Source organism: Candidatus Brevundimonas colombiensis (genome assembly GCA_029202665.1).
Classification (GTDB): Bacteria; Pseudomonadota; Alphaproteobacteria; order Caulobacterales; family Caulobacteraceae; genus Brevundimonas; species Brevundimonas colombiensis.
The window spans coordinates 680,599-907,060 of record CP119326.1 but is presented as its reverse complement, the minus strand read 5'-3'; the positions used below and the strand labels follow the sequence as shown (position 1 = coordinate 907,060).

At 66.5% G+C, this 226,462-nt stretch carries 206 protein-coding genes, 5 tRNA genes, 3 rRNA genes and 1 pseudogene (2 of these 215 running past the window's edge); 122 read left to right on the top strand and 93 right to left on the bottom strand.

Annotated features, from left to right (window positions below; genetic code table 11):
* Both P0Y50_04270 and P0Y50_04265 read left to right on the top strand, forming a co-directional pair.
* Window positions 1-80 carry the final stretch of a GNAT family N-acetyltransferase gene (locus P0Y50_04270; protein WEK40830.1) on the top strand. 613 nt of this gene lie to the left of the window's left edge, so 80 of the gene's 693 nt are visible here — the last part of the coding sequence; its start codon lies off the left edge, out of view; the stop codon is at window positions 78-80.
* Between the two features lie 14 nt (window positions 81-94).
* Window positions 95-559: an OsmC family protein gene (locus P0Y50_04265; GenBank protein ID WEK40829.1), complete on the top strand. Its 465-nt coding sequence runs from the start codon at window positions 95-97 to the stop codon at window positions 557-559.
* Here the strand turns inward: P0Y50_04265 and P0Y50_04260 are convergent.
* The 3 genes from P0Y50_04260 to P0Y50_04250 all read right to left on the bottom strand — a co-directional run bounded on the left by P0Y50_04260 (window position 556) and on the right by P0Y50_04250 (window position 2,900).
* On the bottom strand, window positions 556-1,497 hold the full coding sequence (locus P0Y50_04260) for an NAD(P)/FAD-dependent oxidoreductase (protein ID WEK40828.1): 942 nt from the start codon (window positions 1,495-1,497) through the stop codon (window positions 556-558). The two genes, P0Y50_04265 and P0Y50_04260, sit on opposite strands and share 4 nt — an antisense overlap.
* Complete coding sequence (locus tag P0Y50_04255; GenBank protein WEK40827.1) at window positions 1,475-1,954, bottom strand: Rrf2 family transcriptional regulator; 480 nt, start codon at window positions 1,952-1,954, stop codon at window positions 1,475-1,477. The genes P0Y50_04260 and P0Y50_04255 overlap by 23 nt, the downstream gene beginning before the upstream one ends.
* 196 nt (window positions 1,955-2,150) lie before the next feature.
* Complete coding sequence (locus tag P0Y50_04250) at window positions 2,151-2,900, bottom strand: dienelactone hydrolase (GenBank protein ID WEK40826.1); 750 nt, start codon at window positions 2,898-2,900, stop codon at window positions 2,151-2,153.
* A gap of 116 nt (window positions 2,901-3,016) precedes the next feature.
* Between P0Y50_04250 and P0Y50_04245 the strand changes: the two genes are divergently transcribed.
* A complete protein-coding gene (locus P0Y50_04245; protein ID WEK40825.1) occupies window positions 3,017-3,649 on the top strand; it encodes a PadR family transcriptional regulator in 633 nt (210 codons plus the stop codon).
* Complete coding sequence (locus tag P0Y50_04240) at window positions 3,646-4,455, top strand: siderophore-interacting protein (protein ID WEK40824.1); 810 nt, start codon at window positions 3,646-3,648, stop codon at window positions 4,453-4,455. Before P0Y50_04245 ends, P0Y50_04240 begins: the two co-directional genes overlap by 4 nt.
* Here P0Y50_04240 and P0Y50_04235 read toward each other — a convergent pair.
* Entirely contained in the window at window positions 4,442-5,092 is a 651-nt protein-coding gene (locus tag P0Y50_04235) for an alpha-ketoglutarate-dependent dioxygenase AlkB (GenBank protein WEK40823.1), read from the bottom strand. The two genes, P0Y50_04240 and P0Y50_04235, sit on opposite strands and share 14 nt — an antisense overlap.
* 329 nt (window positions 5,093-5,421) lie before the next feature.
* On the opposite strand from P0Y50_04235, the gene dnaK reads away from it, so the two are divergent.
* From dnaK to dapB, 3 genes are all read left to right on the top strand, one after another.
* On the top strand, window positions 5,422-7,329 hold the full coding sequence (gene dnaK, locus P0Y50_04230; protein ID WEK40822.1) for a molecular chaperone DnaK: 1,908 nt from the start codon (window positions 5,422-5,424) through the stop codon (window positions 7,327-7,329).
* A gap of 175 nt (window positions 7,330-7,504) precedes the next feature.
* Window positions 7,505-8,707: a molecular chaperone DnaJ gene (dnaJ, locus tag P0Y50_04225; GenBank protein WEK40821.1), complete on the top strand. Its 1,203-nt coding sequence runs from the start codon at window positions 7,505-7,507 to the stop codon at window positions 8,705-8,707.
* Window positions 8,704-9,453 (top strand): 4-hydroxy-tetrahydrodipicolinate reductase, encoded by a 750-nt coding sequence (gene dapB / locus P0Y50_04220; GenBank protein WEK40820.1) that lies wholly within the window; start codon window positions 8,704-8,706, stop codon window positions 9,451-9,453. The genes dnaJ and dapB overlap by 4 nt, the downstream gene beginning before the upstream one ends.
* Window positions 9,454-9,556: 103 nt before the next feature.
* Here dapB and dnaQ read toward each other — a convergent pair whose 3' ends face one another.
* The 5 genes from dnaQ to P0Y50_04195 are packed head-to-tail and all read right to left on the bottom strand — an operon-like array spanning window position 9,557 to window position 13,219.
* The gene (gene dnaQ, locus P0Y50_04215) at window positions 9,557-10,279 is read right to left on the bottom strand and encodes a DNA polymerase III subunit epsilon (protein ID WEK40819.1); all 723 of its coding nucleotides are present in this window, start codon (window positions 10,277-10,279) and stop codon (window positions 9,557-9,559) included.
* 6 nt (window positions 10,280-10,285) lie between these two features.
* Window positions 10,286-10,936 (bottom strand): dephospho-CoA kinase, encoded by a 651-nt coding sequence (coaE, locus tag P0Y50_04210; protein ID WEK40818.1) that lies wholly within the window; start codon window positions 10,934-10,936, stop codon window positions 10,286-10,288.
* A complete protein-coding gene (locus P0Y50_04205; protein ID WEK40817.1) occupies window positions 10,933-11,739 on the bottom strand; it encodes a shikimate dehydrogenase in 807 nt (268 codons plus the stop codon). Before P0Y50_04205 ends, coaE begins: the two co-directional genes overlap by 4 nt.
* Window positions 11,736-12,338, bottom strand: coding sequence for a Maf family protein (locus tag P0Y50_04200; protein ID WEK40816.1), 603 nt, complete (start codon window positions 12,336-12,338; stop codon window positions 11,736-11,738). The genes P0Y50_04205 and P0Y50_04200 overlap by 4 nt, the downstream gene beginning before the upstream one ends.
* Window positions 12,335-13,219, bottom strand: a complete 885-nt coding sequence (locus tag P0Y50_04195) for a kinase/pyrophosphorylase (GenBank protein ID WEK40815.1) — start codon at window positions 13,217-13,219, stop codon at window positions 12,335-12,337. The genes P0Y50_04200 and P0Y50_04195 overlap by 4 nt, the downstream gene beginning before the upstream one ends.
* A gap of 448 nt (window positions 13,220-13,667) precedes the next feature.
* Between P0Y50_04195 and hemE the strand changes: the two genes are divergently transcribed.
* From hemE to P0Y50_04140, 11 genes are all read left to right on the top strand, one after another.
* A complete protein-coding gene (gene hemE, locus P0Y50_04190) occupies window positions 13,668-14,738 on the top strand; it encodes a uroporphyrinogen decarboxylase (GenBank protein WEK40814.1) in 1,071 nt (356 codons plus the stop codon).
* Window positions 14,735-15,811 carry a ferrochelatase gene (gene hemH / locus P0Y50_04185; protein ID WEK40813.1) on the top strand — a complete coding sequence of 359 codons (1,077 nt, stop codon included), beginning with the start codon at window positions 14,735-14,737 and terminating at the stop codon, window positions 15,809-15,811. The genes hemE and hemH overlap by 4 nt, the downstream gene beginning before the upstream one ends.
* Window positions 15,808-16,275: a CopD family protein gene (locus P0Y50_04180; protein ID WEK40812.1), complete on the top strand. Its 468-nt coding sequence runs from the start codon at window positions 15,808-15,810 to the stop codon at window positions 16,273-16,275. Before hemH ends, P0Y50_04180 begins: the two co-directional genes overlap by 4 nt.
* A 205-nt stretch (window positions 16,276-16,480) precedes the next feature.
* On the top strand, window positions 16,481-17,929 hold the full coding sequence (rho, locus tag P0Y50_04175; GenBank protein ID WEK40811.1) for a transcription termination factor Rho: 1,449 nt from the start codon (window positions 16,481-16,483) through the stop codon (window positions 17,927-17,929).
* A gap of 52 nt (window positions 17,930-17,981) precedes the next feature.
* Window positions 17,982-18,206 (top strand): DUF6489 family protein, encoded by a 225-nt coding sequence (locus P0Y50_04170; GenBank protein ID WEK40810.1) that lies wholly within the window; start codon window positions 17,982-17,984, stop codon window positions 18,204-18,206.
* A 140-nt stretch (window positions 18,207-18,346) separates the two neighbouring features.
* Window positions 18,347-19,654 (top strand): tRNA uridine-5-carboxymethylaminomethyl(34) synthesis GTPase MnmE, encoded by a 1,308-nt coding sequence (mnmE, locus tag P0Y50_04165; GenBank protein ID WEK40809.1) that lies wholly within the window; start codon window positions 18,347-18,349, stop codon window positions 19,652-19,654.
* A gap of 93 nt (window positions 19,655-19,747) precedes the next feature.
* Window positions 19,748-21,628 (top strand): tRNA uridine-5-carboxymethylaminomethyl(34) synthesis enzyme MnmG, encoded by a 1,881-nt coding sequence (gene mnmG, locus P0Y50_04160; GenBank protein ID WEK41520.1) that lies wholly within the window; start codon window positions 19,748-19,750, stop codon window positions 21,626-21,628.
* Window positions 21,628-22,260: a 16S rRNA (guanine(527)-N(7))-methyltransferase RsmG gene (gene rsmG / locus P0Y50_04155; protein WEK40808.1), complete on the top strand. Its 633-nt coding sequence runs from the start codon at window positions 21,628-21,630 to the stop codon at window positions 22,258-22,260. The genes mnmG and rsmG overlap by 1 nt, the downstream gene beginning before the upstream one ends.
* Entirely contained in the window at window positions 22,241-23,062 is an 822-nt protein-coding gene (locus tag P0Y50_04150) for a ParA family protein (GenBank protein ID WEK40807.1), read from the top strand. The genes rsmG and P0Y50_04150 overlap by 20 nt, the downstream gene beginning before the upstream one ends.
* A gap of 29 nt (window positions 23,063-23,091) precedes the next feature.
* On the top strand, window positions 23,092-23,982 hold the full coding sequence (locus tag P0Y50_04145) for a ParB/RepB/Spo0J family partition protein (protein ID WEK40806.1): 891 nt from the start codon (window positions 23,092-23,094) through the stop codon (window positions 23,980-23,982).
* Between the two features lie 25 nt (window positions 23,983-24,007).
* Entirely contained in the window at window positions 24,008-24,190 is a 183-nt protein-coding gene (locus tag P0Y50_04140; GenBank protein WEK40805.1) for a hypothetical protein, read from the top strand.
* Here the strand turns inward: P0Y50_04140 and holA are convergent.
* The 4 genes from holA to P0Y50_04120 all read right to left on the bottom strand — a co-directional run bounded on the left by holA (window position 24,187) and on the right by P0Y50_04120 (window position 28,956).
* Entirely contained in the window at window positions 24,187-25,239 is a 1,053-nt protein-coding gene (gene holA, locus P0Y50_04135) for a DNA polymerase III subunit delta (GenBank protein WEK40804.1), read from the bottom strand. The genes P0Y50_04140 and holA overlap by 4 nt on opposite strands.
* Before the next feature lie 16 nt (window positions 25,240-25,255).
* Window positions 25,256-25,732 carry an LPS assembly lipoprotein LptE gene (gene lptE, locus P0Y50_04130; protein ID WEK40803.1) on the bottom strand — a complete coding sequence of 159 codons (477 nt, stop codon included), beginning with the start codon at window positions 25,730-25,732 and terminating at the stop codon, window positions 25,256-25,258.
* Window positions 25,732-28,311: a leucine--tRNA ligase gene (gene leuS / locus P0Y50_04125; GenBank protein WEK40802.1), complete on the bottom strand. Its 2,580-nt coding sequence runs from the start codon at window positions 28,309-28,311 to the stop codon at window positions 25,732-25,734. The genes lptE and leuS overlap by 1 nt, the downstream gene beginning before the upstream one ends.
* Window positions 28,312-28,491: 180 nt before the next feature.
* Window positions 28,492-28,956 (bottom strand): DUF3576 domain-containing protein, encoded by a 465-nt coding sequence (locus P0Y50_04120; GenBank protein WEK40801.1) that lies wholly within the window; start codon window positions 28,954-28,956, stop codon window positions 28,492-28,494.
* A 364-nt stretch (window positions 28,957-29,320) separates the two neighbouring features.
* Between P0Y50_04120 and P0Y50_04115 the strand changes: the two genes are divergently transcribed.
* Complete coding sequence (locus P0Y50_04115) at window positions 29,321-29,701, top strand: hypothetical protein (GenBank protein ID WEK40800.1); 381 nt, start codon at window positions 29,321-29,323, stop codon at window positions 29,699-29,701.
* On the opposite strand, the gene P0Y50_04110 is transcribed toward P0Y50_04115, so the two are convergent.
* Window positions 29,691-30,350, bottom strand: coding sequence for a thiamine phosphate synthase (locus P0Y50_04110; GenBank protein WEK40799.1), 660 nt, complete (start codon window positions 30,348-30,350; stop codon window positions 29,691-29,693). The genes P0Y50_04115 and P0Y50_04110 overlap by 11 nt on opposite strands.
* Between P0Y50_04110 and P0Y50_04105 the strand changes: the two genes are divergently transcribed.
* Window positions 30,349-31,047 (top strand): YggS family pyridoxal phosphate-dependent enzyme, encoded by a 699-nt coding sequence (locus tag P0Y50_04105; protein WEK40798.1) that lies wholly within the window; start codon window positions 30,349-30,351, stop codon window positions 31,045-31,047. The genes P0Y50_04110 and P0Y50_04105 overlap by 2 nt on opposite strands.
* Before the next feature lie 83 nt (window positions 31,048-31,130).
* On the top strand, window positions 31,131-31,817 hold the full coding sequence (locus tag P0Y50_04100; GenBank protein ID WEK40797.1) for a response regulator transcription factor: 687 nt from the start codon (window positions 31,131-31,133) through the stop codon (window positions 31,815-31,817).
* Between the two features lie 3 nt (window positions 31,818-31,820).
* Here the strand turns inward: P0Y50_04100 and P0Y50_04095 are convergent, their stop codons facing one another.
* A complete protein-coding gene (locus P0Y50_04095) occupies window positions 31,821-32,432 on the bottom strand; it encodes a hypothetical protein (protein WEK40796.1) in 612 nt (203 codons plus the stop codon).
* 60 nt (window positions 32,433-32,492) lie between these two features.
* On the opposite strand from P0Y50_04095, the gene P0Y50_04090 reads away from it, so the two are divergent.
* A complete protein-coding gene (locus P0Y50_04090; protein ID WEK40795.1) occupies window positions 32,493-33,965 on the top strand; it encodes a PLP-dependent aminotransferase family protein in 1,473 nt (490 codons plus the stop codon).
* A gap of 3 nt (window positions 33,966-33,968) precedes the next feature.
* Here the strand turns inward: P0Y50_04090 and xth are convergent, their stop codons facing one another.
* From xth to P0Y50_04070, 4 genes are all read right to left on the bottom strand, one after another.
* Window positions 33,969-34,766, bottom strand: coding sequence for an exodeoxyribonuclease III (gene xth, locus P0Y50_04085; GenBank protein ID WEK40794.1), 798 nt, complete (start codon window positions 34,764-34,766; stop codon window positions 33,969-33,971).
* Between the two features lie 236 nt (window positions 34,767-35,002).
* On the bottom strand, window positions 35,003-35,506 hold the full coding sequence (locus P0Y50_04080) for a hypothetical protein (GenBank protein ID WEK40793.1): 504 nt from the start codon (window positions 35,504-35,506) through the stop codon (window positions 35,003-35,005).
* Between the two features lie 48 nt (window positions 35,507-35,554).
* Window positions 35,555-36,487: a Gfo/Idh/MocA family oxidoreductase gene (locus P0Y50_04075; protein ID WEK40792.1), complete on the bottom strand. Its 933-nt coding sequence runs from the start codon at window positions 36,485-36,487 to the stop codon at window positions 35,555-35,557.
* 153 nt (window positions 36,488-36,640) lie between these two features.
* Window positions 36,641-37,798: a DegT/DnrJ/EryC1/StrS aminotransferase family protein gene (locus P0Y50_04070; GenBank protein ID WEK40791.1), complete on the bottom strand. Its 1,158-nt coding sequence runs from the start codon at window positions 37,796-37,798 to the stop codon at window positions 36,641-36,643.
* Between the two features lie 184 nt (window positions 37,799-37,982).
* Here P0Y50_04070 and P0Y50_04065 point away from each other — a divergent pair, with 184 nt between their 5' ends.
* From P0Y50_04065 to P0Y50_04055, 3 genes are read left to right on the top strand one after another with little or no spacing between them, the layout of a single operon-like run.
* Entirely contained in the window at window positions 37,983-39,071 is a 1,089-nt protein-coding gene (locus tag P0Y50_04065; GenBank protein ID WEK40790.1) for an AGE family epimerase/isomerase, read from the top strand.
* Complete coding sequence (locus P0Y50_04060) at window positions 39,068-39,577, top strand: HAD family hydrolase (protein ID WEK40789.1); 510 nt, start codon at window positions 39,068-39,070, stop codon at window positions 39,575-39,577. Before P0Y50_04065 ends, P0Y50_04060 begins: the two co-directional genes overlap by 4 nt.
* A gap of 58 nt (window positions 39,578-39,635) precedes the next feature.
* Window positions 39,636-40,532 (top strand): alpha/beta hydrolase, encoded by an 897-nt coding sequence (locus P0Y50_04055; GenBank protein ID WEK40788.1) that lies wholly within the window; start codon window positions 39,636-39,638, stop codon window positions 40,530-40,532.
* On the opposite strand, the gene P0Y50_04050 is transcribed toward P0Y50_04055, so the two are convergent.
* The gene (locus P0Y50_04050; GenBank protein ID WEK40787.1) at window positions 40,529-41,503 is read right to left on the bottom strand and encodes an ABC transporter ATP-binding protein; all 975 of its coding nucleotides are present in this window, start codon (window positions 41,501-41,503) and stop codon (window positions 40,529-40,531) included. The genes P0Y50_04055 and P0Y50_04050 overlap by 4 nt on opposite strands.
* Window positions 41,504-41,688: 185 nt before the next feature.
* Here P0Y50_04050 and P0Y50_04045 point away from each other — a divergent pair, with 185 nt between their 5' ends.
* From P0Y50_04045 to polA, 6 genes are all read left to right on the top strand, one after another.
* On the top strand, window positions 41,689-41,982 hold the full coding sequence (locus tag P0Y50_04045; protein WEK40786.1) for a hypothetical protein: 294 nt from the start codon (window positions 41,689-41,691) through the stop codon (window positions 41,980-41,982).
* Window positions 41,983-42,037: 55 nt separating this feature from the next.
* Window positions 42,038-42,277 (top strand): zinc-finger domain-containing protein, encoded by a 240-nt coding sequence (locus P0Y50_04040; GenBank protein WEK40785.1) that lies wholly within the window; start codon window positions 42,038-42,040, stop codon window positions 42,275-42,277.
* Window positions 42,278-42,362: 85 nt separating this feature from the next.
* Window positions 42,363-42,803, top strand: coding sequence for a VOC family protein (locus P0Y50_04035; GenBank protein WEK40784.1), 441 nt, complete (start codon window positions 42,363-42,365; stop codon window positions 42,801-42,803).
* Window positions 42,803-43,420 (top strand): hypothetical protein, encoded by a 618-nt coding sequence (locus P0Y50_04030; protein WEK40783.1) that lies wholly within the window; start codon window positions 42,803-42,805, stop codon window positions 43,418-43,420. The genes P0Y50_04035 and P0Y50_04030 overlap by 1 nt, the downstream gene beginning before the upstream one ends.
* 36 nt (window positions 43,421-43,456) lie before the next feature.
* The gene (locus tag P0Y50_04025) at window positions 43,457-44,227 is read left to right on the top strand and encodes a hypothetical protein (protein ID WEK40782.1); all 771 of its coding nucleotides are present in this window, start codon (window positions 43,457-43,459) and stop codon (window positions 44,225-44,227) included.
* 31 nt (window positions 44,228-44,258) lie between these two features.
* Entirely contained in the window at window positions 44,259-47,183 is a 2,925-nt protein-coding gene (polA, locus tag P0Y50_04020; GenBank protein WEK40781.1) for a DNA polymerase I, read from the top strand.
* 7 nt (window positions 47,184-47,190) lie between these two features.
* Here the strand turns inward: polA and P0Y50_04015 are convergent, their stop codons facing one another.
* Together P0Y50_04015 and P0Y50_04010 are read right to left on the bottom strand one after the other, a co-directional pair.
* The gene (locus P0Y50_04015) at window positions 47,191-48,345 is read right to left on the bottom strand and encodes a hypothetical protein (protein WEK40780.1); all 1,155 of its coding nucleotides are present in this window, start codon (window positions 48,343-48,345) and stop codon (window positions 47,191-47,193) included.
* 101 nt (window positions 48,346-48,446) lie between these two features.
* Window positions 48,447-50,609: a TonB-dependent receptor gene (locus P0Y50_04010; GenBank protein WEK40779.1), complete on the bottom strand. Its 2,163-nt coding sequence runs from the start codon at window positions 50,607-50,609 to the stop codon at window positions 48,447-48,449.
* Between the two features lie 156 nt (window positions 50,610-50,765).
* Here P0Y50_04010 and P0Y50_04005 point away from each other — a divergent pair, with 156 nt between their 5' ends.
* Together P0Y50_04005 and P0Y50_04000 are read left to right on the top strand one after the other, a co-directional pair.
* Window positions 50,766-50,969: a twin transmembrane helix small protein gene (locus tag P0Y50_04005; GenBank protein WEK40778.1), complete on the top strand. Its 204-nt coding sequence runs from the start codon at window positions 50,766-50,768 to the stop codon at window positions 50,967-50,969.
* Between the two features lie 2 nt (window positions 50,970-50,971).
* Window positions 50,972-51,544, top strand: coding sequence for a cob(I)yrinic acid a,c-diamide adenosyltransferase (locus P0Y50_04000; GenBank protein ID WEK40777.1), 573 nt, complete (start codon window positions 50,972-50,974; stop codon window positions 51,542-51,544).
* Between the two features lie 9 nt (window positions 51,545-51,553).
* On the opposite strand, the gene P0Y50_03995 is transcribed toward P0Y50_04000, so the two are convergent.
* Entirely contained in the window at window positions 51,554-51,898 is a 345-nt protein-coding gene (locus P0Y50_03995) for a hypothetical protein (protein WEK40776.1), read from the bottom strand.
* A 117-nt stretch (window positions 51,899-52,015) separates the two neighbouring features.
* Here P0Y50_03995 and P0Y50_03990 point away from each other — a divergent pair, with 117 nt between their 5' ends.
* From P0Y50_03990 to P0Y50_03940, 11 genes and pseudogenes are all read left to right on the top strand, one after another.
* Window positions 52,016-52,780, top strand: a complete 765-nt coding sequence (locus P0Y50_03990) for an electron transfer flavoprotein subunit beta/FixA family protein (GenBank protein ID WEK40775.1) — start codon at window positions 52,016-52,018, stop codon at window positions 52,778-52,780.
* A 1-nt stretch (window position 52,781) separates the two neighbouring features.
* Window positions 52,782-53,711 (top strand): electron transfer flavoprotein subunit alpha/FixB family protein, encoded by a 930-nt coding sequence (locus P0Y50_03985; GenBank protein ID WEK40774.1) that lies wholly within the window; start codon window positions 52,782-52,784, stop codon window positions 53,709-53,711.
* Window positions 53,712-53,787: 76 nt separating this feature from the next.
* Window positions 53,788-54,078: a DUF167 domain-containing protein gene (locus P0Y50_03980; protein ID WEK40773.1), complete on the top strand. Its 291-nt coding sequence runs from the start codon at window positions 53,788-53,790 to the stop codon at window positions 54,076-54,078.
* 58 nt (window positions 54,079-54,136) lie between these two features.
* Window positions 54,137-54,343: a hypothetical protein gene (locus P0Y50_03975; GenBank protein ID WEK40772.1), complete on the top strand. Its 207-nt coding sequence runs from the start codon at window positions 54,137-54,139 to the stop codon at window positions 54,341-54,343.
* A 646-nt stretch (window positions 54,344-54,989) separates the two neighbouring features.
* A 16S ribosomal RNA gene (locus tag P0Y50_03970) occupies window positions 54,990-56,450 on the top strand.
* Window positions 56,451-56,630: 180 nt separating this feature from the next.
* Window positions 56,631-56,707: transfer RNA gene (locus tag P0Y50_03965), tRNA-Ile, on the top strand.
* Window positions 56,708-56,789: 82 nt separating this feature from the next.
* Window positions 56,790-56,865 (top strand) — tRNA-Ala (locus tag P0Y50_03960).
* Window positions 56,866-57,129: 264 nt separating this feature from the next.
* Window positions 57,130-59,907: ribosomal RNA gene (locus P0Y50_03955) — 23S ribosomal RNA — on the top strand.
* Between the two features lie 135 nt (window positions 59,908-60,042).
* Window positions 60,043-60,157: ribosomal RNA gene (rrf, locus tag P0Y50_03950) — 5S ribosomal RNA — on the top strand.
* The 16S, 23S and 5S rRNA genes sit together here with 3 tRNA genes alongside, the layout of an rRNA operon.
* A gap of 105 nt (window positions 60,158-60,262) precedes the next feature.
* Window positions 60,263-60,339, top strand: a tRNA-Met gene (locus P0Y50_03945).
* Between the two features lie 198 nt (window positions 60,340-60,537).
* Window positions 60,538-60,807: pseudogene (locus P0Y50_03940) on the top strand (integrase core domain-containing protein).
* A gap of 541 nt (window positions 60,808-61,348) precedes the next feature.
* Here P0Y50_03940 and P0Y50_03935 read toward each other — a convergent pair.
* The 8 genes from P0Y50_03935 to P0Y50_03900 all read right to left on the bottom strand — a co-directional run bounded on the left by P0Y50_03935 (window position 61,349) and on the right by P0Y50_03900 (window position 74,627).
* Window positions 61,349-61,723, bottom strand: a complete 375-nt coding sequence (locus P0Y50_03935) for a hypothetical protein (protein WEK40771.1) — start codon at window positions 61,721-61,723, stop codon at window positions 61,349-61,351.
* Window positions 61,680-62,120, bottom strand: a complete 441-nt coding sequence (locus tag P0Y50_03930) for a DUF6516 family protein (GenBank protein WEK40770.1) — start codon at window positions 62,118-62,120, stop codon at window positions 61,680-61,682. Before P0Y50_03930 ends, P0Y50_03935 begins: the two co-directional genes overlap by 44 nt.
* Window positions 62,121-62,177: 57 nt before the next feature.
* Entirely contained in the window at window positions 62,178-66,215 is a 4,038-nt protein-coding gene (locus tag P0Y50_03925; protein WEK40769.1) for a helix-turn-helix transcriptional regulator, read from the bottom strand.
* Window positions 66,216-66,426: 211 nt separating this feature from the next.
* Window positions 66,427-69,927: an SIR2 family protein gene (locus P0Y50_03920; GenBank protein WEK40768.1), complete on the bottom strand. Its 3,501-nt coding sequence runs from the start codon at window positions 69,925-69,927 to the stop codon at window positions 66,427-66,429.
* 388 nt (window positions 69,928-70,315) lie between these two features.
* The gene (locus tag P0Y50_03915; protein ID WEK40767.1) at window positions 70,316-70,897 is read right to left on the bottom strand and encodes a hypothetical protein; all 582 of its coding nucleotides are present in this window, start codon (window positions 70,895-70,897) and stop codon (window positions 70,316-70,318) included.
* Window positions 70,873-73,356, bottom strand: coding sequence for a RelA/SpoT domain-containing protein (locus tag P0Y50_03910; GenBank protein ID WEK40766.1), 2,484 nt, complete (start codon window positions 73,354-73,356; stop codon window positions 70,873-70,875). Before P0Y50_03910 ends, P0Y50_03915 begins: the two co-directional genes overlap by 25 nt.
* A gap of 479 nt (window positions 73,357-73,835) precedes the next feature.
* A complete protein-coding gene (locus tag P0Y50_03905; GenBank protein ID WEK40765.1) occupies window positions 73,836-74,411 on the bottom strand; it encodes a hypothetical protein in 576 nt (191 codons plus the stop codon).
* 3 nt (window positions 74,412-74,414) lie between these two features.
* The gene (locus P0Y50_03900) at window positions 74,415-74,627 is read right to left on the bottom strand and encodes a helix-turn-helix transcriptional regulator (protein ID WEK41519.1); all 213 of its coding nucleotides are present in this window, start codon (window positions 74,625-74,627) and stop codon (window positions 74,415-74,417) included.
* A 162-nt stretch (window positions 74,628-74,789) separates the two neighbouring features.
* On the opposite strand from P0Y50_03900, the gene P0Y50_03895 reads away from it, so the two are divergent.
* The 5 genes from P0Y50_03895 (at window position 74,790) to P0Y50_03875 (ending at window position 77,425) form a co-directional block, all read left to right on the top strand.
* Window positions 74,790-75,170, top strand: coding sequence for a hypothetical protein (locus P0Y50_03895; GenBank protein WEK40764.1), 381 nt, complete (start codon window positions 74,790-74,792; stop codon window positions 75,168-75,170).
* A 29-nt stretch (window positions 75,171-75,199) separates the two neighbouring features.
* Window positions 75,200-75,406, top strand: a complete 207-nt coding sequence (locus tag P0Y50_03890) for a sigma-70 family RNA polymerase sigma factor (GenBank protein WEK40763.1) — start codon at window positions 75,200-75,202, stop codon at window positions 75,404-75,406.
* Between the two features lie 147 nt (window positions 75,407-75,553).
* Complete coding sequence (locus P0Y50_03885) at window positions 75,554-75,724, top strand: hypothetical protein (protein WEK40762.1); 171 nt, start codon at window positions 75,554-75,556, stop codon at window positions 75,722-75,724.
* Between the two features lie 18 nt (window positions 75,725-75,742).
* A complete protein-coding gene (locus P0Y50_03880; GenBank protein ID WEK40761.1) occupies window positions 75,743-76,783 on the top strand; it encodes a recombinase family protein in 1,041 nt (346 codons plus the stop codon).
* A gap of 45 nt (window positions 76,784-76,828) precedes the next feature.
* Window positions 76,829-77,425: a hypothetical protein gene (locus P0Y50_03875; protein ID WEK40760.1), complete on the top strand. Its 597-nt coding sequence runs from the start codon at window positions 76,829-76,831 to the stop codon at window positions 77,423-77,425.
* On the opposite strand, the gene P0Y50_03870 is transcribed toward P0Y50_03875, so the two are convergent.
* The 3 genes from P0Y50_03870 to P0Y50_03860 form a co-directional block, all read right to left on the bottom strand.
* A tRNA-Arg gene (locus tag P0Y50_03870) sits at window positions 77,396-77,472 on the bottom strand. The two genes, P0Y50_03875 and P0Y50_03870, sit on opposite strands and share 30 nt — an antisense overlap.
* A gap of 87 nt (window positions 77,473-77,559) precedes the next feature.
* Window positions 77,560-78,363 (bottom strand): SDR family oxidoreductase, encoded by an 804-nt coding sequence (locus tag P0Y50_03865; GenBank protein ID WEK40759.1) that lies wholly within the window; start codon window positions 78,361-78,363, stop codon window positions 77,560-77,562.
* Entirely contained in the window at window positions 78,363-78,674 is a 312-nt protein-coding gene (locus tag P0Y50_03860; GenBank protein ID WEK40758.1) for a 4a-hydroxytetrahydrobiopterin dehydratase, read from the bottom strand. The genes P0Y50_03865 and P0Y50_03860 overlap by 1 nt, the downstream gene beginning before the upstream one ends.
* Before the next feature lie 159 nt (window positions 78,675-78,833).
* On the opposite strand from P0Y50_03860, the gene P0Y50_03855 reads away from it, so the two are divergent.
* Genes P0Y50_03855 through P0Y50_03840 form a run of 4 tightly spaced genes read left to right on the top strand, consistent with a single transcriptional unit; the run spans window position 78,834 to window position 82,462 of the window.
* Window positions 78,834-79,559: a Crp/Fnr family transcriptional regulator gene (locus P0Y50_03855; protein ID WEK40757.1), complete on the top strand. Its 726-nt coding sequence runs from the start codon at window positions 78,834-78,836 to the stop codon at window positions 79,557-79,559.
* Between the two features lie 50 nt (window positions 79,560-79,609).
* Window positions 79,610-80,398 (top strand): class I SAM-dependent methyltransferase, encoded by a 789-nt coding sequence (locus tag P0Y50_03850; GenBank protein WEK40756.1) that lies wholly within the window; start codon window positions 79,610-79,612, stop codon window positions 80,396-80,398.
* Window positions 80,386-81,966: a 2-polyprenylphenol 6-hydroxylase gene (ubiB, locus tag P0Y50_03845; protein WEK40755.1), complete on the top strand. Its 1,581-nt coding sequence runs from the start codon at window positions 80,386-80,388 to the stop codon at window positions 81,964-81,966. Before P0Y50_03850 ends, ubiB begins: the two co-directional genes overlap by 13 nt.
* A 13-nt stretch (window positions 81,967-81,979) precedes the next feature.
* The gene (locus P0Y50_03840) at window positions 81,980-82,462 is read left to right on the top strand and encodes a hypothetical protein (protein ID WEK40754.1); all 483 of its coding nucleotides are present in this window, start codon (window positions 81,980-81,982) and stop codon (window positions 82,460-82,462) included.
* A gap of 3 nt (window positions 82,463-82,465) precedes the next feature.
* Here P0Y50_03840 and P0Y50_03835 read toward each other — a convergent pair whose 3' ends face one another.
* The 5 genes from P0Y50_03835 to P0Y50_03815 all read right to left on the bottom strand — a co-directional run bounded on the left by P0Y50_03835 (window position 82,466) and on the right by P0Y50_03815 (window position 86,925).
* A complete protein-coding gene (locus P0Y50_03835) occupies window positions 82,466-83,077 on the bottom strand; it encodes a hypothetical protein (GenBank protein ID WEK40753.1) in 612 nt (203 codons plus the stop codon).
* 64 nt (window positions 83,078-83,141) lie between these two features.
* Window positions 83,142-83,549, bottom strand: coding sequence for an alternative ribosome rescue aminoacyl-tRNA hydrolase ArfB (gene arfB, locus P0Y50_03830; GenBank protein WEK40752.1), 408 nt, complete (start codon window positions 83,547-83,549; stop codon window positions 83,142-83,144).
* On the bottom strand, window positions 83,546-84,016 hold the full coding sequence (locus P0Y50_03825; GenBank protein ID WEK40751.1) for a YaiI/YqxD family protein: 471 nt from the start codon (window positions 84,014-84,016) through the stop codon (window positions 83,546-83,548). Before P0Y50_03825 ends, arfB begins: the two co-directional genes overlap by 4 nt.
* Window positions 84,017-84,100: 84 nt before the next feature.
* Complete coding sequence (locus tag P0Y50_03820) at window positions 84,101-85,444, bottom strand: amidohydrolase family protein (protein ID WEK40750.1); 1,344 nt, start codon at window positions 85,442-85,444, stop codon at window positions 84,101-84,103.
* Complete coding sequence (locus P0Y50_03815; GenBank protein ID WEK40749.1) at window positions 85,444-86,925, bottom strand: amidohydrolase; 1,482 nt, start codon at window positions 86,923-86,925, stop codon at window positions 85,444-85,446. The genes P0Y50_03820 and P0Y50_03815 overlap by 1 nt, the downstream gene beginning before the upstream one ends.
* A gap of 147 nt (window positions 86,926-87,072) precedes the next feature.
* Between P0Y50_03815 and trmB the strand changes: the two genes are divergently transcribed.
* From trmB to P0Y50_03760, 11 genes are all read left to right on the top strand, one after another.
* The gene (trmB, locus tag P0Y50_03810; GenBank protein WEK40748.1) at window positions 87,073-87,795 is read left to right on the top strand and encodes a tRNA (guanosine(46)-N7)-methyltransferase TrmB; all 723 of its coding nucleotides are present in this window, start codon (window positions 87,073-87,075) and stop codon (window positions 87,793-87,795) included.
* 78 nt (window positions 87,796-87,873) lie between these two features.
* Complete coding sequence (locus P0Y50_03805; GenBank protein ID WEK40747.1) at window positions 87,874-88,431, top strand: hypothetical protein; 558 nt, start codon at window positions 87,874-87,876, stop codon at window positions 88,429-88,431.
* Between the two features lie 101 nt (window positions 88,432-88,532).
* Entirely contained in the window at window positions 88,533-89,132 is a 600-nt protein-coding gene (gene rimP / locus P0Y50_03800; protein ID WEK40746.1) for a ribosome maturation factor RimP, read from the top strand.
* A complete protein-coding gene (gene nusA / locus P0Y50_03795) occupies window positions 89,132-90,877 on the top strand; it encodes a transcription termination factor NusA (GenBank protein WEK40745.1) in 1,746 nt (581 codons plus the stop codon). The genes rimP and nusA overlap by 1 nt, the downstream gene beginning before the upstream one ends.
* An 18-nt stretch (window positions 90,878-90,895) precedes the next feature.
* Window positions 90,896-91,555, top strand: coding sequence for an RNA-binding protein (locus P0Y50_03790; protein ID WEK40744.1), 660 nt, complete (start codon window positions 90,896-90,898; stop codon window positions 91,553-91,555).
* A gap of 108 nt (window positions 91,556-91,663) precedes the next feature.
* On the top strand, window positions 91,664-94,711 hold the full coding sequence (infB, locus tag P0Y50_03785) for a translation initiation factor IF-2 (GenBank protein ID WEK40743.1): 3,048 nt from the start codon (window positions 91,664-91,666) through the stop codon (window positions 94,709-94,711).
* Between the two features lie 235 nt (window positions 94,712-94,946).
* Complete coding sequence (locus P0Y50_03780) at window positions 94,947-95,195, top strand: carotenoid oxygenase family protein (protein ID WEK40742.1); 249 nt, start codon at window positions 94,947-94,949, stop codon at window positions 95,193-95,195.
* A gap of 66 nt (window positions 95,196-95,261) precedes the next feature.
* On the top strand, window positions 95,262-96,404 hold the full coding sequence (locus P0Y50_03775; GenBank protein WEK40741.1) for an acyltransferase: 1,143 nt from the start codon (window positions 95,262-95,264) through the stop codon (window positions 96,402-96,404).
* A 35-nt stretch (window positions 96,405-96,439) separates the two neighbouring features.
* Complete coding sequence (locus P0Y50_03770; GenBank protein ID WEK40740.1) at window positions 96,440-96,970, top strand: CHAP domain-containing protein; 531 nt, start codon at window positions 96,440-96,442, stop codon at window positions 96,968-96,970.
* A 46-nt stretch (window positions 96,971-97,016) separates the two neighbouring features.
* On the top strand, window positions 97,017-97,814 hold the full coding sequence (locus tag P0Y50_03765; protein ID WEK40739.1) for a tryptophan 2,3-dioxygenase: 798 nt from the start codon (window positions 97,017-97,019) through the stop codon (window positions 97,812-97,814).
* 72 nt (window positions 97,815-97,886) lie between these two features.
* Entirely contained in the window at window positions 97,887-98,372 is a 486-nt protein-coding gene (locus P0Y50_03760) for a PA2169 family four-helix-bundle protein (protein ID WEK40738.1), read from the top strand.
* A 75-nt stretch (window positions 98,373-98,447) separates the two neighbouring features.
* On the opposite strand, the gene rplS is transcribed toward P0Y50_03760, so the two are convergent.
* Window positions 98,448-98,873 carry a 50S ribosomal protein L19 gene (rplS, locus tag P0Y50_03755; protein ID WEK40737.1) on the bottom strand — a complete coding sequence of 142 codons (426 nt, stop codon included), beginning with the start codon at window positions 98,871-98,873 and terminating at the stop codon, window positions 98,448-98,450.
* Window positions 98,874-98,942: 69 nt separating this feature from the next.
* Window positions 98,943-99,647, bottom strand: a complete 705-nt coding sequence (gene trmD, locus P0Y50_03750) for a tRNA (guanosine(37)-N1)-methyltransferase TrmD (protein WEK40736.1) — start codon at window positions 99,645-99,647, stop codon at window positions 98,943-98,945.
* A gap of 271 nt (window positions 99,648-99,918) precedes the next feature.
* Here trmD and P0Y50_03745 point away from each other — a divergent pair, with 271 nt between their 5' ends.
* A complete protein-coding gene (locus tag P0Y50_03745; protein WEK40735.1) occupies window positions 99,919-100,056 on the top strand; it encodes an entericidin A/B family lipoprotein in 138 nt (45 codons plus the stop codon).
* Window positions 100,057-100,167: 111 nt separating this feature from the next.
* Entirely contained in the window at window positions 100,168-100,560 is a 393-nt protein-coding gene (locus tag P0Y50_03740; protein ID WEK40734.1) for a YidB family protein, read from the top strand.
* Window positions 100,561-100,564: 4 nt separating this feature from the next.
* Here the strand turns inward: P0Y50_03740 and P0Y50_03735 are convergent, their stop codons facing one another.
* The 9 genes from P0Y50_03735 to P0Y50_03695 all read right to left on the bottom strand — a co-directional run bounded on the left by P0Y50_03735 (window position 100,565) and on the right by P0Y50_03695 (window position 110,145).
* Window positions 100,565-102,325: an MFS transporter gene (locus P0Y50_03735; protein ID WEK40733.1), complete on the bottom strand. Its 1,761-nt coding sequence runs from the start codon at window positions 102,323-102,325 to the stop codon at window positions 100,565-100,567.
* A 37-nt stretch (window positions 102,326-102,362) separates the two neighbouring features.
* Window positions 102,363-103,883 carry a response regulator gene (locus tag P0Y50_03730; GenBank protein ID WEK40732.1) on the bottom strand — a complete coding sequence of 507 codons (1,521 nt, stop codon included), beginning with the start codon at window positions 103,881-103,883 and terminating at the stop codon, window positions 102,363-102,365.
* Between the two features lie 73 nt (window positions 103,884-103,956).
* Complete coding sequence (locus P0Y50_03725) at window positions 103,957-105,576, bottom strand: YifB family Mg chelatase-like AAA ATPase (protein WEK40731.1); 1,620 nt, start codon at window positions 105,574-105,576, stop codon at window positions 103,957-103,959.
* 61 nt (window positions 105,577-105,637) lie between these two features.
* On the bottom strand, window positions 105,638-106,591 hold the full coding sequence (gene gshB / locus P0Y50_03720; protein ID WEK40730.1) for a glutathione synthase: 954 nt from the start codon (window positions 106,589-106,591) through the stop codon (window positions 105,638-105,640).
* A gap of 205 nt (window positions 106,592-106,796) precedes the next feature.
* Window positions 106,797-106,991, bottom strand: a complete 195-nt coding sequence (locus P0Y50_03715) for a Trm112 family protein (GenBank protein WEK40729.1) — start codon at window positions 106,989-106,991, stop codon at window positions 106,797-106,799.
* Between the two features lie 26 nt (window positions 106,992-107,017).
* Window positions 107,018-107,677: an LON peptidase substrate-binding domain-containing protein gene (locus P0Y50_03710; GenBank protein WEK40728.1), complete on the bottom strand. Its 660-nt coding sequence runs from the start codon at window positions 107,675-107,677 to the stop codon at window positions 107,018-107,020.
* Window positions 107,678-107,727: 50 nt separating this feature from the next.
* Window positions 107,728-108,633 (bottom strand): thioredoxin, encoded by a 906-nt coding sequence (gene trxA / locus P0Y50_03705; protein WEK40727.1) that lies wholly within the window; start codon window positions 108,631-108,633, stop codon window positions 107,728-107,730.
* Between the two features lie 254 nt (window positions 108,634-108,887).
* Window positions 108,888-109,163 carry a hypothetical protein gene (locus P0Y50_03700; GenBank protein WEK40726.1) on the bottom strand — a complete coding sequence of 92 codons (276 nt, stop codon included), beginning with the start codon at window positions 109,161-109,163 and terminating at the stop codon, window positions 108,888-108,890.
* Window positions 109,164-109,620: 457 nt separating this feature from the next.
* Entirely contained in the window at window positions 109,621-110,145 is a 525-nt protein-coding gene (locus P0Y50_03695) for a prolyl-tRNA synthetase associated domain-containing protein (GenBank protein WEK40725.1), read from the bottom strand.
* 37 nt (window positions 110,146-110,182) lie between these two features.
* Between P0Y50_03695 and P0Y50_03690 the strand changes: the two genes are divergently transcribed.
* Window positions 110,183-110,950, top strand: a complete 768-nt coding sequence (locus P0Y50_03690; GenBank protein WEK40724.1) for a DUF6065 family protein — start codon at window positions 110,183-110,185, stop codon at window positions 110,948-110,950.
* A gap of 57 nt (window positions 110,951-111,007) precedes the next feature.
* Here the strand turns inward: P0Y50_03690 and P0Y50_03685 are convergent, their stop codons facing one another.
* The 6 genes from P0Y50_03685 to P0Y50_03660 form a co-directional block, all read right to left on the bottom strand.
* Complete coding sequence (locus tag P0Y50_03685) at window positions 111,008-111,577, bottom strand: hypothetical protein (protein ID WEK40723.1); 570 nt, start codon at window positions 111,575-111,577, stop codon at window positions 111,008-111,010.
* Between the two features lie 100 nt (window positions 111,578-111,677).
* Complete coding sequence (locus P0Y50_03680) at window positions 111,678-112,310, bottom strand: LysE family translocator (protein ID WEK40722.1); 633 nt, start codon at window positions 112,308-112,310, stop codon at window positions 111,678-111,680.
* A gap of 78 nt (window positions 112,311-112,388) precedes the next feature.
* The gene (locus tag P0Y50_03675) at window positions 112,389-112,997 is read right to left on the bottom strand and encodes a hypothetical protein (GenBank protein WEK40721.1); all 609 of its coding nucleotides are present in this window, start codon (window positions 112,995-112,997) and stop codon (window positions 112,389-112,391) included.
* A gap of 83 nt (window positions 112,998-113,080) precedes the next feature.
* Window positions 113,081-113,557, bottom strand: coding sequence for a hypothetical protein (locus tag P0Y50_03670; GenBank protein WEK40720.1), 477 nt, complete (start codon window positions 113,555-113,557; stop codon window positions 113,081-113,083).
* Window positions 113,558-113,688: 131 nt separating this feature from the next.
* Entirely contained in the window at window positions 113,689-114,459 is a 771-nt protein-coding gene (locus P0Y50_03665) for a metallophosphoesterase (GenBank protein WEK40719.1), read from the bottom strand.
* A 25-nt stretch (window positions 114,460-114,484) separates the two neighbouring features.
* Complete coding sequence (locus P0Y50_03660; GenBank protein WEK40718.1) at window positions 114,485-115,273, bottom strand: hypothetical protein; 789 nt, start codon at window positions 115,271-115,273, stop codon at window positions 114,485-114,487.
* A gap of 115 nt (window positions 115,274-115,388) precedes the next feature.
* Here P0Y50_03660 and P0Y50_03655 point away from each other — a divergent pair, with 115 nt between their 5' ends.
* On the top strand, window positions 115,389-117,533 hold the full coding sequence (locus tag P0Y50_03655) for a response regulator (protein ID WEK40717.1): 2,145 nt from the start codon (window positions 115,389-115,391) through the stop codon (window positions 117,531-117,533).
* Between the two features lie 186 nt (window positions 117,534-117,719).
* A complete protein-coding gene (locus tag P0Y50_03650; GenBank protein WEK40716.1) occupies window positions 117,720-118,769 on the top strand; it encodes a ribonucleotide-diphosphate reductase subunit beta in 1,050 nt (349 codons plus the stop codon).
* A 36-nt stretch (window positions 118,770-118,805) separates the two neighbouring features.
* Here P0Y50_03650 and P0Y50_03645 read toward each other — a convergent pair whose 3' ends face one another.
* A complete protein-coding gene (locus P0Y50_03645) occupies window positions 118,806-119,318 on the bottom strand; it encodes a hypothetical protein (protein ID WEK40715.1) in 513 nt (170 codons plus the stop codon).
* Between the two features lie 155 nt (window positions 119,319-119,473).
* Here P0Y50_03645 and P0Y50_03640 point away from each other — a divergent pair, with 155 nt between their 5' ends.
* A complete protein-coding gene (locus tag P0Y50_03640) occupies window positions 119,474-119,737 on the top strand; it encodes a hypothetical protein (protein ID WEK40714.1) in 264 nt (87 codons plus the stop codon).
* Window positions 119,738-119,742: 5 nt separating this feature from the next.
* Here P0Y50_03640 and P0Y50_03635 read toward each other — a convergent pair whose 3' ends face one another.
* Window positions 119,743-121,215 (bottom strand): HAMP domain-containing sensor histidine kinase, encoded by a 1,473-nt coding sequence (locus P0Y50_03635; protein WEK40713.1) that lies wholly within the window; start codon window positions 121,213-121,215, stop codon window positions 119,743-119,745.
* Window positions 121,212-121,961 (bottom strand): TVP38/TMEM64 family protein, encoded by a 750-nt coding sequence (locus P0Y50_03630; GenBank protein ID WEK40712.1) that lies wholly within the window; start codon window positions 121,959-121,961, stop codon window positions 121,212-121,214. Before P0Y50_03630 ends, P0Y50_03635 begins: the two co-directional genes overlap by 4 nt.
* A gap of 126 nt (window positions 121,962-122,087) precedes the next feature.
* On the opposite strand from P0Y50_03630, the gene rpmH reads away from it, so the two are divergent.
* From rpmH to yihA, 4 genes are read left to right on the top strand one after another with little or no spacing between them, the layout of a single operon-like run.
* Entirely contained in the window at window positions 122,088-122,222 is a 135-nt protein-coding gene (gene rpmH, locus P0Y50_03625; protein WEK40711.1) for a 50S ribosomal protein L34, read from the top strand.
* A 31-nt stretch (window positions 122,223-122,253) separates the two neighbouring features.
* Window positions 122,254-122,658, top strand: coding sequence for a ribonuclease P protein component (rnpA, locus tag P0Y50_03620; GenBank protein ID WEK40710.1), 405 nt, complete (start codon window positions 122,254-122,256; stop codon window positions 122,656-122,658).
* Window positions 122,655-124,451 (top strand): membrane protein insertase YidC, encoded by a 1,797-nt coding sequence (gene yidC, locus P0Y50_03615; protein WEK40709.1) that lies wholly within the window; start codon window positions 122,655-122,657, stop codon window positions 124,449-124,451. The genes rnpA and yidC overlap by 4 nt, the downstream gene beginning before the upstream one ends.
* Window positions 124,448-125,101 carry a ribosome biogenesis GTP-binding protein YihA/YsxC gene (gene yihA / locus P0Y50_03610; GenBank protein ID WEK40708.1) on the top strand — a complete coding sequence of 218 codons (654 nt, stop codon included), beginning with the start codon at window positions 124,448-124,450 and terminating at the stop codon, window positions 125,099-125,101. The genes yidC and yihA overlap by 4 nt, the downstream gene beginning before the upstream one ends.
* Before the next feature lie 192 nt (window positions 125,102-125,293).
* Here yihA and P0Y50_03605 read toward each other — a convergent pair whose 3' ends face one another.
* The gene (locus P0Y50_03605) at window positions 125,294-128,155 is read right to left on the bottom strand and encodes a pitrilysin family protein (GenBank protein ID WEK40707.1); all 2,862 of its coding nucleotides are present in this window, start codon (window positions 128,153-128,155) and stop codon (window positions 125,294-125,296) included.
* Window positions 128,156-128,347: 192 nt separating this feature from the next.
* Between P0Y50_03605 and P0Y50_03600 the strand changes: the two genes are divergently transcribed.
* Entirely contained in the window at window positions 128,348-129,586 is a 1,239-nt protein-coding gene (locus tag P0Y50_03600) for an argininosuccinate synthase (GenBank protein WEK40706.1), read from the top strand.
* Here the strand turns inward: P0Y50_03600 and P0Y50_03595 are convergent.
* From P0Y50_03595 to P0Y50_03580, 4 genes are all read right to left on the bottom strand, one after another.
* Window positions 129,583-130,884: a PQQ-dependent sugar dehydrogenase gene (locus P0Y50_03595; GenBank protein WEK40705.1), complete on the bottom strand. Its 1,302-nt coding sequence runs from the start codon at window positions 130,882-130,884 to the stop codon at window positions 129,583-129,585. The two genes, P0Y50_03600 and P0Y50_03595, sit on opposite strands and share 4 nt — an antisense overlap.
* A gap of 44 nt (window positions 130,885-130,928) precedes the next feature.
* Window positions 130,929-131,732, bottom strand: a complete 804-nt coding sequence (locus P0Y50_03590; protein ID WEK40704.1) for an ATP-binding cassette domain-containing protein — start codon at window positions 131,730-131,732, stop codon at window positions 130,929-130,931.
* Window positions 131,733-131,785: 53 nt separating this feature from the next.
* Window positions 131,786-133,105: an acetyl-CoA hydrolase/transferase C-terminal domain-containing protein gene (locus tag P0Y50_03585; protein WEK40703.1), complete on the bottom strand. Its 1,320-nt coding sequence runs from the start codon at window positions 133,103-133,105 to the stop codon at window positions 131,786-131,788.
* 82 nt (window positions 133,106-133,187) lie between these two features.
* Window positions 133,188-133,961: a phosphatase PAP2 family protein gene (locus P0Y50_03580; GenBank protein WEK41518.1), complete on the bottom strand. Its 774-nt coding sequence runs from the start codon at window positions 133,959-133,961 to the stop codon at window positions 133,188-133,190.
* Between the two features lie 273 nt (window positions 133,962-134,234).
* On the opposite strand from P0Y50_03580, the gene P0Y50_03575 reads away from it, so the two are divergent.
* Both P0Y50_03575 and P0Y50_03570 read left to right on the top strand, forming a co-directional pair.
* Window positions 134,235-136,124, top strand: a complete 1,890-nt coding sequence (locus tag P0Y50_03575) for a ribonucleoside-diphosphate reductase subunit alpha (GenBank protein WEK40702.1) — start codon at window positions 134,235-134,237, stop codon at window positions 136,122-136,124.
* 172 nt (window positions 136,125-136,296) lie between these two features.
* On the top strand, window positions 136,297-137,157 hold the full coding sequence (locus P0Y50_03570; protein ID WEK40701.1) for a DUF2219 family protein: 861 nt from the start codon (window positions 136,297-136,299) through the stop codon (window positions 137,155-137,157).
* Window positions 137,158-137,167: 10 nt separating this feature from the next.
* Here the strand turns inward: P0Y50_03570 and P0Y50_03565 are convergent, their stop codons facing one another.
* The gene (locus P0Y50_03565) at window positions 137,168-138,907 is read right to left on the bottom strand and encodes a gamma-glutamyltransferase family protein (protein WEK40700.1); all 1,740 of its coding nucleotides are present in this window, start codon (window positions 138,905-138,907) and stop codon (window positions 137,168-137,170) included.
* Window positions 138,908-139,071: 164 nt separating this feature from the next.
* On the opposite strand from P0Y50_03565, the gene P0Y50_03560 reads away from it, so the two are divergent.
* Window positions 139,072-139,148, top strand: a tRNA-Arg gene (locus tag P0Y50_03560).
* Window positions 139,149-139,489: 341 nt separating this feature from the next.
* Here P0Y50_03560 and P0Y50_03555 read toward each other — a convergent pair.
* Complete coding sequence (locus P0Y50_03555) at window positions 139,490-140,569, bottom strand: ATP-binding protein (protein WEK40699.1); 1,080 nt, start codon at window positions 140,567-140,569, stop codon at window positions 139,490-139,492.
* Window positions 140,566-141,255, bottom strand: a complete 690-nt coding sequence (locus P0Y50_03550; protein WEK40698.1) for a response regulator — start codon at window positions 141,253-141,255, stop codon at window positions 140,566-140,568. Before P0Y50_03550 ends, P0Y50_03555 begins: the two co-directional genes overlap by 4 nt.
* Window positions 141,256-141,414: 159 nt before the next feature.
* On the opposite strand from P0Y50_03550, the gene P0Y50_03545 reads away from it, so the two are divergent.
* From P0Y50_03545 to P0Y50_03530, 4 genes are all read left to right on the top strand, one after another.
* On the top strand, window positions 141,415-142,551 hold the full coding sequence (locus P0Y50_03545; protein WEK40697.1) for an efflux RND transporter periplasmic adaptor subunit: 1,137 nt from the start codon (window positions 141,415-141,417) through the stop codon (window positions 142,549-142,551).
* 15 nt (window positions 142,552-142,566) lie between these two features.
* Window positions 142,567-145,707: an efflux RND transporter permease subunit gene (locus P0Y50_03540; protein ID WEK40696.1), complete on the top strand. Its 3,141-nt coding sequence runs from the start codon at window positions 142,567-142,569 to the stop codon at window positions 145,705-145,707.
* Between the two features lie 5 nt (window positions 145,708-145,712).
* Window positions 145,713-147,134 (top strand): efflux transporter outer membrane subunit, encoded by a 1,422-nt coding sequence (locus P0Y50_03535; protein WEK40695.1) that lies wholly within the window; start codon window positions 145,713-145,715, stop codon window positions 147,132-147,134.
* A 75-nt stretch (window positions 147,135-147,209) separates the two neighbouring features.
* A complete protein-coding gene (locus P0Y50_03530; protein ID WEK40694.1) occupies window positions 147,210-147,494 on the top strand; it encodes a DUF3817 domain-containing protein in 285 nt (94 codons plus the stop codon).
* A 184-nt stretch (window positions 147,495-147,678) separates the two neighbouring features.
* On the opposite strand, the gene P0Y50_03525 is transcribed toward P0Y50_03530, so the two are convergent.
* From P0Y50_03525 to P0Y50_03505, 5 genes are all read right to left on the bottom strand, one after another.
* Entirely contained in the window at window positions 147,679-149,712 is a 2,034-nt protein-coding gene (locus P0Y50_03525; protein WEK40693.1) for a TonB-dependent receptor, read from the bottom strand.
* Between the two features lie 146 nt (window positions 149,713-149,858).
* Window positions 149,859-152,072 (bottom strand): hypothetical protein, encoded by a 2,214-nt coding sequence (locus P0Y50_03520; GenBank protein ID WEK40692.1) that lies wholly within the window; start codon window positions 152,070-152,072, stop codon window positions 149,859-149,861.
* A 601-nt stretch (window positions 152,073-152,673) separates the two neighbouring features.
* Window positions 152,674-153,360 carry a class II aldolase/adducin family protein gene (locus P0Y50_03515; protein WEK40691.1) on the bottom strand — a complete coding sequence of 229 codons (687 nt, stop codon included), beginning with the start codon at window positions 153,358-153,360 and terminating at the stop codon, window positions 152,674-152,676.
* Window positions 153,357-154,301, bottom strand: coding sequence for a PfkB family carbohydrate kinase (locus tag P0Y50_03510; GenBank protein WEK40690.1), 945 nt, complete (start codon window positions 154,299-154,301; stop codon window positions 153,357-153,359). The genes P0Y50_03515 and P0Y50_03510 overlap by 4 nt, the downstream gene beginning before the upstream one ends.
* Window positions 154,302-154,315: 14 nt before the next feature.
* The gene (locus P0Y50_03505; protein ID WEK40689.1) at window positions 154,316-155,575 is read right to left on the bottom strand and encodes an aminotransferase class III-fold pyridoxal phosphate-dependent enzyme; all 1,260 of its coding nucleotides are present in this window, start codon (window positions 155,573-155,575) and stop codon (window positions 154,316-154,318) included.
* A gap of 134 nt (window positions 155,576-155,709) precedes the next feature.
* On the opposite strand from P0Y50_03505, the gene P0Y50_03500 reads away from it, so the two are divergent.
* Window positions 155,710-157,140: a coniferyl aldehyde dehydrogenase gene (locus tag P0Y50_03500; GenBank protein ID WEK40688.1), complete on the top strand. Its 1,431-nt coding sequence runs from the start codon at window positions 155,710-155,712 to the stop codon at window positions 157,138-157,140.
* Between the two features lie 25 nt (window positions 157,141-157,165).
* On the opposite strand, the gene P0Y50_03495 is transcribed toward P0Y50_03500, so the two are convergent.
* From P0Y50_03495 to P0Y50_03485, 3 genes are all read right to left on the bottom strand, one after another.
* Window positions 157,166-157,873 (bottom strand): helix-turn-helix domain containing protein, encoded by a 708-nt coding sequence (locus P0Y50_03495; GenBank protein WEK40687.1) that lies wholly within the window; start codon window positions 157,871-157,873, stop codon window positions 157,166-157,168.
* A gap of 86 nt (window positions 157,874-157,959) precedes the next feature.
* Window positions 157,960-159,111, bottom strand: coding sequence for an MFS transporter (locus tag P0Y50_03490; GenBank protein WEK40686.1), 1,152 nt, complete (start codon window positions 159,109-159,111; stop codon window positions 157,960-157,962).
* Between the two features lie 62 nt (window positions 159,112-159,173).
* Window positions 159,174-161,432, bottom strand: coding sequence for a TonB-dependent receptor (locus P0Y50_03485; protein ID WEK40685.1), 2,259 nt, complete (start codon window positions 161,430-161,432; stop codon window positions 159,174-159,176).
* Between the two features lie 239 nt (window positions 161,433-161,671).
* Here P0Y50_03485 and P0Y50_03480 point away from each other — a divergent pair, with 239 nt between their 5' ends.
* Both P0Y50_03480 and P0Y50_03475 read left to right on the top strand, forming a co-directional pair.
* Entirely contained in the window at window positions 161,672-163,219 is a 1,548-nt protein-coding gene (locus P0Y50_03480) for a DUF4350 domain-containing protein (protein ID WEK40684.1), read from the top strand.
* A 70-nt stretch (window positions 163,220-163,289) separates the two neighbouring features.
* Entirely contained in the window at window positions 163,290-164,735 is a 1,446-nt protein-coding gene (locus tag P0Y50_03475; protein ID WEK40683.1) for an MFS transporter, read from the top strand.
* Window positions 164,736-164,764: 29 nt separating this feature from the next.
* Here the strand turns inward: P0Y50_03475 and P0Y50_03470 are convergent, their stop codons facing one another.
* Window positions 164,765-164,914, bottom strand: a complete 150-nt coding sequence (locus P0Y50_03470; protein ID WEK40682.1) for a hypothetical protein — start codon at window positions 164,912-164,914, stop codon at window positions 164,765-164,767.
* An 80-nt stretch (window positions 164,915-164,994) separates the two neighbouring features.
* Here P0Y50_03470 and P0Y50_03465 point away from each other — a divergent pair, with 80 nt between their 5' ends.
* The 4 genes from P0Y50_03465 (at window position 164,995) to P0Y50_03450 (ending at window position 170,582) form a co-directional block, all read left to right on the top strand.
* The gene (locus tag P0Y50_03465) at window positions 164,995-167,193 is read left to right on the top strand and encodes a TonB-dependent siderophore receptor (protein WEK40681.1); all 2,199 of its coding nucleotides are present in this window, start codon (window positions 164,995-164,997) and stop codon (window positions 167,191-167,193) included.
* Window positions 167,190-168,329, top strand: coding sequence for a PepSY-associated TM helix domain-containing protein (locus tag P0Y50_03460; protein WEK40680.1), 1,140 nt, complete (start codon window positions 167,190-167,192; stop codon window positions 168,327-168,329). Before P0Y50_03465 ends, P0Y50_03460 begins: the two co-directional genes overlap by 4 nt.
* A gap of 172 nt (window positions 168,330-168,501) precedes the next feature.
* Window positions 168,502-168,933: a TadE/TadG family type IV pilus assembly protein gene (locus P0Y50_03455; GenBank protein ID WEK40679.1), complete on the top strand. Its 432-nt coding sequence runs from the start codon at window positions 168,502-168,504 to the stop codon at window positions 168,931-168,933.
* A complete protein-coding gene (locus P0Y50_03450; protein WEK40678.1) occupies window positions 168,930-170,582 on the top strand; it encodes a TadG family pilus assembly protein in 1,653 nt (550 codons plus the stop codon). Before P0Y50_03455 ends, P0Y50_03450 begins: the two co-directional genes overlap by 4 nt.
* 22 nt (window positions 170,583-170,604) lie before the next feature.
* Here the strand turns inward: P0Y50_03450 and P0Y50_03445 are convergent, their stop codons facing one another.
* Window positions 170,605-171,879, bottom strand: coding sequence for a peptidoglycan DD-metalloendopeptidase family protein (locus tag P0Y50_03445; protein ID WEK40677.1), 1,275 nt, complete (start codon window positions 171,877-171,879; stop codon window positions 170,605-170,607).
* Between the two features lie 490 nt (window positions 171,880-172,369).
* Between P0Y50_03445 and P0Y50_03440 the strand changes: the two genes are divergently transcribed.
* The 3 genes from P0Y50_03440 (at window position 172,370) to P0Y50_03430 (ending at window position 176,245) form a co-directional block, all read left to right on the top strand.
* Window positions 172,370-175,552, top strand: a complete 3,183-nt coding sequence (locus tag P0Y50_03440) for a YdbH domain-containing protein (GenBank protein ID WEK40676.1) — start codon at window positions 172,370-172,372, stop codon at window positions 175,550-175,552.
* 115 nt (window positions 175,553-175,667) lie between these two features.
* Complete coding sequence (locus P0Y50_03435; GenBank protein WEK40675.1) at window positions 175,668-175,856, top strand: YnbE family lipoprotein; 189 nt, start codon at window positions 175,668-175,670, stop codon at window positions 175,854-175,856.
* A gap of 29 nt (window positions 175,857-175,885) precedes the next feature.
* Window positions 175,886-176,245 (top strand): YdbL family protein, encoded by a 360-nt coding sequence (locus P0Y50_03430; protein WEK40674.1) that lies wholly within the window; start codon window positions 175,886-175,888, stop codon window positions 176,243-176,245.
* Window positions 176,246-176,540: 295 nt separating this feature from the next.
* Here the strand turns inward: P0Y50_03430 and P0Y50_03425 are convergent, their stop codons facing one another.
* Window positions 176,541-177,683 carry a DNA cytosine methyltransferase gene (locus P0Y50_03425; GenBank protein ID WEK40673.1) on the bottom strand — a complete coding sequence of 381 codons (1,143 nt, stop codon included), beginning with the start codon at window positions 177,681-177,683 and terminating at the stop codon, window positions 176,541-176,543.
* A 98-nt stretch (window positions 177,684-177,781) separates the two neighbouring features.
* On the opposite strand from P0Y50_03425, the gene P0Y50_03420 reads away from it, so the two are divergent.
* Window positions 177,782-178,237 (top strand): hypothetical protein, encoded by a 456-nt coding sequence (locus P0Y50_03420; protein ID WEK40672.1) that lies wholly within the window; start codon window positions 177,782-177,784, stop codon window positions 178,235-178,237.
* Here the strand turns inward: P0Y50_03420 and P0Y50_03415 are convergent.
* Window positions 178,218-179,171, bottom strand: coding sequence for a LysR substrate-binding domain-containing protein (locus tag P0Y50_03415; GenBank protein ID WEK40671.1), 954 nt, complete (start codon window positions 179,169-179,171; stop codon window positions 178,218-178,220). The two genes, P0Y50_03420 and P0Y50_03415, sit on opposite strands and share 20 nt — an antisense overlap.
* A gap of 106 nt (window positions 179,172-179,277) precedes the next feature.
* Between P0Y50_03415 and P0Y50_03410 the strand changes: the two genes are divergently transcribed.
* Window positions 179,278-179,976 carry an NAD(P)H-dependent oxidoreductase gene (locus tag P0Y50_03410; GenBank protein WEK40670.1) on the top strand — a complete coding sequence of 233 codons (699 nt, stop codon included), beginning with the start codon at window positions 179,278-179,280 and terminating at the stop codon, window positions 179,974-179,976.
* 19 nt (window positions 179,977-179,995) lie between these two features.
* Here P0Y50_03410 and P0Y50_03405 read toward each other — a convergent pair whose 3' ends face one another.
* Window positions 179,996-180,760: a LytTR family DNA-binding domain-containing protein gene (locus P0Y50_03405; GenBank protein WEK40669.1), complete on the bottom strand. Its 765-nt coding sequence runs from the start codon at window positions 180,758-180,760 to the stop codon at window positions 179,996-179,998.
* 168 nt (window positions 180,761-180,928) lie between these two features.
* On the opposite strand from P0Y50_03405, the gene P0Y50_03400 reads away from it, so the two are divergent.
* The gene (locus P0Y50_03400; protein WEK40668.1) at window positions 180,929-181,462 is read left to right on the top strand and encodes a DUF2306 domain-containing protein; all 534 of its coding nucleotides are present in this window, start codon (window positions 180,929-180,931) and stop codon (window positions 181,460-181,462) included.
* 4 nt (window positions 181,463-181,466) lie between these two features.
* Here P0Y50_03400 and P0Y50_03395 read toward each other — a convergent pair whose 3' ends face one another.
* Window positions 181,467-182,225, bottom strand: a complete 759-nt coding sequence (locus P0Y50_03395) for a TetR/AcrR family transcriptional regulator (protein ID WEK40667.1) — start codon at window positions 182,223-182,225, stop codon at window positions 181,467-181,469.
* Window positions 182,226-182,455: 230 nt separating this feature from the next.
* Between P0Y50_03395 and P0Y50_03390 the strand changes: the two genes are divergently transcribed.
* From P0Y50_03390 to P0Y50_03340, 11 genes are all read left to right on the top strand, one after another.
* Window positions 182,456-184,699 carry a TonB-dependent receptor gene (locus P0Y50_03390; protein WEK40666.1) on the top strand — a complete coding sequence of 748 codons (2,244 nt, stop codon included), beginning with the start codon at window positions 182,456-182,458 and terminating at the stop codon, window positions 184,697-184,699.
* Window positions 184,700-184,816: 117 nt separating this feature from the next.
* Window positions 184,817-186,364, top strand: coding sequence for an MFS transporter (locus P0Y50_03385; protein ID WEK40665.1), 1,548 nt, complete (start codon window positions 184,817-184,819; stop codon window positions 186,362-186,364).
* 87 nt (window positions 186,365-186,451) lie between these two features.
* Window positions 186,452-187,642, top strand: coding sequence for an ADP-forming succinate--CoA ligase subunit beta (gene sucC, locus P0Y50_03380; protein ID WEK40664.1), 1,191 nt, complete (start codon window positions 186,452-186,454; stop codon window positions 187,640-187,642).
* A 140-nt stretch (window positions 187,643-187,782) separates the two neighbouring features.
* On the top strand, window positions 187,783-188,643 hold the full coding sequence (locus tag P0Y50_03375; protein WEK40663.1) for a hypothetical protein: 861 nt from the start codon (window positions 187,783-187,785) through the stop codon (window positions 188,641-188,643).
* 69 nt (window positions 188,644-188,712) lie between these two features.
* Window positions 188,713-188,970 carry a DUF6364 family protein gene (locus P0Y50_03370; protein WEK40662.1) on the top strand — a complete coding sequence of 86 codons (258 nt, stop codon included), beginning with the start codon at window positions 188,713-188,715 and terminating at the stop codon, window positions 188,968-188,970.
* On the top strand, window positions 188,954-189,376 hold the full coding sequence (locus P0Y50_03365) for a PIN domain-containing protein (protein WEK40661.1): 423 nt from the start codon (window positions 188,954-188,956) through the stop codon (window positions 189,374-189,376). Before P0Y50_03370 ends, P0Y50_03365 begins: the two co-directional genes overlap by 17 nt.
* A gap of 18 nt (window positions 189,377-189,394) precedes the next feature.
* Window positions 189,395-190,297 (top strand): succinate--CoA ligase subunit alpha, encoded by a 903-nt coding sequence (sucD, locus tag P0Y50_03360; protein WEK40660.1) that lies wholly within the window; start codon window positions 189,395-189,397, stop codon window positions 190,295-190,297.
* A gap of 223 nt (window positions 190,298-190,520) precedes the next feature.
* Window positions 190,521-193,535, top strand: a complete 3,015-nt coding sequence (locus tag P0Y50_03355; GenBank protein ID WEK40659.1) for a 2-oxoglutarate dehydrogenase E1 component — start codon at window positions 190,521-190,523, stop codon at window positions 193,533-193,535.
* A gap of 40 nt (window positions 193,536-193,575) precedes the next feature.
* A complete protein-coding gene (gene odhB / locus P0Y50_03350) occupies window positions 193,576-195,108 on the top strand; it encodes a 2-oxoglutarate dehydrogenase complex dihydrolipoyllysine-residue succinyltransferase (protein ID WEK40658.1) in 1,533 nt (510 codons plus the stop codon).
* A gap of 59 nt (window positions 195,109-195,167) precedes the next feature.
* Complete coding sequence (locus P0Y50_03345) at window positions 195,168-195,791, top strand: glutathione S-transferase family protein (GenBank protein WEK40657.1); 624 nt, start codon at window positions 195,168-195,170, stop codon at window positions 195,789-195,791.
* A 103-nt stretch (window positions 195,792-195,894) separates the two neighbouring features.
* Window positions 195,895-196,284, top strand: coding sequence for a hypothetical protein (locus P0Y50_03340; protein ID WEK40656.1), 390 nt, complete (start codon window positions 195,895-195,897; stop codon window positions 196,282-196,284).
* Window positions 196,285-196,288: 4 nt separating this feature from the next.
* Here P0Y50_03340 and prfA read toward each other — a convergent pair whose 3' ends face one another.
* A complete protein-coding gene (gene prfA / locus P0Y50_03335; GenBank protein ID WEK40655.1) occupies window positions 196,289-197,356 on the bottom strand; it encodes a peptide chain release factor 1 in 1,068 nt (355 codons plus the stop codon).
* 210 nt (window positions 197,357-197,566) lie between these two features.
* On the opposite strand from prfA, the gene P0Y50_03330 reads away from it, so the two are divergent.
* The 4 genes from P0Y50_03330 to P0Y50_03315 are packed head-to-tail and all read left to right on the top strand — an operon-like array spanning window position 197,567 to window position 200,065.
* Window positions 197,567-198,199, top strand: a complete 633-nt coding sequence (locus P0Y50_03330; protein ID WEK40654.1) for a response regulator — start codon at window positions 197,567-197,569, stop codon at window positions 198,197-198,199.
* A 60-nt stretch (window positions 198,200-198,259) separates the two neighbouring features.
* Window positions 198,260-198,700, top strand: a complete 441-nt coding sequence (locus tag P0Y50_03325) for an Rrf2 family transcriptional regulator (GenBank protein ID WEK40653.1) — start codon at window positions 198,260-198,262, stop codon at window positions 198,698-198,700.
* Between the two features lie 31 nt (window positions 198,701-198,731).
* The gene (locus P0Y50_03320; GenBank protein ID WEK40652.1) at window positions 198,732-199,508 is read left to right on the top strand and encodes a sulfite exporter TauE/SafE family protein; all 777 of its coding nucleotides are present in this window, start codon (window positions 198,732-198,734) and stop codon (window positions 199,506-199,508) included.
* Window positions 199,509-199,519: 11 nt separating this feature from the next.
* A complete protein-coding gene (locus P0Y50_03315) occupies window positions 199,520-200,065 on the top strand; it encodes a hypothetical protein (GenBank protein WEK40651.1) in 546 nt (181 codons plus the stop codon).
* Window positions 200,066-200,108: 43 nt separating this feature from the next.
* Here the strand turns inward: P0Y50_03315 and P0Y50_03310 are convergent, their stop codons facing one another.
* From P0Y50_03310 to P0Y50_03290, 5 genes are all read right to left on the bottom strand, one after another.
* Complete coding sequence (locus P0Y50_03310; protein WEK40650.1) at window positions 200,109-200,693, bottom strand: YajG family lipoprotein; 585 nt, start codon at window positions 200,691-200,693, stop codon at window positions 200,109-200,111.
* Window positions 200,694-200,792: 99 nt separating this feature from the next.
* Entirely contained in the window at window positions 200,793-201,929 is a 1,137-nt protein-coding gene (gene ispG, locus P0Y50_03305) for a flavodoxin-dependent (E)-4-hydroxy-3-methylbut-2-enyl-diphosphate synthase (protein WEK40649.1), read from the bottom strand.
* 48 nt (window positions 201,930-201,977) lie between these two features.
* Window positions 201,978-203,087 (bottom strand): helix-turn-helix domain-containing protein, encoded by a 1,110-nt coding sequence (locus P0Y50_03300; protein ID WEK40648.1) that lies wholly within the window; start codon window positions 203,085-203,087, stop codon window positions 201,978-201,980.
* Between the two features lie 100 nt (window positions 203,088-203,187).
* Window positions 203,188-205,464, bottom strand: a complete 2,277-nt coding sequence (gene ptsP / locus P0Y50_03295; protein ID WEK41517.1) for a phosphoenolpyruvate--protein phosphotransferase — start codon at window positions 205,462-205,464, stop codon at window positions 203,188-203,190.
* Between the two features lie 49 nt (window positions 205,465-205,513).
* A complete protein-coding gene (locus tag P0Y50_03290; GenBank protein ID WEK40647.1) occupies window positions 205,514-206,788 on the bottom strand; it encodes an aspartate kinase in 1,275 nt (424 codons plus the stop codon).
* Window positions 206,789-206,844: 56 nt separating this feature from the next.
* Between P0Y50_03290 and ubiG the strand changes: the two genes are divergently transcribed.
* Both ubiG and P0Y50_03280 read left to right on the top strand, forming a co-directional pair.
* Window positions 206,845-207,663, top strand: coding sequence for a bifunctional 2-polyprenyl-6-hydroxyphenol methylase/3-demethylubiquinol 3-O-methyltransferase UbiG (gene ubiG, locus P0Y50_03285; protein WEK40646.1), 819 nt, complete (start codon window positions 206,845-206,847; stop codon window positions 207,661-207,663).
* The gene (locus tag P0Y50_03280) at window positions 207,660-208,202 is read left to right on the top strand and encodes an AAA family ATPase (GenBank protein WEK40645.1); all 543 of its coding nucleotides are present in this window, start codon (window positions 207,660-207,662) and stop codon (window positions 208,200-208,202) included. Before ubiG ends, P0Y50_03280 begins: the two co-directional genes overlap by 4 nt.
* On the opposite strand, the gene P0Y50_03275 is transcribed toward P0Y50_03280, so the two are convergent.
* Together P0Y50_03275 and P0Y50_03270 are read right to left on the bottom strand one after the other, a co-directional pair.
* Entirely contained in the window at window positions 208,199-210,250 is a 2,052-nt protein-coding gene (locus tag P0Y50_03275) for an oligopeptide transporter, OPT family (protein ID WEK40644.1), read from the bottom strand. The two genes, P0Y50_03280 and P0Y50_03275, sit on opposite strands and share 4 nt — an antisense overlap.
* A gap of 88 nt (window positions 210,251-210,338) precedes the next feature.
* Entirely contained in the window at window positions 210,339-211,133 is a 795-nt protein-coding gene (locus P0Y50_03270) for a phosphatase PAP2 family protein (protein ID WEK40643.1), read from the bottom strand.
* 154 nt (window positions 211,134-211,287) lie between these two features.
* Between P0Y50_03270 and mutM the strand changes: the two genes are divergently transcribed.
* From mutM to P0Y50_03250, 4 genes are read left to right on the top strand one after another with little or no spacing between them, the layout of a single operon-like run.
* On the top strand, window positions 211,288-212,151 hold the full coding sequence (gene mutM / locus P0Y50_03265; GenBank protein WEK40642.1) for a bifunctional DNA-formamidopyrimidine glycosylase/DNA-(apurinic or apyrimidinic site) lyase: 864 nt from the start codon (window positions 211,288-211,290) through the stop codon (window positions 212,149-212,151).
* Window positions 212,152-212,156: 5 nt separating this feature from the next.
* Entirely contained in the window at window positions 212,157-212,600 is a 444-nt protein-coding gene (locus tag P0Y50_03260) for a hypothetical protein (GenBank protein WEK40641.1), read from the top strand.
* Window positions 212,601-212,659: 59 nt separating this feature from the next.
* Window positions 212,660-213,448, top strand: a complete 789-nt coding sequence (locus tag P0Y50_03255; protein ID WEK40640.1) for an enoyl-CoA hydratase-related protein — start codon at window positions 212,660-212,662, stop codon at window positions 213,446-213,448.
* Between the two features lie 51 nt (window positions 213,449-213,499).
* On the top strand, window positions 213,500-214,411 hold the full coding sequence (locus tag P0Y50_03250; GenBank protein ID WEK40639.1) for an alpha/beta hydrolase: 912 nt from the start codon (window positions 213,500-213,502) through the stop codon (window positions 214,409-214,411).
* Window positions 214,412-214,414: 3 nt separating this feature from the next.
* Here the strand turns inward: P0Y50_03250 and P0Y50_03245 are convergent, their stop codons facing one another.
* From P0Y50_03245 to P0Y50_03235, 3 genes are all read right to left on the bottom strand, one after another.
* A complete protein-coding gene (locus P0Y50_03245; GenBank protein WEK40638.1) occupies window positions 214,415-216,571 on the bottom strand; it encodes a protein-disulfide reductase DsbD family protein in 2,157 nt (718 codons plus the stop codon).
* Window positions 216,572-216,655: 84 nt separating this feature from the next.
* Window positions 216,656-217,117 carry an OmpA family protein gene (locus P0Y50_03240; GenBank protein WEK40637.1) on the bottom strand — a complete coding sequence of 154 codons (462 nt, stop codon included), beginning with the start codon at window positions 217,115-217,117 and terminating at the stop codon, window positions 216,656-216,658.
* Window positions 217,118-217,239: 122 nt separating this feature from the next.
* Window positions 217,240-217,590, bottom strand: coding sequence for a glycine zipper domain-containing protein (locus tag P0Y50_03235; GenBank protein ID WEK40636.1), 351 nt, complete (start codon window positions 217,588-217,590; stop codon window positions 217,240-217,242).
* A 131-nt stretch (window positions 217,591-217,721) separates the two neighbouring features.
* Between P0Y50_03235 and P0Y50_03230 the strand changes: the two genes are divergently transcribed.
* Together P0Y50_03230 and P0Y50_03225 are read left to right on the top strand one after the other, a co-directional pair.
* Window positions 217,722-218,669, top strand: coding sequence for a diacylglycerol kinase family protein (locus P0Y50_03230; protein ID WEK40635.1), 948 nt, complete (start codon window positions 217,722-217,724; stop codon window positions 218,667-218,669).
* On the top strand, window positions 218,669-219,520 hold the full coding sequence (locus P0Y50_03225; GenBank protein WEK40634.1) for a metallophosphoesterase: 852 nt from the start codon (window positions 218,669-218,671) through the stop codon (window positions 219,518-219,520). The genes P0Y50_03230 and P0Y50_03225 overlap by 1 nt, the downstream gene beginning before the upstream one ends.
* A gap of 161 nt (window positions 219,521-219,681) precedes the next feature.
* Here P0Y50_03225 and P0Y50_03220 read toward each other — a convergent pair whose 3' ends face one another.
* Complete coding sequence (locus tag P0Y50_03220) at window positions 219,682-221,127, bottom strand: AMP nucleosidase (GenBank protein WEK40633.1); 1,446 nt, start codon at window positions 221,125-221,127, stop codon at window positions 219,682-219,684.
* 128 nt (window positions 221,128-221,255) lie between these two features.
* Between P0Y50_03220 and P0Y50_03215 the strand changes: the two genes are divergently transcribed.
* The 4 genes from P0Y50_03215 to recQ all read left to right on the top strand — a co-directional run.
* Window positions 221,256-222,506, top strand: coding sequence for a multidrug effflux MFS transporter (locus P0Y50_03215; protein ID WEK40632.1), 1,251 nt, complete (start codon window positions 221,256-221,258; stop codon window positions 222,504-222,506).
* A gap of 73 nt (window positions 222,507-222,579) precedes the next feature.
* Window positions 222,580-224,532: a M1 family metallopeptidase gene (locus tag P0Y50_03210; protein WEK40631.1), complete on the top strand. Its 1,953-nt coding sequence runs from the start codon at window positions 222,580-222,582 to the stop codon at window positions 224,530-224,532.
* A gap of 148 nt (window positions 224,533-224,680) precedes the next feature.
* The gene (locus P0Y50_03205; protein ID WEK40630.1) at window positions 224,681-225,658 is read left to right on the top strand and encodes a complex I NDUFA9 subunit family protein; all 978 of its coding nucleotides are present in this window, start codon (window positions 224,681-224,683) and stop codon (window positions 225,656-225,658) included.
* An 84-nt stretch (window positions 225,659-225,742) separates the two neighbouring features.
* Window positions 225,743-226,462: the start of a DNA helicase RecQ gene (recQ, locus tag P0Y50_03200; protein WEK40629.1), read on the top strand. Its footprint extends 1,158 nt past the window's final position; the window shows 720 of its 1,878 coding nt (coding positions 1-720); the start codon lies at window positions 225,743-225,745; its stop codon lies beyond the right edge, outside the window.

Below are 226,462 nucleotides of genomic sequence, written 5' to 3'. Positions count from 1 at the left end.
ACGAGGCGACCATCGCCTTCTACCGCTCGCTGGGCTTCGAGGTTAGGGCGCGGATGACCTATACGATCCTGGCGGACTGAAGGAGGAGCGCGGCATGGGTGTCTATGAGGCCAGGATCGTTTGGGAGCGCGGCGACCAGCCGTTTCTGGACAAGCGTTACAGCCGCGCCCACAGCTGGACCTTCGACGGCGGGGCGGTGGTGCCCGGATCGTCGGCCCCGTCCAGCGTGCCCCTGCCGATGTCCGACGCCTCGGCCGTCGATCCGGAGGAGGCGATGATCGCCTCCCTGTCCAGCTGTCACATGCTGTGGTTCCTGGCCTTCGCCGCCAATGCGGGCCTGGTGGTCGACACCTATGCCGACGAGGCGTCGGGCAGGATGGGCCAGGACGATCACGGCAAACGCTATCTCGCCGAGGTGACGCTGCGCCCCTTCACCAGTTTCGCCGGCCGCGAACCGGATCAGGCCGAGATCGATGCCCTGCACCGCCAGGCGCACGACCATTGCGAGATGGCCCATTCGGTGCGAGCGGTCATCACGGTCGAGGCGACGATCGGTTAGGCGGCGACCGCCGTCTCTTCCTCGACCAGCGACCGGAACAGGGCGTGGGCGGCGGTCATGCCGTCCGAAGTCGCCAGGGTGATGTTGGAGGCGGCCCGGGCCAGGTCGCCGGCGGCGAAGACGCCCGGCTGGGTCGTCTGCTGCAGGCCATCCACCTTGATCACCCGCCCCATGGGGGTGTCGATCATTTCGCATCCCAGATGTTCGGCGAAGGGGCTGGCGACGCGAACATTGGCGCCGACGAAGATGGCCTTCAGCGCGACGAACCGACCGTCGATAAGACGCGCCCCTGTCAGGGTCGGGGCCTCGCCTTCCAGCCGCGCGATCGGCGTGGTCTCGATGATCACCCCGCGCCGATGCAGCAGATGGGCGTCTTCGGGCGACAGGCCGGTTTCCAGCCCCATGAACAGGGTGACCTGGCCCCATTCGGCGACGGTCGCGGCATATGGGACCGCATGATCGCCGCGCCCCAGTACGCCGATGGGGCCGCCGCCGATCTCGTACCCGTGGCACCAGGGACAGTGCAGGGCGGTGCGGCCCCAGCGTTCCCTCACGCCAGGAATATCGGCCAGCACGTCCTCGACCCCGTGCGACAGCAACAGCCGTCGGCCAGTGGTCCTGGTCCCGTCGGCGAAGACGACCTGAAAGCCGCCGTCGATCCGTTCGACGGCCACAGCCTCGGCCATGCGGAAGGCGGCGGTGGGGTAGGCCGCGACCTGGGCGCGGGCCACGGCGGCGATCTCCGCGCCAGGCTTGCCGTCGTTGGACAGGACCCCGTGGGCGCGGGCGGCGAACCGGTTGCGCGGCCGGCCGTCGTCGATGACCAGGACGCGGCGGCGCGCCCGCACCAACTGCATAGCGGCGGACAGGCCGGCGTAGGAACCGCCGATGATCAGGGCGTCGTGCGGCATGACGTCAGGACTTTGGGCTGTGGACATGGAGCAGATTCCTCTTGGGATGGGCGGCCATGCGGCGGGAGAAATCCGCCGCCAGATCGGCCAGGGTGATTTCGTTCAGTCGTGCGACCAGCAGGGCGCGGGCGGCGGCGTAGGTTTCACCCAAGGCGTCGTTCACCGCCGCCTCGACCAGACAGCCCTCGGCCTCGACCGGCGGGGCGTCGGGGATCAGGCCGGGCTCGCCCAGCGCCACATGGACCTGGCCCAGGCTGACCTGATCCAGCGGCCGCGCCAGACGCCAGCCGCCGCCGCGCCCCTTCTCGGACGCCACCAGCCCCTGTTCGCGCAGGCCGGCCATGGTCCGACGCACCACCACCGGATTGGTCGACAGACAGACGGCCAGCTGGTCTGAGGTCATCGGCGCTCCGGTTCGCGCCTGACGCTCGGCCATGTGTAGCAGGGCATGGAGGATGTTTGAGAGACGGCTGTCGCGTTTCATGTAACTTCAATTGTTACGTGATAGGCCGTTCGTCAAGCCGGGAGCCTGAGATTCTTTTTCAGGCCAGCAGGCTCGTCCAGATCGCCAAAGCGGTCAGCAAACCGCCCGAAAGCACGCCGCCTGCAAAGGCCAGCGCCACACGATCCCGTTTAGACAGGATGAGATTCATTGGATTGCTCCGTCTCAACGCCGCGCTTCAGGTATGTGGCGCCACGTCGATCAGGAATGCGCGGAAACGACGCAGCGCCTCCTGGGTCAACTCCGGGTCATGACGCATCGGCCCGTTGTTGGTGGGCTCGTCGAAGGCGTGGGTGCCGGCGGCGATCCAGCTTTCGACCTGGGCGCCGCAGTCGCCGATCATCGCATTGACCCGTTCGGCGTTGCGCACCGTGGTCAGGTGGTCGCGTCTGCAGGTCACGGCCAGAACCTTCGGACAATGCCGCCACGGCTTCATCCGGTTAAAGGCGAAAGGCCCGATATAGGGATACATCAGCCATACGGCGCGCACCCCCGACAGGTCGGCGTCGCCGGGGTTCGACACCCCCATGGCGCCGGGGGCGGGCGCGGCGCTCATCATCTCCATGATCGACCAGCCGCCGTGGCTCCAGCCGCCCAAGGCCAAGCGGGTCGCATCGACATCGGGCCGGGCGGATACGCCCTGGATGGCGGCCAGCACGTCGCCGGCGCGTTCGTAGCCCCGGAACGACAGGCCGCTGCAGACCGCCGTCAAGGTGAAGGCCCGGCCCCAGCCGCGCGGCCCGTAGGAATCGATGATGAAGGCGCGCCAGCCCCCCGCCCTGGCCGCCGCGGCATAACGGGGCAGATGATCGCGCAGGCCGCCGCAGCCGTGGAACAGCAGGACCGCCGGGCGCGGCGCGGCGTCGTCCGGCCCGACAACGATCATATGCGGTTCGAGGCGGGCCCAGCGGCGCTTCAGATCGTCCATCCCCGCTTTACGCCGCAGCTTGAAGGCGAAAACCAGCCCCCTTGCGCATTTCGATATTCAGATATATCTAAATCGTCGTGAACAGATATATCGAAAAGGAATCACTTATGCGATCCATGGGGATGTTCAGAGGCCGCCGCGACGACTGCGGCGGACACCACGACCGCCACGGCGGCTTCGCCTTCGGTCACGGTTTCGGGAGAGGGATGCGCGGTCCGCACCGCGCCGACTTCGGACCGGGCTGGGAAGGGCGCGAGGCGCGCGGACGCGGTCACGGCCATGGCCGTCGTGGCGGCGGACGTCTGTTCGACCACGGCACGCTGCGCTGGGTGCTGCTGTCGCTGATCGCCGAAAAGCCCAGCCATGGCTATGAGCTGATCAAGGCGGTCGAAACCAAGCTGGGCGGCGCCTATTCGCCCAGCCCCGGCGTCATCTATCCCAGCCTGACGCTGCTGGAAGAGATGGGCGCGTTGGAATCCGAGGCCCAGGGCGGCAAGAAGCTGTACACCATCACCGGCGCCGGCCGCGCCATGCTGGCGGAGAACGAAGAGGTCCTGAAGGCGGCCGAGGCGACGATGGACAAGTTCGCCGCGCGCGCCATGCGGCCCGCCGCCATCCACGACGCCATAGGACGGCTGCGCCACGCCATTCACGCGCGTTTGTCAGGAGAGACCGCCCTGACGGAGTCTCAGATCCAGGCCATCGCCGCCCTTCTGACCGAGACCGCCGACAGGGTGGAAAAGGCATGAGCGACACACCTCGCATCACCCGTCGTGTGCGGCACGATCTGAAGTTCCGCACCCTGAACGTGGCCTCGGTTCAGGACCTGACGCCCGATCTTCGCCGCTCCGTTCTGGAGGGGCCGGACCTGGCGGGCTTCGTCTCCCTGGGGTTCGACGATCATGTGAAGATCTTCCCCGCAGCCGAGGGGCAGGCGCCGATCCTGCCCACGGTGGGGCCGGACGGGCCGATCTTTCCCGAGCCGCGTCCGCCCGCCCGCGACTATACGCCCCGCGCCTATGACCCGGCGACGAACCGGCTGACGCTGGACTTCGCCATCGGCCACGGCGGACCGGCCACCGAATGGGCGACGGCGGCCAAGGTCGGCTCGGTCCTGGGAATCGGGGGGCCGCGCGGCTCCTTCGTCGTGCCGACCGACTTCGCCGATCATGTGCTGATCGGCGACGAGACCGCGCTCCCCGCCATCGCGCGCCGGCTGGAGGAATTACCTGCGGGCGTGCGCGCCCATGCGGTGATCGAGGTCGCCGATGCGGCGTCCCGTCTGGATTTGGACAGCCCTGCCGAGGTCGCCTTGACCTGGGCGACGCGGGACGGCGCCCCGCGCGGCCGGGCCGAGACCCTGTTGGCGGCGGTCGAAACGGCCCTGACCGGCGTCGATCGATCCGACGCCTATGTCTGGATCGCCGCCGAGGCGGACGTGGCCAAGGCCCTGCGCGCCCGCGCCTTGGCGCTCGGCTTTTCGCCAAAGGCGATGAAGGCGGCCGGCTATTGGCGGCTGGGCGGAACGGGCGGCGAAAAGATCAACCTGGACTGAAGCCAGCGCGCCGCAGCGTCAGGTTCAGACGCCCGCCGCCAGGGATCAGGCGCGACGAGCCCGCCAGCACGCGGTCGATCCCGTGCCGGGCCAGGCGCGCCGGCCCCGTCAGGGCGCAGACGTCGCCGCTGTTCAGTCTGAGGCTGGTGGTGCGTCCGCCCCTGGCCGGGCCGATGCGGAAAACGGCGGCGTCGCCCAGCGACACCGACAGGACCGGCGCGCCGAGATCGGCTTCGTCGCGATCCTGATGCAGACCCATCCTGGCCCCGTCGCGGTACAGATTGACCAGACAGGCGTCGGGCGGTTCGGGCCAGTTCACCGTGTCGCGCCATAGGTCCAGCAGCACGTCCGGGATCGCGGGCCAGGCACGGCCCGTCTCCGGATGCGTCGCCTGATATCGATAACCCGCCCTGTCCGACACCCAGCCCAGCGGACCGAAATTGCTCATTTCGACGGAGAAGGGCCGCCCGCCGGGCGTGATCGGCCGATAGGGCGGCGCGTCCCGCAGCCGCGCGAATACGTCCGCGACCAGCGCCGCCTGGCCCGCCGCATCGAACGCCGCGGGCCACAGTCGAAAACCCTCGACGGCGGTGTCGACTTCAGCGGGTGTACGTGTCGTCGCTGACCTCACAGACATTGATGCGCGACCGTGTCGGCTCCTGGCCATAGGTGAACCCTGATCAGAAATCATAGCCGCATGGGTCCGAGCCGTCATCGGCCTTGATGCGCGTGTTCCGGCCATCCCGAGCGCCTTCGACTTTCATCGTTCTTGGAGCGGTCCGAATCGCAGATCGCCCTTGCGGGGCCGGGGGATTTTCCCATATCGGGGCCAGCTTCGGAGAAACCCCGCGAAAACTGGGGCTATCCGGCTCCTGCAACGCCAACCCAACCCGGGGGCGGTCACGCGCGGCGCTTCGTCGAAGGCCGCCGCATCGCCCGCTGAAACGAGAGAGACAAAGAACGCCCATGGCCAAGATTATCGGCATCGACCTCGGCACCACCAACTCCTGCGTGGCCGCCATGGATGGCAAGGCCCCAAAGGTCATCGAGAACGCCGAAGGCAACCGCACGACCCCGTCGGTCGTCGCGATCCAGGACGGCGCCGAAGTGCTGGTGGGTCAACCCGCCAAGCGCCAGGCCGTGACCAACCCCTCCAACACCTTCTTCGCGATCAAGCGCCTGATCGGCCGCAGCTTCGACGATCCGGTGGTCGCCAAGGACAAGGGCATGGTGCCCTATGAGATCGTCAAGGGCCCGAACGGCGACGCCTGGGTGCACGCCTTCGGCAAGGACTATTCCCCCCAGCAGATTTCGGCCTTCATCCTGCAGAAGATGAAGGAATCGGCCGAAGCCTTCTTGGGCGACAAGGTCACCCAGGCGGTCATCACCGTTCCGGCCTACTTCAACGACAGCCAGCGTCAGGCCACCAAGGACGCCGGCAAGATCGCCGGCCTGGAAGTGCTACGCATCATCAACGAGCCGACGGCGGCGGCCCTGGCCTATGGTCTGGAAAAGAACGACGGTCAGAAGATCGCCGTCTATGACCTGGGCGGCGGCACCTTCGACGTCTCGATCCTGGAGATCGGCGACGGCGTCTTCGAGGTGAAGTCCACCAACGGCGACACCTTCCTGGGCGGCGAGGACTTCGACCTGCGCCTGGTCGACTATCTGGCCGACGAGTTCAAGAAGGAGCAGTCGGTCGATCTGCGCCAGGACAAGCTGGCCCTGCAGCGCCTGAAGGAAGAGGCCGAAAAGGCCAAGAAGGAACTGTCGACCACGACACAGTACGAGGTCAATCTGCCGTTCATCACCATGAACGCCTCGGGCCCGCTGCACCTGAACATCAAGCTGACGCGCGCCAAGCTGGAATCCCTGGTGGAAGACCTGGTCCAGCGGACGATCGAGCCGTGCAAAAAGGCCCTGGCCGACGCCGGTCTGAAAGCCTCGGACATTGACGAAGTCGTCCTGGTCGGCGGCATGACCCGCATGCCCAAGGTCGTGGAAGCCGTGAAGGCCTTCTTCGGCAAGGAACCGCACAAGGGCGTGAACCCTGACGAGGTCGTGGCCCTGGGCGCCGCGGTTCAGGCCGGGGTTCTGCAAGGCGATGTCAAGGACGTGCTGCTGCTGGACGTGACGCCCCTGACCCTGGGCATCGAGACCCTGGGCGGCGTCTTCACGCCCCTGATCGAGCGCAACACCACGATCCCGACCAAGAAGAGCCAGACCTTCTCGACCGCCGACGACAACCAGTCGGCCGTGACGATCCGCGTCTTCCAGGGCGAGCGTCCGATGGCGTCCGATAACAAGATGCTGGGTCAGTTCGACCTGATGGGCATTCCCCCCGCACCGCGCGGCATGCCCCAGATCGAGGTCGCCTTCGACATCGACGCCAACGGCATCGTCAACGTCTCGGCCAAGGACAAGGCGACCAACAAGGAACAGTCGATCCGCATCCAGGCGAACGGCGGCCTGTCGGACGCCGACATCGACAAGATGGTCAAGGAAGCCGAGGCCAACGCCGCCACCGACAAGGCCAAGAAGGATCTGGTCGAGGCCCAGAACGCCGCCGACAGCCTGATCCACTCGACCGAGAAGGCCCTGGCCGAACACGGCGACAAGGTCGGCGCGGACGAGAAGACGGCCATTGAAACCGGCCTGAGCGAGCTGAAGACCGCCCGCGACGGCACGGACCCGGAAGACATTCGCGCCAAGACCAACACCCTGGTCCAGGCCTCGATGAAGCTGGGCGAAGCCATGTACGCTCAGCAGCAGGGCGCGGGCGAAGGTGAGGCCGCGCCGGCCGACGACGGCGTGGTCGACGCCGAGTTCGAGGAAGTCTCGGACGCGGACGGCGACGACAAGAAGAGCGCCTGATCCGCAACAGGTCGCTGAAATGATACGGCCCCGCTTGTCTTGCGATAGGCGGGGTCTTTTCTTGAAACTTGCATCATTCGTCCCGGCCCCCATGTCAGCCGGGACACCGTAGCTCCGTCATCGCCCGCAGAGGCGCAATGGAGCCCGGCAGGGGAAGTATGAGGACGAACGCCCGATGGCGCGTGACTATTACGAGGTTCTGGGCGTCGAACGCACGATCGACGCGCCCGGTCTGAAGGCCGCCTACCGCAAGCTGGCCATGATCCATCACCCCGACCGCAACGGCGGCTCGGAAGAGTCGATGGCCCAGTTCAAGGAAGTCTCCGAGGCCTATACCGTCCTGTCGGACGAGAACAAGCGCGCGGCTTATGATCGGTTCGGCCATGCGGGCGTCAACGGCGGCGGGGGCGGCAATCCGTTCGGCCAGGGCCAGCAGGGCTTCTCCGACATCAACGACATCTTCTCTCAGGTGTTCGGCGATGCGTTCGGCGACGCGTTCGGCGGCCGGCAGGGACGGGGCCAACAGGGCGGACCGCGCCGTGGCTCGGACCTGCGCTATGATCTGGAGATCACCCTGGAGCAGGCCTACAGGGGCGAGGACGTCGAACTGGACATCCCCTCCACCCTGACCTGCGACACCTGCGAGGGATCGGGCGCCAAGCCGGGGACAAAACCCGTCACCTGCACCACCTGCAACGGCGCGGGGCGGGTGCGCCAGGCGAACGGCTTCTTCCAGGTGGAACGCACCTGCCCCCGTTGCCATGGGCAAGGCCAGATGATCGCCGATCCCTGCCCGACCTGCCACGGTCACGGCCAGGTGCGAAAGACCCGCACCCTGAACCTGAAAATCCCCGCCGGCGTGGACGACGGGTCGCGCATCCGCCTGTCGGGCGAAGGCGATGCGGGCCAGCGCGGGGGACCGCGCGGCGATCTCTACGTCTTTATCTCCGTAACGCCGCACGACCTGTTCGAGCGCGACAACCTGGATCTGCTGGTCACCGTGCCCGTGCCGATGACGGTGGCGGCCCTGGGCGGCGAGATCGACGCCCCCTGCCTGGTCTCCACCGCCTGCGACGGCAAGTGCAAGGCTTCAGTCGCCGTGCCCGCAGGCGCCCAGACCGGCAAGACGGTGCGCATCAAGGGCAAGGGAATGCCCCATCTGAACGGCCGCAACCGCGGCGATCTGGTGGTGGAACTGTTCGTCGAGACGCCCACCGATCTGACGCCGCGCCAGCGTGAGTTGCTGGAAGAGCTTGCCCTGTCGTTCGGAGAGGGGCAAAACCCCCGGAATTCCAGCTTTGCCGGAAAGGCGAAGCGTTTCTGGGCCGACATCCTGGGCAACCAGGACGCGGACGGGTCGAAAGAGAACGCGGCTTGAGCGCAATCTTCCACGCCGGCATTTCCGGCTATCGCGGCCGGATGGGCCGCGCGGTTTCTCAGGTGCTGGATGCCCGCGAGGACGTGGTGGTCGCCGCCCGGTTCGACTGGGGCGAGACCGCCGACCTGTCGCTGTGCGACGTGATCATCGACTTCTCGACGCCCGACGCCTCGGTCGTTCTGGCCGAAAAGGCGGCCGAAAACGGCGGCCCGGCCCTGGTTATCGGTTCGACCGGCTTCACGCCCGAGCAGGAGGCCGCCCTGCTGAAGGCCGCCGAAAAGGTGGCCATCGTCAAGAGCGGCAACTTCTCTCTAGGCGTCAATATCCTGATCGGCCTCGTCCAACACGCCGCCCAGCGTCTGGACGCCCGGGACTGGGATATCGAGATCACCGAGGCCCATCATCGCCGCAAGGTGGATTCCCCCTCCGGCACCGCCCTGATGCTGGGTGAGGCGGCGGCCGAGGGTCGGTTCTCCGATCTGGCCGAGCTGCGCACCGCGCCCTACGACGGCGTGCAGGGCGAGCGGGAACCGGGCAAGATCGGCTTTTCCTCGATCCGCGCGGGCGGGATCGTGGGTGAACACACCGTGCTGTTCGCCTCCGAGGACGAGGTTTTGACCCTCAGCCATTCGGCCATCGACCGGTCACTGTTCGCGCGCGGCGCCGTCGCGGCCTCCGCCTGGGTCCGCACCCGTCAGCCCGGCCTCTACGACATGCAGGACGTGCTTGGGTTCAGGCAAGCCTGAACCCAAGCTTGATGTCTGAGGCGCTTCGCGCGCGCTCCGATCGGCCAGTGGACAGGCTATCCGGTCGCTCACGACTTGAGCGCATAGTAGGTGGGTGCGGCCGTTAGGCCGCGTCGTCCTGAGCGGGCAGGCCGTAGGCGTCCCATAGGGAACGGTCCTTCAGCATCTTGGCCAGGAAGGCGACGTGGGCGGCCTGTTCCTCGGGCGTGGAGCGCGGGGCGAGGGGGCGGGGACGCGGACCATAGGCCGCGACCTGGATGGTCCCGCCCTGGCTACGGCCGACCGGACCCGACGACAGGTCCAGCACCCGCTCCTTGCCGCCACGCAGTTCCAGATACACCTCGGCCAGCAGGCGGGCGTCGATCAGGGCGCCGTGCAGGGTGCGCTCGACCAGAGACACCTTGTAGCGTTTGCACAGGGCGTCCAGCGAGTTGGGCATGCCCGGAAACCGGCTTTGAGCCAGTTTCAGCGTGTCGATCCAGCGCGCCTCGCCCGTGATGGGCCGGCCGCAGCGATTGTATTCGAAGTCGATGAAGTTGCGGTCAAAGGCCGCGTTATGGGCGATCATCGGGGCGTCGCCGATGAATTCGATCAGGTCGTCGGCGATCTCGGCGAACTTGGGCGCGTCCTTCACCTTTTCGTCGGTGATCCCGTGCACGCGGATAGCGTCGGGCGGGATCAGACGCTCAGGGTTGACGAAGCGGTGGAAGGTGCGGCCCGTGGGCAGCAGGTCCTGAATCTCGATGCAGCCGACCTCGATCAGCCGGTCGCCCGTCTTGGGGTCGAAGCCGGTGGTTTCGGTGTCCAGAACGATCTCGCGCGCCATGCGTCCTTAATGGGGGCGTTCGGCGTCGGGCGGAAGGGCGTCGCGCCGACCACGGAGAGATATCCACGCCGGATCCAGCACGGCATCGACCACGGCCCCGACCTGGGCGCGGGCGACATCCAGACCTCGGCCGGTGTCGATGACGAAATCGGCGCGCGCGCGCTTTTCCGCATCGGGCAGCTGGCGCGCCAGGATGGCCTCAAACCGTTCGCGCGTCATGCCGGGTCGGGCCAGCACCCGTTCGGCCTGAATGGCCGGATCGGCCGAGATCACCACCACCGCATCCACCCCGGCGTCGCCGCCGGTTTCGAACAGCAGGGGAATATCGAGCACGGCCAGGCGCACGCCTGCCGACCTGGCCGCCTCCAGATCCTCGGCGCGGCCCGCCGCGACCAGAGGATGGACGATGGCTTCCAGCCGCCGAAAGGCGGTCTCGTCGCGCCCCAAGGCCTCGGCCAGTCGTGTGCGGTCCACCGCGCCGTCCGCCACCACGCCTGGGAAGGCCGCGCCCACCGGCGCCACGGCCGCGCCGCCAGGGGCGTAAAGCCGATGCACCGCCTCGTCGGCGTTCCAGACCACGGCGCCCCGATCGGCGAACATGGCCGTGGTCGTCGACTTGCCCATGCCGATGGAGCCTGTCAGGCCGATCAGGATCACTCCGTCTCTCCCAGATGAGCCAGCACACGCTGGCGCACGTTGGTTTCGGGGACGGCGCGCCCGAAGATGGCCTCGAACGATGGGCGCGCCTGGCCGATCAACATGGCCAGACCATCGACCCCGACCAGACCCCGCGCCCGGGCGGCGGCCAGCAGCGGCGTTTCGAGCGGGCGATAGGTCATGTCCATGACCACCGTGTCCGCTTCCAGCCGCCCGACATCGAGATCGGGCCGGACGCTGAGCGCATTGACCACCAGGACGGCGCCTTTGAAGGCGTCGTCCGCCTCCGCCACCGTCACACCCGCGCCAAGATCGGCGGCCAGTCGTTCGGCCCGGTCGCGCGAGCGATTGAGGATGCGAACACTGGCCCCGGCCGCCGTCAGCGCGCTGGCCGCCGCGCGGGCCGCCCCGCCGGCCCCCAGAATCACCACCGGCCGGCGGTCGACCCCAAGGGCCGGCGCCTGTTCCGTCAGGGCGTTCATCAGCCCATAACCATCGGTGCTGTCGGCGTTGATGCGGCCGTCCTCGAACACCAGCAGATTGGCCGACCCCGCCAGACGGGCGGCCTCCGACACGCGATCCGCAGCGGCGAAGGCCTGTTCCTTATAGGGGGCGGTGATGTTCAGCCCGCGCAACCGACCCGAACGCCCCTGATCCAGCAGGGCCGCGAACTGGTCGGGCGTCTCCGGGCCGTAGGCGACATAGGCGGCGTCCAGGCCCGCCGCCGTGATCCAGGTCGTATGGATCAGCGGGCTGAGCGAATGGGCGATGGGCCAGCCGACGACCCCGGCCTGAACGGTCATGGCGCCAGCACCCCGGCTCGGCGTAGTTCCGCCAGAACGGGCCACAGCGGCAGGCCCAGCACGGTGAAATAGTCGCCGTCCACCCCCTCGAACAACTGCGCCCCCAGTCCCTCCAGCCGATACGAACCGACGCAGGACAGCAGGGCCGCGCCCTCGGCCGCCAGATAGGCGTCCAGAAAGGCGTCGGAAAAGTCGCGCATCCGCATTTCGACCGTGTCGACCCCCGACCAGACGATCTGCCCCCTGGTCGCCAGGGCGGCGCCGGAATGGAGCTGATGCGACCGACCGCGCATCGTCTTCAGCCGATCACGCGCCTCGTCCAGCGACCGGGCCTTGGACACCAGCCCCCCGTCGAAGGCCAGGGTCTGGTCCGACCCCAGCACCCAGACGTCAGCGTCGTAGCGCGACACGGCCAGGGCCTTGGCCTCGGCCAAACGGACGGCCAGGGCGGCGGGATCCAGGTCGCCGGATACGGCCTTGATCGCGTCCTCGTCCACCCCGGCGACACGCACGTTGAACGCCACCCCGGCGTTTTCCAGCATGGCCCGCCGCGCCGCGCTCTTGGAGGCCAGGATCAGGGGCTGCGCGGTGTCGCTCACCAGGTGGTTCCGATCTTATGGTTGCGATGCTCGCTGAGCAGATTGGTGATGGCGGCGGCCGTCTCCTCGACCGACCGTCGGCTGACGTCGATGGTGGGCCAGCCCCGGCGTTCGAAGGCCCGACGCGCCCTGATCGTCTCGTCGCGCACCGCCTCCTGATCGGTATAGGCGGATGAGGGATTGGCGTTCAGATTGTCGATCCGGTTGCGACGGATCTGCACCAGGCGATCCGGCGAGACGGTCAGGCCGATGACCAGAGGATTCTTCAGCCTGGTCAGCCGCTCGCCGTCCTCCTGACCCGGCACCAGGGGGACGTTGGCCGCGCGGATGCCGCGATGCGCCAGATAGATGCAGGTCGGGGTCTTGGACGTCCGGCTGACGCCGCACAGCACCACATCGGCCCCCTCCAGCTGCTCCAGCGAACCCTGGCCATCGTCATAGGCCATGGCGAAGTCCAGCGCCGCGATCCGATTGAAATAGTCGTGGTCCAGGGCGTGCTGGGCGCCGATGCGGGTGGACAGGGCAGCCCCGAGATAACGCGACATGGCGCCCACCAGGGGATCCAGCGCGCCGATCTGCGGCATGTCCAGCCGACGACAGCCCTCTTCCAGCTGTTCGCGCAGATCGCGGTCGACCAGGGTGTGGAGCACCACGCCAGGCGCCGAGGCCACCTCTTGCAACACCCGCTCCATCTGCTTTTCGGAGCGGACCAGGGCGTAGATGTGCTCGATGGGGATGACGCCGTCGAAGCGGGCGGTGACGGCCTTGGCCATGGCGTTCAGCGTCTCGCCGGTGGAATCCGACACCAGATGGACGTGGAAATAGGTGGCCAGACGACCCGGATTGGACGGCCGGACGCCGGGCGGTCGGGCAGGGCTCATACGGTCTGTCTCCCTGTTGAAACTTCGGGGACGGCGGAGGATCGCCGGGGCGCCTTTTTTCTTAGCCGGTCTGTGTTCGCGCCGCGAGCGGGGATGAGGGTGGATCGCATCGCCCGCATTCGACCGGTTCATCCCAAGGCGGAAAAGCGGTTTCGCCGATGCTGTGGAAAATCCTAACGGGAGGTTAACGCCGCTTAACCGCGTTCACAGGCGCAAAGCCCCGCAAAGCCTTTGTCGTTAAGGTTTCGTTAGGGATTGTCCACCGCCGGGAAAGGCCCGGCGATGATCCCCGTTAACGATGGTCGGCCCGGGGGATATCCGCTTTTGTTCCGCTGCGATCCCTGGAGTCATCCCCGTCATTCCACCGCACTACCTGCCACTTCGAATCTTTTAATTCTTATTTTGATTAGGGATTGAGAGCAGGGGGCTGTGACCTTAATCGTCCGACATGACCGATCCGAACCGAACCGACGATCAGACCAGCCTGGACACGCCCCTGATGATCCGGGCTCTTCGTGGGGAGACGCTGGAGCGTCCGCCTGTCTGGTTCATGCGTCAGGCCGGGCGATATCTGCCGGAATACCGTCGACTGAGAGCTGAGGCGCCGGATTTCATCGCCTTCTGTCTGAACCCCGAAATGGCGGCCGAGGCGACGCTGCAGCCGATGCGTCGGTTCGGCTTCGACGCGGCGATCGTCTTCGCCGACATCCTGTTGATCCCGCGCGCCCTCGGCCAGGACGTCTGGTTCGAGACGGGCGAGGGACCGCGTCTCGGCGAAATGCCGATCCCCGGTCGGATGGCAGAATTGGCGCCCAGCGCGGGCGAGCATCTGTCGGCGGTGGGCCAGACCCTGTCGATCGTGCGCGCGGCGCTTGAGCCTGAACGCGCTCTGATCGGCTTCGCCGGCGCCCCCTGGACCGTCGCCACCTATATGCTGGACGGCGAACATCGGACCATCGGCAAGGGCGAGCGCGCCCAGGCCCGCACCTACGCCTATGCCGATCCCAGACGGGTGGACGAGACGCTGGAGGTTCTGGTCGAGGCTACGGCCCGGTATCTGAAGATGCAGGCCGACGCCGGCGCACAGGTTCTCAAGATTTTCGAGAGCTGGGCCGAAGGGCTCCCCGACGACCTGTTCGAAAAACTGGTCCTGAAGCCCCACCAGGCGCTTGTCAGACGCACGCGGGAACTGGGTGTCACCGTCCCCTTGATCGGCTTCCCACGCGGCTCTGCGGCGCTTGCAGAGCGGTACGCCGAGGCGGTCGAGGTCGACGCGGTTGCGCTCGACACCGCCTGCCCTCTGGAGGTCGGCAAACGCGTGCAGCAGATCAAGCCGATCCAGGGCGCCCTGGACCCGCTTTTGCTGCGCGCGGGCGGCGAACTGCTGGACCGTCGCGTCGATCAGTTGATGGAGGCCTGGGGGCAGGGGCCTTGGATCTTCAACCTGGGCCACGGCATTCTGCCGGACGTGCCCATCGACCATGTCGAACAGGTGCTGAAACGGATCGGCGCGCAATGAGCGACGTAGGAGACGGATGTGGGCCGGCGGGGCGGCGGATCGCCGTGGTCCTGTTCAATCTGGGCGGGCCTGACGATCAGGCCTCGGTCAAACCCTTCCTGTTCAACCTGTTCAATGATCCGGCCATCATCGGCCTGCCCGGCCTGTTGAGGACGCCGTTGGCGCGGCTGATCTCCAGCCGGCGCGAGGCCGCCGCCCAGGCCAACTATCGGCTGATGGGCGGGGGATCGCCGCTGTTGCCTGAAACCCAGGCCCAGGCCCAGGCGTTTCAGTCCGTGATGGCTGACCGGATGCCGGACGACGAGGTTCGGGTCTTCATCGCCATGCGCTACTGGAACCCGCTGACCGAGGAGACGGCCGCAGACGTCGCGGTGTTCGGTCCGGACGAAGTGGTGCTGCTGCCGCTCTATCCGCAGTATTCGACCACCACGACCCAGTCGTCGCTGCAACTCTGGAACGCGACCTACGCCGGTTCTGGCGTCAGCCGCGCGGTCTGCTGCTATCCGCAAGCCGCCGGCTGGATCGCCGCCCAGGCCCGGGCGATCGGGCGCAAGCTGGACGAAGCGGGCGACGCGCCCGTGCGCGTGTTGTTCTCAGCCCATGGCATTCCCGAAAAGCTGATCAGCGGCAAAGGCGATCCCTATCAGGAGCAGGTCGAAACGACCGTCGCCGCCGTGGTCGCCGAGATCGAGACCCATCGCGGCCCCATCGATCACGCCATCTGCTATCAAAGCCGGGTCGGACCGATGAAATGGCTGGGACCATCCACGCCCGAGGCGATCCAGAGCGCAGCCGACGACGGGGTCGGGGTGGTCGTCACGCCCATCGCCTTCGTCTCCGAACATATCGAGACGCTGGTCGAACTGGACATCGAATACGGCGAACTGGCCCACCAGAAAGGCGTCCAGCCCTATCTGCGGGCGCCCGCCGTGGGGATCGAGCCTCTGTTCATCGACGCCCTGGCCGATGCGGCTCTAGGGGCCTTGAGCCGAAGCGGCGTCGCACCGCATGGCCAGGGATGCAAGGCGGACTGGAAGGCCTGTCCGCATCGTAACCGGAGACAAGCGGCATGAATCTGTATGATCTGGCGCGCGGCCTGCATATTCTGGCGGTGATCGCCTGGATGGCCGGGATGCTGTTCCTGCCGCGTCTCTATGCCTATGATGTCGAGCAGAACGGCAAGCCCGAACCGCTGCGCAGCGAGATGCAGGGGTTGCTTCGCCTGTGGCAGACGCGGCTGCTGCGCATCATCATCAATCCGGCGATGATCCTGGCCTGGGGGTTCGGCCTGTGGCTGATCCATATCGATGTCTCGGCGCGCGGCGCGGCCTTTCTGGCCGAGCCGTGGATGGTCACGAAACTGGTCGGCGTCTTCCTGCTCAGCGGCTGGCACGGCTTCCTGGCGGGGCAGAGAAAGAAGATCGCCGCCGGCACGTCGAAATATTCCGGCAAGTTCTGGCGCATGACCAACGAGATCCCGTTTGTCCTGGCCATCATCATGGTTCTGTCGGTGACGACGGAATGGCATTTCGGCTAGGCGGCTTCGCTTGACCTTGGCCGCCGGCTGTGGTTCCGCTGGCGGCGAACCGTTCGACCCTGGGGTCGGCGGTCCCTCTCTTCTTCGCGACGCCTGCCGGTTCGACCAGCGGGACGCCGTCGCGCCCTCCTCCGGCCGAAAGGCCAGACATTCCTAGAGACCCGACGCCGCAGCGTTCGTCTGCGTGCGCCCGTGAGCCTGCATCATGACCGACGTCCGCGACACCAATCCCGACTCCCCGGAAGCCGAAGCCCTGGGCCAGGACACCCCTGCCGCCGAAGCTCCGATCCATCACGGCGCGGCGCACGAAGCGGGCGAGGCGGCGGGCGCCGATTCCGGCGTGGACACCACGGCCGACGAGGATGACGACGGTGAACCCGTCGTGGCCAACGGGCGCATCACCCTGGCGGAGCTGAACGAGAAGACGCCGGCCGACCTGGTCGCCTTCGCTGAACAGCTGGAGGTCGAGAACGCCTCCAATCTGCGCAAACAGGACCTGCTGTTCGCCATCCTGAAGGCTCTGGCCGACGAAGAAGTCGAGATCATCGCCGACGGCGTGTTGGAAATCCTGCCGGACGGCTTCGGTTTCTTGCGCAGCCCCGACGCCAACTATCTGCCCGGCCCGGACGACATCTATGTCTCGCCCTCGCAGATTCGTCGCTTCGGTCTGCGCTCGGGCGACACCGTCCACGGCGCGGTGCGCGGCCCGCGTGAGGGCGAGCGTTACTTCGCCCTGCTGAAGGTCGATACGATCAATCTGGAAGACCCGGAGCTGGTCAAGACCAAGGTCCTGTTCGACAACCTGACGCCCCTCTATCCCGAGGAGCGGCTGCACATGGAAATTCAGGACCCGACCTTGAAGGACCGTTCGGGCCGGGTCATCGACATCGTCGCGCCGCTGGGCAAGGGCCAGCGCTGCCTGATCGTCGCGCCGCCGCGCGTCGGCAAGACGGTGATGCTGCAGAACATCGCCAAGTCGATCGAACGCAATCACCCTGAGGTCTTTTTGATCGTTCTGCTGATCGATGAACGCCCGGAAGAAGTCACCGACATGCAGCGCACGGTGAAGGGCGAGGTTGTGGCCTCCACCTTTGACGAGCCCGCCACGCGCCACGTCGCCGTCGCCGAAATGGTGATCGAAAAGGCCAAGCGTCTGGTTGAGCACAAGAAGGACGTGGTGATCCTGCTGGACTCCATCACCCGTCTGGGTCGTGCATACAACGCCACTGTCCCGTCGTCGGGCAAGGTGCTGACCGGCGGCGTCGACGCCAACGCCCTGCAGCGGCCCAAGCGTTTCTTCGGCGCCGCGCGCAATGTGGAGCAGGGCGGTTCGCTGACCATCATCGCCACGGCCCTGATCGACACCGGCAGCCGCATGGACGAGGTGATCTTCGAAGAGTTCAAGGGCACCGGCAACTCGGAAATCGTGCTGGACCGCAAGGTGGCAGACAAGCGTATCTTCCCCGCCATCGACGTGCTGAAGTCCGGCACCCGCAAGGAAGACCTGATCACGCCGAAGGATCAACTGGCCAAGACCTATGTCTTGCGCCGGATTCTGAATCCCATGGGGCCGCAGGATGCGATCGAATTCCTGCTCGACAAGCTGCGTCAGTCGAAGAACAACTCGGACTTCTTCCAGTCTATGAACACCTGAAACGGCGTCTGCCGCCGGGCGTTCTGTTTCACGTGAAACGGAGCTGAGGCTGATGAAGATCAATGTCGAAGTCGACTGCACACCCGCGGAGGCGAGGGCCTTTCTTGGCCTGCCCGACGTTACGCCGCTGAACGACGCCATGGTCGCCGAAATGCAGAAGCGAATGCAGGACAATGTCGCCGCCATGCAGCCTGAGGAGCTGATGAAAACCTGGACCAGTTTCGGCCTCCAGGCCCAGGATCAGTTTCGGCGGCTGATGGAAGCGGCGGTGAAGTGACCCCTCATCCGCTCCCCGTTACAAGGGGGAGGGGAATGCGAAGCGCCTGCGGAGGCTCATCACATTCGCCGTCGTAGGGCTCTTCCATCAAGCCGCTGACGCGGCGCGCCGGCTCTTTGCAAGGGATGGGAGAATATCCTGTGACAGACACGATCTTCGCGCTTGCGACGCCTCCGGGGCGGGGGGCCATCGCCGTGGTTCGCCTGTCGGGCCCGGCGGTCGAAACGATTTTGACGGCTCTCGGCGCGCCTCGGCTGAGACCGCGCATGGCTTCGGTCCGTCAACTCAGCCATCGCGGCGAATATATCGACCAGGCGCTAGTGCTGCGGTTCGTGGCGCCGCATTCCTACACGGGCGAGGATTCTGCTGAGCTTCATCTTCACGGCGGGCGGGCGGTGGTTGAGGCCGCAACCCGCGCCTTGATCGACCTGGACGTCCGACCGGCCGAGCCAGGAGAGTTCACGCGACGAGCGTTCCAGAACGGACGAATGGACCTGGCCCAGGCCGAGGCGGTCGCCGATCTGATCGACGCCGAGACGATGGCCCAGGCGAAACAGGCGCTGGGCCAACTCGACGGGCGGTTGAGTGAAACCTACGCCGGTTTTCGTCGTGATCTGCTCCACGCCCTGGCGCTCGTGGAAGCCGAAATTGACTTCCCCGACGAGGAGGTGCCCGACAACCTGGCGCGGACCGCCGGCCCGGTTCTGGACCGACTGATCGACAACCTGCGCTGCGCCATTGAAACCGGCCGACGCGGGGAGCGGGTGCGGGACGGCTACCGCATCGTTCTGATCGGCGAGACAAATGCGGGCAAGTCGTCGCTGTTCAATGCCCTGATCGCGCGAGAGGCCGCGATCGTCACCCCCATCGCCGGCACGACACGCGATGTTCTGGACGCTGAACTGGTGATCGGCGGGTACGCCGTCACTCTGTCCGATACGGCCGGCCTGCGCGACAGCGAGGATCCCGTAGAAGCCGAAGGCGTGCGTCGCGCCCGCGTGCGCGCGGAACAGGCCGACCTGCGCCTTTGGTTGCGCGCGCCGGGTGATCCAGAGGGGAGCGCCGCCGACTACGCCAGGCCCGGCGACCTGATCGTGGCGACGAAGCAGGACCTTGGCGAGCAGGAATTCTCCGATGACCTGACGGTCCTGAGCGTGAGCATAAAGACCGGCGATGGTCTGGGCGCACTGCACGATTGGATTGCCACACGACTGGCCGAGGATCTTGCCGGCGCTGATTTCCCCGCCGTTACCCGTGAACGACATCGTTTGCGTTTGACGGAGGCTGTGGCCGCGGTAGAGGCGGGACGAGCGGCGCTGGATATTGCGCCCGAGATGGCCGGAGACGATTTGCGACGGGCGGCGGATGCGCTGGCGCGCGTGACCGGCGCCATCGGCGTGGAAGACATACTGGGCCAGGTCTTCTCGACCTTCTGCATCGGTAAGTGAGGCCTTAGCCATACCGGTGTTTCACGTGAAACAACGTCGACAGACCAGCGCCCTTCACTGGCGAAAGCGCCGGATTTGGCCTATGTGGCGTGGATGAAAGATCCTACTGACCTTGTCTTCGACGTCGTCGTAATTGGCGGCGGCCATGCTGGTTGTGAAGCGGCTGCGGCCTCTGCACGCGCGGGTGCGCGCACTGTCCTATTGACGCAGAAGCTGGAAACCATCGGAGAGATGTCCTGCAACCCGGCTATCGGGGGGCTGGGCAAGGGGCATCTGGTGCGGGAAATCGACGCCCTCGATGGCGTGATGGGACGTCTGGCCGACATCTCCGGCATTCAGTTTCGTCTTTTGAATCGATCCAAGGGTGCGGCGGTTCGTGGCCCACGCAGCCAGATTGATCGTCGGCTTTATCGTGAGGCCATGCAGGCTGAGTTGGCCGCCACGCCAAATCTGACTCTTATGGCTGGGACTGCCGAGAGCCTGATTTTGGATGGCCGCCGCGTGGTCGGCGTGAATACCGGCGCGGGGGAAGTGATCCGCGCCGACGCGGTCGTCTTGACGACGGGGACCTTCCTCAATGGCGTCATCCATCGCGGTGATGAGCGAATCCCAGCAGGGCGGCATGGAGAGGGTCCTTCCAATGGATTGGCCGCCGACCTCCACTCTGCCGACCTGATGATGGGTCGCCTGAAGACGGGCACGCCCGCGAGGCTGGATGGCCGCACCATCGCATGGGACCGTCTGGAGATGCAGCAGGCGGACGAGACCCCCTCCGCCTTCTCGTTCATGACCGACGCCATTGTGGTTCGTCAGATCGCTTGCGGCGTGACGCACACGACGGAAGCGACGCACCGGATCATTGCGGAGAACCTCGGCGAGAGTGCGGTGTACGGCGGTCGGCTGTCTGGGCGGGGGCCACGTTACTGCCCCTCTATCGAGGACAAGGTTGTTCGGTTCGCCGAAAAGACCAGCCACCAGATATTTCTGGAGCCGGAGGGTTTGGATGATCCGACCGTCTATCCAAACGGCATCTCGACGTCGGTTTCAGAAGCCACCCAGCTGGCCTTCTTGCGCACCATCCCGGGTCTCGAGGCGGTGGAGGTGTTCCGTTACGGCTATGCCATCGAATACGACTATGTCGACCCACGAGAGCTTACGCCCGCGCTTGAGGTGAAGAAGCGACCGGGTCTCTATCTGGCTGGCCAGATCAACGGCACGACGGGGTATGAGGAGGCGGCGGCCCAGGGACTGATGGCTGGGTTGAACGCGGCGCGGGCGTCTGGCGGGCAGGGGGCAGTCATCCTTGGTCGGGACCAAGCCTATATCGGCGTGATGATCGACGACCTGGTTACGCGAGGCGTGACGGAGCCGTATCGAATGTTCACGAGTCGGGCGGAATATCGTCTTACGCTTCGGGCCGACAATGCTGATCAACGACTGACGGCGCTGGGTATCGAGCTGGGCATTGTCGGCGAAACGCGCCGTCAGAGATTCGAAGCCAAGGCGGCCATTCTTTCACATGCCAGCGCTGTTTCACGTGAAACTCTGTTTACGCCAAACGAGGCCAGCGCGCTTGGAATCGCCGTGAACGCGGATGGCCGACGCCGTTCCATGCGCGAACTCCTGGCCTTCCCCACTGTGACCTTAGATCAGTTTCTACCGGTCGTGCCGCAGATCGCAGACTGGCCAGAGTCCGTTCGGGAGCAGGTCGTCATCGACGCGGGATACGCTAATTACCTGGACCGCCAGTCGCTCGAGGCGGAAGCCCTGAGGCGCGAGGAGGCGCTCACATTGCCGCTTGACCTCGACTATGACGCGATTGGCGGGTTGTCCAACGAAGTGCGAGAAAAGCTGACTCGCGTACGGCCGATGACATTGGGTCAGGCGGGGCGAATCGAAGGCATCACGCCCGGCGCCCTGACGGCCTTGCTTGCGCATGTGAAACGCGGAACGCGTGCAGCGGTCGCCGCCTGATGCTGGACGCCGAAAGAGCAGCCTTCCAAACACGCTCCCAGGCAACGAGCGCCCAACTCGCCGATCTGGAATTATTTCGCGTTCGACTTGAAGACGCCAACACGGTGATGAATCTTGTCGGTCCGGACAGCCTTCCGGATTTCTGGAATCGCCATGTCTGGGATAGCGCCCAATTGGTTCAGAAGGCGCCGGATGCATTGACATGGGCCGATCTGGGGGCAGGCGCGGGGTTTCCCGGCGTGGTGCTTGCGATCCTGTCGAAGGGGCGCGACGACGCGCATGTCTGGCTGATCGACTCTTTGGGCAAACGGTGCCGCTTTCTCCAGGAGGTGGTCGACGCGCTAGGGCTGCCGGCCACGGTGATCAACGGCCGGGCGGAGGACCAGAGGATCAACTGCGACATCGTGACCGCGCGTGCTGTGGCGCCGATGGACAAGTTGCTGGGTTATGCACAGCCCTACTTTGAAAGGGGTGCACAAGGTTTGTTCCTCAAGGGGGAAAAGGCCGAATCCGAGTTGATCGAAGCCCGGAAATCCTGGCATTTCCAAGCGGAACTGGCCCCGTCGCTCAGCGACCCGCGCGGCCGCATCGTGACAATTCGGAGTGTTCGACGTGCCCGCAACCGGTCGTAACAAACAGCCCGCACGGGTGCTGGCCGTTTCCAATCAGAAGGGCGGCGTGGGCAAGACCACGACAGCCATCAACCTTGGGACCGCCTTGGCCGCCATAGGTGAGCGGGTGTTGATTGTGGATATGGATCCGCAGGGCAATGCCTCCACTGGCTTGGGTGTTCCACGTGAAACACGACGGGTGACCATCTATGACGTGGTCGTGGATCAACGTTCCATCGATGATGCGGCGGTCCAGACCACAGTCCCCGGCCTCTGGATCGTGCCGGCCGACGCAGATATGTCGGGCGTCGAGATCGAGCTGAGCCAGGCCGACCGTCGGTCCTATCGCCTGCGCGACGCCTTGAGGGCCCACGACGACGGCCCTACTGCGTATGACTATGTGCTGATCGACTGTCCGCCGTCCCTGAACCTTCTGACGCTGAACGCCATGGCGGCGGCGGATGCGGTGCTGGTGCCGCTGCAGTGCGAGTTCTTTGCACTGGAGGGCTTGAGCCAGCTGATGCGGACCATCGACATGGTCAAGCACAGCCTGAACCCGTCTCTGGAAATCCAGGGCCTGGTCCTGACCATGTACGACCGCCGCAGCGCCCTGTCGGGCCAGGTGGCCAACGATGTCCGCGCCCACTTCGGCGACAAGGTCTACGAAAGCGTCATACCCCGCAATGTCCGCGTGGCCGAGGCGCCATCGTTCGGCAAGCCGGCCCTGATCTACGATCTGAAATGCGCCGGCAGCCAGGCCTATCTGCGCCTAGCGCGGGAGGTCGTGAAGCGTGAACGGCAGCGGCTGAAGCTGGCCGCCTGAACCCTAGAATAAGAAACGGAAGCAGTATCTTGGCTGAACGACACAGAGGTCTGGGCCGCGGCCTGTCGGCGTTGATGGGCGAAAACGCCGAAGCGCCGGTGGCCGCCGACGCCCCTACACCCGCCGGGGTGCGCCGCGCGCCCATCGAAAGCCTGAAACCCAATCCGGACCAGCCGCGCAAGGTGTTCCGTCAGGAAGACCTGGAGGAGCTGACAGCCTCGATCCGCGACAAGGGCGTGCTTCAGCCGATTCTGGTGCGCACCCATCCGGGCGAGGAGGGCGTCTGGCAGATCATCGCTGGCGAACGCCGTTGGCGCGCCTCGCAGGCCGCGCGTCTGACCGAAGTGCCGATCGTCGTCCATGAGATGGACGACGTCGAGGTGTTCGAAGTCGCCATCGTCGAGAACGTACAGCGCGCCGATCTGAACCCTCTGGAAGAGGCTGAAGCCTATCGGGTGCTCATGGAGCGGTTCGGTCGGACCCAGGATGCGGTGGCGGGCGTGGTCGGCAAGAGCCGCAGTCATGTGGCCAACACCATGCGCCTGCTCCAACTGCCGGAGCGGGTGCTGTTCTATGTGCGCGAGGGCAAGCTGTCGGCGGGTCATGCGAGGGCGCTGATCAACACCCCCGATCCCGGCCAGCTGGCCGATATCGCCTTCGTCGACGGCCTTAGCGTGCGCGAGACCGAAGCCCTGGCGCGGCGCGCGGTCGAGGGGCCAAAGCCGCCCAAGGCCCGGTCGGGCGCGAGCAAGCCGAACGGCGGCGGATCGGCGGATGTGATCGCACTGCAGCAGGATCTGGCCGATGCCCTGGGCTTGAACGTCCAGCTGACCGACCGTGACGGCAAGGGCGAACTGACCATCCGCTATGGTACGCTGGAGCAGCTGGACGATCTATGCCGACGCCTGATGCGGGGTTGAGGGCCGGATGTGATAAGGTGGGCGCATGACCGATCAGAACGCACCCACTCCCGCCGAAAAACTGAAACAGGCGCTCGCCGCCAAAAAGGCCAAGGCGAGCCACGGCTTCAACGCCCAGGTGGGCGTCAAGGCCGAGGAAAAGACTGTCGCTGCGCGCAACGTCGCCATGGCTCAGCCGGCGTTCCGCAAGGCCTCCAAACGGGGCTAAAGCCCTAGACGCCTAGCCCGGCTGGCGATCTCCAGCAGCAGACGTTCGGCGATCAGCTGGTCGGGCATCCCTGTCGTCTTGGTGGCGACATCGGCGGTGTTGATGCTGTCCATGACCTCGTCCAGCGCCTCCAGCCGCCAGGACCGGGCCTGACGAAGCATTTCCGCCTCCTGCTTCCAAAAGACTCCGGCGGCCTTCGCGGCCTCCTTGGCGTTGGCGCCGTTGGTCTGCAAGATATTGATTCGACGTAGTTTCCCCAGATGCATGGCGGCGAAACGCACCGCCATGACCGAGGATTCGCCCTCGTCGAAGGCGCGCCTAAGCCCCGCCTGCGCAGGCGCAGGGCGGGCGCCGAAGGCCTGGAGCGCGGCATCGGACAGGGACGCGTCGGGTTCGACCCCCAGATGCTGCTCCAGGGCATCCATATCCAGCGTCCGGCCAGAGCCTGGGCCGATGAACAGGGCCAGACGCTCGATCTCCTGACGCATCAGGCCGCGTTCGCGGGGCAGGCGGCCGACAAAACGATCCAGGGCGTCGGATGTCAGCCCGACCTTGTCGGCGGCCAGCGCCTCGCGCACCATGCGGGCCACGTCGCCGGTCTCATCCTCGTAGCAGACGATGCCGACCGCGCCGTCTTCCTTTTCCGCCGTCTTGCGCAGCGCCGATTCGCGACCCAGCTGGTCGGCCTCGACCACCAGCATGGCGTCGGGATTATAGCCGCCTTGGGCATGGATCTTCAGCGCGGCGGCGACGGCCTTGTCCACACCGGGCTTCAGCGTTGACAGACGGATGCGCACCAGACGCCGTCCGCCCATCAGGGACATGGCCGTCAGGGCCTCTTCCAAGCGCGTTTCGTCGCTGTCGATATCGCTGTCGGTCAGGACAGTGACGTTGAAGGGGTCGTTCAGGTCGGGGGTGACCGTTCGACACAGCGTCGTCGCCCGCTCAGCCACGCCGGACCGGTCCTTGCCGTGAATGACCGCCGCCCGGATCGCCGGATCGGGCGCCTTCAGAAAGCGTTCGATCTCTGGGCGTTTGGCCAGGATCACGGGTTAGCCGGAATCATTAGTTCGCCAGGGCCTGCATGAGGTCCAGCCGGATCAGACGGGCCAGCTCCGACGCGGCGCGCTCCTCGCCGTCCTGCTGGGCGGCGATGGCTGCATAGGGTTGGTCGGCGGCGGCATAGGTGGTTGTTACGGTCTCTGTCCCGGTGACCGGCGCGCCGCCCGAGGCCGGCGTCAGGGTCCAGGTCGCCTTGACCGTCAGCTCGTAACGGGTGGCGGTGTCGTCGATCCGGCGGCCCAGCGAGCGCCGGCTCTGCTCGACCCGTGTGGTCAGGCGATAAAGCGGCGTGGCGGCGCGATCCCAGGCCAGGGCGTCCTCCAACTGTTCACGCAGACGATAGCCCAGCCGGTCGTCCTGGGTGGCGACGGCGATACGGCGCAAAGACGAACCCACGGCCGGCTCGGCGTACAGGGGCGTGAAACCACAGGCCGAAAGGGCCAGCGAAGCCAGAACAGCGAGAGCGGCCGCGACACGCATCAGCCGGCCACCAGATTGACGATGCGGTCCTTGACCACCACGATCTTCTTCACGCTCAGACCCTCCAGACGCGCCTGCACGGTGTCGTCGGCCAGAACCAGCGCCTCGACCTCGGCCGGCTCCATGCCGCGCGGCACGCGGATTTCCGCTCGACGCTTGCCGTTGATCTGGATGGGAAGCACCACCTCGTCGTCGGCCGCCAGCGCAGCGTCCCACACGGGCCACGGCGCGTCCAGAACCATGCCGTCCTCACCCAGCCGGGTCCAGGCTTCCTCGGCCAGGTGCGGGGTGAAGGGCGCGATCAGCCGGGCCAGGGCCGACAGGGCCTGACGCCTGGCGTCGCCGCCCGCCTGTCCGGCGTCGCGGATAGCGGCGACGAAGGCGTAGAGCTTGGCGATGGCGGAGTTGAAGCGGAAGCCTTCGACGCCTTCGGACACGGCCTTGATGGCCTTGTGCGTCTCGCGCACCAGATCGGCGTTGGCCTTGTCCTCACCGGGGAAGTCCGCGTCGTAGGCGTCGAACAGGGACCAGGCGCGCTGGACGAAGCGGCTGGCGCCCTCGACCCCGCCGGGCGTCCATTGCACGTCGCGCTCGGGCGGACTGTCGGACAGGACGAACAGGCGGCCGGCGTCCACGCCGTGGCTTTCCAGGATTTCGGCCGGAGCCACGACGTTCTTCTTGGACTTGGACATCTTCTCGATGTCGCCGATGATCAGGGTGTCGCCGGTCGACAGCTGGCGGGCGGCGCGAACGCCATTGTCATTGGTCAGCGAAACGTCGGTCGGTTCGACCCAGGCGCCGTCGGTGCGGCGATAGGTCTCGTGAACCACCATGCCTTGGGTGAACAGGCCGGCGAAAGGCTCCTTCACCGACAACATGCCGGCGTCCGACAGAGCCCGGGTGACGAAACGGGCGTAAAGCAGGTGGAGCACGGCGTGTTCGACCCCGCCGATATATTGATCCACCGCCAGCCAGCGGTCGGCGGCGGCCTTGTCGATCGGCGCCTCGGCGGTCGGGTCGGTGAAGCGGGCGAAATACCAGCTGGAGTCGACGAAGGTGTCGAGCGTGTCGGTCTCGCGCGTCGCGTCCGCGCCGCATGACGGGCATTTGACGTGTTTCCAGGTCGGATGACGATCCAGCGGATTGCCGGGCACGTCGAAGGTCACATCGTCGGGCAGAACGACCGGCAACTGGTCGGCCGGAACCTCCACTGGACCGCACGACGGGCAGTGGATGATGGGGATCGGGCAACCCCAATAGCGCTGGCGCGAAACGCCCCAGTCGCGCAGGCGATAGATGGTTTCGGCGCGCCCCTGACCGGCGGCCTCGACCCTGGCGATGGCGGCGGCCTTGGCGGCCTCGACGTCCATCCCATCCAGGAAGCCGGAGTTGAAGATCCGGCCGGGCCCGACATAGGCCTCGGTCCCGATCTCGACCGTTTCGGCGTCGTCGGGCTTGACCACCGGCGTTACCGGCAAATCGTATTTGCAAGCGAAATCCAGATCGCGCTGGTCGTGGGCGGGGCAGCCGAAGATGGCGCCCGAGCCATAGGTCGACAGCACGAAATTGGCCGCCCAGACGGGCAGGGTCTTGTCCGGGTCGAACGGATGGCGGACGCGGACCCCCAGATCGACCCCCAGTTTTTCGGCCTTTTCGATCTCGGCCTCGCTGGTGCCGGTCTGGGCGCAGGCCTTGATGAAGTCCGCCACGTCCGGCCGGTGTTCGGCGATAGCCTTTGTCAGCGGGTGGTCGGGGGCCAAGGCCAGGAAGCTGGCCCCGAACAGGGTATCTGGCCGTGTGGTATAGACCTCGATGGGGTCTCGGCCGTGGTTCGGCTGACCCTCGGGCGAGGCGGGCAGGAAGGCCGGCGCCTCGGCGATGGTCCACCACAGGGTCGCGCCCTTGGACTTGCCGATCCAATTCTCCTGCATCAGCCGGACCTTCTCGGGCCAGCGATCCAGGGTCTTCAGCCCGTCGATCAGGTCATCGGCATAGTCGGTGATGCGCAGGAACCACTGGTTCAGCTTGCGCTTCTCGACCAGGGCGCCGGAACGCCAGCCGCGCCCGTCGATGACCTGTTCATTGGCCAGGACGGTGTTGTCGACCGGGTCCCAGTTGACGACCCCGTCCTTGCGATAGACCAGACCGCGCCGATACAGCTCCAGGAACCAGGCCTGCTGCTTGCCGTAATATTCCGGGTCGCAGGTGGCGAATTCCCGCGACCAGTCCAGCGACAGGCCCAGCAGCTTCAGTTGCTCGCGCATGGCGGCGATGTTGGAATAGGTCCAGCCCTTGGGGTGGATGCCCCGTTCCATCGCCGCGTTCTCGGCCGGCATGCCGAAGGCGTCCCAGCCCATGGGGTGCAGGACATCGAACCCTTGCGCGCGCTTCGACCGCGCAACCACGTCGCCCATCACATAGTTGCGGGCGTGGCCCATGTGGATGTTGCCCGATGGATAGGGGAACATCTCCAGCACATAGTATTTGGGACGGCCGGTGTCCTTGGTGACGAATGCGGACGCCTCGGCCCAACGGGCCTGCTGGCGGGGTTCGGCGGTCTTGGGTTCGTAACGGGCCACGGTCGTCCTGAAAGTCGAAAAGGGCGCTGACGCCCTCCCGACCCAACTAGCCCGAAGGACGACAGCGCCCAAGACATAATGCGTTTCGGCTGGTCCTGACGGGACAAACGAAACGGAATCCAACGACGCTCAAGTCGCCTGAGGGGCGCAGGCGTCGTTAAATAAATCCAAGGCGGGCTTTCAGCCTGCGTTGGAGAGGTTCAGCTGGCGCGCCTTGGTCAGGATGGCGTTTTCCAGATCGGCCTCGGTCTGGGCGGCGACCGGGGCGGCGGTCCACTGACCGTCCGCGCCCTTCACTTCCTTGGTCACCGTGACGTTCAGCGCGTCGGCGCGCAGACGGGTGTCCAGGATGAAGACGGTCGCCTTGAAGCGCTCGTTCGGCGTCTGGGGGTTGATGTACCAGTCGTAGTTGATGACGCCGCCCCACGGATCGGCGGTCAGCAGCGGCATGAAGCTGAGGGTGTCAAGCGAGGCGCGCCACAGGTAGGCGTTGACGCCGATGCCTTGCTGGGCGTTCGTCTTGGGCGCGGACTTCTTGCCACCGACGAAGGGAACGCTCGAGCAGGCCGAAAGCGACGCGCCCAGGGCCACGCCAGACACCAGCACGACCGCGACGTTGCGAACCAGGGCCTTGTTGAGGCTCATCAAGAGAAGTCTCCGTAAACTCAGGGACGTGGGAGCCCTCGCTCGCACGGGCGCACGGCGTGATGAAACGCCGACTGCACCGCTCTATAACACGGTGAAAAGGGGCGATGACAAGGCGAAGTCGCACCCGGCGCGGTCCGATGGCGCGACCTTTGCGACAAAGACGCGTCATTCGACCCAAACCGGCCCAAATCCCGTGACGCTTGAGCCACATGCGCCGACAACAATGACGAGGAACCTAGTTATCAAGCGGTCATTCCGTTGACCGGGGCGGCGCCCGGTGTCTAATCCCCGCGTTCATGACCCTATAAGGTCAGTCCGGGGTTGAAACGTCGCCGCTTGGCGGGGTTCAAAGGGTTTGGTTATGCGGTTCGGCGGTTTCCTGGCTGTGGTGATGGCGACGACGGCGCTTGCCGTGTCGACGTCGGCGCTCGCCCAGACCACCAACACCGTCTCGCTGTCGGAAGCCCAGGCCGCCCAGCGCAATACGCCGCCGCCCCAGCGTCGCGGTCTTCGGCTGAATGATCGTGGCCGTTGGGGCCTGGACTTCAACCTGAATCAACCTGTCGGACGCGAGACCGACTGGGGCGATGTCGAGGCGGGCGCCTACTATCGGCTGAACGACCGGCTGCGTGTCGGCGCCGCCGCTTCGGTGGCGACGGTCGACGCCGATCCGGGGCGCGAGCCCGAAAGCAACAGCCGCACCCAGCCGCGCGTGCGTCTGGAAACCATCTTCAAGTTCTGATCCTCGGCGGGTCGCCAAACGCCGATTGGATCGCATCGACGCCCGCCAGACCGCAGGCGCCGACGATCCGACCGGCATTTGCTTGGGTGATCCCTCCCAGCGCATAGACCGGCAGGCGCGCCCGCGCCGCCTTTGTGCGAAACGACCCGACACCCAAGGCCGGCTTCGAGCTCGACGTTCCGCCGGCGGGAAAGACGGGCGAGAGCACCAGGGCGTCCAAACCGTCCGTCGCCGTCGCCCCGCCATGCCAGGCGGCGGTCAGCAGCCAGTCGGGCCGGGCGGCGCGCATCGCCGAGGCGCGATCCGCCGCCCGTTCAGGCAGATGCAGCCCGTCCGCCGACACAGCCTGGGCCAGATCGAGGTCCAGCCCGACCAGAAGCCGGACCCCGGCCTTCGTCGCCGCCTCGCGAACCTTCAATCCCGTCTCGACAGCGTCCGCCGCCCCGAACGTGCGATACACGACCGCCGAACCGGCGGGCAGCCGGGCCGTCGTCTCCCAAGGACGGAGGGTGCGGGCGGGATCGGTGAAGAACAGCAGGGGCGGCAGACCGACGGCGGCCGGGCTGACAGCGGCGGCGGCGCGGTTTAGAGCGGTCGCGACGTCCCAGAGCGTTCGCGCATCGTTGCTGTAACCGGCCGGCAGGATCATGACCCCTTCTTCTCCCGCTTCCGTCCCGCCGTCCATCGCCGAACGTGTGGCGCAGGTTCGGGCGCGGATCGCAGCCGCCTGCCGGGCCGTGGGGCGTGATCCCGCCGCCGTCACCCTGACCGCCGTGTCCAAGACACAGGGTCCTGAAGCCATCGACGCCATACTGGCGACCGGTCAGCACGTCTTCGGGGAAAACCGCGTGCAGGAGGCGCAAGGCCGCTGGGCCGGCCGGATCGCCGACCTGCCGGGTCTGGAACTGCGTCTGATCGGGCCGCTGCAGACCAACAAGGCCGAGGACGCCGTGGCCCTGTTCGACGTGATCGAAACCCTGGACCGCGAAAAGCTGGCCCGCGCGCTGGCGGATGCGGCGCACAGACGGGGCCGATCGCCGCGCATCCTGATCCAGGTCAATACCGGCGGAGAGCTACAGAAGGCGGGCGTGTCGCCCGACGCTGCCGACGCCCTGATCGCGGCGGCGCGCGAAACCTACGGACTGACGGTGGAGGGGCTGATGTGCATTCCCCCAGCGGATCAGGACGCGGAACCGCATTTCGAGATTCTGCGCGCCCTGGCCGAACGCAACGGCCTGTCGGTCCTGTCGATGGGGATGAGCGGCGATTACGAGGCGGCCATTCGCTGCGGCGCGACCCATGTGCGGGTTGGCACGGCGCTGTTCGGGGAACGAAATCGGCCCTAAAGGGCCTCTAGCCCGTAACCCTATGTGAATATTCACGTCCCCAAGCCTTGGCGCGGGGGCCAAGCCTCGCCATTGTCAATTCCATGCCTACGCCCAAGACCATCCTGATCATCGACGACGACGACGACCTGCGCGAGGCCTTGGCCGAGCAGCTGAACCTGCACGAGGAGTTTCGCACTCAGCAGGCCGCGACCGCCACGGACGGGGTAAGGATGGGCCGCGAGATCCGCGCCGATCTGATTCTGCTGGACGTCGACCTGCCGGACATGGACGGACGCGAGGCCTGCCGTCTGCTGCGCAAGGACGGGGTATCGACGCCCGTCATCATGTTGACGGCGCAGTCGGCGGACGCCGACGCCATCCTGGGGCTGGACGCCGGGGCGAACGACTATGTCACCAAGCCCTTCCGGTTCGCCGTTCTTCTAGCCCGCATCCGCGCTCATCTGCGCAGTCACGAACAGTCCGAGGACGCGGTCTTCACCATCGGGCCCTACGAGTTTCGGCCCGCGGCCAAGGTGCTGATGGACGCCAAGGGCAAGAAGGTGCGGTTGACCGAGAAGGAAACCAATATCCTGAAATACCTCTATCGCGCCGGGGCCAAGCCCGTGTCGCGCGAAGAGCTGCTGACCGAGGTCTGGGGCTATAATGCGGGGGTCACAACCCACACGCTGGAAACCCACATCTACCGTCTGCGTCAGAAGATCGAACCGGAACCGGGTCATGCCCGTCTGTTGCTGACCGACGCGGGCGGATACCGGCTGCAGCCGTAGGGCTTAGCCCTCGCCTTTGGTGCTTGCTGTCTTCCTGATCGTAAACATCGGCAGGAAGACATGCACCAGCGGGCCGATGGCGACGGCGTACAGGATTGTGCCGAGCCCGACCGATCCGCCCAGCAGCCAGCCGACGGCGACGACGGTGATTTCGATGGCGGTCCTGACCCATTTCACCGGCCAGCCTGTGCGGGCCACGATGCCGGTCATCAGCCCGTCGCGCGGGCCAGGACCGAGCCCCGCGCCCACATAGGCGCCGGTCGCCACCCCGTTCAGGACGATCCCTCCGACCAGCAGGCCCGCGCGCTGGGGTAGGGCCAAATCAGCCGGGATCCACCCCAGGCCCACATTGGCGACCGTGCCGATGACCAGGACATTGGCCACCGTGCCGACGCCCGGCTTCTGGCGCAGCGGAATCCACAGCAGCAGCACCGCCAGACCGATCAGATTGACCACCATGCCGAAGCTGATCCCGGCGGGACCGGCGAACCGTTCATGCACCCCTTGCGTCAGCACGTCCCATGGGTCGAGGCCCAGACCGGCGCGGACGATCATGGAAATGGACAGGCCATAGAGGCCAAGGCCGAGGAAAAGCTGGAACAGGCGACGGGTCATGCCGGGGGTTTGCGCCAAACTGGATTTGAAAAAAAGGGCCAGTTGTGGCATTCTGGCCTGATGACGCCGCGCACCATCCGGTCCTCCACACTGAGCCGCCATCTAGGCGAATGGCGCAGGCCGGGTGCGGGGGCCGCCTATCGCCAGCTTGCCGGGGCGGTGCGCCTGCTGATCCTTGACGGACGTCTGCCGCTGAATGCCCGCCTGCCGGGTGAGCGGGAGCTGGCCCAGATGCTTGGGCTGAGTCGGACCACCGTGTCGGCCGCCTATGGCGGATTGCGCGACGACGGATTTCTGACCGGGGGGCAGGGGGCCGCCGCCCGCATCAGCCTGCCGCCGGGCGGGGGCAAGGCGCCGCCGCGTCCGCCCGCGCCGACCGAGATGGAAGGGCCGGGCCGGATCGATCTGACCGCCGCCGTCCTGCCGGCCGATCCCAATGTCCACGCCGCCTATGCGCGGGCGCTGCAGCGTCTGCCCGCCAGTCTGCCGGGCCACGGGTACGAGGAGACGGCGGGGTTGGAGGAACTGCGCGAGGCGGTGGCGGCGGGTTATCGACGGCGCGGACTGCCGACATCGCCCGGACAGATTCTGATCACCCATGGCGCCCACAACGGTCTGGTGCACCTGCTGCGGCTGACCGTTCGGACGGGCGACGCGGTGGTGTTCGACCACCCCACCTATCCGCAGGCCATAGACGCCATTCTGGCGGCAGGCGCGCGGGCGGCGCCGGTCGCCCTGCCGGATGAAGACGGCGACGAGGGCTGGGATGTCGAGGGTCTGGCCAGCGCCTGCCGCAGCCAAGCCGCGTCCATGGCCTATCTGGTGCTGGACCACAATAATCCGACCGGACGGATGATGAAGGCGGCCGACCGCCTGCGTCTGCTGGCGGCGCTGAAGGGATCAGAGACCCTGCTGGTGCTGGACGAGACCCTGGTGGATCTGACGCTCAGCGGCCCGCCCGCCCTGACGGCGTCCGCGGTGGATGCGCCGCGCATCGTGAGGCTGGGCTCCATGTCCAAGAGCGTCTGGGGCGGATTGCGGATCGGCTGGATCAGGGCGGACCGGGCGGTGATCCAGCGCCTGGCCCAGAGCCGGGCCAGTTTCGATCTGGGGGTGCCGATCCTGGAGCAACTGGCGGCGGTCGAACTGCTGAACGACGGCGGGGCGGCTCTGGCGGCGCGGCGGCCCCTGTTGCGGGCCAGACGCGATCATATGCGTGCGCGATTGGCCGAACGCCTGCCCGACTGGGTCTGTCCGCGTCCGGCAGGCGGTCTGTCCCTATGGGCGCGCCTCCCCGGACCGATCAGTTCGGCCTTGGCGCAGCAGGCGTTGGAGGAAGGGCTGAGGCTGGCCCCCGGCCCCCGCTTCGGCGTCGATGGGGCGTTCGAGCGCCGCCTGCGTCTGCCCTATACTTTGCCGGAAGCCGAACTGGACGAGGCGGTCGAACGTCTGGCCCGCGCGGCGGACAGGGTGGGGCGTTCGAGCAAGAGGACGGCGCCCCAGTCCGTGCGCCGCACCGTCCCCGTCTACTGAAGGTCAGACGTCCAGATCGACCGTGACGGGGGCATGGTCGCTGGGGCGCTCCCATTCGCGCACATCGTCATGAATGCGGGCGGTGTCCTTGACCACGGCGGGGGTCAGGCCGGGCGAGGTCCAGATGTGATCCAGACGCAGGCCCCGGTTGGACTTGCGGAAGTCGGCGGCGCGATAGCTCCACCAGCTGGCCAGTTTCTGCGGTTCCGGGAAGCGGTCGCGCAGCACGTCGGCGAAACCGCCCGTGGCCTGAAGCCGGTTCAGGGTCTCGACCTCGATCGGCGTATGGCTGACGATCTTGGACATGTAACGGTGGTTGAACACATCGCCTTCGCCGGGCGCGATGTTGAAGTCGCCCGCCATCACCAGCGGGCGCGACTTGTCCTGACGCGCCACGATTTCGGTCAGCTGTTCATAGAAGTCCATCTTGTGATCGAACTTGGGGTTCAGCGCCCGGTCGGGAATGTCGCCGCCCGCGGGGATGTAGAAGTTCTGGATGTCGATCCCGGCGACGCTGGCCGAGACGCACCGGGCGTGGCCCAGTTTGCAGACCTGGAACGTCTCGCTGTCCTCGATCGGCAGGCGGCTGGCGATGGCCACGCCGTGCCAGCCCTTTTGTCCCAGAACGCGCAGGTGCGGCAGGCCCATCGCCTCGAAGGCGGCTCGCGGAAACTGGTCCGTGGTGCATTTGATCTCCTGCAGCATCAGGACGTCGGGCGCGCGTTCCTGAACGAAACGGGCGACCTGGTCGATGCGCAGGCGGACGGAGTTGATGTTCCAGGTGGCGAGGCGAAGGGTCATTCCTCCGTCTAGCAGGCGCGGCGGTTAAAAAAAGCCCGGCCGCGACGGGCCGGGCTATGGAGGTTCGTCTCTCTCGCCGCCGGGGAGGGGGATATCTTCCGTGGCGGAAGAACGGCCGCCGCCGTTCCTGTGCTGTAAGTGTCACGGTCGATTATAAAAGTCAAACACTCATAATGTCCGCTTGCGCGTGTTTATTATGAAACAGTCCGGCGACGGACGAATCGACTGAACTCCCGTCAGTTCGTGATCGTGGGAGAGGCCGGCGCTGTAGCCCACTCGCCCCGCCATTCGTAGCTCAAGGTGACGCAGTGCCGATAAGCGCCGTCTGACCACCGGCCCACCGCCTGCATGGTCAGGGGGCGGGGCGCGCGAACCCGGCTCATGATCAGCCAGACCTCCTCGGCGCCGGGGCACAGGGCGCGGGACAGGCCCCGGCCGTCGCCGTCCTGGTTCACAGAATAGATGTCGTTCTCGGTCGCGCCGTCGGGCAACACGCGCCGCGCCGCGTCGGGGCCGCCACGCGTGAAACCGGCCGTGCCGCGCGCGGTGGTGGAAAACAGCCGCTCCACCTGCACAGCGCCGAACAGACCGCGCCTGACCTCCAGCGTGACGCCCTTGGTCAAAGCCTGGGTGACGCGATCCGAGGCGTTGTAGGACAGAAAGCGGGTGTCCGCGTGCGCCGGCGCCGCCATCGCGACGGCGGCGGCAAGACCGAGAGAGAGGGCGTTCAGACGGCGCATAGGTGTCTCTTCCTCAGGTTTTGCGGCGATAACGCGGCCTGGCGTCGATCAGGCTTCGCCCAGGCAGCGCAGGGCGACCTCCAGATTGCGCAGGCCGTCCTCGCCGGTCACGGCCGCCGTTTCGCCGGTGGTGATGGCGCGGGCGAAGGCTTCCAGTTCTTTCCTCAGCGGTTCGGCAGGCCAACTGTTCAGCATACGCGTGGAATAGGAGCCGTCCGGCTGCTGGCCGAAATACTCGGTCACCTGGCGCGTGATCAGATCGGCGACGATGAATTTGGTCTTGGTCGCGACCTGAAGCGTGCGGGTCTTGTAGGGCGTGACCCAGTTGGTCGTGATGTGGGCGATCACGCCGTTGTCCAGACGGAACTGCAGCAGGGCCGTGTCCTCGCGGTCGGCGCGGGTGCGGGCCAGTTGCGGCTGGACCTCGGTGATTTCGGCGCCGGTCAGATGGCGGATGATGTCGATGTCATGGACGGCCAGGTCGATGACCACCCCGACCTCGCCCATGCGGGGCGGGAAGGGGCCGACGCGGGTGATCTGGATGGAGATGATCTCGTCATCGGCGACGGCGCGCTTGACCGTTTCGACCGCCGGATTGAAGCGTTCGACCTGGCCGACCATCAGGACGCGATCATTGGCCTTGGCCGCGTCGATCATGCGCTGGGCGTCGGCGACAGTGGCGGCGATGGGCTTTTCGACCAGGACGTGGACGCCCTTTTCCAGCAGGGCCACCCCGACTTCGGCGTGGAAACGGTTGGGCGTGGCGACGACGGCGGCGTCCAGTCCGGCGTCGACGAAGGCCTGGGCCGTCGTGACCGGCGATGCGTCATAGGCGGCGGCGACACCCTCGGCCGTCACGGCGTCGGGGTCGAAGATGGTCGTCAACTCGAACTCGCGCATTTCAGAGGCGACGCGCGCATGGTTGCGGCCCATGACGCCGACGCCGGCGACGCCGATCTTGAGGGGGGCGGTGTTCGGCATGAGGACGACCCTTATTGCTTCTCTCTTCCCGTCATCCTCGCCCTTGTGGCGAGGATCGATACTCCCGGTGTGGTCCGGAGCGACGGGTCGTAGGTCCGAGTTTATGGATCCTAGGCGCCAAGCCTAGGATGACGAAAGAAATAGCTTCGACGTTCAGCCTTTGAACGAAGCGACGGCGGCGATGACTTTGGCTTGCGTCGCCTCGTCCAGATCCGAATGCATCGGCAGGCTGACGACTACGTCCTTCAGCCGTTCGGTCACGGGCAGGCCGCCCGCGCCGCGCGGATAATGCTCATAGGCGGGCTGCAGGTGCAGCGGGATCGGATAATAAACCGCCGTCGGCACGCCCTGTTCCTTCAGATGTGCGGCCAGACCATCGCGGTTTGGGTGTTCGATCGTATATTGCGCCCAGTTGGAGATATTGCCTTTGGGCACGTCTGGAACCTTGGCGACATGGGGGCGCAGGCCCTCATTATAGCGGGCGGCGGCGGCGTTTCGCCATTCGATCTCCTGGCTGAAGACCTTCAGCTTTTCGATCAGCACGGCGGCCTGGATCGTGTCCAGACGGCTGTTCAGGCCGATGCGCATGTTCAGATATTTGGGGTCGTGGTCGAAGCTACGGTCCTTCAGGTCCACCGCGACGGCCTTGCCGTGGACGCGGACGGAATCCATCAGCTGGGCCAGTTCCTCGTCATTGGTGAGCACCGCCCCGCCGTCGCCGTAGCAGCCCAGCGGCTTGGCCGGGAAGAAGCTGGTGGTGGTGACGTCGGCCCATTTCAGCGGATGGTCGCCGTCGATGGTGCAGCCGAAGCCCTGCGCCGAATCCGAGATCAGCTTCAGCCCATGCTTGTCGCAGATAGTCTTGATCGCCGCATAGTCGGCGGGCTGGCCGAACAGGTCCACGGCGATGACCACGCGCGGGGTCAGACGACCCTCGGCCTTGATCGCCGCGATGGCGCGGTCCAGCGCGGCCGGATCCATGTTGTAGGTGTCGGCGTCCACATCGACGAACACCGGTTCGGCGTCGAACCAGGGTACGACCTCGGCGGTGGCGGCGAAGGTGAAGCTGGGCACGAAGACCGCGTCGCCGCGTCCCACGCCCCAGGCCATCAGCGGCAGGGCCAGGGCGTCGGTGCCGTTGGCGCAGCCCAAGGCGTGTTTGGCGTGGCCGAAGGCGGCGAGATCGGCCTCGAACTGGCGCACCTGCGGACCCATGACCCAGGCGCCGCCGACGACGGCGTCCTGAACGGCGGCCTCGATCCTGCCGGCGAGACGCAGGCGCTGGGCCTGAAGGTCGATGAAGGGAATCATGGGGTCGCTCTCTCCATATCAGGATCGGGGCAGCGTCGCGGCCGCCCCTGTGCGGGCCGCCGATGTCGCGCCGTCCTAGCAAGATCGAGCGCGAGGGCCAAATCGCTGGGCGTCACATCGCGTTGCCCTTTGCTACCGTCGCTTTCGCTTGGCGGCGGCCGGGCTCATGTTCTAAGCCAGCCCCATGATCGCCCTCGCCGCCGCACAGACCAGGGTCTCCAACTGGCTGTTCGACCATGCCCTGCCATTGTGGGCCGAACGCGGCGTGGACGCTGGCGGCCGCTTTTTCGAACAGCTGGATTTCGACGGGCGCCCCGTCCTGGGCCAGCGTCGGCGCACGCGCGTGCAGGCGCGCCAGATCTATGTCTTCTGCGAGGCCGTCGCCTTGGGCTGGGAGGCTGGGCGTGGCGTGGCCCAGGCGGGGCTGGATTGCCTGATCGCCAGCGGACGACGCGACGACGGGCTGTGGATCGGCGCGACGGACGACAGCGGCGCGGCGACGGATGCGGCGCCCGATCTGTATGACTTGGCGTTCGTGATGTTCGCTTTGGCCGCCGCGCACCGCGTGCTGGGCGATCCGCGCGCGCGTCCCCTGGCGCTTGAGACCCTCGCGGCGATCGAGGCGCGGATGGCCGCGCCGCACGGCGGATGGCACGAAGCCCTGCCGCCGCGCCTGCCGCGCCGTCAGAACCCGCACATGCACATGCTGGAGGCCATGCTGGCCTGGCAGGCGACGGCGCCCGATGCGGCGTTCGCGGCGGCGGCGGACGTCTCGCTGGATCTGTGTCGGCGTCGCTTCACGGTCGATGGCGCGATCCGCGAATATTTCGGGGCCGACTGGCGGCTCGATCCGCAGAACGGTCAGGTGATCGAGCCGGGTCACCTGGAGGAATGGGCCTGGCTGCTGCGTCAGGGCGGGCCGTTGGACCCCGCCGCCGCAGCGACCGCCGAGACGCTTCATCGTCGCGCGGTGACGCAAGGCCTTCGCGACGGCTTTTTGATTCGTGAGATCGATCCGTCAGGCGCAGCCCTCGACGCCGGTCGGCGCTTGTGGGCCCAGACCGAAGCAGTGCGGACAGGTCTGAGCTTCGAGGACGCAGGCGTGGCGGATCTGATTCACCGCATTCTGGACACCCATCTGGCGACCGATACGCCCGGCCTTTGGATCGACGCCTATGAGGCGGACGGGCGATCCAACGACCGCGCGGCGCCGGCTTCCAGCCTCTATCATCTGATGACCGCGTTTTCCGAACTGCTGAGACTAGACACATGACCGGAACACCCGCCGCCTTTCTGGATCGCGACGGCGTCCTGATCGAGGATTGCGGCTATCCGCATCGGCCTGAGGATCTGAAGCTGACGCCCGGCGTGGCGGCGGCCGTGCGCCGGATGAACCAGGCGGGGTATCACACCGTCATCGTCACCAATCAGGCGGGCGTGGCTCGCGGGCTGTTCGACGAAGCGCAGATGCACGCCTTCAACACCCTGCTGGTGGAAGCCCTGGCTGAACAGGGCGCGGTCATCGACGCGGTCTATGCCTGCCCTTTCCATGCCGATGCGGTCGAGGCGCGCTATCGCCATGCCGACCACCCGGACCGAAAGCCCAATCCCGGAATGCTGATCCGCGCCATCGCCGAACACGGTCTGGACCCCGCCCGCAGCTTCATCATCGGGGACCAGCCCACCGACATCGAGGCGGGGCGGCGGGCAGGGGTGAAGGGCTTTCTGTTCACAGGCGGCGATCTGGATGATTTCGTGCGCGAGACCGTCGGACTGTAAGGCGTCGCATTTCCTCGGACGATGAATTAGTCTGGCGAAAACCCTGGAGGAGATCGCCATGCCGGGTCCGCAGTCGCCTGATCCCAAATCGTTCGTCGAGCGGCGCTGGACCTCGCCGGACGGCCTTAACCTGTTCGCCCGAGACTATGCGGCCGGCCCCGGCCCGGCGCGAACGCCGGTCATCGCCATCCATGGCCTGACGCGAAACAGCGCGGATTTTGAGGCCATCGCGCCGCTGATGGCGCAGAACGGCCGGCGGGTGCTGGCCGTGGACGTCAGGGGACGGGGCCTGTCGGATCGCGCGCCCGATCCGATGACCTATACGCCGGACGTCTATGCGCGCGATGTCCTGGCCCTGATGGACCAAGCAGGGATCGCGCGGGCGGTCTTCGTCGGCACCTCCATGGGCGGGTTGATCACCATGGCCTTGACGGCGATGAGGCCGAAGGCGGTGGTCGCGGCCCTGCTGAATGACATCGGACCCGAGGTGGCGCCCGAGGGGCTGGCGCGCATCGCCGCCTACAGCGGCCAGAAGGTCCAGATCGACACCTGGGCCGACGCGTCGGACTACGCCCGCCGGATCAACGCCGTCGCATTTCCGCATTACGGCGACGCCGACTGGGCAAGGTTCGCCCGACGTATCTTCCGCCAGGGGGCGGATGATCGGATCGCCCTGGATTACGACCCCGATATCGCCGTGCCGATCCGGGCGGCGGGGGCCAAGGCGCTGGTTCCCGACCTGTGGCCGATGTTCCGGCGTCTGGCGCGCAAACATCCAACCCTGTTGGTGCGCGGCGCAACCTCGGACCTGCTGAGCACCGACATCGCCGCGCGGATGCGCAAGGCGGCGCCCGCCATGGCCTATGTCGAGGTTCCCGGCGTCGGCCACGCCCCCATGCTGGACGAACCGGAAGCCAGGGCGGCGATCTTCGCCTTCCTGGCCAATGTGGATTAGTCCTTGGTCGGATCGACGCGCGACGTGTCGCCATAGGTCAGGGCGAGGAAGACATCTTCCAGGTCCGGGTCCTCGGTGGTGATGTCGGCGATAGTGACGCCCGCGGCGCGGACGGCGTTGATGACCTGTTCCACGGACGACTGGCCCTTCTTGTAGGCGACGGCGAAGGCGCCGCCCGGCCGGGCCGTGACCTCGAAGCCCGCCAGCACCGGCGGCGTCGCCTGGGGTGTTTCCGGCGTCACGACGACGTTGCGGCTGTCCAGACGGCGCAGCAATTGCGGCGTCGGCTCGCAGGCCACCACCTCGCCCCGGTTGACGATGGCGATGGTGTCACAGAGCTCTTGCGCCTCTTCCAGATAGTGGGTGGTCAGGACGATGGTCACACCCTCTTCGTTGATGCGGCGGACATAGGCCCACAGCTGACGACGCAGTTCGACGTCCACCCCGGCCGTCGGCTCGTCCAGAATCAGAATGGGCGGATTGTGGACCAGGGCCTTGGCCACCATCAGGCGACGCTTCATGCCGCCGGACAGGGCGCGGACATAGGCGTTGGCCTTGTCCGACAGACCAAGGGCCGCCAGCAGTTCATCGGAGCGGCGTTCGTCCTTGGGCACGCCATAGAAGCCCGCCTGCACCTCCAGGGATTCGCGCGGGGTGAAGAAGACGTCGGCGACGATCTCCTGCGGCACGACGCCCAGAGCCGCTGCGGCGTCGCGCGGCTCCTTGTCGATGTCGCGGCCCCAGATGGTCACCGACCCTTCCGACTTCTTCACCACCCCGGCCAGGATGTTGATCAGGGTCGACTTGCCCGCGCCGTTCGGACCCAGCAGGCCAAAGACCGAACCGCGCGGAACGACCAGATCGACGCCACGCAGGGCCGTCTTGGGCGGCGCCTTCTTGGACCCGGCATAGGTCTTCTTCAGCCCGCGCACCGCGATGGCGTTGTCGGGCAGGGCGGGGGTGTCGGACATGATCGGCTATTCACTCGGGCGGGACGGCGAGCGGCATAGGTAGGGCGCGCTGCCGCATTCGCCAACCTGATCAAGGAGGATGACACGACAAGCGTCCCTGCCGTTGTGTCAATGATACTTGACTAGCATGACTGCAATGTCCAGTGTGCTTGTCATAAAGACAACCTAGCTTGATGGAGACTGTCGTGACCGCCGTTCAAAAAACCAAGACGCCCCTGACCCGCACCCGCCTGATCGGCTTGGCGGCCATGGGCGTCTGCGCCATCGGCTATGTCGGCGGAGGATTGGCGCTGTTGGCGGGCAAGACCGATCAGATTGAAATGGCGCAGGCGGCCATCCTCGGCGCCGGCCTGCTGCTGATCGGCGAGATCGGTCTGTGGGTCGGCGCGGCCTGTCTGGGGCTGACGCTGTTCAAGAAGCGCAGGGCCATGCTGAACCGCCTTCTCGGCCGTCGTCCGTCAGCCACCTCTGAGGTTTGACCTTGGGGGCGGGTCCGCCTAGGAAGCCCGCAAGCCTTCCAAATCGGACCCCGCCATGCCCCCGCGCCACGCCGACGCCATCATCCCGCCGCCCGAAGAGATCGTCGTCTCCACCAAGCGCGTGGCCTGCGACGGCGGCGGCGGCGCCCTGGGCCATCCGCTGGTCTATATGGACATGGGCGAGGACGACTTCATCGAATGCGGCTATTGCGACCGCCGCTTCGTCCTGTCGGCCCATCCGCATGACGAGAACGAATATCTGAGCCCGGCGGCCCGCGCGGCCGAGGCTCACTAAAGGCCGTAACCTCAGTTCAGTCGCGAGGTCGTGAGGTCCGGGTCTATAGGATCGCAGACAGCCTGTACGGATGGAGAGCCGCCCTTTGCGTTATCTGCACACTATGGTCCGCGTGACGGACATCGACGCCTCGCTGCATTTTTACTGCGATCTGTTGGGTTTGCAGGAAGTGCGCCGCACTGAGAACGAAGTCGGCCGGTTCACCCTGATCTTTCTCGCCGCGCCCGGAAATCTGGCGCAGTCGGCGGCGGAACGCTGTCCAGAGGTCGAGCTGACGTTCAACTGGGACCCGCAAGCCTACCCGGGGGGGCGCAACTTCGGCCATTTGGCCTATAAGGTCGACGACATCTACGCCGCCTGTCAGCGCCTGATGGACGGCGGGGTGACGATCAACCGTCCGCCCCGCGACGGCAATATGGCCTTTGTCCGTTCGCCGGACGGCATCTCCATCGAACTGTTGCAGGAAGGCGAACCCCTGGCGCCGGCCGAACCCTGGGCGTCGATGCCTAACACTGGGGTCTGGTGATGGGTCTGCGGCGGGCCGCATCGCTGTCGGCCTTGGCGCTGACGCTGTCGGCTTGCGCCTCGACCACCGAAAGCAACATCGGACGCACGGCGACCGAGCAGCTGCTGCTGGCGCGCGCCGCCGACCGGGCCATCGAAGGTCTGGTCCTGCCTCTGCCGCTGGGGGCCTCTGTGTTCGTGGACGACGCCTATTTTCAGGGCGAAGGCAGCCGCTACGCCGTCAGCGCGATACGCGCCGCCATTTCCGACGCCGGCTTCAGCCTGGCCCGCACCAAGGACGAGGCCAACGCGGTGTTTGAGGTTCGCGCCGGGGCTCTGTCGCTGGAGCAGATGCGGCGCGTCTTCGGCCTGCCGGAAATGCGGATTCCGATCAATGAAAGCCTGAACGTCGTCTCCCTGCCCGAGCTGTCGGTCTACAGCCACCGCGACCGGGTCGGCGTCGCGGAATTTTCAGGCTTCCTCTATGAAGCCAAGACCGGCGCGCCGCTGGGCGCCGTCGTGCCGATGATCGGCGCCTATCGCATCCGCAGCCACAAGGCCTTCATGGTCGTGTCCTGGGGCCAGCAGCAGGCCCAGCCCGGCCAGCGCGACCCGGGTTCCAGCTGGACCGAATTCTGATCCTGAGTTACGTTCGCCGTTGCTAGGGAAACCGCCATGACCGTCGAACCCACGATCGCGATCATCCTGGTGTCGGTGTTTGCGCCGATCTTCATCTCCGCGGGCATCGGCATTCTGATCTGGCGCAAGCTGGGGCCGGTGAAGCTGAACGATCCGGTTCGGGGCGAAGTGCTGGTGGTCGCCGCCAGTCAGCCGCCGGAAGCGGGCGTGGGGTCGTCGAACTATGCGCTGGACGGCGTGCTTTCGGGACCGGGCGTCGACGCCTTGGCGGTTCACGGGGCCGGTTTCGCACGAGCCTCCAAATGGCCCTCGCCGGGCCAGACCCTGCCCGTCGTATTCGAACGCCAAGACCCCGCCCGGTTCAACATCGTGTGGCGCGAGATCGAGAGCGGGGCGGTCGCGGGCCGAAAGGCCGCCTTGATGATGGCCGAGCGCATGGCCGGCCGAGGCGAAAACACCATCGACGTGACGGGCGCGACCCGCCAGGGCGCCGAACGACACGACGGTCTGCGGCGAGAAGGCCGCCGGGGTCAGGCCACGGTGTCCGCCGTGGACGCCAAAATGCGCGATGATGGCTCCAGCTTCGCCGCGCTGGGTCTGCGTGTCACACCCGAGGATGGAGCGCCCGCCTATGACACCGGCCTGACGATCGAATTCCGGCCGGAATCCGTCGCGCGCAGAGACTTCTTCTGTCGGGTCGGGGCGAGGTTCCCGGTGCTGATCGACGCGCGTGAAAAACTGACGGTCATGCCGGACCTCGAGCACCTGCCCGAAGGTTTGTCGCCGTCTGCTGCGATCCAGACATGACGGCGGCGAGGGCGCATCCTATGTTCGCCCCATGTCCGACGCCTCCACCGACCTTCCCTCCGCCGACGCCGACCAGGCCGAACGTCCCCTGACGCAGGATGGCCCCGCGCTGCGGCTGTGGATGATCGACGCCTCGGCCTACATCTTCCGCGCCTATCACGCCCTGCCGCCGTTGACGCGCAAGTCGGACGGCCTGCCGGTGGGGGCGGTCCAGGGCTACTGCAACATGTTGTGGAAGCTGTTGAAGGACATGAAGGGCGCGGATGGTCCGACCCATCTGGTGGCCATCTTCGACCATTCGGACAAGACGTTCCGCAACACACTGTACGATCAATACAAGGCCCACCGCCCGCCGCCGCCCGAAGACCTGATCCCGCAGTTCCCCCTGGTGCGCGAGGCGACGGCGGCGTTCGGCGTTCACTGTGTCGAACTGCCCGGCTATGAGGCCGACGACCTGATCGCCACCTACGCCTGCAAGGCGCGGGATAGGGGCGGCGAGGCGGTGATCGTGTCGTCCGACAAGGACCTGATGCAGCTGATCGGCGGCGGCGTGGTCATGTGGGACCCGATGAAGGACCGGCGTCTGGCCGAGCCTGAGGTATTCGAAAAGTTCGGCGTCGCGCCCGAGAAGATGGTCGATCTGCAGGCCCTGATCGGCGACAGCGTCGACAATGTGCCGGGCGCGCCCGGCATCGGCCCCAAGACGGCAGCCCAACTGCTGGACGAATATGGCGATCTGGACAGCCTGCTGGCGCGGGCGGGCGAGATCAAACAGCCGAAGCGCCGAGAGACACTGATCAATTTCGCCGATCAGATCCGCCTGTCGCGGGAACTGGTGCGCCTGACCTGTGACGCGCCCGCGCCTGAGGCGATCGACGATTTCGCCGTTCGCGACCCCGATCCCGCGATCCTGTCGGCCTTCCTTGAGACGATGGAGTTCCGCTCGCTGCAACGTCGGGTCGGCGACGGCAAGGCCGGGCCCAGCGAGGTTTCGGCCTTTGCGCCCAAGCGCGCGCCCAACCTGTCGGCCCCGGTCGCCACGCCGCGTTATGGCCAGGTCGTGGACGGCCCGGCCGAGGCTCAGACCTTCGACCACTCGACCTATGAATGCGTTCAGACCGAGGAGGCGCTGGATCGCTGGATCGCGCGCGCGACAGAGGTCGGGGTGGTCGGTTTCGACACGGAGACCGACGCCCTGTCGGCGACCCATGCGGGCCTGTGCGGCGTGTCGCTGGCGGTGGGGCCGAACGAGGCCTGCTATATCCCCCTGACCCACGAGCATGAGCCGCAGGCCAATGACGGCGGCCTGTTCGGAGAGCCGGGCGAGGCGCGCAAGCCGATCCATCAGCTGGACAAGCCGACGACCTTGGCCAGGCTGAAGACCCTGTTGGAAGACCCTTCGGTCCTGAAGGTGTTGCAGAACGCCAAATACGACATCGCCGTCATGGCGCGCCGGGGCATCCGCGTGGCGCCCTATGACGACACCATGCTGATCTCCTATGTGCTGGAGGGAGGGCTGCATGGTCACGGCATGGACGAGCTGGCGCGGCTGCATCTCGGCCACGACCCCATACCGTTCAAGTCGGTGGCAGGGACGGGCAAGAGCCAGAAGTCGTTCAAGCACGTCGCCTTGAGACCCGCCTCGGAATACGCCGCCGAGGATGCCGATGTGACGCTGCGTCTGTGGCGCATCCTGAAGCCGCGTTTGGCGCGCGAGGGCCTGTCCACCGTCTATGAGACGCTGGAGCGGGGAATGCCGACGGTCCTGGCCGAGATGGAGACGGCGGGCGTCCGCATCGATCCCGACCGGCTGAAACGCCTGTCCAGCGAGTTCGGCCTGCGCATGGCCGAGCTGGAGGTCGAGGCCGAGCGAATCGCCGGCCGGCCTTTCAACATCGGCTCGCCGCGTCAGATCGGCGAAATCCTGTTCGGAGAGCTGAATCTGCCGGGCGGCAAGAAGACCGCATCCGGCCAGTGGGGCACCGACGCCAGCGTGCTGGAAGAGCTGGCGCTGAGCCACGATCTGCCGCGCACCATCCTGGACTGGCGCCAGCTGTCCAAGCTGAAGGGCACCTATACCGACGCCCTGATCGCCGCCGCCGATCCCAAGACCGACCGGGTCCACACCTCCTATCAACTGGCGGCCGCCTCCACCGGGCGTCTGGCGTCCAGCGACCCGAACCTTCAGAACATTCCGATCCGCACCGAGACAGGCCGCGAAATTCGTCAGGCCTTCATCGCCGCGCCTGGCCATGTGCTGATCAGCGCCGACTACAGCCAGATCGAGCTACGCCTGCTGGCCCATATCGGCGATATCGCCGAGCTGAAACGCGCCTTCAAGGCGGGGCTGGACATTCACGCCGCGACAGCTTCGGAAATGTTCGGCGTGCCGGTCGAGGGGATGCCGGCCGAGACGCGCCGCCGGGCCAAGGCCATCAACTTCGGCATCGTCTATGGCATTTCCGCCTTCGGCCTGGCCAACCAGCTGGGCATCGATCAGGGCGAGGCCGGGGCCTATATCAAGACCTATTTCGAACGCTTCCCCGGCATCCGCGACTATATGGACAAGACCAAGGCCGAGGTGCGCCAGACCGGCTTCGTCTCGACCGTCTTCGGCCGTCGCATCCACATTCCCGCCATCCTGTCCAAGTCGGGCGCCGAGCGGCAGTTCGGAGAACGCGCGGCCATCAACGCCCCGATCCAGGGCGCGGCCGCCGACATCATCCGCCGCGCCATGATCCGCATGCCGGGCGCCCTGGCCGAGGCCGGGCTGAAGACGCGAATGCTGCTGCAGGTCCACGACGAATTGGTGTTCGAGGCCCCGCAAGCCGAGGCCGAACGCGCCATTCCGGTGATCCGCCGCATCATGGAGAAGGCCGCCGAACCGGCCGTCGCCCTGACCGTCCCGCTTGTCGTCGACGCCCGCGCCGCCGCCAACTGGGACGAGGCCCACTGATCGGTCGTCAGGCGGCGACCATGCCGATGTCGTCGGGGAGCTCGCCGCGGCCCAGAAGGCCGGTTTCGAAGTCCATGAAGATGTCCATCAGCTCCTCGACATTGACCGGCGAGGCGCCGGGGCCGAAGCGGAAGCGCCAGTAGCTGACGATGTGCTGTACGGCGCCGAGTTGGTCGCCCAGTTTGGCGAACATGGACGGGGCGTCCAGCAGGAAGTCGCGAAAGGCGGTGGGGCGGCCTTCCTGCGTCAACTTGGCGTAGGCGTCGTCATAGATGCGCAAGGTGCGGCTGACCTCGTCGCAGGTCTTGATGATGCGGCCGCGCAGGACGTCGCGGCTGCGGGCCAGATATTCCTTGGCGGCGCGGTCGATCTTTCCGACCGGGCGAATGGTGCGGACAGCCTCGGCGACATTGGCGACGTCGCCCAGAAGCGCCGCCAGGGTCCATTTGTAATAGAGGAAGCCTTTCCAGCAGAAGACGCCCTCCTGATACTGTTCCGGCGCCAGACGCAGCGTCAGCCGCAGGGCGTCCAGCTGGTCGCCGGGCGTGTTGGACAGGATCTTGGCCGCCATCCGTCCGGCTGAATCGGCGCTGATCGCCACCGTGTCGGATCCCAGGCTGAGGGTGACGAGGGGTTCGATCTCGCTGCGCACGAAAGCCAGCATCCGTTGAAGATCGCTTTCGCTGATGGAGAAATAGCAGGCGGCGGGGTCCAGCCCGCCGCGCCGCAGTTGTTCGCGCAGCAGGAAGGGATCGAGCGACGGCAGTTTATCGATCAGGCGCAGGGTTTCGATGTCGGGATGGTTCGCGGGAACACCGAACGCCTCCATCATCATCCGCTCGAAGCCGATCTGATTGACGAAAACGTAGCGACCGCCGGTCTTCAGATCCGCGTCATCGATGGGGATGACGACCTTGGTGGCGACCTGCCGACGGCCGGTGAAGAGATCGGTCTCGTTGCGGCGCAGGCGGTGTTTGATGATCAGGGCGCGGTTCAGCGCGGCGGTGCGGAAGATGGGGAAGCTGGCCCATTCGGGATTACGCACGGCGCCGTCCGGGCCGCTGTCGCCGTTTTCTTCCCACACCCGCAGCAGGTTCAGCACCCGGGCGGTAGAGGCCGAGCTTTTCAGATGTTCCAGGCTGCGGACGGCGCGATCAGTCATGCGATCAGCCTAGACGCGAAATCGTCACCAAATGGCTTAGGTTGTCGCTGAAAAGAACAGGGATCGCCGAGGCGATCCCCGAACAGTTGAACGTGCGACGATCAGAAGGCGGCCGTGACCGAAACCCACAGGCGGCGCGGCTCCTGATTGTTGGCGAACTCCGGCGCATAGGCCACGGGGGTTCCGTAGGGCAGGAGGCTGACGAAGTCCTTGTCGAAGACATTATAGACGACCGCATTGACGGTCAGATTGTCATCGACCCGATAGGCGCCGCCCAGATGGAACAGGCTGTAGGCCTTGTAGTCGCCGAGTGCGGTCTGGGCGTCGCCTGCGCCCCGGTAACGCGACGACCGATATTCGCCGCGCAGCCACAGGTTCATCCGGTCGTTGGCGACCCAGCGCAGATTGGCGTTCAGCATGTGCTCGGGCGTATCGGTCAGGGGCTGGCCGGCCGCCGCGCCCGACTTCTGTTCGCTGTCGGTGAAGGTGTAGTTGCCTTGAAGCGTCCAGGCGTCGTCGAAACGGAAGCGGGCCGTGGCCTCGACCCCCTTCGTCACCGCCTCGTCGATGTTCACGCTCTGGCCAAAGGTGGGAACCGTTGAGATATAGGCGGTGTAGAAGCCCACGTCGTAGCAGCCGGATGTGTTGTACCCGCCGGCGGCATATTGTTCAGGCGTCAGTTTGAACAGGCAGTTGGCGATCGGGACGCCGGTGGCGATCTTGTCGTCGAACTGGTTGTGGAAGACCGTGATCCCGGCGCGCAGGCGCTGGTGGTCATCGTACAGCACCGCGAACTCGGTCGAGGTCGAGGTTTCCGGCATCAGGCCGGGACTGCCCAGGAGCGGCAGGCGGCCCTGAGCGCCGAAGCCGTTGATGCCCGAGGCCAGCTGTTCCAGGCGCGGCGTCTTGAAGCCTTGGCTGACGCCGCCTTTCACGGTCCAGACGGCGTTGGGGTTCCACACCAGATAGGCGCGCGGGCTGAAGTGAGAGCCGAAGGTCGAATGGTCGTCATGACGCGCGCCCAGCGTCAGGGCCAGGCCGTCGGTGAAGCGCCATTCGTCCTCGGCGAAGATGGCCCACTGGGTGTGATTGAATGTGCCGGACACCACGCCGTCGGTCATTTCGGCGTCCCAATGCTGGCCGCCGACGGTGAAGGTATGGTTGCGCCACTGGGAGAACAGTTTGGTGTCGAAGATACGGTTTTCGCTCTCAAGCGTGCGGCCGCCGCCGGCGCCGGCGACGCCGTTGGGAATGATCCGACCCCGGGTCTCGGTCTTGGCGACCGAATAGTTGGATTCCAGCACGCCGAAGGGCAGGCGCCAGTTGTGGGCCACCGCGATCTGATCGCGATTGAACTCAAGGAACTTGTCATAGCCGCCTGCGGTGGTGGCCGTGCCCATCTGGCCCTTCGAATTGTCGTACCACTGGCGCGTCACGTCGCCGTCGATCCACAGATCATGGTCGGGATGCAGGTTGAAGGCGACCCGGCCGCCGGCCGACCAGATCTGGTTGGCGGTGGCGCTGCGGCCGAAGCCCGACACCGGGGTCTGGACCCCGGCGACCGTCTCATAGGTCAGTCTGGACTGTTCCCGCTCCGAGCGCGACGCCCGGATCGAGACGCCGACACGGTCCGCCACCAGCGGCCCGGCCAGATAGACGTCGCCGCCGCGAATATCGCCGAACTCATCATCTCCCTGCAGCGTATAATGGGCCGTCGCCGACCCGTGCCAGTCATCGCCGATCTTGCGCGTGATGATGTTGACCACCCCGCCCATGGCGTCGGACCCATACAGGGTGGAGACGGGGCCGCGCACCACCTCGACCCTGTCGATGGCCGAGACCGGGGGCAGGAAGCTGGTGGCGGTTTCACCGAATCCGTTGGGCGTGACGCTGCCGGCCGTGTTCTGGCGGCGGCCGTCGATCAGGATCAGGGTGTAGTCCGATCCCATGCCGCGAATATTGATGGTCTGACCACCAGACTTGCCGACGGCGGCGCCGGTGTCCACGCCTTCGACATTGTTCAGGATTTCGGCGATGGAGACGGCCCGCACCTCCTCGATCTCCGCACGGGGGATGACGCTGATCGAGGCGGGGGCCTGATTGATCCGTTGTTCGAAGCCCGAGGCGGTGACGACGATCTCGCCGAGTTCCGAAGGCTGGACGGTCGAGGACTGAACGGCGGTCTGCGCCACGGCGGCGTTCGCGGTCAGGCCGAAGGCGAAGGAAACGCCGGCCAGCAGGCGTGCGCGGGTCGAAATCGTCATGATGGAACAGTCCCCTATATTTGCGAGCGCTTCTCAACAGCATTCGCAATCGTCGTCCAAGGGGGGTGCGCCCATCCGTCGCAAGCGGAGCCTTATCGCCTGTCGTCCGAAGCCGCGCGCTGGCGTCCGGTCGCGATCCGGGTCTAGAACGAGACCATGCAGATTTTCGACCTTCTGATCGTCGCCGCCATCGTCGCCGTGACGATCACCTTGGGCCTTGGTCTCTACTCGCTGTTTCGCGGCGGAGATTATGCCCGGACCCATTCCAATCGGCTGATGCGTCTGCGCGTCGGGTTGCAGGCCGTGGCGGTCCTGCTGCTGGTGATCGGGATGATGTGGAAAGCGACGCGGGGCGGCTGATCATGGTGACGCTGAACAAAATCTACACCCGGACCGGCGACGGCGGTCAGACGCGGCTGGCTTCCGGCGCGCCCGTCTCCAAGACCGACGCCCGGGTCGAGGCCTATGGGGCGGTGGACGAACTGAACGCCGTGATCGGCATAGCCCGCCTGAACAGCGGCCAGAACGACCGGATCGACGCCATGCTGGGCCGTATCCAGAACGAACTGTTCGACCTGGGCGCCGACCTGGCCACGCCGCTCGACCCGCCCCCCGCGTGGGAGGCGCTGCGGATCATCGACAGCCAGGTCGAGCGGCTGGAACAGGAAATCGACTGGATGAACGAGAGCCTGAAGGCGCTCGACAGTTTCATTCTGCCGGGCGGCGCGCCCCTGTCGGCGCATCTGCACATGGCCCGCACCGTCTGTCGTCGGGCAGAACGCGAGGCGGTGCGCCTTGTCGAGGCCGGGGAGGCGGTCAACGGCGCGGCCGTGCGGTATCTGAACCGGCTGTCGGACCATCTGTTCGTCGCCGCCCGCCGCGCCAACGCCAATGGCGCCGGCGACGTCAAATGGAAACCAGGCGCGACCCGCTAAGCGCTGTCCTCAGGCTGCCGGTCGTGCGGCCGCCAAAGCCGCCTTCTGCCGCTGGGCCTCGGCGGCGCGGGCGCGGCTTTCGGCGGCGAGTTCATGTTCGATGCGAACCAGTTCGCGGTTTTTCTCGGCCGAGGCCTCCTCGCGCGACACGCCAATGGGGCGGCCGGTGATCTGAGCGATGGAGATGGGCTGGGCGCAGATGCGGCTGTCCATGTCGTACCATCTGCCCGCCGCCTCGCACCGCTTGCCCGGCGCGACCCAATAATCCTGCAGGACGAAGATCCCCACGATGGCGACGCCGAAAAGGCCGAAGAAAATCATCGCCAGGCGGGGAAAGGTCAGGAAACGCTTCATCTTGTGGTCCGTTAGGTGAGGATCTCAGCCGCAGCTTGACGCCGCGTTACATTGACAGGCCTTCGCGACCGCTCCATGTCCCTGCCTCTACATTCAGGCGATTTCACGGATAGACCCATGAAGGTACTCGTCCCCGTCAAACGGGTGATCGACTATAACGTCAAGGCCCGCGTCAAGGCGGATCAGTCGGGCGTCGATCTGGCCAACGTCAAAATGAGCATGAACCCCTTCGACGAGATTGCTGTCGAAGAGGCGGTTCGTCTCAAGGAAGGCAAGGAGCATCACGCCGCCGGAACCGCGACCGAGATCGTGGTCGTCTCCATCGGCGTGACCCAGGCCCAGGAAACCATCCGCACCGCCCTGGCCATGGGCGCGGATCGCGGCCTGCTGATCCAGTCGGATACGGATCTTGAGCCGCTGGCGGTCGCCAAACTGCTGAAGGCGGTGGTCGAGGAAGAAAAGCCCGATCTGGTCCTGATGGGCAAACAGTCCATCGACGGCGACAACAATGCGGTGGGCCAGATGCTGGCCGCCCTGCTGGACTGGCCCCAGGCCACCTTCGCCGGCAAGCTGGTGATCGACGGCGGCAAGGCTACGGTGACGCGCGAAGTCGACGGCGGCCTGCAGACCATCGCCGCCGACCTGCCCGCCGTGGTGACGGTGGACCTGCGTCTGAACACCCCGCGCTATGCGTCGCTGCCCAACATCATGAAGGCCAAGAAGAAGGAGATCGCCGTGAAGGCGGTCGCCGACTACGGCGTCGATGTCGCCGATCGTTTGAAGGTCGTGAAGGTCACCGAACCGCCCAAGCGTTCCGCCGGGGTCAATGTCGCCGACGCCGCCGAACTGGTTTCCAAGCTCAAGTCCGCGGGAGCGCTGTAATATGGCTGTCCTCGTCATCGCCGATCACGACGGTTCGACCGTTCGCGACACCACCAACAAGACCGTGACCGCCGCACTCGGCCTGTCGTCCGACGTGGACGTTCTGGTCGTGGGGCAGGGCGCACAGGCCGCCGCCGACAGCGCCGCCAAGATCGCTGGCGTCCGCAAGGTGCTGCTGGCCGAAAGCGCCGGCCTGGGTCATGGCCTGGCCGAAGCGGTCGAGGCGACCGTCGTGCCGCTGGCGGCAAACTATGACGCGATCCTGACCCCGGCCTCGACCGACGGCAAGAATTTCGCGCCGCGCATCGCCGCCAAGCTGGACGTCGCCCCGATCTCCGACATTGTCGAGGTCGTCTCACCCGATACTTTCGTCAGGCCGATCTACGCCGGCAATGCGCTGGAGACGATCCAGTCGTCAGACGCCAAGAAGGTGATCACCGTGCGCCCGACAGCCTTCGCTGCCGCCGCCGAGGGCGGTTCGGCTTCGGTCGAGAGCGTCGCCGGCGCCGAGGCGTCCAAGACCGCCTTCGTCTCCGAGGAAATGGTCAAGTCGGACCGCCCCGAACTGGGCGCCGCCAAGATCATCGTCTCAGGGGGCCGCGCCCTGGGCTCGGCGGACGAGTTCCACGCCGTGATGGAGCCTCTGGCCGATAGGCTGGGGGCCGCCATCGGCGCCTCGCGCGCCGCCGTCGACGCCGGCTATGCGCCGAACGACTATCAGGTCGGCCAGACCGGCAAGGTGGTCGCGCCCCAGCTCTATATCGCCGTGGGCATCTCCGGCGCGATCCAGCACCTGGCGGGGATGAAGGATTCCAAGACCATCGTCGCCATCAACAAGGATCCAGACGCGCCGATCTTCCAGGTCGCCGACTATGGCCTGGTCGCGGACTACAAGACCGCCGTGCCCGAGCTGATGGCCGCCCTGGGCTGACGCCCAGGCGATAAACCCTGCGAGGGGCGCGATGTCGGAGCCGACATCGCGCCCTTCACGTATCTGGGAGCGATGGATGGCGATCCTGGCCGTAAAGCTGCAGCCCGGCGCCGCGATGGAGCGAATCGACGGCTGGGATGTGGATGCATCCGGTCGAAGGGTTCTGAAGGTGCGCGTTCGCGCGCGTCCTATCGATGGGGAGGCCAATGACGCCCTGATCCGGTTTCTGGCCAAAAGCCTGGATCTGCCGAAATCCGCTGTCGCCCTCACAAGAGGTGGTCAGTCCCGGCTTAAGATGATCGCTTTCGAGGGTGTGGACGAGGACGCGCTCCTCCTCCGAATTGCGGGGCGGCTTAGCGGCGCGTGAAGAAGGCGACGAATATCGCGATCGGCGCGTTGTCTTCCAGACGCGGAGAAGACGAACAATGGCCGACCCTACGCAAGTGCGAATCCTTCACGCCCGCAGCGGCGTGATCCTTGAACAGCGGGATGCACGGTTCGCTGTCGTCAGCCTGAGGGCGGAGGCGCCGACCCTATTCGACGATGAAGGCCGAGCGCGGCAGGCGTTCGATACCGAGGTGGCCCGGGTCGAGAGCGACCCCGAACTGATGTCGAGACTTGGCGGAGCCTGATCCTGGAGGACGACGTCCAGCGTCACGCGACGTTCGCCGATCCTGACTCCGCCAGATTTTTGGTTCCGTTCTCAGATTCCCCTTGCTGCGGAAAGTGGTGGCCCGTATAGGGCTGCCTCGCTCGGAGACGGGCTGGCCTGCGGGGCCTTGGAGACTGGATTTCCGGGGTTTTGTTGGGGGTGAGAGGTTGAGAAACTTCTTGCTTTCCTGGGTTGGTTTGATTAGTCTCCGCGCTTCAATCGAATCGCCGGTTTGGTGAAGGGGCAAGCCTCTTGGTTTTCTCCGGTGGTTTTTTGCGGTTTGAAGGGTTCGCTCTTCGGGTTTGCGAAATCTCTGAAAAGAGCGGTTGACAAGAGGTTCGGCGGTCCCTAAATCGCCGCCTCCGCCGACGACACGGCGCTAAACAAGTCGGGCCGCTGAGGCGGTTCTGGTCTTTGACATTGTTGATATGGAAAGAGAAACGCAGGCGGCGGTGTTCTTGCGATGACCCTTCGAGGTCATCATACGACACTGACTATCTGCGGTCTTTTTGAAAAGATACCATGCGTCGGTCTTCGGATCGATGACGTGGGAACTCGTCAATAAAATACGTAGAACTAATGCCAAGGTCACTTCGGTGATCTTAAGCTTAGGTCAGAAGTCAACTCAACCTGAGAGTTTGATCCTGGCTCAGAGCGAACGCTGGCGGCAGGCCTAACACATGCAAGTCGAACGAACTCTTCGGAGTTAGTGGCGGACGGGTGAGTAACACGTGGGAACGTGCCTTTAGGTTCGGAATAACTCAGGGAAACTTGTGCTAATACCGAATGTGCCCTTCGGGGGAAAGATTTATCGCCTTTAGAGCGGCCCGCGTCTGATTAGCTAGTTGGTGAGGTAAAGGCTCACCAAGGCGACGATCAGTAGCTGGTCTGAGAGGATGATCAGCCACATTGGGACTGAGACACGGCCCAAACTCCTACGGGAGGCAGCAGTGGGGAATCTTGCGCAATGGGCGAAAGCCTGACGCAGCCATGCCGCGTGAATGATGAAGGTCTTAGGATTGTAAAATTCTTTCACCGGGGACGATAATGACGGTACCCGGAGAAGAAGCCCCGGCTAACTTCGTGCCAGCAGCCGCGGTAATACGAAGGGGGCTAGCGTTGCTCGGAATTACTGGGCGTAAAGGGAGCGTAGGCGGACATTTAAGTCAGGGGTGAAATCCCGGGGCTCAACCTCGGAATTGCCTTTGATACTGGGTGTCTTGAGTATGAGAGAGGTGTGTGGAACTCCGAGTGTAGAGGTGAAATTCGTAGATATTCGGAAGAACACCAGTGGCGAAGGCGACACACTGGCTCATTACTGACGCTGAGGCTCGAAAGCGTGGGGAGCAAACAGGATTAGATACCCTGGTAGTCCACGCCGTAAACGATGATTGCTAGTTGTCGGGATGCATGCATTTCGGTGACGCAGCTAACGCATTAAGCAATCCGCCTGGGGAGTACGGTCGCAAGATTAAAACTCAAAGGAATTGACGGGGGCCCGCACAAGCGGTGGAGCATGTGGTTTAATTCGAAGCAACGCGCAGAACCTTACCACCTTTTGACATGCCTGGACCGCCACGGAGACGTGGCTTTCCCTTCGGGGACTAGGACACAGGTGCTGCATGGCTGTCGTCAGCTCGTGTCGTGAGATGTTGGGTTAAGTCCCGCAACGAGCGCAACCCTCGCCATTAGTTGCCATCATTTAGTTGGGAACTCTAATGGGACTGCCGGTGCTAAGCCGGAGGAAGGTGGGGATGACGTCAAGTCCTCATGGCCCTTACAGGGTGGGCTACACACGTGCTACAATGGCGACTACAGAGGGTTAATCCTTAAAAGTCGTCTCAGTTCGGATTGTCCTCTGCAACTCGAGGGCATGAAGTTGGAATCGCTAGTAATCGCGGATCAGCATGCCGCGGTGAATACGTTCCCGGGCCTTGTACACACCGCCCGTCACACCATGGGAGTTGGTTCTACCCGAAGGCGCTGCGCTGACCGCAAGGAGGCAGGCGACCACGGTAGGGTCAGCGACTGGGGTGAAGTCGTAACAAGGTAGCCGTAGGGGAACCTGCGGCTGGATCACCTCCTTTCTAAGGATGCTTCTCCAGGCCGTCTCTCACGAGACTGTCTATTGAGGCTCCAATAAACGGCGGAACGCCGCCGTCTCCGTTTCTCTTTCCACTTTCGTCATCGACGCTTCGACCATTCGGGTCGTTGAGTTGGTGACGCGATCGCGAGCCTGGGTCTTTCGACCTGGCTGTCGCTGCCATAGGCCCGTAGCTCAGGTGGTTAGAGCGTACGCCTGATAAGCGTAAGGTCGGCAGTTCGAGTCTGCCCGGGCCTACCAGGACTTCTGGTTCGCTGGGGGTTCTCAGCCTCAAGACGGCATCGCCGACAGCTCTCCTGGGCTTCGCACCGTTCCTCGGAATGGGGCCATAGCTCAGTTGGTAGAGCGCCTGCTTTGCAAGCAGGATGTCGTCGGTTCGACTCCGTCTGGCTCCACCAGGCCGCACCCGCGGCCCAGGATTTGACCCGAGGCTCCGCTTTGAAAGCGGAGGCGCACCCCGCCAAAGCTCGCAGATCGCATCAGGAATTGCCCGTCGGCGCTCGCCGACTGGCATTGAAATCGTGAAGGAAGAATATGGCCGGCTCCCCTGAGCTTTTAGGTCGTGTTCGAGAAGAAGACATTGTCTGACAAAAATCAGGCTTGGTCCCCCGGCGACTTTCCAGTCGGGCGGAATAAACCAGGCATGAGTTTTGCTGAGAAACGATCAAACGTTGAAGGGCTTCTGACGGATGCCTTGGCGTAGAGAGGCGATGAAGGACGTGGCAAGCTGCGATAAGAACCGGGGAGGCGCTAGCACCCTTTGATCCGGTTATTTCCGAATGGGGAAACCCACCTTTACAGTCTTCCAACTCTGCTCTTCGGGGTTGAGATTGGCGGATTGTTGAAAGGTATAATGAGCTGAATACATAGGCTTCATTAAGCGAACCCGGGGAACTGAAACATCTCAGTACCCGGAGGAAAGGACATCAACCGAGACTCCCGTAGTAGTGGCGAGCGAACCGGGACCAGGCCAGTGCTCTTGTGAAATAAAGACGAACGATCTGGAAAGGTCGGCCATAGTGGGTGAAAGCCCCGTAGTCATCAAATAGCAAGAGACTCGAGTAGGGCGGGACACGTGAAATCCTGTCTGAACATGGGGGGACCACCCTCCAAGCCTAAGTACTCCTCTACGACCGATAGTGAACAAGTACCGTGAGGGAAAGGTGAAAAGCACCCCGACAAGGGGAGTGAAACAGATCCTGAAATCGGAAGCCTACAAGCAGTCGGAGCCGCCAAGCGCGGTGACGGCGTACCTTTTGTATAATGGGTCAGCGACTTCATGTGTCGAGCAAGCTTAAGCCGTTAGGTGTAGGCGCAGCGAAAGCGAGTCTGAATAGGGCGCTAAGTTCGACGTATGACGACCCGAAACCAGGTGATCTATCCATGAGCAGGTTGAAGGTTAGGTAACACTAACTGGAGGACCGAACCCGTGAATGTTGAAAAATTCTGGGATGACTTGTGGATAGGGGTGAAAGGCCAATCAAACCTGGACATAGCTGGTTCTCCGCGAAATCTATTTAGGTAGAGCGTCCGACGAATTCCTTGGGGGGTAGAGCACTGGATGGTTGCGGGCTGCGCGAGCGGTACCAATACTAACCAAACTCCGAATACCCAAGAGAACTATCGGGCAGACACACGGCGGGTGCTAACGTCCGTCGTGAAAAGGGAAACAACCCTAACCATCATCTAAGGCCCCCAAGTACTGGCTAAGTGGGAAACGATGTGGGATTGCTTTGACAATCAGGAGGTTGGCTTAGAAGCAGCCATCCTTTAAAGAAAGCGTAACAGCTCACTGATCAAGCGATCCTGCGCGGAAAATGTAACGGGGCTCAAGCCAGTCGCCGAAGATATGGGTGTGCACTTTGTGCATGCGGTAGCGGAGCGTTCCGTAGGCCGGTGAAGGTCAGGCGTGAGCCTGGCTGGAGGTATCGGAAGTGAGAATGCTGACATGAGTAACGATAAGAGTGTGAGAGACACTCTCGCCGAAAGACCAAGGGTTCCTGCGTAAAGCTAATCTGCGCAGGGTTAGTCGGCCCCTAAGGCGAGGCTGAAAAGCGTAGTCGATGGGAAGCAGGTAAATATTCCTGCACCAGCTGGAAGTGACGGATGGCTTAACTCGTACCCACTTATTGGATTGTGTGTGCGGGGGCGTTGTCCCAGGAAATAACTCCAGCAGAGACCGTACCCGAAACCGACACAGGTGGTCAGGTAGAGCATACCAAGGCGTTTGAGAGAACTGTGCTGAAGGAACTCGGCAAATTGCACGCGTAACTTCGGAATAAGCGTGACTCACCTTGCGCAAGCAGGAATGAGTGGCACAAGCCAGGGGGTAGCGACTGTTTAGCAAAAACACAGGGCTCTGCGAAGCAGCAATGCGACGTATAGGGTCTGACGCCTGCCCGGTGCCTGAAGGTTAAAGGGAGGAGTGAAAGCTCCGAACTGAAGCCCAGGTAAACGGCGGCCGTAACTATAACGGTCCTAAGGTAGCGAAATTCCTTGTCGGGTAAGTTCCGACCTGCACGAATGGCGTAACGACTTCCCCACTGTCTCCAGCACAGGCTCAGTGAAATTGAATTCCCCGTGAAGATGCGGGGTTCCCGCGGTCAGACGGAAAGACCCTATGAACCTTTACTATAGCTTCGCCTTGGCGTTAGCGACCGTATGTGTAGGATAGGTGGGAGACTATGAAACCGGGGCGCCAGCTCTGGTGGAGTCGTCCTTGAAATACCACCCTTACTGTCGTTGACGTCTAACCGAGGGCCGTTATCCGGTCCCGGGACATGGCGTGGTGGGTAGTTTGACTGGGGCGGTCGCCTCCCAAAGTGTAACGGAGGCGCGCGATGGTGAGCTCAGAGCGGTCGGAAATCGCTCGTCGAGTGCAATGGCATAAGCTCGCCTGACTGCGAGACTGACAAGTCGAGCAGAGACGAAAGTCGGCCATAGTGATCCGGTGGTCCCGAGTGGAAGGGCCATCGCTCAACGGATAAAAGGTACTCTAGGGATAACAGGCTGATTTTGCCCAAGAGTCCATATCGACGGCAAAGTTTGGCACCTCGATGTCGGCTCATCACATCCTGGGGCTGGAGCAGGTCCCAAGGGTATGGCTGTTCGCCATTTAAAGTGGTACGTGAGCTGGGTTCAGAACGTCGTGAGACAGTTTGGTCCCTATCTGCCGTGGGTGTTCGAAGCTTGAGAGGATCTGTCCCTAGTACGAGAGGACCGGGATGGACATACCTCTGGTGTACCTGTCATGGCGCCAGCTGTGCAGCAGGGTAGCTAAGTATGGAATAGATAACCGCTGAAAGCATCTAAGCGGGAAACTAACCTCAAAACAAGGCTTCGCTGAGGATCGTGGAAGACTACCACGTTGATAGGCCAGGTGTGGAAGCGCGGCGACGCGTGAAGCTTACTGGTACTAATAATCCGATCGGTTTGATCGTTTCTCAGCAAAACTCATTCGATGATCATCCTTGACCCGATGATCGTCACGACAATGTCTTCTTCCATTCTTGTTCAAAATAGCGCGATAGCGCTAGCTGAGCTTGAATGTGCAATCCTTCTGTCCCCCTGGTTGACCTGGTGGCTATGTCGGAGGTTCCCCACCCGATCCCATTCCGAACTCGGTCGTTAAGCCCTCCAGAGCCAATGGTACTTCGTCTCAAGGCGCGGGAGAGTAGGTCGCCGCCGGGTCTACCAGGCGGACAGGACGATTGCACCATGCCTGCCCTAACGGCCCCTAAGCCGACTGGAGCGGCCACTCTCGAACACATTCTTCCTTCCCGAAAGACCGCTTGCCGCGGGATGGAGCAGCCCGGTAGCTCGTCAGGCTCATAACCTGAAGGTCGTAGGTTCAAATCCTACTCCCGCACCCAAGATTTTAACCCGCCATTCCAATAGGATGGCGGGTTTTTTCATGCCTGAAATCCCAGCCCCAAATCCGCCCGTGGAAGCCACGTGACCGCCAGAAACTCCTCCACGAATAGCTAGAGCCCGCCCAACGAAGGACGGCCGGCAAGTCCAGCAGAACGGCCTCAACGAGAGATTGGCTGCTACGCGCCGCCCTTCGGGTCAACGGACGCCTGCGCGACGAACTGCTGAACGAGACGCTGTTCCGATCCCTGCCGCACGCCCGTGCCGTGCTCGAAGCCTGGCGGCGCGACTACTACGAAACCCGACCGCGCTCGAAGCAGAGATGGCTGACGCCAGAGGCCTACGCAGAGGGGCTCACCGGACACATCCGCCGGCCTGCTGCGCTGGTTGATGGCTGCGCAGACCGGCCTGTTGCCAACCCAGCCAATCACGGCTCAGATCAACACAGGCCTCTCGCTATCGCTGGATGAGAAACGGGGGTCACGTCAGCGATTATGATGAACTACAATCTTTTTATGATGTTGGGAAACCAAGTCTCCGGCATGGAACCCATCATATGCGGTGATCAGCAGGACGCCGTCGCATCCTCGTGTGGCGCCCTGATCGAGCGAACCAAGGCTCACGCAGACACGTATGCGAACCTCAATGTTCATTGGTCGCTGGAAGAGGGTAAGCGCTCCTTAGGCGATGCGACTGTCCCCGCTGGTCGAAGGGTTGGCACGTGGCGTCTGGTCTTTTCCGGAGGTCAGCTCGGCTCATGTGGGCTGACGCTGTCCGATCAGACGCTGACCAAAACCCCGCCCTGCCCGACAGCGCAAAATTCGTTGTATAAAACCGATACTAAAACCCGACAGCGAAGGGATCAAATCATTGATTTTACTAAACTGAATGTAGATGGCGCGCCGACGTGGAAGACAGTGAGAACTACTGCGCGGCAGTCGCTTGGGCTGCGTAGATGAGTCATGGCACGCGCCCGAGTGTCGCTTCGTGCCTGTTTTCCGCCATGGCCGATCAGGCCACTTCGATCCGGTCTTTGCTAGAGTAGGGGTCGATGTGAACCGAGAAGCGACGCGCCAGGCTCACCGGTGCACGACGCTTACCGTCTTCTTTGAACGCCACCAAGCCGGCGGCCTCCAACTTCCCAAGCGTGCGCAAAAGGTTGGGCACAGCGCGATGGGTCAGTCGCGCCAATGATGCGACGGACTCAGGCTTCTCGTCCCGGATAAGCCTGAGCAATTCGCGGTTCTCAGGCGTGAGAAGGCGCATCAGGGCTTCGGCGCTCTCCACGACGAGACCTCCTGCGTCAGTGGGCGCGGGCGCGCCTTTTGCGGCGGCCAAGAGGTCATTCTTGAACCCCGCCCAGCTCTGGACCTTTGTCTTGGTCATCGGCCTCATCATGCTCTTCGACCATCACAGCCGAGACGCCTCGTTCCCCCAGTATCCGCTCAACCTCGGACAGGAAGTCCTGGACGAGATCGAAGGCCGACCTGAAATCATAAGGTCGGCCTTTGTCCTTGCTGGTGCGATGCCAGTGATCGTGCGCGACAGGCTTCGTCTTGTACCGGCCGCCGATGGGCGGGACGGCGTGGGCGTTGTCGAAGCCCAGCAACCTCTGACCGTCAGGGTCGTGAAGCGTGAAGCTGTACGACAAGCCGTGCGGACGTTGGGGCGTCGGATCGGTTTGGCGCACCTCGATCTTCACCCAATACCCTTCATCGAAAAGGTAACGGGCGCCGTCGAAATCCAGCAGAAAGGCGAGTTCGTGCTCGGGCAGGGACTCCATATTATCTTATCCTGTGAGGATAATAATGGAGCCGCTCAGCATTTTCAAGAACGAGCGTCATAGCCAGTCCCTTTGCTGAGCGCTGAGGTCTTCGCGGTTCGCGTCGTACTCGTAGGTCGTCGCTATGCGCTCAAGGCACGCCGAGGTTCGCGGCCAGTCAAAGCGGAGCGCTTCGGCGTCCTTGCGATAGCTGGCCGCAAGAGAACGCTCCTGATCGCCTCCGTCATGCGGCATTCGGACCGTCACGCCGCGTCGATTGTAGACCCCGATCTCAAAGCCGGATTCCAGATGCCGACTGCGAGCGGTCTCGATAACCTCGCGCACGGGTTCAGGCGGCCAAGGCTCGTCGGCTGTCCGTCTCGCGGCCGACAGGATTTCCCCGATCTTGCTGTCGCCGATATCACCGCGTCCGAGCTCCTTAAGCCGCTTGCGCGCCGCCTTGACCCAGGCGTCGAGCGCTGCCCCGTCGATGACGCCGTCATCGGTTGATCCCGGCACCCGGCTCCACTCATGCAGGACATCCCAGGCTTGGGTGGCCAACTGCTCGACCTGCTCGGGATTGTCGGATTTGGGCTCTTCCACGCCGCTGTCCTTGGCGGGCAGATAGACCATCCGGAGAAGGTCGACGAAGAAGTCCGGATCGTTCGACAGCGCCTTGTGCAGTGTCTTCGGCGGCCGCTCGGAATGTTTCAGCGCCTGGAAATAGATCCATTCCAGTTGCACGAGTTCGCGTTCCTCGATCGCCGGATCTTCGTCCAGGCGCCCAAGGACCAGCCCAAGGTAGTAGCTGAACATCGTGGCGTCATTGCCGTCCAACTCTTCATCAGACGAGATCGCCGCACGCAGCGCTCGGATTAGCAGTGCGCTTTCCGGATTGCGTTCGATGTTGTTGCCGAGCCAGGCGACGGCTTCCCGAGATCGACCCACCGAAATCAGCCGATCGACCACGGTGTTCGGATCGACATCATCGGGAAGTCGATAGGTGTTGAGCGTCTTCCAGTAGAAGTCGGCCAAGGGCTTGGACCGCTCGTCGAGGGCTACCCAGTTGGCGGGCGTTGGATCGAGTTGCTGCACGATGCGCGTCTCCGCCGCATGGCCCCAGCCCTCTTGGATCGCCCGTTTCCAGAGCGCCTGCGTCCAAGCTTCGCCTTCCACGCCATCGGGCTTGAGGCCGGCGAGGACGCCAGCGCCGGTATCCGAGACGGCCGAGGTTTCGGACTGGATGGCGCGCTGCATCAGCTCCAGTCTGACCTCGAGCGGTGTCGGGGTGCGGGCAATGGCCAAGCCGAGGGCGAAGTGGAACTGCACCGTCTCAGCGAAGCCAAACAGCGCCTCCGGCGACATCTGCGCCATCAGTTCCTGCGCTGCCGCAGTCTGATCCGCTTCCAGCAACTCCTGTTGTTCGCGCCAGCCGATACGGGGGCGCAGCGACTGTGCGCCGGGCTGGAACAACCAACGCACGCGTTCCGCCACATCGTCGGGCTCCAGCCGCTGGGCGATGTCATCCAGCGGCTGAAGATCGCTTTCGGGCATGGCCCATTCGGCGTCCCTGTAGTCTCTGTGTCGCTGGACCAGCTTCCGCACCTTTGTGCGCAGCGCCTCTACGTCCGCACCGGACAGATTTTGAGCGTAGGCCGCCAACTGCGCTGAGGCTTGGGCTCGCCAAGCGGGCTTGAACTGCGCCCAGTGGTCGATCAAGTCCGCCCAGCGCTGCGGGTCTTCACCAACCTGGGTCAGCAGTCGATCGCCCACCGCCTCCACAGCCGCACCGATGGCTTGCCACGTCAGGGGTTCCGGCCGATCGCTGGAAAAGTCGCGCCAGTTGGGCCGGGCGCCCATGCCGGAACTGTCATGGCTCCGAGGCGCCAGCTTGTTGAGCAGTTTCCAGCCGGCGACGGGATAGGTCGCGATGATGCGGTCGATCACCTTCAATCGCTGTTCCGGCGTCGCATAGGTCTGCGGCGACCAGCTCAGGAAGATCCGGCGCAGGGAAGCGCCAGGGCGGTTCCCCATTTTTCCGCCTGGATCGAGTTCGTCGAGACGAGCCAGAACCAGAGCGGAGCGCGTCACCCAGTCGGGACTGCGCGCGAGCATTTCCAACGCCCAGAGCAGATTCGACAGATATTCCGTTGGGTGCATGAACCCTTCGTCGCTGCGGAACAGCGAGTTCAGGGCCGGGTCATCCTCCTCCAGCGCCGTCTCCAGGGCGGCTAGGAAGGCGTCGGGCGCGGCCTCGGCGATGTTCTGGAAATCCCGGGACAGCGACCACCACAGCGCCGGTGATGCTTTATCGAGAAGGCGCCGGACGATGCTGGAGATCCTCGGCTGCGCATCGGTCAACAGCTTGGCGACATCCGGGTAGACCGCAAAGGCGATCAGGGCTTCGGTGAGACCCCGCCGGAGTGCGGGCGAGCACTCTTCTCCGAACTCTCCCTCCTCCTCGAAGTAAGGGCTTTTCGGCTTCTGGTCGTACCGCCGATTGATGGCACCCAAGACGCTCTGGAAGGCGGTCTCAAACCGCACAAACTGGGCCGACGTCACCTGCATGCCGATCTGGGCGTAGAGGTCGCGCAGAGACGCAACCTTCCAAACGTCCCCGACGTGGATCAGGGGGCCGCCCAGCTCCGCCAGCGGTGCAAGCGCGATGACCACGTCATCGTAAGGCTTGCCGGCCAGGTCGCTCAGGATCTCACGATCCCGTTTCGACTTGTCCGACCACGCCCCCGCCAGCATGGCGGCGATGAGCTCGGGCACGGCTGGAGAAGACCATGGGGTCCGGAACTGGGGCGCGGCGGGCAGTATCCGCCGAAGCACTGTGAGGCTTCGGCCGGAGTTGTGGGCGTAGAGATGGGCCTGTTCGTCGTCGAACCCTGCTGATCGCAGCGCCTGTTCCAAGTTGAAGCGCCAAGGCCGAGGGAGGCTCCGAGCGACGGCCGACGCATTGGGGCCGTAGGCGCTGAAGACGTGGTGTCCGTCCGAGATCAGACGCTGGGCGACGCCTGCGTCAGGTTCGGCCATAACGATGATCAGCGGCGTGCCCAGGCCCACGAGCTCGCGAGCGGTTTCGAGAGTGTCTGCAACAACGCAACGGCCAAGGTGGGCCAGACGATAGGCTTCCGGCAACGGGCTCAGCGACGCATACAGGAAGGAGATCGCTTCCTCGGGTGCCTCGGCCTGGAGCGAGAATTCTTCCGGCTCACGCTGAAGCCACCGCAAAACGGCGGTCTGCTCCTCGTCCCGATCGGTGAGCAGAATATCAGTGGTCAACGGAAGCTGAGTCGTCTTCGACCACTCTTCCCAAGCGTCTTCCAGGCCGCGCAGACCAGCCGGGCGGCGACCGATCTGGGCCGCAAGCCATCGGGCCACAGCGGGATAGGTTTCGAGCCAGTGCACGAGGTCGTCGGCGTCCAACGCCACGACGTCGCGCCAGATGCCGAGCGCTTTTTTCTGTGCGACCCATTCATCCTTGCCGACGAATCGCTGCGGCGTGACGAAAACAAAGGTGGTTTCGGAGGGGGTGCGGCCGAGCGGGCCAGCCGAGCGCTTTTCAAAATCTTCGTCCGCCTTCCCGCGGACGCCGGCGCGCTGCGCGCCGATTTCCCAGACCGACGCGCCTTCCGGGACAAAGCGAGTGCCAAACCGGGAGTCGCACACGCCGTCCCACCCCGGATACTGAACACTTTCGTCGGAGGGGAAACGCAGGACGGCTGCCGGTCCGACCGAGGCGTAGATGAGGCGGCTCAGCACCTCCGGCATACCGCTCTGGCCGGCGCGGCGTTCGCCCCACTGCGACAGGTGCGTCGCATTCACCCAGCGGACCAGATGGCCGGGGCGGGGTGGAGGCGGCGGCGTGAACTTGGTGCGAGACACGACGCCGTCGGCTACGAACTCAAGGCCCTCGCGCTCGAAGGCTTCGCGAATGGCCTGAATGTTATTAGCGACGGGATTTCGGGCGGAGCGTTCGAAGTCGGCGACGGTCGAAGTGGCCACGCGAGCTTGGCCCGCCAGCTCCGACTGCGACCATGCAAGCAAGGCGCGAGCAGCTCGAATTTGCTGAGGAGAAAGGATAAAATTATGCGACGTCATATCATTCATATGACATCATTGTAACCCTGCGCTGTGAAAGCGTCAAATGGTGCTGGCGGATCGTGGTTACAGACACACCGCTCCTCCAAATGGCCATTCTCACTGATACCAAAGACCGACCAGACAGGCAGGCTAAGGCTACGCTCCGAGCGGAAGTCACAATCCGGATGCGCGCTGAGGTCCTAGCGGATGTCACTTCACGCAGGCCCGCTTTAACGCCCTAATCCTCGTCGTTTTCCGGGGCGCTGTCATTGTCCGCCACGGCGTCAAGGCGACCTTCAATCTCGGGGATGCGCTCGGCGACCGCCGCTGCGCGCCAGAGTGACATCACCACAGCGTCCTCGCGACCGGCGGCCGCAAGTGCCCGCAGGAGGCGGGCGCCTCCGCGCCGCGCTTCGCCTGGATCATAAGGAAGGGTCGGACGCGCCCCATCGTCGCCCGTCACGACGATCAGGCTTTTCAGAGCGCGGTGCAGCCGATCGTCGAGATGCGAGGGCACGTCCTGGGCGTGTCGCTCATAGGCCGCGCCGAAGAAGTTCAACGCCAGGATCATGGCCGTCTCCGAGCGCGAAACGATGGCGTCGGCCGCGACATCCCAGACTGGGTCCGGCAGCGACGCGCCGGTCGGTTTGCGGCGAAGCCAGGCGAGACTGCCATAGACGGTCGTCTGTACGGCAGTGTCTTGGCCCTCCCAAGCCGCTGTCAACGACCGACCGGCCTCGACCAGAGCCATTTCGCCCGCCTCGGCTAGGACGGCGGCGGCGATCGCCCGCTCGCGCGGTCCGGGCTTGGCGAAATATTTCCGGACCAGCGCCCGGGTCGAGGCCTGCTTCAAGGCCAAGGCCACGATATCCTCAAACAGTCGCCAGAACTCGAAATCAAGCGTGTCGGGCGACCCGAAAAGGGGGAAAGGGTCGTCCCCCTCCGGCGCCGGAACGGCCTTCTTAAGGACGAGAGCGAGCAACGGCTTCAGTTCTCGAGCGCTGAGTCGGACCGGGGCGGGCTCCCCTGCGATGGCGCCGTGGATCTCCCCGGCAGCGTCGCGGGCGTTCAAGTCCGTGATCCGCAAGAGACGGGCTCGCGCCGCCTGGGCGCCATCATGTCCGTTAGGACTCGGCAGGAGGGCGAACACCCATGGCCTCAGCGGCGTCTCGCCGGGCAGGCCGGCATCAAGGAAAGCGTCGTCCCACAAGGCGTCGAGATAGGCCTTTTCCTCATCCGGCGTCAGCATCCCAGCCTTCTGCAAGCGCTGCATCCGAAGCGTGGCCGACCATCGGGTCGAGCGCTCGCGAACCTTGCCGATGGTCGCGGCGATCACCGATGCCAGTTCGGGGTCGCGGGCTAACGGCCCGGCCCTCGCGAAAGCGAAAGCACTCGGATCGAAACTGTCCCCTTGCCCCGTCGGGACGGGGGTCTCCAGAAGGCGACGACGCATAAAGGCTCTGGCGGCTGGCGCGAGGGCGGCGAAGCCTCGTTTGAAGAGGTTGGCGAGAGGCTTGCTGTTAGAACCGCGAATGTCGCGGTTCTCATAAAGACTAAGCGCGACCTCCAAGGCCGGGAGGGCGAGGTTGCGGCGGCGAACCACAAGACGCGACAACATTTCCAGAACCACGACGAGCCGTGGCTCGGCCGATCGCCTCATCAGGGGGTCGCTGACCCGGTCTCTGAGCGCCTGGCTCCCGACCAGCAGCCTTTGCCCCCAAACCTCCGCTTCATCGTCCGACAACGCCCGCACGGCGTCGCGGGAGAAGACGATGTCCATCGAGATCTTGTCCGATCCGCCCGCCGAACGCACGAGGGCTCCGATGGCGCGCCCAGTGTCGAGGGTATGCAGCCAGCGCCCGGCGCCGCCGATCGCGGAGGCCGCCACGCTGGTCGGAGGGATGCGCGCGGGCGTGCCAGTTTCTTCGAAGAACCGCAGGGCTTGCAGGGCGGTCAGCCGGGTAATGATTGGACCCATGGCGTGCCAGTGCCGTGTGAGTGAGGAGGTTCCGACATCGAAGCCACGCAGCCGGGTTTCTTCGACCGGCAGGGGCGGGGGCGTGTGGTGCATCTCGGTGTCGAACCATTCGACCTCTTCGTCGGCGGCGCAGCCGCGCGAAGCGAGCACGAGCAGCCGATCCGAGAATGTGTCCCGTTCGGCGAGATTTTTCTCCCAGTCCTGAATCTGGGCCGCAAGCGAACTGGAGCGTAGACGCAGGGCGTAAGCCTCCCTGGACCAGGAGGCGATGTCTTCGCGATCCTTGTCCGTCCGCAGGCGAATAGCGGCGAGCGCATCGCGTGAGAGTGTGAGCGCTTCGGCGGCGCGATCGTTCTCGGCGAGAAGCGCGGCCTTGCGAACAAGCCAGAACGGGTCGCCGTCCGGGTCACAGGACGACAGCCGCGCATCAAGCAGGGTGAAGTCGAGCGCATCGAGGGCGAACAGGCATCGTTCAAACTGGAGCCGCGCGCGCATCTCCACCGAGATCGGATTGGCCTCCAGCCACGCATCCCACTGGTCGAAGGCCTCCGGATCGCCGTCCTCGCGCGCACGGCGCAGCAGCGCCGCCGCCAGGCTGATCACCATTGCGCTCGCATCGCTCGAAAGCGGTACCTTGCCCAGTTGCGGCAACAGTTCGGTGATCGGGTCGCCCAAGTCATTGAACAGGGGAACAAGGCCGATCTCACACAGCCAGTTCATTTCGAAGGCGAGACGTAGGGCGCGCTCAGGCTCAAGCTTCGGCAAGGCTTCGCGGCAGGCTGGGATCGCGGATTGCAGGAACCGCCAAATGCGGTCTCGCGTTCGATGCGGCGCCACGACCCAGCCGGGATAAAGGCTCCGATTGTGCGCCAGGACGGGTAGAATGTCCGTCTCGACCGCCGCGTCAGACCAGTCTCCCTGGGAGGGTGAGGTGGGCATCTCGAGCGGCGCAAGAGGATCGACTGCCGGCGTGACGAGTGCGAACGCGCCTTTAGGCGGCGGTGCCTTTGGCCAGCGCACCTTCCGATAGGGGCGTGACGCGGTCAGACGTTCGATGAACCACTGGGCGTCCATGGCGTGTCGACGATCCGGAGCCCATCCAGGATAGGCTTCCAGTCGCGACAGATCGACGGGCTGAACGCCCCGCTTCTGCAGCATCTTTCGCTGGGATCCGGTCAGGTCTAGCGCACCGACGAGGTAGATGGTCGGCGCGTGCTCGCCGAGTTGATCCCGCACCCAACCCGACCAGTAGAGAAAATTGGGATCGTCTCCCGAGAAGCCCACCAACACCAAGACGTTTTCCATGGTCGTCTGGCGCGCGAGATTGATGAAGGGGGCGAAGCGAGTGGGATAAGTCCGGAAGTCCTCCTCGGTGAAGATGAAGGGCCGGTGGGACGGGAGGCTGCCGTGGAGCTTCACAATCCGGGGGCCCGACGAAGACGGGATGTCGGCGATGGTGTGGATGACCCTATAGACGCGGTCTTCGACGTGCTGCGCGGCGCGTTCGAGCAGCGTGTCCCAGTTGGTGGTGAGCACGTCCGCCCAAGGAAGTTCGAGCAGGGAACGGTGGAGGTCGCCGGGGCCGAAGGCGGCGTCGGGCACGTTGTCCGAGATGAGCCGATTCAGCCCGTCTCTTCCAAATTCGGCTTCGTACTCTTGGGCAATCCGCAGCGCTGCGCTCGTCGCGGCGGCGCCGGCGCCTAGCTTCTTTCGCCGCTCGATCTCTGCCTCCGTGTCGCCGGGATAGAGGTCGTCGATCATTCGATGGACCAGAGCCGTCCACCCAGGCATAACCGCCTGGTTCTGGCGAAGTGGTGTCGTGTTGCTGCTGAAACCTGCCCCGACGAGGACCGTAGCCTTACCAGTTGCGGCTCGGGACCAGAGAGCTGCCGTGATGCGAGAGACGTGGTGTTCGTCAGGAAAGGACACGCGCGCGCTCTGGCTGCCGGTGCCGACAATAGATCGACAGATCGCGTCCGCGCTAGACTCAGGACCGACACCCCAGAAAGCACCGTTTCGGCGAGGGCTACTTCGGAGAGGAAGACGGTCGCGCAGCAATCATGGTGCGGTGCGACCGCAATAGGCGCGCGTGACGTTCTTCAGCACGATGGCGCTATAGCCCTATGGCCCGGATGTTCGACAAGTTCGGTCATGCCGCTGGTCGCTCATCAGCGGCGGGGGCCTCAGGGGCGGCACGTTCGTATTCCAAACGGTGGAGCGCGGCTCGCTCTTCACTGCGCCGCTGTTCCGAGCGAATTTCGTTTTCGAGCTGTCCGCCGTACCGCGCGGCAAATGCTTTCACCGGCTCTCGATCATCATCGCTCCAAAGAACGATAGCTGCGCGAAGCTGCTTGAGCCGATTGACGAAGCCGAACTCGCCTGACGTCACGCCGGTCGGTTGAAGCACTAGTTCCGCGAATTCGACGAGGGAATCATCTGCGGGCAGGGATGCAATCACGTCCTTCGCCACAGGGTGGAGGAATGGCTCGCCCGAATAGGCGCGCATCGTCTCAAGGACGAACCGGACATCCTGCGGATCGTCTGTCCCGATATAGGCTCGTAGCGCTTCTTCGAGCGGCCCTGAGAAGTCTGGGAACACCGTCTTGGTGAACTTGCCGCCATAGTAGCTGAAGAAGTCCGGCTGGGCCGCGTACCATTCTCGTGTGGAGCGCACGATAGGGACGGCGGCGTTCGCAAGAGCGACGCTCAGGCGGCGCAGCCGGTACGGCACGGCGTCGTAGTCATTTCGCGGCCGTTTGCGAAACGCCGCGTGACACGATGCCCGATGTAATCAATGACGGCTTGGGGATGCGTCCTCGCGATATCAGCCAGTATGTCTTCCAGCGACGAAGTGACTTTCGGAGCCTCTACAAGTGTGTTGAGCAGAGGGACCACGTCAGCATCCGTAAGCTTTCGGATTACGGCGGAGCCTTCGCGGTGAGGCCGCCAGTACTGATGCCAGTAATGGACGTTCGCCTGGCCGACAAAGGCGGTAGCGCGGAGGAAAATCGGAGTGAGCGCGCCCACCGATTCATCTGTATCGCGGCGACTGACCGAGCGAATGACGTTCAGGGTCGCTTGTGTATCGGCCGTCGCGATAGCCGCGTCCAACACGCGTTCAAGAATGCCGAGTTCCAACGCATCGACCCCGCCAACTGAGAAGGCGATATCTCCCAGGAACTGCCAGTTGCCAATCCAGCGGTCCATCAAACCGAGGGCTTCGTCCCACCAGTCTGTGCGAGCCAGCCCGAGCAAGAACGGAGGTAGGAAGTTCGCGAGCCGGGCGTCTAGCTGCTCAAGGTAGCTGATAGCGATTGCGGGTTTCGCTTCGGCCAGCCGTTGGAGAAATTCCGTGAACGGCGGGAAGGTAGCAAGATCATTCGACTCCGTTGCCGCGCAACGGCGAATGATTGCGAGCCACGCCTCGGCGTTGCCAGCGTCAATGCCTTCGATAAGTGGGCCGAACTGCTCCTGGCGGTAAGCTTCTTCACCCTCGTAATCGAAGTCTGGATCGTTCCACGCTGGCGGAAAGACCGACTCAAACCCAACCAATAGTTTGTAGGTTGTGAAGCCCTGGTCGGCATTCAGCGTATCCCGAAAAGCGAAAACGGCTTCCACCATCGTTGCTCGCGCAGCTTCTTGGGCTTCACTGGTCAGATCGGCAGGTGGGGCTTCGCCTTCATGTCGGTAGGTCCACAACATTCCTTCTTCGATCCGTTGGCGGAGTTCGTAAGACCAACGTGTGCTGGTGGCCGTGAAATGTCGCGCTACTTCGGCGATATTGGTCAGGACGATTTCGCCGAGCGCCGGCTTAACCGATCCGCCATGCGAAGGCATGACCATGCTGGCGCGCAGCACGTCGATGATTTCGGAACGTTCGTCTTCACTCAGGGCGGGGACATCGTAGGCGCGCGCGATTTCGAGCGCGTCTGACCGCATGCGCTGCAACCCCTCGCTGGCGATTACCGCTCCCTGATGGATGGTGATGGTGTCTCCGTCCGTCGTCGTCCCGGACACATCGGTGGCAAACACCTCTCGCAGGACCGCGAGGACGACGGGTTTCAAGGTTTGGCGGTCCTCGGCCGAGAGCGCCATGACACGCTGCATAAGAATGCCCTGAACGATAGGCCCGGCCTCCTGCCAAACATGGAGATGATGCTTGGTCAGTTCGCTGGTGAGCTTCACCCAGGCGGAGGCCTCGTCTCCTTCAGCCCCCCGGTAGAGGGAGCAGATCAGGTCAAAGGTTTGGTCCACGTCGACGAAGCGCAGGTGTTCGATGATGGACGCGGCCACTCCGGCAACATCCTTGGCGGATTTTCCCGCCAGATCGCCAAACGGCGTCTGCCGCGCTTCGGTGGGCAGGGTGCGGCTCCGTTCCACCGCACGCACGACCGCTTGAAGGATGTCGTTGGAGCCATTCTGCCAGTCGTCGTAATGGGGCAGAACGGACGAATAGAAGCTGCTCAGCGCCTCGTGCAGTTCGTTGTTATCGGCGGCCTGCTCGATTGTCTCGACGATGCCTTGCTCGAACAGCGCCTGTCCGCGCGATAGCCGCTCCACATCACTCAGCACCTTCTGGAAGGCGTATCCGGCTGGCGCCAGATAATCCCGCATGATCGTCGCCATGCGGGCTTCGATGCCCTTCATCAATTCACTTCCGAACCCGGAAAGAGCGGGCTTCTTATAGATCGTGTCGTGAGCCATCTCGGCCCAAGCGTGGTTGAGTGTCGTCTGGACCTGAACCTCGCACCATAGCCCGGCGAAGGGTGCGTACTCGGGCAGGGCGGCCCGTCCGTCTTTCAGGCGGACGACATAATTATTGGATACGAACAACTCGCTCGCCGGCGCGTTGTCAGCTGTGGGATGGTGGATTTTAGTCCGGTCCCAATCAATCTCGAAATTATCGCGCAGGACGCCAGAACTCTGAAATTTCGATACATCGGAGTTGGTGTAAAAAATGAGGCGAACACCCGCGAGATCCTTCGCATGGGGCTCAATCTCATCCGCCTCGGTGGCTCCCACCTTGGCTAATTTCTTCCGAAGCGACAGGACTTCCTTGGCCCGATGTTGGATCTGCTGTGGGTGCGGGAGTTGGTCAGCCTCGACCGCCGCAGCCAATATTTTGCTGACCACGTCAGCCAGCCCGGAATAGGTGGCCCTGCCGGCCTGTTCGTAGACAGTCAAAAGCATGAAAATGCTCCCCCAGAGCGGTACTCTAATATGTCCATGGTTGAACGAAAGTACGCGCGCTCTTTTGCCCCCCGGCACACTGCACAGCAGGCCCCAGCGAAAGGCATTTTAGGAAGCGGATAGCCTGCAAGTGATCCCGGCGATCTAGGGCTAGGGCTAGGGCTAGGGCAAGATAAAAGCCCCAAGGTGTGGCGGGGGTGGGGAGAGAATTTCGCGTCGTATTTCAATCGGATGCGACAAGGCTTCTTCGGCGGGCAGAACTTGTCTCTGCCGTCATGCCATTGAATCCACGAACTAAACCGCACCTTTTTCGGTCATCGCGGGCGATCTAGCGGGCCGGACCGCTCCCGGCCGGTCAAGGGCGGCTGCGCCGTCGCGTGGCGATGAGCGCGTGAAGCGCTCACCCCTGACAGTCCGTTCTCGTCCCGGCTGGTTTCTGCCAAGCGATTTTCCGGAGGGGAGCGACAGTGGTCGCTACCCTACCTTCCGGCTGGCTGTTGGTTCTCGTCGGTGGGTATCGAGAATCCAGAGAACTGGGCGAGATCATCATCCGAGAGGACGATCAATTCCTGGCCGGAGATGATGTCGAACTGCTCGAGGCTAGCTGTGAGTTCTTCCGCCTGAAGCGTGATCATTTGGGCCAAGCCCTTCGGCGACCTCGAGTTCGGGTCAGTCGAACGACGATCAAGAGTCGCGATTAGTGAATCCAGCTTCAACCCGATCTCGATGACCGTAATCATGAGGATTTCACTTTCACCTGGCGTCTTGTCGATCATCCGATGGACATAAGTTTGCGCGGTCCGCAGTGGCTCGAGGCGAGAAAGAAGACCATCGGCCTCCCATTCCGTCAGGCGCGTAGCGATGTGATTCCGGACAGCGAACATGCCGGTAAGCAGGGCCCTTTGCTGTCGCGCGCGGGCGGCGTTTTCGGTGCGGCTTTTGCGCCTGTCAGATAGCCACCCTCCTAGGAGAACAAGACCGCCGCCGACTACAGTGCCCAAGAGCGCTTGACCGATCTTGATCGCCTCGAGCCAAGTAATGTCGGGAGCGCTCATCGCCTAGCTGGCCGTTCGGAGCCGGACACCTGGTCCGCCCGAGGAATCTGCGGCGAGGAAAGTGGCCCCGGCGGCTTCGAGAGCGGATTGTAATCTCTCGAGCGTATTCGCCTGCATCCCGCCTCGGCTGGCTTCAAATCGGTGGATGGTGGATTCAGCCACATTGGAGCGTTCGGCAAGGACGCGAACGCTGATGCCAAGGCCCGCGCGAGCCATCCGGATTTGAGCGGGATTGATCATTTTTAGCGAAAATCTCCGACTAGTTGTAGAATTCTGTTGACTCAGTCGGTGAATTCCTCTGAACTCTAACCGAAATACTCCGAAACTCCACCGTTCAGCGTTGACTGAGCGACCGGGCGGCTGCGCGGGAGGTTAGTCATGCCTGCCTTTGAGAGGATGTCCTGGCACCGACGCTGGCTTGCGCTGGACGACGCGCACAAGCGGCAGGTGGAAGCGTGGGACAGGTTGAACGCGCATCTGGAGCGCCAGCCGGGATGGTTCGCCCTGTCCGAGGACTACAAGGCCGAGGTGCAGCGGCTCTGCGGCCTAGCCGAGATCGAGGACCGCATGCGGGTGATCCATCGCCGCCTGCGCCGGTCCCTGCGGGCCCTGCCAAAGACGCCATGCCGTGACCTTGACGGGGTGGTCGCCAACCTCCGGGTCGCGGAGCGGCTTCTGCCGCCCGAAGAGAACCGCATCGTGCATGGGCTGATCGTTCGCGCCGCTCGCGATCTGGTGCAGATCAGGGACGCCCAATGAGCCCGCGTCGGCGCCGCAGGGCGCGGCCGATGACAGAGGCCCAGAAGGACCGCCTCAAGCAGACGATCCTCAACCTGCCGCCGGACACGCGGGACTGCTTCCTCCTGCACCGGATGGCGGGCATGACCTATGACCAGATCGCCGATCAGTTCGGCATGAAGCCGGAAGTGGTTCAGGCCCATCTGGCGGAGGCCTTGCTCCAGATCATGCGGGCCATGCCTCCCGCAAAGGTCTGACATGGCCGCCCCGACAGACCTGCGCCTGTGTCGCCGCCTGTGGGCGGGGCTTGGCGCGGGCCTGTCTTTGCGCGCGGATATGCGCGGAGGGGTTGGTCGTACGATTGGGCTGTGGGGGATGGATGCTGTTCAGCCGATTATGGCCGGATGTCCGTCCCGCCGCAGGATGAAGGTCGTTCGCCGGGTCAGGGGCGACGCGGATTATTCGCCGTCTCCGACACCCTGCCTCATGATATTCCCATCACCGACGAAGAGGTCCGTGTCCTCGACGCATGGTTCGGCGACCTGCTGGACGAACTGTGGGGGCTGGAGGGCTGATCACCACAGGAGGACGGCATGACCATCCACGCCCCGATCAACCCGGAGGCCGGGACCAACGTCCAGACCCGCGCCGCCCTCTACCTGCGGGTCTCAACCGGCCGTCAGGCCGACAGCGACCTGTCCATCCCCGACCAGCGCCGTCAGTTGCAGAGTTACTGCCAGTCCAAGGGCTGGGATGAGGCCGCCGAGTATGTGGAGCCGGGCAATACCGCAACCGATGACCGGCGTCCGTCCTTCCAGTCGATGATCGAGGCGGCGCTGACCAGGCCCGCCGCCTTCGACGTGATCGTGGTGCACAGCTTCTCGCGGTTCTTCCGCGATCAGTTCCAGTTCGAGTTCTACGTCAGGAAGCTGGCCAAGAACGGGGTGAAGCTCGTCTCCATCACCCAGGACCTGGGCGACGATCCCATGAGCACCATGATGCGCCAGATCATGACGCTCTTCGATGAGTACCAATCGCGCGAGAACGCCAAACACACTCTGAGGGCCATGAAGGAGAACGCCCGTCAGGGGTTCTGGAACGGCGCCCGGCCGCCCATCGGCTACCGCGTGGTCGAAGCCGGTCAGCGCGGCGCCAAGATCAAGAAGACGCTGGAGGTCGATCCGCTTCAGGCCGAGACCGTCAGGACCATCTACCGTTGGGCGCTGAGGGGCGACGGCCAGAGCGGCCCGATGGGGCTGAAGGCCATCACCAACCGTCTCAATGATCGCAACATCCGTACGCGGGACGGCGGACGCTTTGGCATCGCCGCCGTCCACCTGATCCTGACCCGCTCGACCTATATGGGCGAACATCGCTTCAACACCCGCGACCACTCGACCCGCAAGGCCAAGCCGGAGTCCGAACACGCCATCATGGTCGTGCCGCCCATCGTCTCGCGCGAGGAGTTCGAGGCCGTCAGGGCGAGGCTCACGGCCCGCAATCCCCGATGGACTCCGCCCGGCGTGTCGAGCGGGCCGAACCTGCTGACCGGCATCTGCTTCTGCGGCGTCTGCGGTGGGGCCATGACGCTCCGGACCGGCCGGCGCAGTGCGGGCGGTCAGTACCGTTACTAAGCCTGTTCGACCAAGGCCCGGATGGGGGAGGTCGGATGCAAGGGCATGGCGGTGCCGATGCACAAGCTGGACGAGGCGATCATCGCCCATCTGGAAGACCGGTTGCTGGAGCCAAGACGGCTCGAGCAACTGATGGAGCAGCTTCTGGATCGGCGGCAGGAGTGGGCCGATCAGAGGCGCGGGCATGTGACCGAGCTCAGGAAGCGGGCCACCGAGGCGGAGGCCAAGTTGAACCGCCTCTACGAAGCCATCGAGAACGGCATGCTGGCTCCGTCAGACGGCTCTCTCAAGGAACGGGTGGATGAACTGACCCGCATCCGCGATCAGGCGCGCATCGACGCGGACCGCATCGTCTCCTCGGTCGAGCGGCTGGCCCCGACCATCACGGCCGACAGCCTGCATCGCTTCGCGCTGGCGGCGCGCCTCAAGTTGAGGGATCGGGAATGCGGCTATCGCCGCGACCACCTGCGCGCGCTGACACAGCGCGTAGAGGTGATCAGCAAGACCGAAGCCCGCATCATCGGCTCAAGAACCGACTTGCTCAGAGCCTTGGCGTCCAGTGATGGCGGGGATCCCGCCCACATCGGCGGAGTTCTTGGTTTTAAACCGAAGTGGCGCACCCGACAGGATTCGAACCTGTGACCTCTGCCTTCGGAGGGCAGCACTCTATCCAGCTGAGCTACGGGTGCGTGCGCGGCGTGACGCCGGAAAGGCCGCTTACAGCATGGCGCGGGCGGCCTCAATCCTGAATAAGCGTCTTGCGGCCTTTCGCGAGCTTATTGCGCGGTCATGCCGCCGTCGATCTTGAATTCGGAGCCGGTGACGAACTTGGATTCGTCCGACGCCAGATAGAGGACGCAATAGGCGACATCGTCGGGTTCGCCGATCCGCTTCAGCGGAATGCCGCGCGCCAGGCGTTCGTGGGCCTTGTCCTGATCGCCGCCGGCCATGGCGATGAAGGGATCCAGGATCGGGGTCTTGATGAAGACCGGGTGGACCGAGTTGCAGCGCACGTTCCAGTCGGCCTTGGCGGCCTCCAGCGCTAAGGTCTTGGTGTACATCCAGACGGCGGCCTTGGTGGCGTTATAGGCGCCCATGCCGGGGGCGGCGGCCAGGCCGGCGATGGACGAGATGTTGACGATCGACGCCGGGGCCGAGGCGCGCAGGTGCGGCATGGCGTGTTTCGCGCCCAGCATGATGGAGCGCAGATTGATCTCGTACTGACGCTGCCAGTTCTCGACAGTGTCCTGTTCGACGAAGGCGAGGGGGCCGCCGACGCCCGCGTTGTTGACCAGAACCGACAGGCCGCCCAGGTCCGCGACGGCGGCGGCCATGACCCGTTCCCAGTCGGCTTCGCTGGCTACATCATGGGCATAGGCGAAGGCGGCGTCGGCGATCTCCGCATTGATCCACGCGGCCAAAGCCTCGGCGCGGGGACCGTCGATGTCGGTCACGGCGACGCGGGCGCCCTCGCGCGCCATCATCACGGCCATGGCTTCGCCCAGGCCGCCGGCCGCGCCGGTGATCAGGACGGTCTTGCCGGAAACGCGGCCGGGGCGGGATTGAACGGGCGTGGTCATCAGTCGTGTCCGTTGCTGGGCGTCAGGTCGCTGGTGATGGAATCGATGAAATGCGCCAACTGGACGTCGTGGTCCGTCACCCCGTCGGCGTCGTGGGTCGTCAGCAGGATTTCGACGCGATTGTACACGTTGAACCATTCGGGATGGTGGCCCATGGCTTCCGCCTGCATCGCGACGCGCGTCATGAAGGCGAAGGCGGCGCTGAAGTCGTGGAACAGCACGGCCTTGACGATGGCGTCGCGCCCATCCTCGCCCGGCTTCCACCCCTGAAGCCTGGCGCAAGCCGCCTTGGCGCCGATTTTGCCGTCCATTCCGCCTCTCCCAGCACGATCTCTGTCGGTTCCGGTCTGGCGTAGGGCGCCCGCAGGCGTGCGGCAAGCGTCGGGAACGTCTGGCCAAGCTTGGGCGTTGAGTTCCCGAATAAAGCGTGACCGTGCGCATGGCCCGACCGGCCCTGGCGGACGGGGTCATTGAGGGCGGCCAAGGAGATGATGATGGACAATCTGTGGATCGCCGCCCTTGACGCGGCAGACCGCAAGCGGATCGAGCCTCACCTCAAGCAGGGCCAGATTACGCGCGGTCAGATGCTGTACGACGCGGGCGAGGCGGTTGACCGGGTTTGGTTCCCGATCAAGGGCGTGGTGTCGCTGATGACGGTTTTGCCCGACGACAAGATGGTCGAGACCGCCGCCATCGGACGCGAAGGGCTGATCGGCGTGACGTGCGGCCCCCTCAACGCCCGCGCCGCCAGCCGCGCCATCTCCCAGCGCGACGGCGTGGCCGCCTATTGCTCGGCCGAGGTGTTCGGCGAGGCGCTGGACAAGAGCGAAAGCCTGCGCCTGGCCCTGTCGCGGTTCACCGAAGGGCTGATGGCCCAGGTGCAGCAGGCCGCCGCCTGCAACGCCCAGCACCGGCTGGACGAACGGCTGGCGCGCTGGCTGCTGACGCTGCACGACCGGGCCGAGGACGACCGTTTCGACCTGACCCAGGCCGACATCGCGGGAATGCTGGGGGTGCGTCGCGCAACCGTCTCCGAAGTCGGTTCGGTGCTGGAGGGCAAGTCGCTGATCCAGCGCGGACGGGGCTGGGTCAAGGTTCTGGATCGCGACGGTCTGGAGGCGGCTTCGTGCGGGTGTTACGGCCTGATGCGCGATGTGATGAAGGATCTGGAACTGCCTCAGCCGCAAGCCGCCTGATCGCCGTCTGATCGGGTGACGGCGGCGCGGCGACGCGCTAGACGATGCGGATGACCGACGCCTCCTCACACGGCCCGCATTCGTCGGGCGATCGTTCCTCCTTCGGATTTCGTGACGTCGACGCGCGCGAGAAGGTGAAGATGGTGCGCGGGGTCTTTGATTCCGTGGCCTCTAACTATGATGTGATGAACGACCTGATGAGCGTGGGCGTCCACCGCATCTGGAAGGACATCGCCGCCGCCAAGCTGAACCCCCGTCCGGGCGAGACCGTTCTGGACGTGGCGGGCGGCACCGGCGACATGGCCCGGCGCTATTCGAAAATGGCGCGCGCGGCGCAGGAGCGGCGCGGCGGCGAGGACGCCAATGTCATCGTCATGGACTACAACGCCGAAATGATCCTGGCGGGCGTCCACAAGGGCGGCGAGCCGGAGATGAGCTGGTCGGTCGGCGACGCCATGAACCTGCCGCTGCCGGACGCCTCGGCCGACGCCTATTCGATCAGTTTCGGCATCAGGAACGTGGCCCATATCGACAAGGCGCTGGCCGAGGCGCGGCGAGTGCTCAAGCCCGGCGGCCGTTTTCTGTGCCTGGAGTTCTCGCGTCCCACGACCACGCCGATCCGCAAGGTCTATGACGCCTGGTCCTTCCACGCCATACCGCGCATCGGCGGATGGGTCGCCAAGGATCGCGACAGCTATCAGTATCTGGTCGAAAGCATCCGACGCTTCCCCGATCAGGCGGCGTTCAAGGCGCTGATCGAAGATGCGGGTTTCCGCCGCGTCTCGGTGACCAATCTGTCGGGCGGGATCGCCGCCATCCACCATGGATGGGCGATCTGACCAGCCGAATCTATCGCACGGCCCCGCCGCCGCCCGCGACGGTGGCGGTCCAAAACCCTGTGGGGTCTTTCCTGCGCCTCTTGGGCTGGCTGTGGGTGCTGGCGCGCCATGACGCCCTGCTCCCGCGTGAGATCACGCCGCTGCTGCCCGCATGGACGCGGCCATTCGCCAGGTTCGTGCAACTGTTTTCCGGTCGCGCCGGTCGCCAGGGCCGCCCCGGCCAACGACTGGGCAAGGCGTTCGAGCATCTGGGGCCCGTGGCGATCAAGCTGGGTCAGGTTCTGGCCACGCGCGCCGACATCTTCGGCCTGGAGTTCGCCCGTGATCTGGGCCGCCTGAAGGACGCCCTGCCCCCCTTCCCGCTGGACGAGGCCCGGCGCGAGATCGAACGGTCGCTGGGTCGGCCGGTCGAAAGCCTGTTCACCGACCTGGGGCCGGCGGTCGCCGCCGCCTCCCTGGCTCAGGCGCACCGTGCGACCCTGGCCGACGGTCGCGCCGTGGCGGTCAAGGTGCTGCGGCCGGGGGTGGAGCGTCGCGTCGCCAACGGTCTGGACTCGATGCGGCTGGCCGCGCGGCTGGTCTGGCGGCTGGTTCCGATGGCGCGGCGGCTGGAGCCTTCGGCCTTCGTCGAGACCATCGCCAATTCGCTGGACCTGGAACTGGACATGCGGCTGGAGGCCGCCGCCGCCAGCGAGATGGCCGACGTGCTGGCCAAGGACGGTTATATGTCCGCCCCGGCCGTGATCTGGGATGGCGTGGGCAAGAGGGTGCTGACCATGGAGTGGGCGCAAGGCGTGCCCATGACCGATCCGGCCCTGCTCGACCTGGCGGGTCTCGACAAGAATCTGCTGGCCGACAATGTCGTGCGCGCCTTCCTGGTTCAGGCGCTGGATCACGGCGTCTTCCACGCCGACCTGCACGAGGGCAATCTGTTCGCCAGCGCGCCGGCGCATCTGACCGCCATCGACTTCGGCATCGTCGGACGCCTGGGCCCGGCCGAGCGGCGCTATCTGGCCGAAATCCTGTGGGGCTTCATCAGCCGCGACTACGACCGGATCGCCCGCGTGCATTTCGAGGCCGGCTACGTCCCCGCCCACCATTCGGTCGAGACCTTCGCCCAGGCCCTGCGCGCGGTGGGTGAGCCGGTGATCGGGCGCGCCGCCAGCCAGGTGTCGATGGGCCGGCTGTTGGGTCAGTTGTTCGAAATCACCGCCCTGTTCGACATGCGGCTGCGGCCAGAGCTGATCCTGCTGCAGAAGACCATGGTCTCGGTCGAGGGGGTGGCCCGTCGGCTGCAACCCGATCACGACCTGTGGAAGGCCGCCCAGCCGGTGGTCGAACGCTGGATCCGGCGCGAACTGGGCCCGCAGGCCCAGGCCCGCGACGCCTTGAACGAGATGATCGCGGCGGCGCGCGCCATCTCGCGCCTGGTCCAGGAACCGCCGCGTCCGACCACGGTGGTCATTGAAAAGTCGGGAACTCCGGCTTGGCTGACGGCTTCCGTCACCGTCGCGGTCATCGCGGCCCTGACGGCCCTGGGCCTTTCGCTCTGGCCCTATCTGACCTGACCGGAGGCCTCTCATGACCACGATCCTGACCAAGACCCTGCTGGGCGCCGCCCTGATCCTGACGCCCGCGCCGGCCCTGGCCCAGGCGGCGGCCGCCTCTGTGCCCAACGCCTTCGACCGTCCCGCCCAAACGCAGACGCAGGCGACCCCCGCACGGCCTGCGCCGGCCGCCCCTTCCGCCGCGACCCCGGCCGCCGCGCCCGACATCGCCCGGTCGGAAGAGGCCCTGCGCGGCGTGATCGCCGACGTCCAGGGCGCCGGCTTCGACTATTCCGACTTCACGCCCAATCTGGCCACGCAGATCCGCCAGCAGGCCGCCCAGGTCACCACGCTGATCAAGGGCTTCGGCGCGGTGAAGACCGTCGAATACAAACGTCAGGAAGGCGAGGCCCAGTTGTTCAAGGTCACCTTCGACAATCAGGCCACCGAATGGGTGATCGGCTTCGACGCCGACGACAAGATCGCCGCACTGTTGTTCCGCCCCGCCGAAAGCTGAGCCTCAGGCCTCCGTCGCGGGCGGCGCATCGTCGTCCGGGATGGGGCCGGTCTGGTGATACAGGCGCGCCGCCGCATAGCAGGGCGCCACGGTGCAGGTCTTCATGATCAGGCGCGCGGTATAGGTTCCGTTCGCCGCCGGTCGGATATTTATGACTGGCGCGGAATCCGGCAGGGTGTCGCGTTCGACGATCTTGCCCGCCGGATCGAGCAGCTCCATGTCCATGTCGGAACATTCGGAATCGCATTCGGCGATGAAACGATAGGTCTCGCCCCGTTTCAGGCCCACGGTCCAGGCGTGAACCTGGGTGGGTTGCAGGGCGACGACAATGTCTTGGACGCCGGGCATGGGCGAAAAGCCCTTGGCCAGTTCCTTGGCGGCTTCGTCCAGATAGTTGCGCGCGACGCCCTCGATCTCGCGCCGATCCTTCTCGGACAGGGAAACCTGGGGCGTCGCGGCGATGATGGCCTTGTCCTGTTCCGATTGGGCGGGAACCGGCGCAGCGGCCGGCGCCGGATCGGGACTGTCCTTCTTGCGGATTTCATACTGGTCGCAGGCGCCCAGCGCCGCCGTCGCCAGCATCATTCCCGCCGTCATCGCTCGAAATCGCCGCATGCGCGCCTCGCTCAACCGTTGCTGTATTCCCTGAACGATGGTTGACGCAGGATGTTCCGGCGCCTCAGTCGTCGTGACGCGGTTTGCCCCGGCCGGACTTGATCGAGGCTCGCGTGGTCTTGGCCTTCAGCCGCCGCTCCTTGGAGGCTTTGGTCGGGCGGGTCGGCACGCGAAAGACCGGCCGGACCGAGGCGGCGTCCACCATTTCCTGCAACCGGGCCATGGCGTCGGCGCGGTTGCGCTCCTGGGTGCGGAACCGCACGGCGTTGATCAGTATGACCCCTTCCTGTGTCAGCCGACTGCCCGCCAGCTTCATCAGCCGCGCCTTCACCGGCTCGCTCAGGGAGGTCGAGTTCTTGACGTCGAACCGCATCTGGACGGCGGTCGCCACCTTGTTGACGTTCTGCCCGCCCGGGCCGCCCGCGCGGTAGAAGTGAAACGCCAGTTCGTCCTCGGGAATGACGGTGGTCATGGTTGGCTCGGGGCCGCCGCCTTGCGCGCCTTGACCACGGCCTGATCCAGCGCCTGCAGGAAGCGCGAACGGTCGGCGGCCGAGAACGGCGGCGGGCCGGACGTCGCCACCCCCATCGAGCGCAAATGCTCGCCAACCATCCGCCCCGCCAGGGCCGAGCCGATGGAATCCGGCGTGAACGGCTGGCCGTTGGACTTCAGCGCCTGGGCGCCCGACTTCAGGCAGCGGTCGGCCAGAGGGATGTCGGCGGTGATCACCACGTCGCCCACGACCGCGCGTTCGGCGATCCAGTCGTCGGCGATGTCCGGCCCGGCGTCCACCACCACCTGTTCGATCAGCGCCTCGCGCGGGACCTGCATCCAGGTGTTGGAGACCACATAGGTCTTCAGCCCATAGCGCCGGGCGACACGATACACCTCCTCCTTCACGGGGCAGGCGTCGGCGTCGATGTAGAGCACGGTAGGCATGGGCCTGACCTAGCGCGGACGCGGCCAATGAAAAAGGGGCGGGGCCGTGCGGCCCCGCCCCTTTCCGTGTAACCGAAACGGTCTTCAGTTCCGATAGGCCGGCGGCATCGGCGTCTGCTGGCGATAACGGTCGCGCAGCAGCAGCGGGCGGCTGGTCAGCGGTTGTTCGACGCCGTTGACGAAGATGACCGAGGGCTGGCTCAGCGGCTCCAGCGGATCGCCGGACCAGACCACCACGTCGCCCGCCGAGCCCGGCGCGATCTGGCCGAACTGCCCCGCCATGCCGAAGATCCTGGCGGGATTGACGGTCAGGGCGGCGATGGCCGCCTGATAGGGCAGGCCGTGCGACACCGCATTGCCGGCGTTGTATCGGGCGTCGCGGGCGCGGTGGGTGGACCCCTCGTTGCCCTTGATGGCGATCAGCACCCCGGCCGCGTTCAGGGCCGCCGCATTCTCCATCCGCGCCGCCCGCATCTCGAAGTCGGAGGGCAGGTTGTCGATGGGGTTCAGCAGCACGGGCACGCCCGCCGCGGCGATGTCGCCCGCCACCAGCCAGCCTTCCTCGGCGCCGTCCAGGATCAGCTTGATCCCTTCCTCGCGCGCCAGACGCAGCACCTGCTGGATGTCCGAGGCCCGGTGGACGGTGACGATCAGCGGCAGGTTTCCGTTCGCCACCGGGATCAGGGCCTCCAGGTCTGCGCGCGACAGGCTGAGGTTACGCAGGGCCGCGCGGTCGTAGGCGGCCTTGTTGCGGGCGTAGAGCCGAACCTCGGCCATCGTCTCCTTGAACAGGACGAACTGGGCGCCCCGCGCGCCGCCGGCGACCGCCGCGCCCGCCTCGCCAAAGGGCGCGACCATGGCCACGCGCGGCTTGACCAGAATGTCGGCCCCGCCGCCCGCCAGGTTGATGATGGCGGCCTGACCGGCGAACAGGCCGGGCGTCTGATAGCCGCCGTCCCCGGCGCCGGCCGTCTCGTCCTCGTGAACATGACCGCCCGACGAGCCGGGATGCTGGGGCACGACGACGGCGCGGGTGATGCCGCCCAGCCGCGCGACCGGCAGGGTGAAGGACCAGGGGTCCAGCCCGTAGGAGATGTCGAAGGCGGCGCTGAGCGTATTGGCGCTGTTTCGCAGTTCGTTGGTGCCGCGCACCGAACCGACCTCGGTTCCCGCCAGACCCGAATCCACGGCGACGAAGCCGGGAGCCACGGTCTTGCCCACCGCATCGATGATGCGCGCGCCCGATGGGGCGGCGCCCGTCCCGACCGAGACGATCTTGCCGTCGCGGATGACGACCGTGCCGTTTTCGATCACCGAAGTCCCGGTCAGGATGCGGCCGCCGACAATGGCGATGGCTTCCTGAGCCAACGCGGGCGCGGCGAGCGCCAGGGCCGCGACGGCGCCGGCGAGAATGTGTGACAGGCGCATCAGCGGGCTCCTTCCCTGACGTTGGCGGCGGTCAGACCATAGCCGGGCTGGCCCAGCTCGAAGTCGCTGGTCGGCTGATAGGCGGGGTCGGCCCGGTCGAAGGCCAGGGCGCCGTCGATGAAGACCTGATCGGCGCGGGCGTAGATGGAGAAGGGATCGGCGCTCCAGATCACCACGTCCGCGCGCAGGCCCGGCGTCAGCGACCCGGTCTGGTCGGCGATGCCGATGGCCCTGGCGGCGTTGGACGTGAACCAGCCGACGGCGTGTTCCTCGGAGATGTTCAGTCCGGCGCGGCGACCGGCCGACAGGGCGGCGGCGGCCTCCTGGTTCAGGCGCTGGGTCAGAAGGGCGTCGTCGGAGTGGATGACCGCGCACGATCCGGTTTGCGCGTCGACCAGGGCGGCGTTCTCCTCGATGGCGTCCAGCGCCTCCATCTTGAAGCCCCACCAGCCGGTCCACATGGCCGCGCAGATGCCCTGCTGGGCCAGTTGCGGCGCCAATTTGTAGGCTTCGGTCGCGTGGTGGAAGGTGGCGATATGGTAGCCGAACTCCTTGGCCATATCCATCATCAGCGCCATCTCGTCGGCGCGGTAGCAGTGGTTCTGTATCAGGATCGAGCCGTCCAGAACGCCCGCCAGCGTCTCGTTCTGCAGGTTGCGGGTCGGGGCCGCGCCCTCGCCGGTCTCATGCCACTTGTCCCACTTGGCCTTGTATTCGCGCGCGGCGATGAAGGCGGCCCGGTAGCCGGCCATATTGCCCATGCCGGTCGCCGGGCTCTGGTTGCGGCTGCCATAGACGCGCGACGGGTTCTCGCCGCAGGCCATCTTGACCGTATAGGGGGCGGCCGGGAACTTCATGCCCTGCATGGTGATGGACGGCACGTTGCGGATGGTCACGCCGCGTCCGCCGAACAGATTGGCCGAGCCGGGCAGGATGTGCATCGTCGTCACGCCGCCGGCGCGGGCGGTGTTGAAGCCGGGGTCCTGGGGCCAGATCGAATGTTCGGCCCAGACCTGGGCGGTGTTAGGACTGGTCGCCTCGTTGCCGTCGCTCATGCCTTGCACGCCGGGCGACGGATAGACGCCCAGGTGGCTGTGCACGTCGATGACGCCGGGGGTGACATAGCGACCGCGCGCATCCACGACCTTATAGCCCGCAGGGACGGGAGTGGAGGCGTCGCCGACGGCGGCGATCTTGCCGTCCGTGACCACGACCACGCCGTTGTCGATCTTGCGGTCCGTGCCGGTCAGGACGGTGGCGCCGACCACGGCGAAGTTCTCGCGCGGCAGCGGCCGATAGGTCGAGGGATAGGGGTCCAGCGTCGTCGCCGGGTCCAGACCCGCGTCCAGCGCGCGATCCCGCGCGGGTTTGGCGGACGCGCTCTGGTTTGACGGCTGGCCCGGGGTCGCGCAGGCCGACAGGCCCAGCATCGCGCACGTTATGGCCGCGAGGCTGGCGCCCCGCAGATGATGTCCGATCATCGTTTCCCCTTTTCCCGATGACGCGACAGCCCGACGCGTCTTGCGGCTGTCATAGAAGGGTGTTCGGCGCGCACCGTCAAAAGGTTTTCCGCCTTCGCCCGACGCCTTGCCTAGACGCTGGGCGCCACGACGGCTAACGGCAGGCGGATGAGCTCCGAAGACCGTCCTGAGGACGAAAACCCCCATCTGGACCGCCCGCTGCGGTCGTTCGGCCGCATCAAGGCCCGTCCGATCAAGCCGCGTCAGGCGGCCCTGATGGACACGTTGTTGCCCGCCATCGCCGTGCCGGATCCCAAGGCCGGACCGCTGGACCCCAAGGCCATGATGCCCGGGGCGATCGAGGTCTGGCTGGAGATCGGTTTCGGCGGCGGCGAACATATGGCGGCCCAGGCGGCGCGGCGCCCGGACGCCCTGGTCATCGGCTGCGAGCCCTTTTTGAACGGGGTGGCCTCGGCGCTGCGCCATGTCGAGGAAGGCGGGCTGAAGAATGTCCGCATGCACGCCGACGATGCGCGCGACGTGGTGGACGCCCTGCCGGACGCCTCGGTCGACCGGGTGCTGATCCTGTTCCCCGATCCCTGGCACAAGGCGCGCCACAACAAGCGGCGCCTGTTGCAGGACGAGACGGCCCAGGCCTTCGCCCGCATCCTGAAACCGGGTGGAACCCTACGCTTCGTCACCGACTGGCTGGACTACGCCGAATGGGCGCTGGAGCGGTTGGAACGGACGCCGGGGCTGGAGCGGATCGGCCCTGCGGACCAGGACTGGTTCGTCCCGCCCGCCGACCACGTCGTCACCCGCTATGAGGAAAAGAAGCTGGGCGACACCACGCCGGTCTTTTTGGAATACAGGCGCAAGCAGAACGTCTAACGATTGACGGTTGAACGCCGAGGACAGGCAGACGCCGACGTCGGAGTATCGAGGATCGGCTGCTCTGGAGCATGCGACATGAAGCGGTCTTTCAATCTGTCGGGGCTCTGTCTTAGCGCCCTGATCGCTCCGGGCCTGTCTCTGATTTTTGTCCTTGTCGCAGCGCTGGGCCTGGCGATCCTTGATTGGGTCATGTCCGCATCTGACGCCGGCGTTTCTCTCGCATCTGCGGGTCATGTCGTTGTCACTCTGGCGGCCATGATCCTTCTGGTGACTCTTTGGGGGCTCTTGCCGTCGATCATGTTCGGCGCGGCCGGTTGCTGGGTGGCGGAACGCTATCTGCGGTCCAAGGCTTGGTGGGTGTGGGGGCTCGCAGGACTGACCACATCGGCGGCCTATGTCGCGGCGGCGGTGGCGTGTGGTCGACTGTCTTCGAAGCTCAGCTTTCTCTTCGCGCCCTGGCTTTTTGTGATGGAACAGGGGCAGACGTACAACGACAAGCCGGTCTGGCCCTGGAACCCGACCTTGATTGGCGTTGTCGCCGCGCTCCTTGCAGCGGGCTTCGTGGCCGGTTCGCTCTATTTCCGGCTTAGCCGAGGCGGCTGGTCATCAAAGAGGGCTGACAAGCGTGCGTGAAGGGCCTATATGGCGCTTCACATCGTTAGACCGGCGTCCAACGGCGTCGTTTTAAGCGGCGGCCCGGACGGACCGCCGCTTTTGTTTTGGATATTCGTCGCTTGCGCGCAAAGACCGCCCAGGATCGCCAACTGCTTGAGCTGATCGACCCCATTGCGGAGTCGCTCGGCCTGGATGTCGTGCGCGTGCGTCTGATGACCGGCTCCAAGCGCCAGCGCCTGCAGATCATGGCCGAACGCCCGTCCGACCATGATATTTCGGTCGAACAATGCGCCAAGCTGAGCCGCGCGGTGTCGGAGGTGTTCGACGCCGCCGATCCGATCCCTGGCGAATATATGCTTGAGGTTTCGTCGCCCGGCATCGACCGGCCCCTGACCCGCCCCGTCGACTTCGACCTGTTCGAGGGCGAGGAGGCGCGGCTTGAGACGGACCGCATGATCGAGGGCCGCAAGCGGTTCAAGGGCGTGCTGGCCGGTTTTGAGGATGGCAACGTCCTGATCGACCTGGACGGCGAGGAAGACACCGCCCTGATCCCGTTCGACTGGCTCAGCGACGCCAAACTGGTTCTGACCGACGCCCTGATGAAACGGGGCGCCGCCATCCGCGCCGCGCGTGGCGAACCTGAAGACGACGGCCTGCCCGAGGGCGCGCCTGACCAAGCAACAACCGACACCACGACCCCTTCTGAGGACAACGCCTGATGGCCGTCACCGGTATTTCCGCCAACCGCCTCGAACTGCTGCAGATCGCCAATGCGGTCGCCCAGGAAAAGAATATCGAACGCGAGATCGTCATCGAGGCGATCGAGGAAGCGATCCAGAAGGGCGCCAAGTCGCGTTACGGCGCGCATCACGACATCCGCGCCAAGATCGACCACAAGACCGGCGAACTGTCCCTGACCCGTCACGTCACCATCGTCGAGGACGACTGGATGCCAGAGGACGAGCTGGAAGAGTTCAACGACAGCGCCATGGTGCGCCTGAAGGACGCCTCCAAGCGTGATCCGGAAGCCGAGGTCGGCAAGGAATATGTCGAGGTCCTGCCGCCGTTCGAGTTCGGCCGCGTCCAGACCCAGATGGCCCGCCAGGTCGTGACCGGGAAGGTCCGCGAGGCCGAACGCGCCAACCAGTACGAAGAGTTCAAGGATCGCGTCGGCGAGATCGTCAACGGCACGGTCAAGCGCGTCGAATACGGCAACACCATCGTCGACCTGGGCCGGGGCGAAGGCGTCATGCGCCGCGATCAGTCCATCCCGCGCGAAGTGTTCAACATCGGCGACCGCATCCGCACCTACATCTATGACGTCCGGCCCGAGGCCAAGGGGCCGCAGGTCATGCTGTCGCGCGCCCATCCGGGCTTTATGGCCAAGCTGTTCGCCCAGGAAGTTCCGGAAGTGTACGACGGCGTGATCGAAATCCGCGCCGCCGCCCGCGACAGCGGTTCGCGCGCCAAGATGGCCGTCCTGTCCAACGACAGCTCGATCGACCCCGTGGGCGCCTGCGTCGGCATGCGCGGCTCGCGCGTTCAGGCGGTCGTCGCCGAACTGCAGGGCGAGAAGATCGACATCATCCAGTGGAACCCGGACGAGCCGACCTTCATCGTCAACGCTCTGGCGCCCGCCGAAGTGTCCAAGGTCGTCATGGACGAAGAAGCCGGCCGCGTCGAAGTGGTCGTGCCGGACGAGCAGCTTTCGCTGGCCATCGGCCGTCGCGGCCAGAACGTGCGCCTGGCCTCGCAACTGACCGGCTGGCAGATCGACATCATCACCGAGGCGCAGGATAGCGAGCGTCGTCAGCGCGAGTTCAGCGAGCGCACCAGCCTGTTCCAGGAAGCTCTGGACGTGGACGAGGTCATCGCCCAGCTGCTGGTCACCGAAGGCTTCGCGACCGTCGAAGACCTGGCCTATGTCGACGCCTACGAAGTCGCCGAGATCGAGGGCTTCGACGAGGAAACCGCCGAGGAGCTGCAAGCCCGCGCCCGCGACTTCCTGGACAAGAAGGCCGCCGAACTGGACGCCAAGCGCGTCGAGTTGGGCGTCGAGGACGCGGTTCTGGAGGTGCCGGGCGTGACCCTGGCCATGGCCGTCGCTCTTGGCGAAGGCGGGGTGAAGACGGTCGAGGATCTGGCCGACCTGGCCACCGACGAAATCCGTGGCGGCTACGAAGTCAAGAACGGCGAGCGGGTGAAGGTCCCCGGAGTTCTGGAAAGCTTCAACCTGGCCCAGGAAGACGCCGAACTGCTGATCCTGCAGGCCCGCGTCGCCGCTGGCTGGATCGACGCTTCGGAACTGCCGCAGCCCGAGCCGGAAGCGTACGAGGAAGAGGGCGAATACGCCGAAGGCGAGTACGACCCCGATCAGGTGTTCGGCGATGCGCCGGAAGCCGAAGCCGACGCGGCCGCCGAGGACGATGCGTCGTCCGACGCCGACCAGTCGCGCGACGCGTGATGAAGGACCTGGCCGTACATGAGCTTGCGCGACGCGACGATCGATAGGGAACGCCGGGACCTCGTCTCTCACGAGGTCATGGATGAATCTCGTCTGATCCGTTTCGTCGCCGGGCCTGACGGCCAGGTGGTTCCCGACCTGGGCAGGAAACTGCCCGGGCGCGGCCTGTGGGTCGAGGCCAGCCGCGCCTCGGTCGAAGCGGCGGTCAGGAAGAACGGCTTCACCCGCGCCGCCAAGACCCGTCTGAACGCCCCCGCCGACCTGGCCGATACGGTCGAGCGGCTGCTGGCGCGGCGCTGTCTGGACCAGCTGGGTCTTGCCCGGCGCGAAGGCGTGCTTATATCCGGCTTCGAAAAATCCGCCGCCAGCCTGCGTTCGGGCAAGGCCGCCTGGGTGGTCGAGGCCGCCGACGGCGCGGCTGACGGGCGCGGAAAACTGCTGGCCCTGGCCCGTCACCAGACCGCCAAGGTCTGCGGCGCATTCACGGCGGACGATTTGAGTTTGGCCCTTGGGCTGGAAAATGCGATACACGCCGTCCTGCTTGCGGGCGGACGGGCCGATCGCTGGACCATCGAGGTCGAACGACTGGCTGGATTTCGGCCGCTTCGCCCTTCTCACTGGGAGGTTTCCGGTGGCGAGGACGGATCGGCGGGAGCGCTCCCCCCAGGGGCGAGCTGAGGATTTTGGCGGCCGAGGGCCTGTCTCCCAGGACGGAGACGGGCTCACGGTCGTTCATGGGTATTGGATGACGACGGCGGGATTTTCCGCCCCGAGTAAAGCGACCGGATGAGCGACGAAAACGACAAGACCAACCAGGGCCAAGGCGCGGGACAAGGCAATGCAGGAGGCACGCCCTCCCAGTCGGGGCCGCGCGCCCCGCTGAGCCTTAAGCCGCGCGCCGCGGGCTCGGTTTCGACGGGCACGGTGAAACAGAGCTTCAGTCACGGCCGCTCCAAGACGGTGGTGGTCGAGACCAAGCGTCGTCCCGGCGCCGGCGGTCCGCAACGGCCGCAAGGCTTTGACGTCGCACGTCCGCAGTCGACGGCCCAAGCTCCGCGTCCGCAGGGTCAGCGTCCGTCGCAACCCGCCGGCGGCGCCCTGTCGGCCGAGGAACAGGAAGCACGCCGTCGCGCCATCGCCCTGGCGACGCAGGCCAACGCCGCCAAGGCTGACGCCGCCGCCGCCGCCAAGGCCGCCGCAGACGCCGCCGCGCGTGAGCAAGCCGCCGCCACCGAACGCGCCGCCCAGGCTGCACGCGACGAGGCCGCCGCCGCCAAGGCCGCCGCCGAAGCCGCCCGCGCCGAGGCCGCCAAACTGGCCGCCGCCGCGCCCCAGCCGGCCAAGCCCGCGGCCAAGCCGACCGCCCCCGTCGCTCCGACGCCGGCTCCGGCTCCGGCCGCTCCTGCTCCGACGGCCGCCGCCCCCCCCGCGCCTGCCGCTCCGGCCCGTCCGGCCGCGCCTGCACGCCCGGTCGTCAACTTCGGTCAGCGCGTGCCCAAGCCGGGCAATCCGCAACGCGCGGCGGCGGAACGTCCCGCTTTCGGCGGCCGCTCGGCCCGTGAACAGGCGATGGGCGGTGGTGAACGGTCGTATACGGATCGTCCGCAATCGACCGAACGTCCGCAGGCCGATCGTCCGCAAGGCGCCCGTCCCGGCGGTCAGCGTCCGCAGGGCGCCAAGCCGGCCGAGCCCGTCCGCTATTCGGCCCTGAACCCGCGTCCGGCTCCCGGCGCCGCCCGTCCCGGCGGCCCGCGCACCGGCCCCGGCGGCCGCGCCGCGCCCAACGCTCCGCCGGCCACGCCGGAAGTGGCGCGTCCCAGCCGCGCGCCCGGCGTCGGCTTCGGCCGCCCGGTCGGCCGCGACGACGATCGCGAGAAGCGTTTCTCCGACGCCGGCAAGGCGGTCAGCCGCACGCGCGGCGAACCCAAGCGCCGCGAAGGCCGCATGACCATCCAGTCGGTGGTCGGCGACGGCGACGCCGCCGAGCGCATGCGTTCCCTGGCCTCGGTCCGCCGCGCCCGTGAACGCGAGAAGGAAAAGCGCAAGGGCGGATCGACCGACGCGCCGAACCGTCCGCGCGAAGTGGTCATTCCCGACGTGATCACCGTGCAGGAACTGTCCAACCGGATGGCCGTGCGCGGCGTCGACATCATCAAATTCCTGATGCGTCAGGGCATGATGATGAAAATCAACGACGTGATCGATTCCGACACCGCCGAACTGGTGGCCGAGGAGTTCGGCATGGCGGTCAAGCGCGTCTCGGAATCCGACGTCGAAACCGGCTTCATCGCTGAGGCCGACGACGAGTTCGCCACCGAGACCCGCGCTCCGGTCGTGGCCATCATGGGCCACGTCGACCACGGCAAGACCTCCCTGCTGGACGCTCTGCGCACGACCGACGTCGCGGGCGGCGAAGCTGGCGGCATCACCCAGCACATCGGCGCCTATCAGGTGCGTCTGGAAGACGGCCAGAAGGTCACCTTCCTGGACACGCCGGGCCACGCCGCCTTCTCGGCCATGCGGGCGCGCGGCGCCACCGTGACCGACATCGTGGTTCTGGTCGTCGCCGCCGACGACGGCGTCATGCCTCAGACCATCGAGGCCATCCAGCACGCCAAGGCCGCCGAGGCCCCGCTGATCGTGGCCGTCAACAAGATGGATAAGCCCGGCGCCACGTCGCAGAAGGTCGTCAACGAGCTGCTGCAGTACGAGGTCATCGCCGAAAGCCTGGGCGGCGACACCCAGATCATCGAGGTGTCGGCCAAGGAGCGTATGAACCTGGACGGCCTGTTGGAGGCCATTCTGGTCCAGGCCGAGGTCATGGACCTGCGCGCCAACGCCGATCGTTCGGCCGAGGGCGTGGTCATCGAGGCCAAGCTGGACAAGGGCCGCGGTCCCGTCGGCACTGTCCTGGTCAAGCGCGGCACGCTGAAGCGCGGCGACATCGTCGTGGCCGGCGGTTCGTGGGGCAAGGTTCGCGCCCTGCTGAACGAACGCAACGAGCAACTGACCGAAGCCGGTCCGTCCGTCCCTGTCGAGATCCTGGGTCTGGACGAGGCCCCGTCGCCCGGCGACGTCTTCGCCGTGGTGGAATCCGAAGCCCGCGCCCGCGAGCTGACCGAATACCGTCAGCGGGTGAAGCGCGAGAAGGCCCAGGTGTCGGGCGGCTCGGTTTCGCTGGTCGATATGATGGCCAAGCTGGGTTCGAAGAAGGCCTCGGAACTGCCGGTCGTCATCAAGGCGGACGTGCAGGGCTCGGCCGAAGCCATCGTGGGTTCGCTGGACAAGATGGGCACGGACGAGGTGCGCGCCCGCACGGTCTATTCCGGCGCCGGCGGCATCACCGAGAGCGACGTCAACCTGGCCAAGTCGGCCGGTGCGCCCATCCTCGGCTTCAACGTCCGCGCGTCCAAACAGGCCCGCGACCTGGCCGAGCGCGAAGGCGTGGAGATCCGCTACTATTCGATCATCTACGATCTGCTGGACGACATTAAGGGCGTTCTGTCCGGCATGCTGGCGCCGTTGCAACGGGAAACCTTCCTGGGCAACGCCGCCGTCCTGCAGGTGTTCGACATCTCCAAGATCGGCAAGATCGCGGGTTGCCGCGTCACCGAAGGCGTCGTGCGCAAGGGCGCGCGCGTCCGTATCATCCGCGACGACGTGGTGGTGCTGGAACTGGGCGTGCTCAACACGCTCAAGCGCTTCAAGGACGAGGTCAACGAGGTGCCCTCGGGCCAGGAGTGCGGCATGCAGTTCCAGGGCTTCCAGGACATCAAGGAAGGCGACTACATCGAGTGCTTCACGGTCGAAGAGATCAAGCGCACCCTGGACTAGGTCCAGGCCGCAGCACCGAGAGAGACAGGCCCGGAACCCAGGTTCCGAGCCTTTTCTTTTGCCTCGACCCGCGCAAGATGCCGACCGTCGTCGCGGGGGGCGTATTGCATGGCCATGCCACATCTGTCGTCCGGCGACTTCTTCGGCGCGGCCGCGCGGACCGTCGAGGCTGGCGGCTTCCGCGTCGGCCTGTGGATCGCCAGCCGTCCGCCAGAGGCCGTCGACGGCCACGCCCATGACGACGCGGCGTTCTCACGCCTTCGCGTTCGGCGTCCACCAGGTCGTTGAGGAGGCGGTGTTCGTGCCCAAGCCGGGCGCCAGCGTCGAGCGAGACGCCTGGCTGGTGGGGCCGTCGGTCAATCTTCGCGAAGGCCGGACCGAACTGCACGTGTTCGACGTGGCGCGCATCGAGGACGGGCCCGTGGCGACATGGCGGGCGGACGCGGTCTTGCCGGCCGGATTCCACGGCGTGTGGGCGGGATGAAGGCGGATCGGCACAACCTTTGCGGGCCTTCACGGTTCGAAAAGGCTGATGTGCCAAGGTGACGCCATGACCCCCGTCCAGACGCCCGCCGATCTTCGACCGATCACCGCCCTGCGGTTCGGCGCCGCCATATGGGTGGCCATCTACACCTTCTGGGAAAATCTGGCGGGCGCGGGCGCGTCCGACCTGGTGGCCAAGGGCTATCTGGGGGTGGAGCTGTTCTTCGTCCTGTCCGGCTTCATCCTCAGCCATGTCTATTTGCAGGCGGCGGGCGAGAAGCGGTTCTCCTATCGCGGCTTCCTGTGGGCGCGGGTGGCGCGGGTCTATCCGCTGCATCTGTTCACCCTGATCGGGGTCGGACTGCTGGCGACCGTGGCCATGGCCGCAGGGATGAGCGTTGATCCGAATGTGCGGAACTGGTCAGCCCTGCCCGCCAATCTGCTGATGGTCCACGCCTGGGGTCTGGCGCCCGTGGCGGGCTGGAACCATCCGTCCTGGTCGATTTCGGCGGAATGGTTCGCCTATCTGTGCTTCCCGCTGTTCGCCTTCGTCTTCTGGCGGATGCGGTCGCGGCCGGTCGCGGCCGCCCTGGGCGCCGCCGCCTTCATGGTCATTCTCTATTTCGGGTTCGAGCAGATCGCGGGCTTCTCGCTGACCGAGGCGACCATCCAATGGGGCGCGTTGCGGATCGTGCCGTGCTTCGCCCTGGGGTGCGCCCTCTATCTGGTCTATCGCCGCGCGCCGCTGAAGGCGCCGTGGCTGTGTTCGGCCGTGTCCTTCGGCCTGATGGTGCTCAGCGCCGCGCTCGGCTTGTGGGACGGGGTGACGGTGCTGCTGTCCGGCGCCTTGATCCTGTCGCTGGCGTCCTTGCCGAACGCGCGCGCCGGATGGCTGGCGTCCAAGCCCGCCGTCTATCTGGGTGAGATCAGCTATTCGGTCTATATGGTCTGCGTGCCGTGGAAGCTGTTGTCCGTAGGACTGGCGTCCAAGCTGTTCGATGCGCCCGACAAGCAGTTTCAAATTTTCGTGTGGTTGGGGATTGTCGCCTTGTTGCCGGTCGTGGCGGCGGCGTCCTATCATCTGGTCGAACGCCCGGCGCGAAAGGCTTTGCGCGGATTGGCCGAAAACAAAGCCCACAGCGCAATCCACAGTCGATCGCACGGCGATATGCCGAAACAACTTGCTACCGGGCGTGATCCCGTGGCCTAAAAGGGGTCCGAGAAACGGGTCGGGACACCCTAAGCATGACGAAACGGCTCAAAGCCGCCGCGGTTGCGGCGACCCTCGGTTTTTTCGCCCTGGGCGCCGCCCCATCCACCGCTAAAGCCGATGAGCCGTATTGGCAGTGCGTGACCTTCGCGCGCATGTTCTCGGGTATCAATATCTTCGGCGACGCCTGGACCTGGTGGCGTCAGGCCACCGCCAACTTCCGCACCGGCAAGGCCCCCGAGACCGGATCGGTTCTGGTCTTCCGCCCCGAGGGCCGCATGAGCCGGGGCCACGTCGCGGTCGTCTCCGACATCCTGACCGATCGCGTGGTCCGCGTGACCCACGCCAACTGGGGCGGCAGCCGCGGCAAGGTCGAGGAGAACGTCACCGTCGTCGACGTCTCGCCGGCCAACGACTGGTCTCAGGTCAAGGTCTGGTACAATCCGATCAACGATCTGGGCACCACGGTCTATCCGACCTACGGCTTCATCTACAAAGGCGCCCGCGACGCCTTCGACGCCGGTCGTCAGATGGCCGCCAACGTTTCGGCCCAGGGCCAACACTAAAAACCCCCTGGCTTGCGCCGTCCGCCCCGGCGGGCGATAGGCGGTCATGACCCAATCCAGCGACATCACCTACGCCGGTTATCTGGCGTTGGACGACCTGCTTTCGGCGCAGCATCCGCTGTCGGATCAGCACGACGAGATGCTGTTCGTCATCATCCACCAGACCAAGGAACTGTGGCTCAAACAGATCCTGCACGAGGTGGCCCTGGCCCAGTCGATGGTGCGGGCCGGTGATCTGGTGCCCGCTTACAAAAGCCTGGCGCGGGTGTCGCGTATCCAGGCGGTGATGACCCAGAGCTGGGACATACTGTCGACCATGACGCCCACTGACTATCTGCGGTTTCGCGGGTCGCTCGGTTCGTCCTCGGGCTTTCAGAGCGACCAATTCCGCCGGCTGGAGGCCATGCTGGGGCTGAAGGACGCCAGTTTCCTGAAGTTCCACACCGACCGGCCACAGGCCCTGGCCGCGCTGGAGGCGGCCATCTCGGCGCCCAGCCTCTATGACGACGCCTTGGCGCAGATGGCCAAGGCGGGCCTTGCCGTGCCCGCCGAGGTGCTGGATCGCGACGTGACCCAGCCCTATGAGCCGTCCGAGGCGGTCGAGGCGGCCTGGCTTGAGGTTTACCGCGACACCGAAACCTACTGGGCGCTGTATCAGCTGGCCGAGAAGCTGGTCGATCTGGACGACGCCCTGCTGACCTGGCGGCATAAACATGTGGTGACGGTGGAACGGATCATTGGCCGGCGTCGCGGCACCGGCGGCACCGAGGGCGCCGCCTATCTGGCCTCGACCCTGACAAAGCGCTGTTTCCCCGAGCTATGGTCGCTTCGCACCAAACTTTGATGTCGCAGGGCGAAACCTTCCCTGCGCCCGTCCATTTCGCCGTTCGACCGCAACAGCGGAAGGAAGACCGAGATGACCAACCCCAATGCTCACGACATAAAGGTCCTGAACGGCCTGATCGAAACGACGCTGGATAGCGCCGACGGCTATCGCGAGGCCGCCGACCAGACCCATGACCCCCATTACCGCACCCTCTTCGAACGCCGGGCCGGCGAACGCCAGCAGGTGGTCGAAGACCTGTCCGCCGCCGTGCGCGGCCTTGGCGGCGATCCCGAACCGCACGGCTCCATCCTGGCCAAGGCGCATCGCGCGTTTCTGGACGTGAAACACGCCCTGCTTCGCAATGACGATTCCGTCGTCGGCTCTATCAACTCAGGCGAAGGTTTCGTCGCCGGCAAATATGAAAAGGCGCTGGAGGATACGGGCATCTCCGCCACCACGCGCGAGACGGTTCGGCGCGCCTATGCCGCCGTCAAGGTCGAGCACGACCAGATGGAGGCGTTGAAACACAGTCTGGAAGGACAGCGGGACGCCGACAATCCCCTGTTCCCGCAATAGGCCGCTGGGAAGCCTAAATTGAAAAAGGCCCCGGCGTCCGCCGGGGCCTTCCTCGTTTCAGTCGGAAGCCGGATTTTAGGCTTCTTCGCCAGCCTTGTCGGCCGAACCCGTTTCCGGGACCACGGCGCCCTTGGCCGGGCGGACCGTCTGGCGCTCGGCGATACGCGCCGACTTGCCGCGACGATCGCGCAGATAATAGAGCTTGGCGCGACGCACGACGCCGCGGCGCTTCACTTCGATCGACTCGATGTTCGGCGACAGGATGGGGAAGCGACGCTCGACGCCTTCGCCGAACGAGATCTTGCGGACGGTGAAGGTCTCGCTGATGCCGCCGCCGTCACGGGCGATGCAGACGCCTTCGAAGGCCTGAACGCGCTCGCGCTCGCCTTCCTTGATCTTCACGTTGACGCGCAGGGTGTCGCCCGGCTGGAATTCCGGAATCTTGCGCTCGCCCAGAACGCGGGCTTTTTCTTCGGCGTCCAGCTGTTGAACGATGTTCATGTCATTTCTCCTCGGGCTTTTCGCCCTTTAGCTGTCAGTTGGCGGGGCGGGCCCCGCAGATCCGCAAGGTTAAGCCTTGCGGTGGTGAGCGAGATGCGCCTGCCAGAGGTCCGGCCGCCGCTCCCGCGTCGTCGTCTCCCGCTGCGCCTCGCGCCATAAGGCGATCTTCTTGTGATCGCCCGACAGCAGCACCTCGGGTATCTCCAGCCCCTCGAACGTCCGCGGTCGCGTGTACTGCGGGTGTTCCAGAAGCCCATCCTCGAAGCTTTCGGACGACAGGCTGTCGCCTGAGCCGAGCACGCCGGGGATCAGTCTTACGCACGCCTCGATCGCGACCATCGCCGCCGCCTCGCCGCCTGCGAGAACCGCGTCTCCGACCGAGACCTCCTCGAACCCGCGTGCGTCGAGCACCCGCTGGTCCACCCCTTCGAAACGGCCGCACAGCACGACGATCCCGTCGGCCTTCGCCCATTCCTTGACGCGCGCCTGGGTCAGGGGCCTGCCCCTGGCGCTCATGTACAAAAGCGGCCGCCTTGGTCCCGGCAGGCTATCGACCGCCCGAGCCACCACGTCCGCCTTAAGCACAGCCCCCGGCCCGCCACCCGCAGGGGTGTCGTCCAGGAAGCCGCGCGTATCTGTGGAAAAGGCGCGAATGTCAACCGTTTCCAGGTTCCACAGCCCCTTCTCGCGCCAGGCCGTGCCGATCAGCGACACCCCCAGCGGACCCGGAAAGGCTTCGGGAAACATGGTCAGGACGGTTGCGGTGAAGGGCATGGCGGCGGCTCATACACATAAAGTCGGAAAAATCCGACTCCGACCTGGTCCCCACGGGTCGGGCCAGGGGCGGATGGCCGCTATCTGCGCCTGAAAGCCCCGTTCGAGCTGGACGGCGCGCGGCGCAACTGGACCGGGATATCCGGGTGTGGCGGCGCTCCCCTTCTCATCGCGGATGCCTCACAAAATATCTCTGGCCAGACGATGCAACCCGAAGCCGGGATCGGCGTTTGGACGGAGCTTGACCATATCAACCAAGGGGCTCCCCATCATGCGCAAGATCATCACCCTGTCCATCGTCGCCGCCGCCCTGGCCGTCTCGGCCTGCAACACCATCGCCGGCGCCGGTCGCGACGTCTCGGCCGCCGGTTCGGCCGTGACCCAAGGCGCCAATGACGCCAAACACTAAGGGTCGATCCATTCGATCCTGACGAGGGGCCCGTCGGCTGTCCGACGGGCCTTTCTCGTATCTGTCGCAAGACGGTGTTAGGCTGACTGACATAGATCAGGAGACCGGATTATGGGCTTTCTCGACAATGTGGTGAACGGCCTGGGTCAGGACGCCGCGGGCGGTCTGGGCGACCTGTTGAAGGGGCAAGGCGGCGTCGGCGGCCTGGCGGAGAAGTTCGGCCGGGCGGGCCTGGGCGACGTCGTCGGCTCCTGGGTCGGCACGGGCGCGAACGCCAGCGTCACCGCCGAACAGATCACCGCCGTCATCGGCCACGGTCCCATCGCCGACATCGCCGCCAAGATGGGCATCTCGCCCCAGCAGGCCGGCGAGACCCTGGCGGGTCTGCTGCCTGAAGCCATCGACCGCCTGACCCCCGGCGGTCAGATCGACGGCGCTGACGACCTTCTGGCCAAGCTGCCGGGCGGCCTCGGCGACATGATCGGCGGCTTTCTGAAGCGCTGAGGTTTCAGGACGGCTGGCCCTCGGTCGTCGCGACCGCTCGGTCAGCCTCGGTCTCGCGCCGCGCCTCCAGCGCCGTCTGTTTGCCGGCGACAATGAAGGCCAGGACGATTCCGAACAGGCCGATGACGAAGGAATAGAGGAAGAAGGCGATGTAGCCGGCGCCGAGTGCTGCCGGACTGACGCCGCTTGTCGCGGCGCCCGTGGCCAGCACGCCTTCGGGCATATTGGCGAACAGACGTCTGAGCGCTGCGAAGGGGCCGTCGCCTTCGGCCGCACGCGCCGACGCTTCCACGATCCGTCCCGACTGGGAGGCGATCAGTTTGCCGGGAAGAGCGTAGAGCGAGGTGAACAGCGCATACTGCGTCGCGGTGAAGCCGATGGACGTCAGGCTGGACATATAGGCGATCAGGGCGGTTCCCGCATAGCCGCCAGAGATGTTGTCGACGCCAATGGCGACCGTCAGCGCCGGCAGACTGTGTCCCTGTGTGGCCAGCCACGCGAAGATCAGATTGGACACCGGGCTCATGAAGGCGCCGATGACCATGGTGCGGATCAGCCCCAGCTTGGCGACCGACCAGCCGCCCAGGAAGACGCCCAGGGTCGTCATGATCACGCCGAAGACTTTGCGCACCTCGGCCAGCTCGGTCTTTGAGAAGCCCAGGTCGATATAGAAGGGCGGCATGATGTTCAGGACGAAATCGGACAGGCGATAGACGCAGATCAGGGCCAGGATCAGCGTCGCGACGCCGGAAAACCGCCGATAGAAATCCACCAGCGGCTCGCCGAAGGATCCGGCCAAATAGGCCCCTGGCCTCGTCCTGACTCCGGGTACCGGCCAGCAGGCGACGACCAGGACCGCCAGTCCCAACACCACCAGGCCGAACTGCAGATAGACGCCCTGGGGCTTGGCCGACAGCGCCGCCGCCACGGCCGCCTTGCCCTCTGCGCCCAGACCGACCAGGCCGAACAAGGCGTTCAGCGGCGCCGACTGGCCGGTCAGGCCCGACCCCAGCACCGTCGCCGCCACGCCGATGACCGCCAGGCGCACGATCCATTCGATCACCTCCAGCCCGGGCCGCGACCGCACGTCGCCAACCGGGATGGCGCGGATGGAATGGGCCTTCTCGCGCGGGGCGAACAGGACGCCGGCGATGCCGAAGCCCATCAGGGCGGCCATGACGGCGTAGGACAGGTTCCAGTTATAGAGATCGGCCAGAACCAGCGGTACGGCGCCCGCCACGATCATGGCGACGCGGTAACCCATCTGATAGGCGGCGGCCATCGCGCCATGTCGGCTATTGTCGGCTGCCTCGATCCGCCAGGCGTCGATGACGATGTCCTGCGTCGCCCCAAAGAAGCCGACCAAGGCGGCGAACCCGGCCACCGCGATCAGGGCGTTGGCGGGGTTCAGCGTCGAGATCGACCAGAGGCCGAATACGATCACCGCCTGCGTCACCAGCATCCAGGCCCGCCGATGGCCCAGCAATCGCGTCAGTCCGGGCACGGACGTTCGGTCGATCAGCGGCGCCCAGACGAACTTCAGCGAATAGGACAGGGTGGCCAGGGCGAAGAAGCCGATCACCTCCAGCGTCTGTCCGCTCTCGCGCAGCCAGGCCGAAAGCGTGTCGAATATCAACAGGTTGGGCAGACCCGCCGAAAAGCCCAGCAGCAGCATGATGAAGACGCGGCGTTCGCCATAGACGGCCAGGCCGCCGAAACGTCCGGCGGGCTTGCCGTTCGCGGCGCGGTTAGTCTGATCTGTCATGGGCGGCTCCGGCGGCGGCCGGAACGCGGCGCCTGATTCAGCCGACCTTGGCGCGGATGTCGCGCTTCGTCCAGCGGGCCAGGGCGGCGCGCAGGGCCTCGGCGTCCAGCGGCTTGACGATATGGTCGTCCATGCCGGCGTCCAGACACAGGCGACGGTCCTCGGCGAAGGCGTTGGCGGTCAGGGCCAGGATGGGCGTCCGGTCGCCCGTCGCGCGGATGGCGCGGGCGGCGGCGGGGCCGTCCATCCCGGGCATCCGCATGTCCATGAACACCAAGTCATAGCGGGTGCGATTGACGGCGGCGACGGCCTCGTCTCCGGTCGCGGCCGTCTCGACCACGCACCCTTCGCGGCGCAGCAGGGTGCGGGCGAGCAGGGCGCCGACCGGATTGTCTTCGGCCAACAGCACGCGGACCCCGGCGAATCGCGCCGGGACGACGCGGTCGTCGTCGACCGGCTTCGACCGGCCTGGATCCTGAGGCGCATCGCCCGCCGCGGCCAGGACGCGTTCGATCAGAGAGGTCCGGCGCAGCGGCTTGATCAGATAGGCGTGGGCCCCGGCCGCCCGGTAGGCGGCGATCAAGTCGCGCTCTGCGGGTTTCAGCATGACGATGACGTGGGCGCCTTGGGGCAGCGGCAGGGTTTCGCCCGGTTTCTTCGGGGCGTGGTCGAACAGGATCACCGGCGCATCGTCGCGAACCGCGCCGCCGGACGCCTCGATCTGGGCCTGAGCCGCCGAACGAACGGAAGAATTGGGCGAGCGGACGGCGACCGCGCGCCCCTGCAATGGACGGTCGCGGGCGGAGCCCACGGCCTCGAAAGCGGCCTCGAAGCGGAAACGAGACCCGCCGGACGCGGCGTCCGGGCGATCCTCGACGGCGACCGCGCCGCCCATGGCCAAGGCCAGTTTGCGCACGACCGCCAGCCCCAGGCCGGCGCCATCGTGACGCACGGCGTCGGAGGCGTCGGCGTGGCCGAATTCTTCGAAGATGCGGGCGCGCGCCGTCGGCGGCACGCCGGGGCCCGTGTCGTCCACCAGAAAGGCCAGGCGTGGCCGGACCTCGTCGCCGCCGATCCGCTCGACCGTGATGCGGACGTCGCCCGTCTCGGTGAACTTGACCGCATTGCCCGCCAGGTTGAACAGCACCTGGCGCAACCGCCCCTCGTCGGCCAGGATGTCGGGCGCATCGGCGGCGACGGACCAGACGATTTCCAGCCCCTTGTCATGCGCGCGCGGGCTGAGCAGTTCGGCGACGCCCCGAACCAATCCCTCCAGATCGACGGGGGCCGGATCGAACTCCAGCGCCCCGGCCTCAAGCCGGGCGTAATCCAGAAGGTCGTTGACCAGGCCCAGCAGGTGTTCGGCCGACTGGCGGGCGTTTTCGGCGTAGGCGCGCTGGGCGCCGTCCAGGGTCGTGCGCTCCAGCAGGCCGATCATGCCCAGCACGCCGTTCAGCGGCGTGCGCATCTCATGGCTCATCAATCGCAGGAACTGCTGCGCCGGCGCGTTCGGGGTCGTCGCCTCCTCGGTCTTGTCGGTCGTCCCGCGTCGCGCCATCGCCGTCTCCATCGCCGACGACGATAAACGCCCGGGGGTTAAGGATCCGTCCCGTGGTCGGCGCCAAGATCGATCAGTCGTGAGTGAAGACCGCCTGGTCGATCCCGCGTTCGCGCAGGCCGAACGTCGCATCGCCGCGGGCTGCGACGCGACGGCCAAAGTCAGCTTCGGCGCCCACGGTGTTGCGGCGATAGATCAGGGCTTCGGCGATGTGGCGGCGCAGCACGCCCCCAGCCCCTTCCAGATCGGCGATGGTGCGCGCCAGCCGCAGGGTGCGGGTCCAGCCGCGCGCCGTCAGGCCGCCCGCTTCGCCGGCCCGCATCAGCAGCATCCGACCCGCCTCGTCCGGCGTGGCGAAGCGATCCAGCGTATCGCCCGATGCGCGGGCGTTCAGACCCTGGGATGGATCCAGACCGGCGGCGCGCGCCCGGTCTTCCTGCATGGCGCGGGCGACAGCGACGCGGGCGCGCGCCTCGGCCGTGCCTTCGGCGGGAGGCGGCAGGGCCATGTCGGCGGCGGTGACCGGCGGGGTCTCAACCGTCAGGTCGATCCGGTCGAACATGGGGCCGGAGATGCGGTTCTGATAGTCGCGCTGGCAACGCGGGGCCTTGCCGCAAGCCCCGCGCCCTGCGCCGCCCAGGCCGCAACGGCACGGGTTCATGGCCGCCACCAGCTGGAACCGTGCGGGATAGCGGATATGGGCGTTGGCCCGCGCCACGACGATCTCGCCCGTCTCCAGCGGCTGGCGCAGCGAATCCAGCGCCTGGGCCGAATATTCCGGCAGCTCGTCGAGGAACAGCACGCCGTTGTGCGCCAGCGACGCCTCGCCCGGCTTGGCCCGCAGGCCGCCGCCGGTCAGGGCGGCCATGGAGGCGGAATGGTGCGGACTGCGGAACGGCCGATCGCGGGTCAGGGCGCCCCGCTCGATCAGACCGGCGACCGACCAGATCATGGAGGTCTCCAGCAGTTCCTGCGAGGTCAGTGGGGGCAATAGGCCCGGCAGGCGTTGGGCCATCATGGACTTGCCTGATCCGGGCGGACCCATGAACAGCAGGTTGTGACCGCCCGCCGCCGCAATCTCCAGCGCGCGTTTGGCGCTTTCCTGGCCCTTGACCTCGCGAAGGTCCGGCACGGCCCGTCCGGCCGCCAGAGGGCCGGGCTCGGGCGCGCGCAACACCTGGGTTCCCTTGAAATGGTTGACCAAGCCGATCAGGGATCGAGGCGCCAGGATGCGCGCCCCGCCGGCCCAGGCGGCTTCCGGCCCTGTCGCCTCGGGACAGATCAGGCCCAGACCCATGGCGTCGGCGGCTACGGCGGCGGGCAGGGCGCCGCCGACCCGCGCGATCTGGCCATCCAGTCCCAGCTCGCCGATCGCCGCCCAGCCGTCCAGGGCGTCGGGCGCGATCACCCCCATGGCCGCCATCAGGGCCAGGGCGATGGGCAGGTCGAAATGGCTGCCCTCCTTGGGCAGGTCGGCGGGCGCCAGATTGGCGATGATCCGCTTGGCGGGCAGGGCCAGGCCGATGCCGGCGAAGGCGCCGCGCACCCGCTCCTTGCTTTCGGCCACGGCCTTGTCGGGCAGGCCCACGATATTGAAGATGGTCGGCCCGTCGGCGCCGATCAGCTGGACCTCGACGTCGACGCGCCGGGCCTCCACCCCGTCGAAGGCAACCGTGACGACGCGTGCGACCATGCTCGTTCCCCCATTAAGTGCGGAGAACGAAACATGAACTGAAATCTAATTCAAGTGGTGTTCACACAACCTGTGCGGCGTGCTTCTTCTCGATCACGTCCCACATCAGGGCCGTGGCGTCGATGCCGGTGAAGGTTTTCAGCTGCTGGGCGCCGGTGGGGGAGGTGACGTTGATCTCGGTCAGATAGTCGCCGATCACATCGATGCCGACGAAGATCAGGCCGCGTTCCTTCAGGGTCGGGCCGATCGCCTTGCAGATTTCCAGGTCGCGCGGCGTCAGTTCGACCGGCATGGCCGTGCCGCCGACGTGCAGGTTGGAGCGCACGGCCCCCGCTGCAGGCACGCGGTTGATGGCGCCGACCGGCTCGCCGTCGATCAGCAGGATGCGCTTGTCACCCTTGGTCACGGCGGGGATGAATTTCTGGATCACCAGCGGATCGCGGCTGCCGGCGGCGTGGATCTCGATCAGAGCGTCCAGATTGGGGTCGTCGGCGCGCAGCTTGACCACGCCCGAGCCGCCGTTGCCGTGCAGCGGCTTCAGCACCACCTCGCCATGCTTCTTGTGAAAGGCGGTCAGGGCGACGGGGTCGGCCGAAATCAGCGTCGGCGGCTGCAGGCCGGGGAAGGCCGTGACCAGCAGTTTTTCGGGCGCCGAGCGCACCTGGGCCGGGTCATTGACCACCAGCGTCCGGGGATGGACCGTCTCCAACAGATAGGTGGCGGTGACATAGGCCATGTCGAACGGCGGGTCCTGACGCATCAGGATGACGTCGATGTCCTGGGCCAGGTCCAGCGTCGTCCAGTCGCCGAAATCGACGTGGTTTCCGGCCTCGCGCCGCACGGTGATCGGGCGGGCGCGACAGTACAGACGGCCGTCTTCCAGCGCCAGGGTGCGGAAGTCATAGACCCATTGCTGATGCCCGCGCGCCTGGGCCGTCTCTGCCATCAGGAAACTGGTGTCCGAGGCGATGTCGACGGCCTCGATCGGGTCCATCTGGAGGGCGACTCTAAGCATCGGCGAGGCTTTCTTGCATTGACGGGCACGAATGGAATGGGGACGGCGAAGCTCTACTGCAACTCCACCCGCTCATCCCCGCGAAAGCGTGGACCCCGTTCTGTCGCTTGGCCGTGCGTTGGATCGAGAGTGAACGGGGAGTGGATACGCTGCTCGCCCAAAGCCCTGGGTCCCCGCTTTCGCGGGGATGAGCGGAGTGAGATATCTAGTCGATCTGACGCGCTTCTTCCGCCAGCATGATCGGCACGCCCTCGCGGATCGGATAGGCCAGCTTGGCGCCCGCCGAGATCAGTTCGTTGGCGTCGCGGTCATAGGTCAGCTTGCCCCGCGTGACCGGGCAGACCAGCACTTCGAGCAGGCGCGGATCGACCGAGACAGGCGTATTGAAGGCGTCACTCATGGCGTTTTCCTGAAAGCGTGGCCGCTTTATTGCATGGACGGCGGGGCGTCGTCACCGCCGTCTGCGGCGTCGATGCGGAGCAGCGCGGTCAGGGCCTCGGCCCGGGGCATCAGGGCCACGGCCTCCAGCAGCGCCTGTTTCTCGGCCGGTTCGAACGGCAGGGCCATCGACAGACTGTTGACCAGGGCCTCCATCGGCGCGGTCTCGGCCGTCTCCCAATCGATGTCCAGCAGACGGTGGGCCATATAGGCGCGCAGGGCGTCCAGGAAGGCGTGGCGGTCGAAATCCGGTTCTTCGGGCGGCGAGGTCAGATCGGCCTCATAGGCGTCGAACGCGGCGCGCACCTGGCGATAGGGCGCCTTGGACGGCAGTTCGGCGGCGATGCGGAACCGCGACACCCCGGTCAAAGTGATCAGATACCGCCCGTCGGACGTCTCGGCGAAGCTGGTGATCCGTCCGGCGCACCCGACCGCCGACAGGCTGGGCAGGGCCGGCGTGCCGCCGTTGGGCTGGACCAGGCCGATGATCCGATCCCCCGCCATCGCGTCGTCCACCATGTTCAGATAGCGCGGCTCGAAGATGTTCAGCGGCAGTTGTCCGCGCGGCAGCAGGATGGTTCCACCCAGCGGAAAGACCGGGATCACCTGCGGCAGATCGAGCGCGCGAACATAGCCCTGGGGCATCATTTCTCCTGAGGCCTACGCGCTTCGCGCGACTTGAGGCCCGCTTGTTCCAACTACGAAAACAGGATGGACGACAGGCGGCGCCTGCCGTCTTTTGACACGTCGGAGGTCAGGCCCGCCGCCTCGAAGATGACCAGCAGCTGTTTGCGCGCCGCCTGCTCGTTCCACTCGCGGTCGGCCTTGACGATGGCCAGCAGATTATCGACCGCGCCCTGGAAATCGCCGGCCGCGCTCTGCGCCTCGGCCAGATCGAAGCGCGCCTGATGGTCGTCGGGATGGGCCGCCACCTTGGCCTCCAGTTCGGCGGTCGCGCCGGAGGGGGCCTTGGACGCCAGGGCCAGCTGGGCGCGCACGCTCTGCACCGCCGGCTCCTTGGAATCCTGCGGGGCCATGGCGATGGTCTGGGCCGCCTGTTCGGGGTCGCCGCCCGCCAGATAGACCCGCGCCATACCGGCGATGGCCTTTTCGTTCTCCGGCTCGATCGACAGGACGTGGGCGAAGGCCTGGGCCGCGCCGCCGAAATCGTTCAGGTCCAACGATTCCTCGCCCAGCTCCAGCAGTTGCGCGGTTTCGGTCGACCCGCCCTGACCGCCGGTCAGCTTGTCGATGAAGGCCTTGATCTGGCTGTCGGGGATGGCGCCCTGGAAGCCGTCCACCGGCTGGCCGTTGACGAAGGCATAGACCGTGGGGATCGACTGCACCCGAAGTTGCCCCGCATAGGCCGGGTTGGCGTCCACATCGATCTTGACCATCTTCACCGCCCCCTTGGCGGCGCGCACGGCCTTCTCCAGCGCCGGGCCCAGCGTCCGGCACGGCCCGCACCAGGTGGCCCAGAAGTCGACGATGACCGGCTGATGCTTTGACGCCTCGATCACATCGGTCATGAAGGAGGCGTCTGTGCCCTCCTTGATCAGGTCGCCGGCGGCGTCGGGGGTCAGGGTCGGGTCGAGCAGGGTCATGGGCGAGGTCCGCGCAGAGATCGGTCAGGTTCAACGGTTCAGATGGCGTCGGGATGCCCCGGCATCAAGCGGCGATATGGTCGCGCCGGGATTTCAGACGGTGGTCGCGAAAAACACCGTCTGAATCGTCTGAATAGTGCGAAATCCCCCCACCGCTCGTCCGATGCATCGACCTTCGGTTACGAGATGGGGCGGCGGCGCTGATCGTCAAGCGGACGTTGGGTGCTTCTGACAAGGGGGGGAAGCAGACCTATCTATTTGTCCCAGACAACCGGTCCCCATGCCTGCTCGGTCCAATCCTTGGCGGCATCGACGTTGAGAAATGGCCCGGTCCCTGAGACGTAATAGTAGAACCCATCTGGCCCCGGCGCTGCTGGAAGTTCACCTTCTTCAAGCAACCCATCCGCTTGATAGGTCGCCCATTTCAAATCGTAGTTTCGAGCGATCACGAAGGTGCGTTTGGCGATGGCTCCAGCATAAAGCCAAGTGCCGCTTGCGACGACGATGCCTTCGAGATCATCCAGTGCCATGGACTGGACATTGCGATGCGAGATCAATGTCCGCAACGGGTCGATTTGCGAAGTTGGCTGACCACCCAGTAGCGGACATGGAGAAAACGGACCTTAAGGAACTTCGAGGTTTTGCTCGGTTCCCGGCGGATGCTCTGTCAGCGCCAAGCTCCAGCCACTTTCATTCCGGGTAAGCTCGATGTGGAAGGTGAGCCCCTCTCCACCGCTAGTCATATACCAACAGTGGATGCGGTCGGCTTCGACAGCAAGGAACTGCATAAGTTCATGTCGACATAGGAGCCGATGCGTTCGTGAATTGCTTCGGCGATGTCGAGCGCGCCGACGCGTGATGATGCTTTCATCGCAGTGAAATCACATGCCCGTCAAAGGGCCGCAACGGGTCGAACCAAGTCTTGAGCTTCCCGGCTCAAGGTTGACATCGCAAGTGCAGGTGCGGCGGCGCCAACAGCGCTTTCGATCAGTCCAATGCCCCAAAATCCACCACCACCGGCTCTAGCTCCAGCAGCATCAGCACCCGCCGGAACGCCGTCTGATCCAGCGCCGTCGTCGCCGTATTGGTCAGGGGGTGGAAGTTGACGATGTCGGCGTCCCACAGGCGCCGGTCCAGCACGAAGGTCACGCGGCGGTCGATATCGTTGATCAGGCCCAGGGCCGTGACCGAGCCGGGGCGGACGCCCAGCGTTTCCCACAGCAAGGTCTCGTTTGCGAACGACAGGCGGCCCGAGCCCATGGCGCCCGCCGCCCGCTTCAGGTCGATCACCGTGTCCTGGCGGGCCGAGATCAGCCACAGCCGGCCTTTATGGTCCTTGAGGAACAGGTTCTTGGTGTGGGCGCCGGGCAGGTCGGCCTTGAGGTCCAGCCCCTCCTCGACGCGGAAGACGGCCGGGTGGTCGTGGGTCGTATGGGCCACGCCCTTGTCGGCCAGCCAGGCGGTCAGGCGGTCCCTGTTGTAGGCGGGGACGAAGGCAGGTTCGGTCGTCATGGTTGAGCCATTGGATTTCGGGCGTTAGGACAGGTCCATGGTCGATACCGTGCAGACGCGCCCGCTGGAACTGGAATGCTATCCGATGACGGCCCGGCCGCCGGATATGATCCCCGGCCGCCAGTCGCGCAACTGGATGGACGCCTTCATCAGCCGTCACCCCTATCGCTGCCTGCCGCTGAACATGGCCAACACCACGGGGTGGGAAATCCTGTGCCCCTTCGGCTTTTCGGCCGAGTGGAATGGCGGTCCGCGTCAGGAAGACATCGTCATCACGCCGGATCGGCCCCAGCACGACCTGGACCATTTCGTCACCTCGCACTTCTCGCGCGGGGTCCTGACCATGCATCCCCAGTATCTGTTCCGCACGCCGCCGGGCTGGGGGATGATGTGTTCGGGATCGCCCAACCATGTGAAGGACGGCATCCAGCCGCTGGTCGGCCTGATCGAGACCGACTGGCTGCCCTTCCCCTTCACGATGAACTGGATCTTCACCCGGCCCGGCCGGATCACCTTCGAGAAGGGCGAACCCTTCTGCTTCATCAATCTGATCGAGCACAAGAAGGTCGAACAGTTCCAGCCGATCATCCGCACCCTGGAATCCAACCCGGTGATGAAGGGCCAGTTCGAGGCCTGGAACCGCGCCCGCACGGACTTCAACCAGCGTCTGGCCGGCGGCGATCCCGACGCGGCCAAGGAGGCGTGGCAGCGGTATTATTTCAAGGGCGAGGTGCCGGAAAACCTGGGCGCCGCGCCTGCGACCCATTCCAACAAGCGCCGGCTGAAATCGCCGCGCGTGGGATAGACAAAAGCCCTCTCCCATCGGGAGAGGGCTTGAGCCTGCCGCAGCGAAAGCCGTCGGTTACGACGTCGGGCGCGTGACCTGCGGGCCCAGGTTCTGGATCACCTCGCGCGCGTCGAAGGCGTTGGGGTCGTTGGCGGGCTTGGCGCCCCGGCCCATGATGATCTCGGCGTTGGCCTCGAACCGATCGACCTGGCGGACGTCGAAGTCATTGGCGCCCCAGCCCCAACGGTCCCACGGGCTCCAGAAACCGCCGCGATAGTAACGCCACGACGGACCCCAATAGGGGCCATAGAAGCTGTTGTAGCGCGAGTAGAAGGGATCAGGCGTGCCGACGAAGCGGGTGTCGCGGTCGGTGGCTCGGTTGACGGTGGCGAACCAGTCATAGCCGCTTTCGGCCGTCAGTTCCGCCGAGCGCAGCAACAGGCCCATCTCGACCTGATCGCGCGAGGTGACGGAATTGCCCGAGAAGCTGACGCGGAAACGGTTGTTCTCCAGCCGCTGTTCGGCATAGCCGCCGCGCTGGCCGTTCAGTCCGGCGGGCTGGTACGGCGTGGCGGTGGCGCAGGCGGCGAGAGCCAGCCCCGCAGCCACCGTCATCGCCAGGGTCTTTAAGGGTAGGGCTTTCATGAAATCAAACTCCTTGATCGCCCATTCGGGCGCGCTGACGGCTGAACGGAGCATGAACGGCGGCGTTCCCGATGCAATCTAGGACGAAGCGTCGCCGCGTCTAGAGCCTTGCGACGATCAGCACCGCCGCCGTCATCAGAAGCACGCCGACAAAGACGCCGAACCCCTTTCGAAAGCGGGGCTGCTGCATCCGTCGCGACAGGGCCGCGCCGGACAGGGCGTAGGCGCTCATCGACATCATATCCATGCCGATGGCGGCGACGGCGAACAGCGCCATCTGCGGCGCGACCGGCCGGCTGACGTCCACGAAGGGCGGAAGGACGGCGGTGAAGAACAGGATGGCCTTGGGGTTGGCGATCTGCACCGCAAAGCCGTCGACCAGGGCGCTGCGTCCCCGGCGAACCACGACATGGTCGGGCTGGGCGGCGGTGGCGAAGGCGCCGCGCAACGCCTTGATCCCCAGCCAGGCGACGTAGAGGGCGCCCAGGACGGCCACGACCTTGAAGGCGGCGGGAAAGGCCTTGACCAGGGCGCCGAGACCCAGCGCCGCCGCGCCGAACCACACCAGGGTCGCCGCATTCATGCCCAGCACGCCGACCAGGGCCGAGGCGCGGCCCTTCTCCACCCCGGTCGCCACGGCGAACAGATTGGCGGGGCCGGGGGTGACGGCCATCACCGCCATGACGCCCAGGAAGGTCGAATAGAGGTGCGGATCGACGGGCAAGGCGGACATGCGACGCGATGTCGCCGGTCCGCCGATTGCGGTCAAGCCTTGCGCGTCAGGTCTGGCGGGGGCTTCAGGTCTGGCGGGTCAGACGCGCGGACGCCGGGGTGTTTCGGGCGGCGCGGCTGGTTCAGGCGCTTCGGGCGCTTCCAGGGCTTCGGGCGCCTCGACCGCGGGACCGACGGCGTCAGCGGCCTGGTCCAGCGCATACTGGGCGATCAGACCATAGGTGACCATCTGCTCGGGATCGGGATTGGCCCAGGCGCCGTTCTGCGCGATGCCGGTTCCGACGACGGAGCCGTAGTGGGCGCCGTCTTCGATGGCCTGTTTGACCTCGGGGTCGTTCATGGCGTTCGCCACCAGGGCGTCGACGTCGATGTTCTTCAGCGCCTCGGCCGCCATTTCGCCGGCATGCTTGGCCGTCTCGGTGGTGAAGGCGGCCACGTCGGGGGCGTACTCGCTCCACAGGGCGGCGATCCGGCTGCCGCGCTCCGCCTCGCTGAGACGGGGGTCTTCGGACAGGGCCTCGGCGCGTTTGCCGAAATCCTCCATCCGGGCTTCGAAGGCGCTGGAGGCGGCTTCCAGCCGGGCCTCGGCGGGCGTGGGCGACGTGTCCTGCGCCAGGGCGGCGGCGGGCGACGCAAGGGCCAATACGGCCAGAGGCAGGGCGGCTCCGAGGCCTAGAAGACGGATCATGGGACACCTCCCTTGGAATGACCCGCGCAAACTCTTCTCTCGGCCGCCCCGCCTCAAGTGAAATCGCGGTAAGGCGCGGTGCCTTACTGCGAACGGGCCGGAGCGGGGGCTGCGGCGGCCTCTTCCGCCTTGGACCGCACCATGGCCGGGATGGATTTGATCTGGGTCGCGGCGGCGGCCATCTGATCGGCCGGGGCGCCCTGAGCGACCGCAAAGGTCTCAAGCTCGCTGGCGAAGGTGTCGGCCTGACCCTGATAGCGGGCCTGCAGGGCGTCCAGATCAGTCTTGGCCTTGGCCTTGTCGGTCTGGGCGGCGGCGGCCTGCATTTCGGAGGCCATGGTCTCCATTCCGGTCTGGAAGGCTTCGGCCTTGGCTTCGAACGCCTTTTCCTCGGGGGTTTCGGCGCCGGATTGGTCCTGAGGCTGGGCTTGAGCCGCCGGCGCCTGGGTCGCGGAGGGCTGGGACGCCGGGGTCTGGGCCGCCGGGGTCTGGGCCGCGGCCAGGGTGGGTCCGCTCAGGACCAGGGCCGCCGCGACGGCGGTGCAGGACAGAAGACGCATGCAAATACTCCGGATGTGGCCGCTTTGGACCGCAGGCGGCCTGACGTCAGGCCCGATAGGGTTCACCGTGAACCAGATGATGCAGGCGGCCTGACGTCAGGCCCGATAGGGTTCACCGTGAACCAGATGATTCAGATTTCAAACACCCGATAGGGCGTATCGCCCAGGGTTTTCAGCACCGGCAGGGCGACATTATAGACCGGAACACCACGGTTGGTGCGGCCCTCTGGCCCGCCGCGATGGGCATGGCCGTGCACCACCAGACGGACGTTGTCATAGCGGTCGATGGTCTCGGCCAGACGCGACGATCCGAGGAAGGCGTGAATCTCGGGCGGCTCGCCGGTCACGGTCTCGACCACCGGCGCATAGTGCAAAACGACGACCGAGCGTTCGGTGCGCAGCTTGCGGATCGAGTTTTCGATCAGATTGGCGTCCTCGACCGCCTCCTGCACGAACTGCTTGATCGAGGCCTCGCCGAACGCGCTGAGCATATAGCGACCGAAGCCGCCGACGAAGCCCTTGCCGCCGGCGAAGCCCACGCCGTCGATCTCATAGGCTTCGCCGTTCAGCATCCTGACCCCCGCGTCGGTCAGCATCCTCTCGACCTCTTGCGGCTGGCCGCATTCGTGCTCGTGATTGCCCAGAACGCCGACAATGGGAATGGTGCAGAGCTTCAGGTCGTCAAGCAGCCGCTCCACCTCGGGCGTCTTGCCGTAGTTGGTCAGGTCGCCGCACAGGCACAGGACGTCGGCGTCGTCCGACACCCGTTCGAACAGGTCGCGGTAAGGACGTTCGCTGGTCTCGCCCACGTGCAGGTCTCCGACGGCGGCGACGCGCATCTTCCGGGCGGGACCGGGCTCCAGCCCGGGCTGGGGCGTCTGGGGGGCGATGGCGTCCGTCATGCGGCGACCTCCTTTGCTCTGATCCTCAATGACCCAGGTTGACGGGGTCGTGGCGTTCCTCCAGCCCCTTGCCGACCACGTCGCCAAAACCCCATTCGGCGACGTCGGCGACATAGTCGCGCGGGCTGAACAGCCGTCCGCGACACACCTTCACGCGCGGCGCCGGCAGGTCGACCTGGGCCGTCAGGCGCGCAACCAGCTCCTCCATCAGCCAGCGCGGAATCCGGTCGCGCTCGGTCGGATAGGCGAAGCGGAAGTTCAGCAGATGCGCCGCCAGCACCTCCCAATACAGGTCCATCTGGTCCAGCAGGCTCTTCCAGTCGATGGCGTCCGACTGTTTCAGGATGACGTGGTTCACGTCCGCCCCGTCGTAGCGATAGCGGTCCTGGATGAAGACCTTGGACAGGATTAAGGCCGTGGGCGGGGTGATCTGGACCTGATGGCCATAGACGGTGATCCGGTCCTCGCCGAACCAGCTGTCGGATACGGCGATCGTGCCGTTGGACATGGCGAAGATGACGTCGAAGAAATGGGTCTCGTCCTTCCAGACCTTGGCGATCCACCGCTCGTCCTCGACGTCGGTGCGATAGCCGTGCTTCTGGAAGAAGGCCAGAATGCGGGGGTAGTCGCCCGGCTTGCAGAAGACATCCAGGTCCTTGGTCGGGCGACGGATGCCCGTATAGGCCGTGACCGCATAGGTGCCCGACAGCAGGAAGGGAATGCCGCTTTCCTTCAGCAGGCGAAGGCTTTCCTCGTAAAAGGCCAGGGCGTCGGCAGGCGGTTCGAACGTCGGTTCGGCGATCACGTCGGACATCGTCTGCGCCCTCCCTGGCGAGGGCATGGAAACGACGACGCCCCGGCCCGGTTCCGGGAAAATACCTAGGGCGACGACACCGGGATCATTAAGACCTTCGTGTGATGGTGCCGCGATGACCGTGTCGGCGCTCGCTGCGAAGCCCATACCCTGGCGGTTGTTCCGCCACGAGGCCGGTCGCGCGGCCGGCCCGCCCGCTTGGGCGTATCTCGCGCTGTTCGTCGTCTGTCAGCTGGCCGGCCTGTGGATGTCGCGCACCTTTTCGGTGACGATCCTGTGGCCCGCCAACGCCGTGCTTCTGGCGGCCGTGCTGCAACTGCACCGCGCCCAGGCGGCGCGGGTGCTGGCGGCGGCGCTGGCGATCAATCTGGCCGGCAATGCGGTGCGCGGGGATCCCGGGCTGTTCCTGTGGGGCAACGCCCTGTTCAATCTGATTCAGGTTCTGGTCGCCGCCGTCCTGGTGCGCCGGTTCTGCGGCGCGGCCCTGGACATGCGTCGACCGCGTCGGCTGCTGCGGTTCGCCCTCGCCCTGATCCCGGCGGTGGCGCTCAGCACGGGGTTGGCGGCCCTGCTGGTTCTGGCGACGGGGCGGCTGCCGCTGGGCGGCCTGGCCTTCCGTCTGCGCTATCTGTTCGAGATGGAGACGCTGGCCCTGCTGATCGTGGCGCCGTCGCTGTTGCTGATGGCGCGCCAGCATCGGTTCCGGGCCGACAGTCTGGCGCGCTGGCCCGAGATCGTCCTGCTGGCTGGCCTGGTCATCGCCCTGACGGCGGGGGTATTCGGCCAGAGCCAGGCGCCCGTGCTGTTCCTGGTGTTTCCGCCCCTTATCCTTCTGGCCTTCCGCCTATCCCCGCCGTGGACCGCGACGGCGGTCATGGTCATCGCCGTGGCGGGCGGCGCCGCGACCTTGCTGGGACATGGGCCGATCGTGCTGACGCGGCTGGCGGGGGCAGACGCCCTGGCCGACGTGCCTCTGGTCATGCGGCAGATGGGGGTTTTCCATCTGTTCCTGCTGGCGGTGCTGGGCACGGCCCTGCCCATCACCACCCTGTCCAGCGAGCGTCGCCGTCTGGTCGAGCGCCTGAAGACCCGCACCCAGGCCGCCCTGGCCGCACGTCAGCGGGCCGAGGCGGATCGCGCCGTCAAGGGCCGGTTCCTGGCGATGATGAGCCATGAGATGCGCACGCCCCTGACCGGCGTCACCGGCTATGCCGACCTGCTGTCGCGCAATCCGCATCTCGACGCCGAGGGGCGGCGTCAGGTCGACGCCATCCGCAACTGCGGCGAGGCCATGTTGCGTCTGGTCGAGGATCTGCTGGAGGTGGCGCGTGGCGGCGCCGAGGTCTCCCCCAAAGTCAGCGATCTGCGCGAGGTCCTGGACGAGGCGGTCGCGCCGGCGCGGGAATGGGCCAGGGTCAAGGGTCTGACGTTCGATCTGGTCGTCTCGCCCGAAGCCGACGGCCGCATTCTGATCGACGCCCGGCGGCTGCGTCAGACCCTGCACCATCTGGCGCAGAACGCGGTCAAGTTCACCGCGCGCGGTCGGGTCGGACTGGCGGTGGAGCGGGCCGGCGAACACCTGATCTTCCGGCTATCGGACACCGGCTGCGGGATGGACGAGGCGACGCGGGCCGGCGTGTTCCGCCTGTTCGAACAAGGGGACGCCACCACCAGCCGCGCGCACGAAGGAGCCGGGGTGGGCCTGGCTCTGGCCAAGACCCATATCGGCTGTCTGGGCGGGACGGTGACGGTCGAAAGCGCCCTGTGGCAGGGTACGACGATCACCCTGTCCGTGCCGGCGCCTGCGGTCGCTCCGGCCGAGGACGAAGCGCCGGAGCCGCTGCACAGCCGGCGCACCCGAATTCTGATCGTCGACGATCATCCGGCCAATCGCGACCTGCTGCGGATCATGCTTCACGCGGCCGATTGCGAGACCGCCGAGGCCAGCGACGGCGAACAGGCCTTGGCGATCCTGAAGGATCAGACGTTCGACCTGGTCCTGATGGACGTTCGGATGCCGGTGATGGACGGTCTGGCCGCCACCCGCGCGCTTCGCGCCCTGGACGCCCCCGCCCGCGACCTGCCCGTCCTGGCGGTCACCGCCGAAGCCATGCCGGAGGATGCGGCCCGGTGTCTGGCCGCCGGCATGGACGGCCACCTGGCCAAGCCCGTCACCCAGGCCAAGCTGTACGCCGCCATCGAGACGGTGTTCGATACGGTCGCGCGACGCCAGGCCGAAGCGGCGAACCCTGCTGCCTGATCGGGCCGCCTGGCCGGACCACCTGAATTCCGTCCCCAATCTCCTCCCCAGGAATCTCGCGCCAAATCCACTAGATGTAGCGGTTGGGACATTTTGGACCGCAAAATAGAGCGATTTTGGCTTGGCGCCGGGGGCGAGGAGTCGCATGGTGAATGCGTCTTTGGAATCGCTCTCAGGTCCAGTTCGATGAACGCCATCACCCCGATCATCCTCCCGGAACGCGCCGGTCTTCTGACCCCGTCCGTCGCCTACAAGCCGTTCCGCTATCCGTGGGCGTTCGACATGTGGAAGAAGCAGCAGCAGGTCCACTGGATGCCCGAAGAGGTGCCGCTGGGCGAGGACGTCAAGGACTGGGCCTCGACCCTGAACGACGGCGAACGCAACCTGCTGACCCAGATCTTCCGCTTCTTCACCCAGGCGGACATCGAGGTTCAGGACAATTACATGGAGCGCTACGGCCGGGTGTTCAAACCGACCGAGGTGAAGATGATGCTGGCCGCCTTTGGCAATATGGAGACCATCCATATCGCGGCCTACGCCCTGCTGCTGGAAACCATCGGCATGCCCGAGAGCGAGTTCGGCGCCTTCATGGAATACGAGGCCATGCGGGACAAGCACGACTACATGGGTCAGTTCGGGGTCGACACCGACGCCGATATCGCTCGCACCCTGGCCATGTTCGGCGGGTTTTCCGAAGGCGTTCAGCTGTTCGCGTCGTTCGCCATGCTGATGAACTTCCCCCGGCAGAACAAGATGAAGGGCATGGGCCAGATCGTGTCCTGGTCGGTGCGCGACGAAAGCCTGCACTGCGAAGGCATCATCAAACTGTATCACGCCTTCAACAAGGAGACGGGCGCCGTCACCAAGAGCGTTGCCGACGACATCGTCGACTGCTGCAAAACGGTGGTGAACATGGAGGACAAGTTCATCGACCTGGCCTTCGAGATGGGCTCGGTCCAGGGCATGACGCCGGACGACATCAAGCAATACATCCGCTTCATCGCCGACTGGCGCCTGCGCCAGCTGAAGCTGCCGGAAGTGTACGGCGTGACGGAAAACCCGCTGCCGTGGCTGCAGTCGCTGCTGTCGGGCGTCGAACACGCCAACTTCTTCGAGGCCCGCGCCACCGAATATTCCAAGGCGGCGACGCAAGGGAACTGGCATGGCGCGGACGGCGTCTGGACCGAGTTCGACCGCATGATGGCCCGGCGCGACATGAGCCTGGTGGCGGGCTGATCGCCCAGGTTCCATCAACCGCCTGACGCGACGGATTCAGCGCGCCGGTCCGACCGGCGCGCCGCAGGCCGTGCGGACGCCTGACTGGCACAGGCGAACCTGTTCGCGCCATGAGGCGTAGTCGCGATCGTACTGGTCCTGAGCGGCGCGGGTCGCCTCGGCGGCGGCGCGGGCCTGTTCCTCGCCCTGGCGAACGGCGATCTCATGCCGGGCCAGTGCGGCGTCATAGTCCAGGCGGGCGTCGGCGTCGGCCTTGTCGGCCAGGGCGTTTCTAGCCGTGATTTCGTCGTTCAGGGCGCGGGTGGCGCGCAACTCCTCCTCTGTCTGCTTATTGTCGCCGGCGCGGTGATAGGCCTCGCCCCGCGCCTTCAGCAGGGCCTCGCGATCCGCTGGGTCGGGCAGGGCGCGCTGGTCGCGATAGGCCCCCGGACCCGTATAGGGCTGCGCCTGGCTCGCGTTGTGGGGCATATTTTGCGCGACCGCCGGCGCCGCCGCGACAGCAAGGGCCAGAACCAGAACCAGAACCGGAAGCGAGGGGCGAAGGGTCATCGATCTTCATCCTTGATGAGAGAACCGTTTGGAAGGCCAGCTTGGCCATATCCTGTCTGGTGGAACAACGCCGCACGCACGAAAAGGTGGCGCGCGGTTCAGCTTCGCGGCATGGTTGGTTCGGACCCTCCTCGACCTTCGATCAGAGACGAAACATGATCCTCAGCACCTCGTCCGGCGACTTCCCCATTCCCGCCGAAGTCGCGCGCCAACTGCCCAATGTGCCGGCCCTGCCGGATTCATCGGCCGCCGACGCCCGGTTGCAGATCGAGGATTTCCGTCACTGGCTTGACGCCTCGCCGGAACACGCCATCGACTACGAACGGTTGCGGCGCTGGCACCTGGTGCAGGACGAGCTGGCCGCCCAGGCCAAGGCCGAGAACCGCGCCTTCGTGGTGTCCGACGACGGATTGGAATAGCCGCCTCAGGACGGCAGGCGCAGCTCGAAGACGGCGCCGGCGCCGTCCGCCTGAACCAGTCGCAGGTCGCCGCCGTGCAGCGCCGCCAGTTCGCGCGAGATGGTCAGACCCAGGCCCGTGCCGTCTGAGCTCTTGGAGCTGACGAAGGGTTCGAACAGGCGTTCGGCCAGGCGCGGAGGAATGCCCGGCCCGTCGTCGGCGATGCGGATCACGCAGAAGCTGTCGTCGCCGAAGGCGCTGACGGTGATGGCGCCCCGGCCGCGTCGCTCGGGCGGGCGACCCGGATCGGCCTCGATGGCCTGACGCGCATTGCGCATCAGATTGACCAGGATGCGATAAAGCTGGTCGGGGTCCGCCTCGACCGCGAACCGGGCCGGCAGCTGTTTGATCAGACGCACGCCGTCGGGGTCCAGCCCGGCGTCCTCGGCCGCCAGCGTCAGGGCCTTGGTCAGGACGACGCGGGTCTTCTGCGGCGCCGGCTCCTCGCTCTTGCCGTATTCAAGCACGTTGCGCGACAGGCTGGCGGCGCGGCTCAGGGCCCGCTCCAGTCGCGGCAGGGCCTTGGCGACCTGGGGATCGGCCGAGGACGCCAGCCGGTCGGACGCCATCTGGGCCGAGGTCAGCATGTTGCGCAGGTCGTGATTGATCTTGGCCACCGCCTCGCCCAGCGCCACCAGACGTGCGCGCGAACGCAGGGACTGGCGCACCTCTTCCTGCATCCGGCTCAGTTCCCGCTCGACCCGGCCGATCTCGTCGTGCCGGTCCGAGGGCGTCTCGGCCTCGCTTTCGGGATCGGCGGCGAACCGCTCCATCGAGCGGGTCACGCGCCGCAGCGGGCGCAGCACCAGAAGCGCCAGCCCGCCGTACAGCAACGCCCCGGCCGTCACCGAGATCAGCAGGGAGACCAGAAGACTGTTCAGCAGAAAGGCCTTCAGCTCCAGCTTCAGCGGCTGGGCCGGGGTGACGATCTCGATGAAGTCGCCCGAGCGATAGCGCGGCTTGGCCTGGACCCGCAGCGAGCGGTCGGGGTGCCCGAACAGAGTGCGCCACGGGTCGGTCAGCCGCGCCCAGCTGTCCTGCTGGCGCAGGTCGATCAGTTCGGGCGCGCGGGGCAGGTTGGGGGCCTGCAGCAGCAGGCGCCGCACGCCCTGTTCGGTCAGGGCCACGGCCTGGACCCCGCCGATCCGCATCAGCTCGGCCGCCGTGTCGTCCTCGACCGCGCTATAGGGCAGGGCCTCGACCCCGACCGAGGCCAGTTCGGCGGCCTGCAGCCGGTCGCGCAGCCAGCGTTCGTGGAAGGCCGCCAGGTTCGGACCCATGATCAGGGCCTCCACCGCCAGGGTGAAGGCGACCGTCAGAAGCAGCAGCCGCGCCGACAGCCCGTCCGGCGCGCGCGGGGTCAGCCGCTCGCGCCAGGTCGCCGCCTGTTCGGGCGACAGGTTCAGCCGCGCGGCGATCCGGTCGAACAGGGCGCTCATGCCGGCGTCTCCGCGATCCGCCGTGCACGGATCATCTGGAAAAGCTTGATGCCGATGGGCAGCAGCAGCGACAGGAAGACCACCCCCATCAGCGGCCAGAAGAACTGATGCAGCAACAACGGCAGGTCCGGCCGCACCCCGGCCCGCAACAGATCGCCCAGCTGCGATCCGATCCAGGTGTAGATGAAGGTGGACGGCAACAGGCCGATGAAGGTGGCGACGACGTAGGGTCTCAGCGGCACCGCCATCATCCCCGCCGTGGCGTTGACCAGGACGAAGGGGACGCTGGGGATCACGCGCAGGGTGAACAGGGTGGTGAAGGCGTTGCGGTCGATCCCCTTGGCCAGACGATCCATGAACCCGGCGTCGGCCTCGAATTTGGCGCGCAGCCATGAACCGATCGAGGTGCGATAGACATAATAGATGACGACCGAGCCGATGGTGGCCCCCGTCGACTGGGCCAGGGCGCCGACATAGGGGCCGAACATCATCCCTCCCAGCAGGGTCAGGAAGACCGGCCCCGGAATGGTCGAGGCGGTGGCGAGGGCATAGACAGCGACGAAGGCCGCCAGCGCGATCCACCAGTGATCCCGGGCGTAGGCCTGAAGGTTCAGCCCGTGCTCGCGGATCAGATCCATCGACAGATAGCGGTTCCAGCCCAGGGCGAAGAAGGCGACCACCAGGCCGGCGATGGCCACGAGCGGCGCCAGCCGCAGGGCCCACTCCTTCGCCGTTCGTTTCGCCATAGGTCCGTCATTCCCGAATTGCCGACCGAGCGTTGACTCGCGCGATCATGCGACTTATACGCCCGCCCTTCCTGCGGCGGACGCCTCTTGCCCCGTCGCCCAACCTTTTAACGTCAGGAGCCGACCGTGAAGCGGACCTATCAGCCGTCGCGACTCGTGCGCAAGCGCCGTCACGGCTTCCGCAGCCGGATGGCCACCAAGAACGGCCAGAAGATCGTTGCGCGCCGTCGCGCCAAGGGCCGCAAGCGCCTGACGGCGTAAGCGGCTTATCGCGTCCCGGTCTTTCGGACGCATGAGCGACCCTTTACAGATCAAGCGTCTGTTGCGGCGGCCCCAGTTCCTGGCGGCCGCCAAAGGCGTTTCCGAGGCGCGCGGCGCCGTGGTGATCCAGCGGCTGGAGCGCGGCGACGGTTCGCCGCACATCGGCCTGGGCTTCACCGCCACGAAAAAGATCGGCGGAGCGGTGGTTCGCAACCGCGCCAAACGCCGTCTGCGCGAGGCCGCGCGGGCCATGCTGGCCCATCATGGCGTGCCCGGCAGCGACTATGTCTTCATCGCCCGCATGGGCACGACCGAGCGCGCGTGGGACCGTTTGCTTGACGACGTGAAATCCACCCTTACAAGGCTGGCGACACCCAAGGCTGCCAAGCCTTCGCCCGCCCGCGCCCCTTCCGGCCAGGACCGCCAGATTCCATGAAAAACGAGAACACGCGCAACACGATCATCTTCATCGTGTGCTCGGCCCTGATCATGGGGATCTATTATTTCGCCGTTCTGCGTCCGCAGGCCGAGCGGCGGGCCATGCAACAGGCCGCCCACGCCGAACAGTCGCAGACGGCCGAAAATGTCGCCCACACGGCGCAGAGCCTTCAGGGGCCGACCTTTGTCACCGACCGCAGTCAGGCGCTGAGCAGCGCCGCGCGGGTGCCGATCCAGTCCGGCACGCTGAAGGGGTCGCTGTCGCTGCAGGGCGGTCGGATCGACGACCTGTTCCTGACCGACTACCGCGAGGTCCAGGACAAGCCCCAGCCGGTGGAGCTGTTCCGACCGCAGGGGATGCAGAACGCCTATTTCGCCCAGTTCGGCTGGACCGGCCCGAACGTGGCCGGGGGCGTGCCTGGCCCGAACACGGTCTGGCGCCTGACCAATGGTTCGACCCTGACGCCGACCACGCCGATCACCCTGACCTGGGACAATGGTCAGGGTCTGCGCTTCACCCGCGTCATGTCGGTCGATGACAGGTACGTCTTCTCGATCCAGGACACGGTCCAGAACCTGGGAACCCAGGCCATCACCATCGCCCCCTACGGCAGTGTTCAGCGCCAGGGCGTTCCGCCTGCGGCCGGCTCGTCGCACATCGTTCATGAGGGCGCCATCGGCACCTTCGGCAAGCCGGGCGGCTATCGGACCGAGCAGAAGAAATACAAGGACTGGCTGAAGGAGCCGCGCATCGCCAACGCCTCGACCGGCGGCTGGCTGGGCATCACCGACAAATACTGGCTGGCGGCCCTGCTGCCCCAGCAGAACGAGGCGGTCGAAACCGAATTCCGCGTGCGCGGCGAGGGCGCGGCCCAGCAGCTGGAAGCCAATCTGCTGGGCACGACCCGCACCGTCCAGCCGGGCGCAACCGCGACCGAGACCCAGCGTCTGTTCGCCGGGGTCAAGCGCGCCGAGGTGCTGAAATCCTATGAGCAGAGCCTGAAACTGCCCCGCTTCGTCTATGCGATCGACTGGGGCATGTTCTGGTTCCTGACGCGCCCGATCTTCTGGATTCTTGAGAACGTCTATGGCCTGGTCGGCAGCTTCGGCGTGGCCATTCTGGCCCTGACCGTCATCGTCAAGCTGGTGATGTTCCCGCTGGCCAACAACGCCTACGCCTCGATGTCCAAGATGCGGAACCTCCAGCCCAAGATGGAGGAGATCAAGAAGAAGTTCAAAGACGACCCGCAGAAGCAGCAGCAGGAAACCATGGCGCTGTATCAGCGCGAGAAGATCAATCCGGTCGCCGGGTGCCTTCCGCTGGTGCTGCAGATTCCGGTCTTCTACGCCCTGTACAAGGTGCTGACCGTGACCATCGAAATGCGTCACCAGCCGTTCCTGGGCTTCATCCACGACCTGTCGGCGCGCGATCCGTCGTCGATCTGGAACCTGTTCGGCCTGATCCCGTGGGATCCGGCGATGGCGCCGCTGATCGGCGGCCTTCTGGCCGGTCCGCTGCATCTGGGCCTCCTGGCCATCGCCTACGGCCTGACCATGTGGCTGCAGACGGCGATGAACCCGCCGGCGGCCGATCCGGTCCAGCGTCAGATCTTCCAGTTCATGCCGCTGATCTTCACCTTCATCATGGCGCCGTTCGCGGCCGGCCTGTTGATCTACTGGGCCTGGTCCAACGTCCTGACCATCCTGCAGCAGTACGTCATCATGCACCGCTACAAGGCCGAGAACCCGATCGACGCCTTCTTCGCCCGCTTCAAGAAATCGCCGGCGTGATCGAAGAGACCGAGTTCACGCCCGAGGAGATCGAGGCCGCGCGCATCCTGTTCGCGCGGCCCGCGACCTTCGTCATGGGCGCGGCCAAGATCGAGCAACTGCCCGATTCCGACCTGCCCGAGATCGCCTTCGCCGGTCGCTCCAATGTCGGCAAGTCCAGCCTGATCAACGGATTGGTCGGCATGCACAAACTGGCCCGCGCCTCCAACGAGCCGGGCCGCACGCGCGAGGTCAACTTCTTCGACCTGGACGGCCGGATGCGTCTGGTCGACCTGCCCGGCTATGGCTGGGCCAAGGCGTCCAAGACCACGGTCAAGAAGTTCCAGGACCTGGGCCGCGACTATCTGCGCGGCCGCGTGACGCTGAAACGGGTCTATCTGCTGATCGACAGCCGCCATGGACTCAAGAACGTGGACGCCGAGGCGCTGGACGCCCTGGATCTGGCCGCCGTCAGCTATCAGATCGTCCTGACCAAGGCCGACAAGCTGAAGAAGGGCGAGGGCGAGAAGGTGCAGGAGGCCACGCTCAAGGCCATTTCCAAACGCCCCGCCGCCTTCCCCGTGGTCGCCCTGACCTCGTCGGAAAAGGGCCTGGGCCTGCCCGAACTGCGCGCCGAGATCATGCGCACGACCGGCGCGACGCTGGACTGAAACACTTTCCCCCCGTCACCCTCGGGCTTGCCCCGAGGGCCGGATGTTGCGCCGGATTGCGCCATGGGTGACGCACAGGCTCGACCCACGTCCGATCCTCGGGTCAGGCTAGAGGGTGACGGAACAGAGGCAGCCACGAAAAAGGCCCGGAGATCGCTCTCCGGGCCTTCGTCGTTCCAGCCTGTCTGCGCCCTACTGGGCGGCGGGCGCGGCTGAGCGGACCTCGACCGGGATGCCCAGGGCGTCCAGCTGCGGCTTGACCACCGAGGCGTCCCCGACCACGACCCAGACGAAGCGGGACGGGTCGATGGCGGCCTTGGCGGCGGCGTCCAGCTGGGCGGCCGTCAGGGCGTTGGTGCGCGCCGCGACCGTTTCGGGATAGTCGTCGGGCCGGCCCAGCAGGGCGTTCTGGCGCATGGCCCCCAGTACGGCCGCCGAGGTCTCGTAGCTGCCTGCCAGACGGCGGGTGTTGCCGTTGACGGTGCGTTGCAGCTCTTCCGGCGTCACGCCCTTGCCGCCCGACAGGAAGTCGTTGAACTGCTGGTTCAGCGCCTCAATGGCCGGGCCGGTCTTGTCGGCCTGGACCGGGGCGGTCACCAGATAGGGCACGCGACCGGCGAACGGATTGACCGAGGCGTTGACGCCGTAGGACCAGCTCTTGGTCTCGCGCAGGTCCGAGTTGATGCGCGACAGGAAGTCGTTGCCCAGCACGTTGTTGGCCGCATTGAGCACCAGCAGATCGTCCGTGCCCGAAACGCCCAGAACCTCGCCGCCCATGATGTAGGACTGGGGTGATTGCGGGCGGTCGATCAGCACGATCTTGGGCGTCGCGGCCGGGATCGGGGCCGAGAAATCCTTGACCGGCCTGGCCGATGCGGGCGGCACCCACTGGCCGAAGGCAGCGTCCAGAATCGGCGTGATTTCGGCCAGCGACTTGTCCGACACGACGAACAGCTTGGCGTTATCGGGCCGGATCCATTTGGCGTGGTCGGTGCGGATGTCCGCCTCGGTGATCGCCTTGACGCTGGTCTCGTCGCCGGCGCCGCTGAACGGACGGCCATAGGGGCTGGCCGCGCCATAGATCAGTTCAGGCAGGGCGCGGCTGGCCAGGGCGGCCGGCTGGGTGCGTTCGGCGGCGATGCGCGACAGGCGCGCGGCCCGCAGGCGCTCCAGCTCGGCCGGGGCGAAGGTCGGGCGACGCACCACATCGGCCATCAGCGCCACCGACGGCTGAAGGTTCGGCGTCAGGGCCGACAGCTGGACCAGCGAGCTGTCCATCGTGGCGCCGGTGGTGATGCTGGCCCCCAGGGCTTCCTGCGCCTCGGCCAGTTGCGTCGCGTCACGACCGCCGGCGCCCTCGTCCATCAGGTCCAGCATCAGGGTCTGCAGACCCAGTTTGGACCGGTCGTCGGCGGCCAGACCCGCGTCGAAGTCGAGCGCGATCCGGGTCGTCGGCGTGGCGTCGCGATGGGCGTAGATCACCTCCATGCCGTTCGACAGGCGCGTGCGTTCGACGGCCGGGAAGTCGACGTTGGCGACCTGGCCGATCTCGGGCCGGGCCATGCGTGTCTTGCGCTGGATTTCCGGGGCCGGCGTATGGTTGGCGCCGGACGGGGCGGCGGCCGCCTCCTGATAGGCTTCACGCTCGCCGGGCAGGGTCGTCAGCGTATAGGCCGGTCGGGTCAGCCACTTCTGCATGGCGGCCTTGACCTGCGCGGGCGTGACGGCGGCGTAGGCGGCCAGCTGCTTCTTGTAGAATTCGGGATCACCGGCGTAGAGCTGGCCCTCGGCCAGGGCCGTGGCCTTGCCGCCGAAGCCGCCGACCTGTTCCAGACCCTGGATGCGACGCGACGCATATTGGGTGACGACGCGGTTGATCTCGTCCTGGGTCGGGCCATCGGCGATCAGGCCGTTCAGGATTTCGCGCATCCGCGCCTCGACGGCGGCCGGGTCCTCGCCCGGTTTGACCATGGCGCTCATCTGGAAGACGCCGATGCGATGGAAGGCGTTGTTGCCGGCGCTGACCGAAACCGCCGTCTGTTCGCCGCGCACCAGTTCGTTGTCGAGGCGCGAGGACGCCAGGCCGCCCAGGACCGATGCGGCGACGCTGAGCGGCACGGAATCCGCGTCCAGCATGCCGGGCACGGCCCAGCTGATCTCGACCTGGGCGTTGGACACCCGGTCGCGGGTCGTCTCGTTGACCGGGGCGGCCAGGGTCGGCGTCGGCGCCTGGGCGGGATTGTTGACGGGACCGCGCGCGATGGGGCCGAAGTATTTGTCGGTCAGTTCGCGGGCCTTGGCGGGCGTGATGTCGCCGGCCAGAACCAGAACCGCATTGTTCGGGCCGTAGTTGGAAGTGAACCAGTCGCGCACCGTCTGCATCGAGGCGGCGTCCAGATCGGCCATCGAGCCGATGGTCGAGTGGCGATAGGGGTGGCCTTCGGGGAACAGAGCCTCCAGCTGCTTGTACTGGTTCAGGCCATAGGGCTGGTTGTCGCCCTGACGCTTTTCGTTCTGGACGACGCCGCGTTGCAGATCCAGCGTCTGCTGGCTGATGGCGCCCAGCATATAGCCCATCCGGTCGCTTTCCATGAACAGGGCCTGTTCAAGCGCCGGGACCGGCACGGTCTCGAAATAGTTGGTGCGGTCGAAATAGGTGGTCCCGTTCATGTCGGTCGCGCCCATGTTGCGCATCGGCGTGAAATAGCTTCCGGGCGCATTTTCCGAACCGCCGAACATCAGGTGTTCGAACAGGTGGGCGAAGCCGGTCTTGCCGGCGGGTTCGTCCTTTGAGCCGACGTTGTACCAGACCGAAACGGCGACGACCGGCGCCTTGTGATCCTCGTGGACCAGGACGGTCAGGCCGTTGTCCAGCGTGAACCGGGTGTAGGGAATATCCACGGCGGCGACCAGATCGGCGACGGGCGCGGCGCGAGGCGCGGCCGGAGCGGTCGGCGCAGCCTGGGCGACGGGCAGGCGCGCGACGGACGCCCAGACGGGGGTGGACACCGCCAGAAGGGCGGCGGCGGCGACGAGACAGCCAGTGCGGCGCATAGTTCATCCTCGGATTGCAGGTGAACGGACCATAACGCGGGTCAATCGACTGGCAACGCGACGGAATGAAACATGACCAAAGCTTCATGTTCGCCACGCCGCCCCTCGGAAAAGGTTGCATCGCCGGACCCCCGGTCTTATGCGCGCGTCACCTTCCCGACCGTCGCGCCACTTGTTTTCGAAAGAGCCGCCATGTCCGCCCCCGCCGACAAGCCCGTCAAGAAAGTCGTCCTCGCCTATTCCGGCGGCCTGGACACCTCGATCATCCTGAAGTGGCTGCAGACCGAATATAACGCCGAGGTCGTGACCTTCACCGCCGACCTGGGGCAGGGCGAGGAGCTTGGACCTGCGCGCGAAAAGGCGCTGAAGCTGGGCATCAAGCCCGAGAACATCTTCATCGACGACCTGCGCGAAGAGTTCGTGCGCGACTTCGTCTTCCCCATGTTCCGCGCCAATGCGCAGTACGAGGGCGATTATCTGCTGGGCACCTCCATCGCCCGTCCGCTGATCTCCAAACGCCAGATCGAGATCGCCCGTCAGGTCGGGGCCGACGCCGTCTGTCACGGCGCGACCGGCAAGGGCAACGACCAGGTCCGGTTCGAACTGGGCTATTACGCGCTGGAGCCCGACATCCGCGTCATCGCTCCGTGGCGCGAGTGGGAGTTCCGCAGCCGCGAGGCTCTGCTGGACTTCGCCGAGAAGAACCAAATCCCGATTTCCAAGGACAAGCGCGGCGAGGCGCCGTTCAGCGTCGACGCCAACCTTCTGCACTCCTCGTCCGAGGGCAAGGTGCTGGAAGACCCGGCGGTCGAGGCGCCCGAGTTCGTCCACCAGCGCACCATTAGCCCCGAAGACGCGCCGAACGTGGCGACGGTCATCGAGATCGGTTTCGAAAAGGGCGATCCCGTCTCGATCAACGGCGAGGCCATGAGCCCGGCGACCCTGCTGACCGCCCTGAACCAGTATGGCCACGACAACGGGATCGGCCGTCTGGACCTGGTCGAGAACCGCTTCGTCGGCATGAAGTCGCGCGGCGTCTATGAGACCCCCGGCGGGACCATCCTGATCGCGGCCCACCGCGGCATCGAAAGCATCACCCTGGACGGCGGCTCCATGCACCTGAAGGACCAGCTGATGCCGAAATACGCCGAGCTGATCTACAACGGCTTCTGGTTCTCGCCCGAACGCGAGATGCTGCAGGCCGCCATCGACCTCAGCCAGGAAAAGGTGTCGGGCACGGTCAAGGTCAAGCTGTACAAGGGCAATGTCTCGGTCATCGGCCGCGAAAGCCCCAACAGCCTGTACGACCAGGACCTGGTCACCTTCGAGGAAGGCGTCCAGGCCTACGACCACAAGGACGCCGCCGGCTTCATCAAGCTGAACGCGCTCCGCCTGCGCGTCCTGGCCAAGCGCGAGGCGCGCGAAGGCTAATCCGTCGGCCGGGCGATCCTCAGGATCGCCCGGCTGCGGTCGTCCGCGACCCAGATCGATCCGTCGGCGGCGACGGCCATCACGACCGGCGAACCACGCGGCTGGCGGCCGGCGACCGCATCCCAGCCGGGCGTCAGCACCTTGCCGCGCACGCTGGGCGCGCCCGTTGGATAGGGCGCCGAACCGCGTGGATACAGGGCGTAGCGGCCGCCGATGTCGGTCAGGGGCCGCCCCCGGTCGTCCGTCTCGGCCGCCACGATCCGCCCGCCCGTGCGGCGATAGCCGTGCCAGCTCATCAGCAGTTGGCCGCGCAGTTGGGGGAACATCGTCCCCTCGTAATAGATCAGGTCCAGCGGCGCGGCGTGCGGCGGCAGAAGCGCCACGGGCCGATCGCGCTGGCCGCACCGCGCCTGGGCCGCGCTCCAACCCGGCAGGGGCGTGGCCAGGTCGACGCAATAGGGCCAGCCGTAGTCGCCGCCCCGGCGAAGGACGTTGATCTCGTCATAGGGGTGGTCGGGCGTGGTCAGGTCGACCGAGTTCTCGCCCTGCAGGATCGTGCCCGATGGATGCCGAACCAAGGCGATGGAGTTCCTCAGGCCCGAGGCGAAGACCGTGCTTTCCTCGGCCCAGCGGCCGATCCCCAGATAGGCGTGACGCCGCACCTGGGCCGTCTCGCCGCTGTCGATACAGGCGCCCGAGGCCGTCGTGCGCGGCCGGCCCCGGTCGTCCACGCAGCGGTCGCTGGGCGCCCCGACATTGACCAGCAGCGCGCCGTCGCCGTCGAAGACGAAGCTGGACAGGGGGTGGCGATTGTCGTGCAGCCGGTTGTCGGGCAGGCCGCCGATCACGGTCCGCACCGTCGCCGCCGGATCGGCCGCGTCCGGGTCCAGCGTCAGGATGCGGTTCATCTCGGACACATAGATCCGCCCGTCCGGCCCGCGCGCCACGGTGTGGGGCATGGACAGGCCCTGGGCCAGCCTGCGCCAGCGCGCCGATCCGTCGGGGGCGAACGACAGCCGCCAGACCGAACCCCGCCCTGCCTGCCAGCCGCCCAGGTCCGTGACCAGCCAGTCGCCGCCGGAGAGGGCCAACAGGCCGCGCGGCATTCGCGGCCCGTCCGCCCCTGCACCCTGCCACACCAGCCCAAGGCAATAGCCGGGCGCCATCCGCACCATGGTCATTGGCCGCCCGCCGCAGTCGCCTTGCGTCGCATAGCCCCGCTGGGCCGCACTGGCGCTGGCTGGGGCGCCGACGGGCGCGGCGATCAGGGCCAGGATCAGGAAGAGGGGGCGCAGCATCAGGGTCCAGCTTCGCCCTTTCCCCATGCTGCGGCAAGCCGCCCTCAGTCCAGATGCGCCCAGAACCAGTCGCCGCGCTGCTCGACCGTGGTCGGCAGGCCGAACAGGTCGCTGAGCACTGGGTGGGTCAAGAGGTCGTCCTTGGCGCCATCCGCCAGAACCTGACCGTCGCGCAGCAGGACCAGATGGTCGATCTCGGGCAGGATCTCCTCGATGTGGTGAGTGACCAGCACCAGGGTCACGCCCGATCGCGCCACATCGCGCAGCGCCTCCAGGAACTGGCGTCGCGTCGCCGGGTCCAGCCCGCCGCACGGCTCGTCCAGCAGCAGGGCGCGGGGCCGGTGAACCAGGGCGCGGGCGATCAGCACCCGGCGCGCCTCACCGGTCGACAGGGTGGCCATCTTCCGCCCGATCAGATGCGCGACGCCCATCCGTTCCAGCGCCTCGCGACCGGCGCGGCGCATCGCCTCGGTCACGTCGTGGTTCCACACCCCACGCGCGGCGAAGAAGCCGGACACCACCGCGTCGAACACTTCCAACATCTCGTCGGAGGTGAAGTCGGACTGGACGGCGGGCGACACCACGCCCAGCAGGCTGCGCAGTTCGAAGACGTCCCAGTGGGCGCGGCCCAGGATGCGGACCTCGCCTATGCCGCCGTCGCCGCCCACGCCGGCGGTCGGATAGATCTGGCGGGTGATCAGCTTGACCAGGGTCGACTTGCCTGATCCGTTGCGGCCCAGGATGGCGGTGTGGCGGCCCTCGGGGAGGGTCAGGCTGATGGCGTTCAACAGGGCGCGGTCGCCGCGCACGACGCTGACGTGATCGATCGACAGTAGCGCTTGGGTCATGGGCGGAACCCTTAGCCGCCGTCGGCGCAAGACGAAACCCTTGCGGGATGACGTCAGATCAGCCCCTGGGCGCGCGCCTCACGCGTCAGGCCGTCGCGGAACTCGGGCGCCGCCAGGGCGATCAGGGCCAGCGCCCGTTGGCTGGTCGACTTGCCTTTCAGATCGGTCCAGCCGTGTTCGGTGACGATGATGTGGGTGTCATTGCGCGGCGTCGTCACCGGCCCGTCCAGACGCGCCACGATACGCGAGGCCGTCCCTTTCGCCGCCGTGGAATGACAGGCGATGATCGACTTGCCGCCGTCCGACTCATAGGCCCCGCGCACGAAGTCCAGTTGGCCGCCCGCCGCCGTGAACTGGCGTCCGTTCAGGAATTCCGAACAGCAGGCGCCGCTCAGATCGATCTGAAGCGTGGCGTTGACCGAGATCATCTTCGCATTGCGGGCGATCACCGCTGGATCGTTCACATAGGAGACCGGATGGGCCTCCAGCCCGCGATTGCCGTCCAGGAAGTCGTAGGTGTTCTGGTCGCCCATCGAAAAGGTGAAGACGCCGACGCCGGGATGCAGGGTCTTTCGGGCGTGATCGGCCGCACCCGCCTGCATCAGTTCGACCAGGCCGGGCGTCAGCATCTCGGTATGGACGCCCAGATGGCGGTGGTCCTTCAGCGCATCGCAGACGGCGTTGGGCAGGGCGCCGATGCCCATCTGCAGCGTCGAGCCGTCCTCGACCAGATCGGCGATGGTCCGGCCGATGACCAGATCAGCCGGCTGGGGCTGGGCCATGGGCACGACCAGCAGGGGGGCGGCGTGCTCCACGATTCCCGCGACCCGCGACACATGAACGGTGCAGTCGCCGAATACGCGCGGCATGTGCGGATTGACCTCCACGATCACCGTGCGGGCCGTCTCGGACACCGGCTTGGAATAGTCGGTGTTGGCGCCGAACGAGAAGAAGCCGTCCCCATCCATCGGCGACACGGTGCAGATCAGCGTGTCCACCCCGACCTCGCGGCACAGCAGGCGCGGCGACTGCTGAAAGCCGGTGGGGATGAACTGGACCGGGTTGGGTCGGCCGGCGTCGCGCGCCCGCTGCTCAAGCCCGCGTTCGATGGCGGTGTGAAACAGGCTCCAGGGGCGGATGCGGCCCATCAGCTCGTCGCGCAGCACGGTCTGGCCGGCGATGGCGGTGCTGAGCAGATAATAGAGGTTGACGTCGTCGACCTCGCCCCGCCCGGCCCGATCGGCCAGGGCCTTCAGCAGGGCCGGCGGCTGGGAGACGCCCAGGCCCATGGCGACCTTCGCGCCCGAGGCGATCAGGGCGGCGGCCTGGTCGGGGGTCTTCAGGCGTTCGGCGTAAAGGGCGGCGGCGTCCATGGTGTTTCTCCGTATGCGCCCCTCTCGCGATCCTGTGGGGGCGTGCAGGCTTCACTATCCTGTCTCGGACGCGGCGCGGGGCCTAGACTTTGGTCGCGGCGTCGGCCCGTTCCTGCGTCTGGTGGTCCTGAAGCGCGGCGTGGCGGCCCTGTTGCACCCGGGCGATGGCGTAGGCGACCAGCCACAGGGCCATGGCCCAGGCCGCGCCCACCGCCCATCCGGCCAGCACGTCCGAGGCCCAGTGCGCGCCCAGATAGACCCGCGTCAGCCCGACCAGCAGGGCCATCAGTATCCCCACCCCCAGGACGAAGGCCTTGAACCGGCGTTTGGGAAAGGCGCGGGTCAGCATGACGGCGACCGACAGATAGAAGACGGTGGACAGGAGCGCGTGGCCCGACGGGAAGCTGGCGTTGATCGTCTCGACCGCCTGCATGGCGGCGGGCGGCCGTTCGCGCTCGAACACCGCCTTCAGCCCTTCGCTCAGCGCCACGCCGCCGGCCAGGCCCAGCACCAGCAGAAGCGACGACAGCCATTTCCTCTGGCTCAGCAGAAAGACGATCACGATCAGGGCGAACAGGCCCAGCACCGATATGCCGCCCAGCGAGGTGATGTCGGCTGCCGCCTCCTTCAGCCACCACGGCCCCCACGGCCGGCCCGGATCGTCGGCATAGGGGCGCATCAGAGCCAGGACGTGCTGGTCGAAGGCCTGGCCGTCCGCCTCGGTCATGTCGTCGGCGATCTCGATGAAGCTCAAGACCCCGCCCGCCATGACGAGCAGGGCGGTCAGGGCCGCGATCTCGGTGCGGGCGACGGTCAGGATACGTCTCAAAAAGGAACGAAGATCGGACAGGGTCATGAAGTGGCGAACGGCCAAGCTGACCGTGCGTTCCTATCACGCGTTCGTGATCCTGCTGTCGCAAGGATGCAAAAGGGTCGTGCTGGCTTGCTCGCGGGCTTTTCCACATGCCTGCGCGACTTGTCCGACCGATTCGCTCACAAACCGACCGTCAAGCCCGTTGACGGGTCATTAGGCATATGCGCCCTATATGTGGGCTCGGGGAGCGCAGAAGCCACAAGATGATGTGGTTACGGCGCAGTTGGCTCTAGGCTATTTCTGTTCAGGACGCGGATGATCATGGCTGGCGGCGAGGCATTGAAGACGACGGAATTCCAAGGCGTTGCGGGAACGCCGACGCCTGAACGCCCCCATTTGACCGTGGTGAAATCGGTTCAGGTGGACCGGTCGCGCGACGATCTGCTGACCGATTTCGGCAAGAAGACGCTGGAAGACCGCTATCTGCTGCCGGGCGAGAGCTACCAGGACATGTTCGCCCGCGTCTCGACCGCCTTCTCGGACGACGCCGACCACGCCCAGCGCCTGTACGACTACATGAGCCGCCTGTGGTTCATGCCCGCCACCCCGGTCCTGTCGAACGGCGGCGCGGATCGCGGCCTGCCGATCTCCTGCTTCCTGAACGCCGTCAGCGACAGCCTGGACGGCATCCAGAACGTCTGGAACGAGAATGTCTCCCTGGCCTCGAACGGCGGCGGCATCGGCACCTATTGGGGCGGCGTCCGGTCGATTGGCGAAAAGGTCAAGGGCGCGGGCAAGACCTCGGGCATCATCCCCTTCATCCGCGTGATGGACAGTCTGACCCTGGCGATCAGCCAAGGCTCGCTGCGTCGCGGTTCCGCCGCTGTGTACCTCGACATCCATCACCCGGAGATCGAAGAATTCCTTGAGATCCGCAAACCTTCGGGCGACTTCAACCGCAAGTCCCTGAACCTGCACCACGGCATCAACGTCACCGACGAATTCATGGAGGCGGTGAAGGTCGGCGCGACCTTCGACCTGAAATCGCCCAAGGACGGCGAAGTCCTGAAGACCGTCGATGCCCGCTCGCTGTGGACCAAGCTGCTCGACATCCGCATGCAGACGGGCGAACCCTATCTGATCTTCTCCGACACGGTGAACCGCCAGATGGCGCCGCACCAGCGCGACCTGGGCCTGAAGGTCAAACAGTCGAACCTGTGCGCCGAGATCATGCTGCACACCGGGCGCGACCACCTGGGCGTGGACCGCACCGCCGTCTGCTGCCTGTCGTCGGTCAACGCCGAGACCTTCCTGGAATGGCGCGAGGAGCCGCGCTTCGTCGAGGACCTGATGCGGTTCCTGGACAATGTGCTGGAGGACTTCATCCGCCGCGCCCCGCCCGCCATGGCCGCCGCCGTCTATTCGGCCAAGCGCGAGCGTTCGGTGGGTCTGGGCCTGATGGGCTTCCACTCCTTCCTGCAGGGTCAGGGCGTGGCCTTCGAAAGCGCCATGGCCAAGTCGTGGAACATGCGCCTGTTCAAACATCTGCGCCGCGAGGCCGACAAGGCCAGCCGCACCCTGGCCGAGGAGAAGGGTCCCTGCCTGGACGCCCAGGAGCGCGGCGTCATGGAGCGGTTCAGCCACAAGCTGGCCATCGCCCCGACCGCCTCCATCTCGATCATCTGCGGCGGCACGTCCGCCGGCATCGAGCCGATCCCGGCCAACATCTATACCCACAAGACCCTGTCGGGCTCTTTCGCGGTCAAGAACCCCTATCTGGAGCGCCTGCTCGACGAAAAGGGCATCAACACCGAGACCGTCTGGAACTCGATCCTGGAGCATGAAGGCTCGGTCCAGCACATCGACGACCTGAACGAGGACGAGAAGGGCGTGTTCAAGACCGCCTTCGAACTGGACCAGCGCTGGGTGGTCGAACTGGCCGCCGATCGCGCGCCGGAAATCTGCCAGGCCCAGTCGCTGAACCTGTTCATCCCCGGCGACGTCAACAAGTGGGACCTGCACATGCTGCACTGGTCGGCCTGGGAGCGCGGCGTGAAGTCGCTGTATTATCTGCGCTCCAAGTCGGTTCAGCGCGCGGCCTTCGCCGGCGCCGAGGACAAGGCCGAGGCGGTGATCGATCCGAACCAGCCCGACCTCTTCTCGATGCCCAAGACCGACTACGACGAGTGCCTAGCCTGCCAGTAAGGCCGACGCCCGACCCCGTGGAAAAGGCCCTGCGACCGCAGGGCCTTTTTTCGTTCTGGAACCCATCGCCGCGCATCGCCGTTGAAAAGCGACAAAACAGTGTCGAAACTCCGTTGGGCTCCTGCGTCTCTTGCTTGCAGGGGCGTCGCCAGCGGATCGGTGGGGATACCGAATGCGTTCCAAGGCGTTGATGATGGTGGGGTGCGGCGTCCTGGCTTCGGTCGGGACGGGCGCCGATGTCGCCCGCGCCCAGACCTGGGCGCCCAACGCCTTTGATACGCCTGCCGACAACACCGCCGCCCGACTGAACGATCAGACCCGTTTCCGCGTCGCGCCCGCCGCCCGGTTCGGCGGCGACATCGAACTGCCTCCCGCCTTCCAGCATGAGGACCGTTCAGGGCTGGAGGCCACCACCCGCCGCGATGTCTGGATCGACCGCGCCGCCTTCTCCGACCGCGTGACTCTGGAGACCGCCGGCCGCCTGCGCCGCGCCGACGGCTCGCCCCTGCCGGTCACCCCCATCGACCGGGCCGAACTGTCCCCCGACGCCTATGACCTGCGTTATGTGCGCGGTTTCCGGGGCGCCTATGGCCATACCCCCTCTGGCCTTGAGGTCAGTCTGACGCCCCACGCGGGCCTGGGTGTCGGCAGCGAGGGCCGCTCGGCCGAGGCGGGCGTGACGCTCAAGATCGGTGAAGGACTGGAGCGTCTGGCCCCCAACGGCGCCGAACGCTTCGGAGAGCGGGCGCGCTGGTATGTCTACGCCGCCGGTTCGGGCCGGGCCGTGGGATACAACTTCGCCCGCACCCGCGACGGCGACTATACGCGGTCCGGCTACACCCAGGACAAGGGCAGTTTCCTGGGCGACGCCTCGATCGGCGTGGCCTATCGCAAGGGCGACATGCAGACCTCGTTCGGCGTCGTCTATCGCGAGATCGACGCCGGCAAGGGCCTGCGCGGCATGAATGGCCTGGACACCGACGTCAGCGAGGGGCTGCTGGCCTTCCAGCTGTCGATCCGTCCCAGCCGCTGACGATTCCCCCCTAGCGGACCGCCGAGATCGCCACGCCCTCACGGCGGGGATCGGCCCCAGCGTCCCACCGCCCATCGCGCCAGATCGCGCCGTGCAGGCCGGATGTCTCGGTCGCGTTCGGCCGCAACGGCATCCCCGCCGCGCCCAGGGCGTCGCGGATCTGGGACGTCATCATCTGGGTGTCGGCTCCGACCATCTCGCCCCGCACCACCAGATTGGGCAGGGCGATGGCGTCCTGCATCGACAGGTTCCACTCCAGCGTCCCGACCAGCGCCTTGGCCACATAAGCCAGAATGCTGGACCCGCCGGGCGAGCCGATCGCCCCGACCAGCCGCCCCTGCCGGTCCAGGATCAGCACAGGCGTCATTGAGGACCGCGGCCGCTTGCCCGCCGCCACCGCATTGGCCGCCGGATGGCCGTCCTCGGTCGGGGTGAAGGAAAAGTCGGTCAACTGGTTGTTCAGGAAGAAGCCGTCGACCATCCGCCCATTGCCGAAAAGGCTTTCGACCGTGGTGGTCATGCTGACCGCATTCCCCCAGGCGTCGACGACGACGAAGTGGGAGGTGCCGCCCGGCTCTGCCGTCCGGTCCGCGCCGCGCGGGGGCGATCCGGTCGGCGCCCCGGCCTCGACCGGCCCGTTCACCTGGGGCGCCAGCGCCGCGCGTTCCGCCACATAGTCGGGATCCAGCAGGCCCGCGATAGGCACGCCCACGAAGTCGTTGTCGCCGACATAGCGGTCGCGATCCGCATACATCAGCCGCTGCAGCCGCCCGAACGCCACCCAGGCCTCCGGGCTCTGCGCCCCCTTGTCCAGATCGGGGGTCTTCTCCGCCATCCCCAGGAACTGCAGCAGGGCCACGCCGCTGGACGGCGGCGGCGGCACGCACACCACATAGGCCTGATAGGGCCGGCACAGGGCGTCGCGGCGCAAGGGGTGGTAACCGGCGATGTCCGCCTCGCTCAGACCGCCGGGACGCGGCCCCGCCTGCACCGTCGCCGCGATCCGGCGGCCGATCGGTCCGCCGTACAGGACGCCCGGCCCCTGGGCCGCCAGCTGCGTCACCGTTTCGGCGTAGGCGGGGTTCTTCAGCCTGTCGCCGGCCTGATAGCGCCGCCCGTCCGGCCGGGTGAAATAGGCCGTCGCCCAGCGGGTGTGCGCCTGGGGACTGTCGCCGTTGATCATGCCGGCCAGGCGCGGGCTGACCGTGAAACCGTCGCGCGCCAGGCGTTCGGCGTCTCCGAACAGGTCGCGCCAGGCCAGCTTGCCGTGATCCTTCTGCGCCATGGCCAGCATGGCCACCGCCCCCGGCGCGCCGGTCGAGCGTCCCGACAGCACCGCGTCGATGAAGGCCAAAGGCTTGCCGTTCTCATAGAACAGCTCGGGCGTCGCCGACGCCGGCGCCGTCTCGCGCCCGTCATAGGCCGTCACCGCCCCCGTCTCGGCGTCATAGGCCATCAGGAAGCCGCCGCCGGCCAGGCCCGAAGACTGCGGCTCCACCAGTCCCAGAACCGCCTGGATGGCCACCGCCGCATCCACCGCCGACCCGCCGCGCCGCAGCACCGCCATCCCCGCCTCGGCCGCCAGCGGATTGGCCGCCGCCACGAACGGTCCGTGCGCTGCGCCGCGTCTCGCCTGAACGGTCTCGGCGGCGGGCGCCGTCGCAACCGGATCGCCCGCCGTCGACGTCTGGCACCCGGCCAGGATCACGGGGATGAACAGGGCGGCCAGTCGATGACGAAGGGGGCGCATGGGGGTATCCAGGATCAGACGAAAGGGATCGAACGAACAGACGTCGTCCAACGCCTAGGCGGTCCTCGGCCTCACGCCAACCATTCGATGTGCAGAAACTGCATTCCCCCGCTTGCGTCCGGCCGATCCACCCGCTAAAGACCCGCCCTCGCCGCAAGGCAGCCGCACCCGTAGCTCAGCTGGATAGAGCACCAGACTACGAATCTGGGGGTCGGGCGTTCGAATCGCTCCGGGTGCGCCATTCCTTTTCAATGACTTAGCGGTCGATACGCGTGCTTTTTGGTCGCGTTGTTACAGTCGTTTTACACCCTTCGTTACAGTCGGCGTTCACGCCCCGTTCGAAGACCGTTTTCTCTCTGCCTTGAGCGCTACGACATTATCGACTCGGTCCTGCCCGCTGTCCGCCATGCGGCGACGCTCCGCCTGCCGGCGGTAAATCCGCGCCGCTCGTTCGGTGGTGTGTTCGAGCTGCGCCATGATTTCGGCGTCGGATGCACCTGCGTACCCCAGTTCAAGCCCTCGGGCATGGCGCAAACCATTTCAATGGGTTCTGAGCCTAGGACGGCAGGGTCATGTCTGGCGTTATGGCGTTGATCGGATGGCTTGATCGGTCTGGGCGGCGGGAAGCAGCAGTTCGAAGGTGGAGCCGCCGTGTGCGTTGAGACGGCATCTCAGCTCCCCGCCGTGGGCGGCGGCGACGGCGCGGACCACCGATAGGCCCAGGCCGGACCCCTCGCCGCCGGTGTCGCCTCGGGTGAAGGGTTCGAAAAGTCTCTGGGCCGCCGCCGGGGACAGGCCTGGCCCGACGTCGGAGACGGCGATGGCGGCGTGCTCGTCGCGCGGTTCGACCGAGACGCGCAGCAGGCCGGGCGTCGCATGTTTACGGGCGTTGTCGATCAGGGCCAGGACAGCCTGGCGAACCCGGAACGGGTCGCATTCGGCCGGCAGGCGATCCAGGGACCAGAGGATGCGGAAACCCGCCTCGGTCAGCGCCGGGTCCACCGCGCCGCGCAGGTCGCCGACCACCTCGCCCATGTCCACGGCTTCGAAACGCAGGTGAAGATGGCCGCTGTTGGCCAGGCTGACGACGCGCAGGTCTTCGATCAGCCGCGCCAACCCCTCAATCTGCTTGATGAGGCTGGCCAGAAGCGCGTCGTCCAGCTCGAACAGGCCGTCAGCCACCCCCTGAAGCCGTCCCAGCAGAATGGTGACGGGCGTGCGCAGCTCATGGGCGATGGAGGCGTTCCAGGTCGCCAGATTGTCGGCGACATTCTCAAGCCGTTCGGCCATGGCGTTGAAGTTCTCGACCATCTCGGTGGCCTCGCCCAGCGAACGGTCGTCGGCGGCGGCGCGGGCCGTCAGGTCGCCGCTTTTGATCTGACGCGCGGCGAGCGCGAGCGAGGACAATGGCCGGGCGATGCGCTTGGACAACTGCAAGGCCGCCGCCATCGACAGGGCGACGGACAGCAGGATGAAGCCCAGGGTCACCAGAATGTCGATCGGCTGCAATGACCATGCGGACAAACCCAAATAGTCCGGGTATTTGGTGAACAGCCAGCCGTAGATGAAGTAGCTGCCGACCGTGGAGATGCACAGGCCCAGCGTCGTCACGACCGACATGTAGATGGCGATGTTTCGACCCAGGCCGGATGGCGGCCTCATCGCGGGTTTTCCAATCGATAGCCGACGCCCCGGATGCCGGTCAGCAGCTGGGCCGCCCCCGCCTCGTCCAACTTCTTGCGAAGCTTGCTGAGATGGCTGTCGACGGTGCGTTCCAAGACGTCCTGACCGGGCAGGCAGGCGTCGACCAGTTCGCCTCGGGTGAAGACGCGCATGGGCTGACGCGCCATGAAGGCCAGGATGCGGAACTCGGTCAGGGTCAGGTTCAGGCGTTGCTCGTCGGCCGCCGTTCTGATTATCGCCAGGTGGCTTTCCAGGTCGATTTCGAGCGGTCCGACGCGCAGAACCCGATTGTCGCTCGCGCCCTGGCGGCGACGCAGGATGACGTGGGCGCGGGCCGCGACCTCGGCGGCGTTGAAGGGCTTGATGACATAGTCGTCGGCGCCGACCCGCAGGGCCTGCAGCTTGTCGATGTCCTGATCCAGCGCTGTGATCATCATGACGGGCGTGTCGCCGCGCCTGCGAATTTCGCTCAGCACCTCCCAGCCCGTGCGTTTGGGCATGCGAACATCGAGCAGCACCAGATCGGGCTTCAGCGCCAGATGCAGGTCCAGCGCGATCTGGCCGTCACCTGCGCGCACGGTGCGGAATCCCTCTCTCATGAGATAGGCGTCGAGCACGGCGGCGATGTCCGGCTCGTCCTCAGCGATCAATATCAAGGCGCTCATGCTGTCTCCGTCGAAGCATAGATGAGGCGTCGCGGGCGCCGCCGTCCAGCCCAACCAACGCCTATCCATGCGTCGTCCATGAATTCTCGACGCAAATCCCATGCGGCGGTGCGACGAGCCGGGCCTCAGCCATCAGGCGGATTCTTCGGAGACGATGACATGGTGCGCCATCCGCACAGAAACCTGCTGATCGGCGGGGCGGTGCTTGTCTTGCTGACCGCGTGCGGCGCTCAACAGGATCAAGGAACGCCGCCGCCGCCGACCGTCGCCGTGGCCACGGTCGAAACCGGCCCGGTCCAGTTCTCAGACAGTCTGCCGGGGCGTGTCGTGGCCTTCCGCACGGCGGAGATCCGCGCCCAGGTCGGCGGCATTGTTCAGCGCAAGCTGTTCACCGAAGGCGCGGTCGTGCGGGCGGGGCAGCCGCTGTTCCAGATCAATGCGGCGCCGTTCCGGGCCGAGGCCGACACGGCGTCGGCCGCCCTGCAACGGGCGGTGGCCGTGCGCGACCGGGCGCGTCTTCAGGTCCAGCGGCTGGAGCCGCTGCTGGCGGCGGACGCGGTCAGCCGCCAGACCTATGATAACGCCGCCGCCGAACTGGCGCAGGCCCAGGCCGATGTCGCCGCCAGCCAGGCGGCGCTGGCGCGTCGTCGTCTGGACGTCGGTTTCGCCACGGTGACCGCGCCCATCGCGGGCCGCATCGGCGCGTCGTCCATCACCGAGGGCGCACTGGTCGGAACGGCCGACGCTGCGGCCCTGGCCACCATTCATCAGATCGACCGGGTCTATGTGGACGTGCGCCAGCCGGCGTCGCGGCTGGAGGCCTTGCGCGGGGCGGGGCAGGGCTCCAGCGCCGTCGATATTCTGGACAGCGAGGGCAAGCCGACCGGAATGACGGGACGGATGTTGTTCTCGGACCTCAGCGTCGATCCGGCGACCGGCGACGTCACGGTTCGGGTTCTGGTCGACAACGCCTCGCAGCGGCTGCTGCCGGGCATGTTCGTTCGCGCACGCCTGCCGCGCGGCGCCGAACAGGTTCTGCCGCGCATCCCGCAACAGGCCGTGGTGCGGAACGGCGCCCAAGCGAGCGTCATGGTCCTGGGGGCGGACGGCAAGGCCGTATCGCGCCCGGTCCAACTGGGCGACGTGATCGAGGGCCAATATGTCGTGCTGTCCGGCCTGAGGGCGGGAGAGCGCGTGATCGTCGAAGGCCAGGATCGGGTCCAGCCGAACCAGACGGTCGTGGCCAAGCCGTGGAAGGCCCCGGCCCCGGCGGCTTCGTCCGCGCCTGCGACCTGATCCGGGAGAGACGCGATGCCCCAGTTCTTCATCCAGCGCCCCATCTTTGCGTGGGTCGTGGCCATCTTCATCATTCTGGCGGGGCTGCTGGCCCTGCCCAAACTGCCGATCGCGCGCTTCCCGGATGTCGCGCCGCCCAGCATCAGCATCTACGCCACCTATCCTGGCGCGACCCCCCAGACGATGATCGACAGCGTCATCGCGCCCATCGAGCGCGAGATGTCGAGCGTCAAGAACCTGCTCTATTTCGAAAGCTCCAGCGACACCTCGGGCACGGCCAGCATCACGGCGACCTTCCGCCCCGGCACGAACCCCGAACTGGCGCAGATCGACGTCCAGAACCGGCTCAAGAGCGTGGAGCCGCGCCTGCCGCAGGTGGTGCGCCAGAGCGGCGTCACCGTCGAGGCCGCCGATTCCGGCTTCCTGATGATGATCGCCCTGATCTCCGAAGGCGGCAAGTTCAACGCCGAACAGCTCGGCGACTATATGAGCCGCAATGTGGTCGAGGAGCTGAAACGCGTGCCGGGCGTCGGCCGGGTTCAGAACTTCGGTTCCGAGTACGCCATGCGCGTCTGGGTCGATCCCCAGAAGCTGGCGGCCTATAATATCGGCATCAGCGATGTGACGAACGCCATCGCCGCGCAGAACGCGCCGATCGCGCCGGGCCGGACCGGCGCCGATCCGACCGTCGCGGGTCAGACCGTGACCATTCCCCTGACCGCGACGGGCCAGTTGACGACGCCCGAGCAGTTCCGCGCGATCACCCTTCGGGCCGGAACCGACGGCTCGCGTCTGACCCTGGGCGATGTCGCGCGCGTCGAGCTGGGGCCGCAGACCTACGCCTTCTCGACCTATCAGGACGGCAAGCCGGCCAGCGGCATCGCCATACAGATGTCGCCCGGCGCCAATGCGGTGAAGACCGCCGCGGGCGTCCGCGCCCGCATGGATCAACTGGCGAAAGCCTTGCCCTCGGGCATGAGCTACGTCGTGCCCTATGACACCGCGCCCTTCGTGAAGGTGTCCATCGAGAAGGTGGTTCACACCCTGGTCGAGGCCATGATCCTGGTCTTCCTGGTGATGTTCCTGTTCCTGCAGAACATCCGCTACACGGTCATTCCCGCGATCGTGGCGCCCATCGCCTTGCTGGGCACGCTGGCCTTCATGCTGGTGACCGGCTTCTCCATCAATGTGCTGACCATGTTCGGCATGGTGCTGGCCATCGGCATCATCGTCGACGACGCCATCGTCGTGGTGGAGAACGTCGAACGGATCATGGCGACCGAGGGCCTGTCGCCCAAGGAGGCCACCAAGAAGGCGATGACCGAGATCACCAGCCCGGTGATCGGCATCACCCTGGTGCTGTGCGCGGTCTTCCTGCCCATGGCCATGGCGTCGGGATCGGTGGGCGCCATCTATCGCCAGTTCACCGTCTCGATGGCCGTGTCCATCCTGTTTTCGGCCTTCCTGGCCCTGTCGCTGACGCCCGCCCTGTGCGCCACGATCCTGAAGCCCGTCGCGCCCGGTCATCATGACAAGAAGGGCTTCTTCGGCTGGTTCAATCGCCAGTTCGAGCGCTTCACCCAGGGCTATTCGGCGTCGGTCACCCGTCTGCTGAAACGCACGGGACGGGCGATGGCGGTCTTCCTCGCGCTGGTCGGGGTGACGGCCTTCGCCTTCACCAAGATCCCCTCGGCCTTCCTGCCGGACGAGGATCAGGGCAGCCTGATCACCTCGATCACCCTGCCGGCCGATGCGACCGGGGCCCGCACCCTGGACGTGGTCAAGCAATACGAGGCGCACATGGCCAAACGGCCCGGCGTCAGCGACAGCTTCTCCATCATGGGCTTCGGCTTCGGCGGGTCCGGATCGAACGCGGCCATGATCTTCACCAACCTGGTCGACTGGGACAAGCGCGACGGCGCGACGGCGCAGGGCGAAGTCGCCGCCGCGACCGAGGCCATGAGCGGCGTCACCGACGGCTCCGTCATGACGCTGAACCCGCCGGCGATCGACTCGCTGGGCAACTCGTCCGGCTTCGCCATGCGCCTTCAGGCTCTTGCGGGGCAAAGCACCGAGCAACTGCTGGAGGCGCAGAACAGGTTGCTGGCCCTGGCCGCCGCCAATCCCAAACTGACCGGCGTCTATTCCGAAGGCCTGCCGCCGGGCGCCAGCGCCGAGCTGAGGATTGATCGGCCGAAGGCGGAGGCGCTGGGCGTGTCGTTCGAGGCGATCAGCAACACCATCTCGGCCGCCCTGGGCTCGTCCTACGTCAACGACTTCCCCAACAACGGACGTCTGCAACAGGTCATCGTCCAGGCCGATGCGCCCGCGCGGATGCAGGTCTCGGATGTCCTGGGCCTCTATGTCCGCAACGCCGCCGGCCGCATGGTGTCGCTGTCGGAGGTCGTGACCCCGGTCTGGACCTCCAGCCCGCAGCAGGTGGTTCGCTACAACGGTTATCCGGCGGTCCGCATCAGCGGCGGCGCGGCGGCGGGCGTGTCCAGCGGTCAGGCGATGACCGAGATGGAGAAGCTGGTCGAACAACTGCCCGCAGGCTACGCCGTCGCCTGGACCGGCCAGTCGCTTCAGGAAAAGGAAAGCGGAAGCCAGGCGCCCATGCTGCTGGCCCTGTCGATGCTGGTCGTCTTCCTGGTGCTGGCGGCCCTGTACGAAAGCTGGTCCATTCCGTTGTCGGTGATGATGGTGGTGCCGCTGGGCCTGATCGGGGCGGTGCTGGCCGTGCTGTTGCGCGATCTGCCCAATGACGTCTTCTTCAAGGTGGGTCTGATCACCCTGATCGGCCTGTCCGCCAAGAACGCCATCCTGATCGTGGAGTTCGCCCGGACGCTTCAGGCTCAGGGCATGGCCCTGGTCCCGGCGACCATCGAAGCGGCGCGTCTGCGCCTGCGTCCGATCATCATGACGTCGCTCGCCTTCACCCTGGGCGTCGTGCCCCTGATGATCGCCAGCGGGGCCAGCGCCGCCACCCAGCACGCCATCGGAACCGGCGTGTTCGGCGGGATGGTCACGGCGACTGTCCTGGCGATCTTCTTCGTGCCGGTCTTCTTCGTCTTCACCCTGACCGCGATCAGCCAGATCGCCCAGCGCATGGGACGGCTGAAGCCGCCGTCGCTCAAGAAAGCCAAGGAGGGCTGAGGGATATGAAAGCGTCAACCACCTTGGCCGTGATCGCGGCGGTCCTCTCCGTCGCCGCGTGCCAGACGACACCGAAGGCGCCGGCCGATGATGTCGTCGCGGCCCGCTATCCGCTAGCCTCGCCCGCCGACGCCGCCAATGCGGCGGACGCGGCCTGGCAGGATGTTCTGCGCGACGGACGTCTGCAGCGTCTGGTCTCGCTGGCCCTGGTCGACAGCCGCGATCTGCGGCTCGCCGTGCTGGACGCCGAGGAGGCCCGCGCCCAGCTGCGCGTCCGGCGCGCCGATCAGCTTCCGCAGGTGGAGGCCAATGCGGACATGACCCGCGGACGGGCCAGCGCCAACACCGCCCAGGGCGCCGGGGCGACGACCCAGTCGCAGTATTCGGCCGGGCTGGCGCTGACGGCGTTCGAGCTTGATCTATTCGGCCGCCTGCGCGCCCAGTCGCACAGCGCCTTCGAAACCTGGCTGGCCGCCGAGGAAGGCCGCGACGCCGCCCGCATCGTGGTGATCTCCACGGTCGCCGAGGCCTATCTGGCCGAACGCGCGGCGGACGAGCGGCTGCGTCTGACCGAGGCCACGCTTCAGGACTGGCAGGCGTCGCTGCGTCTGGCCGAACAGTTGCGCACGGCGGGCCAGAGCAGCGGTCTGGAGGTGGCGCAGGCCGAGGGTCAGGTCAGGACCGCTCAGGCGGACCGGGAGGCCGCGATCCGGGCCCGACAGGTGGCCGAAAACGCCCTGGTCCTGGCCGTCGGCGCCCCCCTGCCGACCGATCTGCCTGCGCCGATGCTGCTGGCGGACCGTCCCGTGCTGACCGAACTTCCGGCGGGGGTTCCTGCCGATCTGCTGGAACGCCGCCCCGACATTCGCCGGGCCGAGCATCAACTGGCGGCGGCCAACGCCGATGTGGCGGCGGCGCGCGCGGCCTTCTTCCCGCGCATCTCGCTCACCGGCCTGCTAGGCTTCGCCAGCGGCGATCTGGGCGACCTGTTCAAGGGCGCAAGCGACACCTGGTCGTTTGTCCCGCGGATAAGCCTGCCCATCTTCCAGGGCGGCCGCCTGAAGGGCGAGTTCGACATTGCCGAGATCCGCAGCGACAAGGCGGTCGCCACCTATGAAAAGACGGTTCAGACGGCCTTCCGCGAAGTCGCGGATGGACTGGCGGCCCGCGAGACCTATCAGCGCCAGATCGACGCCCAGGACGGCGCCGTGACGGCCGCCAAACGACGGTCCGACCTGTCGGACCTGCGGTTCCGCGCCGGGGTCGACAGTCGGCTGGAGCTGCTGGACGCCCAGCGTCAGCTCTATGCGGCCCGACTGGCTCTGGTTGACCTGCGCGCGGCCCAGGCCAGCGCCAGCGTCCAGCTCTACCGCGCGCTCGGAGGCGGTGTTACGGGACAGGCGGGCCAGGCGAATGCTTCTCGTTAGGGCGCCGCAGCATGACGGGCGAGGGCGTGCGGAGGCGCAGACTTCCGCCCGCGCCGTTCAGGAGGGATATTCTACATGATGAGGGTCTTTCGCCTGATCGCGCTGATTGAAGGCGTGACGACGATCCTGTTGTTTTTCGTCGCCATGCCTCTGAAATACCTGGCGGGCGATCCTGCCCTGGTTCCCACGACAGGCATGGCGCACGGCGTCGCCTTCATCGCCTATCTGCTGGCGATGGCGCCGGCCCTGATTGTCAGTCGCGCGGGCTTGGTCGGATGGCTGCGCACCACCCTGGCGGCCTTCATCCCCCTGGGCACCTTCATCAATGACGGCTACCTGAAGAATTTGGGACGCAGCTGAGTATCGGCTTGCCCACAAAATGTTTGTGAAAGTGAAGGCGGATCGGACATCTCGTCCACGCCTCCTGTCACCCAGTGATTAGCGCCAGGAAACGGCCGCGCCGACCCGGCTTGGATGGATGTCGCCGGACGAAAGCGATCGGGATCGAAGCCGCCGTTGAAGGCGTCTCCGATCCCTTCAAGGTTCAGAAGCGATAGGCTACGCCGACGCGAAGGTTGCGGCCGGGCAGGGGAGCGATGTCCTTCAGGAACGAGGCGTGTTCGCGCGCTTCCTCGTTGGTCAGGTTGCGCGCCTCGGCGAACAGGGTGACGTTCTGCTGGGAGAAGGGACGCACGGCCAACGCGGCGTTGATCAGCGTATAGTCGTTCGTCGGCAGTTCGAATTCGTTGGCGACCCGGTCCTGTTCGCCGACATGACGCACTTCGGCGCTGGCGTCGAAGCGGGTCGAGGTCCAGGCCAGGCGGCCGGTGACGGAATAGGGCGGAATGCGCGCCGCCGGGCCGAAATCGGTCTGGGCGTGGACGTAGTCCGCCGATCCTTCCAGCGACAATTTGCGATCGCCGTCCTGCCACAGGGCGTAGGCGCCCTCCAGCTCGAAGCCGTAGAACCGTGCGTTCGTCTGAACGAAGCGATAGACGGGGAAGGTCTCGTTCTCTTCCTCGAAGAAGAACTGTTCGCCGGTCGGCCGCTCGTCGATGAAGCCGTCGTACCAGGAATGATAGACATGCAGGTCGCCCGTGAACCGGCCGCGATCGTAGTGGGCGGTGCCTTCCAGCGTCGTGACCTTTTCGCTGTTCAGGTTCAGGTCCCCGGTCTCATAGGCGGCGGTGGCGATGTGGACGCCATTGGCGAACAGTTCGACTTCGCTGGGCGCCCGCTCGTTGTGCGCCAGGCTCAGTCCCAGGAACAGGCCGGTCGCGGGGCGCAGGAAGGCGGCGGCGGATGCCGACCAGTTGTCGAAGGTGCGGTTCACCTCGCTGGTTCCGCCGATGGGCGTGCCCGACAGCTCGCGCCGGTCATAGCGCAGACCGCCTTCGAAGCCGTGGTCGCCCCGGTCCAGGCGCTGGACGGTATAGACGCCCGCCTCGTCGATCTTGACGGTGGGCACGAAGGCCTCTTCGCCGATGGCTTCGAAGTTGCGCGACAGGGCCTGGACGCCCAGGGCGCCGTTCCAGCCGCCGCGCTGACGTTGAACCAGGTCGGCGCGCGCCTCCCAGCCGTCCGAGTTGAACACGGTGCCGGGCTGGCCCACGGCCTCGAACTCGGTGTGGGTATAGTCGGCATGGCCGTAGGATCCCCGGATCGCAGAGAAGGGGCCGTCGTCGAACCGGTATTCGCCCCGCGCGTCCCAGCGTTTCTGGTTCAGCTTGATGAAGACGGACTCCTCGGCGACCGTGCCGTATTCGCTGTCGGTGTTCTTGTAGGAGACGCCGGCGAAGCCCTTGTCGCCGATGTAGGACCCGCCGACGCCCCAGGTCTCCAGGTCGGTATAGCTGTTGGGCTGTTTGTCGCCGTCGCCACGCGCGATGCCTTCGGCCGCGGCGCGGCGAGCCGAGATGGCCGGGGCGGGGATTTCATAGTCCTTGGTCTTGCGCTTGACCCCGTCGATGTTGAAAGCGAAGTTGCCCGCCCCGACTGTGACGCGGCCGAAGGCGCTGCGGCCGTCGTCGACGCTGGAGGCCTGGGTCGAGACCACGCCTTCGACGCCGCCCTCGGGGATGGCCGTAGGGATACGGTCGTCCAGCACATTGACCACGCCGCCGATGGCCGAACCGCCATAGACCAGCGTGGCGGGACCCCGGATGATCTCGATGCGGTTCGCCTCAGCGGGGTCGGTCGCCACGGCATGGTCGGGCGATACCGAACTGGCGTCGATCAGGCCGATGCCGTTGGTCAGCACCTGGACGCGCGGCCCGCTCAGGCCCCGGATGACCGGCCGGCTGGCGCCCGGCGCGAAGTCGGTCGAGCGGACGCCCGGACGCCCGTTCAGCAGGTCGCCCAAAGAGGTGGCCGGGGCTGTGGCCAGGGTCTGCTCGTCAAGAACATCGGTGGCGATGACCGCTGCTCGCTGGCTGACGCCATAGGGAACGCCGGTGACGATGACGTCGTCGACGGCTGTCGGGGTGTTCGCGGTCGATTGCGCGGCGGCGGCGCCGGCCAGCACGGTGGAGCCGACCGCAGCCAGAAGCAGCGAACGCAGAGCGGGAGAGGAACGCATGTCGGGGACCTTCGAGAGAGGAAGGGAGCGTGTTATGAGATAACGTCACATTCGGTCAAGCCGGTCATGATCATCCCCTATCATGTGCGACCCCAAAACCACGGCGGGTCATGGTTGGCGGATCCCGTTCGGACATGACGTCCGGTTCAGTCTTCGCGAAGGGCGGCGACCGGTCGCGCCACGCTCAGACGCCATACCTCGGCGGCCGCGGCCAGGGCCGTGGCGGCGACGAGTACGGCGAAGGTGATCCCGATCGAGGATGCAAGGAAGGGAGCCCGATCGGGATAGGCGCTCAACCAGGCCCTCGCGCCCAGAACCCCGGTCGCGGCGCCGATGGCGAAGCCGATCGCAACCGGGGTGAGGATGCGGCGCGCCAGCAGGCCGCCGATCATCGCGGTCTTTGCACCGAACGCGCGCCGTACCGCTGCCTCCTTGCGCATCTGGCGGGCGCGATCGAGCGTCATGGCAAGGACGCCGATCGCCGCCGTCGCGGTCAGGACGGCCGCGAAGGCCAGGATCAGGCCGCGCAGCCGGATGAGGTCGGCGAAGGCGATGTCGACCTGATCCTGAAGGGACACCCGGTCGATGGGCTCACCGGGAAAGGCGTTGGCGACGGCCTGGTCGAGCTGCGCCTCCGAACCGCGGAGCGCCCGTGCGATAAGAAATCCAGCGGGCGCGCCGTTCTGTATAAGCGCCGTGGCGACATCGCCTTTGCGCAGCTGGCCTAGCGGCATGTCGACGATGACAGCGATGACCCGCCACGTCGTGTCTGCACGCTCCGTGCTCAACACTGCGCCTATGGCTTCGGATGGCGCGCCGAACCCGAGCCGGCGCGCTGCGGTGGCGCTGATCACCGCCGCCTGGGTCGAGGCCTCGGCGGCCGCTTGGTCGGTCGGCAAGCTTCGGGGTAGGGCGCCAGCTAGAAGCGTGGCTCCGAGGGTCTCTAGATAGCCCGGCCGCCACCCCGCCGCGGCGATCTCCATCCTTTGGCCCTCGCGGGCGACCGTCTGGCGCGACAGTCCGCCTTCGGTCGGCAGGGCGACTGCCAGTGCGATGTTCTCTCCGGCGGCCAGACGGGCGGCGGCCAGAAGGGTCGGTCCGCGAGGGTCGTCCGCCGCCAGACTCTCGGGCAGGCGGTAGGCGGTGACGCCCTGCGGTTCGAACCCAAGGCTGCTACCGGCGAGATGGTCGAGCTGGGCCGAAACGGCAACGGCGAAGACTAGGGTGGCGGCGCTGCCGCCGATCTGAAGGGTCACGAGCATCGGACGGATCCAGCCCATGCCAGGCAGCCGAACGTCGCGCGCCGAAAGAACGTCCCTCGGTCGCATCCGTCCGGTGATCCATGCCGCATAGGCGCCAGCGAGTCCCCCGGAGAGGACGGCGGCGGCGAGGATGGTCGCCAGAGTGATCGGATCCGGCCAGCGCAGAAGCGGGCGATCGATCAGTGCGCCGAAAGCGCCCGACAACAGGAAGGCCGTCGCCATGCCCAGAACGGCCGCGCAAAGCCCGGAAAGCACCGCCTGGCGGATGACCCCAAGGGCGATGCCGGCGCGGCCCGCCCCGAAGGCGCGCCGCACGGCGATGACGGGCGCCTGGGCAAGGGTCTGGGAAACGTTCAGGCTGGCGGCGTTGAGGCTGGCCACCAGGACAATGACCAAGGCGACGCCGGAGAGCAGGGCGAGCGTCCGCTGGTCGAACCGGGTCCCATCGGAACGGGCGCCAAGAGCTACGGCCTGCTCCAGGTTCCGAAAAGGGACCAGGTGATGGCCCAGCGTCAGTCCGGCGCCTGACGCCCCAGGGTTCGCCGCAAGGTAGCGGCCGAGAGCGGCCGATCCGTGTCGATCAGCGGCCGCCTCCACCCGTCTGACTGACTGTGGGCTGGGGTCGTCCAGACGAACGAGGGTCGTCGCCCCGCCGATGGTGTAGGTCAGGCTTGCACCGGCGGCGTCGGTCTGGCGCAATGAGCTCGCAGGGCCTTGGCTGGAGATGAAGGCGCGATCGTTCTGAAAGCTCGAATTCGGGTCCAATCGATCGATCACCCCGGAGACCGTATAGCCTTGGGCGCCAAGTCGCACCGTTTGCCCGACCGGGTCGGCCGCGCCGAAGATTTCGGCGGCGAGATCATGGGTGAGGACGATCCCGTCGGGCCTTCCGAGCCCAACGCCGAGCGTCGCGGCCGCGCGTCCGAAATCCAAGACGTCCAACAACTGGGGATCCGCCTCGGTTACGCTGACCCAGTAGCGTTCGCTCCCCGTTTCGAGGGTTCGGGGATCGGTGTCGCGTGCGAAGCGGGCGACCTGCAGGTCTTCGCCGACGGCGGCGCGCAGCGCCGGCGCCAAATCGGTCAGGCCGCTGGCCATCGAGAGCGGATTTTGACCACCCCTGCCGACCGCCGTAAAGTTCGGGGGTAAAGGAGACATTTCAATCGACTTGTCGCTGCATGGCGAAACGGCGCAGCTGACCGTTGAGGACAGGGGACCCGGGATGCCCGAGCATCAGCTGGAGACCGTATTCCAGCCCTTCGTGCGCCTGGAGCAATCCCGGTGCGCCGAAACAGGGGGCATCGGCCTAGGACTCGCTCTGGTGCGGGCGGTCGTGGAGAGCCACGACGGCCGCGTCGATCTGCGAAACCGGCCCCAAGGCGGGCTCACCGTCACGGTGAGTCTGCCGGCATGGTCCTCTGCAGCGGAGGCCCCGGGCCAGCCCTGACATCCAGAGGCCATCGACACGCGCATGCAGCGCTCGGCTGCAGGGGCTCGATGTGTGTCGAACTTGGGTCATCGCTTCAATGTCCCGCGCACGGGCGGAAGGGCTCGCCGATGGCGTGCTGGCCATCAAACGGGGCCTCGCGGACGCGGATTGATCTCGGAACCTTGGCCGGCATAGGCCAAGTCGGCCCTGCCGATCGTATCGTTGGCGATGCGGGATATTTTGGCGCGCCGCCGTGGCTGATCCTGAGAACTATTTCTGCTTGGTCGGCTGGGCAGGGTGCGGGCTCGCCCCCTTCTGCCCATAGCTTCTGAACCGGTCCAGGATGCGGCCCATTTCGGCCTCTTCCAGCAGGACGGGGCCGCCCAGGGCCATGGCGCCCCAGTAGACGGCGGCCTGTTCCTCGATTTCCTCGGCGATCAGCAGGGCCAGCTCCAGCCCCGGCGCCACGACGACCTGGCCGTGATTGGCCATGAGGGCGGCGTAGCGTCCTTTCAGGGTGTCGGCGACGGCGTCGGCCAGGGCCTCCGACCCGAAGGTGGCGTAGGGCGCGACGGGCACCGAGGCGCCGCCGCTGACCGCGACCATGTAATGCGCGGGGGGAATGGGCTTGTGCGCGCAGGCCAGGATGGTGGCGTGCCGCGAATGGCAGTGGACCACGGCGTTGCAGTCCGGGCGCAGGGCCAGCAGCCGCTGGTGCATCCGCCACTCGCTGGAGGGTTTCAGCGACCCAGCTGGTGTCGAACCATCGGCCTCCACCCTGACCACGGCCTCGGGCGTCATGCGGCTGGAGGGCACGCCGCTGGGCGAGACCAGCATGGCGTCGCCGAGACGGGCCGAGACATTGCCGGAGGTGCCGCGATTGAGGCCGCGCGCATCCATGGCCTGCATGACGGCCACAATGCCGACGCGCAGACGCTCTTCGTTCTCTGTGGTCATGCGGCCCTCGTCGGCAGGGTGTTCATCGCTGTCTCAACATCCTGAACGCCGGTCAGTTGTCCCAGGGTGCCGGGTCCCTGCGCGACCAGAGCGGCCGTCGCGGTGGCGAAACGACAGGCGTCGATGGCTTCGAGCCCGCGATCCAGCCCCGTCAGGAAGCCGGCGCAGAAGGCGTCGCCGCAGCTTGTCGTATCGACCGGCTTGATCTCATAGGCGGGGACGGCGACGACCGCGCCGTCCAGCACGGCGACGGCGCCGCGCGCGCCCGCCTTGATGATGCAGTTCCCGGCGCCGCAATCGATGAAGAACCGCGCCGCATCGGCCAGATCGTCATGGCCGGACAGCATGACGGCTTCGGCGGCGCTGGGCAGGAAATAGTCCACCATCGGCAGCAGGCGTCGCAACTCGTCCATCGCACCCGGCTGGGGAGAGATCAGGTCGCAGCTGACGACGGCGCCTGCCGCATTGGCGGTCTTGAGCAGTTCCGCGCCTGGGCCGCCATCCAGACGAGGCCCGCCGACGCCGCCGTAATGAAGGAACCGGGTCTGGCTGGCCGCCTCGGTCGTCGCCTCGGAAACGCCGGCGAAGAAGCCCGCGCCCATGGCGTGGAAATTGGGGCGTCCGCCCTGAGAGTTGACCGCCAGAATGGTCGTCGAGGTGGGCAGGTCAGGCAGGGTCTCTGTCAGCGACAGGTCCACGCCCTGTTCCTCCAGCGCCATGCGCACGACGCGGCCCGTCAGGTCGCCGCCGACCGCCGAGGCCAGTCGGCTTTTCAGACCAAGGGTGGCGGCGACCATGGCGGCCCCCGCCGCTGTTCCCGCCGGCGCCAGCACGATACGCTCGACCAAAGTGGTGCCCTCGTCTGTGGGCAGGGCGTCAATCGGCAGGGCGACGACATCGAGCGTCGTCAGGCCGATGCAGATCAGTCCGTTGTTCGACACGTCCCGATCCCCCTTCACAGCGGCTGAATCATCTGCAGCGCCTGATGCGCCATCTGCAGCTTGCCGACAGGCTCCAGCGGGCCCGCCGTCTTCAGCAGCTTGAAGCTCTCGTCCGCCGCCTCGAGGGTGAAGTCGATGTCCGCCTCGGTCATGGCCGCCGAGAAGAACATGTTGTGCCAGGGGTGAAAGTAGACGCCGCGACGGATCAGGGCGTTGGTCCAGAAATAGCCCTTGGCCATGTCGGCGTCGTCCTCGAACATGATCAACGGCAGCTCCGCGGGACCCGTCTGGCGCAGGCCGAAACCGTGCCGTGCAGCCGTCTCGGTCAGGCCCGCCCGCAGGCGCTGGCCCAGAGACTGGGTCTTTTCCAGATAGTCGGTTTCGCGGATCAGGCGCAGGGTCTCCAGCGCGGCGGCCATGGGCGCCGCAGAGAACCAGTAGGAGCCGGTGACATAGACGAAGGTCGCCGCGCCCTTTGCTTTTTCAGCCCCCAGCAGGGCCGAGATCGGATGGCCGTTGGCGATGGCCTTGCCCCAGGTGGACAGGTCCGGCTTCACCCCCACCAGCGACCAGCTGCAGTCACGGGCCAGACGGAAGCCTGCGCGCACATCGTCAACGATCAGCAGGGCGTCACGTTCGTCGCACAGTTCGCGCGCGCGCCGGGCATAGGCCACGGTGGGATGCTCCTGATCGACGAAGGTGTCGTGCTTGATCGGAGAGGCGAAAATGGCCGCCAGATCGTCGCCCGCCGCCGCCACGGCCGCTTCCAGGCTTTCGACGTCGTTGTAGTCATAGAAGATCTGATTGGCCCGGTCGGCCGTGGTGACGCCAAGCGGCAGGGGGGTGCACCAGGGCGCGGCCCCATGATAGGCGCCCCGCGCCCGCACGATGGTCTTCTTCTGGGTGTGATTGCGGGCGATCATCAGCGCCATGGTGGTGGCGTCGGTGCCGTTCTTGCAGAACATGGCCCAGTCGGCGTGGCTGACCTGGGCGACGAAGGCTTCGGCCAGGTCGACCATGACATCGGCGGGGCCGGTCAGGGTGTCGCCCTCGGCCATCCGCTTGACGTAGGCCTGATCGATGGACTCCACGCCATAGCCGAACAGGCTGGGGCCATACCCGCACAGGTAGTCGACGTAGCGATTGCCATCCATGTCCCAGAGATAGGCGCCTTTGCCCCTGGAGAAGAACTGGGGAAAATCGTCGGGCAGAAGGGTCACCGACTGGTGGCCGTACATTCCGCCGGGGATCACCGCCTCCGCACGTTCACGCAAGCTCCGATCCGCCGAATTGGTCCAGCTCATTTCCGCAACCCTCGATAAAATAGTCTTCACTATCTTTACCGGCGTGACGATCCGCGTCAAGACTTGGAAACACTATCAAAGACAGCCGTCAGGGAGGCTTGATCATGGCGCAGGACCAGCAGAGGCTCACCGCCGTCTTTCAGGCTCAGAAGCAGGCCGTGCTGCGCGACGGACCGCCGGACGCCGCCGTGCGCATCGACCGGCTGACCCGAGGCATCGACCTGCTGGTCGAGCATCAGGACGCTCTGTGCGACGCCATGCGGGCGGACTTCGGCGCGCGGGCGCCGGAAGCTTCGCGTCTGACGGACATCGCCGCCTCGGTCTCCGCCCTCAAGTTCGCGCGGTCGAATGTGAGGCGCTGGATGCGGCCTGAACGGGTATCGCCCACGCCGGGCCTGCTGGGCCTTCTAGGGGCCCGGGCGCGGGTGGAGATCCAGCCCAAGGGTGTCGTCGGCATCATGGCGCCGTGGAATTTTCCGGTCTTTCTGGTCTTTGCGCCACTGGCCAGCGTGCTGGCGGCGGGCAACCGCGCGTTGATCAAGCCGTCTGAACTGACGGCCAGGACCTCTGCTCTGATGCAGGACCTGATCGCGCACGCCTTCTCGCCCGAAGAAGTCGCGGTGGTGACCGGGGATGCGACGGTGGGGCAGGCGTTCTCCGCCCTGGCCTTCGATCACCTGATCTTTACGGGCGGAGGGCAGGTCGGCCGCAGCGTGATGGCGGCGGCGGCCCAGTCCCTGACGCCCGTAACGCTTGAACTGGGCGGCAAATGCCCGGCCATCCTGTCACGCACGGCGGACCTGCCGGTCGCCGCCGCTCGGATCATGAACGGCAAGACGCTGAATGCGGGACAGATCTGCCTGGCCCCGGACTATGTCCTGGCGCCGGTCGAAGCCCTGGACGCCTTCGCGGGCCATGCGGCGGCGGCGGCGGCGGCCTATTTTCCGACCATCGAGGCCAACCCGGACTATGCCTGCGTGATCGCCGACCGCCATGTGGCCCGGTTGAAGGCCTATGTGGAGGACGCCCGATCCAAGGGCGCCCGTATCATCGAGGTGCGGCCCGAAGGCGAGACTGTTCCGCCGGACAGCCGCAAGATCGCGCCCACCCTGATCTTGGGCGCCACCGAGCAGATGACGGTGATGCAGGAGGAAATATTCGGCCCCCTGCTGCCGATCATGACCTATGACCGGGTCGAAGACGCCGTCGACTATGTGAACGACCGCGACCATCCGCTGGCCCTGTATTGGTTCGGCGAGGATGCCTCAGAGCGGGATCTTGTCCTCGGTCGCACGCGCAGCGGCGGGGTGACGGTGAACGACGTCATCTTCCATGTGGCGCAGGAGCGTCTGCCGTTCGGCGGCGTCGGGCCATCGGGGTTTGGGAGCTATCATGGCCGCGACGGCTTCATGGCGTTCAGCCATCGTCGCGCGGTGTTTCAGCAGATCGCCAAGGACATCGGTCCCTTGAAGGACCTGCGGCCGCCGTTCGGTCCCGCGATCCGAAAATATCTGAACGGTCAGATCCGCCGTTAGGACGGGGTCTGCGCCCGGAGCGGACCTATCCGGCCGTTCGGGTCTCGCCGAACTGCGAATAATAGAGATAGACCATGCGGCACACTTCCTGGGTGACCATGGCCTCGTCCGTATCGGGTTGCTCCAGCACCATTTCGGTTGCGGCCATCATCAGTTCGATGGTGATCCGGGTCGCCGCGAACAGCTCGTCCGCGCTGGAGGCCGGATACTGTTTCAGCAGTCTGTCGGCCATGTTCCGGGCCACGATGTCGCGTGACGCGATGCGGATGTCCTGCAGAAGAGGCACGGCCCGCATGGCCCGCAGAATCCACACGCCGCCAGGCATGTCGCGCGTGATCTGGTTCACCTTCTCCTGGATCTGACGGTTCTTGGCGATCGCCGTGTCCATGGAGTCGGCCTCCAGGCCGCCGGCGTCCATCCAGTCGAACACCGCCTGATCCTGGGCCAGCATGAGCCGTCGCCCCAGTTCGCTCAGTATGGCGTATTTGTTCGGGAAATACCGATAAAGCGCGGGCGGCGTCAGGCCTGCGCGCTGGCATACCAGATTGGTGGACAGCCGCTCGAACCCCACCTCGGCCAACAGTTCGCCTGCAACGACCAGAATGGCCTCGAAGGTCAGCTGCGCGCGAACCTGTGAAGGCTTGAGCTTTGTCTCAAGGGAGACGGTCGGCTGGGCATCAGCACGGGGTTTGTTTCTTGTGCGGGCGCGGCTTCGGCCCGTTGGATTGGTCATCAGACGCCTGAAATGGACCCGGATCGGCCGAGGCGCCAAGGGTCGATATCGCGTAAAGCGAATGCAGGATCATATTCACCTGTGCTCTATGCGTCGAGTTGCATCTTCGCGGCAGGCGCTTTTCGCGAACGGTTCGTCATCACCGCTGCGAACATCAGGGTCGACAGGACCAGCAGGCCTGCGGAAACAAACAGGACGTTCGCGACCGGCTTGTCGCCCAGGATCAGACCCGCCGTCAGCGGTCCGAAGCTGGAGCCCAGCAACTGGGCCGCGCCAATCTGAAGGGCGGCGCGTCGCGTCGGGTCCAGTTCGATCATCAGGGCGGCGTGCAGGGGAATGGCGAACATCCACAGGAAGCCGAACAGGATCACGCAGCCTGCAAACACCATGGCTGTCGGCGCCAGACCCATGCCGATCAGGGCCAGGGCCTGAAGTCCCGCTACGCCGACCAGAATCGGGGCGGCGGGCCACCGGCCGCTTATGGCCGTGGCGGTCAGGCTGCCGACGACCTGGGCGCCCAGAGCCAGGGAAACCATCAAGCCCGCCATCTCGCCGGACAGGCCCGCTCTTCTGGCCAGGGGGTCCAGATAGACCCAGGCCGAGACGATGAAGGCCATCGAGAGAAATATGCCCGCAAGGCCAAGCGCGGGACGGATGGAAAGGGGCCCATCCGCGTCCTTGGCGGCCTTGGGCAATGGAGCCATGCGGTTTGGCCCCGTAATGGCGGCCAGTCCCGCGCCGACGGACAGGGCGGCCAGCAGAAACAGCGCTCCGTTCACCCCATGCAGAGGAATGATCCACAAGGCGAGAGCAGCGGAAACCATCATCTGCGCCAGGGTCTGCGCGGTTGCGAACACTCCGGCCCATCGCTCGGCGGACCTGGACCGAACGATCATGCTGATGGCCGCCCACAGCATCAGGCCTTCGAACACGCCCGAGACCGCGCGATCCGCCGCCAGCCATATGGAGGACAGGCTCAGCCCCGCCAGGGTGATGACGCCATGCCCCACGCAGGCCAGGCCGACCTTGATGCGCATGTGCGTGGGTTTCAGGAAAGCCGCCGCCAGGCTGGTGGTGATGCCCAGAGCGAGCAGTTCGCCCATGGCGGCCAGGCCGATCTCGGCTTCGGACAACCGCCCCTCGTGCGCCCAGCCCCCCAGAATCAAGGGCTGAAGGCCCGCGATCAGAAGCGCGACCACCCCGATCATCAGGCAGGTCGTCTGCTGCGGCAGGCCCATATCCCCGTTTTCGCCCGCTTTCGTCCTCATCCGCCATCGCCCCCGCTGGCTGTGTAATCAGATCAATAGTTGTATTTCAGGAAGACGCCGATGCTGCGCGGACGGTTATAGTTGAGCAAGTCCATGCCAAGGCTGTCGATCGCCGAAATATTGACGATCCAGTCTTCGTCGAAGACATTTCGGGCGAAGACACCGGCCTCGATGCCGCTTGACCCTGAACGCCAGCTGACTTGAAGGCCCGTATTCCAGACCGCGTCTTGCGACAGGCGTTCGCGGTTGGAGTTGTCGAAATAGATTTTGGACGAATAGCTGGTGTCGATATTGGCGATTATATCTCCGCCCGAGGGCAGCGGCCAGGTGTAGGCGACCGACGCATTCAGCGTCGCCTTCGGCGACTGAGGCAGGGTATGACCGCTGTAGTCCTCGCCTTCAGAGATGAACTCGTCATATTTGGCGTGCAGCAGCGATAGACCGACGCTGATGTCCAGGTTGTCGATGGGCGTGACGCTGCCTTCGATTTCGGCGCCATAGACGGTGGAGTCACCGGCGTTGTCGAGCACCAGAACGGTCAGGCCGTTGCGGAGCACCTGCGCAAAGACCTGCTGATCCTTGTAGGCGTAATAGAAGGCCGAGGTGTTCAGACGCACCCTGCGATCCCAGAACTGACCTTTGTAGCCGACTTCATAGGCGTCGAGCTGCTCGTTATCATAGGGCTGCAGTTGTTCGACCGAAGTGGCCAGGCCGCCGAAGAAGCCTCCGCTTTTGAAGCCGCGGTTGTAGGTCGCATAGATGTTGGCTTCGGGGCTGAGTTCATAGCGCAGGCCCAGACGCCCGGACCAGGCCGAGAAGGTCTTGCTGTCCTTGTAGGTCAGGATGGTGGCCAGGCCGCGGTCGATCTCGCTGCGATAGTCGAAATTCCGGTCATCGGACGACCAGCGCAGACCCGCCGTCGCGATCAGGCGATCCGTCAGCTTATAGTCCGCCTGACCGAACAGGGCGTAGCTCTTGGTCTTTTGCGTATAGGGGTTTCCGAACTCGCCGACGCTGTTTTCCGGACTGAAGCCGGTTGGATTTTCTGGCGAGATGAACAGCGGGCGCAGATCGCGAAGCACGTCCTGGGTCGCGCTGTCCTTGATGGTTTCGTCCATGAAATAGGCGCCGACGACCCATTTCAGTTTCGCGGCCGGGTCGTTGCTCTGCAGGCGCAGTTCCTGACTGAAGGATTCGGCCTGAGATCGGTAATTGATCTCGATCATCCGCAGAGGATTGGAATCGGTATTCTCGAACGCATTTCGCTTGGCGTTCTGATAGGCGGAGATGGCCACCAGATCGACATTGCCCAAGGTCCAGTCGATCTGCACCGAGGCGCCGTTCAGACGCACCTTGTCCTTGCCTGTGGCCGCGCCATAGTCTCCCGCGCGAATGTCGTTGTCTGTGTCGACGTAGCCCAGCAAGTCCGTACAGAGGCCGCTTGAATAGGCGCTGGACAGACACAGTCCGTCGGGGCCGGTGACTGCCGCCGTCGTCGGGAACAGCGCGCGATGCTGGGCGGCGGTCGCATCGCCATGGTTTTCGAAATGATTGACCGAAGCCAGGATGCTGAAGTCGGCGCGGGGCGTGTAGAGCAGCGAAAACCGTCCGCCATAATATTCTATGGCGTTCACATCCCTGTCCGTGACGCGGTCGTGGGTGGCGCCGTCGCTGGCCACATATTGGCCTGCCGCCCGGAAGGCCAGCACGTCCTTGATGATCGGGCCGCCGACGCCGCCCTGAAGGTTTACGGCATTGTCCGAGGCGTATTCGACCCGACCGTCGCCGGCCCATTCGAAGCTCGGCCGCTTGGTTGTTATGTTGATGGCGCCGCCGTTGGTGTTGCGTCCGTACAGCGTTCCCTGGGGACCGCGCAGAACTTCGAGCTGGGCCAGATCATAGAAGCCCGCCATCTGAGCCAGCGGCGAGCCGATATAGACCCCGTCCACATAGATGCCGACGCCGCTGGACGCATTCGGATTGAAATCGCTCAGGCCCACGCCGCGAATGAATATCTTGGGGCTGGCGGCGGCGTCGCCGTTTGAAACCCGCAGCCCGGGCGCCAGGTTGTTCAGAGCGGCGACGTTGCCGACCCCTTTGTTTTCAAGCGTTTCGGCGCCCAGCACGCTGATGGAGACGGGCACGTCCTGAAGACGCTCCGAGCGCTTCTGCGCCGTGACGACGATGTCGTCGACGGTCGAAGGCGAAGCGGCTGGCGGTTCGGACTGGGCGGCGGCGGCGCCTGCCAGAACGGAGGCGATGGATACGGTCGTCAGGAAAATGGTCTTCACGGCTAGAATCCCCGAACTGGCCTTGCGAAGGTTGCGTGACAATCGTCCGAACTTAAATAAGATAGTCAATACTATTTTTTACGGGCCGGCATGAATTCTTGGAAATCGTGTCGGGCCGGGAGTTCAATCGGCCTGGCTTCTGCGGCGCGTCGGTGATGTCGAATTATCGAGTTGGAAACGTTTGACAACCATCAAACGATAATCTTCACTATCATATCGTCACGATGGGGGATCGACTGATGAACGCCTTTTATACGGATCGACTAAGCATCCGACCCGGCGAAGTTTTTCAGGTTCACGCCAGCGCCAAGGGGCCTTGCGTGCTGGAAATCGCCAGGGTCGGGCGAGAACGCGTCGTCGTTCAAACCCTGGTCGATGTTCAAACAGAAGAACACCCTGTTCCGGCCGATGCGGACGCCAAGGGATGCGGCTGGCCGTCATGCCTGTCGGTGACGGTCGGGAACTGGCCCACCGGCTATTACGATCTGCTTTTGACCGATGCCGATGGGCAGACGTCGCGACATTTCGTCTGTGTCCGCCCCCCCGCCGGCGAGCCGAAGAGCCGGGCGGCGATCATTCTGACGACCAATACCTATCACGCCTATAATTGGTGGGGCGGCGCCAACGCCTATAGTGATGTCACCGCCTTGATGACGGGACGGAAATCATTCGCCGACGCCATGGACGGCGCCATAGGGGTGCTGTCCACCCAGCGTCCGTTCACGCCTCTGATCGTCGGTGCGCCCGAGGATGCGCCCCGTCTGATCAATCTGCGCAAGCGGGGTTTGAAAGAGCAGCCTTTCGCCGCCGATTTCGAATGGATCATGGCGCACGGCTGTTCGCCCTACGACGGCTCCGCCGGCTTCCTGAACAAATGGGAGCATCGTTTCGCCGCCTGGGCCGAGGCGGAAGGCTATGCGCTGGATTACCACACCGACTATGATCTCGACGTCGAGGACGACGTCCTGAAGGATTACAGCTGCGCCCTGTTCGTCGGACACAGCGAATACTGGTCCGGGCGCGAACGCGAGCAGGTTGAACGGTTTGTCGACGCCGGCGGCGGTCTGGCTGTCCTGTCGGGCAACACCTGTTTCTGGAAGGTGCGCTGGGACGATGAGGGCAAGACCTACGTCAACAAGAAATGGCGTGGGTTCGAAGCGTCCGAAGATCGTGACAACCCCGCCGACGCCACGCACCTGTGGTCGCACCCGGACTTCGCCCGACCAGAGGCCGAGCTGACGGGGCTGAGCTTCGTGTTCGGCGGGTATCACCGGCTTGGCATGTGCGCGTCGCGCGGCCAGGCGGGCTTCACCATCTACGATGACCGGCATTGGGCGCTGGAAGACACCGATCTGTTCTATGGCGACGTCATCGGCGATGAAGCTCCATTGGTGGGCTATGAAAGCGATGGCTGCCGATTCCAGTTCGATGAGAACGGCCTGCCCCGCGCCACCCCCATGCTGGGCGTGCCCGAGAATCTGGAGATCATCGGTCTGGTCCCCTGCGCCTTTGGTGAAGAGGCGGGACGGGGCTACGCCCCGATCATCCCACCTGAAAAGCTCGATGTGATCGCCAAGGTCGTCTACGGCGACGACACGCCGGAATCCCAGGCCCGGGTTCTCAAGGGCCATGCGGTGCTGGCCAGTTTCAAGCGCGGCGCGGGCGAGGTGTTCAACACCGGCACGACGGAATGGGCGCACGGTCTGGCGTCTGGCGATCCCTATCTGGCCCAGATCACGCGCAACGTCCTGACCCGTTTCGGCGTCACGCCGGAAAAGACCGCATGATGACGCGCGGTCCAGCATCCCGCCTTCCGTCACGACATTCTGCTGAGGCATCAGCCGGAAAGACAGCTCTATGAGTGGCGCTGTCGATGCCCCCGATGTCGCCGCCGCCGGTTCTGAGGGACACGGCTCGCGTCTGGGCCTCAGCGCCTGGGCCTGGTCGCTGTATCAGGCCGCGCGCGACCCCTATATCATCCTGATCGGCACCTATGTCTTCGTGCCCTATTTCGCCACGGCGGTGGTCGGGGACGCGGTGCGCGGCCAGTCGGTCGTCGCGGGCTTCAGTCTTGTGTCGAACCTGTTTGTCGCGCTGACCGCACCCTTCCTGGGCGCTGCGGTGGATCAGATGGGGGCGCGCAAGCCGTGGATGCTGGCGCTGACATTGATGACGGCGCCCCTGATCATGGGGCTGTGGCTTCTGACCCCTGCCGGAACGCCTGGACTGGGGGTCATGGCCGGCGTCGTGATGCTGACCCTGATCGCGATCCTGCTGTCCTATGCGGATGTCTTCTACAATGCGATGCTGATGAGCGCGGCGCGGCCGTCGGAGCAGCCTGCCGCGTCGGGCCTGGCCTTCTCGCTCGGCAACGCCACGGCGATCGTCATGCTGGTCGCGGTGCTGGCCTTGTTTGTCCTGCCGGGACAGCCGGGGTGGTCGATCCTGCCGTTGCAGCCCTTGTTTGGACTCGACGCCGCACTGCGGGAGCCGGAACGCATCACGGGACCGATCGTCGGCCTGTTCCTGCTGTTGGGCGCCGTGCCGCTGTTTCTGTTCGCGCGAGACGTCAAACCCACCGGCGCGCCTCTGCTGAAGGCGTTCAGCGATGGGGCCAGACATCTGACGGGCCTGGTGCGGTCGGCCCGCGTGCCGCGCGATGTCGGCGTCTATCTGCTGGCGCGGATGTTCTACATCGACGGCAAGATGGCGCTGCTGGTGTTCGGCGGCGTCTATGCGGCGGGCGTCATGGGCTGGGGCGTGACGGAGCTTCTGGCCCTGGGCCTGATCGCCTGCGTCGCCGGCGTGCTTGGCGGGGTTTTCGGCGGCTGGCTGGACAATCTGCTGGGACCGCGAGGCGCCTTCAAGCTGGAGATCTGGGTGACGATCCTGGCCCTGATCGCCCAGATCACGACTTCGCCGTCGCGTCTCCTGTTCTTCTTTCCCGCGGACGATCTGCGTCTTTGGGACGGACTGTTCGGTTCGGCGCCAGAGGTCGTCTATCTGCTGGCCGTAATCGTCGTGTCGGTGTTCGGCACAGCGTCCTGGGCGTCGTCACGCACCCTGATGACCCGTCTGACGCCGCCGCAGGAAGCCGGAACCTTCTTTGGCCTGTTCGCGCTGTCGCAGACCGCGACCATGTGGCTGGGGCCGCTGTTGGTCGACGCCTTCACCCGGACCTTCCACAGCCAACAGGCGGGCTTTGCGCCCATCGTCATCCTGATGGTCGTCGGCCTGGTCCTGCTGCACTTCGTGCGGGGCGGAGGCCGCCTGACGCGCGCCCTTCCGGCTTCCCCGATTTGAGTGAGAGGCTGTTCATCAAGGAGACGGACCTAACCTGGGGGACGGCGCGAAACAGCCAATAAGCGCAGGTTCAACCAGGCGTAGATCAACGCGGTGTTGTGCGGGCAGGAGGTCGGAAGCCCGGCGACGACGTCGAGATCGACGGCGCCGACGACCACCAGCACGATCAGCGCAGCCAAGCTCAAGCTTCTTCGCTTGCAAATGGGTCTCAATAGCGACAGAGGAAGCGCCTCCCCTGTCCTTCGTTTGTCGAGCGCCCATGTCCCGTAAGGTTTCCCTATCGTCCGCCCTGGCGCCGTTGGGGGCTGTCGCCGTGTTGGCTGCGCCTGCCGCAGCTCTGGCGCAGGCGCAACCGGGGGCGGAGGGGGCGAGCCAGGACGACCTGGGCGAAATCGTCGTGACGGCCAACCGGTCGACCGATGGGCTGGTCGCGCCGAGCCACCCGATCACCCGCCTGGACCGCGAGACGGTGGAGGCGGGCCGCGCCGTGTCGGACACCCTGTCGGGCGTGCTGGCCAAGGCCGTGCCGGGTCTGGCGGATTCCAGCCGCACGATCACCGACTATGGTCAGTCGCTGCGGGGACGCGGCGCGCTCCTGCTGGTGGACGGGGTCCCCTACAACACCAACCGCGACAGCGCCCGCAATCTGATCAGCGTCGATCCGGCCAATATCCAGCGGGTTGAGGTTCTGCGCGGCGGCAGCGCCCTTTACGGCAGCGGCGCCACGGGCGGCATCATCTCGATCAACACCCGCCCCGCCGGCGGGCCGTTCCGGGCTGAGACGATGGTGACCGGGATCACCTCGCTGTCGCACCCTTCGTCTGACGGGCTGAGCGGCCGGGTGCAGCAGTTCGTGTCCGGCGCCGCCGGCGGCTTCGACTTCGCCGCAAATGCGGGCTGGCAACATATCGGCGCCGGTTTCGACGCCAAGGGCGATCGACGTGCGCCCGAACCCAGCCAAGGCGACCTGTTCGACAGCACGGTCTGGAGCCTGGGCGGCAAGCTCGGTCGCCGCGTGGGGGACGACGGCTATCTGCAAGGGTCGCTGAGCTGGTATCAGGCGCATCAGGACACCGACTATGCGGCCGACCCGGCGCCCGGCCGACTGCCGGCGGGCGCCGCCATCGCCCGGCCGCTGAAGGGCCTGCAACTGGCCGACCAGAACCAGATCGAGAGCAAGGTCGCCACCCTGGCCTACCGCGACCGGGATGTGTTCGGCAGCGACGTCAGCGTGCTGGCCTATTACCGCGACCTGTTCACCCGGTTCACGCCGTTCGATGCGCGCGGCGTGGCGACGCGAGGCCGCAATGTCGATCAGGTGTTCCAGAACACCACGGTCGCGGGAGGGCGGCTGACGATCAAGACGCCGCTTGGCCAGCGCACAGCCCTGACCTGGGGCGGCGACGTGAACCACGAGGTCAGCGACATGCCGTTGGATGTGTTCGATCCAGCCGCCTACGACGCCAGCGGCGGCCTGGTGTTCAATCGTCTGCGCACCCTGATCTACATGCCGGAACTGACCACCCGGACCGAGGGCGCTTTCGCCCAGGTGCAGCACCGGCTGACCGATCGGATCGGCGTCGAGGCTGGCGTCCGCTACGACCGGGCCAAGGCGTCGTTCGACAGTTTCACGCCCCTGTCGCAGTCGCAGTCGGCGGCGCCCTTCGTGGTCCAGGGCGGCGCGATCGATTTCGACGCCTGGACCTTCAACGCCGGGACGACATGGGAGCCGGTCGACGGCCACGAACTGTACGCCAGCTTCTCGCAGGGCTTCCAACTGCCGGACATCGGCCTGCAACTGCGCAACGCCGGCGCAGGGTTCAGCATCGACAACTCCGACCTGCAGCCGGTCAAGATCGACAGCTATGAGGCGGGCTGGCGCGGTCGGTTCGACCAGGTTTCGGCGTCGTTCGCCGCCTTCCGAACCACGTCCGATTTCGGCGACGTCCAGAGCTTCAACAACGGTCTGATCCTGCTGCGGACCGCCGAGCGGATCAACGGCGTCGAGGCGACCGTGGATTATGGCGCGGCGCAGGACGTCTGGCGCTTCGGCGGCACGGCGACCTATCTCAGCGGCCATGAGAAGGGGGCGGCCGCCGTCCGATCCCAGGACATGACCGGCTATCGCATTCCGCCGCTGAAGCTGACGGCCTATGTGACCTATGCGCCGAACGCGGTCTGGGACGTGCGGCTTCAGGGGCTGCACTCGGCGGGACACGACTATCGCCTGAACGGCGTGGCCAGCTTCGGGCGGCGCGAGGTCAAGGACTATACGGTCGTCGACCTGATCGGCCGCTATCGCCTGTCCGCGCGCGACCAGTTGACCGTCGGCGTCGAGAACCTGCTGAACAGCCAGTATCTGCCGGTCTACAGCCAGCTTCTGCGCGGCAACACCAACACCAGCCGCGTGCCGGCGAACGGCGCGACGTTGAGCGTGTCGCTGAAGCGCGTCTGGTGAGCCGGGCGCGCGGTCGTCCCGGAGGAGCGCAACGTTTCGACGTCATGCGCCTGCTGGACGGCCTGCATCGGTGGAGCGGCGGACTGATCGGCCTGCTGCTGGTGGTGATCGGGTTCAGCGGCCTGACGCTGGTGCACAAGGACGCCTGGCTTCGTGCGACCCTGCCGCACGCCGCCGATGCCCGGTCGACGGACGCAGGGCGCACCGTCAGCGCCATGACGGCGATCTTTTCCGACCCGCGCGCGACCAGCGTCATTCTGGCCAGTCCGTCCTTGAGCGTGCACCGCGTCACCTATGGCGATGTGGGCCACGGCGCCTATGTCGACCAGACCGGCCGGGTGGTGACGCGCTGGGACAGCAAATGGGCGCGGCCAGAGGTCTGGCTGTTCGACCTGCATCACTATCTGCTGGCGGGCGACGTCGGAAAGACGGTCGCCGGGTTCGCCGGACTGACGGGGATCGGTTTCGTGGTCACCGGGGTCATCCTGTGGTGGCGGACGCGCCGGTCATTCGAGTGGCGCCTGTGGCCGCGCGCCTGGACCCGGTTCGGCATCCTGCGTCACCACCGCGATCTGGGGGTGCTGGCCGCGCCGCTGCTGATCGTGACCTTCGCGACCGGGGCGATGATGACGCTCAAGCCCATCGAGGCCGCCGTGCTGTCGTTGTTCTCGTCCAGGGCGGATCTGGCCGCCGCCGTCGCCATTCCTGCGCGCAAAGGCGGCGCCTATGTTCCCGGCGGCGCCGACTGGGCCCGTATCCTGCAAACGGCGGGGCGACGCTTTCCGGACGCGCAGGTTCGGGTGATCACCGTCCCCTCCAAACCCGGCGCACTGATCGCCGTGCGACTGCGCCAAAGCGGCGAGCCGACGCCCAACGGCCGCACCTTCCTGTGGTTCGACCCGGCCGACGGCGCCCTGGTCGGCGTGCGCGACGCCCGGGCCCTGCCTACGGGCGCCCGGATCGCGGCCTACGAATACCCCATCCATTCCGGCAAGATCGGCGGCTGGTTCTGGATCGGCGCCATCACCCTGTCCGGCCTGGCGCTGATCACGCTGGGCGGCTTCGGCGTATACACCTTCTGGTTCAACCGCCGGTCGCCTCGGAAGCCTGTCAGAAGGCGCGTCAACCAGGCGTAAAAACGCCTGCCTCCACGCCAAATTGTCCGCCGAGCGGATGCGCCGCCAGACCGAAGCTTTGCAGCTATGGCGAGCGCGGGGCGGTTCATATCGCAGCGTCATATCATTCATCATCGGAGAAACAGTCTCTTAACCAGCAAGGAATACAACTACTGAGTGTTTCTAAAGGAATATGCCGATGTATCGCGCCATTCTGGAAGGACGACGGGAGCGGGCGCGCGAAGGCGCCGCGGCGGTTGAGTTCGCCCTGGTGGGGCCGATCCTGATACTACTGCTGATCGGCATCGTGGTTTATGGCGGCTGGTTCCTGACGGCGCAGACGGTTCAGGCGGTGGCGTCAGAGGGGGCGCGGGCCGCGATCGGCGGGCTGGACGCCGTCGAGCGTGAGGCGCTGGTGCGAAGCGAAGTGACGGGGGCGGTGCGCGGCGTCGCCCTGAACCCCGACCGCACCACGATCCTGGTGACGGAAGAGGCCGGCCGGCTGCGTGTCGTCGTGGCCTATGACTCCAGCGACACTCCCCTGATGCTGATGGGCGGCATGCTGCCCCGGCCGCCGGCGGTCATCCGCCGCGTCGCCGTGATCCAGGTCGGCGATCCGTCATGACCGGCCTGGCCGCCCGTTTGGCTCAGGATCGGCGCGGCGCGGTCGCGGTGATGGCGGCGGTCGCGGGCGGACTTCTGTGTTTGGTCACCGCCGCCGTCATCGATCTGGGGGTTCTGGTGCTGCACACCCGCCGGGTGCAGGGGGCGGCGGATCTGGCGGCCCTGTCGGCGGTGCGGGTTCTGGATCGGGGCGAGGTCGCGGCGCGCAGCGCGGCGGACCGGACGGTTCAGGCCAATGTCGCGCCCGAGGCGGTGGTGTCGGTGACCACCACCCTCGGCGTCTATACGCCCGATCCCAAGACCGCGCGCGACCAGCGTTTCCAGCCGGGCGGCGCGGCGAACGCCGCACGGGTGGAGGCGACCAGCCCCGCGCCGATGTTCTTCGTTCCCCTGCTGCTGGGCCGCAACAAGGTCGTCGTCACGCGTCGCGCCGTAGCCGCGCGCATAGGCGGCGCCCCGCCCAAGGCCATGATCGCCATCGGTTCGCGTCTGGCGCGCCTGGACGGCGGCGTGGCGAACCAGCTGCTGAGCGGCCTGACCGGCTCCAAGGTCTCGCTCAGCGTGATGGATTATCGGCGACTGATCGACCTGGACGTCAATCTGCTGGGCTTCTTCGACGCCCTGGCGATCGACCTGGGGGTTGATGTGGGCGACTACGACCGGCTGCTGGCGACCCAGGTCGATGCGGGCCGGGCGTTGAAGATTCTGGAGCGGCTGGCCGGCGGGGAGGACGGCGGGGCGCTGGGTCGACTGGCTTCGGCCTCGGCGGGAGTGAAGGTCCGCCTGGGCGACCTGATCGGCGTGGACGTCCAGGCGCCGGACGGCGTTCGCCAGGGGCTGGACGCCTCGGTCTCGGCCATGGACCTGATCATGGCCATGCTGGAGGTTGGCGGCGGCCAGCGCCAGATCGCCCTGGACCTGGGCGTGCAGGCCGGTTTGGCCGACCTGCGGACCACGCTGGCCATCGGCGAGCGCCCCAATCGTTCTCCGTGGCTGACGGTGACGGCCAACGGCCAGCCGGTGATCCGCACGGCCCAGGCGCGCCTGTATGTCCGTGCACGGACGGCTCAATCCTTGTCGAGTCTGGCGCAGGTCGAACTGCCGATCCTGGTTGAACTGGCGGCGTCGGAGGCGCGGCTTAAATCCCTGACGTGCAATCCGGCGCGGGCCGTGGAGGTCGATGTGCGTCCCGGTCTGGCCCGCGCCGTCATCGGCGTGGTGGACGAAACGCGGTTGCACGATTTCAAGACGCCGCTGTCGCCCAAACCGGCGACCCTGCTGTCAGTGTTGGGCCTGGTCTCCGTCACCGCCAAGGCGGATGTTGAGGTGGCCGACGTCGGCTTCCGGCCCCTGCGCTTCGACGCCGCCGACATCCAGGCGCAGCGGATCAAGGTCATGACGTCGCGCAGCCTGGCCAGCGGCCTGGTTTCCAGCCTGTTGGAGCGGCTTGAATTGACGGTGCTGGGGCTGGACCTCGGCGATCTGACCCGGGCCCTGGGTCAGTTGCTGGCGCCGCTGGGTCCGGTTCTGGATGGGGTGCTGAACCCGGTCCTCGACCTCTTGGGTCTGAAACTGGGCGAGGCGGACGTCGTCGTCCACGGCCTGTCCTGCCCCGATCAGCAGAAATCCACGCCGCGCCTGGTCGGCTGAGACCGGGTTTTCGAAACGAATTTTAGCCGCGCGCGGGACGCAGGCCCTCGGCCGAGGCCTGCTGCAACGCCGGACGCTTCTGGCCGCCCGAGGCGATGATGCGGTCGATGCGGCTCTTTTCAGCGCGGAAGGCGGCCAGATCGGCGCCGGCCAGCTCGGTGCCTTCCTGGGTGCGTACGCCCGCCGGATTGATCCGCTGGCCCCCGCGCCACAGCTCATAGTGCAGGTGCGGCCCGGTGGAGGCGCCGGTCGAGCCGACATAGGCCACGATCTGGCCCTGGCTGACCCGCTGGCCGGCGCGGATGCCCGAGCCGTAGCGCGACAGGTGGCCGTAACCGCTTTCCAGCCCGTTGTTGTGGCGGATGCGAAGCCAGTTGCCATAGCCGCCCCAGCGCCGCGCCTCGACCACCACCCCGTCGGCGGGCGCCACGACCGGCGTGCCGGTGGTGGCGGCGAAGTCGATGCCCTGGTGCATCTTCTTGTAGCCCGAGATCGGATGGGTGCGGAAACCGAAGCTCGACGACACCCGGCGGAAGCTCTGCAGGGGCGTGCGCATCATCGCCGAGCGCAGGTTCTTGCCGTTGGCGTCGAAGAACTGCGGCTCCTTGGCGCCCGCTGGCGTGAAGCGATAGAAGGTCACGCCGCGCAGTTCGGCGTACATCAGGTCGCCGACATTGACGGTGCGGCCGGCCTCGGTCACGTCGCGGTCGAAGACCATGGTGAATTCGTCGGTGGCGCGGATGTCGCGCTGCATGTCGAACTTGGTGGCGAACAGGCGGCTGGCCGAGCGAACGATGGAGGCGGTGGCGCCCAGTTCGCGGGCGCTGGCCGACAGGCTGCGCTCCACGTCGCCCTTCAGCACCACCGTCTCGTGGGTGACCTTTTCCTCCAGCGAGCGCAGGCGCAGCGCGCCGTCGAAGCTGCGCGAGACGGTCAGCTGGCTGGCCGGGCCGGTGCGCATGGTCAGGCCGATCAGGCGGGCGTCGCCCCGGCCGTCGCGGGGGCGGGCGATGGCGGTCTCGAACTTCAGACCGGCGCGCAGGTCGGCCAGGTCGAAGGCGTTGGCGACGGTGGCGGCGACGGCGCTGGCTTCCTCGGGGGCGACCCCGGTGCGGCGCACGGCCTGTTCGAAGGTCTCGCCGCGACGAATCTGGACGGGAACGGCTTCCGGGGCGGTCAGGCCGGCGGGGGCGTTGGCGGCGGCGAAGGCCTTGGCTTCCATGGCGGCCATCTGGGCCGAGCTCATGGCGGGAACTTCTTCGGCCTGGGCGGGTTGATAGGCTCTGCCCGCGATCATCGCCACGGAGATCGCGGCTGCGGCGGTAAGCGCGTGCGGCGCCAGGCGCATAGGCTGGCGGCGTGGGTCGAACTGAGCCATCGGTCCCCGTCGTATTGCGACGCCAAGCGGCGCCAAAGCTTTACTCGTTCTCGAAGTTCGCGCCCATCGCCCGTGGCGCGAAAGGCGGTCCTATAGCCTGCTCGACTCATTTTGGGAAGCAGACTGTTACAAAGCGTTAACGCGGCGCTTACCCTGTTCGGATCCGGCGGGTGGCAGCAGACGTCGCCGCGCCCCTTTCTCGCCCAGCTTGGCGGCCATGCATCCGCGGCTTTCGACCCATGGTCGTGCTTTGATCTTGTGCTTCAGGTCAGGATGACGAAGGTGGTCGCAACGCCTTATCAAAAGCTGCCGATCGACCCGTTTGACCGACGCCACCGCATCCTCCGCCGTTCCTTCGCCCAAGCCGGGACCAAAGCCCGGGTCCGGACCGCGACGTCCGCGCCGGGCCGTGCGCGTCGCCGCGACGGTCGCGTTGATCCTGATCCTGCTGATCGGCGTGGCGGCGGTTCTGCTGTATCTTAACCGGCGGGCGGTGGCGCGCGACGTGCTGGTGGGCTGGCTGGACCAGCGCGGCATCCCCGCCGATGTCGAGGTCGAGCGGGTCGAGCTGGACGGCTTTGTCGGCCGTATCCGCATCGGCGATCCGAACAATCCCGACGTGACGGTGGAGCGGGCCGAGGTCGACTACGCCGTCGCCATGCCCTGGTCCAGGTCGGGCCTGGGCGTCGCCCCCAGCCGCATCCGTCTGGTCCGCCCCGTGGTCCGCGCCAGCTGGAAGGGCGGCAAGCTGTCCCTGGGGTCGCTGGATCCCTTGGTGAAAGAGTTCACGGGCGGTCCGCCGCGTCCGGATTCCCGAGGGCCCCTGGTGATCGTCGAGGGCGGGCGCGGACGGCTGTCGACCGAATACGGAACCATCGACCTATTGGCCGACGCGCGGGTCGACGACGGCAAGCTGATGCGTCTGGCCGCCCGCCTGCCGAACGGCGCGCTCAAGAGCGGCGATGTCGAGGCGTCGGGTCTGGCCGCCGCCCTGGACCTGACCACCACGGGCGACCGCGTGGCCGTGCAGCTGAACGCGACCGCCGACCGGTTCCGAACCCCGGCCGCGCAGGGGCAGGGGGCCGCCCTGACCCTGACCGGCGACCTGCCCTATCCGGACCTGAAGACGCGGCGCGGCGACGGGCGCGCGGTGCTTGACGCGCATCTGACCGGCGATGTCCTGGGCGCGCCGTCCGCCCGGGCGCGCGGCGCCGAATTGACCGCGCGGTTCGACGGGGTGGTGTCCGGCTGGATCGAGACCTTCCGTCTGGACGGCGCCGCCGACGCCCGCCTGACCGCCCGCGCGGTCGAGGGGGCCGACCTTGCCGCCGGCGCCGTTTCGGCGTCGGCGCGCCAGGCGCAGGTCAAGATTTCGCGCGACGACGCCCTGCGCTGGAGTGTGCAGACGCCGCTGTCGCTGACGGCCGCTTCGGCCCGTTCGGGCCAGACCCAGGTGCAGAACCTGACCCTGACGTCGGGCGGCCTGACCCTGGGCGGCAAGGATGCGGCCTTCGAGGCGACCGGCCCCTTGACCGCCGTCTTCGACCGTTTCGGCTTCGGCGACCTGGCCCTGAAGCGGGGCCGCGCCGACCTGGACCTGGATGTGGTCAGCGACGGCGCCGTTCACATCGACGCCCAAGGGGCGCTGCGGGCGGCGGACGGGGCCTGGCCCCTGTTCGGCCCGGCCGCGCGCGACGACATCGTCGAGCTGGGCGAGATGAAGCGCGCCCTGTCGGCCTTCGCCCTGAACGCCCCGTCCATACGGTTCTCGACCGGCTCGGGCGGGACGACGGTGCAACTGCCGCGCCCGGTGACGCTGGCGCCCGCCAACGGCGGGGTGCTGACGGTCGCTCAGGCGGGCCAGGGCGTCTATCAGGCCGAGCCGGGTCGGCTGGGCGGCGGCGCCCTGACGCTGACGGCGACGCGCGGCAAGGGCCTGCCAGAACTGGCGGTCGCCGTGCCGGATTGGCGTCTGACCGAGGGCGGTTTCGAGGCGACGCTGGACGGCCGGGCGCGGCTGGACTTCGACCTGGCGCGCGGCATCGACGCCCGCACGCGGGGCGTCCTGGCCCTGGCCGACGGCCGCCTGACCTATGTCGCCCGCGACTGCGTTGATGTGACCGTCGAACGGCTGGAGATGGACGAGAACGACGTCGAACAGGTCGCCGGCCGGCTGTGCCCCGACGCCGGGCCCTTGCTGACGTCGAAGGATGGGGTCTGGCGCGTCTCGGCCGGTTTCGACCGGCTGTCGGCCCAGGCGCCCTTCCTGGGGATGCGGTTCGCCGACGCCGCCGGCCGCCTGACGGTCGATGGGGCCAAGTCGGGCATAGGTCTCAGGGCCAGCGTCGCGGACGGGCGGGTGATCGACGCCGAGACCCCCGAACGGTTCGAACCGCTGGCCGCCAGCGGCGAGATCGCCCTGGCCAACGAACGCTGGAGCGGCGCCTTCGACCTGAAAGGCACGGGTCAGGCCGCCGCCTATGGCCTGGGACGTCTGACCCTGGCGCACGACGGTCGCACCGGCGCGGGCGGCATCGCCATCGCCGCGCCAAACGTGACCTTCGCCGAACACAGCCTGCAGCCCGCCATGCTCAGCCCCCTGGTCGCCGACTTCATCCAGTCGCCGGTCGAGGGCTCGGTCGGGTTCGAGGGCCGTTTCGACTGGACCAAGGACGCCGAACCCACCTCCAGCGGCCGGCTGACCACGCCCGGCCTGGATTTCGTCAGCCCCGCCGGCGCGGTGAAGGGGCTGAAGGGCGACATCGCCTTCACCAGCCTGACCCCCCTGATCACGGCCCCCAACCAGCATCTGACCGCCGACAGCCTGTCGGTCGGCGCGCAGGTCACGGCTCTGGACCTGACCTTCGCCATCGACCAGGCGGGCATCATCATCGACGGCGCCCAGATCGTCGCCGGGGGCGGGACCATCTCGGTCGAACCTCTGACCGTGCCGCTGGACGCGACCCAGGCCTATAGCGGCGTCATCGTGCTGGACCGGGTGCAACTGGGCGACGTGATCGCCGACACCGGCTTCGACGACAAGGTGCTGCTGGACGCGGTGGTCTCGGGCCGGCTGCCCTTCATCATGGATCCCAAGCGCGGCCTGAAGATCACCGCTGGCAAGCTGGAGGCCGTCCAGCCCGGCCGTCTGTCGATCAAGCGCGAGGTCCTGACCGACGTCGCGGCCAGCGGCGGGGGGCAGGAGGTGTCGGAGAACATGGTCGAGGATCTGGCTTATCAGGCCATGGAGAATCTGTCCTTCGACCAGCTCAGCGCCGATGTGAACAGCCTGGACGGCGGCCGGATGGCGGTCCTGTTCCACATTCGCGGCCGCCACGATCCGCCCAAGCGTCAGGAACTGCGTCTGACCCTGTCCGAACTGATCAGCCGCAGCTTCCTGAACCGCAAACTGCCGCTGCCGTCCAACACCCAGATCGATCTGACGCTGGACACGACCCTGAACGCCAACCAACTGATTTCGGACCTGATGGCGGTCAACCGCGCCCGTCAGGGCCAGCAGGCCCAGGATCAGCCGGCTCAGGCCCCGGATCCGCAGACCGGCCCGGCGACTGTCCGGGCGGGCCGGCCATGATCGCGTCGTGGATCGTGTTCGGGATAATGTCGGGGGATCGTCGCCATTCAGCGCGCGTTCACCCCTCGGCGTGCTATTCAGCCTTATCAACCTTGGCCGAACCGGAGCCTACGTCATGATCAACAAGCGCCAGTTGGCGGGCCTTGGCTTTGGAGCCGTCGTGGTCGCCGTATCGGCCTGCGCCCCCACCATCCGTCTGGAGGTTGCGCCGATCCAGATCTACGCCAAGCTGGACGCCGACGTGCGCGTCCGCCTGGACCAGGAGCTGCAGCAACTGCTGCAGCAGAATCCCAACCTCTTCTGATCGCCGCTTTCTTGAAAGGACAGGCTGACATGACCTTCCGCAAAATCTTCGTCGTCGGCGCGGCCCTCGCCGCCCTTGGTTTCGCCGGCGCCGCCATCGCCCAGACCAGCGCCCAGAAGGCCCAGATCGACCAGGCCAAGTCCGCCGGCGTCGTGGGCGAACAGGCCGACGGCTATCTGGGCTTCCGCACCCCGACCTCGGATGCGGGTCTGCGCGCCGCCGTGGACGCCACCAACGCCGGCCGCCGCGCCGCCTACGCCCGCAGCGCGACCGACGCCGGAACCTCGCCCGACGTGGCCGGCGCCCGGATGTTCGAGGCCCAGCTGTTGCCGCGCATCTCGTCGGGCCAATGGTATCGCAACGCCCAGGGCCAGTGGGTCCAGCGCTGACCGGCGGGCGGCCCGCGTCCGCCCGCCATCCTATCGGCCGCAAGCAAGTCCAGCGATTTGAACGGTTTGTGGCCGAGCAGCGGCGTTCGACCTATCGGGCGCTCAGGCGGTGTTAGGATCGTCGTCCGGTCTTTGACATCGCCACCCGCTACGCCGACGACGCCCCGAAATTGCACCCAAATTGCACGGTGCAATTTGGGTGCAATCAAAACATACGTGAAAACAGTGTGTTGGTCGTTTTCCGTCCTGGAATTGCACCCTTTTCACGGGTGCAAGGGCCGCCGGTCAGGTCCGGTCAGGCCGCCGCCCGACGCCCCGCCAGCGCGGGCAGCAGCAGTCCCTCGGTCAGGGCGCGCACCACCGGCACGGCCACGGCGTCGCCCATCAGCTTCAGCGCCGCGCTCTCGCTGGCCGGCAGGCGATAGGCGTCCGACACCCCCATCAGCCGCGCCGCCTCGCGCCCGGTCAGCCGCCGCACCCTGACCCGACCTTGGTCGCACGCCACCACATATTGCCGCGATGATCCGCCCGCTGGGGTCCGCAGGCAGCCGGCCAGGCCGTCGAAACGGATTTCCAGCCGCTGGACCTTGCGCCCGTCCTCGACGCGAACCCGGCGATAGGCGGCGCCGACCGTGCGCTGGCCCGACGCCAGGGCCGCCGCGATCCGCGCCTGATGAAGCGGCGCCGCCAGCGCCAGGATCGCCTCGGGATCGTCCAGCCAGGCGACCGCGTCATCCGGTTCAAGCACGGCGGCCAAGTCCAGATTGCGCCGGGGCGGCTGGGGCAGGGCCCACCACGCCCAGGCCGCCTTGACCGCCTCGGGCAGGCGGGCGTGGGCGGCGATCAGGCGCGCCGAATGGAAGGGGGCGCTCGGCCCGTCGGCGCGCGGCGCCTCGCCCTTGATGGCGACCACGAACAGGCGCGGCCGCGACTGAGGCAGCCAGCAGGCCGCGTCCATCTCCAGCGCCCCGACCGTATAGCCCGCCTCGGCCATGGCCGTGCAGACGGCGGCGAAATCCCGTCCATGACCAGAAGTCAGCAGGCCGATCACGTTCTCCAGCACCACCACGCGCGGCCCGCGCCCCTCGGCCGCCAGACCCTGCATCAGCCGCCAGAACCCCCAGAAGGCGCCCGACCGACCGGCCTCCAGCCCACCGCGCGCGCCCGCCAGGCTGACGTCCTGACAGGGGGACGAGGCCCAGGCCAGATCGGGCCGCCCCGGCAGGTCCCCGACCGTCAGGCCCCAGACGTCGCCTTGGCGGAACGGCGTCCCCGGATGGTTTGTCGTGAAGGCCCGCGCCTTGGCCGCATCCATGTCGTTGGCGAAGATCGTGTCGAGACCGGCTCCATCTCGACCGGATTGCCCTCGACTGGCCATGCCCAGGCCCGCCAGGCCGCCCCCGGCGAAGAACTCGTATGCGGTCGGGCGAATCGACATGGCGTCACCATAACCCAGCGGCGCCCCTTGACCGAGGCGGTCCGGCTTCTCACCTGCGGCCCTACGCCCAATCCTAGCCGTCCGTCGAGGAGACCGCCATGCGTCCCATCCCGCTCATCCTCGCCGCATCCGCCGTTCTGGCCGGCCTGTCCCTGGCGGGCTGCTACGACCGCGACGACGCCAAGCCCAAGGCCGCGCCTGAGCCCCAGGCCGCCGCCGTCCTGGCCGGGGTTGATCTGGGCAAGCCGGTCCGCGCCCTGGGCACGGAACCCTTCTGGGCGGTGGAGATCACCCGCGACGCCCTGATCTACACCCGCGTCGATCAGCCGACCCAGCGCGCCCCCAATCGCGGCGCGACGATCCAGGGGACGGTCGCGACCTTCGCCAGTTCGACCGACCTGAACCAGGCGCTGAACGTCACCCTGATCGCCACCGAATGTTCGGACGGGATGAGCGACCGCACCTACCCGCTGACCGCGCGGGTCGAGATCGGCGCCGACACCTTCAGCGGCTGCGCGGCGCCGACGGCGATGATCACGGGGAAGGCCGGCTAGGTTCTGATTCGTCAGACGGAGCCGCCGGGCGATCATCGCGGGGGGTCACGCCTGCGACGCAGGCCCTCAGCCAGGCCTTTACGGCCGCGACATGGGGATCGGCCGCGGCTCTCGGCGTGGTGACGACATGATAGGCTTCGCCCGGCAGGATCGGCCCAAAGGGATTGACGAGCAGCCCCGCCTCGATCTCCTGCCGCGCCAGCTCGAGTGAGCCGATCGCCACCCCCATGCCCGCGACCGCAGCCTGAAGCGCATGGCTGTCGTCGGTGAAGCGCGGGCCGATCGCGACGGGCAGGTCGGCGATGTTCGCCGCCTTGGCCCATCGGCTCCAATCGGGGTCGTCGCCCGGCCGCTTCCATTGGATGTGCAGCAGGGTGGCGCCGACAAGGTCGCGGACGGTCCTCACCCCCAGGCCGGGGCTGCACAGGACGCCGAAACGGTCGACAATCAGCGGCTCGGCGATCAGGCCGTCGAACGGCCCCGCCGCATAGCGGACCGCGATCACGGCGGTCCCGGTCGCCAGATCGACGATCTCGTCGCTGGCGTGCAGGATCAGGTCCAGATCGGGATTGCGGCGTCGGAATTCGTCCAAGGCCGGCAACAGGCGGCGCGCCGTGAACAGGGTCGTCGCCGTCAGCGTCACCGAGGGGCGTCGTTTCCTCTCCCGCAAGGTCTCGACCGCGCGATCCAGAGCGTCGAATCCGTCACGCAACGCCGGATAGAGGGTGTCTCCGGCCTCGGTCAGGGCGACGCGGCGGACGTGTCGCACGAACAGCGGCTGGCCCAGGGTCTCCTCCAGCAGGCGGATCTGGTGGCTTACGGCTGTCGGCGTGACCGCCAGTTCGGTCGCCGCACGGCGAAAGCTCATGTGGCGGGCCGCCGCCTCGAATGCGCGCAACGCTCCCAGGGGCGGCAGGCGGCGATGTCTGTTCATGGATGATCCAAGCTTATTCATCGGCTGAAGAATCCGCGTTCGTCGCGCCGGATTTACAAGCTTAAGCCTGTGGCCTGACGTTTATATACATAAGGTCCATAACATCATGATTCCGTCGCGAAATCCTGTTCGCCGCCTGCTTCACATTGACGCCAGCGCCCGGCTCGGCGAATCGGACCGGGTTCGTCACGGTTCGCATACGCGGCGGCTGGGGCGCCGGTTCGTCGAGGCCTGGTCGGCGACCCGGCCGAACGACGTCTTCACCCATCTGGACCTGCTCTCGCATCCGCCGTCGCCGGTCGACAACGCCTGGATCGCGGCCGCTTTCACCCCGGCGGATCAGCGCAGCGGGGCGCAAAAGGCAGTGTTGGCGGAAAGCGACGCCTTGACGGCCGCGCTCATTTCGGCCGACCTCGTGGTGATCGGCGCCCCGATGTATAATTTCGGCCTGCCGGCGACATTGAAAGCCTGGATCGACAATGTCGTCCGCGTCGGCGTGACCTTCGGTTTCGATCGCAACAGGCCGGGCGAACCCTATTGGCCCATGCTGCCGGCGGGCAAGCGCCTGGTCATTCTCACGGCGCGGGGCGATTACGGCTATGGCGAAGGCGAGCGTCTGGAGAAGCTCAATCTGGTCGAGGCCGGGTTGAAGACGCCGCTGGCCTATATCGGACTTGGCGAGAGCGACACGATCGCGATCGAATACGACGAATTCGGCGATGCGCGCCTGGCGAACTCGATCGCGGCGGCCGAGACGGCGGTGGAGGATTTGGTCGCCCGTCTCACGGCCCAGTTCGCTTCCTGAGCGTATGGCGTCGGCGGGTTCACCACCAGTCGGCGTCGCGCAGCATCCGGGCGTAGCGGCGGCTGACCGGCGCCGACAGGCCCCCGTCCAGCGTCAGGGTGGCGCGGCCGTCGCCGCGCTCGACCCCGCGCACGGCGTCCTTGGCCACCCACCAGCTGCGATGGGTCTGGGCGCCTTCCAGACCCTCCAGCTCTTCGACCGCGTCCGACAGCCGCATCAGGATAAGGTCCGATCCCCGGTCGGTGTGGATGCGCAGATAATGGTCCTCGGCCTGGACTGCGCGGATCGTCGCCCCCTTGAGCCGCAGCGGCAGTCGATCCAGGAACCGGGCGGGGCGCGCCGGTTCGCTGGACGTCGGTGCGTGGGTCTGCACCGGATGGGCGCGCCCCAGAAAGACGGTCAGGGTCGTCACCGCCGCCGTCACGATCAGCACGGGCAGAACCAGCTGCGGCAGGGCCGCCAGCGGATACAGGCGCCGGACGAAGAACAGCCCCGTCGCCGCCCAGACCAGCACGCTCAAGGGGCCCGTGATGACCGCCGTCATCACGGCGATGTTCAGCCAGGGCCGCTCGTCCATATCCAGGAACCGGCTGACCAGCGCCCCGCACAGATGCCCCCACAGTCCGCCCGCCACCATCACTGCCACCCAATAGGCCAGGCGCGGGCCGAACGGCGCGCCCGAGGTTCCGAACGCTCCCGTGGCGGCCAGGAAGGCGCCGCCCGCCACGGCGACGATCAGCCCCCTGACGAAGGCGCGGCGCCGGTCTGCGGCGGCTGGGTTCATAACGGGCGGGCGGCTTTCGGCAAGGGCGGACGATCGCGTCTTGAGACCATGATTTCCTTTCGGGCGAAAGCAGGTGGGCGTTGGCGCAGGCGCCGTGGCCGTTGGCGAAAGGCCGGGTGCGGCCGTCCGTCCCGCCTGACAGGACGGCCTAACGACAGGAGCTTCGTCATGACCCGTTCGACCCGCCTCGCATCCTCCGCCCTCGCCCTCCTGCTGCTGGGATGGCCGTTGGTCGGCTATCTGACCCGCGCCGGCGGTCGGTTGACGGGGCCGGGGGCGTGGGGCCTTCACGCCCCGCGCTTGCCCCTGCTTCTGGCCGCCCCCGGCGCTATCCAGATTCACGTCGCCGCCGCCCTGATCGCCCTGGCCATCGGGGTGGTCCTGTTGGCGGGCGTCAAGGGCGACAGGCTGCACCGGACCCTGGGCTGGCTGTGGGTCCTGGCCATGGGAACGACGGCGGTCAGCTCATTCTTCATCCACCAGATCAATCCGGACGGCCCGGCGGGGCTGTCGCTGATCCATCTGCTCAGCGGCTGGACCGTGGTCGGCCTGCCGATGGCGGTCTATGCCGCCCGGCGGCATCGGGTGGCGGCCCACCGGCGCGCCATGACAGGCATGTTCGTGGGCGGCCTGATCGTGGCGGGGCTTCTGACCTTCCTGCCTGGCCGGCTGATGTGGGCGGTCTTCTTCGGTCCGGGGTGACGGATCAGCCCTTGTCGGCCGACATCCCCGCCACGGCCCGGAAACCCGCCGCCGCGAACCGCACCATATAGTCGCCCGCCGTCTCCAGATCGCCCGACCGCGCCCGCCCGTTCGAGAGCCGGTCCAGCCGTCCCGTCTCGCCCAGCGTCAGGGTCAGGGCGCCCGACAGATTGTGATAGCCCCAGTACAGGTCGATCTCGCTGGCGCCCGGCAGCACCCGTGCGATCAGTTCGATGAGCCGATGGATGGCCGGGTCGAAATAGCGGGCCATCGTCTCGCCGCCGAAACTGGGGTTGGCGTTGGTCTGGGCCACCAGGGCGGCATAGTGTTTCCACCCCGGCCCGCCCTTCAGCGACCATTCGAATGGCGGCCTCAGAAAGGCTTCCAGCAGCCCCTCCAGCGTCATGTCCTCGCCCGCGCCTTCCGCATAGCGGTCGATGGCGGCGACCCGGTCGGTGTTCCACACCTCGGCCCGGCGCAGGAAGACCGCGTCGAACAGCTCGCGCTTGGCGCCGAAATAATAGTGGACCAGGGCGGTGTCCACGCCAGCTTCGCGCGCCACTTCGCGGATGGTCACGCCGTAGAAGCCGTGTTTGGAGAACAGGTCCTCGGCCGCGTCAAGGATCAGGTCGCGAGTCTCGCCCGCCGCCTGGGCCTTGGTCTTGGGCGGGCGGCCGCGCCTGGTCGCCACTGCGCCGGTGGCCTTGCGGCGCGCGGCGGCCACGGGGCGGGTAGCGGGCAGGGCGGCGTCTGTCTTGCTCATCCGCCAAGGCTAGGCGCGCCCCGACGATGGCGCAACGACGATGGCGTCCCGGCCGTGGCGCCCCGACCGTGACGCCGACGACGGTGCAGCGGCGCCACGGTCGGCCCGTGACGTGACGCAACGTCAGCGTAATGTTTGACAGCCGGACGAAACCGGGTCAGTTTCCATGAAAATCATTGAACGCTGAATAAAAGCGTCAACGGGCTGGAAACGACAAAGGGGTTTGGACCATGAATCGTCATGTGAAGTGCGCGCTGCTGGCCGGCGCGGCGTGGGGCGTGCTTGCGGGGGCCTCGGTCGCCCAGGACGTCGAGACGGCCGTTCAGGCCGCCAACGCCAATCAGGATGCGGCGACTGTCGACGACATCGTCGTCACCGCGCGCCGTCGGGTGGAGAGCTTGCAGGATGTGCCGGTCGCGGTCACGGCCGTCAGCGGCGAACAGCTTGAGGCGCGGGGCGCCCTGGACATCACCGAACTGGCGCGTTCGACGCCCAGCCTGACGCTGAACGCGGCGCGGGGGTCGAACTCGACCCTGATTTCTTTCATCCGGGGCGTGGGCCAGCAGGATCCTCTGTGGGGCTTCGATCCCGGCGTGGGCCTCTATATCGACGACGTCTATGTGGCCCGGCCGCAAGCCGCCGTCCTGGACATTTTCGATGTGGAGCGCGTCGAGGTGCTGCGCGGTCCGCAAGGCACCCTGTATGGCCGCAACACCATCGGCGGCGCGATCAAATATGTCACCAGCCGCATCAACGCCGATGAGCCGGAAGGCCGCCTGCGCGCCTCCTACGGCAGCTATAATCAGCGCGATGTGATCGCCAGCGCCCAGCTGCCCTTCAATGACCAGTTCAAGGTCTCCGCCGCCCTGGCCCGCTATCTGCGCGATGGCTACGGCACGAACCTGAACACCGGCAACGAACACTACAACAAGGACGTCACCGCCTTCCGCGCCAGCGCGGAATGGTCCCCGACCGACAATCTGTTCTTCCGACTGGCCGGCGATCTGGTGAACGACGATTCCAACGCCCGCCACGGCCACCGCGAGGTCGCGCCGTCGCCGTCGGATGTCTATGACACCAACGCTGGCGCGGGTGACAAGAATCGCGTCCAGACGCGCGGCCTGTCGCTGACCGGCGAGTGGGAGATGAGCGACATGTTCACCTTCAAGTCGATCACGGCCTATCGGGATGGCTTCACGCGCGGCAACATCGACTTCGACAACCTGCCGCAGCCTATTCTGGACATTCCGGCGGCCTACAACGACGACCAGTTCAGCCAGGAGTTTCAGGTTCTGGTCAGCGCAGGCCGGCTGAACGGCGTCGCCGGCGTCTTCTACATGGACGCCAACGCCTCGGGCGCCTTCGACACCGTGGTGGGTCTGGCCAATCTGACCACCCTGACCTCGGGCTCGGTGGCGACCAAAAGCTACGCGGCCTTCGCCGACTTCAGCTATGACGTGACCGACGCCCTGTCGGTCTCGGTCGGCGGCCGCTTCACCAAGGACGAGAAGGAAGGCACGGTCTTCCGTCAGCAGTATCTGGGCATCCGCAGCCCCTATTTCGGCAACAACGCCGCCGTGCCGCTGGGCCTGCCGCGCACCAACTATACGCGCACGCGTGATTTCGAGAAGTTCACGCCCCGTGTCTCGGTCAACTACAAGTTCGGCCCGGATCTGACGGCCTACGCCTCGTGGGGCGAAGGGTTCAAGTCGGGCGGCTTCGACATGCGCGGCGATGCGGTTCTGTATCCCGCCACCGTCAACGGCTATGCGCCGGAAACCGTCGAGACCTATGAGATCGGTCTGAAGGGCTCGCTGCTGGATCGCCGTCTGACCTTCGCCACGGCGATCTTCGACTCCAGCTATGAAGACCAGCAGATCACGACCCAATACCCCGCCGGCGCCACCGTCGCCTCGGTGGTGGACAATGTCGGTTCGTCCTCGATCCGCGGCTGGGAGTTCGAAGGGCGTTTCCGTCCGACCAGCGCCCTGACGCTGAACGCCTCGCTCAGCTATATCGACGCCAAGTTCGACCAGTTCCTGGCCTATATCCCGACCGCTTCGGGCAATACCTCCTGCCCCACCCTGCCGGGGTGCGTCGTCGACGTGTCGTCGCAGCGCCACTTCCAGAACACGCCGGAATGGACCGGCTCGATCGGGGCGACCTACAACTGGTTCATGGCCAACGGTTCGTCGATCGCCTTCATTCCGTCGGTCGCCTATCGCGGCGCCTATCAGCAGTTCGAGACGCCCTCGCCCCTGCTCGATCAGGGGGCCTACTGGATGTATGACGCCAGTATCGTCTGGACCTCGTCCAACGACCGACTGACCTTCGGCGTGCACGGCAAGAACCTGGGCGACGAACGCTACCGTGTCGGCGGCTACAGCTTCCCCGGCGCGCTGACCGGAGATTCGATCATCGGCTTCTACGGCCCGCCGCGCACGGTCACGGCGACCCTGGGCCTGAAGTTCTGATCGCGATCTGAACGCCTGAACGAGGGCGGCGGTCTTGCGGCCGTCGCCCTTTGCTTTGCAGGGGGCAGGCTTGCGGCTAGGCTCGCTCCGACAAAAAGACGCCGAGGGGGAAACGCGATGACGACGGAGACGCTGGCGGCTCAGGACGATCCCGTCGAGGGCGGGGCGCGCCACGAACGCCCCGGCTATCGCTACTATGTGCTGGCGGTGCTGATCCTGATCTACATGCTGAACTTCCTGGATCGGCAGATCATCGGCATCCTGGCCGCGCCGCTGAAGGCTGAGTTCGGCATGTCCGACAGCCAGTTCGGCCTGTTGGGCGGCATCGCCTTCGCCTCGGTCTATTCGACACTGGCCATTCCTCTGGCCTGGATGGCGGATCGGTTCAGCCGGGTCTGGATCATGACCGGGGCGCTGGCCGTCTGGTCGGGCTTCACCGCCCTGTGCGGCATGGCGGGATCGTTCGGGCAGCTGTTCCTGTGCCGGATGGGCGTGGGCGTGGGCGAGGCGGGCGGGGTGGCCCCGGCCTATTCGCTGATCGCCGACTATTTCCCGCCGCATCAGCGGGCGCGGGCCATGGCGGCCTTCGCCTTCGGCATTCCGCTGGGCATGGCGGCGGGCACCCTGGTCGGCGGGCTGCTGGCGGCGACGTATGGCTGGCGCACGGCCTTCGTGGTGGTCGGCCTGCTGGGCCTGCTGGTCGCGCCGCTGCTTCGCCTGACGGTGCGCGATCCCAAACGCGGCGGAATGGATGCGGTCAGGACCGAGGCCCAGGTCGCGGCCCCCGCGCCGGACACCGCCGCTGCGCCTCTTGGCGCGGACCGAGCCGGCAAGATCGCCGCCCAGATCATGCTGGGCTTGGGCGTCGGCCTGCTGATCCTGGCCGGTCTGAGCTGGCTGATGGGGACGTCGCTGGGCAATCCGCTGGTGCTGGGCTTCGGCGGCTTGCTGGCGGTGGTGATCGGCGTGTCGCTGACGATCGCGCGGCGCACGGCCTCGGTGGTGATCAGGAAACCCAGCTTCTGGCTGCTGGCCCTGGGCGCCGCTTCGTCGTCGGTGTGCGGTTACGGCGTCGCCGGTTGGCTGCCGCTGTTCTTCATGCGCAGCTTCGACCTGACCTTGAAACAGACCAGCGTCTATTACGCCGGCATCGCCCTGATCGGCGGCCTTTTGGGCATCTGGCTGGGCGGCACGATCGCCGACAAGCTGTCGAAAAAGGGCAAGGGCGCCTATCCGCTGACGCCCGCCATCGCCTTTCTGATCTCGGCGCCCTGTTTCATCCTGGCGATGAACTCGCCGTGGCTGATCGGACTGGTCCTGCCGGGCGGCGGCAGTCACGTTCAGCAGCTGACCCTGGCCTTCTTCATCTTCCTGCTTCCGACAGGGCTGAACCTGGCCTGGCTGGGTCCGATCACGGCGGCGGTGCAGCATCTGGTTCCGGCGGCCATGCGTTCGACCGCCTCGGCCCTGTTCCTGCTGGTGAACAACCTGCTCGGGATCGCGGTGGGCTTCTATTACTTCGGCTGGATGAGCGACCTGTTGGCGCCGCGCTTCGGCGAAGAGAGCCTGAGATGGGCCATCTACACCGGCATGGGCTTCTATGTGCTGGCCGCCATCCTGCTGATCGGGGCCTCGCGCACGCTGAAACGCGACTGGGTCGACTAAATTCCCCGTTCACATACTGTTGCACCTGCGAAGGGGCGGGGCTTATAAGCCCCGCAACTCTCCCCAGCGAAGATTGCGGCGGTTTCCATGAACATTCACGAATATCAGGCCAAGCAGGTTCTCAAGGGCTTCGGCGCCCCCGTCGCCGACGGCGTCGCGGTGACGTCGGTCGATCAGGTCGAGGCGGCCGCCAAATCCCTTCCCGGCCCGCTCTATGTCGTGAAGTCGCAGATTCACGCCGGCGGACGCGGCAAGGGCAAGTTCAAGGAACTGCCGGCCGACGCCAAGGGCGGCGTGCGCCTGGCCTTCTCGGTCGAAGAGGCCGTCGCCCACGCCAAGGAAATGCTGGGCAACACCCTGGTCACCGCCCAGACGGGCGAGGCCGGCAAACAGGTCAACCGCCTCTATATCGAGGACGGCGCCGACATCGATCGTGAACTGTACTGCTCGCTGCTGGTCGACCGCGCCTATGGCCGCATCGCCTTCGTCGTTTCGACCGAGGGCGGCATGGACATCGAAACCGTCGCCCACGACACGCCCGAGAAGATCCAGAACATCGTCATCGACCCCAGCGCGGGCGTGACCGACGCCGACGTCGCCGCGATCGTCGCCGCCTACGGCCTGACGGGCGCCGCCGCCGAGGACGCCAAGTCGCTGTTCCCCGCCCTGTACAAGGCCTTCGTCGAGAAGGACATGGACATGCTGGAGGTGAACCCCCTGATCGTCATGAAGGACGGCCATCTGCGCGTTCTGGACGCCAAGGTCAGCTTCGACGGCAACGCGCTGTTCCGCCACGAAGACATCAAGGCCCTGCGCGACGAAACGGAAGAAGACGCCAAGGAGATCGAGGCCTCCAAGTGGGACCTGGCCTATGTCTCGCTGGACGGCAACATCGGCTGCATGGTCAACGGCGCGGGCCTGGCCATGGCGACGATGGACATCATCAAACTGTACGGCAAGGAACCGGCCAACTTCTGCGACGTCGGCGGCGGCGCCGGCAAGGAGAAGGTCGCGGCGGCCTTCAAGATCATCACCGCCGACCCGAACGTCCAGGGCATCCTGGTCAACATCTTCGGCGGCATCATGAAGTGCGACGTCATCGCCGAAGGCGTGGTTGCGGCCGTGAAGGAAGTGGGCCTGAAGGTGCCGCTGGTCGTGCGTCTGGAAGGCACCAACGCCGAACTGGGCAAGAAAATCCTCAACGAATCCGGCCTGACCATCCAGGCCGCCGACGACCTGGACGACGCCGCCCAAAAGATCGTCAAGGCGGTCGGCTAAGACCAAAAGACCCTGGTGGTCGCGTGACGGCGGCGCTGCTTGCAGCGTCGCCGTTTCTCGTTGCGGACGGCTCCGGCGCCCCGCCATAGTCGTCGCATAGGGACGGGGAGGGGATGTTGCCGGATTTCGAAGTGGTCGCGATGGCCCTGGCCCCCGCGCGTCATCTCGCGGCCTTCGTCGATCATTATCGGCGTCGGCGCGCGGCGCGGATCAGGATTTATTTCGACGGTGACCGGGCGCCTGACCCGACCGAGGTCGGGCTAGGCCCCGACGATCTGATCGTCTGCGACGCCGCCTTCTGGGTCGCGCGCGGCGGTCGGCCCGCGACGGTGGAGGATCGGCAGAGGGTCGTCTATGCCGACGCCTATTCCACCCTGGCCGCCGATTGGCTGCTGGTCGTCGACATCGATGAAATGATCCTGGGCGATGTCGACGTGGCTGCCGTGCTGGGCGCCGTGCCGGCCGAGCGCGAGGCGGTCATCTTCCCCTCGATCGAGGCGGTGTGGCGGGCCGGCGACGACCTGACGCAGGAATACGGGGCGCGGTTGGCGCGCAAACCCTATCATGGGCCGTTCCCGGATCAGTTCGCCGATCTGATCTATCCCGGGCGCGGCCGCTTCTTCGTGCGCGGTCTTCTGGCGCACCATATGGGCAAGCACGCGGTGCGGCGCGGGCTGGCGGACGTCAGGGTCTGCATCCACGAGTCCAAGCGCGACGACCGGCCGTTGAAGGCGGCGCTGGCGCGCGACCCCCGGACCGGCCGCACGGCCTGGCTGCTGCATTACGACGCCATCGGCCTCGATGTCTGGCGGGCCAAGTGGGACCGGCGCGCAGCGGCGGGCGACACTGTCGAAATGGGCCGCCGCCGCCGTCGCCAGCAGGCCGCCTATGTCGAGGCGCGACAGGCCGGGACGGAGGCCGCGCTGTTCGGCGACCTCTACGCCCTCAGGCCCTGGCAGCAGACGGTGTTGCGGCGCCTGGGCCTGTTGCTGGACATCTGACCGCGCTTGCCCGCCTGGCCCACGCGGTCTATGTGCTCCACATAACCCGTGTAAGCCATCGCCACCAACGTGACCCGCAACCTGACCCTCGCCATCGACGACGCCCTGCTCGACAAGGTGCGTGTGCTGGCCGCCATGAAGCGGACGAGCGTCAACGAGATGGTGCGCGGTTTCCTGGCTCGACTGGTCGAGGAAGAGACGGAACACGACGAGGCGACCGAAGCCTTGCTGAAGCTGGCCCGAGAAAGCGAAGGCCGGTTGGGCGACTGGCGTCCCACCAGGGAAGATGCATATAGCGGCGAGCCTCGTTTTGATCGCTGGCGCTGAAGTCTTTCTGGACACCAACATCCTGATCTACGCCGCGCTCGGTTCTGTAGACGAGCCGGCGAAGTACGAACGTGCGCTTGAACTGCTGACCCGACGCTTCGGCACTTCGGGGCAGGTTCTGGCCGAGTTCTACGTCAACGCTCAACGCAAGGGTGCTCGCCCTCTGACGCCAGAGAAGGCTCAGGAGTGGGTGTTGCGGTTGTCCAAGAAGCCCTTCCAGCCGATTGACTACAGGGTGGTCCGCAGCGGCATCGAGAATGCCCAGCGATACCAAATCTCCTATTGGGACGGTGCGATCATCGCCGCCGCAGAACGGCTAGGGGCGAAAATCCTCTATTCCGAAGACCTCAGTCACGGTCAGATCTACGGGTCGGTCCGCGTCGAAAATCCTTTCCTTCCCGCCTAACCCAACCAGCGAGACCTCATGTCCATCCTCGTCGACAAGAACACCAAGATCATCGTCCAGGGCCTGACCGGCAAGACCGGCGGCTTCCACACCGAACAGGCGCTGGCCTATCACGGCACCCAGATGGTCGCCGGCGTGCACCCGTCCAAGGGCGGCACGAACTGGACCGGCTCGCACGGCGAAACCCTGCCGATCTACGCCTCGGTCGCCGAAGCGCGGGACGCCACCGGCGCCGACGCCTCGGTCATCTATGTTCCGCCGTCGGGCGCGGCGGCCGCCATCATCGAGGCCATCGACGCCGAAATCCCCTTCATCACCTGCATCACCGAAGGCATTCCGGTGCTGGACATGGTCAAGGTGAAGCGTCGCCTGGAAGGCTCCAAGTCGCGCCTGCTGGGCCCGAACTGCCCGGGCATCCTGACGCCGGACGAATGCAAGATCGGCATCATGCCGGGCAATATCTTCAAGAAGGGCTCGGTCGGCATCGTGTCGCGTTCGGGCACCCTGACCTATGAGGCCGTGTTCCAGACCACCAACGAAGGCCTGGGCCAGACCACGGCCGTCGGCATCGGCGGCGACCCGGTCAAGGGCACCGAGTTCATCGATGTGCTGGAGCTGTTCCTGGCCGACGAGGAAACCACCTCGATCATCATGATCGGCGAGATCGGCGGCGGGGCGGAAGAAGACGCCGCCCAGTTCCTGATCGACGAAGCCAAGAAGGGCCGCAAGAAGCCGATGGCCGGCTTCATCGCCGGACGCACTGCGCCCAAGGGTCGCACCATGGGCCACGCCGGCGCCGTCGTCTCGGGCGGCAAGGGCGATGCGGAATCCAAGATCGCGGCCATGGAAGCCGCCGGCATCCGCATGTCGGAATCGCCGGCCCGCCTGGGCAAGACCCTGGTGGACGTGCTCAAGGGTTAAGAGGCGCACGCATTCCCCTCCCGGAGCGGAGAGGGAGAAGAAAATGCCGCTTTGGGCGGCAATGGACGCCCTCGGCTCAGGCCGGGGGCGTTTTTCTTTGGCCTGCGACCAATTTCTCACCGAATTGCCCTGTTTCGGTCATGACCCATAAGGAAACGACGCCTATATGACGGGCGCGCCCCTCACGGAGATGTGTCCGAAGGGGTTCAGGGATTGCGAAACGATGGCGGACGATGCCGGTCGGCTGAACCAGGTCTTTGCCGAGACCTCATTCCTCTACGGGTCCAATGCGGCCTATGTGGAGGAGCTTCAGGAGAAGTGGGCGAAAGACCCCAGCTCCGTTTCCGCCGAATGGAAGGCCTTCTTCGACCAGCTGCGCGACAATGCGGCCCTGGTGACCGCTTCGGCCGGAGCGGGAAGCTGGGGACGGGGCGTGGCGACCGAACCGACCGAGGAAACCGGCGTGTTCGACGGCCGCTGGCCGGCTCCGAAGCCTGATCCCAAAAAGCCGGGCGCCGCGCCTGCCGCTTCGCCGGCCAAGGTCGCGCCCGTCGAGGTGTCGGCCGACGCCATCCGCGCCGCCGCCCATGATTCCATACGCGCCCTGATGCTGATCCGCGCCTATCGCGTGCGCGGACACCTGCAGGCCAGGCTTGACCCTCTCGGCATCGAACAGCCGGTTGAGAATCCCGAGCTGACGCCTGAATTCTACGGCTTCACCGGCGCCGATCTGGACCGCCCGATCTTCCTGGACGGCGTCCTGGGCCTGCAGACCGGCACGATCCGCGACGTCCTGGACATCCTGAAGCGCACCTATTGCGGCACGGTCGGCATCCAGTACATGCACATCGCCGAGCCAGAGGAGAAGGCTTGGCTTCAGCAGCGGTTCGAAGGCCCGGACAAGTTCGAGCAGAACGCCTTCACCAAGGAAGGCAAGCTGGCCATCCTGTCCAAGCTGGTCGAGGCCGAAGGCTTCGAACGCTTCCTGCACAAACGCTTCCCCGGCACCAAGCGGTTCGGCCTGGACGGCGGCGAGGCCATGGTCCCGGCGCTGGAACAGGTCATCAAGCGTGGCGGTTCACTGGGCGTCGACGAGGTCGTGCTGGGCATGGCCCACCGCGGCCGCCTGAACGTGCTGGCCGCCGTGATGGGCAAGCCCTACAAGGTCATCTTCCACGAGTTCCAGGGCGGTTCGGCCGTGCCCAGCGACATCGAGGGCTCGGGCGACGTCAAATATCACATGGGCGCCTCGTCGAACCGCGAGTTCGACGGCAACCACGTCCACCTGTCGCTGACCGCCAACCCATCTCACCTCGAAATCGTCAACCCGGTCGTGCTGGGCAAGGCGCGCGCCAAACAGGCGTTCGACATCCGCGAGGCCAACGAGGGCGTGCCCGAGGGCCAGTGGGCGCTGGACCGCTCCAAGGTCGTGCCGCTGCTGATCCACGGCGACGCCGCCTTCGCGGGCCAGGGCGTCGTGGCCGAGTGTTTCGCCCTGATGGGGCTGAAGGGTTACCGCACCGGCGGCACGCTTCATTTCGTCATCAACAACCAGATCGGCTTCACGACCAGCCCGCGCAACTCGCGTTCGTCGCCCTATCCTTCGGACGTGGCGCTAATGGTCCAGGCCCCGATCTTCCACGTGAACGGCGACGATCCCGAGGCGGTCGTCTTCGCTTCCAAGGTGGCCACCGAATACCGCCAGAAGTTCCACAAGGACGTGGTGGTGGACATGTTCTGCTACCGCCGCTTTGGCCACAACGAAGGCGACGATCCCACCTTCACCCAGCCGCTGATGTATTCGAAGATCCGCGCCCAGCCCTCGACCCGCGAACTCTATTCGCAGCGTCTGGTGGCGGAAGGCGTGATCAGCCAGGCCGAGGTGGACGCCGAGGTCGAGCGTTTCGAGAAATTCCTCGACGAGCAGTTCGAGGCCGGCAAGACCTGGTCCGCCGAAAAGGCCGACTGGCTGGACGGCCAGTGGCAGGGCTTCCAGGCGCCCAAGGACGAGTTGCGCGGCGACACCGCCGTGCCGCTGGCCAAGCTGACCGACCTGGGCCACCGTCTGACTACCATTCCCAACAGCGTTGATATGCACAAGACGCTGAAGCGCGTCATCGACGCGCGGCGCGAGGCCATCACCTCGGGTCAGGGTCTGGACTGGGCCACGGCCGAGAGCCTGGCCTTCGCCTCGCTGGTCGACGAAGGCTTCCCGATCCGTCTGTCGGGTCAGGATTCCGTGCGCGGCACCTTCTCGCAGCGTCACTCGGGCATCATCGATCAGACGACCGAAGAGCGTTACATCCCGCTGAACAACCTGGGTGAAGGCCAGGCCAATTTCGAGGTCATCGACTCGGCCCTGTCGGAAGAGGCGGTGCTGGGCTTCGAGTATGGCTACTCCCTGGCCGACCCCAATACGCTGGTCATGTGGGAAGCCCAGTTCGGCGACTTCGTGAATGGCGCCCAGGTGGTGATCGACCAGTTCATTTCGTCAGGCGAACGCAAATGGCTGCGGATGAGCGGCCTGACCATGCTGCTGCCGCACGGCTACGAAGGCCAGGGGCCGGAACATTCCTCGGCCCGTCTGGAGCGCTTCCTGCAACAGTGCGCCGAAGACAATATGCAGGTCGCCAACTGCACGACCCCGGCCAACTATTTCCACATCCTGCGTCGCCAGATGCACCGGCCGTTCAGGAAGCCACTGATCCTGATGACGCCCAAGTCGCTGCTGCGTCACAAAAAGGCGGTCTCGTCCATGGCGGACCTGGCGGAGGGTTCGGCCTTCCACCGCGTGCTGCACGACGACGCCCAGACGCGCCCCGAGATCGCCGGGATCACGATCAAGGCCGACAAGGATATCCGCCGCGTCATCCTGTGCTCGGGCAAGGTCTATTACGACCTGCTGGACGCGCGCGAGAAGAAGGCCAAGGACGGCCAGGCCGTGGACGACGTCTACATCCTGCGTCTGGAACAGTTCTATCCGTGGCCGATCCAGTCGCTGCGCAAGGAACTGGCCCGCTTCCCCAAGGCCGAGGTCGTCTGGTGTCAGGAAGAGCCCAAGAACATGGGCGGCTGGACCTTCGTCGATCCGTGGCTGGAACTGACGCTGGACAAGCTGAACGTCGCCTCCAAGCGCGCGCGCTACGTCGGCCGTCCCGGTTCGGCCTCCACGGCCGCCGGCCTGATGAGCCGCCACTTGAAGGAACTCGACACCTTCACGACCGAAGCCTTCGCCTGATACACGTAAAAGACCGAACTAGAGACGAGCTGGACCTGACATGGCCGACATCCTGACCCCCGCCCTCGGTGAATCCGTCACCGAAGCCACCATCGCAAAGTGGACCAAGAAGGTCGGCGACCCGGTCAAGAAGGACGAATTGCTGGTCGAACTGGAAACCGACAAGGTCTCGCTGGAAGTCGTCTCGCCCGCCGATGGCGTGCTGGGCGACATAAAGGCGGCCGAGGGCGACAACGTCGTTCCCGGCGCGGTCCTGGGTTCGGTGACCGAAGGCGCATCGGCCGCTGCTGCACCGTCCGCCGCATCGGGCAAGGCCGCAAAGGCTGAAACCAAGGCGGCGCCTGCCGCTGCCGCGCCTGCCGCCGCTGCCGACATCGACATCACCGTGCCGGTCATGGGTGAAAGCGTCGCCGAGGGCTCGATGGGCAAGTGGGTCAAGAAGAACGGCGATCAGGTCAAGAAGGACGAACTGCTGGTCGAGATCGAGACGGACAAGGTCGCGGTCGAAGTGTCGGCCCCCGCCGACGGCGTCCTGACCATCGCCGCCGACGAAGGCGCGACCGTCACGCCGGGCCAGAAGATCGGCTCTGTCGCCGCCTCGGGCTCCGCTTCGGCCCCCGCTGCCGCCGCTCCGGCCCCGGCTGCTTCGGCCCCGGCCAACACCGGCTCGGCCCAGGTCTCGAGCGCCAAGAACGAAACCCTGTCGCCCGCCGTCCAGCGGGTGGTCGGTGAAAACAATCTGGACCCCAAGGCCATCGCCGCGACGGGGCCGAAGGGCAATATCACCAAGGCCGACGCCATCGCCGCCATCGGTCAGGCCTCTGCGCCTGCCCCGGCCGCCGCCGCCGCGCCTGCCGCGCCGCGCGCCGACCAGCCGCGTGAAGAGCGGGTGAAGATGACGCGCCTGCGTCAGACCATCGCCCGTCGCCTGAAGGAATCCCAGAACACGGCCGCCCAGCTGACCACCTTCAACGAGGTGGACATGACCAACGTCATGGCCCTGCGCGCCCAGTACAAGGATGTGTTCGAGAAGCGCCACGGCGTGAAGCTGGGCTTCATGTCCTTCTTCACCAAGGCCGTGGTCGCGGCCCTGCACGAAATCCCGGCCGTTAACGCCGAGATCGACGGCACGGACATCATCTACAAGAACCACTACGACATCGGCGTCGCCGTCGGCACCGACAAGGGTCTGGTGGTTCCGGTCCTGCGTGACGCGGACACCCTGTCGCTCGCCGGCATCGAAAAGGGCATCGGCGCCCTGGGCAAGGCCGCCCGTGACGGCGCCCTGACCATGGATCAGATGCAGGGCGGCACCTTCACCATCACCAACGGCGGCACCTATGGTTCGCTGATGTCGACGCCGATCCTGAACGCGCCGCAGTCGGGCATCCTGGGGATGCACAACATCGTCCAGCGCCCGATGGCCATCAACGGCGAGGTGAAGATCCGCCCGATGATGTATCTGGCCCTCAGCTACGATCACCGGATCGTCGACGGCAAGGAGGCGGTGACCTTCCTGGTCCGCGTCAAGGAGCTGTTGGAAGATCCGCAGCGGGCCCTGTTGGACCTGTAAGTCACGAAGGGGCGGCCGATCAGGCCGCCCCTTTTTCGTTCGCGCAAAAGGGTCCGCAGATGCTGACGCTGCACACCGCTCCCGGCTCCTGCAGCCGCGCCAGCCATATCGCGCTGGAAGAGGCGGGGCTGGACTATCAGGTCCGCTTCGTCGATTTCGCCAAGGGGAATCAGCGCCAGCCGGACTTCCTGGCGATCAATCCCAAGGGCCGCGTGCCCGCCCTCGTCACGGATCGCGGCGTCCTGACCGAAGGCCCGGCCATCCTGGCCTATATCGCGGCTTTGGCGCCTCAGGCCCGACTGGCGCCGACCGATCCGTTCGATTTCGCCCGGATGCAGGCGTTCAACCTCTATCTGGCCTCGACCATCCACGTCGCCCACGCCCACGGCCGTCGCGCCGCCCGCTGGAGCGACGATGCCGCCGCCCAGACCAGCATGGCCGCCAAGGTCAGCGACAATATGCGCACCGGCTTCGAACGGATCGAGGCGTCGCTGGACGGCGACTGGGTGATGGGCGACGTATATTCGGTCGCCGATCCCTATTTGTTCGTCTTCTCGGGCTGGCTGGAAAGCGACGGGGTCGACATCGCCCGGTTCCCCAGGGTCGCAGACCATTTCGAACGAATGTCCCGGCGTCCCGCCGTCCAGCGCGTGCTGGCCTGGGAGGCTGCGCGGGCGGTCTGAGATACCAACGGTTGTGTCTTGGCGGCTTCGGTTCGGCTGCATCATCGATCCCGATTGATTTATCTCATTTCAGGACACCGGATTTCATGGCCATATTCTCGCCATGGAGTGGGCAGCGCGCGCGATCGGGGTGTTTTACGTCTTGGGCGGGCTGATGCTCTTGTATCAGGCCTGGTTGAACTGGCGGCTCCAACAGGCCCTGTCGGGTCTGGTCTCGACCTCTTTCAACGATCAGTTGGCGGATGGGGTGATCGCGCTGGGCGGTCTTCTGGTTCTCGCCTCGGGCCTGGCGCTGGCCGTGCTCAGCGCATGGGCGGTCATCGCGTTTTCAGCGGGCTGGGCGATACAGGCGGCCTATCTGCTGTGGGCCAATCGTTCAAATCTGGACAATCCCTCGGCCGCCGGTCGCCGCCGGTCGGTCCACGCCTTCGCCGGTTACACCGCCGCCACGGCCGTGGTGATGCTCCTGCCGCTGACCGGGGTGCTGGCCTGAAGTTTCAGCCGAACTCGGCTTCCAGATCGGCCAGACGCGCCGCCTGATCCTCGGCGATCAGGGCGTTCAGCAACGGGTCGATGTCGCCTTCCAGAATCTGCGGCAGGCTGTGCAGGGTCAGGCCGATCCGGTGATCCGTCACCCGGCCTTGCGGGAAGTTGTAGGTGCGGATGCGTTCTGACCGGTCGCCCGACCCCACCTGCGACTTGCGTGTATCGGCGCGCGCCAGATCCTTGGCCTGGCGCTGCATGTCGTACAGCCGCACACGCAGGTTCCGCATCGCCTTGTCGCGGTTCACGTGCTGGGACTTTTCAGAACTGGTCGCCACGATCCCCGTCGGCAGGTGGGTGATCCGCACCGCCGAATCCGTCTTGTTGACGTGCTGGCCGCCCGATCCCGACGCCCGGAAGGTGTCGATGCGGATATCCTTGTCCAGGATTTCGATCTCGACATCCTCGACCTCGGGCAGAACCGCGACGGTCGCGGCAGAGGTGTGGATGCGACCGCCCGCCTCGGTGGTCGGCACGCGCTGAACGCGGTGGACCCCGCTTTCGAACTTTAGCCGCCCGAACACGCCCTCGCCGGTGACGGTGGCGATGATTTCCTTATAGCCGCCTGCGTCGCCTTCGGTCGCCGAATCCAGCTCGATCCGCCAGCCGCGGGTGGAGGCGTAGCGCGAATACATGCGAAACAGGTCGCCGGCGAACAGGGCCGCTTCGTCGCCGCCCGTGCCGGCGCGCACCTCCAGCACGGCCGAGGCGTTCTCGTCGGCGTCGCGGGGCGCCAGCAGAAGGGCGACCTCACGCTCCAAACCGGGCAGGGCGTCGTTCAGAACCTGCAACTCGTCCTGGGCCATCGCCGCCATTTCAGGATCTGCGGTCATGGCGTCCAGATCGGCCATTTCGGCGCGGACGCGGGCCAGACCCTGGACCGCGTCGGCCACCGGTTTCAACTCGGCGTGCTCCTTGGACAGACGCACGATCTCGGCACCGTCGGTCGCGGCTCCCATGCGGGCCTCGACTTCGTGAAAACGGTCGAGCACCTGATCGAGACGGGCCTGGGGCAGACGCAAAAGACGGTATCCTGGAAGGGGCGACAGGGGGCCTGTCCTTACCCGGCGGGGGCCGTCGTGTCGATTGCAAGCCGGTCCCGCCGCCTGCCGCCCGTCGATGAGGCGTTCGTGATCGAGGATAACCTCATGGTCACGATGGCGTCAGACGTGGTGGCGAACGCCGTCCTGGCTGTTTAGCTGATCGCAAGGCAAGGCTGTAAGGAGGCTCCCATGTTCGACCGCCCGCCCATTACCGAACCCGACAACGCCGGCGCCGATCCCCTCGCCGGCAGCGTAGAGCGCCTGTGCCGGCTCTACGACACCCGTCTCGCCCAGACCGACGGCGATCTGTCGCCCGAGGATGCGCGCGAGCTGAAGGCCATGGCCGCCATCTATGATCTGGACATCGACCGGTCGTCGGCCGAGATCTGGCGGGACCTGCGGGCCGTGGTGACGCGCCAGGTCCCGGACGCGGCGCAGGACGCGGCTCCGCGCGAGAACGCCCAGGCCCTGACGCTTCTGGTGGTCGAGGACGACGCCGATGCCGCCGCCAGCCTGACGGAACTGCTGACCGAGGCGGGGCACAGCGTCGTCGGCCCCTTCCACAGCGCCGCCGTCGCCGAGGCCGCCGCGGCCCTGCACGCCATCGACGCGGCCCTGCTGGACATCAATCTGTCGGGCGAGATGACCGGCGTCGAACTGGCCGAGGTTCTGACCGCCCGGTGGGACGTGCGGGTCATCTTCATCTCCGGCGACGTCAGCGCGGCGGCCCGTCACGCGGATCTGGCCGAGGCCCTGGTGCTGAAACCCTACAACGCCGCTCAGATTCTGGAGGCTGTCGCCCGCCTCGGTCAGGCCGGGTGACGGTGGTCGGGCCGGACGATCGCGTCTTGCGCCCATCGCGGCGGCGCGCGATCACAGGCCATGCTGTCCAATCGGTCCCGCTATGCGTTGCGCGCCATGGTCCATCTGGCCGGCCTGCCGGGGGGCGGGCCGGCGACCATCGCCGAGATCGCCGAGGCGGCCGCCGCCCCGCGCAAGTTTCTGGAGGCCATCCTTCTGGACCTGCGGCGACAGCAGTTGCTGGTCTCCAGGCGCGGGCGGTCGGGCGGCTACAGCCTTGCGGCCCCGGCCGACGCCATCAGCTTCGCCGACGTGATCCGCGCGCTGGAGGGGCCGCTGGCCCTGGCGCCCTGCGCCTCGCGCACCGCCTATGGTCCCTGCGAGACCTGCCCCGATGTCGAGACCTGTCCGCTTCAACCTGTGCTTCGCGACGGGCGCGATGCTCTGGCGGCGGTGTTCGAGGCGCGATCCCTGCTGCAAGCCGCCGTCAATTCTTCTCCTATTGACCCGCTAGGAAAATAGACCGCACCGTTCGCGCATCTTTGGGGCCGTCATGCAAGATTTCCTTCTCTTCCTCGCCGTCGGGTTTCTGGCGCAGATCGTCGATGGCGCCCTGGGCATGGCCTATGGGGTGATCTCCTCGACCGTCCTGCTGTCGTTCGGGGTGCCGCCCGCTACCGCCTCGGCCAGTGTTCACGCAGCAGAGGTCTTCACCACCGCCGCCTCGGCCGGCTCTCACACCGTCAACAAGAACGTGAACTGGAAGCTCTTCGCGCCCCTGGCCCTGGGCGGGGTAGTCGGCGGCGGGATCGGGGCCTTTGTCCTGACCAGCATCGATGGCGACGCCATCCGTCCGTGGATCACCGCCTATCTGGCCGTCATGGGCCTGGTCATCATCTGGCGCGCCACCCGTCAGACGCGCGAACGGATATTCCCGAGAAAGTTCGCCGGACCTCTCGGTCTGGTGGGCGGCTTCTTCGATGCGGTCGGCGGCGGCGGCTGGGGACCCACGGTCACGACGACCCTGGTCGGCACCGGCCAAGACCCTCGCGTGTCGATCGGCACGACCAATACGGCCGAATTCTTCGTCACCTCGGCCATTTCCGCCACCTTCCTGGTCGCCCTGCTGACCGGCCACTGGAAGGAGGCCGAGGCCATCTCCAGCCACGCCATGGCCGTGCTTGGCCTGGTGGTCGGCGGTCTGTTCGCAGCGCCGCTGGCCGGCGTCATCGCCCGCATCGCGCCGCGTCGCGTCTTGACCTACGGCGTCGGCGCGGTGGTGCTGCTGTCGGCGGGCTACCAGGCGCTTCGGCTGTTCAAACTGATCTGACATACGCCCGGTTGCGCACGCTGCGTTTCCAGGTATCTTCGCCCGGCGCGGTTTTGCGCGAGGGGCTTATTATGAAACTTCAATATGTTGGCGCGGCCTTGGCGGCGCTTTGCGTTAGCGGCTGCGTTTCGTCGGGCAGCGGCGACACTATTCTGGCGATGCCGCGTGAACAGGCGGCGCGCATGTCGGTTGGACAAATCGTCCTAACCAGCCGCCCGGACAATGTCTCGGCCGACTTCGATCAGGTTTTCGCCACCCAGGTCCGTGAAGAAATGGACAAATGCGCCAAGGGCGCGACGCCGCTGCGGCTCGAGGTTCGCATCATCGAATTCAAGCGCGCCAATCCGGCCATGACCTTCCTGGTCGGGGATTCCAACGTCATCAAGGGGCAGGCCGTGCTGATCGATCCGGCGACCGGCCAGAAAGTCGCGGACTTTGATATCGCACGCTCCGTCGGCGGCGGCGGCCTGATCGCGGCCGCAGGCATGAGCCAGGCCGAGGAGCAGATGACCGGCGCGTTCGGCCAGGAAATCTGCAAGCGCGCGTTCGGCGCCTAAGACAGGGGGCGGGATGCGCGATCCGCGTCCCGCCCTTCCTTCCTCAGCGCGTCAAGGCGGCGACGAAGGCTGGATCGGCCATCAGTTCCTTCAGGGCCAGACTCAAGGCCTGAGACAGCGTCGTGGCTGCATTGCCGCCATTGGCCAATTGCACGGTCCGCTCGGCCTGTCCGGCGATCGCGCGGCGATAAACTTCTGCGCCTGAAGCGTTGGTCACGGTCACGGTCAGACCGACATCGGCCTTGGACTTGCCCGCCAGCATTCCCACCGAGAAGTCGTTGTAGAAGGTCGTAACCTCGGCGTTCACGCGCGCGCCGGCGTCACCCACCTGATAGCCGCGTTGACGCAGCTCGGCGGAGATGGCGTCGCGCACGATATCGGTCACCTCGACCTGAGACCGGATCGCGGCCATCTCCATGCCGTAACCGTTGATCTGGACGCCGATTCGCGCACGATTTTCCGTGCGGGCGTCGCTGGAGGCGACAGTGACGCGAATGTTCTGCGCGCCCGGCGTCGCGGTCGCGGTGCTGACAGCATAGGGCACCGGGACGATATCCTCCGATGTCGCGCAGGCGCCAAGGCCGAGCAGGCCCATCACGGCCAAGCCAGCGAAGATATTCGATTTCATTTTGATTTCCCCCGAGGAATAACGAGAATCGGTCAAAGCCGATCTACGTCTTTAGCGCGGAGACTGTGAAGGTTGCTACCGGTAGGAGCGCGCGGATGCCTATTCCGCCGGCTGAACCTCGGCGGCGCGGGCGGCGTTCAACTCGGCCGCCTTTTCCTCGACCAGGGCGACGATGTGGTCGATCATGCCGTCGTTGGCCTGTTTGTGGGCGATCTTGCCGTTCAGATAGATCATGCCCGCGCCCTTGCCGCCGCCGGTGAAGCCGATGTCGGTGTAGAGCGCCTCGCCCGGCCCGTTCACGACGCAGCCGATCACCGACAGGCTCATGGGCGTGGAGATATGGGCCAGTTTTTCTTCCAGCACCGCCACCGTCTCGATGACGTTGAAACCCTGGCGCGCGCAGGACGGGCAGGCGATGATGTTGACGCCCCGGTGACGCAGGCCCAGCGACTTCAGTATGTCGAAGCCGACCTTGATCTCTTCGACCGGATCGGCCGCCAGCGACACGCGGATGGTGTCGCCGATCCCCGCCCACAGCATCGACCCCATGCCGATGGCCGACTTGATCGTGCCGGTGCGCAACGGACCCGCCTCGGTCACGCCCAGGTGCAGGGGGCAGTCGATGGCCTCGGCCAGCTGCTGATAGGCGGCGACGGTCAGGAAGGGGTCGGACGCCTTCACCGAAATCTTGAACTCGTGGAAGTCGTTGTCCTGCAGGATGCGGGCGTGGTTCAGCGCGCTCTCGACCATGGCGTCGGGGCAGGGCTCGCCGTATTTTTCCAGCAGCTCCTTCTCCAGCGACCCGGCGTTGACGCCGATCCGCATGGAGCAGCCGTTGTCGCGGGCCGCCTGTATGACGTCGCGCACCCGGTCGGAGCTGCCGATATTGCCGGGATTGATCCTCAGGCAGGCGGCGCCCGCCTCGGCCGCCTCGATGCCGCGCTTGTAGTGGAAATGGATGTCGGCGACCAATGGAACCTTGGCCTCGCGCGCGATGGTCTTGAAGGCGGCGGTGGACTCCACATCGGGGCAGGAGACACGCACGATATCGGCGCCCGCCTCTTCCAGCTGGCGAATCTGGTCAAGGGTCGCGGCCGCATCGGAGGTCGGCGTATTGGTCATCGACTGGACGCTGATCGGGGCGTCGCCGCCCACCAGGACGGAGCCGACGCGGATCTGGCGGCTCTTGCGGCGCTCGATATGGCGCCAGGGGCGGACGTGGGTATGGTCGCTCATCGTGTGCTCATATAGGCCGATGATGACGGCGGGACCACGGCGGACCGATCAGTTCGGCGCGGTCGGGGCGGGCGAGGGGGCGGCGGCAGGCGTTGCGGGGGGCGTCGCGGCCGCCTGAATTCGCGCCTGAGCGGCCTGGGCCTGAGCCTGGGCCTGGGCTTGGGCGCGGGCCTGAACCGCCGCCAGCTGTCGTGCGGTCTGGTCGGCGCGGCTGTTCAACTGGGCCAGGGGCGTCAGCACCCCGGCCAGCGGACCGCCGTATTCCCCGTTCAGATAGACGTCGAACGCCGCCGGATCGGAGACGTCCACCGTGGCGGCCACGCCGGTCGGCGCGCGCCAGGCCTCGCCCGGCGCCATCTGGCGCGCGAACAGGGCCTGCCCGTCGCCCAGCCGCACGACAAGGGCCCCGGCGTGGCGGGCCTGGATCACCACCATGGAGGCGTTGGCGGGCGCGCCATAGACGGCGCCGCGCGGGTTGAAGGCCTTCTGCACCGGCGCGGCGTTCGCGGCGGCGGCCAAGGCTGCGGGATCGGCTGGATCGACGCCGGTCAGTTCCGCCTCCAGGCCGCGGGTGATGTAGGGGGCGGGCGTGGTCTGGTCGGGCGGCGCGGCCATGGGCGCGCTGAGGGCGAACCGGGGGTCGGCCGCGTTTCCGCCGGCCCAGGTCTGGGGCGCCACGGCGATGTCGGAGGGGTGGGCGGTCTGGCGCAGGCTGATCCGCTGGAACACGTTCCAGCCGATCACCGCGAGGGCCACGACGGCGATCCCGGCGACGATGCGGGGCGACTGACGGCGCACGTCCTGGAAGGCGATGCCGATGGGCGCCTTCAGCGGCGCCGAGGTGTCGGGGCTTTCGCGCTTGAACCGCTCGACCGCCAGCTGTTCGTCCAGCCCGAGGGCCGAGGCATAGGCCCGCACATAGCCCAGGGCGAAGACGCGCGAGGGCAGGGACGACCAGTCCCCCTGTTCCAGGGCGGTCAGGAAACGACGATTCACCTTGGTCTCGGCGGCCAGTTCGGCCATCGACTTGCCCGACCGGTCGCGGATGTGGCGCAGACCTTCGCCGAAGCTGGCGGCGTCGGCGAAGGCGGCGGTCGGATCCGCGCCGTCCGCGACGGTCTTCAACGCATCGGGGGCGATCCCCGCATTCGACGCCATCAGGCCTGAATCCCTGTCCGGGCAGAACCGCGTTCAAACGGTCGTGCAACAACCGCCGAGATAGACGATTGCGACATCGCCAGCAACGCCGCCGATGCGCTCAGACCGAGACGTTAAGCTTGCGCGCCAGGGATTGGATCTCGTTCCTGACCGAACCGGTGGACAGGTTCAGCAGATTGGCCATGCCGCGCCGCGCCGCGCTCAGGTCCGCCGACAGGATCATCCGCTTGACCGGCCCCACGCCCCCCGCCGGGGCCGACAGACGGGTGAAGCCCAGGGTGATCAGGGCGAAGGCCTCCAGCGGCCGGCCGGCCAGCTCTCCGCAGATCGAGACCGGCGTGCCGGTGTCGGCGCAAGCCTTCTGGATGGTCTGGAGCGCACGCAGCGTTGGCGGCGACAGGGGATCATAACGGTCCGACACCAGGGGATTGGTTCGGTCGGCGGCGTACATGTACTGGAACAGGTCATTGGTGCCGATCGACACGAAATCCGTCAGGGGCAGCAGGGCGTCCAGATGCCACAGCAGGGACGGGCACTCGACCATTGCCCCGACCCGCAGCAGGGCCGGAAGCGCCCGTCCGCGACGCCGCGCCCAGGCGCATTCGATGTCGACCAGTTCGCGCGCGGCCCGGAACTCGTCCACCGTGGCGATCATCGGGAACATGACGCGCAGTTCGCGTCCGGCCCCCGCCGCCAAAAGGGCGCGCAACTGCATCCGCAACAGCGACGGCCGGTCCAGACCCAGACGGATGGCGCGCCGACCCAGCGCCGGATTTTCCTCCCGCTCGGCCTCCAGATAGGGCAGCACCTTGTCGCCGCCGATGTCCAGGGTGCGGAAGGTGACCGGCTTGTCGCCTGCTGCATCCAGCACCAGCTTGTAAAGCGCCGTCTGGGTGTTCAGACGCGGCAGTTCGTCGGACACCATGAACTGGAATTCGGTGCGAAACAGGCCGATGCCCTCCGCGCCCGTCTCCACCATATTCTCCAGATCGACGGCCAGGCCCGCATTGGTCAGCACCGTGATCCGCTGTCCGTCCAGCGTCACCGCCGGAACATCGCGCAGCTGGGCGAACTCGGCCTGGCGCTGCTCGCGCACGGCCATGCGCGACTGGACGGCCTCCAGCATGTCAGGGCGGGGCCGCAGATAGGCCTCGCCCGTCTCGCCGTCGGCGATGATCATGTCGCCTTCCGACAGCCGGTCGCGCAGCCCCATCAGGCGGCCGACGCAGGGAATCTGAAGGGCGCGGGCCACGATGGCGGCGTGGCTGGCCGCCGATCCTTCCTCCAGCAACAGGCCCTTCAGCTTGTCGCGCGGATATTCCAGCAGATCGGCGGGGCCAAGGTTACGGGCCACCAGAATGGCGTCGTCGGGCAGTTCGCGCTCGCCCGGCTTGTCGCCCGCCAGCACCCGAAGCAGCCGGTTGGCCAGGTCCTCAAAGTCGTGCAGCCGCTCGCGGATATAGGGGTCGCGCGCCTGGGCGAAGCGGGCGCGGTGTTCGTTCCTGACCCGGTCCACGGCGGCTTCCGCCGTCAGGCCGTTGCGAACGGCCTCTTCCAGCGACCGGTTCCAGCCCCGGTCGTCGGCGAACATGCGATAGGTCTCCAGCACCTCGAACGAGGGACCGGCCAGACCCTGACCCTTGTCCAGCATAACGTCCAGGCCGGTCTTCAGCGTGGCGAGACCCAGCTTCAGCCGCGCCTCCTCCATCGCCGGATCGTCGGACAGCAGACGTTCGGGGGCCAGGGGCGCCTCGTGCAGGACCACATGGCCGAAGGCCAGACCGTCGGCGAACTTCTGGCCTTTCAGCCGTTCGGGCCGATGGGGCGCCAGTTCGACGTCGCGCAGTTCGTCCTGATCCAGCAGTTCGCCGGAAGACACCGTCTCGGACAGGACCATGGCGATGGTCTGGATGTCCTCGACCTCCTCCTCGTCATAGCGCCGCTCGGTGCGGTTTTGGACGACCAGGACCCCGATGGCCCGTCCGCCGCGCAGCAAGGGGGCGCCCAGAAAGGCGTGATAGGGGTCTTCGCCCGTTTCCGGGCGATAGGAGAAGGCCGGGTGCGACGGCGCGTCCGACAGGCTGATCGGCTGGGCCATGCGGGCCACCTCGCCCACCAGGCCCTCGCCGGGCCGCAGCCGGGTATTGTGCACGGCCTCGGGGTTCAGGCCCTCGGTGGCGAACAGCTCCAGCTCGCCCGAGGCGCGGCGCAGATAGATGGAGCAGACCTCGGCGACCATCGAGCGGGCGATGATGCGGACGACCATGTTCAGCCGGTCCTGCGCCGGCGTGGCGCCCGCACCCGCTCCCCCCAGAGCCTCGCGGATCTGGCGCAGGAGGATCCGAGGTCCCCTGGTCATCGCGCCGCCTGCCGGCATCATGTCTCCCGCGCCCTTTCGTCTGATGTAGGCGCTTTCTTCAGATCACCTATAGCGCGTCCAGACCGTAGGCCGAATGCAGGGCGCGCACGGCCAGTTCGGCGTAGGCGGCGTCGATCAGGACGCTGATCTTGATTTCCGAGGTCGAGATGGCCTGGAACTTGACCCCCTTGTCGGCCAGGGCCTTGAACATGGTCTGGGCCACGCCCGCATGGCTTCGCATGCCCACGCCGACGACCGACACCTTGGCCACGTCCTCGTCGACGCGGATTTCCTCGAAGCTCAGCTGATCCTGCGCGGCCTTCATCAGTTCGGCGGCGCGCACGGCGTCGCGGCGCCCGGTGGTGAAGGTCAGGTTGACCGTATTGGCGGTGCGGGCCTGGCTCTGGACGATCATGTCCACGTTCACATTGGCTTCGGCCAGGCGGGTGAAGACGTCGGCGGGCGCGTCGACCCGATCCGACAGTCCCAGCAGGGTGATGCGGGCCTCGTCGCGGCTCATGGTCACCCCGGACACGATGCGTTTTTCCACGATCTCCTCCTCGTCGCAGATCAGGGTGCCGGCCTCGTGGGGCAGGGCGCCGTTTTCGTCAGGTTCGATAAAGCTGGACAGCACGCGCACCGGCACCTGTTTGGCCATGGCGAGCTCGACCGAGCGGGTTTGAAGCACCTTGGCCCCCAGGGAGGCCATCTCCAGCATCTCCTCGAAGGAGACGCGGTTCAGCCGTCGGGCGCGGCTCTCGATGCGTGGGTCGGTCGTATAGACGCCGTCCACGTCGGTATAGATGTCGCAGGGGCATTCCAGCGCCGCCGCCACCGCCACCGCCGAGGTGTCGGAGCCGCCGCGGCCCAGGGTGGTGATCTTGCCGTCCGGGGTCACGCCCTGGAAGCCGGGGATGACGGCGATCTCGCCCGCGTCCAGGGCCGCGCCCAGTTTCTCGCCGGGAATATCGATGATGCGGGCGCGGGCGTGGGCGTCGTCGGTGACGATCGGCACCTGCCAGCCCATCCACGAGCGCGCATTCAGACCCATGTTGCGCAGCGTCATGGCCAGCAGGCCCGACGTCACCTGCTCGCCCGAGGCGACCACCACGTCATATTCGTCGTCCGACAGCGGAAGGCCCGCGCCGGCCGGGCCGGCCCCGTCGGTCCAGGCGACCAGTTCGTTGGTCTTTCCCGCCATGGCCGAGACGACGACGGCGACCTTCTTGCCGGTCGCGGCCTCTGCGGCGACGATGCGCGCCGCACGACGAATGCGTTCGAGGTCGCCCATGGAGGTGCCGCCGAACTTCATCACCAGTCGTGTCGTATCGGGCCGCGTCATCGTGGCGTTTCGCCCCCTGCTTGCGTGAAAGGCCGCAAAGGTCCATCCCTCGCGTCATGACCGCTTCTAACGGCGCCGCCTCGCCTCGCCTACCCCGTTCGGGGCAGGGTTTTTCGCAAAATTCGTCCGAAAGCGCGTTCGGCGCATCGATCGACCCCGCCGACGTCGCCCGCTTCTCGGCCCAGGCGGCGGAATGGTGGGATTCGCGCGGGCCGTTCGCGCCGCTGCACCGGTTCAATCCGGCGCGGCTGAAACTGATCCGCGAACAGCTGTGCGCGCGGCTGGGCCGTGATCCCAATGCGATCCGTCCGTTCGAGGGGCTGACCCTGCTGGACGTGGGCTGCGGCGGCGGACTGATCGCCGAGCCGATGCGGCGGATGGGGTTCGCGGTTTCCGCCATCGACGCCTCCAGCGAGAACATCGGCACCGCGCGGGCCCATGCCGAGATGGTCGGGCTGGACATCGCCTATCGCGCCGCCACGGTCGAACAGATCGAGGCCGAGGGCGCCGGCCCCTTCGACGTCGTGCTGACGATGGAGGTGATCGAACACGTCGCCGACCCGGAGGGCTTTGCGCGCGCCTGCTCGCGCCTGGTCAGGCCCGGCGGGGTGATGATGGTCGCCACGCTGAACCGCACGCTGAAATCGCTGGCCCTGGGCAAGGTCGCCGCCGAATACGTCCTGCGCTGGGTCCCGGCCGGCACGCACGACTGGCGCCAGTTCCTGAAGCCCGACGAGATCCGCGCCATGCTGTCCGCCGAGCCGGTGACGGTCGAAGGTCCCTATGGTCTGAACTACGACCCGCTGAACGACCGCTGGAGTCAGTCGGACGATGCGGGGATCAACTATATGATGGTCGCGACCAGAAACGCATGACCGGCGTGGTGCTGACGGGCGGGCCTGGGTCGGGCAAGACCTCCTTGCTCGAAGCCTTGGCGCAGGCGGGGTATGCGGTCGAACCCGAGGCTGGTCGGGCCATCATCGGCGAGGAACAGAAACGGGGCGGCGAGGCCTTGCCCTGGCGGGATCGCGCCCTGTTCGCCCAAAAGATGCTGGACCACGACATCGCCGCGCATGGCCGCAGTCAGAGAAATGGGAGGCTGACCTTTCATGATCGAGGCGTGCCTGACGTGGTCGGCTATCTGACGCTGTGCAAGCTGCCGGTGTCGAAAGAAGCGGATCAGGCCGCTCGCACCCTGCGCTATCATCCCAGGGTCTTCATCGCCCCGCCCTGGCCCGAAATCTTCGGTCAGGACGCGGAACGACGACAGGACTTCGAAGAGGCCGAACGGACCTTCGCCGCCATGGTCCGCGTCTATCCAAACTATGACTACGAACTCGTAGAATTGCCGAAGGCGACCATCGCGGAGCGGGTCGCCTTCGTTTTGGACCGGATCGACCTGGGTCGAACCTAGACCTTCTGGGCGCGGCTCCGCGTCCAGGCGTACAGACCGAACACCGCCGCGGCGAAGCCGATGATCCCCGCCAGCATGGCCGGCCAGGTCGAATCGGCCGGCAGCATGGCGAAGGGCGCGTCGTCCCTGGTCGCCACGATCACGCCGGCGGTGAAGACGCCGAACAGGCTCTCGCCCACGATCAGGCCCGAGGCCAGCAGCACGCCCATCCGGCGCGCCACATCGGCGTAGCGGGTGCTGGAGACGGCCTTGTCATAGATCCAGCCGCAGACCGCGCCGATCACCAGCATGGTCGTCACGGCGGCCGGCAGATAGAAGCCGATGCCGACGGCGAGCGGCGGCAGCTTGACCTTGCCGTTGGTGGCCTTGGAGACCACCGCGTCCAGCACGATGATCACCGCGCCGATCACCGCGCCCAGGCCGATCAGGTCCCAGCGCAGGTCGCCGCCGATGACGCCGCGCGCAAGGGCCGAGATCAGGGTCGCCTGGGGCGCCGCCAGGGTCTTGGCGCCTTCGACGATGGCGGGCGGGCCGCCTTCGAAGCCGAAGGCCTGGTTCAAGAGGTTCAGGATGAAGGGGATCACCAGGGCGCCGGCGCCGACGCCGACGATCAACGCGACCTGCTGGCGCCACGGCGTGGCCTCGACCAGCTGGCCGGTCTTCAGGTCCTGGAGGTTGTCGTTTGCGATGACGGCGACGGCGAAGACCACCGCCGTCACGATCAGGGCGAAGGCGATGATCGACGGATCGGCCGGCACGCCCGCGATCGCCATGACGCCCAGCATCAGCAGGGAGGCGATGACCACGGCCAGGATGCCGACGCCCGACACGGGGCTGTTGGATGAGCCGATCAGACCGGCCATGTAGCCGCAGATGGCCGCGACCGCGAAACCGATCAGCACCACATAGACCAGTCCGCCGATCACCAGCAGCGGGGTCGAGGACGCCAGCGCGGGCGCGCTCTGGGCGAACCACGCCAACAGACCGGCGATGCCGACCAAAGAGGCGACCGAGACCGCGCCGACCAGCTTGATCGGCAGGTCCTGTTCCGTCCGTTCCAGCATCTCGCCGTGCGACCGGCGGGCGTTGGCGGCGAGCGCCGAAGTCAGGCCGCCGATCAGCGGACCCGCCAGTTTGATCAGGGTCCAGATGGCGGCCACGCCGATGACGCCGGCCCCCATGAAGCGGACCTCGCGCGCCCAGACCGTGGTGGCCAGTTCCTCGGCCGGAACGCCGGCGGGCAGGGTCGAGGCGATGGAAGGGATGCCGTGCGCCGTCAGCCAGGCGACGGTGTCCGGGCTGGTCAGGATCGGCACGGCGATGGCCCAGGCCAGCACCAGGCCGAACAGTTGCGCCAGACCGACGGTCAGGCCGATCAGATGGCCGGCGCCCAGCAGGGCGAACTGCATGCCAAAGCCCATGCCGGTCGCACCGCCGCCCAGCGCGGCGGGCAGTTTGAAGAATTTGGCCGCCTCGCCGGCGAACACCCGGCCCGCCACAAGCAGGGCGTAACCGGCCGAGACTACGGCGCCCGCGACCACGACCCACAAACCGGACTTGTTTTCGCGAACCGCGCTTTCGGTCTGTTCGGCCCCGCGCGAACCGACCTTCAGCACCTCGGCGGCGGCGACGCCTTCGGGGTAGGGCAGGCCGCCGTTGACGACCAGCGCGCGACGCAGCGGAATGGAGAAGGTGACGCCCAGGACGCCGCCCAGGATGCAGATGGCCACCGACTGCCAGAACGGAAACTCCAGCCACCAGCCGATCATCACCAGGCCCGGCAGGACGAAGATGATCGAACTCATGGCGCCGCCGACCGAGGCCACGGTCTGGACGGTCATATTCTCCCAGATGGTCGAGGTGCGGAAGGCCCGCAGCATGGCCATGGAGATCACCGCAGCCGGAATGGCCGAGGCGAAGGTCAGGCCGACCAGCAGCCCCAGATAGGTGTTGGCGGCGGTGAAGATCACCGCCAGCAGGCAGCCCAGCACCAGGGCGCGGAGCGTCAGTTCAAGCCGACCTTTCGGGGCGGCGGAGGCGTCTGTCATAGATGGGGTCCCACGTTCGGCCGGACCGTAAGCGCATTATGTCGCAGGCGGCAACAGGGCGCACGACGCGGAGAGGCGAAAGCGGCCGTCAGGCCGGCAGGGTCCGCGCGCGCCAGACCCGCCTTCGATCCGGGCTGCGCCGGGTGAAGGTCATGCGGTGGAGCGCCAACATGATCATGGCCGTCAGCCCCCAGGACAGAAGGATGTCGGACAGGAAATGCCCGCCGAAGGCCAGGCGGTTCATCGACAGGGCGAAGGCGTAGGCGATCGCCAAGGGGACGACCACGGGCCCCCATTGCGCCGGCGTCAGAACCAGGACGGCCCCGACCATCCATGCCGCGCCGGCGCCCTCGCCCGAAACAAAGGAGCAGTTGGAGCGGCAGGCGTCGCTGAACATCCAGGCCGGGGTGAAAACGGCGTCACCGCCAAAGGCTTCGATCTGGACGGGCCGGGCGCGACCCCACAGTTCCTTGAACACCAGATTGATCGTCAGCCCCGGCCCGAGCGCCAGGGCCGATACGACGAACAGCGCGCGGCGCGCCGCATCGCCCCATGGCCGGCCTCGACCCCAGACCCAGAGCATCCGCCCAAGGGCGCCCAGCAGCATCAGGCCGATGACCAGGGTCGAACTTCTGCGCAGCGCCTTCAGCACCGGGTCGCCGCCCAGGAAGAAGCCGGCCTGGGGCCGGTAGAACAGATGGCTGACCGCGATGTCGACGCCGGGAAACAGCAGGAAGCCGGCGGTCAGCGCCAGTATGGCCGTCGCGGCCAGGATGGCGCCGCCGTCCGGGCCTAGACGCCAGCGGCGCGCGCCCTTTCGAACCAGGGGCGCACGGGCCCGAGGCGGCGCGTGGACGGGACGGGCCAAGGTGGTTTCGGACATCGTTCCCCCGAACGCGATGCCTGCTGTTTGCCCCAGATGCGTGTCGTCCAGATGTGAAATCCATGGCGACGAGACGGCCTTGCGGTGAAGCTTTCTTATCGGCGGCGATAGAGCCGCTTGGCCCCGGCCGCCGGAACGACTAGGACCGAACGCCATGCCCGAACTTCCCGAGGTCGAAACCGTACGACGCGGCCTGACGCCGGTGCTGGAGGGCGCGCGTCTGTCGCGCGTCAGGATCAACCGCCCGGACCTGCGTTTCCCCTTTCCCGATCGGTTCGTGGAGCGGCTGGACGGGGCGACCGTGCTGCGGATCGACCGGCGGGCCAAATATCTGCTCATGCCTCTGTCGACCGGCGAGACCTGGATCACTCACCTGGGCATGACCGGCCGGTTCACCCTGGACGGCGCGCTGCTGGGCGAGTTCGAGGAGGCGGCGCCCATCGCGGGCAAGCACGAACATTTCAGCGGCTGCGCCATCCGCGAGGCCTCGGCGACCCGCATCGGTTACGCCGACGCACGCCGGTTCGGCTTCATGGGCCTGGTCGCGACCGACCAGATCGAGGCCCATCCCTGGTTCGCGGGTCTGGGCCCGGAGCCCCTGGGCAACGGCTTTTCCGGCGCTCATCTGATCGAGGCCTTCGCCGGCAAGAAACAGAACATCAAGGTCAGTCTGCTGGATCAGCGGATCGTCGCAGGCCTCGGCAATATCTATGTGTGCGAGGCGCTGTATCGCGCGCGCATCTCGCCTCTGGTCGCGGCCGGATCGCTGTCGAAGGCGCGGCTGGAGCGTTTGGCGAGCGAAGTCAGAAATGTGCTGAACGACGCCATCGCGGCGGGCGGCTCGACCTTGCGCGACTTCGCCAACGCCGAGGGCGGCCAGGGTTATTTCCAGCACCGCTTCGACGTCTACGGTCGCGAGGGCGAGCCGTGTCGCGGTGAGAAATGCACCGGCGTCGTCGCCCGGATCGTCCAGGGCGGCCGCTCCACCTTCTACTGCCCCTCCTGCCAGAAGGCGTAATCACGATGCGCAAAATCCATCTCTGGATCAGTCTGGTGGTCGGCGTCCTGGTCTGGGGCGCCTATTTCGTCCACTTCGTCCAGGGCCTGCGCAGCGGCGACCTGAGCGGCCTGGTCTGGTGGTTCGTGGCGGCCCTGATCGTCGCCGCCGTGGCCGAGGCCGCCGCCACCGGCCTGATCGCGCGGCTGTTTCGTCGCCGTGCGCGGGCGCTGGACGACGGGCCGACGCTGCAGGCGGCGCTGAAGGCGGGTCATGTCGCCCTGATGCTGCTGGTCGGCCTGATCCTGATCTCGGCCCTGGTTCTGGCCCTGTCCTCGGTGTTCGGCTGGACGCTGGACCTGTCGGGCGCGCGCGGCCAGGTGATCGCCGCCAATCTGCTGCTGGCCATGGTCGTGGTCGTCGAGCTGGCGCGCGCGGCCCTGACCCTGGCCCTGATGCCGCGTCGCTAGACCGCGCGCTGGATCGCCCGACCGCGCCCCTGTATGACCGTCGTCAAAGGAGACCGACCATGGCCGACGCCTATGCCAACCTGCTGATCGAACGCCACGCCGACGGCTATGCCGTCGTCACCCTGAACCGGCCCGAGGCGCTGAACGCCCTGAACGCGGCCCTGTTCAAGGACCTGGCGGACTTTCTCGACAGCGTCGAACAGGACGACAGCGTGCGCTGCCTGATCCTGACCGGCGCGGGCGAAAAGGCTTTCGCCGCCGGCGCCGACATCAAGGAGATGGCGGATCAGACCTATGCCCAAATGTACACGGGCAACTATTTCGCCCTGGGTCATGACCGGATCACCCGGTTCAGAAAACCGATCATCGCCGCGGTCAACGGCTTCGCCCTGGGCGGCGGCTGCGAACTGGCCATGCTGTGCGACTTCATCGTGGCGTCGGAGAAGGCGAAGTTCGGTCAGCCCGAGATCAATCTCGGCGTCGCGCCCGGCATCGGCGGATCTCAGCGCCTGACCCGCCTGGTGGGCAAGTCCAAGGCCATGGACATGGTCCTGACCGCACGGATGATGGATGCGGCCGAAGCCGAGCGCGCGGGCCTGGCCTCCCGCGTCTTCACCCACGAAACCCTGCTGGACGAGACCCGCAAGATCGCGGCCCGGATCGCCGCGCAAAGCCCGCTGGCGGTGATGGCCAACAAGGAGATGGTCAACGCCGCGCTGGAGACGACCCTGACCCAGGGCGTGCAGTTCGAACGGCGCCTGTTCCACTCGCTGTTCGCCTTCGAGGACCAGAAGGAAGGCATGTCCGCCTTCGTCGAAAAGCGCAAACCCGACTTCAAGGGCCGATAGGCGCGCGCCCATCGTCAACCGATCGCCGTGATCGGGCGTTAGGCGAGAACCATGATCCGCTTGTTCGCCGCCTTCGCCGCCTGCCTGTTCCTGCTCGTCCCCGCCGCCGTCCAGGCGCGGCCCCAGACGCCTGCGCCTGCGCCGGCGTCGCCGCCGGTCTTCGTCTCTGACCGGATCATCGTGGAGACGCGCGGCTCGGGGCCGGACGTCGTCTTCATTCCAGGGCTGGGCTCGACCGGCGCAGCCTGGCGCTCGACGGCGGACCGGCTTCAGGATCGCTATCGGGTGCATCTGATCACCCTGCGCGGCTTCGGCGACACGGCGATCGAGGGCAACGCCAACGGCGGTCTGGCCGGTCCGGCGGCGGCCGAGATCGAACGCTATATCCGTCAGCAGGGCCTGGTGCATCCGGCCCTGATCGGTCATTCGTTGGGCGGCCAGATCGCCCTGCGCGTCGCCGCCGGCATGGGCGACGGCGTGGGGCGGGTGATGGTGGTCGACTCCTCGCCCTTCTTCCCGTCGCTGGTCGATTCGCGCGCCACTTCGGCCCAGGTCGAGCCGCTGGCCCGGCTGGGTTATCAGGCCCTGCTGCTGTTCGGCGATCAGGCCCTGAAGAGCCAAGCGGCGACCCTTGGCGTGGACATGGGTCTGGCCGGCGATATGGTGTTTCAGGGCCTGGGGCTTCAGGGTGGGGATCGTCGCGTCTTGGCCCAGGGCCTGTACGAGGCCCTGACCGTCGATCTGCGCCCGCGTCTGGCTGAGATCACGGCCCCGGTGACGGTGGTCTATGGTTGGACGCGCGATCCCGAGAATCCGCGCAACCGGCTGGAGGGGCTGTATCGCTACGGCTTTCAGGGACTTCGCCACCCGCCCCGGTTCGAGCGGATCGAAGGCGCGGGGCACCAGGTCATGATCGAACAGCCGGGGCCGTTCCTGACGGCGGTGCGGCGCTTCCTGTCCTGAGCCTCAGGGTTTCAGCGCGTCGATCACAACCCCTTCGGTCAGCAGTTGCGGCAGGATGTCCGGCTCGCTCCGGCCCGGCCGATAGAGCAGATACAGCGGCACGCCCGACCGGCCGTGCGCCTGAAGCTCGCGGGTGATGGCGTCGTCGCGGCGGGTCCAGTCTCCGACCAGATAGACGGCGTCGGCCTTTTTCACCGCCTGGACGACGCGCGGCGACGACAGGGCGGCGCGTTCGTTGATCTTGCAGATCACGCACCAATCAGCCGTCAGATTGACCAACACCGGTCGTCCGGCGGCCGTCGCCTGGGCCACCGCCGCCGCCGACCAGGGCTGGGCGTCCAGCGCGCCGCATTCGCTGCGGGGCGCCGCATCCGCCGTCCGCGCCGCGCCGGCCGCGACCCCGGCCAGTCCCGCCGCCGCAACCCCGGCGATGATGGCGCAGAGGGTCGCCATCACCGGTCGCCGCCCCTTAAGGCGCGCCTCCTGGGCCAGCCCCGCCAGCCAGGCGGCGAAGGCCAGCGACAGGGCCGCCGTCAGCAACAGGCCCAGGGCGTCCGCGCCGCCCTGTCTGGTGAACACCCAGACCAGCCACAGGGACGCCCCGTACATCGGAAAGGCCAGCACCCCCTTCAGCCGCGCCATCCAGGCGCCGGGACGGGGCAGGCGCGACAACAGGCCGGGCGACAAGCTGATCGCCAGATAGGGCAGGGCCAGACCCAGTCCCAGCATCAGGAACACCGCCAGCGCCATCGGCCAGGCCAGCACCAGGGCCGCGCCCAGGGCCGCCGCCATGAAGGGGGCGGTGCAGGGCGCCGCCACGACGACCGCCAGAACCCCGGTGAAGAAGGCGCCGGCCGCGCCGGGCAGGCGGGACAAGGGACCTGACCCGGCGTTCTGAAGCCCCGCCCCGACATGGAAGACCCCGGACAGGTTCAGCCCGACCAGCAGCATGATCAGGGCCAGGGCCGCGACCACGCCGGGCGACTGAAGCTGAAAGCCCCAGCCCACGGCCTGACCCGCCGCCCGCAGCGCCAGAAGCCCGCCGGCCAGAATCAGGAAGCTGACCAGCACCCCGGCGGTGAAGGCCAGACCGTCTCTGCGCGCCCGTCGCGGATCGTGCGCCGCCGCCGACAGCGACGCCGCCTTCATCGCCAGCACCGGGAAGACGCAGGGCATAAGGTTCAAAACCAGTCCGCCCAGCAGGGCCAGCCCCAGGGCCTGAACGAACGTCCAGACGCCGCCCGTGGGCTTTTCGCCCGTTTCCGCCAGCGGAGACAGGTCGCCGCGCCCTTCGGCGCCAGGCAGGACGGGGCCGGGTCGAGCCGCGATCTCCCAGGCGCCCCTGTCGGTCGCCAGCACGCCCGACATGGGGCCGCCCGCGCCGCGCTTTCCGGGCGTCAGGATCAGGCTCAGCCCGTCGGGGCCGACCTGTCCGGTCTGGGCCGCCGCATGGTCGATGCGGTCGCCGTCATAGGGATAGAAATAGGCCTGACCCACGTCGCCGCCCGCCAGCGGCCCGCCGGTCGCGGTCAGGGTCAGTCGGCCACCCTGGGCCGTCAATCGGGCCTCTATGCCCGCCGGGCGCGGGGCGGTCTCGACCAGACGTTCGATCTGGGCGCCCCAGGGCCTGGCCAGGGGTGCGGCGCCGTCGCGCACCGGCAGGGCCAGCGACAGGGTCATCGGTTGGGGCACGCACATCTGGTCGTTGCACACCAGAAACAGCGCGTCCGTCGTCAGGGTCAGGATCTCGCCCGGCCGGGCCGAGGCGGGCGCATGGATCGCTACCGGCAGAAACACCTCGCCCGAATAGCCGTAGTTCATCAGGCTAATCAGCCGCTGGCGACCGGGCAGGGGCCACAGGATGGGATCGGCCGTCACGCCCTGGGGCAGGGTCCAGGTCAGGCTGGTCGCCCCGCCGCTGTCGCCGGGATTGCGCCAGTAGGTGTGCCAGCCGGGCGCGATTTTCTGGCGCACGGCGACCACCGTGGTCGATCCCGGCGCGACCCATTGCGACATCGGCACCAGTTCGGCCTCGATCCGCTCGGTCCGCTGCGGCCCGAAAGCGACCTGGCCCGACGCCGGTCCGGCGACCGGCTGGGCCCCAACCGAGCCCGCCGTCAGCAATAGCAGAAGGCCGAGGAAAAAAGCGAACGGGCGCAAAGACGGTTTCCGAAAGGGGGAGGAGGCGCGCAACCTAACGTCTTGCGCGCTTCTCTGCCATCGCTCGTCAGGCGCCCGCGTCGATCAGCGCGGATAGGCCTCGTAAACGACCTCGGCGCGACGGCGCAGCGGCTCGTCCTTGCCCGAGGCGGTCACGGCGCCCGCGTCGCCTGCCGCGCTCAGTTCGAAGATCGGCGCCGGCAGCCCCGCCTCGGTCAGGGCTGTCACCACGGCGCGGGCGCGCCGTTGCGACAGGGTCAGATTGGCTTCCGACGCGCCGGTGGCGTCGGCCAGGCCCATCACGCGGACGCGGCGCACGTCGCAGCCCTTGGCCTTGTCCGCCGCCGCGCGCAGGACCATCGCCGCCGGCTCGGTCAGCCGCGCCTGGTTCTCGACGAAATAGATGTCGAACCGTCCGGGCGCGCACAGCGATTCGCCCACCACCAGGGCGGTGCGTTTCGGCGTCGGCGCACAGGCCGCGACGACGCCTGCCGACAGGATCGCCGCAGCCGCCAGTCCTTTTGCAAATCCAATAGGTCGCATCATCTCAGCCCTCCCGCCGGCGAACCGGCCCTTAACGCAAAAGAGGCGGCCTGTCCGTGGACCAGCCGCCTCTTCAACCTAGCGCCGGTCTGCGAGTTCCGCGACCGACAAGTTTTCAACAGCGATCAATAACGACGCTGACCGTTGTCCCAGTAGCACTCGTCCTGACGGTTGTCGTAGCAGTAGTAATAGCGACCTTGGCTGTCGCGATAACGCTGCTGGTTGTTGCGGTCCTGGTTGGAGCCGCGGATCGCGCCGGCTGCGCCGCCCAGGGCGCCGCCGATCAGGGCGCCGGTGGCTGCGTTGCCGCCGCCCACGTTGTTGCCGATGATGGCGCCGGCGACGGCGCCGAGGCCCGCGCCCACAGCGCCTTGACGGACGGTCTGGTTCGGGCCGTTGTTGTAGCCGTACGGGTCGCTGGCGCAGGCCGAAGCCAGCAGGCCGGCGCCTGCAATCGCGATGATCGCCTTGTTCATGGTGAAATCCTCTGTGCCTGGGTGTCGCCCCTGGGTCCCGAAACGTGATGTGACGGCATAGGTTCCGTCAGCCAAGTGAAATATGGCCACGCTTGTTCGGAACGGGCGCGGCTGCCGGACGTTCGGGCGACATGACCTCTGATACGACAGCCGTTTCTCCCGCGCCGCCGGACGCCGACGAGGTGCCGAGGCTGACGCCGCATGCGCCGCTGACCCATGCCGTCGTGCTGGTCAATCCCCTGTCCGGCAGCGTGGGGCCGCGCGCCGCCGCCGAGGTCGAGGCGATCATGGCCGACTACAGGCTGAAGGCCGAGGTCGTCACTCTGGAGGGCGGCGGCTTCGACAAGGCCATCGCCGAAGCCTTCGCGGCCAAGCCCGACGTGATTTTCGTCCTGGCCGGGGACGGCACGGCGCGCTCGGTCGCGTCCAAGGCCCGGCCCGACGGTCCGATGATCGCGCCCCTGCCCGGCGGCACCATGAATATGCTGCCCAAGGCGTTGTATGGCACCGCCGACTGGAAGCTGGCCCTGAAGCGTGCGTTGGAGGAGGGCGAGGCCCAGCCTGTCTCGGGCGGCGAGGTGCAGGGGGAGTATTTCTATTGCGCGGCCATCCTGGGTTCGCCTGCCCTGTGGGCCCCGGCGCGCGAGGCGATGCGGACCGGCAAGATCAAGCTGGCCTGGCAATATGCGCGCCGGGCCTTCAAACGCGCCTTTTCCGGTCGGCTGCGCTTCACCTTGGACGGCGGCGAGAAGCGGCGCACCGAGGCGCTGGTGCTGATCAGTCCCATGATCTCCAAGGCGATGGAGGACCCCGTGGGATTGGAGGCCGCCGCCATGGATCCAACCGACGCGACCCAGGCCTTCCGCCTGGCCGCCAACGCCCTGTTCAGCGACTGGCGGCACGACCCGGCCGTCTCCACTCGACCGGCCAAGCTTATAGAGGTGCGGGCCCGCTCCAAGATTCCGGCGGTCATCGACGGCGAGCCCCTGTTGCTCAAGCCCGACGCCGTGATCCGCTTCGTGCCCAAGGCCTTCAAGGCCCTGGCGCCCCGGCCGCCGTCGGCCGAGGACAGCCTGTAATGGGGCGGGTTCTTCAGTTCTCCGACGTCCATTTCGGCTGTGAACACAAACACGCGTGCGCCGCCGCCCTGGACTACGCCCACGCCACGACCAACGATCTGGTGCTGATCACCGGCGACATCACCCAGAAGGGCTTCCCTGCCGAGTTCAAGGCGGCGGGGGAATGGATGCGCGCCATGCCCGAACCGCGTTTCGTCATCGTCGGCAATCACGACGTGCCCTATTGGGACGCGGTGGCCAGAGTGCTGCATCCGTGGCGGGCGTTCGAGACAGCGACGGGTTTTCCCGCCCACGATGGACAGTTTCTCAGCGACGCGGTTATGGTGCGCGGCGTGGTCACCGCGCGCGGCTGGCAGGCCCGGCCCAACTGGTCCAAGGGCGTCATCGACCTGGACCAGACGCGGCGTGCGGCCGAGGCCCTGCGTCAGGCGCCGATCGGCGCGCTGAGAATCCTGGCCTGTCACCATCCGCTGATCGAGATGGTCGGCACGCCGATGACCGGCGATGTCAAACGCGGTGACGAGGCGGCGCTGATCTTCGCCGAGGCTGGGGTCGATCTGATCATGACGGGTCATGTCCACGTGCCCTTCGCCATGCCGATCCCGCTGGCGGACCACTGTTCCTATGCGGTGGGATGCGGAACCCTGTCGCACCGCGAACGCGGCGCGCCCCCCGGCTTCAACCAGATCGACTGGGACGCCAAGACCATCACCGTCACCGCTCTGGCCTGGGATGGCGCGAGCTATCGGTCCCATCAGGTCTGGCGACTGCCGCGCCGTCAAGACACTCGCAAGGCCGCCACGGCGCCTAGCCCCGTCGAACCGGGGGAACTGGAGAAGGCGGCGGTCTGAACCGTTTCCTCCCCATTTCATGGGGAGGTGGCGCGGCGCTTCTTTAGCGCCGTGACGGAGGGGCTGTTTACAACATTACGGGCGACGGCGGGGCTTCAACAGCCCCTCCGCCACGCTTCGCGCGGTCCCCCCTCCCCACGCGTGGGGAGGAGACTTTGTGCCTATCGGAACGGCGGCTCGTCGAAGGCGCGGAGTTTGCGCGAGTGCAGGCGCGAGCCCTCGCTGCGCATCAGATCGACCGCCTGGATGCCGATCTGCAGATGTTCGGAGATCGAACCCTCGTAGAAGCGATTGGCCTGGCCCGGCAGTTTGATCTCGCCATGCAGCGGCTTGTCCGACACGCACAGCAGCGTCCCGTAGGGCACGCGGAAGCGATAGCCCTGGGCGGCGATGGTGGCGCTTTCCATATCGATGGCGACGGCGCGGCTCTGGTTGAAGCGCAGGGCCGACTTGGAATAGCGCAACTCCCAGTTCCGGTCGTCGGTGGTCACGACGGTGCCGGTGCGCAGGCGCAGCTTGACTTCGTCGCCCGGCATTCCGCTGACCGACTTGGTGGCGTCGTATAGGGCGCGCTGGACCTCCGCGATCGAGGGGATGGGGATGTCCGGCGGCAGCACCGCGTCCAGCACGTGATCGTCGCGCAGATAGGCGTGGGCCAGCACATAGTCCCCGATGGTCTGGCTGGCGCGCAGGCCGCCGCAGTGACCGATCATCAGCCAGACATGCGGGCGCACGACGGCCAGGTGATCCGTGATCGTCTTGGCGTTGGATGGGCCGACGCCGATGTTGACCAGGGTCACGCCCTGATGGCCCGGCGCGGTCAGGTGATAGGCCGGCATCTGGTGCTTCTTCCAGGCCGTATCGCTGATCGCCGCCTCGGGATTGGGTGTGTCGCGCGTGATGACGATGCCGCCCGCGCAGGACAGGGTCTCATAGGGCGAACCCGGCGTCTGCAGCTGCTCTATGGCCCAGCGCACGAACTCGTCGACATAGCGATTATAATTGGTGAATAGGACGTAGGACTGGACGTCGTCGACCGGCGTGCCGGTGTAGTGTTTCAGCCGCGCCAGCGAGAAGTCGGTCCTGAGGCCGTCGAAGTGCGACAGGGGGAAGTCGCCGCCCATCTCGAACAAGCCATCCGCGATCTCGTCGCCGATATGGGCCAGGTCCGTGGTGGGGAACCAGCGCGCCAGGGCGGCCGTCATCGACCGATCCAGCGCGACCTCCAGCCCGTCGGTCACATAGGGGAAGGGGATTTCCTGACGCGACACGCCGACCTCGAAGGTCGCGTTATATTCCTGCTCCAGCAGGCCCAGCTGTTCGGTCAGATAGGGGCGGAACAGGTCCGGCCGCGTGACCGTGGTGGCGTAGCTGCCCTGTTTCGACAGCCGGGCGTAGGCGCGCGGCTCCAGGTCCTGGGGGCGGTCCCCGTCCCAGCGGATGCGAAGTTCGGGATAGGCGAACACCCCTTCGGCGCGTTTCAGCGGATCGGGCCGCTCGCCGGTATTGACGAAATCCCGCACGGCGTCGCGCAGGTTGGTCACGGATTGGGTGTAGAGGGTTTCGAGGCGGTCCAGCGCCGCCTGTGCTGTCATCTGTTCTGTCATGACTTCCTCTAGCGAAGCTTCGTGACAATGGCGAGGCGCCCGCCGGTCAATCTCGATTTCGCTGCGTTGCAGCAATTTATGACGGACGCACGGTTGCGGATCGGGGCATGGGGGCGCATCTGGCCCGGATGTCTACTTCCCTAGCGTCAGCACCCGCCAAGAAGGAACCCGGTTTCGTCGAGTTCGTCTGCCTCATCGCCCTGATGATGGCGCTGAACGCCCTGGCCATCGATTCCATGCTGCCGGCCCTGCCGCATATAGGCGCCGACCTGGGTGTGGCCAACGCCAACAGCCGCCAGTGGGTGGTCACCGCCTATCTGCTGGGCTTCGGCGGGGCGCAGCTGATCTATGGGCCGCTGGCGGACCGGTTCGGGCGAAAGCCCGTGCTGCTGGTGGGAGTGGGCCTCTATGTGGTGTTCAGCCTTCTGGCGACCCTGGCGCCGACCTTCGACATGCTGATCCTGGCGCGGATCGGCCAGGGGCTGGGCAGCGCCTGCACCCGCGTGCTGGCCGTCTCCATCGTTCGCGATCGTTACGAGGGGCGGACCATGGCGCGGGTCATGTCGTTCAGCTTCCTGGTCTTCCTGGGCGTGCCGATCCTGGCGCCGTCCATCGGCCAGATGATCATGCTGGTCGGGCCGTGGCGCTGGATCTTCGCGGGGCTGGGCCTGATCGGGGTCGGCCTGATGGTCTGGGCCTCCCTGCGGCTGCCCGAGACGTTGAAGCCCGAGGATCGTCTGCCGATCCAGGTCAAACGCCTGGCCTCGGCCTATCGGGTCGCGCTGACCGACCGCACCGCCGTCGGCTATACGCTGGCCATGACGGCGATCACCGGGGCGCTGTTCGGCTTCATCAACTCGTCCCAGCAGATCTTCGCCGACGTCTTCCATGCCGAGGCGGCGTTCCCGGCCATCTTCGCCCTGATCGCGGGCGGGATCGCGGCGGCGTCGCTGGTCAACGCCCGCATGGTGGTCAAGCTGGGGTCGCGCAAGATTTCGCACACCGCCCTGATCGGCTTCACCGCCATTTCCGCCCTCCATGCGGCGGTGGCGTTCAGCGGGCATGAATCGCTCTGGACCTTCGCGGTGCTGCAGACCCTGACCATGTTCTGCTTTGGTTTGATCGCCGGCAACTTCGGCGCCATGGCCATGGAGACGATGGGCCACATCGCGGGCACCGCCGCCTCGATCCAGGGGTTCGTCTCCACCATCGTCGGCTCGCTGCTGGGCTTTGCGGTGGGTCAGCAGTTCAACGGCACCACGGTCCCGATGGCGGCAGGCTTCACCCTGTTCGGCCTGGTCGCCCTGGTATGCGTGCTGTTCGCCGAACGCGGCCGGCTGTTCCGGTCGCACCACCTGCCGCCGGTCGCGAGCGCCTAGACCGAGACTTGATCTTTTCGGCGTTTCCGCGCGTTCTCGGGCCAATCGTTACGGTCAGCCCAGGAAAATCCCAATGAAGCGCAAAGCGCTCGGCCTCGTCTCCGCCCTCGCCCTCGCCGCCGCTATGGGGGTCAGCGCCTGTTCCACCGCCACCGGCGGTTCTGCGATGACCCCGCCCGCCATCGCCCCCGCTCCGGGGCCGGAGGCGGTCGACAGCCACACCTACGCTCGGCCCGAGGTGGCCCGCGTGGTCGATGTGGCGCTGGACCTGACCGCCAACTTTGAGGCCAAGACCCTGTCGGGCACGGCGACGCTGGACATCCTGGCTGTTCCCGGCGCCAACGAGGTGATCCTGGACATCCGCAACCTGGATATCCAGGACGTGCGCGACGCCGCCGGTCAGCCGCTGCGCTTTGTGGTGGGGGATGACGACGCCATCAAGGGCCAGCCCCTGACCGTCTATTTCCCGGCCTTCGCCGCCAACGAGCGTCGCAAGATCACCATCCGCTATTCGACCCGTCCCGACGCGGCGGCGCTGCAATGGCTGAACCCCAGCCAGACGGCGGGCGGCCAGAAACCCTATCTGTTCAGTCAGGGCCAGGCGATCCTGACCCGGACCTGGGTCCCGACCCAGGACAGCCCCGGCATCCGCCAGACCTATTCGGCCCGCATCACCGCACCGGCCGACCTGACCGTGGTCATGAGCGCCGACCACCTGACGCCGAACGGCGAGCCTGCAGCCAACGGCATGAAGACCTGGCGCTTCCGGATGGACAATCCGATCCCGCCCTATCTGATCGCGCTGGGCGTCGGCGACATCGCCTTCGCCCCGTTCGACGGCCGCTCCGGGGTCTGGACCGAGCCCAGCCGCCTGCGCGCCGCTCAGTGGGAGCTGGAGCCGACCGCCCAGATGGTGACGGCCGCCGAGCGGCTGTATGGCCCCTATCGCTGGGGCCGCTATGACCTGCTGGTTCTGCCGCCCTCCTTCCCGTTTGGCGGGATGGAGAACCCCAAATTGACCTTCGCCACCCCGACCATTATCGCCGGCGACCGGTCGCTGGTGTCGCTGGTCGCGCACGAACTGGCGCACTCCTGGTCCGGCAATCTGGTGACCAACGCCACCTGGAACGACTTCTGGCTGAACGAAGGCTTCACCGTCTATTTCGAAAACCGGATCATGGATTCGGTCTATGGCCATGACCGCGCCATGCAGGAACAGGTGCTGGGCTGGGACAGCCTTCAGGACACGTTGAAGTCCCTGCCGGCCGCCGACACCCGGCTGCATCTGGACCTGAAGGGCCGCGATCCCGACGACGGCATGAACGACATCGCCTACGAAAAGGGCGCCCTGTTCCTGCGCACCGTCGAGCGCAACGTCGGCCGCGAGCGGTTCGACGCCTGGCTGCGCGGTTACTTCGACCGCAACGCCTATCGGCCCATGACCACGGCCATGTTCCTGGACGACATCCGCGCCAATCTGGTGAAGGGCGACGCGGCGCTGGAATCCGAACTGCAGCTGGACGCCTGGGTCTATCAGCCCGGCCTGCCGTCCAACGCCGTCGCCCCCGTCTCGCACGCCTTCGAGCCGGTGGACGCGGCCGCCGTCGCCTTCTTCAAGGACAAGGGACCGGCCTCGGCCATTCCGTGGGCGAACTGGAACACACAGCAGCGCCAGCGTTTCCTGGGCTGGCGTCCCGACGGCCTGCGCACCGGCGCCGACTGGCTGACCGATGCGCAACTGGCCGATCTGGAGCGGACGCTGAACCTGGCGAACGAGGGCAACAGCGAACTGACCTTCGCCTGGCTGCAGATCGCCCTGGCGCATCGCTATCAGCCGGCGGTCGCCACGGCCGAGAAATTCCTGACCAGCCAGGGCCGCCGCAAGTTCGTCCTGCCCCTGTTCCAGACCCTGTGGAACGAGGGCGACTGGGGGCGCGCCAACGCCCGCCGCATCTACGCCGAGGCCCGGCCGCTGTATCACCCCGTGACCACCGGCTCGGTCGACCAACTGGTTGGGCGGCCGTAGGGTCCATCATCATCTCCTCCCCACTCGTGGGGAGGAAGGCCGCAGCCATCGCAAAGCGGCCGGTCCATTCACGAAGATGCTTGCCCGCGTTGCGGTGCGGCGCCCTATCGTCTATCCCGCGACACGGATTTTCGACTGGAGTTTCCCCATGGCTGACCTCGCCCCCGGCGTCGTGACCCTCTTCGGAGGATCGGGCTTCATCGGGTCGCAGGCGGTGCGCGCCCTGGCGCGGCGCGGCTGGCGCATCCGCATCGCCGTGCGCAACCCGGTCCTGGCCATCGAGATCCAGCCGCTGGGCGACCCGGGCCAGATCCAGTTCATGCGGTGCGACATCACCAGCGCCGAGGACGTGGCGGCGGCGGTGCGCGGCGCGGACGCGGTGGTCAATCTGGTCGGGGTGCTGCACGACGGCGGCGGCAAGCGCGGCTTCGACGCCGTTCATGCCCAGGCGGCCCAGACCATCGCCTCGGCCGCCAAGGCGGCGGGCGTCAAACGTCTGGTTCAGATTTCGGCGATCGGGGCGGACGCCATGAGCCCCGCCGCCTATGGCCGCTCAAAGGCCAAGGCCGAGGATGCGGTGCGCGCCGTCTATCCCGACGCCGTGATCCTGCGTCCGTCGCTGGTGTTCGGCGCCGGCGACGGCTTCCTGAACCGTTTCGCGGCCCTTGCCGTGCAGTCGCCGATCCTGCCGTTGATCGGCGGCGGCGAGACCCGATTCCAGCCGGTCTATGTCGGCGATGTCGCCGAGGCTGTCGCGCGCGGCGTGACCCGCGCCGATGCGGCCGGCCGCACCTTCGAGCTGGGCGGGCCCAGCGTCTTCACCTTCCGCGAAATCCTGGAGCTGGTCCGTCGCGAGACCGGCCGCGACCGCCTGCTGGTCTCGGTGCCGTTCTTTGTCGCCAAGCCGTTGGGGTCTCTGCTGGAATTGACCGGCCTGATCGGCGTCACCCCGCCGCTGACCAAGGATCAGGTCTTCATGCTGGAAAACGACAATGTCGTCGGCGCTGATGCGCGGGGCCTCGACGCCCTGGGCATCGATCATGCGACAGGCATGGAGGCGATCGCGCCGTCCTATCTGTGGCGCTACCGCGTCGGCGGCCAGTTCGCCGCAGCGCCAGCCTACTGATCCATCCCCATCCGATGCCGCCGTCGGTCGCTTTCGCGGCCGGCGGCGCTTCGCATATGGGAACAAAGAGTGCACAGCTTAAGAATGCCGGCCACGCAGTCCCAGTTCTCCTCGACCGACACGCCTGATCTGAACGAGGCGCGGGCCCTGCTGTCGCGCGTCTGGGGTCATGCCGATTTCCGGGGGTTGCAGGGGCAGGTGGTCGAGCAGATCCTGTCCGGCGGCGATGTGCTGGCCGTCCTGCCGACCGGCGGCGGCAAGAGCGTCTGCTATCAGATCCCCGCCATCCTGCGCCCCGGCCTGGGTCTGGTGGTGTCGCCGCTGATCGCCCTGATGACCGATCAGGTCGAGGCGCTGAAACAGCAGGGCGTGGCCGCCGCGCGTCTGGATTCCGGCGTGTCCCTGGACGAGCGTTCGGCCATCTGGCGCGCGGCGCGGTCCGGCGAACTGGACCTGCTCTATGTCTCGCCCGAAGGTCTGGCGGCGGGGGCGATGATGGATCGGCTGGCCGAACTGCCGCTGAGCCTGATCGCCATCGACGAGGCCCACTGCGTGTCCCAGTGGGGTCACGATTTCCGCCCCGACTATCGCAATCTGGGCCTGCTGGCCGAGCGGTTCCCCGATGCGCCGCGCATCGCCGTCACCGCCACCGCCGACGCCCGCACCCGTGACGACATCCTGCGCTCCTTACGGCTGGAAGACGCCAAGGTCTTCGTCGACAGTTTCGCCCGCCCGAACCTGCAACTGTCGGCCGAGCGCAAAGAGAGCGCCTCGCGCGCCAAGACCGACGCGCGGGTCATCGAA

Coding starts and splice junctions, on each gene's coding strand:
- ptsP (WEK41517.1), bottom strand. CDS start 205,464: ATGCCGGCAGGCGGCGCGATGACCAGGGGACCTCGGATCCTCCTGCGC.
- ispG (WEK40649.1), bottom strand. CDS start 201,929: ATGAGCGACCATACCCACGTCCGCCCCTGGCGCCATATCGAGCGCCGC.
- P0Y50_03690 (WEK40724.1), top strand. CDS start 110,183: ATGGTCGATACCGTGCAGACGCGCCCGCTGGAACTGGAATGCTATCCG.
- P0Y50_03680 (WEK40722.1), bottom strand. CDS start 112,310: ATGTCCGCCTTGCCCGTCGATCCGCACCTCTATTCGACCTTCCTGGGC.
- P0Y50_03465 (WEK40681.1), top strand. CDS start 164,995: ATGTCCCGTAAGGTTTCCCTATCGTCCGCCCTGGCGCCGTTGGGGGCT.
- P0Y50_03875 (WEK40760.1), top strand. CDS start 76,829: ATGGCGGTGCCGATGCACAAGCTGGACGAGGCGATCATCGCCCATCTG.
- nusA (WEK40745.1), top strand. CDS start 89,132: ATGGCCGTCACCGGTATTTCCGCCAACCGCCTCGAACTGCTGCAGATC.
- P0Y50_03250 (WEK40639.1), top strand. CDS start 213,500: ATGATCCGCTTGTTCGCCGCCTTCGCCGCCTGCCTGTTCCTGCTCGTC.
- P0Y50_03900 (WEK41519.1), bottom strand. CDS start 74,627: ATGGCTCGCGCGGGCCTTGGCATCAGCGTTCGCGTCCTTGCCGAACGC.
- P0Y50_03320 (WEK40652.1), top strand. CDS start 198,732: ATGCAAGATTTCCTTCTCTTCCTCGCCGTCGGGTTTCTGGCGCAGATC.
- P0Y50_03280 (WEK40645.1), top strand. CDS start 207,660: ATGACCGGCGTGGTGCTGACGGGCGGGCCTGGGTCGGGCAAGACCTCC.
- P0Y50_03925 (WEK40769.1), bottom strand. CDS start 66,215: ATGAATGATATGACGTCGCATAATTTTATCCTTTCTCCTCAGCAAATT.
- P0Y50_03495 (WEK40687.1), bottom strand. CDS start 157,873: ATGACCAATCCAACGGGCCGAAGCCGCGCCCGCACAAGAAACAAACCC.
- P0Y50_03700 (WEK40726.1), bottom strand. CDS start 109,163: ATGGCACTGGATGATCTCGAAGGCATCGTCGTCGCAAGCGGCACTTGG.
- P0Y50_03850 (WEK40756.1), top strand. CDS start 79,610: ATGACCGACGCCTCCTCACACGGCCCGCATTCGTCGGGCGATCGTTCC.
- dnaJ (WEK40821.1), top strand. CDS start 7,505: ATGGCGCGTGACTATTACGAGGTTCTGGGCGTCGAACGCACGATCGAC.
- P0Y50_03535 (WEK40695.1), top strand. CDS start 145,713: ATGAAAGCGTCAACCACCTTGGCCGTGATCGCGGCGGTCCTCTCCGTC.
- P0Y50_04030 (WEK40783.1), top strand. CDS start 42,803: ATGGGTCTGCGGCGGGCCGCATCGCTGTCGGCCTTGGCGCTGACGCTG.
- P0Y50_03455 (WEK40679.1), top strand. CDS start 168,502: ATGCCGATGTATCGCGCCATTCTGGAAGGACGACGGGAGCGGGCGCGC.
- P0Y50_03675 (WEK40721.1), bottom strand. CDS start 112,997: ATGATCCGTCTTCTAGGCCTCGGAGCCGCCCTGCCTCTGGCCGTATTG.
- P0Y50_03635 (WEK40713.1), bottom strand. CDS start 121,215: ATGAGCGCCCTGTTCGACCGGATCGCCGCGCGGCTGAACCTGTCGCCC.
- P0Y50_03585 (WEK40703.1), bottom strand. CDS start 133,105: ATGGACGCCGCCGCCCTTTACGCCGAACGCCTGAAGACCCCCGACCAG.
- P0Y50_03340 (WEK40656.1), top strand. CDS start 195,895: ATGGAGTGGGCAGCGCGCGCGATCGGGGTGTTTTACGTCTTGGGCGGG.
- P0Y50_04040 (WEK40785.1), top strand. CDS start 42,038: ATGCCCCCGCGCCACGCCGACGCCATCATCCCGCCGCCCGAAGAGATC.
- P0Y50_04235 (WEK40823.1), bottom strand. CDS start 5,092: ATGTCTGTGAGGTCAGCGACGACACGTACACCCGCTGAAGTCGACACC.
- P0Y50_03985 (WEK40774.1), top strand. CDS start 52,782: ATGGCTGTCCTCGTCATCGCCGATCACGACGGTTCGACCGTTCGCGAC.
- rsmG (WEK40808.1), top strand. CDS start 21,628: ATGCTGGACGCCGAAAGAGCAGCCTTCCAAACACGCTCCCAGGCAACG.
- P0Y50_04110 (WEK40799.1), bottom strand. CDS start 30,350: ATGATCCTGCCGGCCGGTTACAGCAACGATGCGCGAACGCTCTGGGAC.
- P0Y50_03550 (WEK40698.1), bottom strand. CDS start 141,255: ATGAGCGCCTTGATATTGATCGCTGAGGACGAGCCGGACATCGCCGCC.
- P0Y50_03345 (WEK40657.1), top strand. CDS start 195,168: ATGCTGACGCTGCACACCGCTCCCGGCTCCTGCAGCCGCGCCAGCCAT.
- P0Y50_03840 (WEK40754.1), top strand. CDS start 81,980: ATGACCACGATCCTGACCAAGACCCTGCTGGGCGCCGCCCTGATCCTG.
- P0Y50_03650 (WEK40716.1), top strand. CDS start 117,720: ATGAACGCCATCACCCCGATCATCCTCCCGGAACGCGCCGGTCTTCTG.
- P0Y50_04100 (WEK40797.1), top strand. CDS start 31,131: ATGCCTACGCCCAAGACCATCCTGATCATCGACGACGACGACGACCTG.
- P0Y50_03235 (WEK40636.1), bottom strand. CDS start 217,590: ATGAACAAGGCGATCATCGCGATTGCAGGCGCCGGCCTGCTGGCTTCG.
- P0Y50_03725 (WEK40731.1), bottom strand. CDS start 105,576: ATGGTCGCACGCGTCGTCACGGTTGCCTTCGACGGGGTGGAGGCCCGG.
- P0Y50_03555 (WEK40699.1), bottom strand. CDS start 140,569: ATGAGGCCGCCATCCGGCCTGGGTCGAAACATCGCCATCTACATGTCG.
- P0Y50_04000 (WEK40777.1), top strand. CDS start 50,972: ATGGTGACGCTGAACAAAATCTACACCCGGACCGGCGACGGCGGTCAG.
- P0Y50_03445 (WEK40677.1), bottom strand. CDS start 171,879: ATGATCGCGGGCAGAGCCTATCAACCCGCCCAGGCCGAAGAAGTTCCC.
- P0Y50_03230 (WEK40635.1), top strand. CDS start 217,722: ATGACCTCTGATACGACAGCCGTTTCTCCCGCGCCGCCGGACGCCGAC.
- P0Y50_03275 (WEK40644.1), bottom strand. CDS start 210,250: ATGACAGACGCCTCCGCCGCCCCGAAAGGTCGGCTTGAACTGACGCTC.
- P0Y50_04255 (WEK40827.1), bottom strand. CDS start 1,954: ATGAAACGCGACAGCCGTCTCTCAAACATCCTCCATGCCCTGCTACAC.
- P0Y50_04180 (WEK40812.1), top strand. CDS start 15,808: ATGAATCTGTATGATCTGGCGCGCGGCCTGCATATTCTGGCGGTGATC.
- P0Y50_03640 (WEK40714.1), top strand. CDS start 119,474: ATGATCCTCAGCACCTCGTCCGGCGACTTCCCCATTCCCGCCGAAGTC.
- dnaK (WEK40822.1), top strand. CDS start 5,422: ATGGCCAAGATTATCGGCATCGACCTCGGCACCACCAACTCCTGCGTG.
- P0Y50_03260 (WEK40641.1), top strand. CDS start 212,157: ATGCGCAAAATCCATCTCTGGATCAGTCTGGTGGTCGGCGTCCTGGTC.
- lptE (WEK40803.1), bottom strand. CDS start 25,732: ATGCGTGTCGCGGCCGCTCTCGCTGTTCTGGCTTCGCTGGCCCTTTCG.
- P0Y50_03645 (WEK40715.1), bottom strand. CDS start 119,318: ATGACCCTTCGCCCCTCGCTTCCGGTTCTGGTTCTGGTTCTGGCCCTT.
- P0Y50_03215 (WEK40632.1), top strand. CDS start 221,256: ATGTCTACTTCCCTAGCGTCAGCACCCGCCAAGAAGGAACCCGGTTTC.
- P0Y50_03825 (WEK40751.1), bottom strand. CDS start 84,016: ATGCCTACCGTGCTCTACATCGACGCCGACGCCTGCCCCGTGAAGGAG.
- P0Y50_03605 (WEK40707.1), bottom strand. CDS start 128,155: ATGCGCCGCACTGGCTGTCTCGTCGCCGCCGCCGCCCTTCTGGCGGTG.
- P0Y50_03405 (WEK40669.1), bottom strand. CDS start 180,760: ATGAACCCAGCCGCCGCAGACCGGCGCCGCGCCTTCGTCAGGGGGCTG.
- P0Y50_03775 (WEK40741.1), top strand. CDS start 95,262: ATGACCCCCGTCCAGACGCCCGCCGATCTTCGACCGATCACCGCCCTG.
- infB (WEK40743.1), top strand. CDS start 91,664: ATGAGCGACGAAAACGACAAGACCAACCAGGGCCAAGGCGCGGGACAA.
- P0Y50_03860 (WEK40758.1), bottom strand. CDS start 78,674: ATGGACGGCAAAATCGGCGCCAAGGCGGCTTGCGCCAGGCTTCAGGGG.
- P0Y50_03400 (WEK40668.1), top strand. CDS start 180,929: ATGACCCGTTCGACCCGCCTCGCATCCTCCGCCCTCGCCCTCCTGCTG.
- P0Y50_03905 (WEK40765.1), bottom strand. CDS start 74,411: ATGAGCGCTCCCGACATTACTTGGCTCGAGGCGATCAAGATCGGTCAA.
- sucC (WEK40664.1), top strand. CDS start 186,452: ATGAACATTCACGAATATCAGGCCAAGCAGGTTCTCAAGGGCTTCGGC.
- P0Y50_03450 (WEK40678.1), top strand. CDS start 168,930: ATGACCGGCCTGGCCGCCCGTTTGGCTCAGGATCGGCGCGGCGCGGTC.
- P0Y50_03540 (WEK40696.1), top strand. CDS start 142,567: ATGCCCCAGTTCTTCATCCAGCGCCCCATCTTTGCGTGGGTCGTGGCC.
- P0Y50_03630 (WEK40712.1), bottom strand. CDS start 121,961: ATGGCGAAACGAACGGCGAAGGAGTGGGCCCTGCGGCTGGCGCCGCTC.
- P0Y50_04010 (WEK40779.1), bottom strand. CDS start 50,609: ATGACGATTTCGACCCGCGCACGCCTGCTGGCCGGCGTTTCCTTCGCC.
- P0Y50_03695 (WEK40725.1), bottom strand. CDS start 110,145: ATGACGACCGAACCTGCCTTCGTCCCCGCCTACAACAGGGACCGCCTG.
- P0Y50_03815 (WEK40749.1), bottom strand. CDS start 86,925: ATGATCGGACATCATCTGCGGGGCGCCAGCCTCGCGGCCATAACGTGC.
- P0Y50_03685 (WEK40723.1), bottom strand. CDS start 111,577: ATGAAAGCCCTACCCTTAAAGACCCTGGCGATGACGGTGGCTGCGGGG.
- P0Y50_04015 (WEK40780.1), bottom strand. CDS start 48,345: ATGACTGATCGCGCCGTCCGCAGCCTGGAACATCTGAAAAGCTCGGCC.
- trmB (WEK40748.1), top strand. CDS start 87,073: ATGAGCTCCGAAGACCGTCCTGAGGACGAAAACCCCCATCTGGACCGC.
- P0Y50_03475 (WEK40683.1), top strand. CDS start 163,290: ATGAGTGGCGCTGTCGATGCCCCCGATGTCGCCGCCGCCGGTTCTGAG.
- dnaQ (WEK40819.1), bottom strand. CDS start 10,279: ATGGCGCGCGAGATCGTTCTGGACACCGAAACCACCGGCTTCGACCCC.
- P0Y50_03290 (WEK40647.1), bottom strand. CDS start 206,788: ATGACGCGGCCCGATACGACACGACTGGTGATGAAGTTCGGCGGCACC.
- rnpA (WEK40710.1), top strand. CDS start 122,254: ATGAGCGACCCTTTACAGATCAAGCGTCTGTTGCGGCGGCCCCAGTTC.
- ubiG (WEK40646.1), top strand. CDS start 206,845: ATGACCGCTTCTAACGGCGCCGCCTCGCCTCGCCTACCCCGTTCGGGG.
- P0Y50_03665 (WEK40719.1), bottom strand. CDS start 114,459: ATGACGGACGCCATCGCCCCCCAGACGCCCCAGCCCGGGCTGGAGCCC.
- P0Y50_03565 (WEK40700.1), bottom strand. CDS start 138,907: ATGCGCCCCCTTCGTCATCGACTGGCCGCCCTGTTCATCCCCGTGATC.
- P0Y50_03805 (WEK40747.1), top strand. CDS start 87,874: ATGAAGCGGTCTTTCAATCTGTCGGGGCTCTGTCTTAGCGCCCTGATC.
- P0Y50_03980 (WEK40773.1), top strand. CDS start 53,788: ATGGCGATCCTGGCCGTAAAGCTGCAGCCCGGCGCCGCGATGGAGCGA.
- P0Y50_04195 (WEK40815.1), bottom strand. CDS start 13,219: ATGAGCCCTGCCCGACCGCCCGGCGTCCGGCCGTCCAATCCGGGTCGT.
- hemH (WEK40813.1), top strand. CDS start 14,735: ATGAGCGACGTAGGAGACGGATGTGGGCCGGCGGGGCGGCGGATCGCC.
- odhB (WEK40658.1), top strand. CDS start 193,576: ATGGCCGACATCCTGACCCCCGCCCTCGGTGAATCCGTCACCGAAGCC.
- P0Y50_03375 (WEK40663.1), top strand. CDS start 187,783: ATGGCCCTGGCCCCCGCGCGTCATCTCGCGGCCTTCGTCGATCATTAT.
- P0Y50_03225 (WEK40634.1), top strand. CDS start 218,669: ATGGGGCGGGTTCTTCAGTTCTCCGACGTCCATTTCGGCTGTGAACAC.
- P0Y50_03920 (WEK40768.1), bottom strand. CDS start 69,927: ATGATCGACGACCTCTATCCCGGCGACACGGAGGCAGAGATCGAGCGG.
- P0Y50_03890 (WEK40763.1), top strand. CDS start 75,200: ATGACAGAGGCCCAGAAGGACCGCCTCAAGCAGACGATCCTCAACCTG.
- P0Y50_03935 (WEK40771.1), bottom strand. CDS start 61,723: ATGACCAAGACAAAGGTCCAGAGCTGGGCGGGGTTCAAGAATGACCTC.
- mnmG (WEK41520.1), top strand. CDS start 19,748: ATGAAAGATCCTACTGACCTTGTCTTCGACGTCGTCGTAATTGGCGGC.
- yidC (WEK40709.1), top strand. CDS start 122,655: ATGAAAAACGAGAACACGCGCAACACGATCATCTTCATCGTGTGCTCG.
- P0Y50_03570 (WEK40701.1), top strand. CDS start 136,297: ATGCGTTCCAAGGCGTTGATGATGGTGGGGTGCGGCGTCCTGGCTTCG.
- P0Y50_03545 (WEK40697.1), top strand. CDS start 141,415: ATGGTGCGCCATCCGCACAGAAACCTGCTGATCGGCGGGGCGGTGCTT.
- P0Y50_03300 (WEK40648.1), bottom strand. CDS start 203,087: ATGGCGTCGAATGCGGGGATCGCCCCCGATGCGTTGAAGACCGTCGCG.
- P0Y50_04250 (WEK40826.1), bottom strand. CDS start 2,900: ATGGACGATCTGAAGCGCCGCTGGGCCCGCCTCGAACCGCATATGATC.
- P0Y50_03520 (WEK40692.1), bottom strand. CDS start 152,072: ATGGCCAGCGGCCTGACCGATTTGGCGCCGGCGCTGCGCGCCGCCGTC.
- P0Y50_03790 (WEK40744.1), top strand. CDS start 90,896: ATGAGCTTGCGCGACGCGACGATCGATAGGGAACGCCGGGACCTCGTC.
- P0Y50_03730 (WEK40732.1), bottom strand. CDS start 103,883: ATGGCGCGACGCGGGACGACCGACAAGACCGAGGAGGCGACGACCCCG.
- P0Y50_03600 (WEK40706.1), top strand. CDS start 128,348: ATGTCCGCCCCCGCCGACAAGCCCGTCAAGAAAGTCGTCCTCGCCTAT.
- P0Y50_03205 (WEK40630.1), top strand. CDS start 224,681: ATGGCTGACCTCGCCCCCGGCGTCGTGACCCTCTTCGGAGGATCGGGC.
- mutM (WEK40642.1), top strand. CDS start 211,288: ATGCCCGAACTTCCCGAGGTCGAAACCGTACGACGCGGCCTGACGCCG.
- P0Y50_03395 (WEK40667.1), bottom strand. CDS start 182,225: ATGAGCAAGACAGACGCCGCCCTGCCCGCTACCCGCCCCGTGGCCGCC.
- P0Y50_03885 (WEK40762.1), top strand. CDS start 75,554: ATGTCCGTCCCGCCGCAGGATGAAGGTCGTTCGCCGGGTCAGGGGCGA.
- arfB (WEK40752.1), bottom strand. CDS start 83,549: ATGACCACCGTCATTCCCGAGGACGAACTGGCGTTTCACTTCTACCGC.
- P0Y50_03390 (WEK40666.1), top strand. CDS start 182,456: ATGAATCGTCATGTGAAGTGCGCGCTGCTGGCCGGCGCGGCGTGGGGC.
- P0Y50_03425 (WEK40673.1), bottom strand. CDS start 177,683: ATGTCGATTCGCCCGACCGCATACGAGTTCTTCGCCGGGGGCGGCCTG.
- P0Y50_03500 (WEK40688.1), top strand. CDS start 155,710: ATGGCGCAGGACCAGCAGAGGCTCACCGCCGTCTTTCAGGCTCAGAAG.
- P0Y50_03660 (WEK40718.1), bottom strand. CDS start 115,273: ATGTCCGACGTGATCGCCGAACCGACGTTCGAACCGCCTGCCGACGCC.
- P0Y50_04060 (WEK40789.1), top strand. CDS start 39,068: ATGACCGGAACACCCGCCGCCTTTCTGGATCGCGACGGCGTCCTGATC.
- P0Y50_03910 (WEK40766.1), bottom strand. CDS start 73,356: ATGCTTTTGACTGTCTACGAACAGGCCGGCAGGGCCACCTATTCCGGG.
- P0Y50_04025 (WEK40782.1), top strand. CDS start 43,457: ATGACCGTCGAACCCACGATCGCGATCATCCTGGTGTCGGTGTTTGCG.
- P0Y50_03515 (WEK40691.1), bottom strand. CDS start 153,360: ATGACCACAGAGAACGAAGAGCGTCTGCGCGTCGGCATTGTGGCCGTC.
- P0Y50_04075 (WEK40792.1), bottom strand. CDS start 36,487: ATGCCGAACACCGCCCCCCTCAAGATCGGCGTCGCCGGCGTCGGCGTC.
- P0Y50_03330 (WEK40654.1), top strand. CDS start 197,567: ATGTTCGACCGCCCGCCCATTACCGAACCCGACAACGCCGGCGCCGAT.
- P0Y50_03210 (WEK40631.1), top strand. CDS start 222,580: ATGAAGCGCAAAGCGCTCGGCCTCGTCTCCGCCCTCGCCCTCGCCGCC.
- P0Y50_03655 (WEK40717.1), top strand. CDS start 115,389: ATGACCGTGTCGGCGCTCGCTGCGAAGCCCATACCCTGGCGGTTGTTC.
- P0Y50_04115 (WEK40800.1), top strand. CDS start 29,321: ATGCGGTTCGGCGGTTTCCTGGCTGTGGTGATGGCGACGACGGCGCTT.
- P0Y50_03575 (WEK40702.1), top strand. CDS start 134,235: ATGATCATGGCTGGCGGCGAGGCATTGAAGACGACGGAATTCCAAGGC.
- ubiB (WEK40755.1), top strand. CDS start 80,386: ATGGGCGATCTGACCAGCCGAATCTATCGCACGGCCCCGCCGCCGCCC.
- P0Y50_03595 (WEK40705.1), bottom strand. CDS start 130,884: ATGCTGCGCCCCCTCTTCCTGATCCTGGCCCTGATCGCCGCGCCCGTC.
- P0Y50_03715 (WEK40729.1), bottom strand. CDS start 106,991: ATGAGTGACGCCTTCAATACGCCTGTCTCGGTCGATCCGCGCCTGCTC.
- P0Y50_03385 (WEK40665.1), top strand. CDS start 184,817: ATGACGACGGAGACGCTGGCGGCTCAGGACGATCCCGTCGAGGGCGGG.
- P0Y50_03760 (WEK40738.1), top strand. CDS start 97,887: ATGACCAACCCCAATGCTCACGACATAAAGGTCCTGAACGGCCTGATC.
- gshB (WEK40730.1), bottom strand. CDS start 106,591: ATGCTTAGAGTCGCCCTCCAGATGGACCCGATCGAGGCCGTCGACATC.
- P0Y50_03355 (WEK40659.1), top strand. CDS start 190,521: ATGGCGGACGATGCCGGTCGGCTGAACCAGGTCTTTGCCGAGACCTCA.
- P0Y50_03415 (WEK40671.1), bottom strand. CDS start 179,171: ATGAACAGACATCGCCGCCTGCCGCCCCTGGGAGCGTTGCGCGCATTC.
- rho (WEK40811.1), top strand. CDS start 16,481: ATGACCGACGTCCGCGACACCAATCCCGACTCCCCGGAAGCCGAAGCC.
- P0Y50_03990 (WEK40775.1), top strand. CDS start 52,016: ATGAAGGTACTCGTCCCCGTCAAACGGGTGATCGACTATAACGTCAAG.
- P0Y50_03240 (WEK40637.1), bottom strand. CDS start 217,117: ATGATGCGACCTATTGGATTTGCAAAAGGACTGGCGGCTGCGGCGATC.
- sucD (WEK40660.1), top strand. CDS start 189,395: ATGTCCATCCTCGTCGACAAGAACACCAAGATCATCGTCCAGGGCCTG.
- polA (WEK40781.1), top strand. CDS start 44,259: ATGTCCGACGCCTCCACCGACCTTCCCTCCGCCGACGCCGACCAGGCC.
- P0Y50_04205 (WEK40817.1), bottom strand. CDS start 11,739: ATGACCGTTCAGGCCGGGGTCGTCGGCTGGCCCATCGCCCATTCGCTC.
- P0Y50_04170 (WEK40810.1), top strand. CDS start 17,982: ATGAAGATCAATGTCGAAGTCGACTGCACACCCGCGGAGGCGAGGGCC.
- P0Y50_04005 (WEK40778.1), top strand. CDS start 50,766: ATGCAGATTTTCGACCTTCTGATCGTCGCCGCCATCGTCGCCGTGACG.
- P0Y50_04070 (WEK40791.1), bottom strand. CDS start 37,798: ATGATTCCCTTCATCGACCTTCAGGCCCAGCGCCTGCGTCTCGCCGGC.
- P0Y50_03710 (WEK40728.1), bottom strand. CDS start 107,677: ATGATGCCCCAGGGCTATGTTCGCGCGCTCGATCTGCCGCAGGTGATC.
- P0Y50_04265 (WEK40829.1), top strand. CDS start 95: ATGGGTGTCTATGAGGCCAGGATCGTTTGGGAGCGCGGCGACCAGCCG.
- P0Y50_04140 (WEK40805.1), top strand. CDS start 24,008: ATGACCGATCAGAACGCACCCACTCCCGCCGAAAAACTGAAACAGGCG.
- P0Y50_04050 (WEK40787.1), bottom strand. CDS start 41,503: ATGTCCGACACCCCCGCCCTGCCCGACAACGCCATCGCGGTGCGCGGG.
- P0Y50_04120 (WEK40801.1), bottom strand. CDS start 28,956: ATGAGCCTCAACAAGGCCCTGGTTCGCAACGTCGCGGTCGTGCTGGTG.
- P0Y50_03325 (WEK40653.1), top strand. CDS start 198,260: ATGCTGTCCAATCGGTCCCGCTATGCGTTGCGCGCCATGGTCCATCTG.
- P0Y50_03670 (WEK40720.1), bottom strand. CDS start 113,557: ATGCGTCTTCTGTCCTGCACCGCCGTCGCGGCGGCCCTGGTCCTGAGC.
- P0Y50_03430 (WEK40674.1), top strand. CDS start 175,886: ATGACCTTCCGCAAAATCTTCGTCGTCGGCGCGGCCCTCGCCGCCCTT.
- P0Y50_03270 (WEK40643.1), bottom strand. CDS start 211,133: ATGTCCGAAACCACCTTGGCCCGTCCCGTCCACGCGCCGCCTCGGGCC.
- trmD (WEK40736.1), bottom strand. CDS start 99,647: ATGCCCTTCACCGCAACCGTCCTGACCATGTTTCCCGAAGCCTTTCCG.
- P0Y50_04240 (WEK40824.1), top strand. CDS start 3,646: ATGAGCGACACACCTCGCATCACCCGTCGTGTGCGGCACGATCTGAAG.
- P0Y50_03590 (WEK40704.1), bottom strand. CDS start 131,732: ATGACCCAAGCGCTACTGTCGATCGATCACGTCAGCGTCGTGCGCGGC.
- P0Y50_03580 (WEK41518.1), bottom strand. CDS start 133,961: ATGACCCTGTCCGATCTTCGTTCCTTTTTGAGACGTATCCTGACCGTC.
- hemE (WEK40814.1), top strand. CDS start 13,668: ATGACCGATCCGAACCGAACCGACGATCAGACCAGCCTGGACACGCCC.
- P0Y50_03490 (WEK40686.1), bottom strand. CDS start 159,111: ATGGGCCTGCCGCAGCAGACGACCTGCCTGATGATCGGGGTGGTCGCG.
- P0Y50_03435 (WEK40675.1), top strand. CDS start 175,668: ATGATCAACAAGCGCCAGTTGGCGGGCCTTGGCTTTGGAGCCGTCGTG.
- P0Y50_04095 (WEK40796.1), bottom strand. CDS start 32,432: ATGACCCGTCGCCTGTTCCAGCTTTTCCTCGGCCTTGGCCTCTATGGC.
- P0Y50_03530 (WEK40694.1), top strand. CDS start 147,210: ATGATGAGGGTCTTTCGCCTGATCGCGCTGATTGAAGGCGTGACGACG.
- P0Y50_03255 (WEK40640.1), top strand. CDS start 212,660: ATGGCCGACGCCTATGCCAACCTGCTGATCGAACGCCACGCCGACGGC.
- P0Y50_03880 (WEK40761.1), top strand. CDS start 75,743: ATGACCATCCACGCCCCGATCAACCCGGAGGCCGGGACCAACGTCCAG.
- trxA (WEK40727.1), bottom strand. CDS start 108,633: ATGACCCTGCTCGACCCGACCCTGACCCCCGACGCCGCCGGCGACCTG.
- P0Y50_03770 (WEK40740.1), top strand. CDS start 96,440: ATGACGAAACGGCTCAAAGCCGCCGCGGTTGCGGCGACCCTCGGTTTT.
- P0Y50_03220 (WEK40633.1), bottom strand. CDS start 221,127: ATGACAGAACAGATGACAGCACAGGCGGCGCTGGACCGCCTCGAAACC.
- P0Y50_04105 (WEK40798.1), top strand. CDS start 30,349: ATGACCCCTTCTTCTCCCGCTTCCGTCCCGCCGTCCATCGCCGAACGT.
- P0Y50_03525 (WEK40693.1), bottom strand. CDS start 149,712: ATGCGTTCCTCTCCCGCTCTGCGTTCGCTGCTTCTGGCTGCGGTCGGC.
- P0Y50_03895 (WEK40764.1), top strand. CDS start 74,790: ATGCCTGCCTTTGAGAGGATGTCCTGGCACCGACGCTGGCTTGCGCTG.
- P0Y50_04055 (WEK40788.1), top strand. CDS start 39,636: ATGCCGGGTCCGCAGTCGCCTGATCCCAAATCGTTCGTCGAGCGGCGC.
- P0Y50_04260 (WEK40828.1), bottom strand. CDS start 1,497: ATGTCCACAGCCCAAAGTCCTGACGTCATGCCGCACGACGCCCTGATC.
- xth (WEK40794.1), bottom strand. CDS start 34,766: ATGACCCTTCGCCTCGCCACCTGGAACATCAACTCCGTCCGCCTGCGC.
- P0Y50_03930 (WEK40770.1), bottom strand. CDS start 62,120: ATGGAGTCCCTGCCCGAGCACGAACTCGCCTTTCTGCTGGATTTCGAC.
- P0Y50_03420 (WEK40672.1), top strand. CDS start 177,782: ATGCGTCCCATCCCGCTCATCCTCGCCGCATCCGCCGTTCTGGCCGGC.
- P0Y50_04090 (WEK40795.1), top strand. CDS start 32,493: ATGACGCCGCGCACCATCCGGTCCTCCACACTGAGCCGCCATCTAGGC.
- P0Y50_03310 (WEK40650.1), bottom strand. CDS start 200,693: ATGAAATCGAATATCTTCGCTGGCTTGGCCGTGATGGGCCTGCTCGGC.
- P0Y50_03835 (WEK40753.1), bottom strand. CDS start 83,077: ATGCGGCGATTTCGAGCGATGACGGCGGGAATGATGCTGGCGACGGCG.
- P0Y50_03480 (WEK40684.1), top strand. CDS start 161,672: ATGAACGCCTTTTATACGGATCGACTAAGCATCCGACCCGGCGAAGTT.
- P0Y50_03820 (WEK40750.1), bottom strand. CDS start 85,444: ATGCGCCTGTCACACATTCTCGCCGGCGCCGTCGCGGCCCTGGCGCTC.
- P0Y50_03780 (WEK40742.1), top strand. CDS start 94,947: ATGACGACGCGGCGTTCTCACGCCTTCGCGTTCGGCGTCCACCAGGTC.
- rplS (WEK40737.1), bottom strand. CDS start 98,873: ATGAACATCGTTCAACAGCTGGACGCCGAAGAAAAAGCCCGCGTTCTG.
- P0Y50_03740 (WEK40734.1), top strand. CDS start 100,168: ATGGGCTTTCTCGACAATGTGGTGAACGGCCTGGGTCAGGACGCCGCG.
- P0Y50_03735 (WEK40733.1), bottom strand. CDS start 102,325: ATGACAGATCAGACTAACCGCGCCGCGAACGGCAAGCCCGCCGGACGT.
- P0Y50_03975 (WEK40772.1), top strand. CDS start 54,137: ATGGCCGACCCTACGCAAGTGCGAATCCTTCACGCCCGCAGCGGCGTG.
- P0Y50_03410 (WEK40670.1), top strand. CDS start 179,278: ATGATTCCGTCGCGAAATCCTGTTCGCCGCCTGCTTCACATTGACGCC.
- P0Y50_03745 (WEK40735.1), top strand. CDS start 99,919: ATGCGCAAGATCATCACCCTGTCCATCGTCGCCGCCGCCCTGGCCGTC.
- P0Y50_03765 (WEK40739.1), top strand. CDS start 97,017: ATGACCCAATCCAGCGACATCACCTACGCCGGTTATCTGGCGTTGGAC.
- P0Y50_04245 (WEK40825.1), top strand. CDS start 3,017: ATGGGGATGTTCAGAGGCCGCCGCGACGACTGCGGCGGACACCACGAC.
- P0Y50_04080 (WEK40793.1), bottom strand. CDS start 35,506: ATGCGCCGTCTGAACGCCCTCTCTCTCGGTCTTGCCGCCGCCGTCGCG.
- P0Y50_03995 (WEK40776.1), bottom strand. CDS start 51,898: ATGAAGCGTTTCCTGACCTTTCCCCGCCTGGCGATGATTTTCTTCGGC.
- P0Y50_04065 (WEK40790.1), top strand. CDS start 37,983: ATGATCGCCCTCGCCGCCGCACAGACCAGGGTCTCCAACTGGCTGTTC.
- P0Y50_03865 (WEK40759.1), bottom strand. CDS start 78,363: ATGACCACGCCCGTTCAATCCCGCCCCGGCCGCGTTTCCGGCAAGACC.